This is a genomic window from Superficieibacter sp. BNK-5, from assembly GCF_047456055.1.
GTDB lineage: Bacteria > Pseudomonadota > Gammaproteobacteria > Enterobacterales > Enterobacteriaceae > Superficieibacter.
The window spans coordinates 3,447,321-3,678,006 of record NZ_CP179893.1 but is presented as its reverse complement, the minus strand read 5'-3'; the positions used below and the strand labels follow the sequence as shown (position 1 = coordinate 3,678,006).

The 230,686-nt window shown below is 54.1% G+C and carries 212 protein-coding genes, 1 pseudogene and 1 other annotated feature (2 of these 214 only partly in view); of the genes and pseudogenes, 96 read left to right on the top strand and 117 right to left on the bottom strand.

Annotated features, from left to right (window positions below):
• Both ACMGGS_RS17530 and ACMGGS_RS17525 read right to left on the bottom strand, forming a co-directional pair.
• A protein-coding gene (locus ACMGGS_RS17530; RefSeq protein WP_414163689.1) for a TerD family protein crosses the window boundary here: on the bottom strand, positions 1 to 411 show its 5' portion. The gene continues 759 nt to the left of window position 1, outside the view; only the first 411 of its 1,170 coding nucleotides appear in the window; the start codon lies at positions 409 to 411; its stop codon lies off the left edge, out of view.
• Positions 411 to 992, bottom strand: coding sequence for a TerD family protein (locus tag ACMGGS_RS17525; protein ID WP_194205971.1), 582 nt, complete (start codon positions 990 to 992; stop codon positions 411 to 413). Before ACMGGS_RS17525 ends, ACMGGS_RS17530 begins: the two co-directional genes overlap by 1 nt.
• Positions 993 to 1,303: 311 nt before the next feature.
• On the opposite strand from ACMGGS_RS17525, the gene ACMGGS_RS17520 reads away from it, so the two are divergent.
• The 12 genes from ACMGGS_RS17520 to ACMGGS_RS17465 all read left to right on the top strand — a co-directional run bounded on the left by ACMGGS_RS17520 (position 1,304) and on the right by ACMGGS_RS17465 (position 13,077).
• On the top strand, positions 1,304 to 2,359 hold the full coding sequence (locus ACMGGS_RS17520) for an ATP-grasp domain-containing protein (protein WP_414163688.1): 1,056 nt from the start codon (positions 1,304 to 1,306) through the stop codon (positions 2,357 to 2,359).
• Positions 2,360 to 2,407: 48 nt separating this feature from the next.
• Positions 2,408 to 3,547, top strand: coding sequence for a phosphoribosyltransferase domain-containing protein (locus ACMGGS_RS17515; protein ID WP_414166305.1), 1,140 nt, complete (start codon positions 2,408 to 2,410; stop codon positions 3,545 to 3,547).
• Positions 3,540 to 4,322 (top strand): hypothetical protein, encoded by a 783-nt coding sequence (locus ACMGGS_RS17510; RefSeq protein ID WP_414163687.1) that lies wholly within the window; start codon positions 3,540 to 3,542, stop codon positions 4,320 to 4,322. The genes ACMGGS_RS17515 and ACMGGS_RS17510 overlap by 8 nt, the downstream gene beginning before the upstream one ends.
• The gene (locus tag ACMGGS_RS17505; RefSeq protein ID WP_414163686.1) at positions 4,315 to 5,388 is read left to right on the top strand and encodes a cysteine protease StiP family protein; all 1,074 of its coding nucleotides are present in this window, start codon (positions 4,315 to 4,317) and stop codon (positions 5,386 to 5,388) included. Before ACMGGS_RS17510 ends, ACMGGS_RS17505 begins: the two co-directional genes overlap by 8 nt.
• Entirely contained in the window at positions 5,388 to 6,344 is a 957-nt protein-coding gene (locus ACMGGS_RS17500) for an HpcH/HpaI aldolase/citrate lyase family protein (protein ID WP_414163685.1), read from the top strand. Before ACMGGS_RS17505 ends, ACMGGS_RS17500 begins: the two co-directional genes overlap by 1 nt.
• Before the next feature lie 13 nt (positions 6,345 to 6,357).
• The gene (locus ACMGGS_RS17495; RefSeq protein WP_414163684.1) at positions 6,358 to 6,825 is read left to right on the top strand and encodes a tellurium resistance protein TerW; all 468 of its coding nucleotides are present in this window, start codon (positions 6,358 to 6,360) and stop codon (positions 6,823 to 6,825) included.
• A 157-nt stretch (positions 6,826 to 6,982) separates the two neighbouring features.
• A complete protein-coding gene (locus tag ACMGGS_RS17490) occupies positions 6,983 to 7,618 on the top strand; it encodes a vWA domain-containing protein (RefSeq protein WP_176917395.1) in 636 nt (211 codons plus the stop codon).
• A 21-nt stretch (positions 7,619 to 7,639) separates the two neighbouring features.
• Positions 7,640 to 8,281: a TerD family protein gene (locus ACMGGS_RS17485; protein ID WP_414163683.1), complete on the top strand. Its 642-nt coding sequence runs from the start codon at positions 7,640 to 7,642 to the stop codon at positions 8,279 to 8,281.
• 1 nt (position 8,282) lies between these two features.
• Positions 8,283 to 8,921, top strand: a complete 639-nt coding sequence (locus ACMGGS_RS17480) for a vWA domain-containing protein (RefSeq protein WP_414163682.1) — start codon at positions 8,283 to 8,285, stop codon at positions 8,919 to 8,921.
• 21 nt (positions 8,922 to 8,942) lie between these two features.
• Positions 8,943 to 9,980, top strand: a complete 1,038-nt coding sequence (locus ACMGGS_RS17475) for a TerY-C metal binding domain-containing protein (RefSeq protein ID WP_414163681.1) — start codon at positions 8,943 to 8,945, stop codon at positions 9,978 to 9,980.
• A gap of 11 nt (positions 9,981 to 9,991) precedes the next feature.
• A complete protein-coding gene (locus ACMGGS_RS17470; RefSeq protein WP_414163680.1) occupies positions 9,992 to 11,560 on the top strand; it encodes a PP2C family serine/threonine-protein phosphatase in 1,569 nt (522 codons plus the stop codon).
• Positions 11,561 to 11,577: 17 nt separating this feature from the next.
• The gene (locus tag ACMGGS_RS17465) at positions 11,578 to 13,077 is read left to right on the top strand and encodes a helix-hairpin-helix domain-containing protein (protein ID WP_414163679.1); all 1,500 of its coding nucleotides are present in this window, start codon (positions 11,578 to 11,580) and stop codon (positions 13,075 to 13,077) included.
• Positions 13,078 to 13,117: 40 nt separating this feature from the next.
• Here the strand turns inward: ACMGGS_RS17465 and ACMGGS_RS17460 are convergent, their stop codons facing one another.
• Positions 13,118 to 14,305 carry a zinc-dependent alcohol dehydrogenase gene (locus ACMGGS_RS17460; protein ID WP_414163678.1) on the bottom strand — a complete coding sequence of 396 codons (1,188 nt, stop codon included), beginning with the start codon at positions 14,303 to 14,305 and terminating at the stop codon, positions 13,118 to 13,120.
• Positions 14,306 to 14,484: 179 nt separating this feature from the next.
• Here ACMGGS_RS17460 and ACMGGS_RS17455 point away from each other — a divergent pair, with 179 nt between their 5' ends.
• The 3 genes from ACMGGS_RS17455 to ACMGGS_RS17445 all read left to right on the top strand — a co-directional run bounded on the left by ACMGGS_RS17455 (position 14,485) and on the right by ACMGGS_RS17445 (position 16,296).
• The gene (locus ACMGGS_RS17455) at positions 14,485 to 15,231 is read left to right on the top strand and encodes an OBAP family protein (RefSeq protein ID WP_414163677.1); all 747 of its coding nucleotides are present in this window, start codon (positions 14,485 to 14,487) and stop codon (positions 15,229 to 15,231) included.
• 89 nt (positions 15,232 to 15,320) lie between these two features.
• Complete coding sequence (locus ACMGGS_RS17450) at positions 15,321 to 15,515, top strand: hypothetical protein (protein WP_414163676.1); 195 nt, start codon at positions 15,321 to 15,323, stop codon at positions 15,513 to 15,515.
• 1 nt (position 15,516) lies between these two features.
• Positions 15,517 to 16,296, top strand: a complete 780-nt coding sequence (locus ACMGGS_RS17445) for a hypothetical protein (protein WP_414163675.1) — start codon at positions 15,517 to 15,519, stop codon at positions 16,294 to 16,296.
• Between the two features lie 33 nt (positions 16,297 to 16,329).
• Here ACMGGS_RS17445 and ACMGGS_RS17440 read toward each other — a convergent pair whose 3' ends face one another.
• A complete protein-coding gene (locus ACMGGS_RS17440; RefSeq protein WP_176917404.1) occupies positions 16,330 to 16,761 on the bottom strand; it encodes an OsmC family peroxiredoxin in 432 nt (143 codons plus the stop codon).
• Between the two features lie 222 nt (positions 16,762 to 16,983).
• Between ACMGGS_RS17440 and sra the strand changes: the two genes are divergently transcribed.
• The 3 genes from sra to ACMGGS_RS17425 all read left to right on the top strand — a co-directional run bounded on the left by sra (position 16,984) and on the right by ACMGGS_RS17425 (position 18,358).
• Positions 16,984 to 17,124, top strand: a complete 141-nt coding sequence (sra, locus tag ACMGGS_RS17435) for a stationary-phase-induced ribosome-associated protein (protein WP_176917405.1) — start codon at positions 16,984 to 16,986, stop codon at positions 17,122 to 17,124.
• A 485-nt stretch (positions 17,125 to 17,609) separates the two neighbouring features.
• A complete protein-coding gene (locus ACMGGS_RS17430; protein WP_414163674.1) occupies positions 17,610 to 17,951 on the top strand; it encodes a type II toxin-antitoxin system HigB family toxin in 342 nt (113 codons plus the stop codon).
• Positions 17,942 to 18,358, top strand: a complete 417-nt coding sequence (locus tag ACMGGS_RS17425) for a helix-turn-helix domain-containing protein (RefSeq protein WP_414163673.1) — start codon at positions 17,942 to 17,944, stop codon at positions 18,356 to 18,358. Before ACMGGS_RS17430 ends, ACMGGS_RS17425 begins: the two co-directional genes overlap by 10 nt.
• A gap of 31 nt (positions 18,359 to 18,389) precedes the next feature.
• Here the strand turns inward: ACMGGS_RS17425 and fdnI are convergent, their stop codons facing one another.
• Genes fdnI through fdnG form a run of 3 tightly spaced genes read right to left on the bottom strand, consistent with a single transcriptional unit; the run spans position 18,390 to position 22,970 of the window.
• Positions 18,390 to 19,037, bottom strand: coding sequence for a formate dehydrogenase-N subunit gamma (fdnI, locus tag ACMGGS_RS17420; protein ID WP_414163672.1), 648 nt, complete (start codon positions 19,035 to 19,037; stop codon positions 18,390 to 18,392).
• Positions 19,030 to 19,911, bottom strand: coding sequence for a formate dehydrogenase subunit beta (fdxH, locus tag ACMGGS_RS17415; protein ID WP_414163671.1), 882 nt, complete (start codon positions 19,909 to 19,911; stop codon positions 19,030 to 19,032). Before fdxH ends, fdnI begins: the two co-directional genes overlap by 8 nt.
• An 11-nt stretch (positions 19,912 to 19,922) precedes the next feature.
• Positions 19,923 to 22,970, bottom strand: coding sequence for a formate dehydrogenase-N subunit alpha (fdnG, locus tag ACMGGS_RS17410; RefSeq protein WP_414163670.1), 3,048 nt, complete (start codon positions 22,968 to 22,970; stop codon positions 19,923 to 19,925).
• 224 nt (positions 22,971 to 23,194) lie between these two features.
• On the opposite strand from fdnG, the gene yddG reads away from it, so the two are divergent.
• Positions 23,195 to 24,076: an aromatic amino acid DMT transporter YddG gene (gene yddG / locus ACMGGS_RS17405; RefSeq protein ID WP_414163669.1), complete on the top strand. Its 882-nt coding sequence runs from the start codon at positions 23,195 to 23,197 to the stop codon at positions 24,074 to 24,076.
• Here the strand turns inward: yddG and ACMGGS_RS17400 are convergent.
• Positions 24,073 to 25,566 (bottom strand): SmvA family efflux MFS transporter, encoded by a 1,494-nt coding sequence (locus ACMGGS_RS17400; RefSeq protein ID WP_414163668.1) that lies wholly within the window; start codon positions 25,564 to 25,566, stop codon positions 24,073 to 24,075. The two genes, yddG and ACMGGS_RS17400, sit on opposite strands and share 4 nt — an antisense overlap.
• Before the next feature lie 125 nt (positions 25,567 to 25,691).
• On the opposite strand from ACMGGS_RS17400, the gene ACMGGS_RS17395 reads away from it, so the two are divergent.
• Complete coding sequence (locus tag ACMGGS_RS17395) at positions 25,692 to 26,267, top strand: TetR family transcriptional regulator (RefSeq protein ID WP_414163667.1); 576 nt, start codon at positions 25,692 to 25,694, stop codon at positions 26,265 to 26,267.
• A gap of 75 nt (positions 26,268 to 26,342) precedes the next feature.
• On the top strand, positions 26,343 to 26,768 hold the full coding sequence (gene nudI / locus ACMGGS_RS17390) for a nucleoside triphosphatase NudI (RefSeq protein WP_414163666.1): 426 nt from the start codon (positions 26,343 to 26,345) through the stop codon (positions 26,766 to 26,768).
• 27 nt (positions 26,769 to 26,795) lie between these two features.
• Here the strand turns inward: nudI and nhoA are convergent, their stop codons facing one another.
• The 6 genes from nhoA to ACMGGS_RS17360 all read right to left on the bottom strand — a co-directional run bounded on the left by nhoA (position 26,796) and on the right by ACMGGS_RS17360 (position 32,703).
• Positions 26,796 to 27,641, bottom strand: a complete 846-nt coding sequence (gene nhoA / locus ACMGGS_RS17385; protein ID WP_414163665.1) for an N-hydroxyarylamine O-acetyltransferase — start codon at positions 27,639 to 27,641, stop codon at positions 26,796 to 26,798.
• Positions 27,642 to 27,683: 42 nt separating this feature from the next.
• Entirely contained in the window at positions 27,684 to 29,333 is a 1,650-nt protein-coding gene (locus ACMGGS_RS17380; RefSeq protein ID WP_414166304.1) for an ABC transporter permease, read from the bottom strand.
• Between the two features lie 75 nt (positions 29,334 to 29,408).
• Positions 29,409 to 30,377 carry an ABC transporter substrate-binding protein gene (locus ACMGGS_RS17375; protein WP_414163664.1) on the bottom strand — a complete coding sequence of 323 codons (969 nt, stop codon included), beginning with the start codon at positions 30,375 to 30,377 and terminating at the stop codon, positions 29,409 to 29,411.
• The gene (locus tag ACMGGS_RS17370; RefSeq protein ID WP_414163663.1) at positions 30,374 to 31,075 is read right to left on the bottom strand and encodes an ABC transporter ATP-binding protein; all 702 of its coding nucleotides are present in this window, start codon (positions 31,073 to 31,075) and stop codon (positions 30,374 to 30,376) included. Before ACMGGS_RS17370 ends, ACMGGS_RS17375 begins: the two co-directional genes overlap by 4 nt.
• Positions 31,076 to 31,410: 335 nt before the next feature.
• Positions 31,411 to 31,638 carry a tautomerase PptA gene (gene pptA, locus ACMGGS_RS17365; RefSeq protein WP_414163662.1) on the bottom strand — a complete coding sequence of 76 codons (228 nt, stop codon included), beginning with the start codon at positions 31,636 to 31,638 and terminating at the stop codon, positions 31,411 to 31,413.
• Positions 31,639 to 31,698: 60 nt separating this feature from the next.
• Positions 31,699 to 32,703, bottom strand: coding sequence for a LacI family DNA-binding transcriptional regulator (locus ACMGGS_RS17360; RefSeq protein ID WP_414163661.1), 1,005 nt, complete (start codon positions 32,701 to 32,703; stop codon positions 31,699 to 31,701).
• Positions 32,704 to 33,019: 316 nt separating this feature from the next.
• Between ACMGGS_RS17360 and ACMGGS_RS17355 the strand changes: the two genes are divergently transcribed.
• From ACMGGS_RS17355 to ansP, 3 genes are all read left to right on the top strand, one after another.
• Positions 33,020 to 34,216, top strand: a complete 1,197-nt coding sequence (locus ACMGGS_RS17355) for an L-talarate/galactarate dehydratase (RefSeq protein ID WP_414163660.1) — start codon at positions 33,020 to 33,022, stop codon at positions 34,214 to 34,216.
• A gap of 81 nt (positions 34,217 to 34,297) precedes the next feature.
• Entirely contained in the window at positions 34,298 to 35,608 is a 1,311-nt protein-coding gene (locus ACMGGS_RS17350; protein ID WP_414163659.1) for an MFS transporter, read from the top strand.
• Positions 35,609 to 35,897: 289 nt separating this feature from the next.
• Positions 35,898 to 37,361: an L-asparagine permease gene (gene ansP / locus ACMGGS_RS17345; RefSeq protein WP_414163658.1), complete on the top strand. Its 1,464-nt coding sequence runs from the start codon at positions 35,898 to 35,900 to the stop codon at positions 37,359 to 37,361.
• 469 nt (positions 37,362 to 37,830) lie between these two features.
• On the opposite strand, the gene ACMGGS_RS17340 is transcribed toward ansP, so the two are convergent.
• A complete protein-coding gene (locus ACMGGS_RS17340) occupies positions 37,831 to 38,892 on the bottom strand; it encodes a YncE family protein (protein ID WP_414163657.1) in 1,062 nt (353 codons plus the stop codon).
• Positions 38,893 to 39,153: 261 nt separating this feature from the next.
• Between ACMGGS_RS17340 and pqqU the strand changes: the two genes are divergently transcribed.
• Complete coding sequence (pqqU, locus tag ACMGGS_RS17335) at positions 39,154 to 41,265, top strand: TonB-dependent receptor PqqU (protein WP_414163656.1); 2,112 nt, start codon at positions 39,154 to 39,156, stop codon at positions 41,263 to 41,265.
• 41 nt (positions 41,266 to 41,306) lie between these two features.
• Here the strand turns inward: pqqU and ACMGGS_RS17330 are convergent, their stop codons facing one another.
• The 3 genes from ACMGGS_RS17330 to ACMGGS_RS17320 form a co-directional block, all read right to left on the bottom strand.
• Positions 41,307 to 43,217 carry a methyl-accepting chemotaxis protein gene (locus tag ACMGGS_RS17330; RefSeq protein WP_414163655.1) on the bottom strand — a complete coding sequence of 637 codons (1,911 nt, stop codon included), beginning with the start codon at positions 43,215 to 43,217 and terminating at the stop codon, positions 41,307 to 41,309.
• Positions 43,218 to 43,377: 160 nt separating this feature from the next.
• Positions 43,378 to 44,415, bottom strand: coding sequence for an NADP-dependent oxidoreductase (locus ACMGGS_RS17325; protein WP_414163654.1), 1,038 nt, complete (start codon positions 44,413 to 44,415; stop codon positions 43,378 to 43,380).
• Positions 44,416 to 44,480: 65 nt separating this feature from the next.
• The gene (locus ACMGGS_RS17320; protein ID WP_414163653.1) at positions 44,481 to 45,056 is read right to left on the bottom strand and encodes a helix-turn-helix domain-containing protein; all 576 of its coding nucleotides are present in this window, start codon (positions 45,054 to 45,056) and stop codon (positions 44,481 to 44,483) included.
• A 97-nt stretch (positions 45,057 to 45,153) separates the two neighbouring features.
• Here ACMGGS_RS17320 and ACMGGS_RS17315 point away from each other — a divergent pair, with 97 nt between their 5' ends.
• A complete protein-coding gene (locus ACMGGS_RS17315) occupies positions 45,154 to 45,672 on the top strand; it encodes an N-acetyltransferase family protein (RefSeq protein ID WP_414163652.1) in 519 nt (172 codons plus the stop codon).
• Positions 45,669 to 46,118, top strand: coding sequence for a DMT family transporter (locus tag ACMGGS_RS17310; RefSeq protein WP_414163651.1), 450 nt, complete (start codon positions 45,669 to 45,671; stop codon positions 46,116 to 46,118). The genes ACMGGS_RS17315 and ACMGGS_RS17310 overlap by 4 nt, the downstream gene beginning before the upstream one ends.
• Before the next feature lie 5 nt (positions 46,119 to 46,123).
• Here ACMGGS_RS17310 and ACMGGS_RS17305 read toward each other — a convergent pair whose 3' ends face one another.
• Complete coding sequence (locus tag ACMGGS_RS17305) at positions 46,124 to 46,357, bottom strand: DUF2526 family protein (protein WP_414163650.1); 234 nt, start codon at positions 46,355 to 46,357, stop codon at positions 46,124 to 46,126.
• A gap of 15 nt (positions 46,358 to 46,372) precedes the next feature.
• Positions 46,373 to 47,971, bottom strand: coding sequence for an ABC transporter substrate-binding protein (locus tag ACMGGS_RS17300; RefSeq protein ID WP_414163649.1), 1,599 nt, complete (start codon positions 47,969 to 47,971; stop codon positions 46,373 to 46,375).
• Between the two features lie 273 nt (positions 47,972 to 48,244).
• Between ACMGGS_RS17300 and ACMGGS_RS17295 the strand changes: the two genes are divergently transcribed.
• The 3 genes from ACMGGS_RS17295 to ACMGGS_RS17285 are packed head-to-tail and all read left to right on the top strand — an operon-like array spanning position 48,245 to position 54,640.
• A complete protein-coding gene (locus ACMGGS_RS17295) occupies positions 48,245 to 49,531 on the top strand; it encodes an SrfA family protein (RefSeq protein ID WP_414163648.1) in 1,287 nt (428 codons plus the stop codon).
• Positions 49,532 to 49,535: 4 nt separating this feature from the next.
• Positions 49,536 to 52,505, top strand: coding sequence for a virulence factor SrfB (locus ACMGGS_RS17290; RefSeq protein WP_414163647.1), 2,970 nt, complete (start codon positions 49,536 to 49,538; stop codon positions 52,503 to 52,505).
• The gene (locus ACMGGS_RS17285; protein WP_414163646.1) at positions 52,502 to 54,640 is read left to right on the top strand and encodes a virulence factor SrfC family protein; all 2,139 of its coding nucleotides are present in this window, start codon (positions 52,502 to 52,504) and stop codon (positions 54,638 to 54,640) included. The genes ACMGGS_RS17290 and ACMGGS_RS17285 overlap by 4 nt, the downstream gene beginning before the upstream one ends.
• A gap of 38 nt (positions 54,641 to 54,678) precedes the next feature.
• Here the strand turns inward: ACMGGS_RS17285 and ACMGGS_RS17280 are convergent, their stop codons facing one another.
• Positions 54,679 to 54,852 (bottom strand): GhoT/OrtT family toxin, encoded by a 174-nt coding sequence (locus ACMGGS_RS17280; RefSeq protein ID WP_414163645.1) that lies wholly within the window; start codon positions 54,850 to 54,852, stop codon positions 54,679 to 54,681.
• A 191-nt stretch (positions 54,853 to 55,043) separates the two neighbouring features.
• On the opposite strand from ACMGGS_RS17280, the gene yncL reads away from it, so the two are divergent.
• Positions 55,044 to 55,139 (top strand): stress response membrane protein YncL, encoded by a 96-nt coding sequence (yncL, locus tag ACMGGS_RS17275; RefSeq protein WP_072094343.1) that lies wholly within the window; start codon positions 55,044 to 55,046, stop codon positions 55,137 to 55,139.
• 59 nt (positions 55,140 to 55,198) lie between these two features.
• Here yncL and ACMGGS_RS17270 read toward each other — a convergent pair whose 3' ends face one another.
• The 4 genes from ACMGGS_RS17270 to ACMGGS_RS17255 all read right to left on the bottom strand — a co-directional run bounded on the left by ACMGGS_RS17270 (position 55,199) and on the right by ACMGGS_RS17255 (position 59,305).
• Positions 55,199 to 55,645, bottom strand: a complete 447-nt coding sequence (locus tag ACMGGS_RS17270) for a DUF421 domain-containing protein (protein ID WP_414163644.1) — start codon at positions 55,643 to 55,645, stop codon at positions 55,199 to 55,201.
• A 9-nt stretch (positions 55,646 to 55,654) separates the two neighbouring features.
• On the bottom strand, positions 55,655 to 56,173 hold the full coding sequence (locus ACMGGS_RS17265) for a hypothetical protein (RefSeq protein WP_414163643.1): 519 nt from the start codon (positions 56,171 to 56,173) through the stop codon (positions 55,655 to 55,657).
• A 114-nt stretch (positions 56,174 to 56,287) separates the two neighbouring features.
• Positions 56,288 to 57,712: an aminobutyraldehyde dehydrogenase gene (gene patD, locus ACMGGS_RS17260; protein WP_414163642.1), complete on the bottom strand. Its 1,425-nt coding sequence runs from the start codon at positions 57,710 to 57,712 to the stop codon at positions 56,288 to 56,290.
• 183 nt (positions 57,713 to 57,895) lie between these two features.
• Positions 57,896 to 59,305 (bottom strand): PLP-dependent aminotransferase family protein, encoded by a 1,410-nt coding sequence (locus ACMGGS_RS17255; protein ID WP_414163641.1) that lies wholly within the window; start codon positions 59,303 to 59,305, stop codon positions 57,896 to 57,898.
• 169 nt (positions 59,306 to 59,474) lie between these two features.
• Between ACMGGS_RS17255 and ACMGGS_RS17250 the strand changes: the two genes are divergently transcribed.
• From ACMGGS_RS17250 to ACMGGS_RS17240, 3 genes are read left to right on the top strand one after another with little or no spacing between them, the layout of a single operon-like run.
• Complete coding sequence (locus ACMGGS_RS17250) at positions 59,475 to 60,875, top strand: cytochrome ubiquinol oxidase subunit I (protein WP_414163640.1); 1,401 nt, start codon at positions 59,475 to 59,477, stop codon at positions 60,873 to 60,875.
• Positions 60,875 to 61,885 carry a cytochrome d ubiquinol oxidase subunit II gene (cydB, locus tag ACMGGS_RS17245; protein WP_414163639.1) on the top strand — a complete coding sequence of 337 codons (1,011 nt, stop codon included), beginning with the start codon at positions 60,875 to 60,877 and terminating at the stop codon, positions 61,883 to 61,885. Before ACMGGS_RS17250 ends, cydB begins: the two co-directional genes overlap by 1 nt.
• Positions 61,885 to 62,013, top strand: a complete 129-nt coding sequence (locus ACMGGS_RS17240; RefSeq protein WP_414163638.1) for a DUF2474 domain-containing protein — start codon at positions 61,885 to 61,887, stop codon at positions 62,011 to 62,013. Before cydB ends, ACMGGS_RS17240 begins: the two co-directional genes overlap by 1 nt.
• A gap of 282 nt (positions 62,014 to 62,295) precedes the next feature.
• Here the strand turns inward: ACMGGS_RS17240 and ACMGGS_RS17235 are convergent, their stop codons facing one another.
• Both ACMGGS_RS17235 and ACMGGS_RS17230 read right to left on the bottom strand, forming a co-directional pair.
• Positions 62,296 to 64,260 carry a peptidase U32 family protein gene (locus ACMGGS_RS17235; RefSeq protein WP_414163637.1) on the bottom strand — a complete coding sequence of 655 codons (1,965 nt, stop codon included), beginning with the start codon at positions 64,258 to 64,260 and terminating at the stop codon, positions 62,296 to 62,298.
• A gap of 71 nt (positions 64,261 to 64,331) precedes the next feature.
• Positions 64,332 to 64,868, bottom strand: a complete 537-nt coding sequence (locus ACMGGS_RS17230) for a helix-turn-helix domain-containing protein (RefSeq protein ID WP_414163636.1) — start codon at positions 64,866 to 64,868, stop codon at positions 64,332 to 64,334.
• A gap of 62 nt (positions 64,869 to 64,930) precedes the next feature.
• Between ACMGGS_RS17230 and ACMGGS_RS17225 the strand changes: the two genes are divergently transcribed.
• Entirely contained in the window at positions 64,931 to 66,124 is a 1,194-nt protein-coding gene (locus ACMGGS_RS17225) for a benzoate/H(+) symporter BenE family transporter (RefSeq protein WP_414166303.1), read from the top strand.
• On the opposite strand, the gene ACMGGS_RS17220 is transcribed toward ACMGGS_RS17225, so the two are convergent.
• On the bottom strand, positions 66,104 to 66,976 hold the full coding sequence (locus ACMGGS_RS17220; protein WP_414163635.1) for a helix-turn-helix domain-containing protein: 873 nt from the start codon (positions 66,974 to 66,976) through the stop codon (positions 66,104 to 66,106). The two genes, ACMGGS_RS17225 and ACMGGS_RS17220, sit on opposite strands and share 21 nt — an antisense overlap.
• A gap of 184 nt (positions 66,977 to 67,160) precedes the next feature.
• Between ACMGGS_RS17220 and ACMGGS_RS17215 the strand changes: the two genes are divergently transcribed.
• Complete coding sequence (locus tag ACMGGS_RS17215) at positions 67,161 to 68,066, top strand: DMT family transporter (protein WP_414163634.1); 906 nt, start codon at positions 67,161 to 67,163, stop codon at positions 68,064 to 68,066.
• A gap of 45 nt (positions 68,067 to 68,111) precedes the next feature.
• Here ACMGGS_RS17215 and ACMGGS_RS17210 read toward each other — a convergent pair whose 3' ends face one another.
• From ACMGGS_RS17210 to ACMGGS_RS17150, 13 genes are all read right to left on the bottom strand, one after another.
• A complete protein-coding gene (locus ACMGGS_RS17210) occupies positions 68,112 to 68,777 on the bottom strand; it encodes a DUF3313 domain-containing protein (RefSeq protein ID WP_414163633.1) in 666 nt (221 codons plus the stop codon).
• 168 nt (positions 68,778 to 68,945) lie between these two features.
• Positions 68,946 to 69,509 carry a 6-phospho-3-hexuloisomerase gene (hxlB, locus tag ACMGGS_RS17205; RefSeq protein WP_414163632.1) on the bottom strand — a complete coding sequence of 188 codons (564 nt, stop codon included), beginning with the start codon at positions 69,507 to 69,509 and terminating at the stop codon, positions 68,946 to 68,948.
• A gap of 18 nt (positions 69,510 to 69,527) precedes the next feature.
• Positions 69,528 to 70,151 carry a 3-hexulose-6-phosphate synthase gene (gene hxlA / locus ACMGGS_RS17200; RefSeq protein WP_414163631.1) on the bottom strand — a complete coding sequence of 208 codons (624 nt, stop codon included), beginning with the start codon at positions 70,149 to 70,151 and terminating at the stop codon, positions 69,528 to 69,530.
• A 17-nt stretch (positions 70,152 to 70,168) separates the two neighbouring features.
• Positions 70,169 to 71,176, bottom strand: coding sequence for a dihydroxyacetone kinase subunit DhaK (locus ACMGGS_RS17195; protein WP_414166302.1), 1,008 nt, complete (start codon positions 71,174 to 71,176; stop codon positions 70,169 to 70,171).
• Complete coding sequence (gene dhaL, locus ACMGGS_RS17190) at positions 71,160 to 71,822, bottom strand: dihydroxyacetone kinase subunit DhaL (RefSeq protein ID WP_414163630.1); 663 nt, start codon at positions 71,820 to 71,822, stop codon at positions 71,160 to 71,162. The genes ACMGGS_RS17195 and dhaL overlap by 17 nt, the downstream gene beginning before the upstream one ends.
• Before the next feature lie 27 nt (positions 71,823 to 71,849).
• A complete protein-coding gene (locus ACMGGS_RS17185; RefSeq protein ID WP_414163629.1) occupies positions 71,850 to 72,989 on the bottom strand; it encodes a hypothetical protein in 1,140 nt (379 codons plus the stop codon).
• A 12-nt stretch (positions 72,990 to 73,001) separates the two neighbouring features.
• Complete coding sequence (locus ACMGGS_RS17180; RefSeq protein ID WP_414163628.1) at positions 73,002 to 73,820, bottom strand: PTS system mannose/fructose/sorbose family transporter subunit IID; 819 nt, start codon at positions 73,818 to 73,820, stop codon at positions 73,002 to 73,004.
• 7 nt (positions 73,821 to 73,827) lie between these two features.
• Positions 73,828 to 74,565: a PTS mannose/fructose/sorbose/N-acetylgalactosamine transporter subunit IIC gene (locus tag ACMGGS_RS17175; protein ID WP_414163627.1), complete on the bottom strand. Its 738-nt coding sequence runs from the start codon at positions 74,563 to 74,565 to the stop codon at positions 73,828 to 73,830.
• A gap of 2 nt (positions 74,566 to 74,567) precedes the next feature.
• A complete protein-coding gene (locus ACMGGS_RS17170; protein ID WP_414163626.1) occupies positions 74,568 to 75,065 on the bottom strand; it encodes a PTS sugar transporter subunit IIB in 498 nt (165 codons plus the stop codon).
• Positions 75,058 to 75,480, bottom strand: coding sequence for a PTS sugar transporter subunit IIA (locus ACMGGS_RS17165; protein ID WP_414163625.1), 423 nt, complete (start codon positions 75,478 to 75,480; stop codon positions 75,058 to 75,060). Before ACMGGS_RS17165 ends, ACMGGS_RS17170 begins: the two co-directional genes overlap by 8 nt.
• A 24-nt stretch (positions 75,481 to 75,504) precedes the next feature.
• Entirely contained in the window at positions 75,505 to 76,311 is an 807-nt protein-coding gene (locus ACMGGS_RS17160; protein WP_414163624.1) for a sorbitol-6-phosphate dehydrogenase subunit, read from the bottom strand.
• A gap of 114 nt (positions 76,312 to 76,425) precedes the next feature.
• Entirely contained in the window at positions 76,426 to 79,032 is a 2,607-nt protein-coding gene (locus ACMGGS_RS17155; protein WP_414163623.1) for a sigma 54-interacting transcriptional regulator, read from the bottom strand.
• Between the two features lie 137 nt (positions 79,033 to 79,169).
• Positions 79,170 to 80,762, bottom strand: coding sequence for an ABC transporter substrate-binding protein (locus tag ACMGGS_RS17150; RefSeq protein ID WP_414163622.1), 1,593 nt, complete (start codon positions 80,760 to 80,762; stop codon positions 79,170 to 79,172).
• A gap of 118 nt (positions 80,763 to 80,880) precedes the next feature.
• On the opposite strand from ACMGGS_RS17150, the gene pepT reads away from it, so the two are divergent.
• On the top strand, positions 80,881 to 82,110 hold the full coding sequence (pepT, locus tag ACMGGS_RS17145; RefSeq protein WP_414163621.1) for a peptidase T: 1,230 nt from the start codon (positions 80,881 to 80,883) through the stop codon (positions 82,108 to 82,110).
• Here pepT and tehB read toward each other — a convergent pair.
• Positions 82,107 to 82,703: a tellurite resistance methyltransferase TehB gene (tehB, locus tag ACMGGS_RS17140; protein WP_414163620.1), complete on the bottom strand. Its 597-nt coding sequence runs from the start codon at positions 82,701 to 82,703 to the stop codon at positions 82,107 to 82,109. The two genes, pepT and tehB, sit on opposite strands and share 4 nt — an antisense overlap.
• Before the next feature lie 161 nt (positions 82,704 to 82,864).
• On the opposite strand from tehB, the gene ydcK reads away from it, so the two are divergent.
• On the top strand, positions 82,865 to 83,845 hold the full coding sequence (gene ydcK, locus ACMGGS_RS17135; protein WP_414163619.1) for a YdcK family protein: 981 nt from the start codon (positions 82,865 to 82,867) through the stop codon (positions 83,843 to 83,845).
• Between the two features lie 4 nt (positions 83,846 to 83,849).
• Here ydcK and rimL read toward each other — a convergent pair whose 3' ends face one another.
• The 3 genes from rimL to ACMGGS_RS17120 all read right to left on the bottom strand — a co-directional run bounded on the left by rimL (position 83,850) and on the right by ACMGGS_RS17120 (position 87,702).
• The gene (gene rimL, locus ACMGGS_RS17130; RefSeq protein WP_414166301.1) at positions 83,850 to 84,374 is read right to left on the bottom strand and encodes a 50S ribosomal protein L7/L12-serine acetyltransferase; all 525 of its coding nucleotides are present in this window, start codon (positions 84,372 to 84,374) and stop codon (positions 83,850 to 83,852) included.
• A gap of 103 nt (positions 84,375 to 84,477) precedes the next feature.
• A complete protein-coding gene (locus ACMGGS_RS17125) occupies positions 84,478 to 86,133 on the bottom strand; it encodes a glucan biosynthesis protein D (RefSeq protein WP_414163618.1) in 1,656 nt (551 codons plus the stop codon).
• A 225-nt stretch (positions 86,134 to 86,358) separates the two neighbouring features.
• Positions 86,359 to 87,702, bottom strand: a complete 1,344-nt coding sequence (locus ACMGGS_RS17120; RefSeq protein WP_414163617.1) for a VOC family protein — start codon at positions 87,700 to 87,702, stop codon at positions 86,359 to 86,361.
• Between the two features lie 323 nt (positions 87,703 to 88,025).
• Between ACMGGS_RS17120 and ACMGGS_RS17115 the strand changes: the two genes are divergently transcribed.
• Positions 88,026 to 88,949, top strand: a complete 924-nt coding sequence (locus ACMGGS_RS17115) for a LysR substrate-binding domain-containing protein (protein WP_414163616.1) — start codon at positions 88,026 to 88,028, stop codon at positions 88,947 to 88,949.
• Positions 88,950 to 89,279: 330 nt separating this feature from the next.
• Here ACMGGS_RS17115 and ACMGGS_RS17110 read toward each other — a convergent pair whose 3' ends face one another.
• The 3 genes from ACMGGS_RS17110 to ACMGGS_RS17100 form a co-directional block, all read right to left on the bottom strand.
• Positions 89,280 to 90,968, bottom strand: coding sequence for a methyl-accepting chemotaxis protein (locus ACMGGS_RS17110; RefSeq protein WP_414163615.1), 1,689 nt, complete (start codon positions 90,966 to 90,968; stop codon positions 89,280 to 89,282).
• 152 nt (positions 90,969 to 91,120) lie between these two features.
• On the bottom strand, positions 91,121 to 92,239 hold the full coding sequence (locus tag ACMGGS_RS17105) for an S-(hydroxymethyl)glutathione dehydrogenase/class III alcohol dehydrogenase (RefSeq protein WP_414163614.1): 1,119 nt from the start codon (positions 92,237 to 92,239) through the stop codon (positions 91,121 to 91,123).
• 32 nt (positions 92,240 to 92,271) lie between these two features.
• Positions 92,272 to 92,547 (bottom strand): metal/formaldehyde-sensitive transcriptional repressor, encoded by a 276-nt coding sequence (locus ACMGGS_RS17100; RefSeq protein ID WP_176920216.1) that lies wholly within the window; start codon positions 92,545 to 92,547, stop codon positions 92,272 to 92,274.
• 117 nt (positions 92,548 to 92,664) lie between these two features.
• On the opposite strand from ACMGGS_RS17100, the gene ACMGGS_RS17095 reads away from it, so the two are divergent.
• Entirely contained in the window at positions 92,665 to 93,342 is a 678-nt protein-coding gene (locus ACMGGS_RS17095) for an SOS response-associated peptidase (RefSeq protein ID WP_414163613.1), read from the top strand.
• Positions 93,343 to 93,684: 342 nt separating this feature from the next.
• Here the strand turns inward: ACMGGS_RS17095 and ACMGGS_RS17090 are convergent, their stop codons facing one another.
• Together ACMGGS_RS17090 and cybB are read right to left on the bottom strand one after the other, a co-directional pair.
• Positions 93,685 to 94,986 carry an MFS transporter gene (locus ACMGGS_RS17090; protein ID WP_414163612.1) on the bottom strand — a complete coding sequence of 434 codons (1,302 nt, stop codon included), beginning with the start codon at positions 94,984 to 94,986 and terminating at the stop codon, positions 93,685 to 93,687.
• A gap of 173 nt (positions 94,987 to 95,159) precedes the next feature.
• On the bottom strand, positions 95,160 to 95,693 hold the full coding sequence (gene cybB, locus ACMGGS_RS17085; protein ID WP_414166300.1) for a cytochrome b561: 534 nt from the start codon (positions 95,691 to 95,693) through the stop codon (positions 95,160 to 95,162).
• 189 nt (positions 95,694 to 95,882) lie between these two features.
• Here cybB and ACMGGS_RS17080 point away from each other — a divergent pair, with 189 nt between their 5' ends.
• On the top strand, positions 95,883 to 96,815 hold the full coding sequence (locus tag ACMGGS_RS17080) for an alpha/beta hydrolase (protein ID WP_414163611.1): 933 nt from the start codon (positions 95,883 to 95,885) through the stop codon (positions 96,813 to 96,815).
• A gap of 382 nt (positions 96,816 to 97,197) precedes the next feature.
• On the opposite strand, the gene aldA is transcribed toward ACMGGS_RS17080, so the two are convergent.
• Positions 97,198 to 98,637 (bottom strand): aldehyde dehydrogenase, encoded by a 1,440-nt coding sequence (gene aldA, locus ACMGGS_RS17075; RefSeq protein WP_414163610.1) that lies wholly within the window; start codon positions 98,635 to 98,637, stop codon positions 97,198 to 97,200.
• A 163-nt stretch (positions 98,638 to 98,800) separates the two neighbouring features.
• The gene (locus tag ACMGGS_RS17070; protein ID WP_414163609.1) at positions 98,801 to 99,589 is read right to left on the bottom strand and encodes a YdcF family protein; all 789 of its coding nucleotides are present in this window, start codon (positions 99,587 to 99,589) and stop codon (positions 98,801 to 98,803) included.
• 205 nt (positions 99,590 to 99,794) lie between these two features.
• Here ACMGGS_RS17070 and ACMGGS_RS17065 point away from each other — a divergent pair, with 205 nt between their 5' ends.
• Genes ACMGGS_RS17065 through ACMGGS_RS17055 form a run of 3 tightly spaced genes read left to right on the top strand, consistent with a single transcriptional unit; the run spans position 99,795 to position 103,925 of the window.
• Positions 99,795 to 101,447 (top strand): MFS transporter, encoded by a 1,653-nt coding sequence (locus ACMGGS_RS17065; protein WP_414163608.1) that lies wholly within the window; start codon positions 99,795 to 99,797, stop codon positions 101,445 to 101,447.
• A gap of 19 nt (positions 101,448 to 101,466) precedes the next feature.
• The gene (locus ACMGGS_RS17060) at positions 101,467 to 102,549 is read left to right on the top strand and encodes an HlyD family secretion protein (RefSeq protein ID WP_414163607.1); all 1,083 of its coding nucleotides are present in this window, start codon (positions 101,467 to 101,469) and stop codon (positions 102,547 to 102,549) included.
• A complete protein-coding gene (locus ACMGGS_RS17055; protein WP_414163606.1) occupies positions 102,546 to 103,925 on the top strand; it encodes an efflux transporter outer membrane subunit in 1,380 nt (459 codons plus the stop codon). The genes ACMGGS_RS17060 and ACMGGS_RS17055 overlap by 4 nt, the downstream gene beginning before the upstream one ends.
• 64 nt (positions 103,926 to 103,989) lie before the next feature.
• Here ACMGGS_RS17055 and hrpA read toward each other — a convergent pair whose 3' ends face one another.
• Complete coding sequence (gene hrpA, locus ACMGGS_RS17050) at positions 103,990 to 107,892, bottom strand: ATP-dependent RNA helicase HrpA (protein ID WP_414163605.1); 3,903 nt, start codon at positions 107,890 to 107,892, stop codon at positions 103,990 to 103,992.
• 201 nt (positions 107,893 to 108,093) lie between these two features.
• Between hrpA and azoR the strand changes: the two genes are divergently transcribed.
• Positions 108,094 to 108,699 (top strand): FMN-dependent NADH-azoreductase, encoded by a 606-nt coding sequence (gene azoR / locus ACMGGS_RS17045; RefSeq protein ID WP_414163604.1) that lies wholly within the window; start codon positions 108,094 to 108,096, stop codon positions 108,697 to 108,699.
• Positions 108,700 to 108,757: 58 nt separating this feature from the next.
• Here azoR and ACMGGS_RS17040 read toward each other — a convergent pair whose 3' ends face one another.
• The 10 genes from ACMGGS_RS17040 to ACMGGS_RS16995 form a co-directional block, all read right to left on the bottom strand.
• Complete coding sequence (locus tag ACMGGS_RS17040) at positions 108,758 to 109,273, bottom strand: hypothetical protein (RefSeq protein ID WP_414163603.1); 516 nt, start codon at positions 109,271 to 109,273, stop codon at positions 108,758 to 108,760.
• A 37-nt stretch (positions 109,274 to 109,310) separates the two neighbouring features.
• Positions 109,311 to 109,706: a hypothetical protein gene (locus tag ACMGGS_RS17035; RefSeq protein WP_414163602.1), complete on the bottom strand. Its 396-nt coding sequence runs from the start codon at positions 109,704 to 109,706 to the stop codon at positions 109,311 to 109,313.
• Positions 109,682 to 110,959, bottom strand: coding sequence for a phosphatase PAP2/dual specificity phosphatase family protein (locus ACMGGS_RS17030; RefSeq protein ID WP_414163601.1), 1,278 nt, complete (start codon positions 110,957 to 110,959; stop codon positions 109,682 to 109,684). The genes ACMGGS_RS17035 and ACMGGS_RS17030 overlap by 25 nt, the downstream gene beginning before the upstream one ends.
• Positions 110,956 to 112,713, bottom strand: a complete 1,758-nt coding sequence (locus tag ACMGGS_RS17025; protein WP_414163600.1) for a bifunctional alpha/beta hydrolase/class I SAM-dependent methyltransferase — start codon at positions 112,711 to 112,713, stop codon at positions 110,956 to 110,958. The genes ACMGGS_RS17030 and ACMGGS_RS17025 overlap by 4 nt, the downstream gene beginning before the upstream one ends.
• A complete protein-coding gene (locus ACMGGS_RS17020; protein ID WP_176918107.1) occupies positions 112,706 to 113,347 on the bottom strand; it encodes a 1-acyl-sn-glycerol-3-phosphate acyltransferase in 642 nt (213 codons plus the stop codon). Before ACMGGS_RS17020 ends, ACMGGS_RS17025 begins: the two co-directional genes overlap by 8 nt.
• A 4-nt stretch (positions 113,348 to 113,351) precedes the next feature.
• Complete coding sequence (locus ACMGGS_RS17015) at positions 113,352 to 114,269, bottom strand: phosphatidate cytidylyltransferase (protein WP_414163599.1); 918 nt, start codon at positions 114,267 to 114,269, stop codon at positions 113,352 to 113,354.
• Complete coding sequence (locus tag ACMGGS_RS17010; protein ID WP_414166299.1) at positions 114,269 to 114,868, bottom strand: CDP-alcohol phosphatidyltransferase family protein; 600 nt, start codon at positions 114,866 to 114,868, stop codon at positions 114,269 to 114,271. The genes ACMGGS_RS17015 and ACMGGS_RS17010 overlap by 1 nt, the downstream gene beginning before the upstream one ends.
• Before the next feature lie 112 nt (positions 114,869 to 114,980).
• The gene (locus ACMGGS_RS17005; RefSeq protein ID WP_176918304.1) at positions 114,981 to 115,304 is read right to left on the bottom strand and encodes a DUF1318 domain-containing protein; all 324 of its coding nucleotides are present in this window, start codon (positions 115,302 to 115,304) and stop codon (positions 114,981 to 114,983) included.
• A 7-nt stretch (positions 115,305 to 115,311) separates the two neighbouring features.
• Positions 115,312 to 115,503 carry a YnbE family lipoprotein gene (locus ACMGGS_RS17000; protein ID WP_414163598.1) on the bottom strand — a complete coding sequence of 64 codons (192 nt, stop codon included), beginning with the start codon at positions 115,501 to 115,503 and terminating at the stop codon, positions 115,312 to 115,314.
• Positions 115,504 to 115,512: 9 nt separating this feature from the next.
• Positions 115,513 to 118,125 (bottom strand): YdbH family protein, encoded by a 2,613-nt coding sequence (locus tag ACMGGS_RS16995; RefSeq protein WP_414163597.1) that lies wholly within the window; start codon positions 118,123 to 118,125, stop codon positions 115,513 to 115,515.
• 280 nt (positions 118,126 to 118,405) lie between these two features.
• Here ACMGGS_RS16995 and ACMGGS_RS16990 point away from each other — a divergent pair, with 280 nt between their 5' ends.
• The 3 genes from ACMGGS_RS16990 to hslJ all read left to right on the top strand — a co-directional run bounded on the left by ACMGGS_RS16990 (position 118,406) and on the right by hslJ (position 121,888).
• Positions 118,406 to 120,199 (top strand): EAL domain-containing protein, encoded by a 1,794-nt coding sequence (locus ACMGGS_RS16990; protein ID WP_414163596.1) that lies wholly within the window; start codon positions 118,406 to 118,408, stop codon positions 120,197 to 120,199.
• A 150-nt stretch (positions 120,200 to 120,349) separates the two neighbouring features.
• Positions 120,350 to 121,339 carry a 2-hydroxyacid dehydrogenase gene (locus ACMGGS_RS16985; RefSeq protein WP_414163595.1) on the top strand — a complete coding sequence of 330 codons (990 nt, stop codon included), beginning with the start codon at positions 120,350 to 120,352 and terminating at the stop codon, positions 121,337 to 121,339.
• 111 nt (positions 121,340 to 121,450) lie between these two features.
• The gene (hslJ, locus tag ACMGGS_RS16980; RefSeq protein WP_414163594.1) at positions 121,451 to 121,888 is read left to right on the top strand and encodes a heat shock protein HslJ; all 438 of its coding nucleotides are present in this window, start codon (positions 121,451 to 121,453) and stop codon (positions 121,886 to 121,888) included.
• Here the strand turns inward: hslJ and ACMGGS_RS16975 are convergent.
• Positions 121,885 to 122,157 carry a DUF333 domain-containing protein gene (locus ACMGGS_RS16975; RefSeq protein ID WP_176918114.1) on the bottom strand — a complete coding sequence of 91 codons (273 nt, stop codon included), beginning with the start codon at positions 122,155 to 122,157 and terminating at the stop codon, positions 121,885 to 121,887. The genes hslJ and ACMGGS_RS16975 overlap by 4 nt on opposite strands.
• A 295-nt stretch (positions 122,158 to 122,452) precedes the next feature.
• On the opposite strand from ACMGGS_RS16975, the gene nifJ reads away from it, so the two are divergent.
• The 5 genes from nifJ (at position 122,453) to ACMGGS_RS16950 (ending at position 128,775) form a co-directional block, all read left to right on the top strand.
• Complete coding sequence (nifJ, locus tag ACMGGS_RS16970) at positions 122,453 to 125,977, top strand: pyruvate:ferredoxin (flavodoxin) oxidoreductase (RefSeq protein WP_414163593.1); 3,525 nt, start codon at positions 122,453 to 122,455, stop codon at positions 125,975 to 125,977.
• A gap of 350 nt (positions 125,978 to 126,327) precedes the next feature.
• Positions 126,328 to 127,449, top strand: a complete 1,122-nt coding sequence (gene ompC, locus ACMGGS_RS16965) for a porin OmpC (protein ID WP_414163592.1) — start codon at positions 126,328 to 126,330, stop codon at positions 127,447 to 127,449.
• A gap of 139 nt (positions 127,450 to 127,588) precedes the next feature.
• Positions 127,589 to 127,810, top strand: coding sequence for a KTSC domain-containing protein (locus ACMGGS_RS16960; RefSeq protein WP_414163591.1), 222 nt, complete (start codon positions 127,589 to 127,591; stop codon positions 127,808 to 127,810).
• A gap of 83 nt (positions 127,811 to 127,893) precedes the next feature.
• Entirely contained in the window at positions 127,894 to 128,328 is a 435-nt protein-coding gene (uspF, locus tag ACMGGS_RS16955) for a universal stress protein UspF (RefSeq protein WP_414163590.1), read from the top strand.
• Positions 128,329 to 128,445: 117 nt separating this feature from the next.
• Positions 128,446 to 128,775: a DUF2623 family protein gene (locus tag ACMGGS_RS16950; RefSeq protein ID WP_414163589.1), complete on the top strand. Its 330-nt coding sequence runs from the start codon at positions 128,446 to 128,448 to the stop codon at positions 128,773 to 128,775.
• A gap of 167 nt (positions 128,776 to 128,942) precedes the next feature.
• Here ACMGGS_RS16950 and ACMGGS_RS16945 read toward each other — a convergent pair whose 3' ends face one another.
• Entirely contained in the window at positions 128,943 to 129,737 is a 795-nt protein-coding gene (locus ACMGGS_RS16945) for an AraC family transcriptional regulator (protein WP_414163588.1), read from the bottom strand.
• A gap of 77 nt (positions 129,738 to 129,814) precedes the next feature.
• Between ACMGGS_RS16945 and ACMGGS_RS16940 the strand changes: the two genes are divergently transcribed.
• The 3 genes from ACMGGS_RS16940 to ACMGGS_RS16930 are packed head-to-tail and all read left to right on the top strand — an operon-like array spanning position 129,815 to position 132,919.
• Positions 129,815 to 131,851 (top strand): FUSC family protein, encoded by a 2,037-nt coding sequence (locus ACMGGS_RS16940; RefSeq protein WP_414163587.1) that lies wholly within the window; start codon positions 129,815 to 129,817, stop codon positions 131,849 to 131,851.
• Positions 131,844 to 132,059, top strand: coding sequence for a DUF1656 domain-containing protein (locus ACMGGS_RS16935; protein WP_414163586.1), 216 nt, complete (start codon positions 131,844 to 131,846; stop codon positions 132,057 to 132,059). Before ACMGGS_RS16940 ends, ACMGGS_RS16935 begins: the two co-directional genes overlap by 8 nt.
• Entirely contained in the window at positions 132,056 to 132,919 is an 864-nt protein-coding gene (locus ACMGGS_RS16930) for an efflux RND transporter periplasmic adaptor subunit (protein ID WP_414163585.1), read from the top strand. Before ACMGGS_RS16935 ends, ACMGGS_RS16930 begins: the two co-directional genes overlap by 4 nt.
• Before the next feature lie 68 nt (positions 132,920 to 132,987).
• On the opposite strand, the pseudogene ACMGGS_RS16925 reads toward ACMGGS_RS16930, so the two are convergent.
• Both ACMGGS_RS16925 and ACMGGS_RS16920 read right to left on the bottom strand, forming a co-directional pair.
• Positions 132,988 to 133,083 (bottom strand): annotated as a pseudogene (locus ACMGGS_RS16925) (N-acetyltransferase); the annotation flags it as partial.
• Positions 133,084 to 133,127: 44 nt separating this feature from the next.
• On the bottom strand, positions 133,128 to 133,730 hold the full coding sequence (locus tag ACMGGS_RS16920) for a helix-turn-helix domain-containing protein (RefSeq protein ID WP_414163583.1): 603 nt from the start codon (positions 133,728 to 133,730) through the stop codon (positions 133,128 to 133,130).
• A gap of 43 nt (positions 133,731 to 133,773) precedes the next feature.
• Here ACMGGS_RS16920 and ACMGGS_RS16915 point away from each other — a divergent pair, with 43 nt between their 5' ends.
• Entirely contained in the window at positions 133,774 to 134,469 is a 696-nt protein-coding gene (locus tag ACMGGS_RS16915) for a B3/4 domain-containing protein (RefSeq protein WP_414163582.1), read from the top strand.
• A 21-nt stretch (positions 134,470 to 134,490) separates the two neighbouring features.
• Positions 134,491 to 135,384 carry a dihydrodipicolinate synthase family protein gene (locus ACMGGS_RS16910; protein ID WP_414163581.1) on the top strand — a complete coding sequence of 298 codons (894 nt, stop codon included), beginning with the start codon at positions 134,491 to 134,493 and terminating at the stop codon, positions 135,382 to 135,384.
• A 248-nt stretch (positions 135,385 to 135,632) separates the two neighbouring features.
• Here ACMGGS_RS16910 and ACMGGS_RS16905 read toward each other — a convergent pair whose 3' ends face one another.
• From ACMGGS_RS16905 to ACMGGS_RS16890, 4 genes are all read right to left on the bottom strand, one after another.
• Positions 135,633 to 139,454: a hypothetical protein gene (locus ACMGGS_RS16905; protein WP_414163580.1), complete on the bottom strand. Its 3,822-nt coding sequence runs from the start codon at positions 139,452 to 139,454 to the stop codon at positions 135,633 to 135,635.
• Positions 139,455 to 140,320: 866 nt separating this feature from the next.
• A complete protein-coding gene (locus ACMGGS_RS16900; RefSeq protein ID WP_414163579.1) occupies positions 140,321 to 140,581 on the bottom strand; it encodes a DUF2534 family protein in 261 nt (86 codons plus the stop codon).
• A gap of 54 nt (positions 140,582 to 140,635) precedes the next feature.
• Positions 140,636 to 142,702 (bottom strand): TonB-dependent copper receptor, encoded by a 2,067-nt coding sequence (locus ACMGGS_RS16895; protein WP_414163578.1) that lies wholly within the window; start codon positions 142,700 to 142,702, stop codon positions 140,636 to 140,638.
• An 81-nt stretch (positions 142,703 to 142,783) separates the two neighbouring features.
• Positions 142,784 to 143,203, bottom strand: coding sequence for a DUF2946 domain-containing protein (locus tag ACMGGS_RS16890; RefSeq protein ID WP_414163577.1), 420 nt, complete (start codon positions 143,201 to 143,203; stop codon positions 142,784 to 142,786).
• A 407-nt stretch (positions 143,204 to 143,610) separates the two neighbouring features.
• Here ACMGGS_RS16890 and ttcA point away from each other — a divergent pair, with 407 nt between their 5' ends.
• On the top strand, positions 143,611 to 144,546 hold the full coding sequence (gene ttcA / locus ACMGGS_RS16885; protein ID WP_414163576.1) for a tRNA 2-thiocytidine(32) synthetase TtcA: 936 nt from the start codon (positions 143,611 to 143,613) through the stop codon (positions 144,544 to 144,546).
• Positions 144,547 to 144,592: 46 nt separating this feature from the next.
• Here the strand turns inward: ttcA and dbpA are convergent, their stop codons facing one another.
• The 3 genes from dbpA to zntB form a co-directional block, all read right to left on the bottom strand.
• Positions 144,593 to 145,966 carry an ATP-dependent RNA helicase DbpA gene (dbpA, locus tag ACMGGS_RS16880; RefSeq protein ID WP_414163575.1) on the bottom strand — a complete coding sequence of 458 codons (1,374 nt, stop codon included), beginning with the start codon at positions 145,964 to 145,966 and terminating at the stop codon, positions 144,593 to 144,595.
• A 27-nt stretch (positions 145,967 to 145,993) separates the two neighbouring features.
• Entirely contained in the window at positions 145,994 to 146,176 is a 183-nt protein-coding gene (locus ACMGGS_RS16875) for a hypothetical protein (protein WP_176918122.1), read from the bottom strand.
• 276 nt (positions 146,177 to 146,452) lie between these two features.
• Positions 146,453 to 147,436 carry a zinc transporter ZntB gene (gene zntB / locus ACMGGS_RS16870; protein ID WP_414163574.1) on the bottom strand — a complete coding sequence of 328 codons (984 nt, stop codon included), beginning with the start codon at positions 147,434 to 147,436 and terminating at the stop codon, positions 146,453 to 146,455.
• Positions 147,437 to 147,802: 366 nt separating this feature from the next.
• On the opposite strand from zntB, the gene ACMGGS_RS16865 reads away from it, so the two are divergent.
• From ACMGGS_RS16865 to ACMGGS_RS16850, 4 genes are all read left to right on the top strand, one after another.
• A complete protein-coding gene (locus ACMGGS_RS16865) occupies positions 147,803 to 149,932 on the top strand; it encodes a putative bifunctional diguanylate cyclase/phosphodiesterase (RefSeq protein WP_414163573.1) in 2,130 nt (709 codons plus the stop codon).
• A 95-nt stretch (positions 149,933 to 150,027) separates the two neighbouring features.
• Positions 150,028 to 150,255 carry a YgdI/YgdR family lipoprotein gene (locus ACMGGS_RS16860; protein ID WP_176918125.1) on the top strand — a complete coding sequence of 76 codons (228 nt, stop codon included), beginning with the start codon at positions 150,028 to 150,030 and terminating at the stop codon, positions 150,253 to 150,255.
• A gap of 453 nt (positions 150,256 to 150,708) precedes the next feature.
• The gene (locus ACMGGS_RS16855; RefSeq protein ID WP_414163572.1) at positions 150,709 to 151,122 is read left to right on the top strand and encodes a YsnF/AvaK domain-containing protein; all 414 of its coding nucleotides are present in this window, start codon (positions 150,709 to 150,711) and stop codon (positions 151,120 to 151,122) included.
• 38 nt (positions 151,123 to 151,160) lie between these two features.
• Complete coding sequence (locus ACMGGS_RS16850) at positions 151,161 to 152,201, top strand: YsnF/AvaK domain-containing protein (RefSeq protein ID WP_414163571.1); 1,041 nt, start codon at positions 151,161 to 151,163, stop codon at positions 152,199 to 152,201.
• A gap of 51 nt (positions 152,202 to 152,252) precedes the next feature.
• On the opposite strand, the gene ACMGGS_RS16845 is transcribed toward ACMGGS_RS16850, so the two are convergent.
• Together ACMGGS_RS16845 and ACMGGS_RS16840 are read right to left on the bottom strand one after the other, a co-directional pair.
• Positions 152,253 to 152,636, bottom strand: coding sequence for a VOC family protein (locus tag ACMGGS_RS16845; RefSeq protein ID WP_414163570.1), 384 nt, complete (start codon positions 152,634 to 152,636; stop codon positions 152,253 to 152,255).
• A 285-nt stretch (positions 152,637 to 152,921) separates the two neighbouring features.
• Positions 152,922 to 154,538 (bottom strand): peptide ABC transporter substrate-binding protein, encoded by a 1,617-nt coding sequence (locus tag ACMGGS_RS16840; protein WP_414163569.1) that lies wholly within the window; start codon positions 154,536 to 154,538, stop codon positions 152,922 to 152,924.
• 138 nt (positions 154,539 to 154,676) lie between these two features.
• Between ACMGGS_RS16840 and mpaA the strand changes: the two genes are divergently transcribed.
• Positions 154,677 to 155,390: a murein tripeptide amidase MpaA gene (mpaA, locus tag ACMGGS_RS16835; RefSeq protein WP_414166298.1), complete on the top strand. Its 714-nt coding sequence runs from the start codon at positions 154,677 to 154,679 to the stop codon at positions 155,388 to 155,390.
• Here mpaA and ycjG read toward each other — a convergent pair.
• Complete coding sequence (gene ycjG, locus ACMGGS_RS16830) at positions 155,381 to 156,346, bottom strand: L-Ala-D/L-Glu epimerase (protein ID WP_414163568.1); 966 nt, start codon at positions 156,344 to 156,346, stop codon at positions 155,381 to 155,383. The two genes, mpaA and ycjG, sit on opposite strands and share 10 nt — an antisense overlap.
• Before the next feature lie 90 nt (positions 156,347 to 156,436).
• Between ycjG and tpx the strand changes: the two genes are divergently transcribed.
• The gene (gene tpx, locus ACMGGS_RS16825; protein ID WP_414163567.1) at positions 156,437 to 156,943 is read left to right on the top strand and encodes a thiol peroxidase; all 507 of its coding nucleotides are present in this window, start codon (positions 156,437 to 156,439) and stop codon (positions 156,941 to 156,943) included.
• Between the two features lie 50 nt (positions 156,944 to 156,993).
• Here the strand turns inward: tpx and tyrR are convergent, their stop codons facing one another.
• The 3 genes from tyrR to ACMGGS_RS16810 all read right to left on the bottom strand — a co-directional run bounded on the left by tyrR (position 156,994) and on the right by ACMGGS_RS16810 (position 161,124).
• Entirely contained in the window at positions 156,994 to 158,535 is a 1,542-nt protein-coding gene (tyrR, locus tag ACMGGS_RS16820; RefSeq protein WP_414163566.1) for a transcriptional regulator TyrR, read from the bottom strand.
• Between the two features lie 127 nt (positions 158,536 to 158,662).
• Positions 158,663 to 159,730, bottom strand: a complete 1,068-nt coding sequence (locus tag ACMGGS_RS16815) for a TIGR01620 family protein (RefSeq protein WP_414163565.1) — start codon at positions 159,728 to 159,730, stop codon at positions 158,663 to 158,665.
• On the bottom strand, positions 159,727 to 161,124 hold the full coding sequence (locus ACMGGS_RS16810; RefSeq protein ID WP_414163564.1) for a YcjX family protein: 1,398 nt from the start codon (positions 161,122 to 161,124) through the stop codon (positions 159,727 to 159,729). The genes ACMGGS_RS16815 and ACMGGS_RS16810 overlap by 4 nt, the downstream gene beginning before the upstream one ends.
• Before the next feature lie 157 nt (positions 161,125 to 161,281).
• Between ACMGGS_RS16810 and ACMGGS_RS16805 the strand changes: the two genes are divergently transcribed.
• Positions 161,282 to 162,292, top strand: a complete 1,011-nt coding sequence (locus tag ACMGGS_RS16805; protein ID WP_414163563.1) for a LacI family DNA-binding transcriptional regulator — start codon at positions 161,282 to 161,284, stop codon at positions 162,290 to 162,292.
• A 39-nt stretch (positions 162,293 to 162,331) separates the two neighbouring features.
• Here ACMGGS_RS16805 and ACMGGS_RS16800 read toward each other — a convergent pair whose 3' ends face one another.
• The 15 genes from ACMGGS_RS16800 to pspA all read right to left on the bottom strand — a co-directional run bounded on the left by ACMGGS_RS16800 (position 162,332) and on the right by pspA (position 176,731).
• Positions 162,332 to 163,234 (bottom strand): OmpG family monomeric porin, encoded by a 903-nt coding sequence (locus tag ACMGGS_RS16800; RefSeq protein WP_414163562.1) that lies wholly within the window; start codon positions 163,232 to 163,234, stop codon positions 162,332 to 162,334.
• Between the two features lie 60 nt (positions 163,235 to 163,294).
• Positions 163,295 to 164,380 (bottom strand): ABC transporter ATP-binding protein, encoded by a 1,086-nt coding sequence (locus tag ACMGGS_RS16795; RefSeq protein WP_414163561.1) that lies wholly within the window; start codon positions 164,378 to 164,380, stop codon positions 163,295 to 163,297.
• A gap of 10 nt (positions 164,381 to 164,390) precedes the next feature.
• The gene (gene pgmB / locus ACMGGS_RS16790) at positions 164,391 to 165,053 is read right to left on the bottom strand and encodes a beta-phosphoglucomutase (protein ID WP_414163560.1); all 663 of its coding nucleotides are present in this window, start codon (positions 165,051 to 165,053) and stop codon (positions 164,391 to 164,393) included.
• Positions 165,050 to 167,320, bottom strand: coding sequence for a glycoside hydrolase family 65 protein (locus ACMGGS_RS16785; protein WP_414163559.1), 2,271 nt, complete (start codon positions 167,318 to 167,320; stop codon positions 165,050 to 165,052). Before ACMGGS_RS16785 ends, pgmB begins: the two co-directional genes overlap by 4 nt.
• Positions 167,317 to 168,372 carry a Gfo/Idh/MocA family protein gene (locus tag ACMGGS_RS16780; RefSeq protein WP_414163558.1) on the bottom strand — a complete coding sequence of 352 codons (1,056 nt, stop codon included), beginning with the start codon at positions 168,370 to 168,372 and terminating at the stop codon, positions 167,317 to 167,319. Before ACMGGS_RS16780 ends, ACMGGS_RS16785 begins: the two co-directional genes overlap by 4 nt.
• Before the next feature lie 10 nt (positions 168,373 to 168,382).
• Positions 168,383 to 169,171: a sugar phosphate isomerase/epimerase family protein gene (locus ACMGGS_RS16775; protein ID WP_414163557.1), complete on the bottom strand. Its 789-nt coding sequence runs from the start codon at positions 169,169 to 169,171 to the stop codon at positions 168,383 to 168,385.
• Positions 169,172 to 169,189: 18 nt separating this feature from the next.
• Entirely contained in the window at positions 169,190 to 170,242 is a 1,053-nt protein-coding gene (locus ACMGGS_RS16770) for a zinc-dependent alcohol dehydrogenase (RefSeq protein ID WP_414163556.1), read from the bottom strand.
• A 27-nt stretch (positions 170,243 to 170,269) separates the two neighbouring features.
• Positions 170,270 to 171,112 carry a carbohydrate ABC transporter permease gene (locus ACMGGS_RS16765; RefSeq protein WP_414163555.1) on the bottom strand — a complete coding sequence of 281 codons (843 nt, stop codon included), beginning with the start codon at positions 171,110 to 171,112 and terminating at the stop codon, positions 170,270 to 170,272.
• Positions 171,099 to 171,980 (bottom strand): carbohydrate ABC transporter permease, encoded by an 882-nt coding sequence (locus ACMGGS_RS16760; protein ID WP_414163554.1) that lies wholly within the window; start codon positions 171,978 to 171,980, stop codon positions 171,099 to 171,101. The genes ACMGGS_RS16765 and ACMGGS_RS16760 overlap by 14 nt, the downstream gene beginning before the upstream one ends.
• Positions 171,981 to 172,000: 20 nt before the next feature.
• Complete coding sequence (locus tag ACMGGS_RS16755) at positions 172,001 to 173,293, bottom strand: ABC transporter substrate-binding protein (protein ID WP_414163553.1); 1,293 nt, start codon at positions 173,291 to 173,293, stop codon at positions 172,001 to 172,003.
• 11 nt (positions 173,294 to 173,304) lie between these two features.
• A complete protein-coding gene (locus ACMGGS_RS16750) occupies positions 173,305 to 174,990 on the bottom strand; it encodes a sugar phosphorylase (RefSeq protein ID WP_414163552.1) in 1,686 nt (561 codons plus the stop codon).
• Between the two features lie 183 nt (positions 174,991 to 175,173).
• The gene (gene pspD / locus ACMGGS_RS16745) at positions 175,174 to 175,410 is read right to left on the bottom strand and encodes a phage shock protein PspD (RefSeq protein ID WP_414163551.1); all 237 of its coding nucleotides are present in this window, start codon (positions 175,408 to 175,410) and stop codon (positions 175,174 to 175,176) included.
• Positions 175,411 to 175,426: 16 nt separating this feature from the next.
• Positions 175,427 to 175,786: an envelope stress response membrane protein PspC gene (gene pspC / locus ACMGGS_RS16740; protein WP_194208412.1), complete on the bottom strand. Its 360-nt coding sequence runs from the start codon at positions 175,784 to 175,786 to the stop codon at positions 175,427 to 175,429.
• Entirely contained in the window at positions 175,786 to 176,010 is a 225-nt protein-coding gene (gene pspB, locus ACMGGS_RS16735; RefSeq protein WP_176918152.1) for an envelope stress response membrane protein PspB, read from the bottom strand. Before pspB ends, pspC begins: the two co-directional genes overlap by 1 nt.
• A 52-nt stretch (positions 176,011 to 176,062) precedes the next feature.
• A complete protein-coding gene (gene pspA, locus ACMGGS_RS16730; RefSeq protein ID WP_414163550.1) occupies positions 176,063 to 176,731 on the bottom strand; it encodes a phage shock protein PspA in 669 nt (222 codons plus the stop codon).
• A 173-nt stretch (positions 176,732 to 176,904) separates the two neighbouring features.
• On the opposite strand from pspA, the gene pspF reads away from it, so the two are divergent.
• The 6 genes from pspF to sapF all read left to right on the top strand — a co-directional run bounded on the left by pspF (position 176,905) and on the right by sapF (position 183,280).
• Complete coding sequence (pspF, locus tag ACMGGS_RS16725; protein WP_414163549.1) at positions 176,905 to 177,882, top strand: phage shock protein operon transcriptional activator; 978 nt, start codon at positions 176,905 to 176,907, stop codon at positions 177,880 to 177,882.
• A 112-nt stretch (positions 177,883 to 177,994) separates the two neighbouring features.
• A complete protein-coding gene (gene sapA, locus ACMGGS_RS16720) occupies positions 177,995 to 179,641 on the top strand; it encodes an ABC transporter substrate-binding protein SapA (protein WP_414163548.1) in 1,647 nt (548 codons plus the stop codon).
• Entirely contained in the window at positions 179,638 to 180,603 is a 966-nt protein-coding gene (gene sapB / locus ACMGGS_RS16715) for a putrescine export ABC transporter permease SapB (protein WP_414163547.1), read from the top strand. Before sapA ends, sapB begins: the two co-directional genes overlap by 4 nt.
• Positions 180,590 to 181,480 carry a putrescine export ABC transporter permease SapC gene (sapC, locus tag ACMGGS_RS16710; protein WP_176918157.1) on the top strand — a complete coding sequence of 297 codons (891 nt, stop codon included), beginning with the start codon at positions 180,590 to 180,592 and terminating at the stop codon, positions 181,478 to 181,480. The genes sapB and sapC overlap by 14 nt, the downstream gene beginning before the upstream one ends.
• Positions 181,480 to 182,472 (top strand): putrescine export ABC transporter ATP-binding protein SapD, encoded by a 993-nt coding sequence (gene sapD, locus ACMGGS_RS16705; protein WP_414163546.1) that lies wholly within the window; start codon positions 181,480 to 181,482, stop codon positions 182,470 to 182,472. The genes sapC and sapD overlap by 1 nt, the downstream gene beginning before the upstream one ends.
• Position 182,473: 1 nt before the next feature.
• On the top strand, positions 182,474 to 183,280 hold the full coding sequence (sapF, locus tag ACMGGS_RS16700) for a peptide ABC transporter ATP-binding protein SapF (protein ID WP_176918159.1): 807 nt from the start codon (positions 182,474 to 182,476) through the stop codon (positions 183,278 to 183,280).
• Between the two features lie 213 nt (positions 183,281 to 183,493).
• On the opposite strand, the gene ACMGGS_RS16695 is transcribed toward sapF, so the two are convergent.
• The gene (locus ACMGGS_RS16695; RefSeq protein WP_414163545.1) at positions 183,494 to 185,602 is read right to left on the bottom strand and encodes an ADP-ribosylglycohydrolase family protein; all 2,109 of its coding nucleotides are present in this window, start codon (positions 185,600 to 185,602) and stop codon (positions 183,494 to 183,496) included.
• A 317-nt stretch (positions 185,603 to 185,919) separates the two neighbouring features.
• Between ACMGGS_RS16695 and fabI the strand changes: the two genes are divergently transcribed.
• From fabI to osmB, 7 genes are all read left to right on the top strand, one after another.
• Complete coding sequence (fabI, locus tag ACMGGS_RS16690; RefSeq protein WP_103676525.1) at positions 185,920 to 186,708, top strand: enoyl-ACP reductase FabI; 789 nt, start codon at positions 185,920 to 185,922, stop codon at positions 186,706 to 186,708.
• A gap of 184 nt (positions 186,709 to 186,892) precedes the next feature.
• Positions 186,893 to 188,029 (top strand): CMD domain-containing protein, encoded by a 1,137-nt coding sequence (locus ACMGGS_RS16685; protein ID WP_414163544.1) that lies wholly within the window; start codon positions 186,893 to 186,895, stop codon positions 188,027 to 188,029.
• Positions 188,030 to 188,128: 99 nt separating this feature from the next.
• On the top strand, positions 188,129 to 190,063 hold the full coding sequence (locus tag ACMGGS_RS16680; RefSeq protein WP_414163543.1) for an exoribonuclease II: 1,935 nt from the start codon (positions 188,129 to 188,131) through the stop codon (positions 190,061 to 190,063).
• Between the two features lie 198 nt (positions 190,064 to 190,261).
• The gene (pdeR, locus tag ACMGGS_RS16675; protein WP_414163542.1) at positions 190,262 to 192,256 is read left to right on the top strand and encodes a cyclic di-GMP phosphodiesterase; all 1,995 of its coding nucleotides are present in this window, start codon (positions 190,262 to 190,264) and stop codon (positions 192,254 to 192,256) included.
• Between the two features lie 75 nt (positions 192,257 to 192,331).
• Complete coding sequence (locus ACMGGS_RS16670; RefSeq protein ID WP_414163541.1) at positions 192,332 to 192,514, top strand: hypothetical protein; 183 nt, start codon at positions 192,332 to 192,334, stop codon at positions 192,512 to 192,514.
• Positions 192,515 to 192,564: 50 nt separating this feature from the next.
• Positions 192,565 to 193,314 carry a DNA-binding transcriptional regulator YciT gene (locus ACMGGS_RS16665; RefSeq protein ID WP_414163540.1) on the top strand — a complete coding sequence of 250 codons (750 nt, stop codon included), beginning with the start codon at positions 192,565 to 192,567 and terminating at the stop codon, positions 193,312 to 193,314.
• Between the two features lie 254 nt (positions 193,315 to 193,568).
• Positions 193,569 to 193,787, top strand: coding sequence for an osmotically-inducible lipoprotein OsmB (gene osmB / locus ACMGGS_RS16660; protein WP_194208513.1), 219 nt, complete (start codon positions 193,569 to 193,571; stop codon positions 193,785 to 193,787).
• Positions 193,788 to 193,874: 87 nt separating this feature from the next.
• On the opposite strand, the gene yciH is transcribed toward osmB, so the two are convergent.
• The 5 genes from yciH to pgpB form a co-directional block, all read right to left on the bottom strand.
• On the bottom strand, positions 193,875 to 194,204 hold the full coding sequence (gene yciH / locus ACMGGS_RS16655) for a stress response translation initiation inhibitor YciH (RefSeq protein WP_414163539.1): 330 nt from the start codon (positions 194,202 to 194,204) through the stop codon (positions 193,875 to 193,877).
• Positions 194,204 to 194,941, bottom strand: a complete 738-nt coding sequence (gene pyrF / locus ACMGGS_RS16650) for an orotidine-5'-phosphate decarboxylase (RefSeq protein ID WP_414163538.1) — start codon at positions 194,939 to 194,941, stop codon at positions 194,204 to 194,206. The genes yciH and pyrF overlap by 1 nt, the downstream gene beginning before the upstream one ends.
• Before the next feature lie 184 nt (positions 194,942 to 195,125).
• The gene (gene lapB / locus ACMGGS_RS16645) at positions 195,126 to 196,295 is read right to left on the bottom strand and encodes a lipopolysaccharide assembly protein LapB (protein ID WP_414163537.1); all 1,170 of its coding nucleotides are present in this window, start codon (positions 196,293 to 196,295) and stop codon (positions 195,126 to 195,128) included.
• 6 nt (positions 196,296 to 196,301) lie between these two features.
• Positions 196,302 to 196,607, bottom strand: coding sequence for a LapA family protein (locus tag ACMGGS_RS16640; protein ID WP_414163536.1), 306 nt, complete (start codon positions 196,605 to 196,607; stop codon positions 196,302 to 196,304).
• 151 nt (positions 196,608 to 196,758) lie between these two features.
• Positions 196,759 to 197,523 carry a phosphatidylglycerophosphatase B gene (gene pgpB / locus ACMGGS_RS16635; protein WP_414163535.1) on the bottom strand — a complete coding sequence of 255 codons (765 nt, stop codon included), beginning with the start codon at positions 197,521 to 197,523 and terminating at the stop codon, positions 196,759 to 196,761.
• A 181-nt stretch (positions 197,524 to 197,704) separates the two neighbouring features.
• On the opposite strand from pgpB, the gene ribA reads away from it, so the two are divergent.
• A complete protein-coding gene (gene ribA / locus ACMGGS_RS16630; RefSeq protein WP_194208427.1) occupies positions 197,705 to 198,295 on the top strand; it encodes a GTP cyclohydrolase II in 591 nt (196 codons plus the stop codon).
• Positions 198,296 to 198,620: 325 nt separating this feature from the next.
• On the opposite strand, the gene acnA is transcribed toward ribA, so the two are convergent.
• The 5 genes from acnA to topA all read right to left on the bottom strand — a co-directional run bounded on the left by acnA (position 198,621) and on the right by topA (position 205,841).
• A complete protein-coding gene (gene acnA / locus ACMGGS_RS16625; RefSeq protein ID WP_414163534.1) occupies positions 198,621 to 201,296 on the bottom strand; it encodes an aconitate hydratase AcnA in 2,676 nt (891 codons plus the stop codon).
• Positions 201,297 to 201,451: 155 nt separating this feature from the next.
• Positions 201,452 to 201,550: a small membrane protein YmiC gene (gene ymiC, locus ACMGGS_RS16620; protein WP_414163533.1), complete on the bottom strand. Its 99-nt coding sequence runs from the start codon at positions 201,548 to 201,550 to the stop codon at positions 201,452 to 201,454.
• Between the two features lie 109 nt (positions 201,551 to 201,659).
• Entirely contained in the window at positions 201,660 to 201,788 is a 129-nt protein-coding gene (locus tag ACMGGS_RS16615) for a YmiA family putative membrane protein (RefSeq protein WP_414163532.1), read from the bottom strand.
• A 294-nt stretch (positions 201,789 to 202,082) separates the two neighbouring features.
• Positions 202,083 to 203,057: an HTH-type transcriptional regulator CysB gene (cysB, locus tag ACMGGS_RS16610; RefSeq protein ID WP_414163531.1), complete on the bottom strand. Its 975-nt coding sequence runs from the start codon at positions 203,055 to 203,057 to the stop codon at positions 202,083 to 202,085.
• Positions 203,058 to 203,243: 186 nt separating this feature from the next.
• Positions 203,244 to 205,841, bottom strand: a complete 2,598-nt coding sequence (gene topA / locus ACMGGS_RS16605) for a type I DNA topoisomerase (protein ID WP_414163530.1) — start codon at positions 205,839 to 205,841, stop codon at positions 203,244 to 203,246.
• A 399-nt stretch (positions 205,842 to 206,240) separates the two neighbouring features.
• On the opposite strand from topA, the gene ACMGGS_RS16600 reads away from it, so the two are divergent.
• A complete protein-coding gene (locus tag ACMGGS_RS16600) occupies positions 206,241 to 206,492 on the top strand; it encodes a YciN family protein (protein ID WP_176918176.1) in 252 nt (83 codons plus the stop codon).
• 43 nt (positions 206,493 to 206,535) lie between these two features.
• On the opposite strand, the gene sohB is transcribed toward ACMGGS_RS16600, so the two are convergent.
• A complete protein-coding gene (gene sohB / locus ACMGGS_RS16595) occupies positions 206,536 to 207,582 on the bottom strand; it encodes a protease SohB (protein ID WP_414163529.1) in 1,047 nt (348 codons plus the stop codon).
• Positions 207,583 to 207,814: 232 nt separating this feature from the next.
• On the opposite strand from sohB, the gene ACMGGS_RS16590 reads away from it, so the two are divergent.
• Both ACMGGS_RS16590 and cobO read left to right on the top strand, forming a co-directional pair.
• Entirely contained in the window at positions 207,815 to 208,576 is a 762-nt protein-coding gene (locus ACMGGS_RS16590; protein WP_414163528.1) for a YciK family oxidoreductase, read from the top strand.
• Positions 208,573 to 209,163 (top strand): cob(I)yrinic acid a,c-diamide adenosyltransferase, encoded by a 591-nt coding sequence (gene cobO, locus ACMGGS_RS16585; protein WP_414163527.1) that lies wholly within the window; start codon positions 208,573 to 208,575, stop codon positions 209,161 to 209,163. Before ACMGGS_RS16590 ends, cobO begins: the two co-directional genes overlap by 4 nt.
• A 39-nt stretch (positions 209,164 to 209,202) precedes the next feature.
• Here the strand turns inward: cobO and rluB are convergent, their stop codons facing one another.
• The 3 genes from rluB to rnm form a co-directional block, all read right to left on the bottom strand.
• Complete coding sequence (rluB, locus tag ACMGGS_RS16580) at positions 209,203 to 210,078, bottom strand: 23S rRNA pseudouridine(2605) synthase RluB (RefSeq protein ID WP_176918180.1); 876 nt, start codon at positions 210,076 to 210,078, stop codon at positions 209,203 to 209,205.
• Positions 210,079 to 210,177: 99 nt separating this feature from the next.
• On the bottom strand, positions 210,178 to 210,798 hold the full coding sequence (locus ACMGGS_RS16575) for an L-threonylcarbamoyladenylate synthase (protein WP_414163526.1): 621 nt from the start codon (positions 210,796 to 210,798) through the stop codon (positions 210,178 to 210,180).
• 9 nt (positions 210,799 to 210,807) lie between these two features.
• Complete coding sequence (rnm, locus tag ACMGGS_RS16570) at positions 210,808 to 211,677, bottom strand: RNase RNM (protein ID WP_194208439.1); 870 nt, start codon at positions 211,675 to 211,677, stop codon at positions 210,808 to 210,810.
• A 159-nt stretch (positions 211,678 to 211,836) separates the two neighbouring features.
• Positions 211,837 to 211,932, top strand: a sequence feature (Trp leader region).
• A 23-nt stretch (positions 211,933 to 211,955) separates the two neighbouring features.
• Here rnm and ACMGGS_RS16565 point away from each other — a divergent pair.
• The 5 genes from ACMGGS_RS16565 to trpA are packed head-to-tail and all read left to right on the top strand — an operon-like array spanning position 211,956 to position 218,488.
• Positions 211,956 to 213,518, top strand: a complete 1,563-nt coding sequence (locus tag ACMGGS_RS16565; protein ID WP_194208440.1) for an anthranilate synthase component 1 — start codon at positions 211,956 to 211,958, stop codon at positions 213,516 to 213,518.
• The gene (trpD, locus tag ACMGGS_RS16560; protein WP_176918189.1) at positions 213,518 to 215,113 is read left to right on the top strand and encodes a bifunctional anthranilate synthase glutamate amidotransferase component TrpG/anthranilate phosphoribosyltransferase TrpD; all 1,596 of its coding nucleotides are present in this window, start codon (positions 213,518 to 213,520) and stop codon (positions 215,111 to 215,113) included. Before ACMGGS_RS16565 ends, trpD begins: the two co-directional genes overlap by 1 nt.
• A gap of 3 nt (positions 215,114 to 215,116) precedes the next feature.
• The gene (gene trpCF, locus ACMGGS_RS16555; RefSeq protein ID WP_414166297.1) at positions 215,117 to 216,475 is read left to right on the top strand and encodes a bifunctional indole-3-glycerol-phosphate synthase TrpC/phosphoribosylanthranilate isomerase TrpF; all 1,359 of its coding nucleotides are present in this window, start codon (positions 215,117 to 215,119) and stop codon (positions 216,473 to 216,475) included.
• Between the two features lie 10 nt (positions 216,476 to 216,485).
• The gene (trpB, locus tag ACMGGS_RS16550) at positions 216,486 to 217,679 is read left to right on the top strand and encodes a tryptophan synthase subunit beta (RefSeq protein WP_414166296.1); all 1,194 of its coding nucleotides are present in this window, start codon (positions 216,486 to 216,488) and stop codon (positions 217,677 to 217,679) included.
• Entirely contained in the window at positions 217,679 to 218,488 is an 810-nt protein-coding gene (trpA, locus tag ACMGGS_RS16545) for a tryptophan synthase subunit alpha (RefSeq protein WP_176918190.1), read from the top strand. Before trpB ends, trpA begins: the two co-directional genes overlap by 1 nt.
• Positions 218,489 to 218,490: 2 nt before the next feature.
• Here trpA and ACMGGS_RS16540 read toward each other — a convergent pair whose 3' ends face one another.
• Positions 218,491 to 218,976 carry a MarR family winged helix-turn-helix transcriptional regulator gene (locus ACMGGS_RS16540; RefSeq protein WP_414163525.1) on the bottom strand — a complete coding sequence of 162 codons (486 nt, stop codon included), beginning with the start codon at positions 218,974 to 218,976 and terminating at the stop codon, positions 218,491 to 218,493.
• Positions 218,977 to 219,051: 75 nt separating this feature from the next.
• Here ACMGGS_RS16540 and ACMGGS_RS16535 point away from each other — a divergent pair, with 75 nt between their 5' ends.
• Positions 219,052 to 219,993 (top strand): quinone oxidoreductase family protein, encoded by a 942-nt coding sequence (locus ACMGGS_RS16535; protein WP_414163524.1) that lies wholly within the window; start codon positions 219,052 to 219,054, stop codon positions 219,991 to 219,993.
• 149 nt (positions 219,994 to 220,142) lie between these two features.
• Here ACMGGS_RS16535 and ACMGGS_RS16530 read toward each other — a convergent pair whose 3' ends face one another.
• The 3 genes from ACMGGS_RS16530 to ACMGGS_RS16520 all read right to left on the bottom strand — a co-directional run bounded on the left by ACMGGS_RS16530 (position 220,143) and on the right by ACMGGS_RS16520 (position 221,967).
• Positions 220,143 to 220,775, bottom strand: a complete 633-nt coding sequence (locus tag ACMGGS_RS16530; RefSeq protein WP_414163523.1) for a hypothetical protein — start codon at positions 220,773 to 220,775, stop codon at positions 220,143 to 220,145.
• A 184-nt stretch (positions 220,776 to 220,959) separates the two neighbouring features.
• Positions 220,960 to 221,595, bottom strand: a complete 636-nt coding sequence (ompW, locus tag ACMGGS_RS16525) for an outer membrane protein OmpW (RefSeq protein ID WP_414163522.1) — start codon at positions 221,593 to 221,595, stop codon at positions 220,960 to 220,962.
• A gap of 93 nt (positions 221,596 to 221,688) precedes the next feature.
• Positions 221,689 to 221,967 carry a hypothetical protein gene (locus ACMGGS_RS16520; RefSeq protein WP_414163521.1) on the bottom strand — a complete coding sequence of 93 codons (279 nt, stop codon included), beginning with the start codon at positions 221,965 to 221,967 and terminating at the stop codon, positions 221,689 to 221,691.
• A gap of 62 nt (positions 221,968 to 222,029) precedes the next feature.
• Between ACMGGS_RS16520 and ACMGGS_RS16515 the strand changes: the two genes are divergently transcribed.
• From ACMGGS_RS16515 to yciA, 3 genes are all read left to right on the top strand, one after another.
• The gene (locus tag ACMGGS_RS16515; RefSeq protein ID WP_414163520.1) at positions 222,030 to 222,773 is read left to right on the top strand and encodes a YciC family protein; all 744 of its coding nucleotides are present in this window, start codon (positions 222,030 to 222,032) and stop codon (positions 222,771 to 222,773) included.
• A gap of 44 nt (positions 222,774 to 222,817) precedes the next feature.
• A complete protein-coding gene (locus tag ACMGGS_RS16510; RefSeq protein ID WP_414163519.1) occupies positions 222,818 to 223,357 on the top strand; it encodes a septation protein A in 540 nt (179 codons plus the stop codon).
• A 229-nt stretch (positions 223,358 to 223,586) separates the two neighbouring features.
• Positions 223,587 to 223,985 carry an acyl-CoA thioester hydrolase YciA gene (gene yciA, locus ACMGGS_RS16505; RefSeq protein ID WP_176918196.1) on the top strand — a complete coding sequence of 133 codons (399 nt, stop codon included), beginning with the start codon at positions 223,587 to 223,589 and terminating at the stop codon, positions 223,983 to 223,985.
• Positions 223,986 to 224,018: 33 nt separating this feature from the next.
• On the opposite strand, the gene ACMGGS_RS16500 is transcribed toward yciA, so the two are convergent.
• On the bottom strand, positions 224,019 to 224,555 hold the full coding sequence (locus ACMGGS_RS16500) for a YniB family protein (protein WP_194208450.1): 537 nt from the start codon (positions 224,553 to 224,555) through the stop codon (positions 224,019 to 224,021).
• 149 nt (positions 224,556 to 224,704) lie between these two features.
• On the opposite strand from ACMGGS_RS16500, the gene hxpB reads away from it, so the two are divergent.
• From hxpB to ACMGGS_RS16485, 3 genes are all read left to right on the top strand, one after another.
• Positions 224,705 to 225,373 (top strand): hexitol phosphatase HxpB, encoded by a 669-nt coding sequence (gene hxpB, locus ACMGGS_RS16495; protein ID WP_414163518.1) that lies wholly within the window; start codon positions 224,705 to 224,707, stop codon positions 225,371 to 225,373.
• Between the two features lie 151 nt (positions 225,374 to 225,524).
• Complete coding sequence (locus ACMGGS_RS16490) at positions 225,525 to 226,103, top strand: metal-dependent hydrolase (protein ID WP_414166295.1); 579 nt, start codon at positions 225,525 to 225,527, stop codon at positions 226,101 to 226,103.
• Between the two features lie 139 nt (positions 226,104 to 226,242).
• Positions 226,243 to 227,634 (top strand): L-cystine transporter, encoded by a 1,392-nt coding sequence (locus ACMGGS_RS16485; protein WP_194208452.1) that lies wholly within the window; start codon positions 226,243 to 226,245, stop codon positions 227,632 to 227,634.
• Between the two features lie 31 nt (positions 227,635 to 227,665).
• Here ACMGGS_RS16485 and cedA read toward each other — a convergent pair whose 3' ends face one another.
• On the bottom strand, positions 227,666 to 227,911 hold the full coding sequence (gene cedA, locus ACMGGS_RS16480; protein WP_176918200.1) for a cell division activator CedA: 246 nt from the start codon (positions 227,909 to 227,911) through the stop codon (positions 227,666 to 227,668).
• A gap of 197 nt (positions 227,912 to 228,108) precedes the next feature.
• On the opposite strand from cedA, the gene katE reads away from it, so the two are divergent.
• Positions 228,109 to 230,367 (top strand): catalase HPII, encoded by a 2,259-nt coding sequence (gene katE, locus ACMGGS_RS16475; RefSeq protein ID WP_414163517.1) that lies wholly within the window; start codon positions 228,109 to 228,111, stop codon positions 230,365 to 230,367.
• A 35-nt stretch (positions 230,368 to 230,402) separates the two neighbouring features.
• Here the strand turns inward: katE and chbG are convergent, their stop codons facing one another.
• Positions 230,403 to 230,686 carry the end of a chitin disaccharide deacetylase gene (gene chbG, locus ACMGGS_RS16470; RefSeq protein ID WP_414163516.1) on the bottom strand. It continues 475 nt past the right edge of the window, so 284 of the gene's 759 nt are visible here — the last part of the coding sequence; its start codon lies beyond the right edge, outside the window; its stop codon occupies positions 230,403 to 230,405.

Here is a 230,686-nt window from a genome sequence, read left to right as displayed (position 1 = left end):
CCCATTACGACGGTATAATTCGCCCAGAATTAACGCCGCTTCCGTACGGCCATTGAGATCCACATTGCCACTGGCGACCGGCGAACCTGCATGGTCGACCTGAATGGCAAGACTTCCCAGACCTGATACTTTCTGAACGCCTTCGCAGGTCGCCGTGAACGCCACTTTCTGCACGTCCGCTTTCAGGTTGTTGAGATTAACGATGAACGTGGTGTTATTACCTTCATTCGTCAAACTAATAGTACCGTCGTCATTACGCGGCTGACCGTAAAAAACCATGTCAGGATCGCCCTTCACTTTTCCATCGGCATAGAGCCGGAAAGCAGAAGTATCGACAGGCGAACCGGAAAGGATACGCACGCGTAACTCGCCGTTCGGAACGGAGGTGTTACCTCCTGGGCTTAGATTCATTAGCGTACCACCGTAGCCACAATTTCTGGCAGCATGTCGTCAATTGTCCGTCCACGGCAGGCATTGCCCAGCGCCGTGAAATCCCAGCTACCGCCACTACGGCGTAGCGAGGCAATAACAATACCGGTGTGGCTGCCCTGCTCGGAAAGCGCGTAACGCGCCAGCTCTTTGTTCGCCTGGTCCACGACGCGGCAGAACGCATTTTGCACTTCATTGAAGGTCTGGCCGCGGAAGCTGTTTACGGTAAACGCCAGATACTCCACCTGCGAAGGCAGCTTCGTCAGGTTAACATTAATGACTTCGTCATCGCCGTCGCCCTCACCCGTTAAATTATCACCGCTATGAACTACAGAACCGCAGCGGGAACTAAGCTGGCGGAACCAAATGGTATCTATTTTATTGCCGCTCGCGTCCAGAAGAATACAACTTGCATCCAGATCGATATCACCAGAGCCGCCCAGAAGACCGCCAAAGAATCCTTTTTTCTTAATGGGATCCCAGCCAAGTCCAAACTTAAGCTGACTAAGTGAAGAGGATTCTTTACTGAGCGACACCGTCTGATTCTTACTTAAAGAGACCATATATTTTCCTTAACAAGGGTTAACTGAAACGACACTTCTGGTTGAAAAAATCCATCAGCAAGAAAATCATATCATGATGTAGTTCACTCACAAGATAATTTTCTTAAAAACTTCACTTCAACTAAATAAGCCATTGATAATATTATTTTTATATTTTATAACCCCCTATATTTAGGGGGTGAGAGTTAAAAATTGCCTTAACTATTGAAGGTGTGAATGCATAATGATTTAAAATCATAATATGATTGACAATGCACCAGACCATAAATAGACTGCTGGGATCCTCCTCTATTTAAGTGTTGACCCGTAAAATGAAAAATAAAATATGGTTTATGGAAGGTCTTTCTTCTCAACGGGATCTCATTCAAAGTGTAAATGATTTTTCCCGCGCGTGTGGTAAACCAGTCACAATCTATGCTTCGCATCGTAATGAAAGAAATGAAATTTTATCGTTGGCCCATTTTTCTTTAACTGAACCAAAAGATGCCGATCGGCGTTTGGCATTTATTGAAGCTATAGTAAGAGAACACGGGATCAACGTTATTCATACTGGCCGCCACAGCCGATGGTTCGAAACTCACCGTCAGGCGATTGAATCGACTGGCGCAGCGCTGACGACGGGCGCATCTGGTGTTGATGACATAGACATTGCCGATGACAAAGTGACATTTGCTCAGCTTATGGAAAAGAACGGGCTGCCGGTCGTTCCCTCACTGCGTATCACCACACTGAGTGAACTGAAAACACAGCTTGCTCACGCACCTTTTACCTCATCACAACTCTGTGTCAAACCGGTGAAAGGGATTTATGGAATGGGATTCTGGCGCGTAGATGACGCGGTATCGCCCATGACAATGATCAACTATCCCGAACGTCGTCAGATTACGACCTGGCAATACCTTGCTGCCTGCGAGGCCGCCGAGGCTTTTGAACCGCTGGTGCTAATGCCTTACCTGCCGGGGCCGGAATACTCGGTCGATATGCTGGTAAACAAAGGCAAGGTTCTGGCCGCCGTGGGACGACGTAAAGAAGGCGCGCTCCAGTATCTCGAAAATACAGGTGAGGCTTACGAGCTGGCGCTGGCCTGTGCAGCCGTTATGAAAGCGGATGGGCTGGTCAACGTGCAAACGCGCAACGACGAGAGCGGCAAGCCCGTCCTGCTTGAGATCAACATGCGTCCTTCGGGCGGTATCGGTTATACCCGTCACAGCGGTGTTAACCTCGCGGGGCTGTATGCCGGTTTCAAACTGGGTTATCTCAGTGAACGCGACGTTCAGTCTGAGGCGCAGGCACGTTTTAGTCCAGCCACCGTGCGTGCCATGACAGAGGCGATTGCTTACCACGCTACGCTGACCAATGCACTGTGATGCAGACGCGATTTATTTACCCCATCATGTTCAGGACGTAACGCTATGATGAATACTCACGACGCCAACGTTTATCGTCGCACTCTGACCAGCGGAACCATCAGCGTCACCCGCCATAAAGGCGTAGCTGCGCTTGAATCATTATTTGATATTGCCGAGCGCCGTAATCCGAAGAGAGCCTTTTTATTCGTCAGCAAAGTGCTTGGCCGACATATTCCAGTCTCACCGACCATAATGCGCTCCGTCTTCCGCCAGCTCAGCGAGCTGTTTCCACAGGATCTTCCTGGTCCCGTCCTGTTCATCGGTATGGCCGAGACGGCGGTCGGGCTGGGTGCCGGTGTCTTTGATGAACTGAGAGAACGCGTTGGCGATCCGGTTTATCTGACCTCCACACGTCATCCTGTTGACGGCGAACTACTGTGCGAATTCAAAGAAGCACACAGCCATGCCACCGATCACCTGCTCTATCTGCCCGCGGATCCTGAGATGCGTCGCCGCGTTGAGCAGGCGCAGACGGTGGTGCTTATTGATGATGAAGCGACCACCGGAAATACCTTTATTAATCTGCTGGCCGCGTTGCGCAACGATGGCGGACTAACGTCGCTGCGTCAGGTGGTCACCGTAACGCTGACCGACTGGAGCCATGATGCGCTGGAAGCAGGCTGCCCGCTCCCCGTACACTCTCTTTCTCTGGTGAGCGGTCAATGGTCGTGGGAACCCGTTCCCGACGCACCGGTGCCGGTGATGCCGCAGGTCAATGTCACTGCAACGGGCACCTACGCGCCGTCCGGTAAACAAACCTGGGGGCGGCTGGGAATGATGAAACCCGCTGCCGATCTGGCCCCTGACGTTACCGTTAAGCCGGGAGAAAAAATCCTCGTGCTGGGGACCGGCGAATTTGTATGGGAACCTTTTTTGCTCGCAGAGCGACTGGAAGCCATGGGCGCAGAGGTGAAATACAGTTCCACCACCCGCTCGCCTATTGCCACCGGTTTTGCCATTCAGTCCGTCCTTTCCTTTACCGACAACTACGGTCTGGGGATCCCCAACTTCGTGTATAACGTTGCACATCAATCATTCGATCGTATTTTACTCTGCGCTGAGACACCGGCTGAGAGTATTGACACCCTGCTGCTCACCGGTCTGAAAAATGTCGCTGACTCCGTAGAGATTATAACTTATGAATAAACCCGTTTTTCTTTCCGACCTTGATGACACGCTGTTTCAGACCCGGCGCAAAATGATTAATGAGCTGGATCTGGAGCCGTTTCGTACCGGTGCGCTCGATCGCAGCCTGCAACCGCGCAGTTTTATGACCGAAGAACAAGCGATGCTGGTCGACTGGTTGCTTGAACACGCGGAGCTTATCCCGGTCACCGCCAGAGGCACGGAAGAAATTAGTCGGGTGCAGATCCCCTTTCATTCATGGGCTATCACCACCCACGGCGCGGTGATCCTGAATGCCGATCGTCAGCCTGATGAAGAATGGAAAGCGCATATGCTGGGCCGCTTAAAACCCTATGAGGAAAAGCTGACCTCTATGCAGCGCCAGATCACCGAGTTGATGGACGCCAGAGGCATTAATGCCTGGGCACGACTCAACTATGAATATGGCGATGTGCCGGTATATCTGGTCATGAAACATCGCGACAGCACTCGCCTTGATGAACTCAACGCTATTGGTGATGAAATCGAAGCCCTCTTCTCGACTAACGGCTTTTATATCCACCGCAACAGTAACAACATTGCCTGGCTTCCTGAACCGGTAGAGAAAGGGCTGGCGGTCAACTGGCTACTGCAAAAATTACGCGCAGAGCGCGGCGTTTTCCCGGTCATCGGCCTCGGTGATAGCCTGAGCGATCATCGTTTTATGAAACTTTGCACCTGGTTCGGCGTTCCGCAACAAAGTCAGTTTGCCGGGGCTATTGCGCAATCACTTTTTGGGGATCACGATCATGCGTGAAGACACGATTTTCTCAGGCTCTTATCTGCCTGAAGATGTTCACTTTCTTCTTCAGCCGGTAGAAATGGAAATGACGCCGGTAGAGTTGAAAGAAGAATATATTCAGTCCGGCAAAAAGCACTATTCAGAAATGCTCAGTCAGGAACCTGAACCGACGCCGTGGCACATTGACCTGTTTCGCCGTTCGCTCGATCAGGGGGCGGAGCGTCTCGCAACTGAAGTGCAGCAACTTGCCAACGCCCTGGTGGCACAGTTCGGTGATACCCCCATCGTACTGGCAAGTCTGGTACGCGCGGGCGTGCCGCTGGGTGTAATGTTACAGCAGGCGCTGCGCGAGATGGGCCGAACCTCTTTTCATTACGGCATCAGTATTATTCGCGATCGAGGCATCGACACTGCCGCGCTGGACTGGATCGAATCCCGCCACGGCACCGACGGTATCGTCTTTGTAGACGGCTGGACCGGAAAAGGCGCGATTACCGGCGAATTGATCAAGTCGCTAAAAGGACGTCCGGGCTATCCGGCTATGCCTCGTCTCGTCGTCCTGGCCGATCCCTGTGGCCGGGCCTGGCTGTCGGCCAGCGACGATGACTGGTTGATCCCCTTCGGTATTATGGGCGCGCCCGTGTCAGGACTGATTTCTCGCTCGATCTGGACGCAACAGGGTTTTCACGGTTGCGTCCAGTGCGATCATCTCGCCGCCTGGGAGTGCAGCCGCACGCTGGTCGACACCGTAGCGGAGCAGCGCCGACGCCTGCATGAGGTCCCGGCGCTGTCCCTGGCGAGTGTTGATAAAGCTCAACTGCGCGAAACCAGCGATCGGGTCGTCAACACGTTGGCCAGCCGTTACCAGGTAGACAGTATTAACCGTATTAAACCCGGCATCGCTGAAGCGACGCGAGCGGTGCTACGCCGGGTGCCCGATCACGTATTTGTTCGTGCCATAGACGATCCTGATGTGGCGTTACTTGTCGCGCTGGCGCAAGACAAAGGCATTGCGATCGCTGAGGTTGGCGATGCTATCGGGCAGTATCGCGCCGTCACCATCATTAAGAAGGTGCTTTGATGATGAAACGACTTTCTCCCTGGAATCTTGGGGCAACGCTGTATATGCCTGCCACCCGCACGGATATCGCCGAGGCGATCCTGAATGTCAAAGTCGAGGGGCTACGGTCGCTGGTGATCTGCCTTGAAGACGCTGTCAGCGAGGAAGATGTTCCTTCCGCGCTCAGTAATTTGCAGGTTCTGCTTGATATACTGGCCAAAGCTAAAGCCACTGACGGCAGTTCTCACTGGCCGCTGGTATTCATCCGCCCACGAGACGTTGAGATGGGCGCGAGACTGACTCAAACGATGAATCTGAGTCCGGTTGACGGGCTGGTGCTGCCTAAGTTTACCCTGGCATCGTTACCGGCATGGTGGGAATTCATTCAGCATACCCATTTATGCATGATGCCGACGCTTGAAACTGAAGAGGTTTTCGACGTAGAGCAAATGCGCCAACTGGCGGTGTCGCTGCTTGACCATCCCTGCCATCAACGGCTTATCGCACTGCGTATTGGCGGTAACGATCTCATGAACGTGGTCGCCCTGCGTCGTCCGCGGCATCTCACGCTGTACGATGGCCCGATGGGCTATGTCATCAAAATGCTGGTCTCCGTCTTTGCCACCCGCGGTTTTGCATTGACTGCGCCCGTTTGTGAGCACATCGACGATCACGACATTATGGACAAAGAACTGGCGCTCGATATGGCGCATGGCCTGGTAGGAAAAACGGCAATTCATCCCAATCAGATCAGCAAAATAGAGGCGGCGTTGAGAGTATCGGACAACGATTATGCAGACGCATTGCGGATCCTGAACTCCTCACAGGCGGTTTTTAAATCGCTGGGTGCCATGTGTGAGCCTGCAACGCATCGCCGCTGGGCGTCAGCGGTCCTGGAGCGTGCTCAGGTCTATGGCATTATTAGCGAACGCGAAAACGGCGGCATTGTCCGGGTTCCGCTGTCGCAGCAGAGCTGAGGTGACGTAGAAAATGCTATTAAGTTCGCGACAAGAACGCGTATTCAGGCTGGCGACGATCCTTGGTACCGGCAAACCGGTTTCTGCAAGTCATATTCTGGAGCTTCTGGAATGCTCTGAACCCACCCTTACCCGGGCGCTTAAAGAATTGCGGGAGTCATATTCGGCGGATATAAAATACAGCAAGGCCGTTCATGCTTACCAGATGACTCATTTTGGCTCGCTGGATAAAAAAGCGCTGCGACGAATGACCGAGTCGCTGAATGCGAACGCGGAGCTGAAAAAAGGGGAAGCCACCCGCTGGGTCGATCTGGACAAAGATAAGAAAACCGCCGTCTCGCTTTCTCTGCGTATGAGCATTTTGCGCAAAATTGACCGTTACGCGTTTGCTAATGACAAAACCCGCAGCGAAGCCGTTGAGTTGCTGACGGAGAAAGCCTTTGAACTGCTGCAAAATGAACGCGTCAATACCAGGAAATAGCGGTCAATTTCCTCTGCCCGTCGCGCATGCGACGGGCTACACTCTCAGTTTGTCTTGATAAAAACCAGAAAAATACTCGCTCATAACGCCTTAAAAGCATACTGTATTTTGGTCATTACCCCTCTGGTTAAAAATCTCAAATCATCAGGAGCTACATATGCGAAGACTTCCTGTTTATTTACTTCTCGACACTTCAGGTTCAATGAACGGTGAACCTATCGAAGCGGTCAAGAACGGGGTACAAACCCTGCTGACAACCCTCAAGCAAGACCCTTACGCGCTCGAAACCGCGTATGTTTCCGTCATTACGTTTGATTCCTCCGCGCGCCAGGCCGTACCGTTAACCGATCTGCTTAGCTTTAAACTCCCCGATCTGGTTGCCAGCGGAACCACCGCTTTGGGCGAAGCGCTTTCCCTGACCGCCGACGCTATTTCTCGTGAAGTTCAAAAAACTACGGCAGAGACCAAGGGAGACTGGCGTCCGCTGGTTTTTATCATGACCGACGGTTCGCCAACGGATGACTGGCGTAAAGGCGTCAGCGCATTTAAAGCCGCCAGAACAGGCGTGGTTGTTGCCTGTGCTGCCGGACATTCAGCAGAAACCAGTGTCCTGCAGGAAATCACCGAGATTGTGCTGCAACTGGATACCGCCGATTCCACCACCATTAAAGCTTTCTTTAAATGGGTTTCCGCCAGTATTTCCGTCGGCAGCCAGAAGGTTGAATCCAAAAAAGAGGTGATTGGACTGGATGATTTGCCGCCGCCACCGCCGGAAGTTAACGTCGTTTTGTAACCACATAAATAAGGAGATGTTATGTCAGTCAGTTTACGCAAGGGGCAAGGCGTTAGCCTGCGAAAAAATGAATACGATCTCTCTTCCGTCACCATCGGTCTGGGATGGGACATTAACGAAGAGAAGAAAGGATTTTTAGGTAGCGTGTTTGGCAAAAAGGAAGAAGAGTACGATCTCGACGTTATTGCTTTTTTGTGTGACGCCCAGGGAAAAGTGACTGATTTAGGCGATCAGGAGAACGGCAAGCCGACGCTGGTCAATGGTGACATCATCTTTTTTAATAGCCTGCGACATAAGACAGGCAACATCTGGCTGACCGGCGATAACCGTACCGGGGCTGGCGATGGCGACGATGAACAAATTATCGTTAAACTCAATGCCCTCGAACCACGCTATGAAAAAATCGTCTTCATTGTGCAAATCTACAACGGCGAACGCCTGAAACAGCATTTCGGCAAGGTGAAGAACGCGTTTATTCGTGCGGTTGATGCACGCAATATCGAAATGGCACGCTTTGATCTCTCAGGCGGAGCCGCATTCAATAATCAGTGTTCCATGCTTTTCGCCGAACTGGTAAGAGAGCCAAGCGGCTGGAAACTTAACGCCGTCGGTGAGCCGTCCGAATCCGATACCTTCGTTACGCATTTAAAGAGCTATATCTGATATGAGAAGACTCCCTGTTTATCTGCTCATTGATACCTCCGGATCGATGCGCGGCGAATCCATTCACGCGGTTAACGTTGGTGTACAGGCGATGCTCAGCGCACTGCGCCAGGATCCTTACGCGCTTGAAAGCGTGCATATCTCGATTATCACCTTTGATAATGAAGCGCGTGAACACACGAAGCTCTCCGCGCTGGAAAACTTTCAGTTCACCGATATCGTGGTGCCCAGCGCCGGAGGCACGTTTACCGGCGCGGCGCTGGAATGCCTTGTGGCCTGTGTCGATCGCGACGTGCGGCGTTCGGATGGCGATCAGAAAGGTGACTGGCGGCCGCTGGTATTCCTGATGACCGACGGCACACCTTCCGATGCCTGGGCTTACGGAGAAGCGATCAAAGAGGTCAAAAAGCGCGCGTTTGGCTCCATCATTGCCTGCGCTGTAGGTCCCAAAGCGCGTCATGAACACCTGAAGCAACTGACGGACACCGTTGTGGCGCTTGAAACGCTTGACTCAACCGCCTTCGCCGGTTTCTTCAAGTGGGTGTCGGCCAGCGTGGCTTCGGGCAGCACCAGTGCGGGAGTCAATTCCAGCACGGACACGCTCCCTCCTCCGCCGCCAGAAATCCAACTGGTGTTGTAATGGCCTGATGAGGTGATCTCCGTGAGAAGACTTCCGGTATTTTTTGTTCTGGACTGCTCAGAGTCCATGATTGGCGACAATCTAAAAAAGATGAATGACGGCCTGCAAATGATCGTCAGCGACCTGAGAAAAGATCCGCATGCCCTCGAAACGGCCTGGATTTCAGTGATTGCTTTTGCCGGTATCGCCAGAACCATTGTCCCGCTGCATGAGGTCCTGTCGTTTTACCCACCGCGCCTGCCGGTAGGCAGCGGCACGAATCTCGGTGCCGCGCTGCGTGAACTGATGACGCAAATTGACACCCAGGTTCGTAAAACCACCGTCGAACGCAAAGGCGACTGGAAACCGGTGGTGTATCTGTTAACCGACGGTCATCCTACCGACGATGCTGCCGCAGAAATTAAGCGCTGGAAAGAGCATTACGCCCGCAAAGTGAATCTGATTGGGATCGGGCTTGGCCCCTCTGCGGACCTTAATACGCTGCGCCAGCTCTCAGAGAATGTGTTTCATTTCAACGAAGCGCATGAGGGTGACTTTACCCGCTTCATAAAATGGATCACGGCCTCCGTCACCGCCCACAGCCGTAGCGTGGGCGAAGATGCGCCGCCGCCGGCGGTCCAGACCGACTATCTGGTTAAGCTGGCGAAGGATGACGTGGCGCGTGCCTGCGATGAAACCTGCGTCACCCTCGCCGGACGATGCAGTAAATCGCGCCGCCCTTACCTCATCAAATATGAACGTCCGCCGGTGAACGTTTCCGGGCTGAATTTCAATCTGAATATCAACGGCTTTAATCTCGCTGGCTGTTACCCGATTGATGAAGATTATTTCGAGTGGAGCGATCCCTCCGCCTCATCACTGCAGGTGAATACCAGTGAATTACACGGCGTACCGGGATGTCCACACTGCGGCAATGCCAGCGCATTTGCCCTGTGTCGCTGCGGCCGATTGCTGTGCGTCAACGGCCCCGACGACATTATCTGTCCGTGGTGCGAAACCGCGTTAACGTTCAGAAATGGCGATGACAATGACTTTGATGTCAGCAGAGGTAAAGGATGATGGATGATAATATGCCTCTGAAAAAAAAGATCCTCGCCCTGATTATTGCCGAAAAAGGCCTGACCTTGACGCCGGAGGAACAACGATCCCTGAGTCACGACGACGGGCTGGACGCTGAAATTAACGCGATCATTGAGAAAGTCAGCGTGGGTGCGGCAGAAGAAGCAGCGTCAGAGCCTGAATCTGACGCTGAAGAGGTGTGCGACACCGCTGGCGATAATCCACCGCCTGAACCGGCAGAAAACGCGCTGGCTGAAGAAAATACCGATTCTGCACCGTGGCAAAAAATGCCTTATGACGAACTCAATGAAACAGCGCCTCAGGAAGCCGAATCCGTGAGTAAACCGGTTGAATTATTAAAGCCCGGCCAGATTCCCTCGCATCCGGCCGCAGCGTGCCCCCCGCCACTCAAGGCTCCAAATGCGCGGATCGGTATTGCCAATGCCCGGGCTGGTGCGCCTTTTCACTGTACGGTAGATATTGCTCTTGATAATGACGAGCGTGCCGAGGTTGAAGATATTCTTTTCGACGCCCCCATCGGTCTAACGTTTGATCGAGCTGAAGGCACTCTGTCAGGCACGCCAACAACCAGCGGCGACATGGAGATTACGGTGAAATGGTCCTGCCCGTCACATCCTGACGGCGCATCCAGGATCACGTTTATCGTCAATCCCGACCCGCGCACGTTATGGAAAGATATCGATCCTCCTGAAGAAGACAGGTATTACAAAACTAATCTCGATCATAAGCTGATTAAACACGCAGGTGTGACCATCGCGGCCGCCAGCCGCCGGGGACGATCTCACGCCCATGTTGGCTCGTTCCGCGATGATGACTTTTACATTAACGCCAGCGAGCAGAGCGGCTGGAGCGTGATGCTGGTCGCCGATGGCGCAGGGAGCGCCAGTCACTCACGTCAGGGATCACGAATTGCCACCGAAACGGCAGGTAATTACCTGTTTGATCAGCTTAAAGGCGATAAAGGTCTGGCGCTCAAAACACAAATTACCCAGTGGAACACCGACGATCAGCGGCAGATTTGGGACTATTTTTACCGCCAGTTCAGTCTGGCCTCGGCGCTGGCGGTTAACAATATCAATCATGAAGCCAAAATCGCCGGGGAAAAAAGTAAATCCTACTCAACGACGTTGTTAGCGCTGGTCTCTTTTCGCGAAGGCGATGAGATTTTTGCGGCTGCTTTCTGGCTGGGCGACGGTGCCATTGCCGCCTACGGCCCGGCGGGCAAAGTTCGCGTGCTGGGTATGCCGGACAGCGGTGAATACGCGGGTCAGACACGCTTTCTGGACGCTGAAACTATCCAGGATGCGGAATTCAGCAAGCGCATTATTATCGGCCGCTGGAAAGAGATTTCCCATCTGGTGCTGATGACGGATGGCGTGTCCGATCCCTGCTTCGAAACGGATAACGGGCTGCAAAACCCACAGAAATGGGATGCGCTGATCGCAGAGCTGACGCCTCATCTGGACGATGCAGAAAACGCGGCGGAGAACCTGGTTGAATGGCTGAACTTCTTTTCGCCAGGCAATCACGACGACCGCACTATCGTGGTCTCATGGTGACGGGCGGGTGAGATAATATGGCAAATATCGTAACGTGTACCACCCGGGACGGTAAAACCGTTCAATATGTGGATGAAATCATCGGCTCCGGCTCAATGAAGGATGTCTATTTTTCGCCGGATAAAAGCTATGTGGTGGCGTTTTATAAAAAGCCGCAGAATGAGCAGGCGCGCGAGCGAATCGACATGATCACAGGCCGCTATCGGCCCAATATTTTTGAGCAGTCCGGCGGCGAATACTGGAAAGATCTTTTCTGCTGGCCGACCAGCGTAGTGGAGCATGACGGGAAAATCGGTATTGTGGTGCCGACCTACAAACGCCACTTTTTTTTCAAATATGGTTCCAAAAATAACGATTTTCTCGGTATCCGCGGGCGCGAAAAAGAAGGGAAATGGTTTGCCAGCGCCAATAACCAGAACAAATTCCTCGATCCACGCGAAAAAGGCAATACCCTGACCTATCTCAAGGTCTGCTTATTATTGAGCCGCGCGGTAAGGCGTATGCATGCAGCGGGGCTTTGTCATAGCGATCTGAGTTACAAAAATGTCCTGATTGACCCCGAACAAGGTCACGCCTGCATTATCGATGTCGATGGCCTTGTGGTGCCGGGAAAATTTCCCCCGGATGTGGTGGGCACGCCGGATTTTATTGCGCCGGAAGTGGTTAAAACCAGCCATCTGGAAAAAGACGATCCGCGCCGGGTTTTGCCGAGCATTCTGACGGACAGGCACGCGCTGTCAGTGCTGATTTATATGTACCTGTTTTACCGCCATCCGCTCCGGGGCGGTAAAATTCACGATCTGGACGACGAAATGCGTGACGAATCCCTGTCGATGGGTGAAAAAGCGCTATTTATCGAGCACCCCTTCGATCGCAGTAACGCGGTGAAACTTAACCAGGTCTCGCCGTCGTCGCTGCCGTGGGCCGATCCGCAGAAGATCCCTTACACCATCATGGGGCCTTACCTGACCCCGCTGTTTGATCGGGCCTTTATCGAAGGTCTGCACGATCCGCAGCGTCGCCCGACGGCGGACGAATGGGAATCGGCACTGGTAAAAACGGTTGATCTTATCCAGCCGTGCCAGAATCCTGCCTGTGAGCAGAAATGGTATGTTTTTTCAGGTAAAACCAAACCGGTTTGCCCGTATTGCGGCACCCCTTACAAAGGAAAACTGCCGATCCTCAATTTATACTCGTCACGTAAAGCGGGCAGCTTCCGGCCGGACGATCACCGTCTGATGGTCTGGAGCGGGCAGTCGCTGTTCGCCTGGCACGTAAATCGTTTAGTGGCCCCCAATGAGCGCACGACTGAAGCCCAGAAGAAACGCGTCGGGTATTTCGTTTTCCATAACGATCGCTGGTGGCTGGTGAACGAAGGCATCCCCGGCCTGATGTCGCTGCCTGACAAAACGGCCATTGCTATCGGCGAGAAACTGGCGCTGGACGACGGCACTCAATTCGTGCTTTCAACGGAAGAAGGTGGCAGGCTGGTGGTGGTACAACTGGTCTCAAATTAACCACGATGAGCCGGGTGAAAGCCCTCACCCGGCAATCCGCTTATTCAGTCACAGCTGACATTCCCGGAACAAGGATCACTTTGCGACAATCCTCCTCACGCTTTTCGAAAATCTCATAGCCTTTGGCCGCCTCTTCCAGCGGCATATGGTGAGTCACGATCTCTTCCGGACGCAGCAGTCCTTCTTCGATCAGTTTCAGCAATTCCGGCAGGTACGCATGCACATGTGTCTGGCCCATTTTGAAGGTTAAGCCTTTATCGAAGGCATCACCGAACATGAAACCGTGAATGAACCCGGCATAAACGCCCGGAACACTGACAATGCCGCCCCGACGCACCGCGGCGATACACTGCCGTAGCGCTTTACCACTGCTGCCCTCAATTTTGAGGTTGCTAAGTACGGTTTCCGTCAGGCTTCCTTTGGCTTCAAAACCCACGGCGTCAATGACGGCATCCACGCCGCGGTGATTATCGGTATTTTCAATAATCCACGCCGCCGGATCGTCATTTTTATCAAAGTTGATAGGAATAACGCCATAACACTGGTGGGCAAAATTGAGGCGGTAATCATGATGGTCGATCATAAATATTTTTTCTGCGCCTAAATAACGCGCGCAGGCAGCAGACAATAACCCCACCGGTCCGGCACCAAATATCGCCACGCTGGACCCTTTTTTGATTTCTGCATTTTTTACCGCCTGCCAGGCGGTTGGCAAAATATCGGTTAAAAAGAGAACTTTGTCATCGGACAATACGCGAGGAACTTTAAACGGACCGGTATTGGCTTTGGGTACGCGGACATATTCTGCCTGCCCACCGGGGACGCCACCGTATAATTTGCTGTAGCCAAATAGCGCAGCGGGTGGCGTAATGGTTTTGCGGTTCAGCGCTGCGCCCTTCCCGCTATTGGTTGTTTCGCAGGCGGAATATTGCTCAAGCTGACAGAAAAAACAGTTGCCGCAGGCAATGACAAAAGGGATCACGACCCGATCACCGCGGCTGGCTGCTGTGACATCTTTCCCCGTCTCAACGACCTCGCCCATAAACTCATGACCAAAAATATCACCATGATCGGTACCCGGAATTTTTCCGCGATAAAGGTGTAAATCGGAGCCGCAAATAGCCGTTGCGGTGACCCGCAAAATAATGTCATCACTGGCTTCAATTATGGGATCCGGATGCGTATCAACGCTGACTTTATGCGGCCCGTGATAAGTGAGTGCTTTCATATGGTTCTCCGGGGAATGATCCGCCATGGCGGGAAGTCTTAAATCTAGTTGCCAGCGGGCAAAGTTCAAGCTGAAGGGAGAGAGTCAGTCTTGTCTAAGAATTATCTGCTATAAATAACTATCATTACGCCTTTCTGCGCTACGGTTAATAAACTGATAAGTAAAAAGGCGATTAACAGATGAAACTTTCCCACTGGCTAATTTATACCTCGGCAATATTAACTGGCTGTGGCGCATCAAATTCCCCTTCCCCGGTCAAAGCAACGGGAGAAGAAACCTCTGCAAAAATGAAAGTGCTGGCCACAGGCGCAACAGTGATCCAGTCCCGTCCCCCCATTGAGGCAATCAGCACGTATCTGGATGGTTTCCACTTTTACAGTGGGGAGCAAAAAGGCCAGATGGAAGCGCATCACTATGTCACTGTACTTAATGACGATGTAATGCAGGCAGTGATTTATGATGGCAATACCCGCGATGCAAAATTAATGGGTGTCGAGTACATCATCAGTGAGCGACTCTTTAAAACCTTACCTGCTGAGGAAAAGCCTTACTGGCATAGTCATCGCTATGAGGTGATGTCAGGAAGTCTGGTTGCCCCCGGCTTACCTGAAGCCGCTGAAAATCCGCTAATGAGTAAAATTGTGAACACCTATGGAAAAACCTGGCACACCTGGCACACCGATCGTGACAAAACGCTGCCGCTGGGGGCGCCTGCGCTGATGATGGGCTTTACCGCCGATGGGCAACTCAACCCACAACTGCTGGCCGATCGCGATCGGCGTTTCGATATTGACTCAAACCAAATACGTGAATCACGGCAAACGCTTCAGGCCCATCCCGTCGCGGAAGGCGCAGATGCCTGGCAAAAGGGTACTGCCGTCCAGCTTAAGCGCATCGAAGTGAAAAATGGCGTGCAGCATCCTTGAGGCGCAGCACACTCGGATTTATCCGCTAACCCGTGAAATGCCCGCCTGTTTTGTCCGGAGTTTCTATACTGGGTGCAGGAGGTTTTACTATGCGATGGTTCCGTTCACTTTTTACCAGCCCCGAGAAATTTTTGCAGGTCATTAATCACCACGATATCGAAGAATCTATTGAAGATGGCGAACGCATCCTGGTGGATGACGACGGTAATGCTACCGTCAATGTCCATTGCCGCGCCGTACAGGAAGATTTTGATCGCCACATTAACGCACTAAAAAGGGCCTGAGATGGGAACGGCTATATTTATGGTTCTGATGGTGTGTGGATACTGGTATAGCAGCCGGGATCTCTCCACTCGTTTTAAATTTAAACGTACTTTCGGCTGGGATGTGTATTTTCTGGTCGCCCTTTATGGTTGTATTTTCGTTCTGCAAGGTATTATTGCTACCGGCATTCTGTGGCTGATTTTATTGATCGCATCCGTGACGATGAATGCCCTTCCCGTCTGGTTTGGGCCTGAAGAACATCGGCTTCAAATGGTGTTCATGAACTGGAGCTTTTTAGGCATTCAGGCTCCGGTAGTGATCATGCTGGCCTTCGCGATTTTCTTTTGTCTTTACCGCTCAAACTGGGCCATGAGTGCCCGACTCGACAGCAAGGGACGACTGTCGCTTTATAAGGAACTGGCCAGTGCAAACAGCCTCGAAGGATTGCTTTATCAATGCATGGAGAGCGGTCAGTTAGTCTGGCTGACCCTGAAATCGCAGCGAATTTACATTGGCATGGTTCATGCGGCGACTTTTGATGCTAGTAACGCCAGCAACATTGTGATTGTACCAATGCTGAGCGGCTATCGTAATAGCGAAAATTTTGAGTTTACCGTCGAGCATAATTACAGTGCGTGGTATGCCAGGCATGAGATTACGCTGACCTCAGAGCCGCAATCAGCACTGGATTTTCGCAAGGTGATCTTGCTTGAGCAGGTGGAAAGTTTCTCGCTCTTTGATCCGTCGCAAACGCTGGCACTGGGCATGCGTAAAGAAAGGGAGATGTTTAGAGAGGAATAAAGGATTCGCCCGCAGGACGCGGGCGAAAGACGATTACGCGTTTAGCTGGTAATCAAGTGTAATATCAGCATTCAGTAACTGTGAAACCGGGCAACCCGCCTTCGCTTTTTGGATAATAGCGTCAAATGCAGACTGTTCAATTTGCGGCACAGAGACCTTACTTTGCAGGGCAACTTTGGTGATCGCAAAACCGCCGTCTTTCTTATCGAGGGAAACATCTGCAACGGTATCAATGGAGGTTGCGGTATAACCCTGCTCGCCCAACATCAATGAAAGCGCCATTGAAAAGCAGGCGGCGTGTGCTGCGCCAATTAACTCTTCAGGGTTGGTTCCTTTCTCACCCTCAAAACGGGTATTGAAACCATAAGGGCTTTGGTTAAGGACGCCACTCTCTGTCGAGACGGTACCTTTACCACTTTTGATATCCCCTTCCCAGTGTGCCTGACCTTTCTTATGAATCGTCATAATTGACTCCTTTTTGCTGTCGAGTCATCAAGTATAGGACGCGCCTGAAAGTTTGCGGCAAAAAGAGAGTGTTCCTAAAAGCCGCCGGTCGATTGCAAAACGCCCGGGTTTGGTCAATGCTTAACAGTCAGCTCGCCCGCGAGCTGACCTTTAGGGTAACGTTTCGTCCGGCACCCGCCGGGCTTGTCCTTGAAACCAGTAAAACAGGATTAAGGAGTAAGAATGAAATCGAACCGTCAGGCACGTCACATCCTTGGACTCGATTACCGGGTCTCAAATCAGAAAAAAGTCGTCATTGAAGGTGATAGCGAAACCCCTGTTACGCACACCCACGCGACGGGCCGTAAACGTCGTAGTGAATAAAGCGTCTTTTTCGATGTGATCCCAGACACCACCTTCCCCGAAAGGTGGTGTCTGACTGCTGATAAACGTTATACCGTGGAATTATGCCTGGTGGCGCTTTGCTTACGCAGGCCTACAAATCAAGTACAAAACTTTGATATTAAAGCTTTTTTAGGCAGGGTAAGGCGAAGCCGCCACCCCGCAAAACGGCACAGACATAGTAAAACCCGATTTTTTACAAGCTGACACCATCTTCTCCGGAAGGTGGTGTTTTTGTTTAGGGGGTGACCCGCTCTACCTGGCAAGCTGGCTAAGTAATGGTACGGCGTTGCGTATGATGATTTATTAAAGATAAGCATTAAGTATGTTGTAACTAATGATTTATCCACCAGCAACATTAGCCTGAAAATACCAAATATTGCGAGGCGCTTTCAGGCTTTGCGCTATCTCTATTGCCTGAAGAAAAGCGTGTGATTAAGCTGCACTGAGCGTATAGTGTTGACAAAATGGCAACGGAAGGTCATATGCATGTAATTTCACAAAAGAAACTTGCCGTGGCGGCAGAGAAGTATCCACAGTTCAGAGATGAGTTGATCGCAATGGGAAAGATTATTGCCAAAGGGCATTTCCCTACTCCTGATTTACTGCGACAAATTTATCCCACTCTGGATAATATTAAATATATTGATAAGTACTATGTTATTGATATTGCAAGAAACAGGCTACGTATCATTGCAATCATCTTTTTTAAAACCCAAAAATTTTATGTCCGGCATATTTACACACATAAAGAGTATGATGAATTTGTAATGAAGTGCCGCACTAAAGGAAAAACCAAATGGCTGTAGAAGAGGCATTAAAAGCAGCAGAAGCATTAAAACGAGCAATCCCCCTCCTTGTCGGTAGTACACGATGTGAGGACTATGATGATGCTCTGAGGCTGATTGAATATTGGCTCCTGCACGATCCGGAAAACCCGTTGCTTGAGCTGGTAGCCGCAAAAATTGCGGCGTATGAAGCAACGTTACCTGAAGTCGCGGCCTTCAGAAAAGCGAGCGCTGAAACCCCTTCAGCACTCGCCACGCTACGAATCCTGATCGATCAACATAATCTAACGCTTTCAGATTTTAAAGATGAAATCGGTAGCAAATCTATGGTATCGCGTGTATTAAACGGTGAACGCCAGCTTACCCTCGCGCATATAAAAAAACTTGCCGCACGGTTTGGCGTGTCTCCAGCGCTATTCCTCGACTAAAACCCGGCCCCACGAGGGGGCCGGAGAGAGATCACATCCCTTCGCTACTCTCTTTTTTTGCTTCCAGCCGTTCCACATCCCGATACCAGCGCGGGTGATGCTTCTTCGCCCAGCGACGGCTAACCTTCCCTTCCACCATGCCGTTAATGGAACCTTTCACCCAGAACGCCATATACATATGAATAAGGATGGCATGGATCAAAATAATCGCCGACGTCGCGTGCAGCAGCAGGCTGTAGCGGATCACCTGAATCGGGAAGTATTGCGCAAAATAAGGACGCCAGATAATCACGCCCGTCACCAGTAACACAAAAATCATGCTCATGATGCTCCAGAACATCATTTTCTGTCCGGCGTTGTATTTTCCTACCCGGGCGACCTTATGCTCATTCCCCTTCAGGACCTCGACGATCCCCTTCACCCACGGGATATCCTGCTTATCCGGGATGTTATGGTGCACAAAGCGCACGAACATAAACATCAGCGCAATAAAAATCACTACCCCAAAGAACGGATGGAGGATGCGCCCCATCTGCGGCGTGCCGAAGGTTTCCGTCAGCCACTGAAGCGTCGGGAAGAAAAACGAAATCCCCGACAGCGCTACCAGAAAGAAACAGATCACCACCGTCCAGTGACAGGCCCGGTCGATAAAGGTGGTACGCACAATCATTTTACTCATGATGGTCCTCCTCATCATCGACCTCTTTATTCGGGCCAATGCCAATGTAGTGATAGATCAGTCCGGCAAAGGTGGCGACAAAGCCTATTGCGGAGAGCGGCTTCAGTACCCCTTTCCATAGCGTAACAGCGGTATCGATATGGGGATCTTTCGCTAAACCGTGATAGAGCTGCGGCCGGTCCGCATGATGCAGGACGTACATCACATGCGTACCGCCCACGCCCGCCGGGTTATACACGCCCGCATGCTGATAACCACGTGCCCGGAGTTTCCCGACCCGTTCCACCGCCACCTCCAGCATCTCCTGCTTAGTGCCAAAGTGAATCGCCCCGGTGGGACAGGTTTTCACGCAGGCAGGTTCCTGCCCGACGCTCACCCGATCCACACACAGCGTGCATTTATAGACCCGGTTATCGTCCTTATTCAGCCGCGGTACGTTGAACGGACAGCCGGCAATGCAGTAGCCGCAACCGATGCAATGCTCTGACTGAAAATCAACAATACCGTTGGCATACTGAATAATCGCTCCGGCGGAGGGACAGGCTTTCAGACAGCCAGGATCCGCGCAGTGCATACAGCCGTCTTTGCGGATCAGCCATTCCAGTCGGCCATTCTCCTCGGTCTCGCTAAAGCGTATCACCGTCCAGGACTTAGCGCTCAGGTCGGCGGGATTATCGTAAACCCCGACGCAGTGCCCCACCTCATCACGGATATCATTCCACTCTGAGCAGGCCACCTGGCAGGCTTTACAGCCCACGCAGGAGGAGACATCGATAAGCTTGGCCACTTCCAGTTTATAATCACGCACCTGGGGAGGTGGCGTAACCGGATTGGTGGCGGAGCGTTTGATAATGTCCTGTGTTTCCATTGTCATGGTTCGCTCCCTTACGCCTTCTCGATGTTAACTAAAAACGCTTTATATTCCGGCGTCTGCGAGTTGGCGTCGCCGACGTTAGGCGTTAAGGTATTGGCGATATAGCCTTTCTGCGCCACCCCTTCGAAGCCCCAGTGCAGCGGAATGCCGACGGTCTCAACCTGCTGACCGTTCACCTGCAAGGTCTGCAAACGCCGGGTCACTACCGCCACCGCACGAATAAAGCCGCGCTGGCTGCTCACCGTCACCCGATCGCCATTCAGTATTCCTTTTGCGGTGGCCAGCCCTTCGCTGATCTCAACGAACTGCTGCGGCTGTGCGATGGCATTCAGCCGGGCATGTTTGGTCCAGGTGTGGAAATGCTCGGTCAGGCGATACGTCGTCCCGACATACGGGAAGTTATCTTTCTTACCCAGCCGCTGCGCATCCTCGTCATACACACGCACGACCGGGCTGGAAATCACATTCGGGTGCAGCGGGTTGGTTCCCAGCGGCGTCTCCATCGGCTCGTAATGCTCCGGGAACGGCCCTTCCGCCAGCTTATCGAGGGCAAATAGCCGTCCCAGCCCTTCCGGCTGCATAATAAACGGCCCGGTGTTGCTCCCCGGCGGCGCGGTATTAAAATCAGGAATATCGTTACCGCTCCACGTCGTACCGTTCCAGGCAATCAGCGTCCGTTTCGGGTCCCAGGGTTTACCGTGAATATCCGCCGAGGCGCGGTTATAGAGTACGCGTCGGTTCAGCGGCCACGCCCACGCCCAGCCGAGAGTGTTCCCCAGCCCGGACGGATCGGCGTTATCGCGGTTCGCCATCTGGTTGCCCTGCTCCGTCCAGCTGCCGCTGTAGATCCAGCAGGAGGATGCGGTGGTGCCATCATCGCGCAGCAGCGCAAAGCTGTTCAGCAACTGGCCTTTTTTCGCCACCAGCGCACCGCTGGCATCATAGAGATCGGCCAGCGCGAGGCCATTGTTCTCCTTCGCGACCTCTTCAGACTGGGGACGATCCGGCTGCTCATAGTCCCACGCCATTTTCAGCAGCGGCTCCGCGCCCGGCCCGCCTTCAGTGCGGTACAAATCGCGCAGGCGGTGATAAATCCCCGCCAGGATCTCGCCGTCATTGAGCGCTTCCCCCGGCGCGTCCTGGCCTTTCCAGTGCCACTGCAACCAGCGACCGGAATTGGCAATCGATCCATCCTCTTCAGCAAAGCAGGTTGACGGCAGACGGAACACTTCGGTCTGAATAGACGCCGTGTCCACATCGTTCATCTCGCCGTGGTTTTGCCAGAACGTCGATGTCTCGGTAACCAGTGGATCGACGACGATCATGTATTTCAACTTGCTGAGCGACTGCACCACCTTGTTCTTATCCGGGAACGAGGCGACCGGGTTAAAGCCCTGGCAGATATAGCCCGTCACTTTCCCCTTGTGCATCATGTTGAAATACTTGATGACGTCATAGGACTGATCCCACTTCGGCAGCCAGTCAAAGCCCCAGTTGTTTTCCGCCTGCGCTGCCTCGCCGTAAAACGATTTCATCAGACTGACGAAGAACTTCGGATAGTTGCTCCAGTAGTTCACCTGGTCCGGCAGCGTCGCTTTCGGCGTGCTGGCCGTAAGATAGGTTTGCAGATCGGGTTGTTTCTCCGACGGCAGCGTCAGATAGCCCGGCAAACTGGTAGAGAGCAACCCTAAGTCGGTTAATCCCTGAATGTTGGAATGACCGCGCAGCGCATTGACCCCGCCGCCCGCCATACCCATATTCCCCAGCAGTAACTGGATCATCGCCATGGTACGGATGTTCTGTGCGCCCACGGTATGCTGGGTCCACCCCAGCGCGTACAGGAAGGTGGTGGTTCGGTCCGCCGCACTGGTTGAGGCCAGCGCTTCACACACCTTCAGGAAATCCGCTTTCGGCGTACCGCAGATATTCTCCACCACGTCCGGCGTATAGCGGGAAACATGCTGTTTCAGCAGGTTCCAGACGCAGCGCGGGTGAGTCAGCGTGTCATCGCGACGGGCGTAGCCATTTTCATCGAACTGATAGTTCCATGAGGACTTATCGTACTGACGCTTTTGCGCGTCGTAACCGCTGAACAAGCCGTCATCAAAATTAAAGTCATCCCGCACCAGCAAACTGGCGTTGGTGTAGTGCTTAACGTATTCAGCATTCATTTTTTGATGCTGGATCAGGTACAGCAGGACGCCGGACAGGAAGGTGATGTCCGTGCCGGAACGAATAGGCGCATAGATATCCGCCACCGACGCCGTGCGCGTAAAGCGCGGATCGACCACGATCAGCAGTGCGTCGTTATTATTTTTGGCTTCCATCGCCCAGCGGAACCCCACCGGATGCGCTTCGGCGGCATTACCACCCATCACCATCACTACATTGGCGTTTTTGATATCAACCCAGTGGTTTGTCATCGCACCGCGACCAAATGTTGGAGCAAGACTTGCTACCGTTGGTCCGTGTCAGACGCGTGCCTGGTTATCGACTGCCAGCATCCCCAGCGAGCGAACAAATTTTTGCGTCAGCATGCCGGTCTCATTACTCGCCGCCGAGGCGCACAGCATCCCGGTGGACAACCAGCGATTGACCGTAACACCCTGTTCGTTTTTCTCAATAAAATGGGCGTCGCGGTCGGCCTTCATCAGGCGGGCAATGCGATCAAACGCGTCGTTCCAGCTGATGCGCTGCCATTTGTCGGAACCCGGCACGCGATACTCTGGATAGCGCAGGCGATTATCGCTATGAACGTAGTCCAGCAGGCCCGCGCCTTTCGGACATAGCGCCCCGCGGCTGACCGGATGATCCGGGTCGCCTTCAATATGATAAATCGCCTCTTTCGCATTCTTTGCCCCATCACCGAGGCTGTACATCAAGAGTCCACAACCCACGGAGCAGTATGTGCAGGTATTACGGATCTCTTTGGCGCGCAGCAATTTATAATTTCGCGCCTGAGCCAGCGCCATTTGGGGGGCAAACCCCAACGCCGCCGCCGTTGTCCCGGCCATACCACCCGCGCAGATTTTAAAAAATTTTCTGCGACTGACGTTCATTGCCTTCCTCATTATTCTGAAATGACGTGCGGCACGGAAACTAACAGCAAAGCCCCTGAATTTTTTGCGTCAAATCAATTCAGCCCGTTAACGCCCTCTTAATAGTCGTGGCGAGCGAATTTCATTAATCCTTAGGAAGTAATGACGCTGGTGATTAATTCGGCATGATGGAACAAAAATGTTATAACTGCCGTTTGGCATTCTATTGGGCATACTGACTGACCATGACTAAACAACGCGCAACGCTTATTGGACTGATGGCTATTATCCTGTGGAGTACAATGGTCGGGCTTATTCGGGGAGTCAGTGAAGGTCTCGGTCCCGTGGGTGGCGCGGCGATGATTTACACCCTCAGCGGTCTTTTACTGCTGGTCACCGTCGGTTTTCCCGATATCCGCCGCTTCCCCCGGCGCTATCTTGTCGCAGGTAGCGTGCTGTTCGTGTGCTATGAAATTTGTCTTGCACTGTCGCTGGGGTATGCAACCACACGCCACCAGGCGATCGAAGCCGGAATGGTTAATTACCTGTGGCCAGGGCTGACTATTTTGTTCGCCATTCTGTTTAACGGCCAGCGTACAAATGGATGGATAATCCCCGGCCTGTTGTTGTGTATTATCGGCGTCGGCTGGGTATTGGGTGGAGATAATGGATTCAGTATTGATGATATTATCAGCAACGTTGTTTCCAGCCCCCTGAGCTATATTCTGGCATTTTGCGGCGCGATTATCTGGGCCGCTTACTGTACCGTAACCCGCAAATATGCCGAGGGAAATAACGGGATCACGCTGTTTATTTTACTGACCGCGGTGACTTTATGGTTAAAATATGTGCTTTCTGAACAGCCGCCGATGCTCTTTAGCTGGCCGGTAACGCTCAGGCTCGGCCTGGTAGCTCTGGCGCTGGGTTTTGGCTATGCCGCGTGGAACGTCGGCATCCTGCACGGTAATGTGACCATCCTGGCGACCGCATCGTATTTTACCCCGGTACTCTCCTCGGCACTGGCCGCCCTGTTGCTTAATGCGTCCCTGTCATGGGCTTTCTGGCAGGGAGCCTGCATGGTCTGCGCAGGCTCCCTGCTAAGCTGGTATGCCACCCGCCAGCGTTAAGCTGGCTTTTTTTCTGCGTTTGCCAGACCAAACCAGATCCCGGCGGCCAGCAAGAGCAGCATACCGCCGGCAGAGTACAACGCCACGCTATGTGAGGTGATGAATGCCTCTCTGGCCGCGGCGATCAGCGCCTGGGCCATACCGTGATCCAGCGTTGCGGCAAGTTGGATCGCTTCTGCAATGGAAGACGTTGCCTGTCCGGCCTGCTCCGCCGTTAATCCGCCAGGCAGGGTGACAGACCCGGCATAGCTGCGGCTGAGGATCACCCCGAAAAGCGCAATACCCAGCCCGGCCCCGAGTTCATAAGCCATCGTTTCAATCGCCCCTGCCGCCGCCGCTTTTTCTTTCGGTGCCGCAGCCATAATGGCTGCCGTTGAAGCCAGTAAGGCGCTGGCGGCGCTGAATCCCAGCAGCGCCATCAGACACCATGCCTGCCAGGGCTGAGCGCTAAAGCTGGTCATCGACAACCCGAGAAAGCTCAGCGCGCTAAGCGTCATGCCGCCCGTCGCCACATAACGTAATCCCAGGCGCGAGACCAGCATGCCGGCAATAGGTCCACTAAAACCACTCGCCACCATAACCGGCAGCATAAATAGTCCGGCGGCAAACGGCGTCATCCCGTGGACAAACTGCAACTCCTGCGCCATCAGCAGTTCAAATCCCACCAGCGTTATCATCGCCGTCATCGCCATCACCACCCCGCTTAAAATAATACGGTGCGTAAACAGGCTCAGGTCAATCATCGGCCGTACCGCCCGTAATTGCAGGTGAATAAAAACAGCCAGTAGCGCCGCGCCCGCCACTAAAATCGCCAGTACGGTACCGATGGCAAGCTGCCCTTTCATGCCGGTTTTAATGCCATAGACCAGCAGCAGGATCGCCGTAATCAGCACCAGCGCATGCGCCAGATCCAGCGGTTGCTCCCGACGCCCCGCCTGCCGCGGCAACAAATACGCGCCCAGCAGCAGCACGATCAGGATAATGGGCACGTTAATCAGGAAGATCGCACTCCAGTGAAACTGCGCCAGCACCATCCCGCCAATGAGCGGCCCGAATGCCGCGCCGCCTGAGCCGACGGCGGTCCAGATCCCCAGCGCGATATTGCGCTCACGTACCTGAGTAAAGGTGGTGCGGATCCCGGCAAGCGTCGCCGGGAGGATCATCGCCGCGCCCCCCGCCAGTAACACGCGGGTCATAATAAGCCACTCTGCGCTATGGGCAATGGCCGCCAGCATCGACGCCACGCCAAATAGTGCACTCCCCAGCATTAACAGCCGCTTATAGCCGATGCGGTCACCCAGCGCGCCCATCGGCAATACCAGGCCCGCCATCACCAGCGAGTAAATATCAATGATCCACAGCAGTTGATTACCGCTCGCGCCCAGCGTCACGCTCAGGGTGGGCGCGGCGACATGCAGTACCGTGGCATCAATCGCCACCGGAATATATACCAGCACGATAATCACTAACGTCAGCCACTGACGAGACATACAAACATCCTCAATTTTAAATCTGGACAAATGTCCAACTTCGCCGATCCTACGGAAAGTTGAACGCTTGTCCAGCTTTTTTGGTATTCTCTGCTACAGAAGATTTAGTGAGGAAAAAGAAGGTAATGAGCTATCTCAATCGCGAAGAACGCCGGGAGCATATTTTGCAGGCCGCGATGCGTGTGGCGCTGGATGACGGCTTTACCGCCATGACCGTCCGGCGTATTGCCAGCGAAGCAGGCGTGGCAACCGGCCAGGTACACCATCATTTCACCTCCGGCGCGGAATTGAAATCGCTGGCCTTTATTCGCGTCATTCGCGCGCTGCTTGATGTGGACATCCTGCATGAGCAGGCTACCTGGCATCAGCAGCTTCACATGATGCTGGGCAGTAATGATGAACGGTTTGAAAAATACATCCGTCTGTGGCGAGAAGCGCAGATCCTCGCGGCCAAAGATGACGACATCAAAGGTGCCTACATCCTGACGATGGAAATGTGGCACGATGAAACGGTAAAAATTATTCATCAGGGCTGCCAGGCGGGTGAATTTACCCTCTCCGACAGCGCGGAAAACATTGCCTGGCGGCTGATTTCGCTGGTCTGCGGTCTGGACGGCATCGCGGTGCTGGGAATGGCAAGCCTCGATCAAACGGCCTTTGAACGCCATCTGGCAAAAATGATTACTCTGGAGCTGGGATAGATAATCTTTCTGCTCTAAAGAGGCGTATCCTTAGCGAATAACCCGCTTATGGACTGTTAATATTACGGAGATAAGATGCGCCAGAGAATAATTACCTGCCCGGTTATTCAAAACGACGGGCACTATTTGCTGTGTAAAATGGCTGCCGACCGCGGCGTGTTTCCTGGTCAATGGGCCTTGCCCGGCGGAGGAATGGAGCCAGGAGAAACCATAGAGGACGCTCTCAGGCGAGAAATTCGGGAAGAGCTGGGCGATGCGCTGGAGATTGTGGAGGTCAAACCCTGGGCTTTCCGGGATGATACCCGCATTAAACAGTATGCGGATGGCACCCGCGAAGAGATCTACATGATTTATCTTATCTTTGACTGCCTCAGTGCCAACCGGACCATTACCTTCAACGAGGAATTTCAGGAGATCGCCTGGGTCTCTCCTGACATGATCAAAGAGATGGACCTCAACGACGCAACCAAAATCACTTTCACGCAAAAAGGGTTGCTATAGCCGTGTGACGTCACTCCCCAGCCGGGACTACTTCCCGGCCTGCGGATGAGTATCAAACCCGGCCATCACCGCCGACAGCGCATCAAGGCTAAAACCGTAGCGGTGATCGCTCACCCCCAGCCCAAAACGCGTTTGTACGGTTTCATACAGGGCCGCGACATCCGGTAGAGTGAACTGCTCGACGGCACGCTCGTGCTGCCAGTGGGTAAAATGGAAATTGGTCAGCGTCAGCTTGCCGCCGTCAGGCAAATGACGGCACATCAGCAGATGATGCAGAAAATGCGACTGCGGCCAGTGGGCGGACCAGAAGTTACCCATCATAAAATCTGCAAGATAGCACTCGGTAAGATCGAAACGATACATCGACTGCCAGCGCTCATGGTGCCAGAACTGTAAAATCCAGTCGCTCCGCTCCTGCTGTAACCGGTAACGACCGTGCGGCGTGCTTTGCTCAATGTCCGCCAGCAGGCGGATCGGGGCGGTCAGGGTCTGGCTACCAAATCCGGCATCGGCAATCCATAATTCGCCCTCCAGCTCCACCAGCAGTAGCCGGTGGGTGCGCGGCGGCATTTGTGGTGGCGTAGCCAGCACCACCCGTCCGAGCAGGCTGCGCACGCGAAAGCCAATCTCCGCCAGCGCCCGCTCAAACAGGCCGTTTTGTTCGAAACAGTAGCCACCCCGCCGGGCGGTGACCAGTTTATCTTCCAGAGATTGCTCATCGAGCAGGATCTCGCCTGGCAGAAGCACATCAAGGTTTTCAAAGGGAATGGTACAGTTATGCTGCAAATGTACTGCCCGCAGCGTTTCAATGTTAACGTCAGGGACTTCTTCCCACGCCAGTCGGGATAAATATGCGTGCAAAAACGGGGTCATGAAAGGCTCCGGCAAAATACGTTTAACCCTTTATACCCTGGATTATTTTTTACGGCGGCGAATTTGTGCGATCGCTGGCCGCTCCCCGCGCTGCATCAATACCATTGCACCAGCCATCAGCCCCAGCCCGGTGATCAGGGTGAGCGTCGCCATCGCCATTCCCTGACCGGGAGAACCCTGCTCGAACTGCCGCCAGATAAACACTGCCACCGTCTGCGTTCCCGCTGGCGCAAGCAGCAGTGATGTCACTAACTCGCGCGAGGCGATCGCAAACACCATTAGCATGGCGGCCAGCATCGCCGGGAACACCAGCGGCAGGACAATTAACCGCAGCGCCTGAAGTGAAGATGCACCATGGACCCGGGCCGCCGGTTCCAGATTGCCGCCCAACTGGCGCAGCGCGCTGCCAACATAGCGTACCGGCCACGGCAACAGCAGGCAGCAATAAGAAAGCAGCAAAATCGCCCAGGTATTGTAGGGGGAAACGGGCCAGAAAGTGCGGTTCCAGAGCAGGATCAGCCCCACGCCGACAACAATTCCCGGCAGCGCGGCGGGCATCAGTGAAAGCGCATCAATCAGGCTACGACCTTTGATCTTCTGCACTACCACCAGCCAGGCGGCCAGCAGCCCTACCAGCCCGGTGACGAGTGCCGCGCAAAACGCCAGTGACAGACTGGTGCCCAGGGCCGAAAGCGCATCGCCCTGCTGGCTGAATAATGCCGTATAGTGTGACAACGTCACGTTTTCCCAGGACACGCCCCCGGATAGTGTGGCCATCATTCCTGTCAGCGCCATCGACATACCTGGCAAACCTACCGCCAGTAGTGCCACCAGACTCATTGCCATAATAACCGGGATCATAAACCTGCCAGGATGCGCACCGCTGTTTTCCGTGGGTTTGCCAGTAATACTGGTCACGTCTTTATCGCCCACCAGCCGACGTTGTAGCCACCAGCCGCCCAGCGCCACGACAATTAACACCAGCGAAAGCAAGGACGCGCCGGGAAGATCGATGGGCCAGTCCGCCAGCTTTTTCTCAATACCCACGGTCAGCATCACTACCCCGGCCCGTGAACCGAGCGCGGCGGGCACCCCGTACTCTTCAATAGCCAGAGTAAAGGCGAGCAGCATTCCCGCCGCCAGCGCCGGAGAAACCATCGGCAGTGTGATATGCCAGAATGCCCGCCATGCGGTAGCGCCGTGCACCCGCCCCACCAGGGCCAGCCGCTGTCCGCTGGCAAGTAAACTGCGCGACACGGCAAAATAAACCACCGGAAAAATGTTCAGCGTCATCACCAGAATAATCCCGCTGCGGCTGAACAGCAGATCGTTAAGGTTAATGCCGGTACACTGCTGAAGATATCCCTGCGTTTGCAGCACCAGCATCCACGAAAGTGCGGCAATATACGGCGGCGTCAGAAACGGGATTAAAAATAAAATATCCCACAGTTTTGCCAGCGGTAGCCTGAACAACCCTCGCGCGACACCCAGCGGCAGGCCAATCAAAGCGCTTAATATCGCCACCCCGGCGGCAATCGTCAGCGTTCCGCCCAGCATGGCGGGCAATTGTGGGTCATGAAGCAGCGGGGAGATGCCAGCAAAGGCATCCTGCCACCTACCACTGCTGAAATGGGGAAAGATGGCCTGCAAAATAATAAACAATAGCGGTAAGGCGACCAGCAGCAAGAGCATCGCCAGCGTAAAGGCCGGAATGAGTTTTTGTTTCACGAGTCAGTCCTGCAGGCGGGGTCGCCCCCGCCGATAGCGTTATTGCGCGAAGAGTTTATTGAAGCGGGTAAGAACGCTGCTACGCTCACTGCTGCCGTCACTGGTGGTCGGCAGGATGTTCAGTTCATCCAGTAGCGGACGTTTTGCTTTTACATCGCTGCGGGCAGGCATCAACCAGGCATCTGCCACCAGCGTCTGACCTTCCGGTGACAATACATAGTCGATAAAGCCTTTGGCCTCATCCACCTGTTTGCTGGTTTTAAGGATCATCATCGGGCGTGGCGCAATCACCGTTCCGCTGGCCGGGAAAATCACTTTCAGCGATTCACCCTGACTGATATTGCCATAAGAGACATAATCCACTGCGCCGAAAACCGCCGCCTTTGCCCCCTGCATAACCGGGGTTACCGCCTGCGCATTCGGTCCGCTGACCACCATGCCGTTGTTTTTCAGCGCGTCAAACAGGCTCCAGGCTTTTTCACCCATGCCGTTTTGCAGACCAATCAGCAGATCCAGCGAGGCACCCGACAGCGCGGGATCCGGCGTCGTAACCTTATCTTTAAATGCCGGACCGGTTAGATCCTGCCACTCTTTCGGCTCCGGTGTACCGCTTTTGCTATTCCAGACGATGCCCAGCGCCGATACGCCCTGAGCGATAAAGTCAGCCGATTTGAGATTTGCCGGCACGTTAGCGGCATTGGCGCTCTGATAGGGCAGCAGCCAGCCGCGCTGATGCAGATCTTCAGCCGTATCCCATGAGGCAGAAATCAGAATATCGGCCTGTGGATTGGCCTGTTCCGCTTCCAGCCGGGCCATCACTTTACCGGTGGTGGCCTGGAAAATATTCACCTTTACGCCGGTTTTCTTTTCGTAACCGCTGGCAAGATTTTTCGCCAGGGAGCCGGGTCCGGCGGTATATACCGTCAGCGCATGGGCGCTGGATATCATGGCAGATGACAACATGATGGCTAACACAACTCCTTTTTTAATGGCAAATACGGATGTCATACGGGTTCCCCTGAGGATGATGTAACAGAACGAATGGCGGCAATACTGCCGCCAGAAAGATGCACAATGCGGTCGGCGAGCAGTTCTGCTTCACGACGGTCGTGGGTGACGTAAACCGCCGTGGTACCCAACTGGCGCAACAGCTGGCTCATTTCCAGGCACAGCGACTCGCGAAGTTCGCTGTCGAGGTTGGAAAGCGGTTCATCAAACAACAGCACGCGCGGTTCGGCGACGATGGCGCGTGCCAGCGCTACCCGCTGTTGCTGGCCGCCTGATAACCCGGCAGGTTTCCGTCCGGCAAACGCCGCCAGCCCTACGCGCTGCAGTGCCAGCTCAACCCGACGCTCGCGTTCTGCGCGTGGAACACCGCGCATGCGCAGGGGAAAGGCGACATTCTGCGCCACCGTCATATGCGGCCACAGGGCATAGTCCTGGAACACCATACCGATATCCCGCGCTTCCGGAGGTAACGACCATCCCCGTTTCGCCACCCGCCGTTCACCAAAGAAGATTTCGCCGTCGGCGGGCTGCGTCAGCCCGGCCAGCAAACGTAAAAGCGTGCTTTTGCCGCAGCCGGAAGGACCGAGAAGCGCCACGATGCTGCCGGGGTCAATGTGCAGGTCGATCTGATTGAGCACGGTTTGCGTGCCGAAGGCGAAGGAAACGCCTCGCAGAGAGATTGAGGTGAATGCGTGCATCAGCGCCCTCCCATTACGGGCAGCGTGATAACCCCTGCGGTCAACACCCGCCGGGCCGCACTCACCTGTGAGAAACACAGGGGAGCCATCATATTGTTATCCTCTTTGGGACTTGATCTGGCGATGACTATAGGGGGAGTGCGTGACGGTTAAATGACAGTTTGATGGCGATTTACTGTGGGAGCCGAAGGGTCGCGATGCCGGGTGGCGGCTTCGCCTTATCCGGCCTACAAAATCTATGATATCAGCCAGTTACACCAAAATCGCAGGCCCGGTAAGCGCAGCGCCACCGGGCAGCCGGGGGACGGCGCAGATGCAAACACCGGGCACTATGGTCACATACTGTAGCCCGGTTTTTTAATCAACTCGTCCATGTGCGGGGCAATTTCACTGTCCCAGACCTGCTGCCATTTTTCTTGTTCAACTTCATTAAGTGCCACCGAGATCGACTGCTCTTTACTTTGCAGATGACGAATAATCACTTCGGTAATATCGGCGGCCAGCGCCGATTTCTGCTCATCGTTTAAATCGCGGGGGAAACATTTGATATCAATGTGCGGCATGGTCTTCTCCTTTTGTAATGGAACTTAACGCTAGCATAAAAAACCCGCTGCGATTTATCATTACGCCGACTCGCGCTCAATCAGATGAAAGCCGATATCCACAATACTCTCGCCCTGCCCAACACCTTCAATACGGTCGGCCAGCAGCGTTGCGGCGCGACAGCCAATCGCCCGGCGATCCACACTGACCGTGGTGATCGCCGGGCGGTTACTGGCGGCAAAGTCTAAATCGCCAAAACCAATCACCGCCAAATCACCAGGCACACTCATACCCCGGCTTTCCGCTTCCATAATCGCCCCTTGTGCCAGGGTATCGGAACTACAAACGATAACGTCATAGTCATTTTGCGCCAGAAGCGCTGTAAGCCCACTGCGTCCCAGCGCGAGTGACGCAGGCAGCGGGACGTCCACCTGCCCCGGCTCACCGATGCCATAATGGCTCAGCACCTCGCACAGCCCGCGTTTACGCTGCGCGGCACGCTGGTCACCGGCCCATAATAATCCAGGCCGACGATAGCCTTTACGGTAAAGATACTCCCCGGTGGCAATACCAATCTTCTCATGAGAAAACCCCACCAGCATATCCAGTGGCGTTGGCGTGAGATCCCAGATCTCCACCACCGGAATGGCGGCGTTAAGAATGATCTTCTTCAGCTCCGGCGAATGATGAATACCGGTCAGTACTACGCCATCCGGACGACGGGATAATAATGTGGAAACCAGTTCGGACTCCGTTTGCTGCGTATATCCCGCCACGCACAGCAGCATGTGATAACCCCGCAACGCCAGTTCATCACTCAGCGTCTGAATGGTATCAACAAACATATTGTTGTTAATCTGGGGCACGACGACGGCAATCAACCGGCTGCGCCGGGAAGCCAGCCCCCCTGCCAGGGCGTTGGGAATATAGCCGGTGACTCGCACCGCCTGCAGTACCTTTTCAACCGTTTTCGGACGCACCAGATGCGGCGTGTTCAGCGCGCGACTGACCGTCATTGAGGATAAACCCGCCGTGCGGGCAACGTCATCGAGCGTCGGCGCGCGCGTCAGTTTTGAACTCTTCACCACAAAGCCCTTTTAAGGATCGTTGTTATAGTCACGGCATTATTCATGATGCACCGCCCCATTGCCAGACACCGACCGATTTTTAACCACAAATCAATCTGTTACCTGTTTCATATTGCCACTAAATGTTATCGCTATCATTACAGTCTGGGCACTTTCCCAAAGACTTCTGGAATGTGATCGTGATTACAATAATTGCGCCGTTCTCACCGTTATTTGTGATCTATTGTACATAAACTCACCATAACGCTGGCACCCCACTCCCGCCAGAGATAAAAATGTTAGCGCAAACATTTTAATTCATCAGGAGAAAAAAATGACCGCAAGTGCCAATTCCGATGCTGTCTCTTATGCCCGCGTTTCGGGTGTCAAAACTGCCGCTGAAACCGGCGACCGGATAGAATGGGTAAAACTGTCGCTGGCATTCCTGCCGCTGGCAACGCCGGTTAGCGATGCAAAAGTGCTGACCGGACGCCAGAAACCGCTGACTGAAGTAGCAATCATCATTGCCGAAATCCGCAGCCGCGATGGCTTTGAAGGCGTCGGCTTCAGTTATTCAAAACGGGCGGGCGGCCAGGGGATTTATGCGCACGCTAAAGAAATTGCCGATAACCTGCTGGGTGAAGATCCCAACGATATTGACAAAATCTACACTAAATTGCTGTGGGCTGGCGCATCCGTAGGCCGTAGCGGCATGGCAGTGCAGGCCATCTCCCCTATCGATATAGCGCTGTGGGATATGAAAGCCAAACGTGCCGGGCTGCCGCTGGCAAAACTGCTTGGCGCTCACCGCGACTCCGTTCAGTGCTACAACACCTCCGGCGGTTTCCTGCACACGCCCCTGGATCAGGTGCTGAAAAACGTGGTGATTTCCCAGGAAAATGGTATCGGCGGCATCAAAATTAAAGTGGGTCAGCCAAACACGGCAGAAGATATCCGTCGCCTGACGGCGGTACGCGAAGCGCTGGGAGATGATTTCCCGTTGATGGTTGATGCTAATCAGCAGTGGGACCGTGAAACGGCGATCCGCATGGGCCGTAAAATGGAACAATTCAATCTGATCTGGATCGAAGAGCCGCTGGACGCTTACGATGTTGAAGGTCACGCCCAGCTGGCAGCCGCGCTGGATACGCCAATTGCCACCGGGGAAATGCTGACCAGCTTCCGTGAGCATGAGCAATTGATCCTCGGCAACGCCAGCGATTACGTACAGCCGGATGCACCGCGCGTCGGTGGTATCTCGCCGTTCCTGAAAATTATGGATCTCGCCGCCAAACATGGTCGCAAGCTGGCTCCGCACTTCGCCATGGAAGTCCACCTGCATCTCTCCGCCGCCTACCCGCTGGAACCGTGGCTGGAGCATTTCGAGTGGCTGAACCCGCTGTTCAATGAGCAACTGGAATTACGCGACGGAAGGATGTGGATCTCTGAGCGTCACGGCCTTGGTTTCAGCATCAGCGAACAGGCCCGCCGCTGGACGCAGCTCACCTGTGAATTTGGTAAACGCCCTTAATTTTAACTACGCTACGGCGGGAATGACCTTCCCGCTCCTCTACCCTACAAAATAAAACACAACCCTGTTAAGGAGTTGGTAATGACTGCACTTATTCAACGCACCAAAGTGCGTTACGGCATATTGTTATTTTTATTTTTGGCCACCGTATTTAATTATGCTGACCGCGCCACGCTTTCCGTGGTTGCGCCTATTATGAGCAAGGAATTAGGTTTTGATGCGGAAGATTTAGGACTCGCATTTTCGGTATTTGGTATCTCCTATGTTATTATGCAAATTCCCGGCGGCTGGTTGCTGGATAAATATGGTTCAAGACTGGTCTATGGTACGGCACTAATAGCCTGGTCACTGATTACCATGTTTCAGGGAACGATTTTTTTGTTCGCCAGCCCGCTGATGGTGCTGGTGATCCTGCGCCTGATGATGGGAGCCATCGAAGCGCCAGCCTTTCCGGCTAACAGTCGTTTAAGCGTACAGTGGTTTCCCAATAGAGAGCGCGGTTTTGTCACTTCAGTTTATCAGGCAGCACAATATATCTCTTTGGGCATTATCACCCCGCTGATGACGATTATTCTGCACAACCTGAGCTGGCATTTTGTCTTTTATTATATTGGTGCCATCGGCGTCGTGCTGGGGATATTCTGGTTAATTAAAGTCAGAGATCCCATGCACCATCCGAAAATTAACCAGCAGGAAATGGACTATATTCGCGACGGCGGCGGAGAGCCTAGTCTTGGCACCAAAAAAGACCAGCCTAAACTAAGCCTCGCGCAAATTAAGAGCGTCTGCGTTAACCGGATGATGATTGGGGTATATATCGGTCAGTTCTGCGTAACGTCGATTACCTGGTTTTTTCTTACCTGGTTCCCGACCTATTTGTATGAAGCCAAAGGCATGTCGATTCTGAAAGTCGGTTTTGTCGCCAGTATTCCGGCAATAGCGGGATTTATCGGCGGTTTGCTCGGGGGCATCTTTTCCGACTGGCTGCTTAAACGCGGCTACAGTCTCACCACTGCACGGAAATTCCCGGTGATTTGCGGTATGTTGCTCTCCTGCGTCATCGTCGTCGCCAACTACACCTCCTCGGAAGTGGTGGTAATCGGCGCAATGAGCCTGGCATTTTTCGCCAAAGGTTTCGGCAATCTGGGCTGGTGCGTACTCAGCGACACATCGCCGAAAGAAGTGCTGGGGATCGCCGGTGGGGTGTTTAACATGTGCGGCAATATGGCAAGCATCGTCACTCCGCTGGTGATCGGGGTGATCATCGCTAATACCCACTCATTTGACTACGCCATTTTGTATGTGGGTTCGATGGGACTGATCGGCCTGATCTCTTATCTGTTTATTGTTGGCCCGCTGGATCGTATTACCTTAACGCCATCGGCCGCCTGATCCTGATATGGCGACCTTTCGCCACGCTGTTCCGGGACTGAACTCTCCGGAACAGCGCTTTTTTATCTCCCTGCCCGCTCCCCGATATACCAGCATCAGTTGATATTCTCTTATGTAATCATCCTCTTCAGGCGACTGACTATCTTTACGGCATCCTTCGGATGAGTGTAGGATGCTTCGCCCCCTCCGGTGTTATCTCTACACCAGAATAATGAGAAACGCCGGACGGCATGCCTAAAAGGGCATCGGCAATCCTTGCAGGATTTGGACAGGAAAAACAGGAAAATACATGAACACAACACATCACACGTCGGCGGAGCAGCGTGCTGCCAAACGCCGGTGGTTGAACTCGCATGAAGAGGGATATCACAAAGCGATGGGCAACCGTCAGGTACAGATGATTGCTATCGGCGGCGCTATCGGCACCGGTTTATTTTTAGGCGCAGGCGCCCGTTTGCAAATGGCCGGACCTTCGCTGGCGATCGTCTATCTTGTTTGCGGCATCTTCTCCTTCTTCATTCTACGTGCACTGGGCGAACTGGTGCTTCACCGTCCTTCCAGCGGCAGTTTCGTCTCTTATGCGCGGGAGTTTCTCGGGGAAAAAGCGGCTTATGTGGCAGGCTGGATGTACTTCGTCAACTGGGCGATGACCGGTATCGTCGATATCACCGCCGTGGCGCTGTATATGCATTACTGGGGTGCTTTTGGTGATGTGCCGCAGTGGGTTTTTGCCCTCGGTGCGCTGGCCATTGTCGGTACCATGAACATGATCGGCGTGAAATGGTTTGCCGAAATGGAATTCTGGTTTGCGCTGATCAAAGTGCTGGCCATTGTAGTGTTTCTGGTGGTCGGTACGGTATTCCTCGGCAGCGGCAAACCGCTGGATGGCGGAACAACAGGCTTTCACTTAATCACCGATAACGGCGGCTTCTTCCCACATGGCCTTCTACCCGCGCTGGTGCTGGTACAGGGCGTGGTCTTCGCCTTTGCCTCTATCGAACTGGTAGGAACGGCGGCGGGTGAATGTAAAGATCCGCAGACCATGGTGCCAAAAGCGATCAATAGCGTGATCTGGCGTATCGGCCTGTTCTATGTGGGTTCGGTGGTACTGCTGGTGCTGCTGCTGCCGTGGAATGCCTATCAGGCGGGGCAAAGCCCGTTTGTTACCTTCTTCTCTAAGCTTGGTGTACCGTATATCGGCAGCATTATGAATATCGTGGTGCTGACGGCGGCGCTTTCCAGCCTGAACTCTGGTCTGTATTGCACTGGTCGCATTTTACGTTCGATGTCGATGGGCGGTTCCGCGCCGAAGTTTATGTCGAAAATGAGCCGTCAACATGTGCCTTACGCTGGTATTCTGGCAACGCTGTTCATCTACGTGATCGGGGTCTTCCTGAACTATCTGGTGCCGTCACAGGTGTTTGAGATTGTGCTTAACGTCGCGTCGCTGGGCATTATTGCGTCGTGGGGATTCATCGTGGTCTGCCAGATGCGCCTGCGCAAGGCAATTAACGAAGGTAAAACGCCTGACGTTGGTTTTAAAATGCCCGGCGCACCGTTTACCTCGTGGCTCACCCTGCTGTTCCTGCTGAGCGTACTGGTGCTGATGGCGTTTGATTACCCGAATGGCACATATACCATCGGTTCCATTCCGCTGATTGCCGTGCTGCTGGTCGCAGGATGGTTTGGCGTGCGTAAACGCGTGCAGGCGATCCACAGCCTCGCTCCGGGCAATGAAACGCTGACAAAATAACGTGACTATCCGCGTTGCCAGCCCTGGCAACGCGTTTTGCCGGGTGGCGGCTTCGCCTTGCCCGGCCTACAAAACCCACAATATCAGCGCCTTACATCATAGTCGTAGGCCCGGTAAGCGCAGCGCCACCGGGCATCCGGGGTACGGCGCTGACGCACATACCGGATAATGCCGGGTGGCGGCTTCGCCTTGCCCGGCCTACAAAACCCACAATATCATTGCCTTACACCATAATCGTAGGCCCGGTAAGCGCAGCGCCACCGGGCATCCGGGGTACGACGCTGACGCACATACCAGATAATGCCGGGTGGCGGCTTCGCCTTGCCCGGCCTACAAAACCCACAATATCAGCGACTTACACCATAATTGTAGGCCCGGTAAGCGCAGCGCCACCGGGCATCCGGGATACGGCGCTGAGGCCATACCGTATAATGCCGGGTGGCGGCGCTGACGTTTATGGCGCTGACGTTTACAGCGCAATACGGATCACATCATCCGGCTGGGTCGCTTCTTTCTCACGGGTGGATTCCTGTTTCACGGTTACGTACAGCGTCTGGCCATCGGCGGACAGCGCCAGGCTGTTCGGGAAGGTCGGCGTGTCGAAGGCCTTCACCACTTTATAGCTCTTCGCATCCACGACGCTGACTTTACCCGCCTTACGGTGGGTCACATACGCTTCATCACGCGCCGGGTTGAACAACACCGCCAGCGATTCTGGTGCGTCGATTTTTTCAATCACCTTACCGTCACGACTATCCACCACCAGCACCTGCGGCTGTTTTGAATCGGTAATAAACGCGCGATGTCCCTTCATATCCAGACTGATATTGAGGAACATATGATCCTTGCCATCGTCCAGCAGCTTTTTACGCGACAGGATCTTATTGCTGGCGGTATCAATGGTAATCAGCTCGCCGTCCGCGTTGGTGACGTAAAGGCGTTTCGCCCCGGCATCCAGCGCCAGACCCGTGCCCATTGCGCCGGTATTGGTGATGGTGGTTTTCAGCTTCAGCGTTTTTCCATCCACCACCCAGACGACGCTCTCTTTACCCAGCCCGGTGATGTAAACGGTATTAGTGGTTTCATCAACGGTCAGCTCACGCGGCTGCAGCGGACGCACGGTTTCGGAGCGTTTACGCGCATCCAGTACCAGCCGGCCTTTTACCTCGCCGGTTTTGGCATCGACCGCCGTAACCGCGCCATTGGTGGTATTGCCAAACCATAGCGTGCCGGTTTGATTGTCGATCGCCGCGCCGAAGGGTTTGAGATCGCTATGAATGGCCTGCGTGATTTCAAGCGTGGTCGGATCGAGGCGGTAGATCACGCCGCCTTTATCCGTTTTGCGGCTTTGTGACGTGGCAACCCATAGCGCATTTTCCTGCGGGCTGATGGCCATTTCATACGCACCCTTACCGACTGCCTTGCGCAGCATCTCATCGGCAGCGTGAACAGTAAACGACCCCGCCAGCAGCAGAGAGGCAAACAGAATGGAATGGCGCAAACGCGGTGCGGACAGTTGACGTAAAGACATAACGACTCCCTTTGATAAGCAATGTTAATACTGCTTCACAGGCTTCCACGGGCAAACTCATCGTTCCGCCCTTATTTTAGATGCGAATAATAATCATTATTTAATAGAATGTGGAGCATTAAATTTTACCTTCCCGGCAAAAACGGATTTACTTCCTATACTTGCATTTAACGTAACGTGCCGTTTTGATTTTCAATTATTTACAAAAGCTTTAACATAACGGCGTTTGTTCACTTATGTTCGCCTGTAAGAGTCTTTTTAATGAAAATCCCGATCGCCCGTCAGACCGCATTTCCGGTGCTGTTATTACCCGTTATGGCCCTGCCCACCCTGTCCTTCGCCGCAGACGATCAGACCCTGATTGTCACCGCGGCTCCCCACGCCGTGTCCGAACTGGACACCCCTGCCGCCGTAAGCGTGGTCAATGGCGAGGAGATGCGTCACGCTGCGCCACGGGTGAACCTTTCCGAATCGCTGGGGGCGGTACCGGGCTTGCAGGTGCAGAACCGGCAGAACTACGCGCAGGATCTGCAATTGTCGATACGCGGTTTTGGTTCGCGCTCCACTTATGGCGTGCGCGGCCTGCGGCTGTATGTGGACGGTATTCCCGCTACCATGCCGGACGGTCAGGGACAAACGTCCAATATTGATATTAACAGCGTTGAGAGCGTGGACGTCCTTCGCGGCCCCTTCTCGGCGTTGTACGGCAACTCCTCCGGTGGCGTGATGAACGTCACTACCCAGACCGGCGAACAGCCTGCCACCATTGAAGCCAGCAGCTATTACGGAAGTTTCGGTAGCTGGCGCTACGGCCTGAAAGCGACCGGAGCGACCGGCGATGGCACCCAGGCAGGCGATGTGGATTACACCGTTTCCACCAGCCGTTTTGCCACCCACGGCTATCGCGATCACAGCGGGGCGCGTAAAAATCTCGCCAATGCCAAACTGGGCGTGCGTATTGATGAGGTGAGTAAGCTAACTCTGCTGCTGAACAGCGTCGATATTAAGGCTAACGATCCTGGCGGTCTGAGCAGCGCGGAATGGCATGATAATCCGCGCCAGTCGCCGCGCGGCGATCAGTACAATACCCGTAAGGACACGAAACAAACCCAGGCCGGATTACGCTATGAGCGCCAGCTTAGCGCCGATGACGATCTCAGCGTCATGATGTATGCGGGCGAGCGTGAAACCACACAGTATCAGTCCATTCCGCGCGCCCCGCAGCTCAATCCGAACCATGCCGGGGGCGTCATCAGCCTCAACCGCAACTATCAGGGCATCGATACCCGCTGGACCCATCGCGGCGAATGGCTGGTTCCTGTGACCTTCACCACCGGCCTTGATTACGAAAACATGAGTGAGAACCGCAAAGGTTATGAGAACTTTGTGATGGTCAACGGCGCACCGGAGTATGGACAGAAAGGCGCGTTGCGTCGTGATGAACGCAACCTGATGTGGAACCTCGATCCTTACCTGCAAAGCAGCTGGCAGCTGACCGAGAAATTGTCGCTGGACGCGGGCGTGCGTTATAGCTCCGTGTGGTTTGACTCCAACGATCACTACATTACCGCCGCCAACGGCGATGACAGCGGCGACGCCAGCTACCATAAATGGTTACCGGCAGGATCGCTAAAATATGCCGTCACTGACGCGTGGAATGTGTACCTCTCCGCCGGACGCGGTTTTGAAACGCCGACCATCAACGAGCTATCTTACCGTTCCGATAATCAAAGCGGGCTGAATTTCAACCTTAAGCCCTCCACCAATGACACCGTGGAAATCGGCAGTAAAACCCGCGTCGGCAATGGCCTTGTCACCGCTGCGCTATTCCAGACCGATACCGATGATGAGATCGTGGCGGATGCCAGCAGCGGCGGACGCACCAGTTACAAAAACGTGGGCAAAACTCGCCGTCAGGGGGCTGAACTCTCCCTCGATCAGCAGTTTGCTGAAAACTGGCGCGCTAAAGCATCATGGACCTGGCTTGATGCTACCTATCGCACCAATGCCTGTGGCACAGATAGCTGTAATGGCAACCGTATTCCGGGCATCGCGCGGAATATGGGCTTTGCCTCGCTGGGATATGAGCCGGAAACGGGCTGGTACGCCGGAAGTGATATTCGCTATATGAGCGATATTATGGCGGATGATGAGAATACGGCGAAAGCGCCGTCATGGACGGTAGTGGGCCTGAACACCGGCTATAAATTTAATTACGGTCACTGGATGATGGATATTTTTGGCCGGGTGGATAATTTATTCGATCGCGAGTATGTGGGATCGGTGATCGTGAATGAATCCAACGGTCGCTACTATGAACCAGCACCGGGCCGCAATTACGGTGTCGGGTTATCCGTTGCCTGGCAGTTCTGATCGGTTATTTCGCCCGGCGGCATAGGTCGCCGGGCGTTTGCTCAGAATGTTGTCCAGTGTCCTTCCGCTACTCCGCCAGCCGCTAATACCGGCTGACGTGCCGAGCGCTGAACGCGAACGCTGTCATCCAGACGGAATGCGGCAACCAGTTCTTCCAGCACCCTGGCCTGCTCTTCCAGCGATCCCGCCGCCAGCGACGAGGCACTCACCAGCGAGGCATTTTGCTGGGTGGTGCTATCCAGTTCCGATACCGCGCGGGCGATCTGCTCGATACCCCGGCTCTGCTCTTCTGAGGCCGAGGAAATCTCGCCCATGATATCGTTCACCCGGGTCACAGAATGCACCACCTGCTCCATCGTTTGCCCGGCTTTGACCACCAGATGACTGCCGGTATCAATGCGCGACACTGACTCAGCGATAAGATGTTCGATATCTTTTGCCGCCTGCGAACTGCGCTGTGAAAGGCTGCGCACTTCGCTGGCGACCACCGCAAATCCGCGCCCCTGCTCGCCGGCCCGGGCCGCTTCCACCGCCGCGTTAAGCGCCAGAATATTGGTCTGAAATGCGATGCTGTTAATGACGGCAGTAATATCGGCGATTTTGCGCGAACTGGTATTAATATCACCCATCGTTGCCACCATATCGCGCATCACGTTGCCACCCTGACTGGCAGTCTGCGAGGCTTCCGCCGCCAGTTTGCTGGCGTGGCGGGCGTTATCGGCGTTGTTTTTTACCGTGGCGGTAAGCTGCTCCATACTGGCGGCGGTCTGCACTACCGCGGCGGCCTGCTGCTCGGTACGCGATGAGAGATCGGTATTACCATCGGCGATTTCCGACGCGGCGCTGGTAACGCGGGTGACGCTGTGGCGTACTTCACCAATCATTGAACGCAGTTTGCTGTTCATCACGCCCATCGCGGAGGTGAGTTTACCGAACTCATCCTGACTGCGGGCCTGAATATTGGCGCTTAAATCGCCGCTGGCAATGCGCTCTGCCAGATGGAGATTCTCGCGAACCGGGCGGGTGATTTGTCGTGTTACCCACCAGGAGACCGCAATCCCCAGCAGAATAGCAATCAGCCCCACTAATGCGGTGATGGTCGCTGAGGTATTGGCAAGGCTGTCGTTATGCGCTTTCACCAGTGCGATAATTTCTTTAATTGAGGCACTGGAACGGTCGCCCGCCGTTTTAACGTTATCTTCTGTGGCTTTAAGATCCTGCACAGCCTCGTAATAGTACAAACTGTTGTCGCGGTAGCTGGTACTTTCCTCCCACAGCGACTGAAGCTGTGTTTGCGCCGCCTCAGGCAGTTGCGGCTTCAGGCTCTCAAGCGCGCTTTGCGTCGCCGCAGACTGTTTTTCCAGCGCGTCACGCGCCTCCTGACTGGCGCTAAAACGCAGGGCCAGCGCCCGGTCGCGCAGGTTGCCTAGCGCAAACAACACATCATAAAGTTGATAGCTAAGCGCAGTATCCTCAAGCGGCGTACGAATAAGCGCGGCATAACGAGGCTGAAGATCTTCCGTGCCCGCCTGATCCAGCGCGCCCCTCAGGGCCAGCAGATTGGCCGTCGATTTCTGCATTGCCGCAACGCTGGTTTTAAACGCGTCAAGATGGCCGCCCATTGTGTCGATGACGGCTTTTTCTGCAGGTGTCCACTCAAGCTGTTGTGCCGTGGCGGTGAGTTGCAGCGCATGATCGACGTAATCCGCCATTACCTGACCTGATTTTTCATCGCTACTGTAGAAGTATTTCAGGCGGTTAATTTTGGCCTGAAACACTTCAATATTAATATTGTAAATCAGATTGGTTTTTTCATAGACATCGCGTATTTCGCGAAAGCGCAGCACGCTTAGCGTGGTAGCGATAGCCACCAGCAAGAGCACCACGCCGAATCCCATGGCGAGTTTTTTACTGATCGTGATATTGCGTAATCGTTGGCGAAAACCGGACATCCCGTGCTCCCTGGATAACAAGTGACAAATCGATAGCGTGTTTTGTTATCGGCAGGGAAAGGGGTTTGTTCAGCCTCACAGGGGCAAAAACGCCATCATGGCCGTAGAACGGGAGCCGGATCACACTACGCCGTGCAACGTTGCACGGCGTAAGCGTCGATTAGCTTTCGGCAGAAACCTGAATCACCACTTTGCCGAAGTTTTTACCCTCCAGCATACCAATAAAGGTTTGCGGCGCATTTTCCAGCCCTTCGGTGATCTCTTCGCGGTAGTGAATTTTTTCCGCTTTCACCCATTCACCCATTTGCTGCTGGAATTCGTCAATACGGTGAGCATAATCCTGAGCGATGATAAAACCCTGCACCCGCATACGTTTTTTGAGGATCGTCCCCATCAGTAACGACAGCCGATCCGGCCCTTCCGGCAGATCGGTGGCGTTATAACCGCTCACCAGACCGCAGACCGGCACGCGAGCGGAGGTGTTGAACAGCGGCAGCACCGCATCAAAAACCTTGCCGCCGACGTTTTCATAATAAATATCAATACCGTCAGGACAGGCGGCGGCGAGTTGATCGGCGAAATCTTCCGCACGGTGATCGAGACACTCGTCAAAACCAAGTATCTCTTTGGCATGACGACACTTCTCGCTACCGCCTGCCACGCCAATGACCCGACAGCCCTTCAGCTTGCCGATCTGCCCTACCGTCGCGCCCACCGGCCCGGTCGCGGCAGCCACTACCAGCGTTTCACCCTCTTTCGGACGACCGATATCCAGCAGCCCCATATAAGCGGTGAAACCCGGCATTCCCAGCACGCCTAGTGCCCAGGAGCGTTGGGGAATACTGTCGTCGAGTTTAACTAACCCTTCCCCTGTAGAAATTTCATATTTCTGCCAGCCGCTGTAGCCGAGCACCCAGTCTCCTTCTGAAAAATCAGGATGGCTGGATTGTTCAACCCGGCTGACGGTGGCGCCCACCATCACCGCGCCAATCTCCACCGGCGGGGAATAGGAGGGCTGATCGCTCATACGCCCGCGCATATAGGGATCGAGAGAAAGGTAAACGGTGCGCAGCAGCAGTTGCCCTTCTCCGGGCGTGGGAACCTGATCTTCTTCAAGGCGAAAGTTTTCGGCGACCGGCGCGCCATGCGGGCGCGAGGCGAGAACCCAGCGGCGGTTACGTTGCGGTTGTTGACTCATGGTTCGCTCCTTCTGGTTAAATGCATCCCTTGATACTAGACCGTGAACGGGAGCGTCGCTTTACTTTACGCGGCAGAAGGGTTTAAGCGCACCACCAGATAAACGCAGGGCATTGTCGATTCATTGATAAACCGGCAGTCGTTAGGCGGCCCCAGTTCAAGGCAGTCTCCCGCGCGCATGTCGTGGCGGGTATCCCCTTCAACAAACACCAGTTCTCCCTGCTGTAGCCAGATTAACTGACGCGCCAGCGCATAAGATGAGGCGGGCATCGGGACGTCGCTCCCGGCAGGCAGTTCAATTTGCACCAGATCGATGGGGAGATCGCTGCGGGGAGAAACATGGCGGCGCAAATAGCCGGTTTGCGGATCGTGCCATACAGGCTGATTCTCCACCCGTAACAGTTTGCCTTCCTGCATCTCTGCCCTGGCGATGAGCGTTGACATACTAATGCCAAACGCGCCGGACAACCGCCCGAGTAACGTCGCCGTGGGGCTACTTTCTCCGCGCTCGATTTTGTGGATCATCGCCCGCGACACGCCCGCCCGCTCGGCCAAATCGCTGAGCGACCAGCTACGCGATTCGCGCTCGATACGAATGCGGGCGCTGATACGCTGATTAATCGTGTCTTCGGAGGTATTCATGGCGCTCCACGGTGCAATAGTAAAAAAGAATGACAACCCAGCGTACAGTATTGTAATAATATCGTACTACTATAGTGTACAACAATTGAGGTGCAAAATGTCTCTTCGTTACGCCTGTCAGGACGACTGCGCGGCCATTGCTGAAATTTACAACCACGCGGTGCTGCACACCGCCGCCATCTGGAATGACAAAACGGTAGAGGTGGATAACCGTATCGCCTGGTTTGAGGCACGCAAGCTGGCGGGCTACCCGGTGCTGGTGAGTGAAGAAGATGGCGTGATTACCGGCTATGCCTCGTTTGGCGACTGGCGCGCGTTTGATGGTTTCCGCCATACCGTCGAACATTCGGTGTATGTCCATCCCGATCATCAGGGCAAAGGGCTGGGCCGCGAGCTGTTGGCACAGCTAATCGTCGAGGCGCAGCGTATCGGCAAACATGTGATGGTGGCAGGTATTGAATCGCAAAATCAGGCATCGCTGCACCTGCACAGCAAACTCGGTTTCGTCACTACCGGGCAGATGCCGCAGGTCGGCACCAAATTTGGCCGCTGGCTGGATCTGACTTTTATGCAACTACAACTGGACCAGCGCAGCGATCCGGACGGCGTCGCATGAACCAGACGCTGACTCTCACCTTTCTGGTGGCGGCGGGCATCGGGCTGGTGGTGCAAAACACGCTGATGGTGCGGATCACCCAGTCCTCGTCCACGGTACTGATCGCCATGCTGCTTAACTCGCTGGTCGGCATCGTGCTGTTTGTCAGCATTCTGCTGATCAAACACGGCTTCGCCGGCTTCAGTGAACTGGCGGCGAACGTGCGCTGGTGGACGTTTATCCCCGGCCTGCTGGGATCGTTTTTTGTTTTTGCCAGCATCAGCGGCTATCAGTACGTCGGCGCGGCCACCACTATCGCCGTGCTGGTCGCCAGTCAGTTAATTGGCGGGCTGGTACTGGATGTCATCAGAAGTCACGGCGTGACGTGGCGGGAGCTGGCGGGTCCGGTTTGTGGTGCGGTACTGCTGGTGGTTGGCGTCTGGTTAGTAGCCAGACGCCAGTTCTGAACCCACTACAAAATCGTGCCGCCCTTAGTCAAATGCTCGCGGCGCGCTTCCCGGTCTTCCTTATGCTGATGCCCGTGATGGGCGATGGCATTACGTAAGCGCTGCTGCTGGGCATAGCGCTCTTCGCGCGCCAGCACCGCATCGTCGCTGAGTTCCACCAGCAGCTCATTCATGTGGGTGATTACGTCTTCCACAAGCGCGGCGTCAACACGGGCGCGAACCTCATCCAGGTGCGACATACACTCTCCTTCGTATTAGTTCAGTTTAGCTTTCGAGAAATCACTGCCCATCAGGCTAACACTATATCCGGTTACATTGCTGCGGGTGGCATAGAATGTTTTGCCGTTGGCCAGCGCGATCCACGGTGCCTGTTGATAATAAATCTCCTGCGCCTGAGCGTAGAGTTTTGCCCGCTCTTCCGGAACGCTGGTCAGACGCGCTTTTTGCACGAGATCGTTATAGCCTTTATCGCACCAGCGCGCGGCGTTGGAGCCGGTTTTGATGCTGTTGCAGCCCAGCAGCACGTCGGCGAAGTTATCCGGATCGCCGTTATCGGACATCCAGCCGAACAGCGCGGTATCGTGCTCGCCTTTACGCATCCCGGAGAGATATTCCCCCCACTCATAGGAGACGATTTTGGCTTTTACGCCAACTTTCGCCCAGTCACTCTGGATCATCTCGGCGATACGGCGCGAGTTCGGGTTATACGGACGCTGAACCGGCATTGACCACAGAGTCGCTTCAAAGCCCTTCTCCAGCCCGGCCTGTTTCAGCAGATCTTTGGCTTTCTGCACATCATAGCCGTAATCTTTAAGGTCTTTATTAAAGCCCATCATATTCGGCGGGATCGGCGATTTTGCTACCGTACCGGATCCCATAAACACGGCATTGATAATCGCTTCTTTGTCGGTGGCGTAGTTCAGCGCCTGACGCACCAGCACATTATCAAACGGTTTTTTCCCGGTATTAAACGCCAGATACCCCACGTTCAGGGCATCGACGGAGTGCAGCGTCAGATCTTTGTTCTTTTTGATCGCCTCAAACTGAACCGGCGACGGCGCAGGGATAATCTGGCACTCGTTGGTTTGCAGCTTCGCCAGGCGCGTTTCGACGTTAGGGGTAATCGAGAAGATCAGGTGTTTGGTTGGCACCTCACCGTCCCAGTAATTCGGGTTGGCAATATAACGGATCAGCGAATCGACTTTGTACTGTTGCAGGACATAAGGTCCGGTGCCGACAGGCCAGGTATCGACGTTTTCCGGCGTGCCTTTTTTCAGCATCGCGTCGGCGTATTCCGCAGACAGGATCGACGCGAAATCCATTCCCCAGTCGGCCAGGAAGGCGGCGTTAGGTTCGCTGAGGGTGAACTGTACGTGATAATCGTCGATTTTCTTCACGTCGGTAATCAGCTTATCCAGCCCGACATCGTTGAAATATTCGTAATTGCCCTGCGACACATTATGGTAAGGATGCTTAGGGTCTTTCTGACGCATCACGGAGAAAATGACATCATCCGCGTTAAAATCGCGCGTCGGCTTAAAGAATTTATTGCTGTTGAATTTGACGCCCTGACGCAGAGTGAAGGTATAGGTTTTACCGTCAGGTGAGATGGTCCATTCCGTTGCCAGTGACGGAATGGGGGTGTTTTTCTCGCGATCGAAATTAATCAGGCGGTTATACAACACCTGCGAGCTGGCAACAAACGTCGGGCCGGAGCTGGCAATCTGCGGGTTGAAGGATTCCGGAGACGCTTCGGAACAGTAGATCAGCGTATCGTTATTCGCCGCCCAGGCGGCACTTGCCGGTAATAAGGTGCTCAACGTCAGCGCGAGCAGGGTTTTTCCCATCGACATGGTTATAAGCCTTTCGGTTTTATTATATGGAGCTTAATAACAGCATAGCGATCTGCAACTGGCAAATAACAAATCACTATCAGGTTATGCTTAAGCAACGTTTTTTGCTGGAATAATAAGCATCGGACGCGATGAAATCGTGCAGAGGGTGAACCAGACGCCTTACCCGTCGTCAATGCCACGAGAATTACCCAGTTTTTGCCTCTCTTCCACCGTTTATCTGCGGATGCTTTGCGTAAAGTAGAGCGGTGAAAAAGTCAGTGAGATGAAAACGTGGCAAAAACTCTTTTACGCAGCGGTGACTTAGACGATTTTCAGGCGGTGGGTGGCGGTGGCCAGGCCGTTTTTGATTCGGCGCTGCAAATTCGCGAGACGCTGCGCCTGCGTAAACAGCTGGCAATGGTGGATTGTCTGGCGATCCCGCAAGTTAATGATGACGGCGACCGTGTGAACTGGTACTCACCCGTCGAAGGCCAGCCAGTTGCCTGGCAGGCTGCGGACGCGGAAACCCGCTCCCGCGCCCTGCGCTATCTTGAAACGACGCTGGATGCTGCGACCGCGCTCAGCCGCAAATGTCTGCAATCGGGTAAAACCGCCCAGCAGCTCTTCGGCTCCCTGCTGGAAAAAGCGCTCCAGTTTCCGGGTGAAAATCACCTTTTCCTGGTGGATGGCAAACCGGTGATCACGTTCTGGGGATTCGTCAATCTTAACGAAAACGCCCGCGACGATGTGCTTGATTGTCTGCGCCAGCCCGCGCCTATCGAACCCACCCTACTCTCGCTGCCTGTTGAAGAAGAAGATGAAGAAGACGCGCCAGTCATGGTGACGTTTACGCAGGCGGACGAACCTTTACTGCCGCCGCCCATGCCCGCAGAGCCGCGGCCTGCCATTGTGCTGCCTGCCGCGAAGCCAGAAATCACCCCGCCGCCCGCACGCGTCAAGCCGCGCCGCCGTGTCCCGCTGTGGATAGCGACCCTGGTGGCGGTGCTGATTGCCGTTGTCGCTGCGCCGTTGCTGATGTCCCGCCCTGCGCCGCAGAGTGCTGCGCCGGTCGCGCAATCCGGCACACCGTTGCCAAAAATCATCGCTGCCCTGCCGCTTCATCAGGCTGAGGTGGTTAAACCCGCGCAGCCGGAAGTGGTGGCCAGCAAGCCGGTCGTCATTGCGGCCATTCCGAAAGAAGCACTGGTCATGGACGCCAGCCAGGTCAGGGCCGGTATGACCCGTTTCTTGAACGGTAACTGGCAGGTACAGATCGCCATTCAGGACCCGGTGACCGGTAAAGCCCCCGGCTTACGCTTTCAAATCCAGAATAATAAAGGCACGGCGCGACTGACCCAGGGGAAAAATATTGTCTGCCGTGCGGAGATCTTTTCCGGTCTGCATCAAAGCGGCGAACTGATGATTAAAAGCCGCAACAACGCCCGCTGTAACGATGGTTCCCGCTACCCGATGCCGGAGATCACCTGTAAAGCGGGTATCAATGATGTGGCGGAATGCGTTGCCCGCTACGATGCCGCGCACGCCGTTCCTGTGACGTTTCGAAAAATAGGTGCCTGATCCCATGCTGGTAAATCTCTGCGATTACAAACAGAGCGTCACGTTAATAGCCAACAGTGGCGTGCAGTTTCTTGATTTTGGTCTGACGCCGCTGGATGCGCCTCATAGCGGTCGCTTTGTGCGTAAAACCGCCAATGGTCCGCTACTGCGTCTCGGTTACGATCTGGCGAGTGGACGCTATACGCTTGCCGGACGCGACGGCATGCAGCCCGAGGTGGTAAAACCCGAAAGCACCCTGCCGCTGACCCACTCTCTTGCCCTGCTGGATGGCGTCTGGCTGCCGCTACCTTTTTTGCGGTTTAATCCGCCGCGCACCTTTGTGGAAGGGCCGGATAACTGGGGGCGGATGCAGATCCGCAAACTCCGCGAACCGGACAGCGCAGGCAACACTCATCGCCTTACGCTGGCGCTGGATACGCAGATTAGCGATCGCTCGCCTGCGGCTCTCGCCCCGGTTGAAAACGATCTCCTTAATGGCACCCGTTTTGCGCTGGCGTGGCAGGATGACGAACTGGCCGATTTTCTTGACCAGACCTGGATCGACGGCTGGCTGCGTGAAGTCTTCACGCAATACGTTACGCAGCAGGAAAAACGTAGCGAGACCGAAATTGCTCAGGCGCTGAGAAGCTTTGAGTATCAGGGACACTGGCTCAATTTACTCGCGCTGCTGGGCGAGCAGCTCAGCGTGCCGGAAGTCAGGCTGGTCACCGCCACCCTCAGCACGCCCGCGATCCCGGTCGATTTGATCCTCGACGTGGGAAACACCCATACCTGCGGCGTAATTATTGAAGATCATGGCGATGCGAACGACGGTCTGCGCCAGACGGCAGAATTACAGGTCCGTTCCCTGAGCGAGCCGCAGTTTTTTAACGATTCGTTATTTACCAGCCGTCTCGAGTTTTCCGAGGCCCGTTTTGGCAAGCAACATTTTTCGGTGCAGAGCGGTCGTGAAGATGCATTTGTCTGGCCGTCGATTGTTCGCGTTGGCGACGAGGCGCGTAAACTGGCGATGCAGCGGCTCGGCACGGAAGGCAATAGCGGTATTTCCAGTCCACGCCGCTATCTGTGGGATGAAACCCCGGTGCTTCAGGACTGGCGTTTCAGCCAGATGAATGCGAAAACGCATCGTGAACCGCTGGCTACCGCCTTCCCGTTGATGAACCTGATGAACGACGACGGCCAGCCGCTGTTTACCCTGCCGCAGGACGAGCGTCTGCCGGTTTTTTCGCCGCTCTACAGCCGCAGCACGTTGATGACGCACATGCTCTGCGAGCTACTGGCGCAGGCGCTGGGGCAAATCAACAGCGTCGCCACGCGCTTGCGGCTGGGCTTTCCCGCATCGCCCCGCCAGTTGCGGACGATCATTCTTACGCTGCCGTCAGCAATGCCTAAGCAGGAGCGGGAAATTTTTCGTCGCCGGATGTTCGAAGCCATTGCGCTGGTGTGGAAAGCGATGGGCTGGCATCCGCAGGATGACGATTTTTATAGTCAGAAACAGCGTGATAAAAGTCTGATTCCGGTACCAGAGATCCAGATGGAATGGGATGAAGCCAGCTGCGGACAACTGGTGTGGCTGTATAACGAAGCGATGTCGCATTTTGGCGGGCAAACGGAAGCCTTTTTTGCCTCCCGCATCCGCCCCGACCGGGCAACGCAGGCAGATCGCACGCTGAGAGTGGCGTCGATTGATATTGGCGGTGGCACCACGGATATGGCAATCACCCATTATCAACTTGATGATGGCACGGGCAGCAACGTTAAGATCACCCCGCATTTGCTGTTCCGCGAGGGCTTTAAAGTCGCGGGTGACGATGTGCTGCTGGATATCATTCAGCGTTATATTCTCCCGGCGCTGCAAACCCAGCTGCAAAAGTCAGGAATTGCTGATGCCGCGGCGCTGATGGCGACGCTGTTTGGCGATTCCGGACGCATCGACACTCAGGCGGTACTGCGTCAGCAAACCACACTGCAACTGTTTATGCCCATCGGGCACGCGATCCTCTCCGCCTGGGAACAGAGCGATATCAACGATCCGCTGGCAGGGTTACACGCCACCTTTGGCGAACTGCTTGACCAGCCGCCGGGGCGCAATGTGATGAACTATCTCACTCAGGCCATTGAACATGCGTTGCCTGCGGGGGAAACGGCATTCGACATTCTGGCGGTCCCGCTGGCGGTCAATTTCGGCGAACTGCAGCGGGCGATGCTGGCGGGCGAATTTACCCTGGCCGCTCCACTGCATGCCGTCTGTGAAGCCATTTCACATTATGTTTGCGACGTGCTGTTAATTACCGGACGCCCCGGCTGTCTGCCCGGCGTACAGGCGCTGATCCGCCATCTTCAGCCGGTACCAGTAAACCGTATGGTCTGGCTGGATCAATACCGGGTCCACGAATGGTATCCGTTTAGCCAGCAGGGACGCATTGGTAATCCCAAATCCACGGCGGCGGTGGGCGCCATGCTGTGCAGCCTCGCGCTTGACCTGCGTCTGCCGCGTTTTAACTTTAAGGCCGCGGATATCGGCGCTTATTCCACGGTGCGCTATCTCGGCGTCCTGGATAATACCGTCAATACGCTGCGTGACGAAAACGTCTGGTATCACGATATCGATTTGGATAAAGGCGGCAGCAAGCTTGACGCTCGCCTGCACTTCCCGCTGCGCGGCAACGTGACGCTGGGCTTTCGCCAGTTGGCCAATACCCGCTGGCCCGCCACGCCGCTCTATACCCTGAGCATTAACTCTCCTGAACTGGCGAAAGCCATTGCGGGCGACGGGGTACTGAATGTACGCCTGCAATTAACCGGTGGCAGTAAAACCCAGGGGCCGGAAGCATTTATTCTCAGCGATGCCTGGTTGCAGGACGGCACGCCGGTGGCGGCCGATGCGCTAACCCTCAAGCTGAACACCCTGGCCGACCGGCGTCATAGTGGCAGCCATTACTGGATCGACAGCGGGAGCATCTATTTAAAATGAATCAATTACAGGCAGTGAGTGAGTGGATCGACTCCGCCCGCCAGCGATCGGCGGCGCTTGATACTGACGCCGATGCATTGCAGGCCGCCGTCGCCGGATTGATCGATCAGTCGCGAAGGTGGGCGCAGGCGCAAAGTACGGGGGCAAGCGTGGCGCTGTACGGACATTCGCAGGCGGCAAAAGCGCACCTGCTTACGGCGCTGTGCGGTAACGACAGCGGACGCCTGACGGTCCGACCCGGCGCGAAGGCGCTCGACTATTTTAGCCATATTAACCCCGGTCATCAGTTGACGCGGATGGCCCTGCGTTTCAGCCATCGCCACGCCACGCCGGATGAAGCCTTCCCGCTGCGGCTGGTGCTGATATCGGAATCCGAGCTGGTGCAGTTATTTATTGTCCATGCGCAGTCACAGGCAGATTTACGCGTGGTCGAGCGGTCGGTTATCGAGGCCCGGCTTCATGCCTGGCGAGCGTTGCGTCAGACGCAAACTGTGCCAGGACTGGATGCCAGCGACGTGGCGTCCATTGCCCGTTTCTGGCGCGGTGTGGTGCCAGCTTCCCGGCAGCAGATCGATGATAATCTCTGGTCTCAGTTTGCCGACCTGCTGCCTTCGCTGGACCTCAGTACCCGTGCAAGCGCCTGGTCGTTACTGTGGGGCGAACAGCAGGAGCTGACCCAACAGTGGCTGGCGCTGGCGCATGTTCTTCATCAGACTGGCAATGCCCGCGAGCTGGCTGCGCCGCTGAGTTTGCTGGTAGATCAGTTTGCGCTGCCGGCCGAGGGATTTTTAACCGCAGAAAGCGACGCAGAAGACGACGTGGTCGTTCATCCGTGGTCAGAAGACCCACAGCACAAAGCTATCAGCCTGCCGGGTTCCACCCTGGCGATGCTGACCTGCGAACTGATCCTGCCGCTGGAAAACGGCGCGCTGGCGCAGGTCGATATCATTGATATTCCTGCTCCCGCACCGCAGAATGCGCCCCCGCTGTGGCTGAGCAAGTGTCGCTGGCTGCTGGATCGCTATCGTCAGCATCTTCAGCCGGACGTGCTGGTGATCTGCAATGCCATCGACGAACGCGCCCGGACGCCGGCGATGGCGAAAACGTTGCGTCAGTGGGTGGATGAAACGCAATCAGGGGAAGAAGCCTCCCTGCCAGGGCTGGTATGGGCGATTACCCCCCAGGATGAGAGATTTACCCGCAAGCGTAACCTTGATGAGGGTATTCAGCAATTACTCGGTAAGCCCGGTCAGCGCTGGGGCACGCTGCAGGCACTGGATGCCAGCAGCGTTCAGCGTCTTGTGGAGTGGTTATCGCAGGCAACTTCGCCCGCGCTGCGTCATGCTCGCCTTGAGGCGCTTAGCGCACGTTATCAGCAGCAGCTTCAGGCGCTAATGCAGCCCTGGCGGGTGACGTCGGAGGATACCGCCAACGCCAGCATCGCCGACATGATTAAAACGTTACAACGTCACGCATCCGTACAGGGAGAAATGCTGGCAGGACTGCTGCCGGATGTGGCACTGTTTGAAGAGATCTGGCACGTGCAACTCCCCCGCGAAGAGAAGGTCAACGGCCTTTTTAATGAGGCTATCGATCTCTTCGCCCCGGATAACGTTGCGACCAGCCTGTACGATCGGGGAGAGAATATCGGCCATCGGGCGCATGCCATATGGGTGAAACACCTGCTCCAGTGGAGCCGCCGAAACGAGAATGCACAGAGACTGGCACTGACACCGGCTATCTTACAGCAGTTGACGGACTGCCTGATTACGACCAGCTACCGTCTGGATCTGCCAGCCCAGCTACACGCTGCGATGCAAAATGACCATGCCCGCGCGGCGCAATTACAGGCGGTGGTGGGCAATTTCATCGCCTGGCTCGGCTATGCCGATATGCCGCTGGCGCAGCGTCCGGCAAGCAGGATAGCCCAGGGCAGCGTGATTTTTGCTCCCACCGAGGCCATCGCCATGACCCGTCTTGATCGCCTGGCAGAGCAGCCCGTGCATGCCGCCACCCGCTACGTCTACGACTGGCTGGTGGCGCTGTATACCCGCGCCAGTGAAAATCAGCGCTACCAGAATCCGCTCGACGTCACGCCAGCGGACCGGGAGCGGCTACGGGCATTGTTACCTTAATCATTACCCGGCCATTTGTGCCGGGCGCACCGCGAAGGTCAGAAAATAGACAACAGCAGCGCCATGGGAAAACTAAAGGGCCAGGTCGCGCCAACCAGCAGCGCCGCCACCAGGCGGATGCTGGGTTTATCTTTCGTCAGGAACCAGGTGATCACGGCGCAGATCGCGGCCATGACCACATAAAAAATCAGCATTTTTTGATAAAACGTCATAACCAATGTCTCCTCCCTGGAGAAAAATGCCGCGAATATGCTCTTTTTTTTGACCTACATCAAGTTTTTCTGGCACAAATTCCTAAACCCAAACTAAAATCAAATCTGCGCAAACAAAAGTATTGGGTTTTCGACCCGATTTTTCTGTGCGCAAGCTACCATTTGGTCAAACTTTTGAGGGTTATAACACTATGGAAGTTTCGGACAAAACAGTGGTGATGATTAATGTTTTTGCAGCGCTCGGCCTTTTCAGCCTGCTTTCATTGCGTTTTGGATGGTTCCTCTGAAGATTTTGTCACTTCAGTGACGCAACGCCCGGCAACCGCCGGGCGTTCATCATTCTGCCCTATGACTCTTTAGTAATAATGGAAATATGACCATTGCGCTCAAGGATCGCGAATTTAATATCGGATATTTTATAGACTCCCTGATTATTTCGCGCTGAGGCCATAATATCGTCACAGGAAATATCAGCCAGTTGCATTTTCTTCTGCAATAATTCCCCATTCTCCACCAAAATGACCGGTGAGCCGTCAATCATCGATTCAGCACCCGAAATATACTTTTTGATCATGCTAAAAATCATATCCACTACCACTAACGTGATGATGGTTAAGGCCGCGCCGGTGATGGAAAAATCGTTACCCAGCAGCGCTTGCTGCGTGGCCTCACTGATGATAAGCAGTAAGATCAAATCAAATGAGGTCATCTGTAATAACGTGCGCCTGCCAGCAATTTTAAATACCACAAGCAATACCAAGTAAATCGCTACCGCTCTGACTATCATGTCCATATTCTGTTCCTACGGATAAATAAATTGTGAGAAAGTCACGGTTTCAGTGTTATTAAGGGTGATTTTATTATGCCGGTTGCCTGGATTAAGCGGCTCTAATCCAATCCAGACACTGTGCTCAGCCGGGCCACCTTTCCCCGGATATTCAAGGATCAGACTATTGTTCTGGCTCAACGTATGCAGCGGCTGGGGTTGCAGCGTGCGGATCTCATAACGTTCCATCAAATCGCCATCCAGAGCCAGAGTAAAACCCCGCCCCGGTTCGCCGCGGACGATCACTTTGATGGAGATGTCGCTGGTTTGCCTGCCGAAGCGTTCATACTCCACCGAAACGCGATTATCCGGGCTGGTGGCCGTGGTTTCACTGAAAATCCCGCTGGAGAAAAGGCCGCATACGCCCGCCACTATAATCAGCACCAGCAGCAGAAAACCCCACCGGCGGCAGCCCGCTTCAAAGCGCAGCCAGACGTCATTCTCATGCACTGGCTGGGGGGCATTACTGTGAATTATCGAGCTATCTTTGCGCATCCATTAAGCCTGTAAAAATGACCTGACGTAATGAAAGTATGGCTCAGAAGTCGAAAAGCGGTGAAGTTTCGTTGCGCTTACGGGAACCGTTCAGGCCCCGTAAGCGGATGAAAATTAGTGTTTAATCATAACGTGGCGGACCACGGTATAATCTTCAAGGCCATACAGCGACATGTCTTTACCGTAGCCAGATAGTTTCTGTCCGCCGTGGGGCATTTCGCTAACCAGCATGAAATGCGTATTCACCCAGGTACAGCCATATTGCAGGCGGGCGCTCATCCGGTGCGCCCGTCCAACGTCGCGAGTCCAGACGGAAGAGGCCAGGCCATACTGTGAATTATTCGCCCACGACAGGACCTGATCTTCATCGTCAAATGCCGTGACGCTGACCACCGGCCCAAAGACCTCATGCTGAACGATGTCATCTTCCTGTCGCGCCCCTGCCAGCAGCGTGGGCTGGAAATAGTACCCTTTTCCGCCAGCTTTGCTGCCACCGGTGACAACCTGGATATGATCGAGCGCTTTGGCCTTTTCAACCGCGGCACTGACCCGGTCGAGCTGGGCCTGGGAACTGAGCGGCCCCAGCTCGGTGGTTTCCTCCTCCGGTGCGCCCATTTTCAGGCTGGCAACCGCCGCGCCAAGTTTTTCCACCAGCTTGTCATAAATGGCTTCATGCGCATAAAGGCGACAGGCGGCGGTGCAATCCTGCCCGGCGTTATAAAAACCAAACGTGCGCACGCCTTCCACGACCGCATCCAGATCGGCATCGTCAAACACAATCACCGGGGCTTTGCCGCCCAGCTCCATATGCGTCCGTTTTACCGACGATGCGGTATGGCTGATGATATGCTGGCCGGTCGCAATAGAGCCGGTCAGCGACACCATCCGCACTTTTTTATGCCCGGTCAGCGGATCGCCTACCGTTTTACCGCGCCCGAAGAGGACGTTAATCACCCCCGCCGGGAAGATATCTTTTGCCAGTTCCGCCAGCGCCAGTGCGGTAAGCGGCGTGATTTCAGACGGTTTAATCACCACGCAATTGCCCGCTGCCAGTGCCGGAGCCAGCTTCCAGGCTGCCATCATCAGCGGATAATTCCACGGCGCAATAGAGGCCACGACGCCTACTGGATCGCGGCGGATCATCGAGGTGTGCCCTTCAAGGTATTCCCCGGCGGCCAGACCGTTCAGGCAGCGAGCCGCGCCGGCGAAGAAACGAAACACATCCACCACCGCCGGGATTTCATCGCTAATCACGGCATGCAGTGGCTTGCCACAGTTTTGTGACTCCAGACGAGCAAGGCTGTCAGCGTGCTGCTCAATGACCTCCGCCAGCCTTAACAGGCATTCCGCACGGGCTTTGGGTGTAGATTGCCCCCACTGGACAAAGGCCGCGTCTGCCGCATTCACCGCCGCATCCACCTGCGCGGCAGACGCTTCGGCGATCTTCAGGATCACCTCGCCCGTCGCCGGGTTATACACCGCCTGTTTTTCGCCTTCACCGGCCACCAGTTCGCCATTAATCAATAAATGATGTTGCATAGTGTTGTCCTGTTCAAAGTGATCGGGTCCTGTACATCAAAAATGCAGCAAGCGTGCCAGGTGTTAACGACACGTCGACATTGATAAAAGGATAGATGGCAACCGGAAGGTGTGACGCGCGCAGAGTGTTAACGCCGCCACATAACTGAACAGTGATGCACATCCGCAGTGCAACGGAGGACGTTACACCATCATCTGACGGATGAGTACGCCGAGAGTCTGCACTGCGTTGTCCTCTTTTTCACCCCATCCCCATGAGGTATTGAAGCGAAAAAAAGGCCGCCAGGCGCCGGAGGTTGAAAACATTTTACCCGGCGCGATGCTGATATGGTGCGCCAGCGCTCGCTCACGAAGCTCTCCGGCGTCCAGGTGCGCGGGCAGCTCCAGCCACAGAAAATAGCCGCTGTCGTTGTGATGAATTTTTACCTCCGGCGGCAGGTAACGCAGCATCGCCTGCCACGCCATCTGTTTGCGCTCGGCCAACTGGCGACGCAGCCGCCGCAGGTGGGCGTCGTAGCGTCGTGTCGATAAATAATCAACCAGCGCCAGCTGCATTGGCGAACTGCTGGACAGCGTGCTCATCAGTTGCAGTTGCTGAATACGCCGGGCGTGTTTTCCCGCCGCCACCCAGCCAATGCGAAACCCCGGCACCAGGCATTTGGAAAATGAAGAACAGTGCAGCGTCATGTCATCACGATCCCAGGCTTTTGCGGGAAGCGGTTTCTCGCGGCCATAATAGAGTTCGCTGTAGACATCATCTTCGATCAACACCACATTATGCGCCGCCAGCAGCGCCACCAGCCGGGCTTTTTTGGCCGCGCTCAGGGTAAAACCGAGCGGGTTCTGACTGTTGGTCATCAGCCAGCAGGCTTTGACCGGATAAGTCGCCAGCGCCTGTGCCAGCGCCTCCAGATCGATACCTTCTTTTACGTCGCTTGCCACCGCCAGCGCCTTCAGCCGCAGACGCTCCAGCGCCTGAAGCGCACCGTAAAAACAGGGGTTTTCAACGATCACCCAGTCGCCAGGTTCCGTCACCGCCTGCAGGCTGAGATTCAACGCCTCCAGCGCCCCGGCAGTGATCACAATCTCATCAGGCGACACCGGAATGCCTTGTAATGCGTAGCGACGCGCGATGGCATGGCGCAGCTCACTATTTCCCGGCGGCAGGTTTTCAATCACGCTCATCGCGCTGGCGGTTTTGCTGACCTGCGCCAGCGAACGATTCAACTGGCGCAGCGGAAACAAACGTGGGTCGGGAAAAGCCGAGGCGAAAGGAAGCACTGAGGCTTCGCGACTGGCCTGAAGCACCTCAAAAATACAGGTATTGATGTCTACCGACTCGTCGCTCATCACCCGCGCCGGGGGTGTGGGTTGTTTGCTGACGGTTTGCGGCGCCACATAGTAGCCCGACTGCGGCCGCGCGACGATGCGTCCCTGACTCTCCAGCATCTGATAGGCGTGGCTGACGGTCATAAAACTCATCCCGCTGCTCACTACCTGCTCGCGCAGTGATGGCAAACGATCACCGGGTTGCCAGACGCCTAAATTCATCTGTTCAAGAAGCTGTTGTGCCAGACGCTGATACTTTTTCATCGTGAAATGATAAGCCAGTGAGTAAATAGTTAAGAATAAATTATATCAGTTGCCAGAAAATAAAGCATTTGCAGCAACTGTTATAGTTAAAAAGAGCGGATCTGTGTCTGACAGTTGCCGCTTGTACTGTCTACCCTATGATCATCGTTATTCTGTTTCGGGGTAGTCCATGTTTGGTCTCGATGCGTTTCACCTCGCGAGGATCCAGTTTGCCTTTACGGTATCCTTTCATATTCTTTTTCCGGCCATTACCATCGGCCTCGCCAGCTATCTGGCGGTGCTCGAGGGGCTATGGCTTAAAACTAAAAACCCGGTCTGGCGCACGCTGTATCATTTCTGGCTAAAAATTTTCGCCGTCAATTTTGGTATGGGCGTGGTTTCCGGTCTGGTGATGGCCTATCAATTCGGCACTAACTGGAGCGGTTTTTCCCAGTTTGCGGGCAGCATTACCGGGCCACTGTTGACGTATGAGGTACTCACCGCCTTCTTCCTTGAAGCCGGTTTTCTCGGCGTGATGCTGTTTGGCTGGACCAAAGTAGGCCCGGGGCTACATTTCTTCGCTACCTGTATGGTGGCACTGGGGACGATTGTCTCAACGTTCTGGATCCTTGCCTCAAATAGCTGGATGCATACACCACAGGGGTTTGAAATCGTTAACGGCCAGGTTGTTCCTGTGGACTGGTTCGCCGTGATTTTTAACCCATCATTTCCGTATCGCCTGCTGCATATGACCATCGCGGCCTTTCTGAGCAGCGCCCTGTTTGTCGGCGCGTCCGCCGCCTGGCATCTGTTGAAGGGCAATAATACTCCCGCCGTCCGCACGATGTTTTCGATGGCGCTGTGGATGGCGCTGATCGTCGCGCCGATTCAGGCGCTGATTGGCGATATGCACGGCCTCAATACGCTTGAGCATCAGCCCGCTAAAATTGCCGCGATAGAGGGACACTGGGAGAACCGTCCCGGCGAGGCCACCCCGCTGCTGCTGTTCGGCCTGCCGGATATGGAACAGGAGCGCACCCGCTATGGCGTGGAGATCCCGGCGCTGGGGAGTCTGATCCTGACGCACAGTCTGGATAAGCAGGTTCCGGCGCTGAAAGATTATCCGAAGGAGGATCGCCCGAATTCGACAATCGTTTTCTGGTCGTTCCGCGTGATGGTGGCGATGGGCCTGCTGATGATGCTGCTTGGCGTGTTGTCGCTCTGGCTGCGTTATAAACGCCGGCTTTATGATTCCAGAACCTTCCACCGTTTTGCACTGTGGATGGGGCCTGCGGGTTTGATTGCCCTGCTCGCCGGGTGGATCACCACCGAGGTGGGGCGACAGCCGTGGGTGGTTTACGGTTTCCAGCGCACCATCGACGCCGTGTCCGCGCATGGAGAACTGCACATGAGCCTGACGCTGCTGGCATTCTTTGTGGTTTACTCATCGGTGTTTGGCGTCGGTTACGCCTATATCGGCAGTATGATCAAAAAAGGACCCCAGCCGTTCGACGAGCTTCCGACGCAGGGCACACCTGCCCGTCCGCTATCGGCGGCGGGTGAAGAGTTTGATACGAAGGAGAAAGTATAATGGGTATCGATCTCTCTATTATCTGGTTTGTGATTATCGTCTTTGCCACCCTGATGTATATCGTGATGGACGGCTTTGATCTGGGGATTGGCATTCTGTTTCCTGCCGTCCGCAGTGCGGAGGATCGCGATGTGATGGTCAACAGCGTGGCCCCGGTGTGGGACGGGAATGAAACCTGGCTGGTGCTCGGCGGCGCGGGGCTTTTTGGCGCATTTCCGCTGGCGTATGCGGTGATTATTGACGCGCTCACTCTGCCACTGACTCTGATGCTGATCGGCCTGATTTTTCGCGGCGTGGCGTTTGAGTTTCGTTTTAAAGCCACGCCATCGCATCGGCCTTTCTGGGATAAAGCCTTTATCGGCGGCTCCATTCTGGCCACGTTTAGTCAGGGCGTGGCGGTGGGCGCGGTGATCAATGGTTTCCAGGTGACCGGACGCAGCTATAGCGGCGGCGCGCTGGACTGGTTGACGCCGTTTAACCTGTTTTGCGGTGTGGGGCTGGTAGTGGCCTACGCCCTGCTCGGTGCAACCTGGCTGGTGATGAAAAGCAGTAATCCTCTTCAGGACCGAATGCGCTACGTCGGGAAAAAATTGCTGCTGGCGTTGCTGGTGGTGATTGCGGTGATCAGCGCATGGACGCCGCTGACGCATCCCGCCATTGCCGACCGCTGGTTCACGTTGCCCAATCTGTTCTTCCTGCTGCCGGTGCCGTTGCTGGTGCTGCTGTTCAGTTTCTGGCAATGGCGCTGCCTGAATAATCCACACAGCCACACCCGGCCTTTTTTGCTGACGCTGGGGCTGGTGTTCCTCGGCTTTAGCGGGCTGGGGATCAGCATCTGGCCGCATATTATTCCGCCGTCCATTACGCTCTGGCAGGCAGCAGCACCGCCGCAAAGTCAGGGCTTTATGCTGGTGGGTGCGCTGCTGATTATTCCGGTGATCCTGGTGTATACGTTCTGGAGTTATTACGTGTTCCGCGGCAAAGTACAGCACGGCGAGGGGTATCATTGATGCAACAACCGTTATTAAAACGCCTGTTCTGGCTGGTGGTGATCTGGGGCGGCAGCGTGCTGGCACTCGCCATAGTCGGTATGTTTTTCCGCCTGTTGATGACCGCAGCGGGGTTTAAGTCGCATTGAGATGGGGGAAGACGGTTAGCCCCGGACGGTGGTGATGCCGGGTGGCGGCTTCGCCTTACCCGGCCTACAAAATCCATAATATCAAGGAGTTACATAATAATCGTAGGCCCGGTAAGCGCAGCGCCACCGGGCAGGCGGTACATCTTTGGCACCATGAGCGCTGTGATGCCGGGTGGCGGCTTCGCCTTACCCGGTCTACAAAACCCATAATATCAAGGAGTTACATAATAATCGTAGGCCCGGTAAGCGCAGCGCCACCGGGCAACGCGGCGCGGGCCTGGACTATTTTCTCCCTGGCAGCGTTTTCACCAGTTCTTCGGGACTCACCGACGCCACCACACTGCCCGCCAGCGGCATCTTCAGTATGTGGTTTTTTATCTTACCGACCACATGCATCTCGCACGGCTTACAGTCAAAACGCAGGGTTAAAACCTCATCGCCATGCACCAGCTGCATCGGCGTGGCGCGCCCGCCTTTAACGCCGGTCACGCCTTTTGCCTGTTTCGGGCACAGATTAAAGGCAAACCGCAGACAATGTTTGGTGATCATCACCGGCACGTCGCCCTTCTCTTCATGCGCCTCATACGCCGCGTCGATCAACGTCACTCCATAGCGCTGGTAGAACGCCCGCGCTTTATGGTTATAGACGTTCGCCAGAAAGCTCAGATGCGTTTCAGGATAAACCGGCGCAGGCTGCGCCACCGCTTTACGCTGCCCGCGCTGGTAGCTCGCCAGCCGCGCCTCGTCCAGCAACTCTACCGTTTCGCGGCGCAGCTGGTTGAGCTGGCTGGCTGGCACAAATAACGCCCCCGGCAAGGTAATAGCGACGTTTTGCGCGTAGTAGCGCGTTTGCCCGAGCTTCGCCAGGCCGTCATGCAGGCTGGCGAGGGCTTTTTCCGCGTTGTTAGCCTCTCCGAACAGCCCTTCAAGCGTATGCGTCACGCTGACGCCATCCTCGCTGGTCAGGGTTAAAATAAGCTGTTCCTGCCAGCCCCCGAGTTCGATATCGACCGCAATCCGTCGCTCGCTGGAGGTCTTTAACAGCGCCTGTTGCCAGTGATGATCGAGGTTACGATTAAGCGGATGATGGGCACGCAGGGTCTGCATCTGCGCAGGCATCTCATTCGGCCAGACGCGATAGCGATTTTCCGTCAGCTTTTCCACGGTATTCGCCCGGAATCCGACGACCTCGCGCTTAATCATCACGTTAAGACCGTCGCCGTTGGCCAGCGGCACGGTCGCGTCAACATCCAGATGATCTCTGGCGACCTTTAAAACCTCTCCCACTGGCAGGCCGATAAATTTGGGCGAATCAAACGCGCCGATGTCGCCTTTACGCTGGTTGACGAAGTAATCGGTACTGCCGCGGTGAAAGGTTTTCTCGGTGGACGGAATAAAGAAATGTTCCGTGCGCCCCGCCGATGCGCGTGCCAGATCGCCGCGCGCCTCAATAATGGCATCCAGCATCTGCCGGTAATGAGCCGTAATATTCTTTACGTAGCTCATATCCTTATAGCGGCCTTCAATCTTGAAAGAGCGCACCCCCGCATCAATCAGCGCCGCCAGGTTGGCGGTCTGATCGTTATCTTTCATCGATAACAGATGCTTCTCATAGGCGACAACGCGTCCCTGATCGTCCTTAAGGGTGTACGGCAAACGGCAGGCCTGCGAGCAGTCGCCGCGGTTGGCGCTGCGCCCGGTCTGGGCATGAGAGATATAGCACTGGCCGGAATAGGCTACGCACAGCGCGCCGTGAACGAAGAACTCAATGGTGGCGTCGGTGGCCTGCTGAATCGCGCTGATTTGCGTCAGGTTAAGCTCACGGGCAAGCACGATCTGGCTGAAACCAACGTCGCCGAGAAATTTCGCCTTTTCCACGCTGCGAATATCGCACTGGATGCTGGCATGAAGTTCAATCGGCGGGATATCCAGCTCCAGAATGCCCATATCCTGCACAATCAGCGCATCCACGCCGGTCTGATAGAGATCGGTGATCAGCTTTTGCGCCGGCTCCAGCTCATTATCGTGAAGAATGGTGTTGAGAGTAACGAAGATTTTTGCGCCGTAGCGATGGGCAAACGGCACCAGTTCAGCGATATCGCGAAGCGAATTGCTGGCATTGTGTCGCGCGCCAAAACCGGGGCCGCCAATATAAACGGCGTCCGCGCCGTGCAGGATCGCCTCGCGGGCGATAGCGGTATCGCGGGCAGGACTTAACAGTTCAAGATGATGAGGTTGCAGGCGCATACAATCGTCGTTATCCGGAAAAAGAAAATGACGGCTATTGTAGTCAGAAGCCCACAGTTTCGAAACGGTTTTTACGGGGTTTGCGCGTAATGGATGAGCGAGTGAAACAGTACCGTTTCCTCTGTGCTGTTACGGTAGGCGTGCGTCTGGTCTCCCGCAAAGCGGATGCCGTGGTTAGCCGTAATGGTCTGCCACCTTTCGTCAATGCGCATCTCTAAAACGCCGCTAATCACCACTACATGCTCAATGACCCCTTTTTCATGCGGCGTGGATTCGCTGAACGCGCCGGGCGCAAGCGTGATTGACAGATGATCGAAGCGCAACGCCGCATCAAAGGGAAAGAGCGGCGTGATCACCATCGCCTGCTGCTGCGGATCGTAAACGGGGCGTGGGTCAGCCTGTTCAGGCACGATAAATACCGAAAACGGCACGTTCAGCCCGGTGGCGATTTTCCACAGGGTCGCCACCGTCGGACTGGATTCATGACGTTCGATTTGACCGAGCATCGCTTTCGAGACGCCCGTTTCTTCCGCGAGACGTGAAAGGCTCCATCCCCGCTGCTGGCGCAGGTTTTTTAAAGTTGTCGCCAGATAATCTGCAATATCCATTATCCCTCCTCTGAGGCCGCCAGTTTAGCACTTGTCCGCTATAGCGCACAGTGTTAGATTTTCTGGACGTTATAACGCACGGAGTAGCTATGCGCGGTTTCACATTTTATTTTCCCCCGCTGTTGGCGGGCTTTGTGGCAGTACTGGTGGGTTACGCCAGTTCGGCGGCAATTATCTGGCAGGCCGCCGCTGCTGCCGGCGCAAGCGATATGCAAATCGCTGGCTGGATGACCGCGCTGGGCATCGGCATGGGAATTAGCACGCTGGCGCTGACACTCTGGTATAAAACGCCGGTCCTTACCGCCTGGTCAACGCCCGGCGCAGCGCTTCTCGCCACAAGCCTTAAGGGCGTTTCACTGAACGAGGCGGTGGGCATTTTTATCTTTGCCAATACGCTGATCCTGTTTTGCGGCCTTACCGGCCTGTTCGCCCGCCTGATGAAGATTGTGCCGCCGGGGCTGGCGGCAGCAATGTTGGCAGGTATTTTGTTGCGCTTTGGCCTGCAGATGTTTACGCCGCTGCCGCAAAATATCGTGCTGTGCGGCAGCATGTTTCTTGCCTGGTGCAGCGTGCGTTTCATTGCGCCACGTTACGCCATTATCGCCACACTCGTCGTCGGCCTTATCGTGGCCGTCCTGAAAGGTGACGTTGTCACAACCAATTCTGCTGTTGCGCTTGTGATGCCGACATTTATTATGCCGCAATTTACCCTGTCCGCGCTGGTGAGCATTGGCCTGCCGCTGTTTCTGGTGACGATGGCCTCACAAAACGCACCGGGCGTCGCCACAATGCAGGCAGCAGGCTATCCCGTCGCCGTCTCTGCGTTAATGATATTTACCGGCGGGCTGGCGCTGCTGCTGTCGCCGTTCGGCGTCTATTCCATCTGCATCGCCGCCATCACCGCCGCGATATGCCAGAGCCCGGACGCCCATCCGGATAAAAATAAGCGCTGGCTGGCCGCTGCCGCTGCCGGGGTTTTCTATCTGCTGGCGGGCATCCTCGGTGGTTCGATCACCGCGCTGATTGCTGCGTTGCCGACAAGCTGGATTCAGATGCTGGCGGGGCTGGCGCTCTTCAACACGCTTAGCGGAAGTTTACATCAGGCGCTGATCCACGAGCGCGAGCGGGATGCGGCAATGCTCACCTTTCTGCTGACGGCCAGCGGCATTACGCTTTTCGGCGTTGGCTCCGCCTTCTGGGGGTTAATCGTGGGAGGCGCGTACAGGGCGCTAACATCACGCCTGCGCCGCGCGTAGCTCTGATGGCGTTGTGCCGAGCGCGCTTTTAAAACGGTTGCTGAAATGGCTGGCCGAGCTGAACCCACAGGCCAGCGCGATATCGGTGAGCGGCGTCTTTGTATGCCGCACCAGTTCAAGCGCGCGTGCCATTCGCCGCTGCATCACATATTGATAAGGTGCCATCTGCATCGACTGACGGAACATCCGCGCAAAATGGTATTCACTCAGGGAGGCGATGCCCGCCAGGTCGTTGAGCGTCAGCGGTTGCGACAGATTGGCGTCGATCCAGGCTAACACGTTGCGTAATACCGACGGTGCCAGCCCGCCTTTCACCGTGGGCAACTGCCACTGTACGTTGCTGTAGTGGCGAATTAAATGGGTCAGCAGCAGCGTCGAGGCGGTGCTGAGCGTCATCTGATTGGCCTGCTCGCGCCAGCTGTTGCCGAGCAAAAACTGCCGATAGACGGTTGTGATCTGCGCATCGCTGCCAAAGGTTTTTTCATCCAGCGTCAGGGAATGCGGACTCCGATCCCAGATCTTCTCGCCAATATCACGCAGGTGGGCATCGGTACAGTAAAGGTGCACAAACGACAGATCATCGCGGATATCCCAGCTTGACTCACTCTCTTTCGGCATCAGACAAAACCGATCCGGGCCGCCGCCATTTTTCCAGCCGCCCGCCGTTTTATGGTAGCTCTCATAGCCGTCAGCAACATACAGGCTCAGTGTATGATGGTCGCAATATTGCGTGATGTTATCGCGCTTATTCGACCATGCCGCCAGCCGGATACCGGAATTCAGCGCCACGGTATCGTGCAATACGGCTTTATGATTTCGCAGATTTTCAAATGCGCCGTAGGTTTCTGCCATCGCGTTACATCACCTGTGGGGGATCATTATTTCAGTCTATGGACAGGCTTTCTGAGATACCAGACCTGAGCACCGTCCCTCGTAAAAAAAGCGCAAGAATTTGCAAGTCTGCCGCAGCCCGCTGCAAGCTGACGCGCCGGGTACGGCGCATACTGCGTGCATTCAACATAACAGAGAACCATGTATGAACGCACTGCTTTACGGACTGGTAGTGGCGATCTGGGGCACGACCTGGATTGCTATTTTTCTTCAACAGGGGGATGTTCCCGCGCCAGTATCGATTTTCTGGCGCTTCGCCGTCGCCAGCCTGACGCTGCTCATTGTTTTAGGTCTGAGCCGCCGGCTGCGCAGGCTGGCCCTGCGGGATCAACTTTTCTGCGTGCTCCAGGGCTGCTGCGTTTTCGGCTTTAACTTCTGGTGTTTTTATACCGCCGCCGCGTGGATCAATACCGGCCTTGAATCGGTTATTTTCTCTATGGCGGTGCTGTTTAACGCCCTTAATAGCTTTTTGTTTTTTGGACAGAAGCCGTCGCGCCGCTTTTACATTGCCGCCGTGCTGGGGATGGGCGGGATCGTCACCCTGTTCTGGCAAGATCTGACGGCGACGGGGCTAAGCCGCACTCTGCTCTTCGGCGCAGGTCTTTCCCTGCTGGGGACCTGGGGCTTTTCACTGGGCAATATGATAAGCCTCCGTCATCAGCGTAAAGGGCTGGAGACAATGACCACAAACACCTGGGCAATGCTGTGGGGCACGCTGATCATGGGGGGTATCGCGTTATTACGCGGGGACAACTTTACCCCTGACTGGACGGTAAGCTATCTCGGCGCGATGCTTTATCTGGCCATATTCGGTTCGGTGATTGCCTTCGGCGCGTACTTTACCCTGGTGGGCCGCATCGGGGCCGGGAACGCGGCTTACAGCACGTTGCTTTTTCCGCTGGTGGCGCTGACCCTCTCTACGTTCTATGAAGGTTATATATGGCATCTGAATGCGGTACTCGGATTAGGGTTAATCCTTACCGGCAATCTGGTGATGTTCGCCAGACCCGTGCGCATCACAGGTTTCAAAAAGTTACAACGTCACGCATAAAGCCGCAAAAAAACCCGGCATCATGCATAGCCGGGTTTTTTCACTTTATTTTGTGACGTCAAACATCGTGGCGTCGGTCGCCAGATCGTCAACAACCTGTTTTAAGGTATCGGCGGTCATTGGCGTATTTTCATTGCTCAGGCTTTCACCCTCGCCCATACGTACCACTCTTACCACCGGCTTGTTGGTGGCAGCGTCAATCAGCTCGCCTTCGAAATAGAGGTGCGTATCCATAGTACGGTGTCCCGTAGCCATTTGCGTTCCCGCCACCAGCAGCGCCACCGGGATCACTTCATAGAATTGCAGCCCTTCTTTGCTGGCGTTTACACCAGCGATCGCGCCACGGAAAATCAGGGTATGTGGCCCCGGAGTCATCACCAGCGGTTTACGCTCGGCCGCCGCCGCTTTTAATTTCGTGTTGGTGTAGGTCAGCAGTCCATCCAGGACCTCTTTGCCCACCTGCGTCGTCGGTTTAGGAATCGGATAATAAGTGACCGGGCGGTAGTCAATGCTGTCGTAATTCGCCGCATTAAAATCCGGCGCAACCCAGCGTAAAATGGGTTTCCCGGTTGCCGATGTGGTTTCCTGCAAGCCAGAGTAGTCTTTCAAAAAGCCAGAATACTTCTCGGGCTGCGTCACTTTCGATGCACAGCCGGTCAACGCCAGCAGGCCGCAAAGGGCGGCGACTTTAAAAAGAGCTTGAGTACGCATGAATATGTCCCTGAATTGATTATTCAACATGTTAAGTTATAGCAAAAAGGCAAGCGGATGTTGTGACAAAAAAGGTGCTGGAGGCGGAAAATCTGGAGCTAAAGCAAAACGTCTCCTGCCCCAAAAATCAGGCCAGGAGACGCGTTTTACCCGGTTGATACGGACTCACTACTCAAGATTGGCGTGTCGACTGAACATCTGCGCATCGGTCTGCGCCGTTTTCTCCTTCAATGCGATCACCACACTGTCATAAATAAGCCAGCTCAACTGTTCAAACGAGGACCCGGTGGGCTGGATGGTCTCCGCCTTGGTGGAGGCATCGTCGCTTTTCGCCGTAATGCCCGGAATGCGGATGATGGTTCCGGCCAGCTGACCAATCGTATGCTGCGGATAAATGGTGAGCGTGGCGATCTCCGCGCCCTGCTTGTGCGCCTTTTGCGCCATCGTTACCAGGCTCGCGGTCTCGCCGGAACCGGAGCCGACGATCAGCAAATCCCCCTGCTGAATAGATGGCGTGGTCGGTTCACCCACGAACCAGACGCTAAAGCCCAGGTGCATCAGGCGGTTGGAAAAGGCCCGCGCCGCAAAGCCGGAACGTCCGGCCCCGGCAACGAAAACTCGTTTGGCCCGCATAATCGCCTCGCCCAGCGCGTTAACCGCCTCGCCGTCAATCTGCTGTGCGTCGGCCGTCAGTTCGGCCAGAATGGCCTGTAGATGTTGACACTGTGACATATAACCTCCTCAGGCGGCCTACATGGCGGCTTTGATTAAACGGGCTTCTTCAAGCGGATCCTGCGCCCGGGTGATGGCCGAGCCAACGATAATCACATCCGGCTTGAGGGCGACATACTGGTCGATGGTTTTGCTGTTAATCCCGCCGGCCACCGAAATATGCGCGTGTTGAGCATGCTGTTTCATGACCTTTAAATCTTCAATCGGCTGACGCCCGGCCGCCTGTTGATCGGCCCCGGTATGCACGGCGAAATGTTTTACGCCTGCCGCTTCCAGCTCGCGGATACGTGTGGGCAGATCGTCCACGCAAATCATATCAATCACCAGGTGACGCCCCGCCTCCTCCGACGCACGCAGGCAGGCTTTAACGGTCAGAATATCGGTGACGCCCAGCGCGGTGACATAATTCGCCCCCGCGTCAAAAGCCAGCTTGCTTTCGAAGTAGCCGCCGTCCATGATTTTTTCGTCTGACAGGATCTCCTTTTCCGGAAAACGCTGGCGGAAGGTGCGTACCGCGTTCATCCCTTCAGCGATCACAAACGGCGTGCCGATTTCGATAATATCCACGTATTGACGCAGCTTGTCCGCAAGGGCCAGCGCCTCGTCCAGCGGCAGTTCATCAAGGGCCAGTTGTAGTTTCATTTTCAGTTCCTTTTTCGTTACAAAGATGCCAGTCCCAGCGCTGAGGCCGGGAATGAAAGAAGGGATTTCAGGTTGTCATCAAGTTGCAGAAGCGTGAGGCACAGGCCGTTCATATCTAGGGAGGTGACGTAATCGCCTGTGTAGCTGCGCCAGACGGTATGTCCCTGTCGTTGTAGCGCCTCGATCACCGGGGCCGCCATCAGGTACTGCTCCATCAGCGGCGTAGCGCCCAGCCCGGAGATCATCACGGCAAATTCAGCGCCCGCTGCCTGTGGACCGAAATCCTCCAGCAGCGCCGCAACCATGGCGTCCGCGATTTTTTGCGCGCTCTCCAGCGGCGCGACGTATTGCCCCGCTTCGCCGTGATGACCAATGCCGAACTCATAGTGTCCGGCGTCGATGGTGAAATTCGGTTTTCCCACCGCCGGAATGGTGCATGGCGACAGCCCGACGCAGACGCTGCGGGTGTGCTGCGCGGTGTGTTCAGCGACGGCGATCACCTCATCCAGCGTTCCGCCGCGCGCCGCGACCGCGCCAGCGGTTTTCCACATCAGCACGCCGCCCGCGATACCGTGGCGTTTTTCCGCCGCGTTTTTAGGCGCGGAGGCGATATCGTCCCGCGCTTTGACGATGGCGACGCGTCGTCCTTCGTCTTCCGCCAGGCGGATCGCCATCTGCACGTTCATTGAGTCACCGGCATAGTTACCGAAAAGGCAGGCGACGCCGTTACCGCGATCCGCCCCGCGAATCGCTTCCAGAAACGCGGTGGGGCCAGGCGAGGAAAATACTTCGCCCACCGCGACGGCGTCGAGCAGCCCCTCACCCAGGTATCCGAGAAAAGCCGGTTCGTGACCGCTACCGCCGCCGCTGACCAGGCCGACACGGGCGGGTTCATCCGCGCCGCGTTTGCCGAAAATTACCCGCGGGTTAGCGATACTTGCCTGCACGCGATCGCCATGAACATGCAGGAATCCGCGCAACATGTCGTCCACAACGTTATCGGGATCGTTAATCAGCCGTTGCATCATTAGCCTCCTTATTGATCAGTAAAACCGCCTCATCGGCGAAAGCGGATAACAACAGCATGCAGGAGCCTGCGCCTGCATCGGGATGTCCCACGCTGCGCTCGCCGACCCGGCTGGCGCGTCCCACGCGGGGGTACATCTGACGAGTGTCATTAAAGCCCTTCTCCGCGGCCTGTTTCATTTTCAACAGGCTGGTGGCGCAGTGCTCTCCCGCTGCCAGCGCGTCGTTAAGGGTCTGCGTCGCCGGAACCAGCGCATCCAGCAGCGTTTTATCGCCGGGCATCGCGGTGGTGAGCGTTTGCAGATCGGCCAGCGCGCCGGAGAACATGGCGTGCAATACCGGTGCGTCAATGACCGCATGACCCGCAGATCCACGGCTGAGTCCACGGAACCAGATACCGTAAAGTGGTCCCATCGATCCGCCGATCTCCTCCATCAGCACCTGGCTGATAATCAAAAAGGCTTCGCTCATATTCATGGCGGGTTCAATTTTATTTTGCGCAAAGGTAAAGCCCTTGCTCATATTGATCCCGTGATCGCCGTCGCCCGCTGCGCCATCTATTTCGCTGAGCCAGACTTTATTACGCTGAATGGTTTCCACCATTTTCAAGGCAATAGCCAGCCCGTCTTTATTAGTAAAAGACATAAGCACCTCTTGTATTTTTAATTCAAATCAGGACATCATTCCGGCGTAATGAAATACTATACTGTCATGCAGGCGCGTATTTTCTTTAATACCGGTAAAGTGCGTAATAGCCTGACTGACATTATGCTCTGAAATATAACGTTGCAACTCCACGCTTTGCTCGTCTGCCGGATCGTAATAATGCAACGCTGCCGCAATCCCTTTCACTAAATAATCCGTTGGCAGTCCGGCTGCCTCGCACTGCTCACACGGCCCGGCCAGCCGATCGCCTGCCGCCAGCTTACGAACAGGCGAACGGCAGACGCGCTGTACCGTATCCACTACTCCAGGCGTACAGAAGCGATTAATTACAAACTGGATATACTCTTCCAGCCCGGCCAGGGGGAAAGCATATTTAACGTGCAGTAGCCTTGCCGTTTCGCGCATGCTTTCTTTAATTTCCGCCACCAGACTGTTATCGGCGAAAATCTGCTGCATGGTGTCGTAGCCTTTCAGATGCCCGACAAATCCCGCCCAGGCATGGCCACCGTTAATAATATAGAGTTTGCGCTCCAGATATTTTTGCAGGTTATCGGTATAAATCGCCCCGCGAAGGGGGTTACTTTCCGGGTCGATCAGCGCCCGGCGATCGATCACCAGTTCATAATCGACACCCACGTTAATCACGTCTTTACCGTCACGCTGCGCGGCGAGCACCATCCGGTCGACGGCGGTATCCGGAAAAGCGGCCAGTTCATCCACAGACGTCTCCCCCAGATTAAGCAGCTCGCGGCGCAGGATCTGGCCGTTAAACAGCGCGTTCTCACAAACGATAACGTTAATCTTCGCTTTTCCCGCCTGCCGTCTGGCCCGTAACCCGACAAGGAGCAGCGGCGCAATCTTACCGAGATTATCGGCCCACACGGCGGTAGTAATAAGATCGGCCGCGACACACTGGCGAATAATCTCCTCCCGCTGCGTCACGGGAGAAAGCGCCTGCTTAACGGGAATAAACTTTTGCTGGTACTCCTTTTCAATAATGTAAATATCATAGCCGCCCTGCTGATGCATTTGTTCATTCAGGTGGCTGTTGGTATCGACAAAAGTAATGTCATACCCCGATTCATTAAGCAGGTCGCCGATAAATCCCCGGCCAATGCTCCCTGCGCCAAAATGTAAAGCCTGCATACTTACGCTCCCTTAAAATATGCCAAGAAATGCCCCGATAATTGAAACGGCAATGATTAACACCATAATTATCGTGAAATTCTGATTACGCTTCAGTAGCCACCAGTAAATACCGAAGACGGCCAACAGCGGTAATATGCCGGGAACGATATTGTCGATGACCTGCTGAAGCACGAAGGGTTTGTTTTGCGCGCCGAAGCTCAGTTCCAGCGGCGTGCTGAGTTTGACGTAGGTTGACGACAGCGCGCCCATCATAAACAGACCCAGCGTACTCGCCCCGGTGATCAGCGTGCGGATATGGCCCGAATGCAGGATCTCGCGGATAGAGGCCTGACCCGCCCGGTAGCCGTAAGCCGCCAGTTTTCGACCGACGATAATCTGGATCAGCGGCAGGAGCAGCAGGAAAAACGCCCCCAGCACGCTGCCGTTGGTCGACAGCGTTACCGCCAGACCATAAATAATCGGTTTCAGCGTCGCCCAGTCAATCGAGTCACCGATCCCGGCCATCGGCCCCATTAATCCGGTTTTAATACCGGTAATGGTGTCATCATCAATATCCGCGCCGCGCGCTTTTTGCTCCTCCATCGCAATAACGATGCCATTAATCGGCGCGCCGTAGACCGCCTCGGTGTTGTAAAACACCAGATGCCGCTTGATGGCCTGTTTGAGATCTTCCGGGTCCGGATACAGCTTCTGCAAGATGGGCAGGATGGCGGTAGTAAACCCCAGCGCCTGCAACCGCTCATAGGAAATACCCATCTCCGCCACAATGTAGTAGTAGAGCCAGCTATTTTTGACGTCTTTTTCAGTAATCAGTTTGGTTTCCATCATCGGCTCCTTACGCTTCTTTGTTATTCTGGTAATACGAGATGAGCAGCACCGCGCTCAGGCCGAAGATGGCCGCGCCGAAAACCGGTATGCCGCTGAACTGGACGAGGAAATAGCCGATAAAAAACCACGGCAGCAGCGCTTTTTTGCCAATAACAAAAATGGTGAGCGCAAAGCCGAGCGCCGGAAGTAATCCGCCCGCCACGCTGAAGCCGTGGATCAGCCACTCCGGTACGCTGGCCAGGAAGGCGTTAATACTGTCCTTACCGTACATATTGGCGAGGAACGGCACCGGAAAACGGATAAAGAACCCCAGCACGGTCGGCCAGACCACCGCGCATAATTTAATTTGCCGGACGTTGCCCTCCTCCGCGTATTTGTCCGCCATATGCACAAACACGGCGTTGATCGTTTTTCTGAATTGATCGAGGAAAACGCCCATCACGCCGACCGGCACCGCGATTGCAATCGCCAGCGTCGGCGATAAGCCGGTATTCAGCGCCAGCGGAATGGCAATAAGCCCCGCCAGGCAGTCGTCCGCCGGTAAATTGGAGCCTGCGGCGACCAGCCCGATATAGAGGATTTGGATTGCCGCGCCAATAATTACCGCCTGGGTAACGTCGCCCATAATTAAGCCGATAATGACCGACGAGAATAAAGGCTGACGTACCGCGTGGGTTATCGCGTAGCCAATATCCGTTTTACAAATCCAGTACCAGATGCCCGTAAAAATTGCGACTTCTACCATGATTATCCCTCCAGCCGGGTAATGGCTTTATCCAGCGTTAACCTGACCTCTTCCGGGGTGACCTGAAAATAGACTTCAGCTCCCCTTGCCTGAATAAACTTCAGATCCTGTAAATCCTGATCGTCGATGGAAATACCGTTGACCACGCTGCGACGATTAACACCGCCGCCCAGCCCGCCGATTTGCACCGCCGGAAAATTCACGTCCTGCTCAACCAGGTGGCGCAGATTGCCAATTGATTTAAACAGCAGCAGGACATTGCTTTTGCCGTTGCTGTAGTCGCCCGCGCGCGCGGCGGAAAGAAATGCCTCTTCCGAGAGAACGTGCACCGCCACACCGGGCGGGGCCGCCATGACATAGATATCGGCGAGAAAACTGTCTTTCGACAGCTTATCGTCGACGATGACGATCTCGGTGGCCGCGATGATATTTCGCCATTTGGTAATGACCTGGCCATGAATAAGGCGAAAGTCGATTCGAACGAGTTTTATATTATTCATACTCTCTACCATGGGTTATTGAGGTGATGTTTTTAATGCTGTCGTTTCCAGCTGTTATAATTTTTGCGATGAGTTCCTCAAAGGCGACATCATGACGCTGCATTTCGGCTTCAATAAGCATTGGCAGGTTCATCCCACAAATGACCTGATAGCCTTTCTGTTTCGCAAATATCGCCGCAACGTTGGACGGCGTACCCGCGTAGATATCGGTAAAAATAATCACGTTCTGCGGCGCGCGTTCGACCAGCGCAGAGACATTTTCCAGCAACTGTTCCGGGGCCATACCGGGGTCGAGTGCAAAGCAGTAAATATTGTCAATTTTCCCTAAGATCATCTCACAGCTGTTTACCAGTTCCTTACCAAAATTGCCGTGTGAGATAACCACCAGCCAGGGCGGCATTATTTTCTGATCCATAAAATAATCCTGAAAAAAATAAGGTTAACCGCGAGACTTTCCTCCGGTAATATTGATCGTCGTGCCAGTGATATAGCTGGCTTTATCCGACGCCAGCCATATCACCAGATCGGCGATTTCCGTCAGCCGCCCCGGACGGCCTAAGGGAATTTTATGACTGTAATCTTCATCAATATCGGTAACCGCCACGCCGCGGGTATAAGCCAGCGCCTTGCGATGTGCCATATTCCCCATTGGTGTGGGTTCATTAATGCCCGGCGCAACCCCCACCACGCGTATGCCGAATGCCCCCAGCTCTTTGGCCCATGACAGGGTAAATCCGTGCACCGCCGCTTTGGTGGCCGCATAGCAGCTTTGTCCTTTGGAGCCTTCAATTCCCGCTTCGGAAAGAATATTGATAATGACCCCCGACTTTTGTTGGATCATCTGCCGGGCGCTTTCCTGCGCACAAATGAAAGTGCCTTTTTGATTTATGGCGATCATAAAATCAAAGTCGTCATCGCTAAGCTCATACTCCGGTGCCTGGCCGTAATAATCGACCAGCAGACGCGCCCGGTTGACGGCGGCATTATTGACCAGACCATCAATACGGCCATAGCGCTGCACCACCCCCTGCATAAGGTCGCGCACGGCCTGGCGATCGGTAATGTCACACTGCTGATAATCCACGCCCGCTATTTTCTGCTCTTGTGCCGGGATATGGAGATCGGCCACCACCACGCGGGCGTTATTCTGCGAAAGCCCCAGCGTTATTTTTTCGCCAATCCCGGAACTGCCGCCGGTGACGATAATGATTTTTTGATCGAGTGAAATCCACTGTGTTGACGCCATCTGTCTTTTTCCTCCGCTATACGACTGTCACAGAGGTAAATACAAATAGCGTGCCAGTTTTATTTTTGATTTATAATCAATCAATTACAGGTTGTGTGCAGGGCAACATTGTGTTTAAACACTGCCGTTGCTTTCCTTCAACACTAGCGATACTTCCGGCGCTATGGTGATCCACGGCTCCATTAGTTCATAAATCATCAGCGCTTCGGTGGTGGTCAGCACAATGCGATATTTATTGATCAGGGTGCGGAACGCTTCGGGAACCAGCGCCATAAACGCCTGCTGGTGCGGCGTAAGATCAAACTCATCGCGGTGCGAAAGCCCATCGTGCGTCAGCAGCCGTTCAATCATCGCCGCCAGATGCATAAACAGATTTATCCGCAGATAGCTTTCGAAATGAATGCCGTAGGTGAGTTCGAAAAATTTCACCACGTTCTCCACCTCGTCGATAATAATGCGTGGATTCAGGAAAGAGAGATGGCTGGCGACGCCTTCAAGAGTAAACAGAATGACGATTTCATCCACCATCCGCTGCATATCCTGAATTGGCATGATTTGCGAAAAGTAGTTTTTCCACAGCAGTTCAGGCTTTTCGCCGATCAGTTTGCGGGTGTTAATTTGCGGAATATACCCGGCGTCAATTTCAGTAGTGGTGATCAGCAGTCGGGTGCCATACAGCGCGCTGTCGGCTTTGGAGATTTTCCATTTCAGATCGTCATACTCCATTGTGACAATATCAATGGATTCATCCGTGATATAGCGGCGGGTAATTTCCTGTAGCTGCCGGGCGACGCCCTCACCGGAGATGCAGGAGATAATAATTTTATTGCCCTCGACGATACCGGAGTAATAGCGGGCCTCCACTTCCCACGCGCCTTTAATGCCGTCGACGATTTCTTTCATCGCCTGCTTGTGCTGTATTTTTCCGGCAATATCCAGCGCCATAGCGGTGCTGACGTTATTCATCACCAGCAGATCGCCCTGAATATGGAGTTTTATTTCACTGTAAATATCCTGTAGCGATCCCATATCGACCAGGATAATCATTCCGTTTTGCCCTTCGAGACGAATAATCCACTCCTTCAGGCGGTCGATAATCCCTCGGGTGTTAACCGATAAGGGCATATCAAATGCTTTGAGGTAAAAGCCGCCGAGCAGTTTATTGGCAGTTCCGGCAATGCTTGAGGCCGTGGCGCTGCCGTGAGAAACGATAATGCCCTGAATTAACGGTTCGGATTCAACCTGATGGCAGTATATGGCGGTGAGCAGCGGCTCCATTAAGGTGATTTGCGCTGGCGGAAAATGTTTCTCAAACAGCGTCACGCACTCCTGCGCCAGCAAACGGGCGCGCAACGGCGCATAGCCGGTGATCTCGTTCAGGTAGTTGACCGTTTCCGCTTCCACTGGCTCGTTCAACGACCATTGCAGGCAGTGAAAAACGGCTTTTTCCATTACCGGGCCGACGGAGATCCCCGTCAAGTCGCTAAATTCAACCAGTATATCCTTGGTTAACTGCCACAGCGTTCCCTGATAAAAGCGGTTAGCCGGGTGCTTACCGGATGGCTCTTCCAGCTTGCGGATAAACAGCGGCACGTTGGCGGTGCGGCAAAAGTTTTCCAGCAGATTGTCATCCAGCCCGGTGTAGAGCGCGGTCACTAACGGCGTGCCGGACTCCTCGTCATCGGCGCAGAAGGTCACCCTGTCTTTCTCATTGTGTCTGCCCGTCGGGCCATCAATACACATTCCGCTGCTTTTTCTCCGCGCCCAGGCGGAGGCGCAGAGCACTTTAATATGGTTCTTTAGCTCGCCGATATTTCCCTGCACTGGCGTGGCGATCAGCTGGCGGATCAGCGCATTGTCGACGTGGATATCCTGACGGAAGCGTTTGGCTTCATGGGAAAAAAAGTGGGAGATAAGCGTGAGTTGCTCCATAAAGGGCCGCGAGTCCCATGACGGCAGCATCACGGTAACCGGGATGCGGCGGCGGAACGTGGTCAGCAGAACATTGCTGGTGTTTTCGGTGGTGGCGAACACGAAACGCACCCGCGCTTTGCAGGGCTGGCGATTATCGCCGAGGCGGTAAAAATAGCCCTTATCCATAAACAGAAATAACTTTTCCTGATTCTCCGCCGACAGCCGGTGCACTTCATCAAGAAACAAAAAGCCGCCATCCGCTTCATCAAGGAGACCGGTTTTATTGCGCTCTGCGCCGGTAAACGCCCCTTTGACGTAGCCGAAAAGCGTCCCGGAAAGCAGTTCCGGGTTATTGGCATAGTCGGCGCAGTTCAGCTCAACCAGCTTCGCGCCGGGGGCCACCGCGCCCGTTTCACCGGCATATTGATGCAGGAGCTGCGCCAGATAGCTTTTTCCCACCCCGCTCTCACCAGTGACCAGCACCGGCAGACCGCCGTCCGGATAATTCACCGCCGCAACGCAGAGTTCAACCGCCGTTTTAAGGCTCCCCGTCGCGCCAATAAGCGAGCTGAAGGCCGCAGAGGGACTTTGTTCCTGGCGCGTAATACGTTGTTCGGTTAACCAGAAACGTACCGGACGCGTCGCCTCTTTGCGCAGATACCCTTCGTCGCAGAGTTGATTGAGATAAAGGCTGATAACGCTGCGGCTGGCGGAGGTAAAGTGTTCACAATCCTGAGTGGTAAAACTGCTCAGAGGCGTTCGCCAGGCGGCGTTAAGTTTATGATAAAGATCTTCTTTCGCTGACATAGTCTCCCCCGCGTATCCTTAACCCTGCGGGCACCATGTTGCTAAAGCCGCGCTTAAGCAAGCATCAGGAACCGTGAAACCAACCTGGCTCACATTTTCAGGCTACGCGCCAGGTCCGGGCGAACCTGGCGCAGGTATTACTTCATATCTACCTGATAAAAAATGTGTTTACCAAACGGGTCGATTTCATAGCCCGTCACCTCTTTGCGCACCGGCTCGAAAATCGTGGAGTGGGCAATCATCACCGCGGGCATCTGATCGTGCATCATCTGCTGCGCCTGCTTGTACATCGCGGTGCGTTTATCCTGGTCGGTGATGACTTTTGCATCGGCAATCAGCTTGTCAAACGGCTTGTAGCACCACTTCGCCGAGTTGGAGCCGCCGTCCGCTGAGGTGCAGGTAAAAAGCGGGCCGAAGAAGTTGTCCGGATCGCCGGTGGCGGTGGTCCAGCCCATTAACGCCGCCTGGTGCTCTCCGCCCTTCACGCGCTTCAGGTATTCGCCCCATTCGTAGGTCACGATTTTGGTCTGCACGCCCACTTTTGCCCAGTCGGCCTGAATCATCTCCGCCATGCGTTTGGCGTTAGGATTATACGGACGCTGAACCGGCATGGCCCACAAATCGATGGTGGTGCCGTTTGCTAAACCCGCCTCTTTCAGCAGCGCTTTCGCTTTTTCCGGATCGTAATCGTAATCTTTCAGTTCACTATCGGCGCTCCATACCCCCGGCGGCAGCAGATTTTTGGCGGCGGTGCCGGTGCCGTGGAATACCGCTTCAATGATCGCGGGCTTGTTGATAGCCAGCGCCAGCGCCTGTCGTACTTTGACGTTATCCAGCGGCGCTTTCTGGGTGTTAAAGGCGAGGAAACCGGTGTTCAGCCCCGCTTTACTCATCAGGTTCAGGTCTTTATTTTCTTTCATCCGCGGCAGATCGGCAGGATTGGGGAACGGCATCACCTGACACTCGTTTTTCTCCAGTTTAGCGAAGCGTACTGAGGCATCCGGCGTGATGCTAAACACCAGCCGATCCAGTTTTGCTTTGCCGCCCCAGTATTCCGGGAACGCGGTGAAAAGAATGCGCGAATCCTTCTGATATTGCGTCAGCTTAAACGGCCCGGTGCCGACCGGCTGCATATCCACCCGCTCAGGCGTTCCTGCTTTCAGCATGGCGTCGGCATATTCGGCGGAGAGGATGGAAGCAAAATACCAGCCCAAATCGGCGACAAACGGCGCTTCCGGGTGAGCGAGGTTAAAGCGAACCGTGTAGTCGTCCACTTTATCAATACTGGTAATGAGCGTGCCGAACTCCAGGCTTTCAAAGTTGGAATAGGTGCCGCCGGAAACCTTATGGTACGGATTGTTGGGATCTTTCTGGCGCATAAACGAGAAGATCACGTCATCGGCGTTAAAGTCCCGCGTCGGCTTGAAATATTTATTGCTCTGGAACTTCACACCTTTGCGCAGATGGAAGGTATAGGTTTTGCCATCCTCGCTGACGTCCCAGCGTTCCGCCAGGCTCGGTTCCAGCTCCGTGGTGCCGACTTTAAAATCTACCAGCCGGTTATAAACCGGAACGGCGCTGGCATCCACGCTGGTGCCGGAGGTATAGAGCTGCGGGTTAAAGTTTTCCGGCGATCCTTCCGAGCAATACACTAACGTTTTCGCCGCCACGGTTGAACTTACCGTCAGTGCGGCCAGCGCCAGAGCAAGGGTAGAGAATTTGCTTTTCATCACTTTTTCCTGTTTTCTTGAGCCAGAGGCGGATGACGTACATGTCGTTTGCTGACTCATAGATAACATTAAAAACGCCTTGCAAGCACCTGATAACATAAATAAAGAAGGAAACACCATGTCTTCGCCGCTAGCCAGTCAATTAACCCAACGCTTCTTCCGCTATCTCGCCATCAGCAGTCAAAGCGATCCTGCGGCAACCACCCTCCCCACTACACCGGGACAACATGAGATGGCGCGGGCGCTGGCGACCGAACTGGCGCAGTTTGGACTGGACGATATCGTCATTGATGAACATGCTACGGTGACGGCAGTGAAAAAAGGCAACGTGGCCGGTGCGCCGCGCGTTGGCTTCATTACCCATATCGATACCGTCGACGTCGGGCTGTCGCCGGATATTCATCCACAGATCCTGCGTTTTACTGGTGAAGATCTCTGTCTGAACGCTGAGAAAGATATCTGGCTGCGGGTGAATGAGCATCCGGAAATTCTGGCCTATCCGGGCGAGGAGATCATTTTTAGCAACGGCACCAGCGTGCTGGGCGCGGATAATAAAGCGGCGGTGACGGTGGTGATGACCCTGCTGGAAAACCTGACCGCCGAACACCGGCACGGCGATATCGTGGTGGCGTTCGTACCGGATGAAGAAGTGGGTTTACGCGGTGCGAAAGCGCTGGATCTGCAACGCTTTGCGGTGGATTTTGCCTGGACTATCGACTGCTGCGAACTGGGCGAGGTTGTGTATGAGAATTTTAACGCCGCGTCGGCCGAGATCCGTTTTACCGGCGTGACGGCGCATCCGATGTCGGCGAAGGGCGTGCTGATCAACCCGCTGCTGATGGCCTGCGATTTTATTAACGAATTCGATCGTCAGCAGACGCCGGAGCATACCGCCGATCGTGAAGGTTACGTCTGGTTTAACGGTATGGAAGCCGTGCAAAGTTATGCACTACTACAGGCGAGCATTCGCGATTTCGACCTCGCCAGCTTTGAGCGGCGCAAGCAGCAGATCGCCGAAGTGGCGCATAAACTGGCTGAGCGTTACCCGACGGCAAAGGTGGAATACACTATCAGCGATATTTACAGCAATATCAGCAACGCGATTGGCGAGGACCGCCGGGCGGTGGATCTGATCTTTGACGCAATGCAAACCCTCGGCATTCCCGCAAAACCGACGCCGATGCGCGGCGGCACCGACGGGGCTGCGCTTTCTGCAAAGGGCTTGCTGACCCCGAACTTTTTCACCGGCGCGCATAACTTCCACTCAAAGTTTGAGTTTTTGCCGCTGAAATCCTTCGAGGCCTCTTATAACGTCGCGCTGCAACTCTGTTTGCTGGCCGCCCGCTAAGCGCTTTTACGCGCCAGCATAGTGGCAAAACGCAGCTTAATGCGATTACCCTCGGCGTCGGTGCGGTGCAGCTCGCCGACGTCCTCGTTATATTTCACCAGCTCCCAGCCGGTGTAATAATCGCGAAGTTCGCCGCGCTTAAAGGCAAAAGGAAAACCAACGGTACAGGGATAATCGTCGGTATCCATCGCCGCCACGATCAGGTTATAGCCGCCGGGCACGGTGCAGCGTTGCATATTGGCGATCAGGCCCGGAATGGTCTCCGCTTCGAGAAACATCATCACCACGGTGGAAAGAATAAAATCATATTCGCCTTCGAAGCGCAGGGTATTCAGATCCTGAATGCCGGTACGCAGATTTTCCAGCCCCTCTGCTACCCGGATGGTCTCCAGGTTTTTAATGCTCATCGGATTACGATCCCAGGCAGTAACGTCATAGCCGTTTGCTGCCAGCCACAGGCTGTTGCGGCCATTACCGCAGCCCAGATCCAGCGTGTTGCCTGGCAACATATGGCTGGCGGCTTCCAGCACATCGGAATGGGTGCGGGTTAGGCCGTATTTTTCGCTAAAGTAATTCTCGTCACGTACTGTCATATTTTTTCCTGAAAGCGCGGAAGATGAAAGCCAGCTCAGGCAGTAAGCGCCTGAGAAACCATCATAAGATGCATTTTTTATACATTTTAAGAAAAAGCGTTCTTAATAGCCAGTGCATTAACCTCTGCTACCTTTATCAGAGGATAATCCGGGAGAGAAAAATGCAAAAATACCGTCTGAGCGAGGAAACGCGTATTTATAGCTGGCAGGAAGACGGGGAAACCCGCCGCGAGACGCTATACCAGATCATCGCGCTACGCGACTTTGCCGACGTCGCGGCGGGCAGCGAGGGCGGCTGGATCGACAGCGAGGCGGCACTCAGTCAGGCTGGCGATTGCTGGATATACGATGTTAACAGCGCGGTGTTCGCCGGCGCGAAGATCGAAGGCAACGCCCGTCTCACCCAGTGCTGTATCGTCAGTCAGGGAGCAATCATCAGCGATAACGCCTGGCTCGACGCGGCGGAAGTGAGTCAGCGAGCCGTTATACGTGACAACGTCACTATTCAGCATTCTACGGTGCGCGGTGAATGTCAGATCCGCGACGACGCGCGGATTTTGCACCACAGCGCGATTATTGCGGTACGCGGGCTAACGCAGGAAAGCGATCGGCTCCTGCAAATCTACCACCGCGCCACCGTCATCGCATCGCACGTTGTCCACCAGGCGCAGATTTATGGCGACGCCATCGTAAAACATGCCTTTATTGAGCACCGTGCCGAAGTGTTTGATTTCGCCCTGCTGGAAGGCAATGAAGAAAATAACGTCTGGGTGTGCGACTGCGCCAAAGTTTACGGCCACGCGCGGTTGATTGCCGGGACGGAAGAGGATGCGATCCCCACGCTGCGTTATAGCTCGCAGGTCGCCGAAAATGCGCTGGTAGAGGGCAACTGTGTGCTGAAACATCATGTGCTGGTCGGCGGCGAGGCCTGGCTACGAGGCGGCCCTATCCTCATCGACGATAATGTGGTGATCCAGGGGCGCGCCCGCGTGAGCGGCGACGTCATTATCGAGCATTTTATTGAGCTAACCGACGATGCGGTGATTGAGGCCGCTGAAGGCGATGTGCTGCAACTGCGCGATCATAAAGTCATCAACGGCGCGCAGCGGGTGACCCGCACGCCGCTGGCCGGTCTACTTTGAAGACTCACTCAAAAATACGCGCGTAGATATTCTGATCTTCATACGCGCCGTTGAGAAATTCCGCCTGCTTCAGACAGCCTTCCAGCGCAAAGCCGTTACGCAAGGCCAGTTGATTACTTCTGATATTCTCGACGCGACATTTAATGACGAAGCGGCGAAGCTCGCCACGGTTGACATAGTGCTGCATCAGCGCCTGAAGCGCCTGCGATACAATCCCCTTTCCCTGCGCCTCTTCGTCCAGCCAGTAGCCGATATAAGCGGTTTTATTTAGCGGTTCGATCAGATTAAACGAGAGCACGCCGGCCAGCGCCTGATGATAAAAAATCAGATACATTTTGGCGTAGCCGCGCTGGTGCAGCATCACGTTGCCCTGCACATTTTTCCGCGTATCCTCCTCGTCATTGACAAACTGCGGCCAGTTCAGGCTTTGCTGTAGCCAGTCCCTGTTTTTCTGCGTTAACTGATACAACGGCGTGACAAAAACGTCATCCACCGCGCGCAGGGTAATGGCGTCGTTAACCGGGATCATATCAATTTGCAGGTCAGTTGAAGCAGTCATCAAGTACCTCTTGATAGCATTTACGGCGATGCAAGAAGCCGGACAGCATGACGCCCGTCCGGCAGATCCAGCTTTAGCGCATGACGCGGTCGTCAACGTAGTTACGTTTATCCACCGCCGGAGGGAAATACTGATACAGCCAGGTTTCGCTGATCGCATCCCCCTGACAGCGCAGGAACATGCGCATTTCTACCGGATCGGTGGCGTCGGACGTTGGATACCAGTCAAACAGGATACGGTAGCCGTCGAAAGGCTCAACGTAGAGAATTTCAACCTGTTTTGCTTCCCCGCTGGAGAGCGTGATCACCGGTTCAATGCCTTTCGGTGCGGCGGCTTTCAGATCGCCGCCGACGAAATCAATGGCAAAGCGGCGCGACCATTTTTCCGGAAAATGTTCCCCCGGTGCCCATCCTTCCGGGAAGGAACCCATACCGGTGCGCGTCGCCATCACGCGGGCCAGCGGTGAGCGAACCGGCGGCTGGGCGCTCCAGTAGAGACGGTATTTGAAGTCCAGCGCATCACCGGCGCGGATCGCTTTCTCCGGTTGCCAGAAGCAGACAATGTTATCCAGCGTTTCGCCGGTGGTCGGGATCTCCATCAGGTTGACGGCCCCTTTCCCCCATTTGCTGCGCGGCTCGACCCACAGGCTCGGGCGCTTGTTGTACCAGCCCATCACATCCTGATAGTGGGTAAACTCACGATCGAGTTGTAACAGTCCAAAGCCCTTCGGATTGTTATCAACGAAAGCATTGAACTGCAATTTCTGCGGATTGTTGAGCGGACGGCAGATCCACTCGCCGTTGCCGCGCCACATCGCCAGGCGGTCGGAGTCGTGGATTTGCGGATGGATAGTGTCGCACATCCGACGCTCGTTATTGCCGCAGCTAAACATACTGGTCATCGGCGCGATACCGAGCTGCTTGATGTCTTTACGCGCATAGACATGGTTTTCCACATCCATAATGACCTGGCTCTCTTCGCAGTGGATCACGAACTTATACGCCCCGGTCACGCTGGCGCTGTCCAGCAGCGCATAAACGGTAAATGTGGTCGCTCCCGGTTTGACGGTTTCAAACCAGAATGACGTAAAATCAGGGAATTCTTCCGGCGTATCGGTAAAGGTGTCGACGGCCAGACCTCGGGCGGAAAGGCCGTACTGGTAAGTGCTGTCCACCGCGCGGAAATAACTCGCGCCCAGGAAAGAAACGATGTCGCGACGCGCCAGTTCAGGAGCTTTAAAGGCGCGGAATCCGGCAAAGCCTAAATCGGTCTGGCCGACTAGCTGGCGGGTATCAACGCCCGCATCGTTGTACTGGAACAGTTCCGGGCGAAAATGGATTTCCCGCGCTCGCTGCGTCGCGGAATCCAGCGAAAACATCCGCACCCGGCGGCGGAAGCCCATCCCGACGTGGAAAAACTGCACGTCCAGTTTGCGGCCTTCAACGTTATTCCACAGGGAGTGCGCCGCATCATATTGAATGCTGTTATAGGCCTGCGGGGTCAGCGTTGCCAGGGTATTGGGTAACGGACGCGGTGCACCGACCCAGGGCTGCTTCGCCAGATCGCTGGCCGTGGACTGGAGTACGGAAAAGTCAAAAGGCCGGGTCTGGCCGTCGGCGATGTCCGACTCTTCCGCGAAGGCTGCCCGCGAGAACAGCGTCGAAATCCCGGAAGTACCACACACGGCGGCGACCGCCATTGTATTTTTAAGAAATCTTCTGCGATTCATGCCTGGAAAAACATCCTTAGGTCAGCAAAAAGGTGCCGCGTTGCTGGTAACGGCAACGCGTCCGAAAGCGCCCACTTTAGACAAAATCCGTTAATAAACCAATTGTTAACGGCGGAAAAACTGCGCCAGGCGGAAAAAACAGGCTGCCAATGAGACCAGGCTGAATCATCGGTAAAGTTATGTATGAAAAATCCCCATCTCTGTTATCAAATGGGGACAGGTGTTTCATAGCAGTCCACAACGCTTTTTACTGCGATCTTCCGCCTGCTGATAAAGCGTAAACTCATCCAGAACCGGGCACCCCAGCGCCTGCTCAAAGGTCTGGCGAGAAGCGTTCCCATGACGACGAGCCTGAGTTTCGTTACCCAGGTTGGACTGAAAAATCCCGGCGGCGCTGACCGGCAAAAAATCCTCATAAATAATAGGCTGGGCCACGACCCAACCGCGCTCGATCAGCGGCTGCGGATCGTCACCGGGATGGATGGCGTTACGATGCGCCTCGCCTGACGGCGTGAGCCGATAACGGTAATACGCCAGCCCCTGACGGCGCAGGAAGATGTCGCTGTCCGGGAAACGCTTAAAAACGTCCTGTAAATGCAACTGATGGGTCAGATTGTCTTTGCCGGTGCCAGCCTCGCCAAGCAGCCGGTCGTATAGCTCGCGCCCTTTTGGCGTTAACGCCACGCCCCGCTGCTCAATCTCACCAAAACGTGCAGTATGGGTTCCCTGGTGGCTTCCGGCGAACAACACTGGCTCCTCCAGGGCTTTGAAACTGGTCTGGCGGAGTAAAATCGGCACCTCGCGGCGCGGCGGGCCTTCGATCAGCGTTTTAGGTTCGATGCCACACCCCGGCATCAGCGCCTGCGCCCGATCGATATCCAGCGTGCGCGGGGTAAGATGGTTGATATGGCAACCGGGAAAACACACCACATCGGCAATCAGGCGGTGCTCCTGATTAAGCGCATGATAGGTTTCTTCATCAACGGTGGCGTGCCGATGCCAGCGGAACGTTTCCAGCGCTTCACGCACAAACTCCTCGCCTTCCGCCGGGGTAAAAACACCCTGCTCGTCGAATCGGTCCAGCAGCGCCCGGCAGCGCGGCGTGAAAATATCGCGTAGTGCAAGCGTCGCCGCTGCCCGCTCTCGCAGTTTCGGGTCTTCAATCAGTTCAAGGCGCAGTAATGAGGTGAAAATACGAAACGGATTACGCGCCAGCGCAGCATCCTCCACCGGACGAAATGCCGTGGAGTGTACCGGAACGCCCGCCTGCGACAGGTCATAATAGCTGACGGGAAACATCCCCATAATGGCGAACATCCGCCGTAGCGTGTTGAGTTCCCTGGCCGTGCCGACGCGGATCGCGCCGTGACGCTCAACGTTTAATCGTGCCAGCTCATCCGCGTTCGCCAGTTGTTCATGTAGCGCCGCATTATTTTCCAGTACCGCCAGATTCACATCTGCCACCAGTTCCAGTAACGTGCCGTACTGCGGCACTTCCTGCTGGTACATTGCTGACATAGCCTGCGAAAATTGTTCCCGAATCTCATCAGCCGTGATGGTGTTCGCCATGATGTCTGCCTCCAGTGAATACTCTCTGGAGTGTAGAGAAGCGCTTCTAAAGCTGGGGGAAGAATTTGCGATTTGTGATCGCTGCCGATCTTCATTCTGCTGGCTGATTATTGACTTCTTACATGACCCAGGCTTATGAAAGATGGCCTGAGGTTTCACTTAAAATTAACCTCCCCCATTGGCATTCTTTGACAATAGACTGATTTTTAGACCAATTCACTGAGTAACCCCAATATAAAAATGTTAATGAAATTTTGCTAGCAAGTTATCAAAATTAGATAACTTTACTTGTCACTGTTGCGCTCTGTTTTTAACATCCGGTTATGGAAAAAAATGGTCTTTTTAATCAGCGCATTCGGTTGCGCCACCTGCATACGTTCGTTGCCGTCGCTCAACAAGGGACGCTGGGACGTGCGGCTGAAACGCTCAACCTCAGCCAGCCTGCACTGTCAAAAACGCTCAATGAACTTGAGCAATTGACCGGTGTGCGGCTTTTCGACCGTGGGCGACTCGGCGCGCATTTAACCCTGGTCGGCGAACAGTTTCTTACCCACGCCATGAAGGTGCTGGATGCCTTAAATACCGCCGGGCAATCGCTGAACCGTAAGGAAGGCGTGAATAACGATATTGTGCGTATTGGTGCGTTACCGACGGCGGCGCTGGGGATCCTCCCGGCGGTGATCGGTCAATTTCATAAGCAGCAAAAAGACATCACCCTGCAAGTTGCTACCATGAGCAATCCGATGCTGCTGGCGGCGCTGAAGTCGGGAGAAATCGATTTGGGCGTAGGACGGATGTCCGCCCCTGAACTGATGAGCGGTCTGAACTACGAACTGCTGTTTCTTGAATCGCTGAAGCTGGTGGTGCGTCCCGGTCATCCGCTGCTCCAGGAAAATATTACTTTTAGCCGGGTGCTGGAATGGCCGGTGGTGGTCACTCCCCGAGGGACCACGCCAAGACAGAATGCGGAAGAATTATTGCTCAGCCAGGGATGCAAAATGCCCGCTGGCTGCATTGAGACGCTCTCCGCCTCGCTTTCACGCCAGTTAACCGTAGATTATAACTACGTCTGGTTTGTGCCGTCCGGTGCGGTGAAAGATGATTTGCGGGTCGGGACCCTGGTGGCGCTGCCCGTGACCACGCAGGGAACCGGCGAGCCTATCGGCATTTTAACCCGGATTGACGGGAATTTGTCGCCCGGCGCACAAACGCTGCTGAGTGCAATTCGTAAAACGTTGCCGGAGTAATAACTCTTCTGATGCACCATACAACGCAGCAGTTTAGCGTCTGTACAGGACTGTAAATAACCTATTGATATTAATGCTTTTGTAGGCCGGGTAAGCGAAGCGCCATCCGGCAACATTACCACGCAGAGGCCGCTGTTGGCTGCCTGCCCGGCGGCGCTGTCGCTTGCGCGGGCCTACGGGTAAAACCCACGCCGCAGTGATCCCGTTCCGCCAATGAAGCGTAGGCCGGGTAAGCGAAGCGCCACCCGGCAAAACGGCGCGTCAATAGTAGTTTGTTGTCAGTCTGTAACGCCGAAGCCCCGGCGTTTTACGTGACCACAACCAGCCTGGTTAAAACGTCTCCCAGTTATCTCCGGACACGACCGCTGGTCTCTGCGTAGCCAATACCGGCGTTTGCACCGCTGGCGCGCGGCGCTCAGTAGTACCGGCTTGCAGACGGAAGGCCCCGACAGCTTCTGTCAGACGAGCGGCTTGTTCTTCCAGGGATGCGGCGGATGCGGAAGCTTCCTCCACCAGCGAGGCGTTTTGTTGCGTCACGTTGTCCATTTCGCTGATCGCCTGGCTAACCTGGGTTATTCCCCGGCTTTGCTCATCTGAGGCAGCGGCGATTTCGAGCATAATGTCCGTCACGCGTTTCACTGCCTCAACGATTTCTTTCATCGTGCCACCTGCGGCAACCACTTCACCGGAGCCGCGTTCGATCAGCGTAACAGATTCGCTAATCAACCCTTCAATCTCTTTCGCCGCCTGCGCGCTGCGGCTGGCCAGGGTCCGGACTTCACTGGCGACGACCGCAAACCCACGCCCCTGTTCACCGGCGCGCGCCGCTTCCACCGCCGCGTTCAGCGCGAGGATATTGGTCTGGAAAGCAATACTATTGATAACGGCGGTAATTTCAGAGATTTTCTTCGAACTGGCGGAGATATTGCCCATGGTGGTGACCACGCCGGAGACAATTTGCCCACCGCGGCTGGCTTTACCGGAAGCATCTTCCGCCAGTTTGCTGGCATGATGGGCGTTATCCGCATTCTGTTTCACTGTCGCGGTAAGTTGCTCCATGCTGGCAGCAGTCTGTTCAATCGCCGCAGCCTGCTCCTCAGTACGCGAAGAAAGGTCGGTGTTACCCGCTGAAATTTCGCTGGTACCACGGTAGATCTCATCTGCGCCCATGCGGACGGTGCCAACGGTGCGCACCAGCGAATGCTGCATTTTTTGTAGATCGCGGCTTAAGTGGCCAATTTCACTTCGGCCAGTCACTTCATCGGCCAGCGTCAGATCGCCTGCGGCGATATTCTCAATACGCTGCGCGGCACGCTGTAAGGGGGAAATCACCGTGCGGCGTAACACTATAAAAGTCAGTAGCGTTAATACCAGCGCGATAGCAAACGCTGCGGCCATAAAAACCATGCCCAGTTGGCTGCGATGATGTGCCTGTTCCCGCAAGCTGTTCGCCCGCTCAGTTCTTAACTGGATCGCTTTTAATAGCACGTCGTTATAGGCGTTATCCAGCGGACGCGCCTGTTCATTTTCGTGATTAATAATGGCTTCAAACATGCCGTTTTTTGCAAATTTGAGCATCGGCTGCATGCCTTTAATATAGGCGGCAAAGCTGGTATTCAGAGCGCCATCCAGCGCTTCATCGGCAGGCGTTTTGACCGTGCGATTCATATAAACGGCAAAACCGTCCTGCGATTGTTTAATACGTTTTTCTGCTTCGGCAATGTTCGCCTTCATCGCATCCATTTCGGCAATTCGGCTGGCGGCCCCGGCATGGATCAGATTGATACGCGCGGTACGCAGATGGTTCGCGCTATTGGAAAGTCCCATACGGACCTGGATCTCTTCGGTCACATCTTTTTGATCGTGGTCGGCCTGCATTAAAAAATAGCCAGCCAGCCCCGCGCTTAGCGCGAATAACAGCAGAATGCCGCCAAGAATGGTCGAAAACAGAGGAACCAGACGGATATGGTGTAAAAAACTCAGCTTGTGCGCAGGTTGCAGCGCTGTTTTATTGTCCATGGCTATCGACTCTCATTGAAAGAAGCGTACAAACACGCCCGTCTGATAGTCATCGGCATTTAAGCGCAATTACTTACCGCGAAAAGCGATACCTGGCTCACATTTCACAACATTGAGAGGAGTGCCAGCGGCGGGAACCGCTGGCAGATGAATCAGTTATCGCCGAAATGGATAACGGTACGGATGGATTTACCTTCATGCATCAGGTCGAAGGCGTCGTTGATCTGCGCCAGCGGCAGGCGGTGAGTAATGAACGGATCGAGTTTAATTTTACCCGCCATCGCATCTTCCACCATGCCGGGCAGCTGCGAGCGCCCTTTCACCCCGCCGAAGGCCGAACCGCGCCATACGCGGCCTGTCACCAGCTGGAACGGACGGGTACTGATCTCCTGACCGGCACCGGCAACGCCGATAATCACGCTTTCGCCCCAGCCTTTATGGCAGCATTCCAGCGCGGCGCGCATAACGTTGACGTTACCGATACATTCAAAGCTAAAATCAACGCCGCCGTCGGTGAGTTCAACGATGACGTCCTGAATCGGCCGGTCGTGATCTTTCGGGTTGATGCACTCGGTGGCACCCATCTCTTTTGCCAGTGTGAACTTCTCCGGGTTAGTGTCGATGGCAAGAATGCGTCCCGCCTTCGCCTGCACCGCGCCCTGGATCGCGGCAAGACCAATACCGCCGAGACCAAAAATGGCAACGGTATCGCCTTCTTTCACTTTCGCCGTGTTATGTACCGCACCGATACCGGTGGTCACGCCACAGCCCAGCAAACAGACTTTATCCAGCGGAGCCTGAGGATTCACTTTCGCCAGCGAAATCTCGGCACAGACGGTGTACTCGCTGAAAGTACTAGTCCCCATATAGTGATAAATCGGCTCGCCGTTATAAGAGAAGCGGGTAGTGCCGTCCGGCATCAGTCCTTTGCCCTGGGTGGCGCGAACCGCCTGACACAGATTGGTTTTTCCCGATTTACAGAACTTACATTCGCCGCATTCTGCGGTATACAGCGGGATCACATGATCGCCCGCTTTCAGGCTGGTCACGCCCTCGCCCACTTCAACCACAATACCGCCGCCTTCATGACCGAGCACCGCCGGGAAAACGCCTTCCGGATCGTCGCCGGAGAGGGTAAAGGCATCGGTATGGCATACGCCGGTATGGGTAATTTTGACCAGCACTTCGCCTTTTTTCGGCGGCGCGACATCAATATCGACGATTTTTAACGGCTGGCCCGGGCCAAAGGCCACTGCTGCACGTGATTTCATATTCTTTCTTCCCCTGTTGCGATGTTAATCATTTATTTTAGATACGAACGGAGTAAATGGCCGACTTCTGCCATTCGCACCGCGCGCTGATCGGGCGTTGTCTCGCCGCTGACCAGTTCGTCTTTAAGGTGAATTTCGACCATCTCGCCCATCAGCCCATTCGCGGCCCCACGAATGGCCGCGATCTGTTGCAGGATGGCAATGCAGGGTTCGCCTGACTCCAGCGCCCTTTCCAGCGCATCGACCTGACCACGAATGCGCCGGACGCGGGTTAATGCGCGTTTTTTATCTTCGGGTGACTGCGGCATGAAAACTCCGGGATTATACTGTAGGGTAGTATAGTAACAGCGAGATAACTGGCTTGCAAACCCCCGCCCCATTCCCATGCTCTATACTTTCAACAGGCTGTCGGAGGGAGAATGGCTATGTGTGGGCGTTTTGCGCAATCAAAAAACCGTGAAGACTATCTCGCGCTATTCGGTAAAAGAGAGGCGTTCAACATCCCTTACGATCCTGAACCGATTGGGCGCTACAACGTGGCACCGGGGACGAAGGTTTTGTTGTTAAGCGAGCGCGACGAACAGGTTTACCTCGATCCCGTGCTGTGGGGATATGCACCGGGTTGGTGGGATAAACCTCCCGTAATTAATGCCCGAGTTGAAACAGCCGCCGCCAGCAGAATGTTTAAACCGCTGTGGCAACATGGACGGGCGATAGTGTTCGCCGACGGCTGGTTTGAGTGGAAGCGCGAAGGTGATGTGAAGCAGCCGTATTTTATTCACCGCGCGGACTGTCAGCCCATTTTAATGGCGGCTATCGGCAGCCCGCCCTTTGAGCGCGGTGATGAAGCAGAAGGTTTTTTGATCGTGACGGCGGCAGCCAGCCACGGGCTAATTGATATTCACGATCGCAGGCCGTTAGTTCTGACGCCGCAAGCTGCGCGTGAATGGATGCGGCAGGATGTCGGCGGTAAAGAAGCCGAAGCAATAGCCGCTGAAGGCACAGTGCCTGCAGATGCCTTTATCTGGCATCCTGTCACGCGGGCTGTCGGTAACGTGCATAATCAACGCAGCGATTTAATTCAGCCCGTCGATGAGCGCTAACCGCTACATCCCAGGGGTTGGGCAGGAAGCCGGGGCGCCGGTTGAGTCAACGCACCCCCCTGCTGCCGAAGTGATTTTCGTACCTGGTGCGGGTGCGGCATGCTCTGCCGCCGTCTGATTATCAGACCGCGTGGCTTCTGTGTAAGTGGTGTGCGAGCAGCCTACCAGAGTGAACAACAGGCCAGCGATAAAAAATTTATTCATAATTCCTCTCTATAAATCAGTCGGGATAAACAGAGATCGGTTACGCTAAGTGTGGCTGATTAAGAGAGATTTTCCAGTTCCCGCTTCGAATCGATGACGCAGTTAGCCCGGCGGGAAAGGTACCGCCGGTCGGCAGTGTTATCTTTTAAGCGGTTGTCCGGCGGTCTCTTTCGCCCGCAGCACCGTCAGGAGAGTAATTAGCGCTGCCCCCATCACATACCAGGCGGGTGAGAATTTATCGCCGGTGGTCGCGATCAGCCATACGGAGAACCACGGCGTAATACCGCCAAAGAACGCCACCGCGAAGTTATAGGCAATTGACAGCCCACCGTAGCGCACGCTGGTAGGAAAAAGCTCAGCCATGGCTGCGCTACAGGCGCCGTCGAAGGCGGCAATAAAGGCTCCCAGCATTAACATGGCGAAAATGGCGGAGAGCACGTCGCCCTGCGCCATCACCATCATCGCCGGATAGCTGAACAGAATAAATCCGCTACAGCCTGCCAGCATCAGCGGCTTGCGGCCAAAGCGGTCGGAGAGATAGCCCATAAACGGTACCATGACCGCAATAGCAAACAGTCCGATGGTGGTAATGGCGTAGGCGTTAAGGCGGGAAAAATGCAGTTCAGTTGCCAGATAACTGGGCATAAACGTTTGCAGCGTCCAGTGCCCTACCGCCTTGAGAACCACAAAACCCACGCAAAACAGCAGTGCAGCCCACGCTTTCGTGACCGCAGCGCGAAGCGGCGCGGCCTCTGTTTTACCTGTCGCGGCAACCGCTTTATATTCGGGCGAATCTTCCAGATGCTGACGCAGATAAAGTCCAATCCAGCCCAGCGGTCCGGCAATTAAAAACGGAATGCGCCAGCCCCAGTCGTTCATGGTGTCGTCCCCGAGCGAGGCTGTCAGCAGGAATACCAGACCCGATCCGGCGACAAAGGCCATAAAACCAAAGTTATCGATCCAACAGGTGAAATACCCGCGTCGGGCGACGGGCGCATATTCCGCCAGATAAGTAGTAGCGCCGGAACTTTCGCCGCCAGCGGCAAAGCCCTGGACAAGACGAGTAATGACCAGCAGTATCGTCGCGGTAATCCCGATGGTGTGATAAGAGGGTAATAACCCCATCGCAAATGTTGCGCCAGAGGTCAGCAGGATCACTGTCGCCAGCACTTTCTGCCGTCCTACCCGGTCTCCCAGCGAACCAAACCATAACCCACCGAGGGGACGCATAATAAAACCCGCGCCGAAAACGGCGAATGAGGAGAGTAATGCCACGGCCGGGTCTGCCGACGGGAAAAATTGCAGTCCGATAATCGCCGCCAGCGTGCCATACAGGCCAAAATCAAACCATTCCACGAAGTGCCCCACGCCAGTCGCGAGTAGCACTTTGCGTAGTTTCCTTTCAACCGGTACCGGGCGATCTTTAGTTATTGTGGTCATTATCACCTCAAAGTGTTTCTATTATAGATATACTTCTACACCGACCGGCGATTATATGCACAGAAGAAAGGCATTAAAATGTGACCCTTCGCAAAGATGCCGCACAGAAACCCCGCGCCGATCACATTTTTCGGCCACAAAAAAGCCCCGCCATGGCGGGGCAAGTAAAAGCATTATCGGGAGCGTTTTTTTGGCATCATGCGCAGTAACGTATTGTCTTTCCAGTAATAATGATGTAACAGTGCGGCCAGTGCGTGCAGGCCAATCACCCAGTAGCCCAGTTTTGCCAACAAAATATGGTAATCCTTCACGACATCCACCACGTCAAAATTGGCTTCTGTGGCATACGGCATCACCACGCCAAACGCCATCCACGGGTGACCACGGTTATACATCATCACCAGGCCGAGGATCGGCAGCACAATAAAGAGCAGATAAATGACCAGATGCCCCAGGTGTGCCATGCCAGTCATCATCGGTCTGGGCTTAGGCACAATCGCTGGCGTCTTATATTTAAGACGCAGCAGCAGGCGGACCAGCATTAGCACCAGCACGGAAATGCCGCAGGAGACATGCACCATGTTAAACCACAGGCGAGCGCTTCGCGGGGCCAGACCGCGAAATTCCATTGCACAGTACGCCACCACAACTAACAGAAAAACCAGCCAGTGTATGGTGATTTGCACGCCGGAATATTTATTACCCATCATATTTTCCCGAAATACCTATAACAAAAGAACAACATAGCGGGATTCAATTAAAAATTCATTAACTTTTAGCGCAGCGTATTGCGCAAAGTTTGATTTTGAAACAACAGTTTACTTTGTTGGCTGGCTTAACATTTTTCAGGGCGCGCTGTGCTATAACCTCTTTTTGCCCTTCACAGGAGAAACGGTATGTTGTCCATTCCCCCCGAAGAACTGGTGCAGTTGATGGCGGAAGCCACCCGCAAAGCAGGCACCTTCCCCGTCTGGCCTCAGGGCGAGGCACCCGGCGCGGTGACCAGTCGCGTCCAGTTTGTGCTGGAAGAGAATCACACGGGCAATTCCGCATTTGATCGTTCCGTGACTGGCGTTCGCGCCCCACAAATCACGGTTTATGCTCCTGCCGAGCCGAACGGTATCGGCATTCTGGTCACGCCGGGCGGGTCGTACAAACGCGCGGTGCTGGATAAAGAAGGCAGCGCGCTGGCTCCATTTTTTAATGCCTGCGGCTATACGTTGTTTGTGATGACCTACCGTATGCCCGACGACGGTCACGCAGAAGGAGCCGATGCCCCACTGGCGGATGTGCAACGTGCGATGCGCACGCTGCGGGCGCGTGCGGCGCAATGGCAACTGGATGCGGATCGTCTCGGTGTACTGGGTTTTTCTGCCGGAGGCCACGTGGCAGCGAGCCTCGGCACGCGCTTTGCGGAACAGGTTTATCCGCCGCTGGATGAGATTGACGCCCTGTCGGCGCGTCCGGCATTCATGGCACTGGTTTATCCGGTGATCACCATGCGCGACGAGATTGACCACCCGGCGTCACGTCAGGCATTGATCGGCGCACAACCGGACGCTCGGCAGATCGCGCATTACTCCCTGGAACAACGGGTCGACAGCCAGACGCCGCCAACGTTTTTGCTCCACGCGGTTGACGATCCGACGGTGAAAGTGGAAAACAGCGTGGTGATGTTTACCGCGCTGCGCCAGCGTGGTGTGCCGGTGGAAATGCATTTGTTTGAGCAGGGTAAGCACGGTTTCGGTATTCGCGATGCGCAAGGGCTACCAGTATCGGTGTGGCCTGAATTGATGATGGACTGGATTGGAAGTAAATTTTTGACGTGAGCGCGGCCCGGTGGGTTAATGCCGGGTGGCGGCTTCGCCTTACCCGGCCTACGGGGTGGAATTTATTATAGTATTTACAAATAGTTAGCTTTCCAACAAGATCGCGTTTCATTCACCTGTAGGCCCGGTAAGCGCAGCGCCACCGGGCAGAGCGGCACATACCGTTTTATCATCAAACCAGAACATCGCCAGGCAGATAACATCGCGTTTCATCCACCCGTAGGCCCGGTAAGCGCAGCGCCACCGGGCAGAGCGGCACATACCGTTTTAACATCAACCAGAACATAGCCAGACAGATAACATCGCGTTTCATCCGCCCCGTAGGCCCGGTAAGCGCAGCGCCACCGGGCAGCGTGGCACGGGAGTTCCGTCAATCCCCCCGTCAGGACTGCAAATACACCACCTGCGTTTGCAGATACTCTTCCAGCCCGTGACGACCATCGGCCCCACCAATGCCCGATTTGCGCCAACCGGCGTGGAACCCCTGCATGGCTTCAAAGTTCTCGCGATTGATGTAAGTTTCGCCGAACTTCAGCCCCTTAATCGCTTTCATCGCCGTATTCAGGTTCTGGGTATACACCGCCGATGTCAGACCATAATCGCTGTCGTTGGCCATCGCCAGCGCCTCTTCAAGCGTATCAAAGGTGATAACCGGTAGCACCGGGCCAAAGGTCTCTTCATGGACAATCGCCATCTTTTGATGCACATCCAGCAATAGCGTCGGCGGATAGAAGTAGCCCTTGCCTTCCACTGCCTTACCGCCGAGAACCAGCTTCGCGCCCTCTTCCACCGCGCGGGCGACTTTCTGCTCCACGCGCTCCAGCGCGGCGGCATTAATTAACGGCCCCATGGCAATATCGCTACGCTGGCCCGGATCGCCATATTCTACCGCTTTCAGCGCCTCGCCAAGCCGGTTCACGAAGCGATCGTAAATGCCTTTCTGCACATACACCCGTTCGGCGCAGTTACACACCTGCCCGGTGTTAATCACCCGCGAATCAACAATTGCTTTTACTGCCAGGTCCAGATCCGCATCGTCCATCACGATAGCCGGAGCCTTGCCGCCAAGTTCCAGGCAAACTTTAGTAATGTTTTTCGCGGCGGCAGCCATGATTTTTTCCCCGGCCCCTACGCTTCCGGTCATGCTGACCATAGCTACTTTCGGGTTGCCCGCCAGTTCCTGCCCGACCGTTTCGCCGCGTCCCAGCACCAGGTTAAAGACGCCTTTCGGCAGGCCAATCTCATGGACAATTTCAGCAAAGGCAATGGCATTATTGGGCGTAAATTCGCTGGGTTTGATTACAATGGTATTGCCGGTAATGAGCGCCGGAGCCAGCTTGCGGGCGATCAGGAAAAACGGGAAGTTCCACGGCAGGATGCCGGTCGTGACGCCGAGCGCACGTTTGAAAACGAGAATATTTTCGCCGGGACGATCGCTTTGCAGGATCTCACCTTCGTAGCGGCGCGCCCACTCGGCCATATAGTCGATATAGTCAGCGGTAAAAGAGACTTCCACGTCGGCAAGTTGCTGGATTTTACCGCCTTCCGCAACGATCAGCGCGCTAATTTCACTGGCCCGCTCACGGATACCCGCCGCAATTTTTTTCAGCCAGCCCGCACGCTCAATAGCAGGCAACGCTTCCCAGCCCGGCTGCGCCCGGTGTGCCGCATCAATGGCCTCTCGCGCCTGCTGAGCGTTACCATCCGGAATACGCGATAGTAGCGCTTCGGTTGCCGGATTAATAACGTCGATCCAGTTATCGCCCTGCCAGCTTACGAACTGACCATCGATATACATTGCGTGCTGCACTGGTGCTGTCATGACTGCTCCTGTGATTATATTGTTTTCAACAAGTAAACGCATTGTTAAAACAATACAATCGCAGGTGGGAATTCCTACCGTAAAAGGCCGATTATGTGAGATGACGCATAAAAGTGAGCGAAATGAAATGGATGTGCCCGTTAGTATTAAAACGGGCGGCGCATTATATTAGCGAACGGGTTTTCAGTGCCCCGATCAGTAATTCATCGTCTTTAAGGGTATGCCAGGCGTGTTCAACTTCTGCCGGAATATTGACGTGACTGATGAATCCTTTCCCATTAGGGCCGTATCCCTGGGCATCGTCACGCAGGCGCGGAATTTCGCCGAGGATCAGCGACAGATAACGCTCGACTGGCCACAGACCTCTTTGGCTATCCACCAGCACCAGACCCTTCTCGCTATTATGCAACTGCGGCACGATGCCGGGATAACTCATCAGGCGCGGCGGCGTTTTGCGGTCGCGAAACTCGTGCGCAAATGTCGCCATGGTGCGACGCTGCATCGTGGGGTCCTGCACCACCACGGTGTTGGCGTGCGCCAGGCCAGTAACATCAAGCATCTGACGGGTAAAGTGCGCATTTTCACCACAGTTAGTGGATTTGCTCTCTATCAACACCCGTTCAGCAGGGATATCCCAGAACTGCCGGGCGATCTCCGCCAGAATTTCAGCCTCTGAGCGCCCGGTGGTTTGCACCTTGTTATAGCGTGGATGGCGGGCGATGGCGGCATACAGGAAGGTCGTCGAATGGCCGATACCGCCGCTGATCAATAGGGGACATGATTTTTCAGTGGCAATTTCGCAGGCCGCGTCAATACTGGGGATAACCGCGTTCCCCGCCAGCACCACCAGATCAACATCCCCGGCGACAGACTCGTTCTGCGCCAGCCACTGACCCAGCAGATTTGCCGCCTGAAGGGTGGCAGCGGGCAGTTGTGGAAAAATACCTGTCATTCTTATTACTCCTTGATTTGACTCCCTGGAGCGTAACATCTGTCACGCGCCTTCACAGCGGATCTATCTTAAAGCCGCAGTGTAATCCTTTCCGCGTTTCCGCACCGCTGATCTATATTTTCATTCACTTGAATTATGAATCATACCGGTTGTACACTCGAACGCCGGGTGCTGAAGATACTGTAATATAAGGTGGAAAATCATTATGCGCCTGCCAGGACGTGATCCCTACGCGCCGCGCGAATGGGCACCTCATGAAAAGCCGATGCTGCTCGGCTCGCCGTCGACGCCGTTGCACAGTACGCCAAAACGCATCGCATATGGCATTGTTGGCCTGCTGGTCTGCCTGACCGGGGCGCTGGGTAATGCGGTCGTCACTGCCAATCTGCAAAATTTGCAGGGCACCTTTGCCGCGTGGTCTACGGAGATTGCCTGGCTTCCTACCGTATACGTGATGACCAATGTGTCCATCAACCTGCTGCTGGTGAAATTTCGCCAGCAGTATGGTCTGCGCGCGTTTACGGAAGGATTTCTGGTGCTTTACGTGCTGGTGACCTTTTTTCACCTGTTCGTCAACGATCTCAGTTCGGCAATGATGGTGCGTGCTGCGCACGGAATGGTGGCGGCAGCGCTAAGCTCACTGGGGATTTATTATCAGATTCAGGCCTGGCCCGCGCGTCATCGCCTTAAAGCCCTGACGATTGGGATTACCGGCTCCTCACTGGCGATCCCGCTGGCGCGGCTTTTTTCCAGCGACCTGCTGCAACTGGACGAGTGGCGCGGGCTTTATTTTTTCGAGCTGGGACTGGCGCTGATTTCGCTGGCCTGTGTGATATTGCTTAAACTCCCGCCAGGCGATCGTAAAAAGGTGTTTGAGAAGAAAGATTTTCTGACCTTTATTTTGTTAGCCCCCGGTATGGCTTTGCTCTGCGCGGTGCTTTCCCTCGGACGACTGGAATGGTGGTTCGAAACGCCGTGGATCGGCTGGGCGCTGGCAGGCTCGCTGGTACTGATCGTTTCCGCCGTCGTGTTCGAACATAACCGGCAAAACCCGCTGCTGAATACGCGCTGGCTCTCGAGCGGCAGTATTTTACGCCTCGGGCTTATCATGCTGTTGATCCGCATTGTACTGGCGGAACAGAACACCGGCGTGATCGGCTGGCTTCAGTATGTCGGTCTGCAAAACGAACAGATGACCTCGCTGGCATGGTCGATTTTTGCCGGGATTGTATGTGGCATCATTGCCAGTTGCCTGACGATCAAGCCGCAACGGCTGGCGTGGCCAATCCTTACCTCGCTGGCGCTGATGATTATCGCCTCCTGGCTGGACAGCCATTCCACCAGCCTGACGCGCCCCAATCAGTTACTCTTCAGTCAGTTTTTACTGGGCTTTAGCAGCGCTTTTTTCCTTGCCCCTGCCATGCTGGCCGGCATCGGTGGCGTGGTCGCTGAACCACGTAATCTGGTCAGTTTTTCAGTGCTTTTCGGGATGAGCCAGAACATCGGCGGCCTGCTCGGTTCCGCTATTCTCGGGACGTTTCAGACCTGGCGCGAAAAATACCACTCCAGTCTGCTTGCCGACCAGTTAACCACCCTGAATCCGCTGGTTAACGAACGTCTTCAGCTATACAGCCAGACGTATAAGAGCCTGATTGGCGACAGCAATTTACTCAGCGTTCAGGCGGGTCAGCAGTTACAAAATGCCTCTACGCTGGAGGCAAATATTCTGGCTTATAACGATACTTACTTACTGACCGCAGCGATTGCTGCGGCAACGATGCTATGGATTTTCTGGCGATTACTGCGCCTGCGCATCACCGCACGGATCGGTCTTAAACGGGCAACGGGAACAAAATAATGTTATTTCAGGAGAGGTTATGAGCCAGCAGGAGGCCGCCAAAGAGCGGGCGAATACGCGCAGTAACGTGCGGGTAGTCTCTATTTTTGCCGCCGCCGCGATTGGTATCGTCGGGGTACTGGCGATCCTGTACGCCTGGCAATTGCCGCCGTTCACCCGCCATACGCAATTTACTGATAACGCCTACGTGCGCGGACAGACGACGTTTATTAGTCCACAGGTTAACGGTTATATTACTGCGGTGAAGGTGCAGGATTTTGTGCAGGTGAAGCGCGGCGACGTGCTGATGCAGATTGATGACCGCATCTATAAGCAGCGCGTTCATCAGGCGCAGGCGCAGCTGGATATGAAAATCGCCGCCCTCAATAACAACCTCCAGCAGCGTAAAAGCGCGGAAGCGGTTATCGCCCGGAATCAGGCGGCGCTGCAAAATGCCCGAGCGCAAAGCCAGAAAACGCAGGCGGATTTACGCCGGGTGAAGGATTTGACCGCCGATGGTTCTCTGTCGATTCGCGAACGCGATGCGGCGCTCGCCAGCGCGGCCCAGGGTAACGCCGATATAGCGCAGGCCCAGGCCACGCTTGAAATGTCGCGCCAGGATTTGCAAACCACCATCGTCAATCGCGCCTCGCTGGAAGCCGATGTCGAAAACGCCAAAGCCGCGCTCGAACTGGCGCAAATCGATCTGCAAAATACGCGGATAATCGCCCCTCAGGATGGTCAGCTCGGACAAATTGCCGTGCGCCTTGGGGCCTACGTTGCCGCGGGCACCCATCTGACCTCGCTGGTCCCCGCGCAACACTGGGTCATTGCCAATGTGAAAGAGACCCAACTGGCGGAGATCCGCATTGGTCAGCCGGTACGTTTTAGCGTTGACGCGCTTAATAACCGTAGCTTTAAGGGCCGGGTGCAAAGTATATCTCCGGCAACCGGCGTCGAATTCAGTGCCATTTCGCCGGATAACGCGACCGGTAACTTCGTCAAAATCGCCCAGCGTATTCCGGTACGCATTGAAGTGTTAGGCCAGCCTGAAGAGATCGCGCATCTGCGACCGGGCATGTCGGTGCAGGTCACTATTGATACTCGCGAGGAGCAGCAATGAGACGGCATCCTCTTGCTCTGCTGCTGGCATCATTACTGCTTGCCGCCTGCCAGTCGGTTGACGTCAAACCCGCCAAACCCTCGCTGCATATCCCGCCACAGTGGCGTCAGGACATCGGTCCGACAAGTCCGGTTGAAGGGGTCTGGTGGCGGAACTTTCACGACAGCGCCCTGAATCGCTATGTCGATCAGGCGCTGCACTATAACAGCGATGTGCTGATTGCCCGCGAACGGATTAACGAGTATCAGGCGCAAGTCTATGCCACTCAGGGCGATCTTTTCCCTACCCTGGACGCAGGACTGAGCGGCACGCGCGCCCGCTCACAGTCTGCCGCGACCGGGCTGCCGGTTTACAGTACGTTATACAAGGGCAACCTGACGGCCAGTTATGATGTTGATATCTGGGGAGCGAATCGCAGCGCCACCGAAGCCGCCGAGGCCGGGCTGGAAGCGCAAAAGGCCGCCGCCGCTGCCGCAGACCTGACCGTTGCGGCGTCGGTAGCGAGTGGCTACGTGACGCTCCTGTCGCTTGACGAACAATTGAAAGTGACACAGGCCACTCTGGAAGCGCGCGAAGCATCATTTCGCCTCGCCCAGCGTCAGTTTGAGACGGGCTACAGTTCACGTCTTGAACTGATGCAGGCCGATTCCGAACTGCGCGCCACCCGCGCGCAGGTGCCACAAATTCGCCATCAAATCACCGAGCAGGAGAATGCCCTCAGCCTGTTGCTGGGCCAAAATCCGCAAAGCGTCGGGCGCGGCGGCGCGTTTGAACAATTGACGCCGCTTACGCTTCCTTCCCGGCTACCGTCAACACTATTGAACAGGCGTCCGGATATTGTCCAGGCCGAGCGCCAGCTTGTCGCCGCCGATGCCACGCTGGCAGCGTCTCGCGCGCAACTGCTACCGTCCATTAATCTGACCGCCACCGGCTCGGTGCAGGATCGCACCCTGCCCGGCCTGCTTGATAATCCGCTCCAGCTCTGGAGTATCGGCGGCAGTATTCTCGCGCCACTGCTGAACCGTCAGGCGCTAAATGCGCAGGTAGATGTTTCCATGTCACAGCGCAACCAGGCGCTTTACAGCTACGAGAGTACAGTCCGTAACGCCTTTAAAGAGGTGAATGACAGTCTGGATGCCATCCGCCGTTTGCAGGAGCAGTTACAGGAGCTGGAAGGTCAGGAATCCGTGGCGCAGGAGACGTTACGCATTGCGCAAAACCGCTATCGCAACGGTTATTCGTCGTATCTGGATGAACTGGATGCCCAGCGCACGCTGTTTTCAACCCAGCTGAATGTGGTGCAGGTGAAAAACAGCGTATTACAGGCACAGATTGATTTGTACCGGGCGCTGGGTGGTGGATGGAACGGAGGGTGAAAGCATAAACCCGGCAGCTTTTACGCAAACCGGGTTTAAAGGCATAGCACATTAACAGGGAATGTTATCCGCTAATCTGCTCCATCGCCTGTAAAATACGCTTATCAGATATCGGGTACGGCGTGCCCAGTTGCTGAGCGAAGTAGCTCACCCGCAATTCTTCGATCATCCAGCGGATCTCTTTCACGTCTTCATCTTCACGACGCGCGGGCGGCAGTTTATTCAGCCACTGTTGCCAGGCCTGCTGGACCTGCTCCACTTTCAGCATTTGCGCACGGTCGCGATGCGGATCGACCGCCAGTTTTTCCAGCCGTTTCTCAATCGCCTGTAAGTAACGCAGCGTATCGCCGAGCCGTTTAAAGCCGTTGCCGGTAACAAAACCGCGATACACCAGCCCGTTCATCTGGGCTTTGATATCCGACAGCCCCAGCGCCATAGTCATGTCTACCCGGCCTTTAAGCCGTTTGTTGATGGTAAACACGGCGGTGAGGATTTGCTCGACCTGTTTGGCGATCTCCACGACGGTGTCGTTCAGTTCGGCGCGGACTTTTTCATGCAATACGGCAAAGCCCTCTTCGGTCCACACCGGACCACCCGCTTCATGAATCAGTTTATCGACACCGCAAGAGATGCAGTCGTCGATCAGATCCAGCACTTTGCCATACGGGTTAAAATAGAGTCCCAGTTTGGCTTTATTCGGCAGCTTTTCATGCAGATATTTGATCGGCGACGGGATATTGAGAAGCAGTAAACGCCGCAACCCGCGCCACATTGCCTGCTGCTGTTCCAGCGGGTTGTCGAACAGTTTGATCGCCACGCTATCGCGCTCATCCACCAGCGCAGGCCACGCTTTCACTTTATAGTTGCCGCGCTTCTGCTCGTAGCTTTCCGCAAGAGTACCAAAACTCCAGATATGCAGGCCGCTTTGCTCGATGCCATCGTCCGCTACTGCCGAAAGCGTCTCCTGGACTTTGCCTTTCAGACTCTCTTTCAGCGCCGTTAAATCGCGGCCTTCGAGCAGTTTTTTGTTTTTATCATCCACCACACGGTAAGTGATTTTAAGATGATCGGGTACCTGATCCCGGTGCCAGTCGTCACGGTCGATGGTGTTGCCGGTCATCCGCCGCAGTTCGCGTTCCAGCGCCTCCAGCAGCGGCAATTCCAGCGCCGTCACGCGGCCCAGAAACGCCTCGGCATAGTTGGGCGCAGGCACGAAATTGCGGCGAACGGGTTTCGGTAACGATTTAATCAGCGCAATCACCAGCTCACGGCGCAGGCCGGGGATCTGCCATTCGAAACCGGCCTCTTCCACCTGGTTCAGCAACGGCAGCGGAATATGAACGGTGACACCGTCCGCATCAGCTCCCGGCTCAAACTGGTAGCTCAGGCGCAGTTTGAGATTGCCCTGGTGCCAGAAGTTCGGATAATCGAGCTTGCTGATTGACTCCGCGCCCTCTTTGATCAGCATACTTTTTTCAAAGTTAAGCAGGTCCGGCGTCTCGCGGCTGACCTTTTTCCACCAGCTGTCGAAATGGCGGGCGGAAATAACATCCACGCCAATACGCTGGTCGTAAAATTCAAACAGCGTTTCGTCATCGACCAGAATGTCGCGGCGACGGGATTTATGCTCCAGCTCTTCCACTTCGGCACGCAGCTTCAGGTTCTCGCGGAAGAAGGCGTGACGCGTCTGCCAGTCGCCTTCCACCAGCGCATGTCGAATGAACAACTCACGGCACAGCACCGGGTCAATCTGGCTATAGTTCACTTTTCGCGCGGCAACAATGGGCAAGCCGTAGACGGTGACTTTTTCCGTCGCCATCACCGCGCCCTGCGCCCGCTCCCAGTGCGGCTCGCTGTACGAGCGTTTCAACAGATGCTGCGCCACCGGCTCTACCCACTCGGGATCGATCCGCGCGGCGATGCGTCCCCACAGGCGGCTGGTTTCCACCAGCTCGGCGACCATCGTCCATTTAGGCGGCTTTTTGAATAAGCCGGAACCGGGAAAAATCGAAAAACGCGCGTTGCGTGCGCCGGTATATTCCTGCTTGTCAGCGTCTTTCATGCCGATATGCGAGAGTAAACCGGTCAGCAGCGCAATATGAATTTCGCGGTACTCCGCAGGCTCGCTGTTCACCGGAATGCCCAGTTCTTTCACCACCTGGCGCAGCTGGGTATAAATATCCTGCCACTCGCGCACGCGCAGATAGTTAAGATAATCAGTGCGGCACAGACGACGGAAGGCATTGGAGGAGAGCGCTTTCTGCTGCTCGCCGAGGTAGTTCCACAGGTTCACAAACGCGAGGAAATCGGATTCTTTATCGTGGAAGCGGCGATGCTTCTCATCGGATGCCTGCTGTTTGTCCATCGGACGCTCACGCGGATCCTGAATGGACAGCGCGGAAGTGATGATCATCGCTTCGCGCACGCAGCCGTGTTTTTGCGCTTCCAGCACCATTCGTGCCAGACGCGGATCGACTGGCAGTTGCGATAGCTGACGACCCTGGGCCGTCAGCTTATAGGCCGTTTGCTGCTCGTCGGTGGTGATGGCCCCTAACTCTTCCAGCAGGCGCACGCCATCCTGAATGTTGCGTTTGTCCGGCGCTTCCACAAACGGGAACGCGGCGATATCACCTAATCCCAGCGCGGTCATTTGCAGAATAACGGACGCCAGGTTGGTACGCAGGATCTCCGGATCGGTAAATTCCGGACGTGACAGGAAATCGTCTTCCGAATAAAGACGGATGCAGATCCCCTCCGACACGCGGCCGCAACGCCCTTTACGCTGGTTGGCAGACGCCTGCGACACCGGCTCAATCGGCAGGCGCTGGACTTTGGTGCGGAAACTGTAACGACTGATACGCGCCGTACCGGGATCGATAACGTATTTAATACCCGGCACCGTCAGCGAGGTTTCCGCCACGTTGGTCGCCAGCACAATGCGCCGCCCACCGTGCGGCTGAAAGACGCGGTTCTGCTCGCTATTCGACAAACGGGCATACAGCGGCAGCACCTCGGTATGGCGCAGGTTGAGTTTATTCAGTGCATCAGCGGTATCCCGGATTTCGCGCTCACCGCTCATAAAGATCAGGATGTCACCCGCGCTTTCGCGTCCCAGCTCGTCCACCGCGTCGAAGATAGCCTGGAGCTGGTCGCGTTCGGTATCGTCCGCCTCTTCCACAATCGGGCGATAACGCACTTCCACTGGATAGGTGCGCCCGGAGACTTCAATGATCGGCGCATTATTAAAATGGCGAGAGAAACGTTCCGGATCGATGGTCGCCGAGGTGATGATGATCTTCAGATCCGGACGGCGCGGTAACAGCTCGCGCAGGTAGCCGAGCAGAAAATCAATGTTCAGGCTGCGTTCGTGCGCTTCATCAATAATGATGGTGTCGTACTGCATCAGCAGTCGGTCCTGCTGGATCTCCGCCAGCAAAATGCCGTCGGTCATCAGCTTAACCATCGTATTATCGCTGACGTGATCGCTAAAGCGGACTTTATAGCCGACGCAGCCCCCCGGCTCGGTTTGCAACTCTTCGGCAATACGGTTGGCAACGGTGCGCGCCGCCAGACGACGAGGCTGGGTGTGACCAATCAGGCCCTTAATACCGCGCCCCAGTTCCATGCAGATTTTCGGCAACTGGGTCGTTTTACCGGAGCCGGTCTCGCCAGCGACAATCACTACCTGATGATCGCGCACGGCCTCAAGGATGGCCTGTTTTTTCTGGCTGACGGGCAGATTTTCCGGGTAGGTTATCGGCGGACGTACCGCAACGCGACGCGCCACTTTCCCCGCCGCCTGCTCTATCTCGCCCGCCAGCGCCGCCAGAATGCCTTGCTGAGATTCAGGATTTTTAACTTTCTTCGCGCCGTGAAGCCGTTTCGCGAAGCGCTGTTTGTCGCGCAACATCAGCTCGTCAAGCTGCTGATGCAGGTGCGCAGGAGTCAATTTCTGTTGTTCTGTCATCGTATTATTGGGCAGTAAAATGCCCCAGGGAAAATTTACTTTTATGATGGCTATAGCGTAACACACTGGCGGTTTGGCTGCCTTATTCAAAAAAATCGAATATAGAATTCGATATATTGCGCTATCACTTGGCCGTAATTGTGAATAGAGTGTCAACAAGTGGCGGGCTATCCCCCTTCAAACACATAAAAGGAAACACCCATGAGCAAAGTATTAGTTCTTAAATCGAGCATCCTGGCAGGGTATTCACAGTCTGGTCAGCTGTCTGACTACTTTGTTGAGCAGTGGAGTGAGAAACATCCGGGTGATGAAGTGACCGTCCGCGATCTGGCGGCGAATCCCGTTCCGGTGCTGGATGGCGAACTGGTTGGCGCGCTGCGCCCGAGCGATGCACCGCTGACCCCACGTCAGCAGGAAGCGCTGGCGCTTTCCGACGAGCTGATTGCAGAGTTGCAGGCTCACGATGTGATTGTTATCAACGCGCCGATGTATAACTTCAATATTCCGACCCAGCTGAAAAACTACTTTGATCTGGTGGCACGCGCTGGCGTTACCTTCCGCTACACCGAAAAAGGGCCGGAAGGTCTGGTCACGGGCAAACGCGCAGTGATCCTTTCCAGCCGCGGCGGTATCCATAAAGATACCCCAACAGACCTGGTTGCGCCGTACCTGACGCTGTTCCTCGGCTTTATCGGTATCACCGATGTGAATTTCGTCTTCGCCGAAGGTATTGCTTACGGTCCGGACGTGGCCGCGCAGTCGCAGAATGACGCGAAAGCTGCGATTGACGGTCTGGTAGCAGCGTAAATTCTCAGCCCTTTCGCCTGAGGCGGGAGGGCTTATGAACCATAAGCAGCCCTCGTAGTTACTTATTCTCTTCTGCGGAATCAAACACCACGCTCGCCAGGCATTGCGGGCGTTTTTCTTTGAAGCCAAACGCCAGCCTCCAGTGGTTAAACGTGGTGCGGTATCCGGTTTCTTCTTCCAGCGAATGTCCGTGCGGCACCTGACTGAGCGTTAAGCCAGCATAATGCTGTTTAACATCCTCCAGAGTGACACACCCTTTCCCTTCCAGACTGAGCACCAGAAAGCTGCCACGCGGCGAAGCATCGGATGCGGGTACTCTAAAATCGATATTAGCAATACGCAGATTATCGTTAAGCTGAGGACCAGCGCCTGCATAAAACAACGTGTATTGATTCTGATTTTTTAACGTCAGTTGGGTAGCAAAATCCCGCTCAATACTTTCGCGCGTCATCGCCGATTCGCTGCGAAGAGTAGCCATGATGTCCCACAGGCTTTTCGTTGTATCGGCAGCAAAAGCGCCTGGTTGGGCTGCGCTTAAAAATAGTATGCCGATCAGAGAGGCGTATATTTTCATGGTTGTTTTCCTGACGAAGGTTTGAGCCTCAGCGTTGTTAGAGCGTGATGATCAGCGCAAGCAGCCACAGCGCCCACGCCAGCATTGTTGCTCTCATCGTCAGATGCAGTTGCCGCCTGGCTCCCTGCTCTCGCTCTGTCAGGGTTAAGGTGCTGAGGCGTTCACGCTGCCAGATAAAGGCCAGCGTTTCTCCCGCCTCAGCATGGCTGTCTCGATTAAGAATTCTGAAATAGCCTTCATCCAGCCACAGTCGCCAGCAGCCAAAAGCAATATAACCGGCGTTGATGACCACTATGATTTGCAGCCAACCAGCGGGTAACACTGTCATAGCCCACAGCAACGGTAGCATCCCCAATGGCAAAAAGAATTTCCAGCTTGCCAGAGAGTGCGTCAGCAGCGCCGCGCTTGTCAGGTCGTTACGGTTTTCTGCCATTGTTGCAGCACCTCCAGTTGACCGGGTTTAATCACAATCTGCTGGCGACAGGCACGGAGCATCGCCACTGCCTCTTCTGCTGTCTGCGCTTTGCCGGTACGTAAAAGCCAGGCCGCAACCACCAGCGCGCTGCGCGAAAGCCCCAGCGCACAGTGAACCAGCACCGTGCCATATTCTGCGCGCAGCTGTTCAAGTTGATTAACGGCCAGCGTCAGTTGTTCCTTTTCCGGCACCACCAGGTCGAGCATCGGCACGCTGTAATAAGCCTGGTGTGCGGTTGCCGCCGCGCGGGGGAATTCGCAGGTAAGATCGAGAACGGCGAGCTGTTCCGTTGGCTGACGGGGATAGCTGCCGAGAAAAATGCCTTCTGTTATGGGTGCGACCGTGGGGACGTTGCGGGTAAACCAGAGCGCAGAGAGATGCGTGCCCAGACGCCAGGGAAGTAACAGCCAGTATGCCGCGGGGGCGATGCGCCCTTCAGCATCTTTCTGCATGGCCGACGCGCCAAACGCCATATAGGCCAGCGTCACCATTAGCAACGAAATCGCGGGCCAGCTCAGCCAGGGTGTTGCCAGGCATAACAGCGCCCCGGCAAAATAACGCAGCGCCAGTTTTCTGCGCCCCGACTCAGGACGGCGTAAGCGCCACTTTCCCCGGTCCGGTATCAGCCAGCTAATCAGCATCCCGACCGCCAGTCCGGTGATCGCATCGATGACATGATGCTGCCAGGTGGTGACAACCGATACGGCGATCAGCAGAAACCAGCCGTCGCACAGTTTCTGCCAGCCGCCGGAAAGACGCTGATGAAAATGCCACCAGATGATCCAGCAGAGAATAATATGCAGCGACGGCGACTGATTAAACGGTAAATCGAACTGCTCAAGCTGGCTAAATAACCACCCGGCTGCGCCCTCCACGTGCGGGCGAGTGAAGGTAAAACGCAGCGGAAAGAGCAGAAACCCCAGGCAGGCCAGCAGCGAGGCGAGTAATAACCGGCATGCCAGCCGACGCTGTTCACTCAGGGTGCGACAGCATAATAATGACAGCCCGTAGAGAAGATCCAGACTCCAGTACGGGATAATACTCAGCGGAATAAAAGGAATATGGTGCTCCCAGGAGAAGACCATACTGCCTACATCGCTCCGGCTGGCGGTATAGAGATTCACCTGCCCGTAAGTCAAAAAGAAAAACGGCCCCAGCAGGACTATCCAGCCCAGAGCCTGAGGCAGAATGCGACGATCCACGGTTATCATTCGCGACGAACCGCCATGGACACGGTAAAAATGCCCCACTGGTCGATAAGCTGGGCACATTTATCGAATCCGGCTTCACGCACCAGCGCATCCATTTCGCCCTGCGAGCGCACGCGCATCACCCACGCTTTACCGTCTTTGTGGCTGGTGAGTGACCAGGCAATCGTTTTTAGTTGCGGGTGCCAGGGCTGGCCGGTATAGATCAGCACGCCGCCAGGCGGGATCGCCGCCGCTAATCCGGCAAGCGAGGCGCGTACCGGTGCGTTTTCCGGGAACAGTTCATACAGCCCTGAGACAATACCCAGCGTAGGGCTGGGATCAAGTGCCGCCAGTTCATCACGGTTGAAAGCATCGCCGCGTTCAAATCGCGCAACCCCTGCCATGCCCCGTTGGGCAATCATCTCCTGACCTTTAGTCACGTTCAGTTCGCTGTAGTCGCGCAGTAGAATGCCGTCTACGGCGGTATTTCCCTGGAGGGCATCCAGCACGTAGCGACCATGCCCGGCGGCAACATCCACAATCCGCACCGGTTTATTTTCCTCGACCAGACGATTCACCGCCTGCTTGATAAGCGTATCGAGATGAATTTTACGCTGGCGAATCCCCTGCCAGCCGACGCTGTTGAGGTAGTTTTTATCGATCATCCGGCCCAGCACGCTGCTGCCCTGCGGCTGGTTGCGATAAACATAATCCAGCGTGCTGCCGGAGTCGAAACCGGTATCAAACCCCAGCTTCACGCCGCTGGACTGGGTGCCAAGCGCTTTCATACCATAACGCAATGCCCGGAATGACAGATCGTCAATGGAATACGGTTCCGGCCCGCCGCTGAGAATGCGCCAGGCGTCTGCGCCGGGACTGTGGCTGTCTTCTTCACGGTAATCAAATTGTGCCAGCGGGCTGGCATAAAGACGGTCGATAAAAGCGCGCATTTTGTCAAACGCCAGATGGCGGTCCTGCTCGCCGAGGGTGTCGTGATAAAACCCCGGCAGGATATGCAGCTCTTTCTGCGGGCTGCGCAGGCGCTGGTAAAACTCCAGCTGTGGCTTGCGATGCACCACAAAATCTTCACCCGATACCAGCATCTGCGTCGGGACGACGATGGCAGCCGCGTCGCTGACGATACGCTCTGAGGTTTTGTACAGTTCCAGTAAAATATTGACCGCGATGGCGCGGGTAATCAGCGGGTCGTGGTTGAAGCTCTCGACGCGAGCCGGATCGTGGGTCAGATATTTGCCTTTTACGTAAGAGTTAACGTAGAAAAGACCGCGGAAACGCTGCATCAGTCCCAGACCGGGACGGGCAAACGGCACGTACAATTTCACCTTAAACGCCGGTGAGGCCAGAATTAAGCCGCGCAGCTGCGGCGCGTAATCATGCACCCACGTCGCGGCCAGTACGGCCCCGACGCTTTGCGCCACCACAACCACCTCGCCCAGCGTCAGCAGGCTGTCCGCCGCGGCAAAGCGGACGAATTCGTCAACATCCTGCACCGAGCGGGCCAGCGACGGACTGTAGCCGCGCGCGCCTTCCGTTCGTCCGTGACCGCGGGCATCCCAGGCGTAAAAGGCAGTGTCTGGCATCATCAGTTCATCAACGATATGCTGCAAGCGACCGGAATGCTCATGTCCGCGATGAAAAAGGACAATGACCTTACGCACGGGCGTATCGCTTTGCGCAGGCCAGTGGCGATAAAACAGCGTCTGGCGATCGCTGGTCAGAAAGGTATTTTCTTCAGGCGTGCGGAGGTTAGTCATGTGTTTCATGTCCCTGTTGGTGTGGTTGCAAATGCAGTAATGCCTGCAACAGCGAATCCATAAAAGTGGGTTTATCCGGGTGGGTAGCGACGGGGTCCCCCACACAGACATCAATAAATAGCGGCAGCGGAATGCGATTCCCCTTCGCCAGTACCTTTTCCGTGCCCGAAAGCCATACCGGGATCACCGTGGTTTCGGGCACGCGCTGGAGCAGATGCCAGATGCCGGATTTCAGCGGCGAGAGTTTTCCCGGCTCGCCCCGCGATCCTTCCGGGAACAGGATCAGAATTTTATTCTGTCGCAGCGCCTGCTCACAGCCTGCCAGCGGATCGGTATCTTCACCGGTACGTACCACCGGGATGATATTAAGAATATTTAAGGTGAACCACGCCAGCCACCGGTTACGCAAAAAATAGTCGGCTGCGGCAACAGGATGCACCTGCTGCTGAGTGCGCAACGAAAACAGCGACAGCAGCGCAAAAACGTCCATATGACTATTGTGATTTGCCACCACAATCGCCGGGCCAGCGGTGGGAATAAGATGCCGATGCTTAACCCGCAGGCCAAGCCACAGCCAGATCACCGGCCAGACAATCGTCATGGTAAATAACAGGCGAAGCGCTTTTTTACCCATAGGCTTAATAGTAAAAATAGTGGATGAAATGGAAAAATACCGGCGCGGTAAAAATCAGAGAATCCAGCCGATCCAGAATGCCGCCGTGCCCTGGCAGCAGCGTGCCGCTGTCTTTGACGCCAATATCACGTTTCACTGCCGACATCACAATGTCGCCGCAAAAACCGGTGACGCCAATGATAAGCCCCGCCACCAGTGCCATAGGCCAGTTCATTGGCGTCATCAGCGGGCCGAGGATCAGGGCAATAAGCGCGGTGCTGGCAACGCCGCCAATTAGCCCGGCGAGGGTTTTATTGGGGCTTACGCGGGGCGTGACTTTAATACGACCCAAGGATTTCCCCCACAGGTACTGGGCAATGTCGTTAAACTCGGTTAAGCCGACCAGAAACAGCACCAGTAAGGCACCGGTTTGTGCGCCATCGTTGGGCAATACCAACAGATACCCCACATGGCCGAACGCAAATACGGTGGTCATTAACGCCCAGTGGTGCTGGGAGGCCGTGCGCAAAAAGCCCTCGGTGTTGCCGGTCAGAACCATCCGCGCGGGCAGGAACAGAAAAGCGTAAACCGGGATAAAAATGATAAACATTCCGTACCAGTTGCAGCCAATCAGCCAGTAGTTCAGCGGGATAGCCAGAAACATCCACAGCAGCGGCATCCGATCGGAGCGCCGGGAGGGAATGAGGGTTAAAAATTCTTTTAAGGCCAGAAAGCTGACCAGCGCGAAGAGCGTCAGGGCCAGCCAGCGAGGGCTTATCATCGCCAGTGAGAAAAAGAGAATAATCACCCACCAGGTGCGAATACGCAGGGTGAGTTCGCGCCAGTCTTTTTCCGGCCGACGCCAGACCAGCAGCAGGTTAATGAGCGAGGCAAAAATAAGCAGTGAGAAAATTACCGCCAGCGCGATAAACAGTAGCGGCATCAGTTTTGCTCCCGTAAGACTGAACGGCAGCGGTTGATGGCCGTCCAGAGAAGTAACAGCGCCGCCACACCCCACACCACGTTATTCCAGGCGTTAACCTGTGGCCACAGTGCGATAACGATGCCCCACGCACCGAACACGAATGCTCTGTCGCTTTTGCCAAACGGCCCGGCATAGCTGCGCACCGCGTTAATGGTTTGCGCGAGGATGCCGCAAAATTCGCTCATCACCGTAAAAAACAGCATCGTCAGGATCAACGGCATATTGCTTTGCGGCAGGAAAATAAACGGCAGATAGAGCGCGATATCCGACAGCACATCGCCCGTTTCATTGAGAATAGCCCCCAGCCGCGTTTGCTGGTGATATTCCCGCGCCATCATTCCGTCGAGCGCATTAAGCGCCATACGGATAAACAGCACAACAGGTAATACGATAAACCAGAACGGCTCACGCACGATTGCCAGAAACAGGCCCGTTATAACAGACAGCGCCAGCGCGAATAGCGTGATTTGGTTCGCGCTGATCCCAGTTTTATGTAAGCGACGTAGCAGTGGCCGGAGTAACGCCTGAAAGCGAGGTTTTATATCGTAAAGCGTTATCATGACCGTCTCCCTGAACATGACTAACTACAAAATAAGAGCAAACTATGAGGTTGATGACAAACCGTCCGTGGAACACGGGGCGACCACCCACTTTGTCAGCGGTCTGAAACTATTTTTGTAACCACTTACCGTTGATGCCCTGAACATACTCGCCAGGCGACGCGCGCTCAACCAGTTTTTGCCCGGCCATTTTTGCCACCTCATCGACTGGCAAATTGTTGGCATCGGCCAGGCGCTGATAACTTTCGCTACGGGCCTGATTGATCTGCTTCACCAGCGCCTGCGTTTGGGCATCCTGACGCAGCGGCGCAATATAACCGCTTAAGGTCTCACCGACTCGCCCTTCTGTGCGGGCCTCATTGAGACTCAGCGCAAAAACGCGGGTGCTTATCAGGCTCAGCGCCAGAAGCGCCAGTATTAACGATTTTTTCATTATTGCCTCAAAACAGATCGCTGCGTGACTTCAGAAGCGTTTCAACGTCTTTATCTACCTTAATATGAATTTCATGTTCAATTTTGACATTCATGTTGATAGTAATCGGCGCTTCGGGTGCCGCCACTTCGATGCGGGGCGTGCAACCGGTTAACAGCGCGAAGGCCAGCAGCGGTAATAAAGCGATCGCAGTTTTCATTATTATTCCTCACATTCCTTTCTTGTCTGACAGCGTCGCATTCTTTTCAAGCCATGACTGTAAATTATCGCCGAAGCGCAGACTACGCCAGAGGGTAAAAATATTCTCCTGGTGGCTATAGTTTAGAGTGATAGCATTACTTTTTCCTTCAACGCGACTCAAGCCGGTAATCGCCGCCTGAAGCGTCAGTAATCCCAGATTATCGACGTTAATTTTGGTCCAGGAACGGGATATTTCGATGTAACGCAGCCAGTTTATTGCCGCGCCAGCCGCCATATTATCGTTGACAATCGCATCCGCCGTATCTTTATCAATACGCAACGTCAGCGGGCCGGGGTTGCTTAACCAGCCGTCTTTCACGATCCATTTTTCATTATTCAGCCACAACGGTAGCGCGCCGCTCACCGGACCGGACAGGGTAAATTGTTTTGGATTAATGGCGCTAATCAGCTCGCTGGAAGAGATATTCTGCACCCGCAGTAGCGCCGGATCGTGCTGCGGCATCCGCAATTGCAGCAGGGTAATTTTACCCCCCAGCACATCGACGCTGACGTCGCTGAGCAGCAGCGGATCGGTTTCACTCCAGGGCCAGCTTCCCTGCAAACTGGCGGTGAAATTTGTCGCCGTGACCTGGTTTTCGATCTCTGCGATATGCAATGATACTGGTCCATGGGTGCCAAGTTGCCAGTTACCGTTGCCATAGCGGAACGGTAAAATAAAATCGACGCCGTTGATTTTATTATCCGGCAACCATGCGCTCCCGCCTTTGACTACGCCGTGTCCGCCTGCGGTGAATCCTTGATCGGGCGCAGCAGAAAACGCAATTTGCGCATAAAACGCGCCTTCGCGCAGATCCAGTTTCCAGTCCGGCGGCAGCAGCGGCTGAAAAACAGTCAACGACTGCTGCGGCCACCACGCCTGCCCGCGCAGCCGTTCGCCGTCCCAGCGCCCGTTAACCCGTACCGGACCAATGGCCTGTGCGTGCAGATCGCCTTTGAACTGAAATAGCGTCGGGTCGCTACCTTCCACGCTGAAGTTGAGAACTGACTGCGGCAGAACGCCGCCGCCACTGAAGGTAGTTTGTCCGGCCTCCAGAGTCAGCGCACCGCTGAACTGCGGGTGCTGTGGGTCACGCATCCAGACGATGGGTTTATTGAGGGTGAGACGCGGTTGACGCATCTGCATGGTGCCGTAGCGTAACTGATTAAACCCGGTGGAAAGCGTATTCAGGGTGATGCGCTGGTCCCGCCACTCGCCCGTTCCGGCAACGTCCCAGCGCGCCTGCATTGGCGTAAAGCCGCCCTCACCCCAATAGCGCCACTGCCACAGACCGTTATCCGGCAGAAAGTCCTGCGCTTTACCATCCAGATGCAGCAGGAAATCACCCAGTTGTTGCTCATGCGCGCGCAGGATCGCCTGAAGTCGTCCGTCGACGCCACGTTGGGAAAGCGTAACGCCCGCCAGCGGCCAGCGGATTTCATCCAGATTAAGCGAGTCAATCACCCGGCCACGCGAGCGCAACAACGCCCCCGGCGTAAAGGCCAGTTGCGGATCATCAAGCCGCCCGCTGAGGTGCGCGGGCAGAACGGCATAGAAAATCAGATCTTCATGCTTTGCCTCGCCGGTAAGCTGAATCGGCATATCGCTGGCATCGGGATTCAGTTTACCCGGTCCAAAATTCAGTACCGCGTTACCTTTACCGGCTTTACCGGTGGTAATGACGTTCATCCGCCCGCTGATAAGCGCGTTGGCCAGTCCCTGTTTCCAGCCGTCAACATTAACGCCCAGCCTCCCGCTGAGCGGCAGACCCTGATACGGCCAGCTCCAGCGGCCGTCGCTGATAGTGAAACGCTGGGGCGTTAACTGCCAGGGGAGATCGAGAAGCGGATCGCCCGTTTCGCGGTCAAGCGCGATAAGCTGTCCTTGTCCTTCACGCCATTCGATTTCAACGTCAACCGGGGAGGCGATCGTGGGGACCTGCAAGGTAGTATGTGTGTGCCCTTCCACCGGCAGTCCATCTGGCACCAGCGGCATCACAAAATGTCCACTGAGGGTGATCGGTGGCCGGTCGTTGAGAAGCCGCAGCGCAAATTCATCAACAACCAGCGCCTGTCCCTGCAATTGTGCTGAGAGGGTAATATCCTTCCCCTGATAGCGTACCGACTGTTTTTGCGGCGTGATATCGAGCGTGAGTTTCCCCTGCCATTGTTGCCAGGGTGACAGCGTCAGACGATCGATCGTCACCCAGCTATAAGGCAGCATCGACTGCCATTGCGCCAGGGTGCGGGGGGCTGTTGCAGACGGTTCTGCCTGCGGGAGCTTGCTCAGACAAGCGGAGTTAATCTCCAGCTCACCGATATTAAGACGCCAGCGGCCAGGGTGAGTTAACTCACCCTGTCTGAGGTGCGCGAGTTCGCAATCTGCGACGATATAGCGCAGATCGGGAATACGCAGCGCATGCCAGGACAACTTCGGCGGCCCTTCCAGTGCAATGCGCGTCCCGGCCGGTAGCCAGATGCCTGCCAGCTTCGGTACCCACCAGCCAAGCGTCATTACCAGCGCGAGGGGCAGGAGTATAATGAGTAAGAGGAGCGCAAGTGCTGCTTTATACCTACCCTTCATGGGCAATTAATATCCTGATTATTCGCGTTTTATCGTCCAGTATCGGCGCATTGTGACACGTAAAGCCAATGAGATGAACCCGTGAGCATGGCGGTTGCCATTCTGCTAAATGTTAAGTATATGCGGCTTTTGGCGTCTGGCTTAATTTGTGTTTAGCCCAGAGTTACAGAAATAAAGTCCATTACATCGGCGAAAATGTGGTTTTTATGTCATTATTTTGTTAATAAAGCCTAATGGGTGACGGCAAAGAGAGGGTATATCCTTCACGCAGGAGCAATGCATGTTCTCTGGGTTAAATGAAAAAGAAACCAAAAAGCTTGCCGCATTAGAACTGCTTCGCAAGGAAAATGCGCCACGAGATAAAACGCTTGGCGGTTTTGCCCAACTGGCAAGGCAGCTCATCGGCGTTTCCGGCTGTTTCGTCACTATCTTTGACGATAAATATCAGTACATCAAATATGCGCACAATCTCGCTTCGGTTCCGGAAACGCTGCCCGCCGATGAGACGATGTGCAAATATTCTGTGGGCACCTGCCAGCCGGTTATTTGTCCTGACGCCCGTCTCGACCCACGCTTTACCCGGCATCCTCTGGTGGTAGAAGGTGCGATAGTTTTCTATGCCGCTGCCCCGCTGAAAACGAAAGACAATTTTGTACTGGGGACGCTGTGCGTTTGTGATACCAGCCCCGCCATACCGACGCCGGAACAGATCGACCAGTTCTTACAGTTAGCCGCGCTGGCAAGTGCTTATCTGGAATCGTGGTATTCAGTGGGTCGTATGGATGCCCTCACCGCACTGCCTAACCGACAAAGCCTGCTTGAGGAAGTGAATAGCCTGTCGCGTATAGAAAGCGCCGGGAATTACACGCTTATTATCTTTGACTGCATCGATATTAACCGGGCCTATGAGCTGTCCCGCTATCTGGGTATTGCCGCCGTCGAAAATATGCTGCGCAATTTTGCTCCCCTGCTGCGTATTCGACTCGACCTTGATGCCTCTGTTATTCTTTATGCATTTGCGACGGCGCGTTATGCCCTGCTAATGAAAGAAGATCTGGCCGATGAATTAATCCAGAAAGCAGTAGGGTTTCCTGCAACGCAAGCCAAAATTACCGGCGATATTGAAATATCGCTGAGCATGCACGTCGGTTATTTCACTTTCGATCCTGCGGTAATGAACGCCCAGGAAGTGCTGCGCAAAACGGTCAGCGCCCTGCATGAAGCCATTCGTCAGGATGCACCGGTCAGAGCGTTTGATCCCGAGATGGATGAAAAAAGAAACCAGGAGTTCAGGTTACTTTACGATCTGGGCGAGGCGCTAAAAAGCGAAGATCAGCTTTATCTGGCGTATCAGCCTAAAATATCACTGCTCAATGGTGAGATTAAAGGGGTCGAAGCGCTGCTGCGCTGGCAGCACCCCACGCTTGGCAATATTTCTCCAGCGATTATCGTTGCCCTGGCTGAGCGCACCAGTCTGATGGCAGAAATTACCCAGTGGGTGATCCGGCGAACGCTTTCACAGATCACCGAGTGGCGGGCAAGCGGTGTGAACATTCCGGTGTCGATCAACATCACGGTCAGTGATTTCTCCAGCGCTGGTTTTTCGCTCCGGTTAACCCGGCAAATTATTGCCGCCGGACTCACGCCTGCAGATATTCGTATCGAGTGTCTGGAAACCGAAAAAATGCTGGAAAGCCCTGCGGCGCTGAATGAACTGGATATTTTGAAGTCTGTCGGCTTCATTATTCTGCTTGATGATTTTGGTGCCGGTAACAGTAATATTAACTACCTGCGGCGTATTCCGGTCGACATTATCAAGCTCGATCGCTCTCTGATAAGCCAGGTCACTTCCGACTCAGGCAGCCGAATTATTGCCCGTAACGTGGTGGTAATGCTTAAAGAATTGAACTACACGGTGCTGGCAGAAGGAGTGGAAGATCGTGAGACCGCACAGCTACTGAAATCGTTTGGCTGTGATGAAGCGCAGGGCTATTACTTTGCGATGCCAATGCCACCCGAGCACATTCCGGGGTGGATTGCGACGAACCCGACGCCGGGTAAGTTACGTCCTTGAACTACAGATGTTATGACGCGAATCCGGTCATTTATCTGCGGAACCGACTAAAATTGAGAGATAAAACAGTCGATTCAATTATTTTTTATAAATTGTCAGATTATTTTAAAAATGTTAATCTGATCGCAGAAAATCATTGGAGAAAGTCTTATGAAACTCGCCGTCTACAGTACCAAACAGTACGATAAAAAGTACCTGCAACAGGTTAATGACGCTTATGGCTTCGAACTGGAATTTTTTGATTTCCTGCTGACGGAAAAGACCGCCAAAACGGCAAATGGCTGTGAAGGCGTGTGTATTTTCGTTAACGATGATGCCAGCCGTCCGGTGCTGGAAGAACTCAAAAAGCACGGGGTGAAATTTATTGCGCTGCGTTGCGCGGGTTTCAATAACGTCGATCTCGATGCGGCGAAAGAACTGGGTCTTCGTGTAGTTCGCGTTCCCGCCTATTCACCAGAGGCCGTAGCGGAACATGCTATCGGTATGATGATGACGCTTAATCGCCGCATTCACCGTGCCTATCAACGTACCCGTGACGCTAACTTTTCCCTTGAAGGACTGACCGGCTTTACGATGCACGGTAAAACTGCCGGGGTGATTGGTACAGGTAAAATTGGTCTGGCGACGCTGCGGATCCTGAAAGGGTTCGGCATGCGTCTACTGGCGGTCGATCCCTATCCGAATGCTGCCGTGCTGGATCTCGGGGCCGAATATGTTGATCTCGACACCCTGCTCTCTCAGTCGGATGTGATTTCGCTCCACTGCCCGATGACGCCTGAAAACTATCATCTGCTCAATCAAAGCGCCTTCGACAGAATGAAAAACGGCGTAATGATCATCAACACCAGCCGTGGCGGATTGATTGACTCTCAGGCCGCCATTGAGGCGCTCAAAACACAGAAAATTGGTGCGCTGGGCATGGATGTTTATGAAAACGAGCGCGATCTGTTCTTTGAGGATAAATCCAACGACGTGATCCAGGATGACGTGTTCCGTCGCCTGTCCGCCTGCCATAACGTGCTGTTTACCGGGCATCAGGCATTCCTCACCGCCGAGGCGCTGATCAGTATTTCTGAAACCACGCTGGAAAATCTCCGCCAGCTGGAGAATAGCGAAACTTGTCCTAACGCCCTCGTTTAACCGCTGTGCTCCCCTGCGGGGGAGTACTTTCAGAATAACCCCGAAGACCCCGCGCGTAATCTCTCTACAATAGCAGTAATACACGTTACAGAAAGATGCAGGTATAGAACCATGAAGAAAAGTATTGCGCTGCTGTGCGCGTTAATGCTGACAGGTTGCGTGACCGATAAAGACACCTCGGTGACAGCAGAAAAATTACAACAACAACGTTTTGTGCTGGAGACAGCAAACGGTGAGCCGGTTAAAGCCAGTGAGAAACCGCTGGAACTGGCTTTTGGCGATAAAGTTACCGCCCTGGAACGCGTTCAGGTTTCAGGTTCCATGTGTAACCATTTTACTGGCGCAGGCAAAATGTCCGCCGGTGAGCTGACGGTAAAAGAGCTGGCGATGACGCGCATGATGTGCAATGACCCGCAACTCAATACGCTGGATCACACTTTGAGCGCAATGCTCAGCGCCGGAGCGCAGGTCGATCTGACCGGAGACCAGTTAACGCTGGCGACAGCCGATCACACTCTCACCTTTAAACGCGTTAACGCAGCGAGTTAATAGCTGCCGCAGGTGCCGCTGGCAAGCGACTGCTCGGTGCAGCGTTTGCCATTGGGCAAAGCGCACATTCCTGAACTGGAGCCATCAAGCTGGCGAGCAACGGAAAGTGAACCGCCAATCATAGCGCAATTTGCCTGGCCTGAACTGGACATCGCCGCTTTCATACCAGGTGCAACGTGCGCCGCCGTCGCCTGCTGAACAGGCTCATTACTACTGCTGCACGCCGTTAACACCATCGCGGCAAATCCGATTAAAAAAGCTGCTCGCATCTTTTCTCCCCTGTCGTTAGGCCAAAACAAAGCGCCGCCTGCGGTTATCGCAGACGTAGCCAAAGCATCATAGGCACCTGAAAGCGGTTCGTCGAGAGATGAAACGCGCATTTGCGGCCGAGGAAACATTTTCTGGCAATTTTTTCTGCTGAAAGCCATTTAATCATTGATGAACGCGATGCAAGGGACACAAAAGCGAAAATGGTGCCCTTTAGCCTTTGCTAAACTAAGGAAATAATTTCGGGAGTCATCGGCGTGTTATGCGTTCCCTTTTTTGAGCAATGTATGAGGTCATATGATCACAATTGACGGTAATGGTGCAGCCGCCTCGGTGGCGTTCCGGACCAGTGAAGTTATCGCCATTTATCCGATTACCCCCAGTTCGACAATGGCTGAGCAGGCCGATGCATGGGCGGGAAATGGGTTAAAAAACGTATGGGGCGATGTGCCGCGCGTGGTGGAGATGCAGTCTGAAGCGGGAGCGATTGCTGCCGTTCACGGCGCGCTGCAAACCGGGGCGCTGTCTACCTCATTTACCTCATCGCAGGGGCTGCTGTTGATGATCCCGACGCTGTATAAGCTCGCGGGTCAGCTTACGCCGTTTGTTCTGCATGTGGCCGCACGCACGGTGGCGACGCACGCGCTGTCGATTTTCGGCGATCACTCTGATGTGATGGCGGTACGTCAGACCGGCTGTGCGATGCTCTGCGCGGCAAACGTGCAGGAAGCGCAGGACTTTGCGCTCATCTCCCACATCGCCACGCTTAAATCCCGCGTGCCGTTTATTCATTTCTTCGATGGTTTTCGCACCTCGCATGAAATCAATAAAATCGTGCCGCTGGCCGATGACACTATTCGCAATCTTTTACCGCAGGCGGAAATAGATGCCCACCGGGCGCGGGCGCTGAATCCGGAGCATCCGGTGATCCGTGGGACGTCCGCCAACCCGGATACTTATTTCCAGTCACGCGAGGCAACTAACCCCTGGTATAACGCGGTGTACGATCGCGTTGAAGAGGCGATGAATGATTTCGCCAGCGCCACCGGGCGACAGTATCAGCCGTTCGAATACTATGGTCATCCGCAGGCGGAACGCGTGGTCGTGCTGATGGGCTCGGCTATCGGCACCTGTGAGGAAGTGGTCGATGCGTTGCTGACACGCGGCGAAAAAGTCGGCGTGCTGAAAGTCCGCCTCTACCGGCCCTTCTCCGCTACGCATCTGCTGCGCGCCCTGCCAGAAAGCGCGCGCAGTATCGCCGTTCTGGATCGCACGAAAGAACCGGGCGCACATGCTGAACCGCTGTATCTGGATGTCATGACCGCGCTGGCCGAAGCGTTTAACCGCGGCGAGCGGGAGACCTTACCGCGGATGATCGGCGGGCGTTACGGTCTTTCATCAAAAGAATTTGGCCCGGACTGCGTACTGGCGGTATTTAACGAACTTAGCGCGGCAAAACCGAAGCCGCGCTTCACCGTTGGCATTTACGATGACGTGACCAACCTGTCTTTAGCGCTGCCGGAGAATACGCTCCCCGCAGAAGCCAAACTCGAAGCCCTGTTTTACGGGCTGGGCAGTGACGGCAGCGTTTCCGCCACTAAAAACAACATCAAGATCATCGGTAATGCGACGCCGTGGTATGCGCAGGGCTATTTCGTCTATGATTCGAAAAAGGCCGGTGGCCTGACCGTTTCCCACCTGCGCGTCAGTGAACATCCTATCCGTTCGGCCTATCTGATTTCGCATGCCGATTTCGTTGGCTGCCATCAGTTGCAGTTTATTGACAAATATCAGATGGCGGAGCGCTTAAAACCCGGCGGGATTTTCCTGCTGAATACGCCTTATGCGGCGGATGAGGTGTGGTCGAGGCTGCCGCAGGAAGTGCAGGCAGTGTTAAAACAGAAGAACGCCCGCTTCTGGGTAGTGAACGCCGCGAAGATTGCCCGTGAATGCGGCCTTGGCGCGCGCATCAACACCGTGATGCAAATGGCCTTCTTCCATCTGACCAATATTCTGCCTGGCGATACCGCGTTGACCGCACTTCAGGGCGCGATTGCCAAAAGCTACAGCAGTAAAGGTCAGGAACTGGTGGAGCGTAACTGGCAGGCGCTGGCAATGTCCCGCGAATCGCTCGCCGAGGTCACGGTGCAGGAGGTTGACATTACTAGTGCCAGCCGTCCGCCGATTGTGTCGGATGCCGCACCGGATTTCGTCAAAACGGTCACCGCCGCGATGCTGGCGGGTCTGGGAGATGCGCTCCCTGTCTCCGCCCTGCCGCCAGACGGCACCTGGCCCGTAGGCACGACTCAGTGGGAAAAGCGCAATATTGCCGAAGCAATTCCCATCTGGAAACCCGAAATCTGTACTCAGTGTAACCACTGTGTCGCCGCTTGCCCGCATTCGGCCATACGCGCGAAGGTGGTTTCACCGGAGGCGATGGAACACGCGCCCGACGCCCTGCAATCGCTGGATGTAAAATCCCGCGATATGCGTGGGCAGAAATATGTCCTTCAGGTCGCGCCGGAAGATTGCACCGGCTGTAATCTGTGCGTGGAAGTGTGTCCGGCAAAAGATCGCCAGGACCCGGAAATCAAGGCCATCAATATGATGTCGCGCCTTGAACATGTGGAAGAGGAAAAAGTGAATTATGACTATTTCCTCGCACTGCCGGAAATGGACCGCAGCAAACTCGAACGTATCGACATTCGTACCTCGCAGTTGATTACCCCGCTGTTCGAATATTCCGGAGCCTGTTCCGGCTGCGGTGAAACGCCCTATATCAAGCTGCTGACCCAGCTTTATGGCGATCGAATGATGATTGCTAATGCTACCGGCTGCTCATCCATTTACGGCGGTAATCTGCCTTCAACGCCGTATACCACCGATGCCAACGGTCGCGGCCCGGCATGGGCGAACTCGCTGTTTGAAGATAACGCCGAGTTCGGTCTGGGTTTCCGGCTATCGGTCGATCAGCATCGCCAGCGCGTGATGCGCCTGCTGGATACCTTTGCCGATCGACTGCCGGCTGAACTTAACGCCGCGTTACATGCAGACGCCACGCCGGAGGTTCGCCGTGAGCAGGTTGCTGCGTTGCGTCAACATCTGAGCGGCGTCGACGGCGCACAGCAACTGCTAACTGACGCCGACGCGCTGGTGGAAAAATCCATCTGGCTGATCGGCGGCGACGGCTGGGCCTACGATATTGGCTTTGGCGGGCTTGATCATGTGATGAGCCTGACGGAAAACGTCAATATCCTGGTGCTGGATACCCAGTGTTATTCCAACACCGGCGGTCAGGCGTCGAAAGCGACTCCACTCGGCGCGGTCACCAAATTTGGCGAGCACGGTAAGCGTAAAGCTCGTAAAGATCTCGGCGTCAGCATGATGATGTACGGGCATGTTTATGTGGCGCAGATTTCGCTTGGCGCGCAGCTTAACCAGACGGTGAAGGCTATTCAGGAGGCCGAATCGTATCCAGGTCCTTCGCTGATCATCGCCTACAGCCCCTGTGAAGAACACGGCTACGATCTGGCGCTCAGCCACGATCAGATGCGCCAGCTCACCACTACCGGTTTCTGGCCGCTGTTTCGCTTCGACCCGCGTCGCGCGGATGAAGGCAAGATCCCGCTGGCGCTGGACTCACGTCCGCCATCAGACGCGCTGGCCGAAACGCTCCTTAACGAGCAGCGCTTCCGCCGCCTTAACGCTCAGCAGCCGGAGGTGGCAGAACAGCTCTGGAAAGACGCTGCCGCAGATTTGCAGAAGCGCTATGATTTCCTGGCGCAACTGGCAGGAAAAGCAGAAAAAGCCGCCAGTGAATAATTTTAGCGTTCACTGGTTAATGGCATAAAAAAAAGCCCGAATTCATATTCGGGCTTGTCATAAGTACCGTTTACCTGACGGGCAGGTGAACGGGTCAATAAAACAGTGACAATAAAGGCATATAACACCGTTATAATACGGGAGTGTTATGGCGGTGTATAATTTTTATTTTGTATGATTTGCAATTAATCATTCACCAAAATTATCACTGTAACTCTCGATATATGTACTTAAGATTTTACTTATCAGGTAACAAATGATATTTACCATATAAGAATAGTCTCCTTTAGCATGTCTTTACTTCCTGCAAAGGAAGTAAGTGCAAAAAAAACAACTAAAGGATTATTTTAATGAAAAGAAAAGTATTGGCCCTGATGATCCCTGCATTATTAATTGCAGGCGCAGCAAATGCCGCAGAAGTTTATAATAAAGACGGCAATAAAGTAGACGTTTACGGCAAGGTAGACGGCCTGCATTATTTTTCCGATAACCATAATGCCGATGGCGATCAGACCTATGTTCGCTTTGGCTTTAAAGGTGAAACGCAGATTAACGATCAACTGACCGGTTACGGCCAGTGGGAATATAACGTTCAGGCTAACACTACTGAAAGCGACGGTTCTAACTCCTGGACTCGTCTGGGCTTTGCCGGTCTGAAATTCGGCCAGTACGGCTCTTTCGATTACGGTCGTAATTACGGCGTACTGTACGATGTTGAAGGCTGGACCGACATGCTGCCAGAGTTCGGCGGCGATTCTTACACCCAGGCTGACAACTTTATGACCGGTCGTGCGAATGGCGTTGCCACTTACCGCAACACCGATTTCTTCGGTCTGGTTGATGGTCTGAATTTTGCCCTGCAATACCAGGGGAATAACGAATCTCGCAGCAGCGATCAGGAAGGCACCAACAACCGTACTTCTGACGACGATCTGCGCTATGAAAACGGCGACGGCTTCGGTATTTCCACCACCTATGATCTAGGCATGGGCGCAAGCTTTGGCGCGGCATACACCACCTCCGATCGTACCAACGATCAGGTTAATGCTGGCGGCAAAGTCGCAGGTGGTGATGAGGCTGATGCATGGACGGCTGGCTTAAAATATGATGCCAACAACATCTATCTGGCAAGCATGTACTCCGAAACCCGTAACATGACCCCGTATGGCAATGCGGGTGTCGCTAACGAAACGCAAAACTTTGAAGTCACGGCTCAGTACCAGTTCGACTTCGGTCTGCGTCCGGCGGTCTCTTTCCTGATGTCGAAAGGCCGCGATCTTAATGGCAACGCAGACACCAGCAAAGACCTGGTGAAATACGCGGACGTTGGCGCAACCTATTACTTCAACAAAAACTTCTCTACCTACGTTGATTACAAAATCAACCTGCTGGACGACAATGACAATTTCTATGCTAACAACGACATCAATACCGATGACGTAGTGGCACTGGGCATGGTTTACCAGTTCTAATCTTTATCGCCCGCTGTTTTCGGCGGGCGACATCTGTCTGTCAGCAATATTCCTTTCACCATAAGTAATCAGTTGCATAATCGCCTCCGGGTGATGGATGATATTGTTCATCAATGATCCGTTGTAGAGGATGCACATCATGGAACATCATCCCGTAAAATCATCCCGAATCACCTCTATTGCCTGGGACGAAAAGTCATCCACCCTGGAAATCGCGTTCCGTAACGCCGACGTTATTCAATATCAGGGCGTACCTGCACGTATTTTTCGTGATTTTCTTGTCGTGGTATCAAAAGGTCGTTTTTACGATGGTGTGATTAAGGGCAAATATCCGGAAAAAAAACGCAACGGACGTCACTAAAAACATAACTTTACCGTTGCAAAGCCTGTTAACCGCGGATTGATTGACTAAACTTTAATCAGGTACTTAACGAGGAGATTGTTATGAACAGAACAATTCTTGTCCCCATTGATGTATCTGACAGCGATTTAACCCAGCGTATCGTCTCCCACGTCGAATCTCAGGCGCGTATTGATGATGCGCAAGTGCATTTTTTAACCGTTGTTCCTTCCTTTCCTTACTATGCTTCACTGGGGCTGGCGCAATCAGGACAGCTTCCTTCAATGGATGATTTACAGCGTGAAGCCATCAGTAAGCTCGAAGAGATTGTCGCCCGGTTTCAAATCCCCGATGACCGCAAACAGACACACATTGCGGAAGGTTCGCCAAAAGACAAAATTCTTGAGCTAGCAAAAACGCTGCATGCTGATTTGATCATCCTCGCCTCGCATCGCCCGGACATTTCCACTTACCTTCTTGGCTCAAACGCGGCTGCGGTGGTACGCCACGCGGCGTGCTCTGTACTGGTAGTACGTTAAGGTTCCGGCCCGCACTCTCACTGCGGGCCACTTACGCCCAGATTTACTTATTTTTAGGTAGAGACATTTCGCCTTGTCGTTATATAATGTTTTATATAACGAGTAGTGAGGTGCACGATGACCAATTATTTTGGAACAGGGATCGTGGAGGGCCTTAAAGGGCAGCATCCGCGCAAGGTGGCTGATTTCACCGCTTTTAATGATGATTACAAACGCGGCTACGTGCTGGGATATTGCCACCAGCTTCGTGAACAATGTGGTGAAAAAGAGCTGGCCGCATGGCAGGCTGGCTTGCTGACCCGCCAGTATCATCTTGATAAAAATACGATGATGGAATTTTTCACCGAGTTTGGCTCTGACGAGTACCTCCATTATTTCCGTCAGGGATACCAGGAATGTCTCAACGCCGCCCACTCACTTGTCCGTAACGTTCACCTTCGCGGGTAAGTTTCTGGCGATATTTACTTCTTGCGTGGCTCCCTTCCGCGCCTGATTTTCTCTTCCGTCTGACTCAGGTATAAAACGCGCTGGCATTCGCCGCCGTAATCCGCACCATACACGTCATAGTAACCGAGCTACCATCCGGTTGGTGCTGTATCCAGCCTGTGCGTCACTCAGGGATCTGCCTTTCTTCGATCGGCAAAATAGTGCGCGGGCGTGCTCCCCATCGTTTTTCTGAACATGGTGATAAACGCGTTTACCGACTCATATCCCAGATTAGCCGCGACGTTTTGCACCGATATTCCGCTTGCCAGCTCCCGAAGGGCAATAATCAAATGCAGCTGCTGACGCCATCGCCCGAAGGTCAGCCCGGTTTCCCGCTGCATCAGGCGTGCTAATGAACGCTCGCTGATCGCCAGCCGTTTCGCCCAGACTTTAAACGTGCTGCGGTCTTCCGGATGGCTGACCAGTGCATCTGCCATGGCGCGGATCTTAGGGTGTGCCGAAACCGGCAGACTCAATTTCTGCTGAGGCATAATGGCCAGTTCATCGAGCGTCACCCTGGTCAGCCTGCCGACATGGCTCTCCGCTGCATAATCGAGGCCCTCGCCCGTTAAGCGGTCAACTAACGCTTTGAGCAGCGGCGAAATCGCCAGCGTACAGCATTTCTCAGGCAGCGCGGCGGCGCCGGGTTCAATAAACAAATAGTTGAGATGCGCATTCCAGGTCGCTTTGGCGCTATGGGGGATGCCGCCGGGGATCCACACCGCGCAGTCTGGCGGCACTATCCAGATATCGTTTTCCGCGCGGCAAATCACTGCCCCATACAGCGCAACGATCAGTTGCCCCTTGCGGTGCGTATGGACCGGGACTTCTGCCGCGTAATCAACGAAATCAATATTTCGCGCGACGGCAGGACACGGCACACTATCGGGATCAAACAGGGTATGAGCAAGTCTGGCTGGCATCTCATTGGCAACATTTAGGTATTTTTTGGCAGAATAAAGTATTTAAGGACATGTGCAAAGCGGGAATAATTCCCGGCATGAATAAGTTCACTTCCCATCACAGCCGTATTGTGCACGCGATAAGCCGTTGGTCAGGCCGCACAGGCTCTCCCGCGCTGCTGAGCGACGCCCATGCCCTGCTCTATTCCGGCAGGAGTTTTGCCGCCGCGATGCTCGCATATTATATTGCCCTGGCGATTGGCCTTGAACGGCCCTCGTGGGCCATCATCACCGTCTACATCGTTTCGCAAACCTCGTCAGGCGCATCCTTGAGCAGAAGCCTTTATCGCCTGGCGGGTACCGTGGCTGGTGCGGGAGCCACGGTGTTGATTGTACCCACGTTTGTGAATACGCCGATTTTATGCAGTGTGATTCTGACAGGCTGGATCACTTTCTGCCTCTGGTTATCCCTGCTCAAACGCACGCCCCGCGCCTATGCCTTTGTTCTGGCCGGTTATACCGCAAGCCTGATAGGGTTTCCCGCCGTCTCCGATCCCGGCACGGTGTTTAACATCGCCATCATTCGGGTACAGGAGATCGCGATCGGTATCGTCTGCGCCGCGCTAATTCACCGCTACATTTTACCTGTCCGGATATCAGTGCTGTTCAACAGCAAATTAGCCCAGACGCTGCACGCCGTGCGTCAGCGGATTGCCGACACCCTGGCAGGAAAGTCCGATGCACAGTCAGATCCTCTGCATCTGGCGCTGGCGCTACAGTTTCTGCAGGGTATCAGTCACCATATCCCGTATGATTTTGCCCTTTCGGTTCCGGTCCGCCAGGCCAGGAAAGCGCTCCACGACAGGCTGGCGCGGTTAGTCATTGTCAACGAAGAATTACGCGATCGTTTGCAGACAATCGCGGAGATGCCCGCCGGAATGCAGGCGCTGCAGGATGACGTTCAGGCCTGGCTGACCTGCGACGATACCGGGAAACGCAAAACCATAGCAGATACGTTACAACAACGCAGTGAGCAGTTAGCGCAGCGACTCTCTGCGCAGGCGCTGACGTTTGAAGATGCGCTGCGGGTGAATTTCTTACGCTACATTGCTGAGTTGATTACTCTCCTGCAACAGTGTGAACGTCTCACGGATGTCATCCATCAAGCAAAATCCACGCCAATGCAGGCGGAAGATCATGCGGCGAAAGGGTATGTTTTCCATCGCGATCTCCTTAGTGCAGCCCGGACCGCGCTGGGCGCTTTTATCATCATTCTGAGCGGTTGCCTGGTGTGGATTTACTCTGCCTGGCCCGATGGCGGTACGGCGGTGTCGATTCTTGGGGTTTGCTGTACGTTGTTTGGCAGTTTTGACACGCCGGCACCGCACATTGTGAAATACATTATCGGCTCTGTTTGGGGCGTATTGATAAGCCTTATCTACAGCTTCGCCCTGCTTCCTCCGCTCAGCGATTTCCCCGTGCTGGTGGCGGTACTTGCCCCGGTTTATCTGCTTGCCGGATCGTTGCAGGCACGGCCCCCCACCACCTTTATGGCGATGGGGATCACCCTGACGCTGCCCGTTCTGTGCGAGCTGGGCGCGCACTACAGCGGCGACTTTGCCGATGCGGCAAACACCGCTATCGCTCTGTTTTTTGCGACCGGCTTTGCGGTTATCGGCATGAGCCTGCTGCAAACCGTACAGGCTGACGCGGCGATAAACCGTCTGCTGAAACTTTGCCAGCGAGATATTCGCCGCAGCGAGAACGGCATGTTCAAAGGCGATGAAACGCACTGGACCAATCTGATGATCGACCGCGCCGCCCTGCTGCTGCCACGCTTGCCGCGCAGCGGGCGGTCATCCGCGCGGGCGCTTGAACATCTGCTGCACTTTTTGCGCATTGGCCTCTGTGTGATGCGCCTGCGCCGCTGCGAAACGCCCCCCGGCAACGGTATCGACGAGGTGCTTTATGGTCTTACCCGCACAACGGAGACCGAAGCCTTACGAGAGCGCATTGCCACCATGGTGGATCTCTGCCTGCCCGCCACGGATGAACAATCATGCCAGTTTGTCGACAGGTTAGTTGATCTGCATTGCGCGTTACGGGCGCAGAACAAGGAGACTACTCATGATTAATGACATCAATATCGGGGGAGTTTTTATCCCCGGCCTGCTACTGACCGCGCTCATTGCTCTGGTCTGTACGCTGTTACTCGTGCCGCTTTTCTCAGTCAGCAGGCTTTATCGCCGTTTGCCCTTACGCCCGTTGATTGATGTCTCAACTTATATCGTGACCTATTTCCTGCTCTTGCAGGGCCTGACCACACTGGGGTTATTCGCATGAAATCTTTGCTCTCTTTATCTGGTCGTTACGCGCTGACGTTAATCGCAGTGGCGGTAGCTGCTTTCGTGGCGTTTATTTTCTGGAAACAGTATGCGCAGACGCCCTGGACGCGCGATGGACGGGTTCGGGCAGATGTCGTGCAGATTGCGCCGGATGTTTCCGGCCCGGTGAGCAGCGTGGCGGTCCGGGATAATCAGTGGGTTAACCGTGGCGATGTACTTTATGCTATAGACCCGCGCTGGCTGAAGCTGGCCGTGCTCAGCGCCCAGGCCGACGTTGAGGCAAAGCGACATGAGATGGTGATGCGCCAGGATGCGGCCAGGCGGCGTGCGCTCATAAAAGGGGTCATTTCCAGTGAGGACATTCAGCAAACAGGCAGCGCAGCACGTGTCGCGGCGGCCAATTATCAGGGGGCATTGGCTGCACTGGAACTGGCGCAGCTTAATTTATCTCATGCTACCGTGCGCGCACCGGTTACCGGTTACGTCACGCATCTTCGGCTTCGCCCGGGCGACTACGCCACTATGGGTGAAACAAAGGTCGCCATTGTCGATGCGCACAGTTTCTGGGTGGTGGGCTATTTTGAAGAGACCAAACTGCGTCATATTCGTATCGGGAAGGCCGCACAAATTTCCCTGACAGGGTTCGATCCGCTTATTACGGGGCATGTGGAGAGTATTGGCCGGGGAATCGATGATAGCAATGACGAGACGGGCGGACTTGGGTTGCCAAATGTCAATCCCACCTTCAGTTGGGTGCGACTTGCGCAGCGCGTACCTGTACGTATCCAGTTAGATAAGATACCGGAAGGAATTGAACTGGTTGCAGGATTATCCGCCAGCGTTTCCATTATGCCTTAAACGTTTTTGAGCGTCCTGGCGGCGGGCATACTGGAAGACTGGTTTGTGCCAGCAGCCCAGGACGATTACGAAAGGTAATTGTGAATGGCCTCCACCTGAAAAAAGGCAGGATGAGTTGTGACAGTAAACTTGTCTTTGCTAAAACTCAGATGCTGATTATCCACTTAACATATCCTTCAGCCCTTAATTGTGATGAGACAAGCCATACTCAGGATGCTTTTTCATGTACTGTCATGATGAAAACCAATGGACCCTTCTCCCGGTTTTCATAGGAATGAGGAACATCCGTTCTGGCCGTTGCCGAACACCCGGTCTTCACCAGGTACAAATGGTCCTGTACGCCAAGTGTGAGCGTGCCCGTCTGAACGTAAAACAATTCAAGCGTCCCTTGCGTATGGCCGGGTGAAGCAAACTTTTCCCCAGGCTGCATTTCCCACATCCAGAGTTCTGTCATATCAGGGCCTCCAGAGCCTGCGAGCAACCTTGCTCTCCCGCCTGTTTCGCCTTGCCATAATTCCGGGATCTCATTTTCCGCAATGAGATGAACAGTCGGTTTTGAACTAACATCCACAAAGTCAGCTACTGAAACCCCCATCGCCGCAGCCAGGCGACATAACAGGGCAATGCTGGGATTCGCACGACATCCCTCAATCTCAACCAGCGCTCCTTTGCTGACGCCTGCCCGACGGGAGAGTTCATCAAGGGATATTCTCTTTTGTTTACGATACAGCTTAACCCGCCGGGATAAGGCTTCATTCACAGTGCTGACGATAGCATTCGCATCGGTCATTAAATTGACTTTTTTGGTCATTGGTCATTATCGTGGGATAAATTGGTCATTACAGGATTATCACGTGTTAACAGTCTCTCCGTCAATTGTCCCTGAAATTTATCGTATTGCTCCCGGTTTTCGGGCACTCAGTATCTACGTAAAAGCTGCGCCAGTACTTAACCCCGATGTCGGAGAAACGGCGCTGCGAGAAGCATGTGAAGCAGCCCTGGCTGGGAAGCCTGAATGGGCGGAAGCTCATCTGGCCGCATGGGCCGACGTTTTTCAAAAGTTTGGAGCTAAACCTAAACGTACCCCTTGCTCAGCAGATGCATTACGTAAGCGCGTATTACGTGACGGAACGCTGCCAACGCTTGATCCTATCGTTAATCTTTATAATGCTGTAAGTCTTCGCTACGCCGTTCCGGTTGGTGGAGAGAATATCTCTGCCTATCAGGGATCGCCACGTCTGACTGTGGCAAAAGGAACAGAGCCTTTTGATACCGTCAAAGAGGGAGAGATTGCCGTTGAATATCCTTCACAAGGCAAGGTTATCTGGTGTGATGATAATGGCGTGACCTGCCGTCGCTGGAACTGGCGACAGGGGATCAGAACTCGCTTAGGTGTGGAAGCTCAGCAAATGTGGTTCATTCTGGAAAGTCTGCCTCAGATGCCACTGGAGGCGCTTCACGAAGCCGGGAAGATCCTGACCGGGGGCCTTGAAAAAATGATGCCCGGCCTGTGGTTTGACGTTGTTCTCATCGACGATCAACAGCAGTAATATCATTCAGGAGCAACTCTTATGTTTGCCGGCTTGTCTGCGTTTCCGTTAACCCCGGTCACCGCCAGTGGCGTGGACGAAAAGGGTTTTAGCCATATTCTTTCCCGCCTTACAGAAGCCAGAGTTGATTCTATGAGCATCCTGGGCTCAACCGGTAGCTATGCCTATCTGACCCGGGAGCAGCGCAAGCGCGTAGCAACTCTGGCAAAACAGCTTGCCGGAGACATCCCTGTTATGGTGTGTGTAGGGTCGGTCAGTACCGATGCGATCCTGCATCTGGCAGATGATGCACAGACTGCTGGCGCAAATGCCCTGTTACTCCCGGCAGTTAGCTACCAGTCACTCCGTGACGCAGAAGTCTTCTCACTATTCGAGACCGTTACCCGGCACGTGTCCGTACCGGTGTGCATCTATGATAATCCGGGCACTACGCATTTTACCTTTACGGATGAACTGCATGGGTGTCTCTCATCACTTGAGGGGGTTCGCTCGATCAAAATCCCTGGTGTTCCGGATAGTCCGGCTGCTGCGACCAGGCGGGTGGAGTCTTTGCGTCAACACCTGCGCCCTGGCGTAACCATCGGTATTAGTGGCGATGCTTATGCCGGGCTGGGATTAAATGCTGGCTGTGAAGTCTGGTATTCGGTGTGTGGCGGTCTATTCCCTGAGATGGCGAAACAAATTACTGAGGCAGCGGCGGCGAAAGATCATGAACGCGTTACAGCCCTGACGACCCGCCTTGAGCCATTGTGGTCGTTGTTCCGTAAACATGGCGGAAGTATTCGCGTTATTGCCGCCGCTGCTGGGGTGCTCGGACTTACCGATACAGATTGCCTGCCCCGTCCTCTGCAACCGTTGTCAGCAGGCGATATTGCAGATATTGCCCATGTGATAAGCGTGCTGGAGCTGAAGTAATATACCCGCCGGACTGCCAGTTTACCGGCCCTTATGAAACGTGGCAGGAGAAAAATCCTTATTGCATGTGGAAGCAATATTTTTAGGTTCGCTTTTGGCTCAAAGCGGATGTCATGTTCCTCATGCCTGGCCGCTTTGTGCCAGAAGCGGACGGTGGACGCCGCGCTATGCGGCAATTTTGGAGCAAAGCGGAAAAATTGCCCGACAGCAGCGCTTTAGTATACGAACCCCGATCAAAAGCAAAATGGTCACTCAAATCTTTGCTCCCGCCGGTTGTACTCTTCGGCCTCACTCGCTCTACTCTCTCTAATAGACCTATTTAGAAGAGAAAGCTTGGTCTTAGCCATCTCTCGCACCTCAGGAGAGACATGATTTAATAGGACTTCGAATGCCTCCAAACGAACTTCAAGAATATCGGCAAGTGATCCTGACCACCCACCAGGAAAAGACCTTGAGTAAATAGTTTCAACTATCGCGGCTTTGTTCTCTGCGGCATCCAAAAGTGATGTAATGTGATGACTGAGAATTACTTTCTTTGGATTGTCTAGTGGCTGTGATTCCTTGTCTAAGGATGTGTATGCCGAAACGGCACCTGCCACTTTATAAATCCTATCTTGATATCCATTACACCATTTCAGCAAGCGCTCTATCGGCGCTAAGTTTAATGGCGAGCTACTACGATTGATCCTATCCTGGAAAAGCAAATAAATAAGTTGTTCACTATTCTCACTATCTATTAACACTCTATCTAATACAAATTCTGGATAAGTTTTCACTAGATAGGATATGATAGTCTCTAATTCAAAGCTATATAAGCGATACGTCTCTACGCCATTGCAAAGCAAGTTAATAATATCGCGAACTTCATTCTCCGCTGCTGGCTCTGATAAACACTCTGCAACAACACGGTCCATTCCATGGAGTTGTCGCCTACTAATCTCATCCCTGTGCATTGATAACAGTTTCAAAATGGCCTGCCTTCCAACAGATCGTAGGTTATCGCTAGGACTGTTGCTACCCTTTTCAGTAAAGAATCGCATGCTCAAAATTTCAATAGTTGAAAATATCCCATCGGCCAAATCATTAAGTGCGGCAAGTAATTCTGATAAATTATCATCAGAAATGGATTCATGAACTCGACCGTAACTTATCTGTTGAAACCTCCATGCTTCCAGTTCACCTGTCTTCGCCAGATCAATAAGCTTTTTTGCTCCCCAAGGGGCTATCGGCGTTGCAGACAAAATATCAACAAAATACTGTTTAAGCTCCGGCACATCTAATACAGACTCTTGGAGCTTCCGAGACAAGCCAGGATCACCGGCATGAACGCCAACAATAAAACCGCAAAAGAGGATAGGTTGTACTACTTCTAACTCTTGCTTTTGCATTAGACGGACAAGCATCTCAAAGGTTAAACCTTGGTTTGATGATCCTTTGGCCAATCCTTTGCCGAATGACCAAAGCGCATCAATACGTTTTTCCCATAACCTTGGTGCCAATCTTTCAAGGTAGTCAGGTTCGGATGACGCAAGCTCACCTAGTTCTTCTATCTTCTGATGAATTTTTTCAGAATTTTCTGTGTAATCCCCATCTAATACTTCTACGTGATCCCAAGTGTTAGTCAGGGCATATGCCTCGATTTCGAAATAGGGATCAGCCGGTGCGGTTAAATGCTCGAGTGCTTCTATCCTTTTTAATAATTCGGGTACGTGTTTCTTCCCGTTGTAATGGATTGTCCGCTTAATGGCCATCCATATATCTGGCCATTTACCGCCAGCACCATATTTCAGCACTATGTTTTCGAGAATTTCAAAGCAGCCTGCATAGCTCCATAATGCTACAAAGTGGTTAGCTAGTATCGCCTTTGCCCAATTGCATAGTGGAGCATTACCCGAATCTAAAAACGGCACTAACAGCTCAATATAGCCTACGTACCAGTTTAATATATCTTCATTCGTTGTCGGTTCCCACCCAAAGTCTCTGCTACGAGCGCCAAAATCAAATCCTCCAAATGAACTCCAGTGAGAAACCTGAAATGCAGACCGAAGAATATCCTGCGCAATTTCAAGCTGTCTCAAGCTGCCGGAATTTAACATCCTATTCACAAAACAATGTCTTCGCGCTGGTGTAGCCTGGGTTCCAGAAAGGTATAATGAAAAAAGGCTCGCCAATTGACGAGCGATACTATTATTGTTCTCCCCAGATTGTTCAGTTTCCGCAAAGCGAAGAATTAGCCCAGCAGAACGGTCGAAGTACTGATCATCATATGCTATTTTTCCAAGCAATCTAACGAGCGTAGAAAAATTCTGATTATCTCGTGAGCAGAAATCTCGAGCTTCCGAAGCATTCTCTATAGCGGTTAACACTACTTCTGGAAACACAGGTGCGATGTGAGTTAGTGCCGTAAGCTGCTCAGCATCGCACCGTGCAATGTTATGAAATGGCCCATCAATGTTCATCCACGTATGGGCGAGATATCTAGCAGGTTCAAAGTCATGCAGATATCCTAGTCGATGGGCACATGACTTGAATAAACGAAAATTATCAGCCTTTAATAACTCAGCATTAATTTTATCAGGATCGATATTCTGAAGGGCCCGTCGTGCGAGACGGTTAGCTATTGCATGCGGAAGCACTGCTCGCCAGTTTCCCCGCTTTTGCGATAGCTGCCTTCGCAATAGCTCTGCATGATTGCGATTCAACCTGTCACGTTCAAATCCGCCAATTCTAGAAAGAGCGCTCAATTCATCATTGTACTCTTTCGGGGAAATATTGAACGAATAAACCAAGGATAGGATCTCTGCGCTTTCAAGCAAGCTTTCGGTTGTACCTTTTCTTTGATTGAAGAGCCTCTGGAACAAGTCCTCATCAGAAAAATTTGTCAAGGTTTCATCTTGACTCACTCGACTCGCCAATGCAATCGCAACACGTGCATTCCCTCCGGAAAACTCTGCAACTTTATCGGAATTAACACGCCCTAGGGACTGAAACCTCTTTTGGATAAGTTTAGATACGGTCTGTTCACTTGATGGTTCGATGTGTATTACTTCTGTTTCTTCTGGGCGGTCATCCGAAATATCATACTCGATAGTGAGAAGACTCAACTTTGCTTGATTTGACGAAACCTGTTTTTGCAATTTTCTATGAACATCTGGTGGGCAGTTATCCAATACCAAATAGCTTGAAAAATCATTAGCTACCAAGTATGAGACAAGCTCTGATGCTGTTGGAGTTAATTCATCACCAAGATCCGCATATATTACATTTGTTTTCGGTAGCGAGTTATCGCATACATCACTTTCAAAAAGAGCCTGAGCAAAGCGTGTTTTTCCAACTCCTGATAGACCAGTTATTCTTACAGCCGAGCCAGATCTTTTTAATCTTTCACGCACAAGCCTGATTCCATCCGAAATCGTTGAAGGCTCTTTGTGATTTGAGTTCATATCGATGACACAAGGGTGTTCGTCAAGCAAAAACTCATCATCTTTATCGACTGGAGTGGAAGCCCATCTCCCAAACGGTCGCCATCCGGATAATGGCTTGCCTAGTCTAGAGCGGACCCACAAGGCAACCTCGGGAAATTGTCTCAACCATGCGCTAAGCCGATCCCTACCATAAAAGTCAAGGAGAAGCTCTTCGCTATCTGGTAAACCTTCGAGCGCAGATTTCATTCCTAGAAGGCGTTCTGATAGCATTTTGTCAGAACAATCATCTTTGCCACTAACAATTATATAAGCCCCTTTTTTTTCTAAGAGATCCGCTATAACAGTTTTTAGCTTCCCTTTATCAAGCATTTCATTTTTGCAAGCCGCCTTACTCATACTGTTTTTCTTCACTTGAAAGCCAGTATTTTCACGACTTATAAAGCCCGGCTTTAGTAAAGGGATAGCATCGACAACTCGAACATCGAGACCACCGTCAGCAGCTTCCTGAGCTCCCCCCCATAGAACACAAGATGTCTGTAGTTCTTGACGAATCAATTCCGCTTCACACAACCTAGCGACCAACTCTCTTAGATCAGCATCATTGAGATTTGAAATATCAAAAGGTTCAAGTTCAAAAAATATCATTATGTTTCAAATGTCCTTATATTGCCAATTGATATCGGTGAACTGCTCCCCTTTGATTCACACAAAATGCTGTTAGCAATGTCCACTCTTCGCTTGCAGCGGAACTTGTGACCTTGATTTCTGCCTGTTCCATGCCAGTGGCAGACGTTGCTAAAAGCGTAGTGTGATAAGTTGAAGGGCGCAGGTCACGCCAAAACGCGACTTAAGAATAATCTACGCCAATACTGACTGTGTTCTCAACTGAAGAATAACAAGTTTGTCAATATAAGCTCTCTTTTAGGGAATGCGAGCGATTTACCTGTTATCTGACACCGGAAAAATACCGACTGATGCAGTATTTGCCGGGATCTCATAAGGTGAATGGTTTGTTTTGCAGGGATGCTTACACTGCCACGGCAGGGTTAATCAACGGATAGCACGTCACTGGATCTATAAATATCCCTGTCATTCTTGCTTAACACAGCCCAACGTGATTTAAATAAGCAGTACCAGCTATGCCTTGATTGTGAGGCTAACTGTGTACTTCCGCTATTCGCTCATTGCAGACCTTCAGCTCAGTCAGATGGTCCGCTTCGTGCCATGCACGGACATTCAATCCTTCAATGTAATAACTTAGGATTTAATATCCTTGAGATTGATGTAGCACGACGGGACAAACTAAAATGAAATTTGACTTAAATAGCGTGCTGTTAATCCGATCAACTATTTTTAGCCACTATTACAATACGCACAGAACTTGCGTCGTTTCATGAAAAAGGGGGCTGGCAATGTGTTGCCATTTGACAGTGCCAGCGCAAACAGCACTGACACATACAGGTGAAAGCCTTTGAAAGTGTCGGTTAAGACGTTATGAAATTAGAGTCCTGCTAACCCTTTTCATCCCTGGGTCCCAGGAAATAAAAGCCAAACGGGAGAGAGCCTATAACGGTGAACAGAAGACTATAGACGGCAACCCATGCTCCCTGAATAATGAACAAGGATATGTCCCAGGTTTCCATTGGCAGATTATACTGGTCTTCAACGCCCTGGAACGCGGCCTTTGAAACCACGCTTACTGCAACGATAAACACACAAGCTACGGCAATCAGAAACTTCTTCCCTTCCGGGGTTTTGAGAATTTTCAACATAATGATTTCCTCATATCTCCTGAATAAACAATCCGGTTTTTAGATCTGGACCGGTCAGAATGTCACATTAATTTTGCCCCAGAATGTTCTTCCTGGTTCGTTAACGGAGGTATTGGCGGAGTAGCCAAAGCTACTATTACCCGCCAGGTTGAGATGCTCGCTGTAATCCTTGTCCAGAAGATTATCGACACCGGCGCTCACTTTAAAGTACTTGTTCACGCGGTAAGTGGCATTGGCGGAAACCACGGCAAAACCGGCGCTGCTGTCAAAATCTTTGCCCACCACATTACCTTCATTAATCGCCACCCGATGCTGGCTACTGACCAGACGTAACAGCCCGGTACTGCTCCAGTTGCCACTCTCCCAGGACAATCCCAGGCGGGCTTCGAGAGGAGGCATTTGCGGAAGGGGTTTACCATCTTCCGTATTCCTGCCCCAGGAATAGGCCAGGCTGGCGTCGTTTTTCCAGCTGTCGGTCAGCTTATAGCTGACACCGGCCTCGCCTCCCATGATAGTGGCGTTGATGTTATCGACCTGGCTGATATACGCATCGTTGGGATCGTAGCGGAAAAGGATAAAATCATTTACGCGACCGACATAAGCAGAAACCCAGGCGTCAGTACGTTTGCCGGAATACTGTGCGCCAATATCAAGCTGGGTCGTTTTTTCGGTTTTCACTTTATCAAACGCGTCTGAGGTGCCGTCAGGCCCGTAGGTGGGGGAAAAAAGTTCCCAGTAGTCCGGGAAGCGTTCTGTATATCCAACCCCGGCATAAAGCATTAGCGGCATTTCTGCGAGGGTATGCTCGAAACGTACAAACCCGGCAGGAAGGGTGTCCGTTCGCTCTGATGAGCCTTTACCGGAAAAATTATCCACGAGGACACGGTCAAGGCGAGCGCCCCCCACTACCTTGCTTGAATCAGTGGTATTCCAGGTGAGTTCACTGAAGAGACCATAATCATGGAAACGGGCATCTTTGACCCAACTGTTGTCCATTTTATTGCGATGAGTATTCAGTTGGGTATCGGCACCGCTTTTCAGCTCCACATCCGCCCACTCCCACGTGCCCATCATACGACCGCCAACAGTACGTCTGTCAACTTCCATCGCCATTGGCATATTCATGTCCATTGACATGCCAGCATCCATTACGTCACCCATGCCGCCGTCTGTCATTCCTTCCGACATACCTTCTGACATACCACCGTCGGGTGAACGCAGTGAATAGTTATCCATAATGTGGTCGGCGTAGTTGTAATAGACATTCGCTTCGAATTTCTGGAATATCTCTCCGATATTCGATTTTTCGAACCTGGCACCCAGGCTTTCTCGCCTGAACTGGGAACCGTCCATACTGCGCCCCGCATACCGCGATTCTCCGTCACCTTTCCCTGCCGTCAGTTCAATCAGGGTATCTTCATCAGGCGTCCAGCCGAGCGCCATATCTCCGTTCCATTTATCCCATTTTGAGGGAACGCGATGACCATTGCCATCCTTATAGTCATCGGAACGAGATTTGTTACCCATCAGGCGTAAATATCCATCTTCGCTACCCAGACTGATATCCGCATTCTCATCCCAGCGATTGTTCGAGGCAGCAAGCAGGCTGGCATTTCCCTGTACGCCGGGTTTATCAAACCGCGGCTGCTCGCGATCGAAACGAATTGTGCCTGCAGAGTTACCCGGCCCCCACAGGACCGTTTGCGGCCCTTTGGTCAACGTCAGAAGGTCAAAACTTTCCGGGGAGATATAAGAGCTGGGGGCATCCATTCGGGCCGGACAGGCACCCAGCATTTCGCCATTATTGGTCAGGATACGCAGACGCGATCCGAACATTCCGCGGAAAACCGGATCGCCATTCGTGCCACCGGCCCGTATCTGTGAAAAGCCAGGGATGGTTTTCAGGTAATCGGAACCATCACTTGCCGGGACAGGCTGACGAGGTCTTTTTGGGGACGTGACAACTTCCAGCGGCGTTGAGGCGGGAGCCGTAACAACCATGACGGAATCATCCTCCATCGTTGCGTGATCGTGGTTCTCCTGGGCAGCAATGGCATTCGTCTGGAATGCCATCATTATCAGAACTGCAAGAGGGGTACGTATAAAACGTTGAGTTTTCATGACTTGCCTTACTATTTTTCTGGCGTAAGCGAGCTTGCCTGTCCTGAGATAAGCAGCCGATTAATCTATTTTTGTGGGTAGTTAATTCGCAGAAAGAAAAACAGCAGGCGGTGCGCGGGCGCGCTGTGGTGCCCAGGCACGAAAAATCGGAGAGAGGATTGCCAGCAGAGGGAGAGGTATACGAACGCAGAGTAACATCAGCCAGAGCATTACCGTCAGCACGAACTGGACGAATGGCAGATGAATCAGTAGCTGACAGTATCCGCAGGCAATTTCTTCCATTGGGGACATTGCTTGCCCCGCCATCATGCGATGAACCATGGTAAGGTTTTGCTCGCAGAGCTCCGGCATAGCTACGTCGTGGTGCATTCCTGACATAGCCATACCATGATGCTCAGGCATGGCCGTCGTAATCGCTGAATTCACACAGTCGGAATGGTGAGCTAAAGATTTAGATATGACAGGCGCAACGAACAACATGGCTACTGAGAGCAATGCCATACATGCTGCAATGAAGAAGAAACGATTGCGCCTGTACAAAATGTTACCCGGTCATGACTATGTGTGCGCTAGTGTATCTTATTTGGTTTGCAAATGTTAAAAAAAAGCCGATTTATCAATATAAATACCAATAATTACGAGACATGCCTCAATATAACAATCGGGCAAATTTTGTACTTAATAGAGGTGATTTCGAAATGACTCGCCTATAAAATGCAGTCATTATGTCCGCTCTTCGCTCAAACCAGACCCTGCCCCCTACGCAGCTCTGTTCCGTAGCAGTATTGGGTGCCGGTAGAACGCTGCGGTAAAACGTGCTGGCATTCGCCGCCGTAATCCGTACCATACACGCCATAGATAACCGTGCTACCAGCCGGTTGCGCCTTCAATACTTGAGTAGCGAGTCAATGAGTCAGAATCAAGACGTAAGTAAGAAAGATCAGTACAACCTCAACAAGCTCCAGAAACGTCTGCGCCGCAACGTGGGCGAAGCCATTGCTGATTTCAATATGATTGAAGAAGGCGACCGGATTATGGTTTGCCTGTCAGGTGGCAAAGATAGCTATACCATGCTTGAGATCTTACGCAATCTTCAGCAAAGCGCGCCGATCAACTTTTCGCTGGTGGCGGTTAACCTCGACCAGAAGCAGCCGGGCTTTCCGGAACATATTCTGCCGGCGTACCTGGAGCAACTGGGCGTCGAGTATAAAATTGTTGAGGAAAATACTTACGGGATTGTGAAAGAGAAAATCCCTGAAGGCAAAACCACCTGCTCACTGTGCTCGCGTCTGCGTCGCGGCATTTTATACCGCACGGCGACCGAGCTGGGGGCGACTAAAATTGCGCTGGGTCATCACCGCGATGATATTTTACAGACGCTGTTTCTCAACATGTTCTACGGCGGCAAGATGAAAGGCATGCCGCCGAAGCTGATGAGCGATGATGGCAAGCACATTGTTATTCGCCCGCTGGCCTACTGCCGCGAGAAAGATATCATCCGTTTCTCTGAGGCTAAAGACTTTCCCATTATTCCATGTAACCTGTGCGGTTCACAGCCTAACCTGCAGCGGCAGATCATTGGCGATATGCTGCGTGACTGGGATAAGCGCTATCCGGGGCGGATTGAAACCATGTTCAGCGCCATGCAGAACGTCGTACCTTCCCATCTGAGCGATACCAGCCTGTTTGATTTCAAAGGTATTCAACACGGTTCTGAGGTGGTTGACGGCGGCGATCTGGCGTTTGATCGCGAAGATATTCCACTGCACCCGGCGGGGTGGCAGCCGGAAGAAGAAGACGCATTGCGTGATGAGTTGCGTTTGAACGTGGTAGAAGTGAAGTGATTAAGGCGTGCTCAGGCATGAAAATGCCTGAGCCGCAGAAAACGGTTTATTTCAACAAACGAACGCGAACCGATTTCCCTTTGATTTTTCCATTCTGTAACTGCTTCCAGGCCTGACGCGAAACGTTCTGGCGCACGGCGACATAGACGTGTGCCGGATGTACATCAATCTTGCCAATGTCTGCACCCGTCAGCCCCATATCGCCAGTCAGTGCGCCCAGCACATCCCCTGCCCGCATTTTGGCTTTTTTGCCGCCGTCAATGCACAGGGTCACCATGTCGGCTTCTAACGGAACGATACTGATGCCCGTCGGCGCGCCCAGCCAGTTAAGGTTGAGTTGCAACATTTCAGCGAGGATATTGGCGCGCTGTGCTTCTTCCGGCGCGCAGAGACTGATGGCCAGCCCGCTGTTTCCGGCACGCGCGGTACGGCCTATACGGTGTACATGGACTTCCGGATCCCATGCCAGCTCGTAGTTAATGACCAGCTCCAGCGATTTAATATCCAGTCCACGCGCCGCCACGTCGGTTGCCACCAGGACGCGAGCGCTGCCATTGGCAAAGCGAACCAGTGTCTGATCGCGGTCGCGCTGTTCAAGGTCACCATGCAGCGCCAGCGTGCTCTGTCCTGATTCGTTAAGCGTGTCACAGACCGCCTGGCAATCTTTTTTGGTATTACAGAACACCACGCAGGAGGCGGGGCGGTGCTGACTGAGCAATTTTTGCAGCAGCGGAATTTTACCGCCGCGTGAAACTTCATAGAACTGTTGCTCTACGGCAGGAAGCGCGTCCACGCTGTCAATCTCAATCGTCAGCGGCTCGCGCTGTACCCGGCCGCTGATCGCGTCAATGGCCGCAGGCCAGGTGGCGGAAAACAGCAGCGTCTGACGAGACGCCGGGGCAAAGCGAATGACATCATCAATTGCCTCGCTAAATCCCATATCCAGCATCCTGTCCGCTTCATCCATTACCAGTGTCTGAAGCGCGTCCAGCGAAACGGTATTTTTTTGCAGGTGATCCAGCAAACGACCCGGCGTGGCAACGATGATATGCGGCGCATGTTGCAGGGAATCACGCTGCGCACCGAACGGTTGACCGCCGCACAGCGTCAGAATTTTGATATTAGGCAGAAAACGCGCCAGACGTCGCAGTTCACTGGCGACCTGATCCGCCAGTTCACGGGTCGGACACAGCACTAGCGACTGCGTTTCGAAACGTCCGGCGTCGATGTGCTGTAGCAGGCCCAGGCCAAATGCCGCCGTTTTCCCGCTGCCGGTTTTTGCCTGCACCCGGACATCCTTACCCGCCAGAATCGCGGGCAGCGCCGCCGCCTGGACGGGCGTCATCGAAAGATATCCCAGCTCGTTAAGGTTCCCGAGCTGGGCGGCAGGCAAAACGTTCAGCGTTGAAAAAGCAGTCACAATCTCATCTCATTATCAAAGGAGCAATCAGCAGGCGCGTATCCTCGCAGATCTGCGGCTGTGATGCGACAATTTAATCGGCACTTCATCCGGTGGCGGGTCCGGCATAGGTTGTGGACGTGGAATGGGATCGGGAACGGGCACCGGATCGACGGGGACCGGATCGGATTGCGCAGATGGGATAAGAAAAAGTAGCGAGAGACTCGACATTTTTAACTCCTCAGTTACGGAACACCTCTTTAAAGGTAGATGCTGTAGTGCAGGAGGCAAAAAAAAAGCCGACTAATCTAAGCCGGCGTCGTACGAATCAATTGTGCTATGCAGTAATTCAAAAAAGGAAGTAAGACAATATGGAGCGCAACGCCCATCGCTTGACGTTGCATTCACCTGCGGGAGTTATATTGCACCGAATGGGTAGAAGCTTTTTTGACTTCGCGCAATAAAACAGCCGTTTTTATGTTCAATTTATGTTAAAAAAGTTAATTTTTACAGCCATTTACTGCGATGCAACCACCATGTAACGCCACCGATTAAGATAACTAACATGATACAGAAGGCCGCAAAACCATAATGCCAGTTGCCGCCAGGAATGCCTCCGAGGTTGACGCCAAACAAGCCGGTTAAGAAGGTGCTGGGCAAAAAAACCATGGCCATCAGCGACATGGTATAGGTTCGCCGCGACAGGGATTCCTGGGTGATTTGGGTAATTTCATCGGTCATCACCGCGGTGCGTGAAATGCAGGCGTCAATTTCATCCAGCCCACGCCCCAGACGGTCCGCAATATCTTTCATCCGCTGCCGTTGATCGTCATTCATCCACGGCAGACGCTCACTGGAAAGGCGGGCAAAAACATCGCGCTGGGGAGCCATATAGCGGCGCATCACAATAAGCTGTTTGCGCAGCAGCGCCAGAAAACCCCGCGGGGGGATCTCCTGATCGAGCAAATTGTCTTCAAGATCGATAATCCGATCATGCAGTTCTTCAATAAACTCACTGGCATGATCGGTCAGAGCGTCACAAACATCAACCAGCCACCCGCCACAATCGGTGGGACCAGTGCCTTCCTGGAGGTCGCTCACCACATCATCCAGCGCCAGCACCTTACGCTGACGGGTTGAGACAATCAGCCGCTCATCCATATAGACCCGCATCGCCACCAGCTGATCGGGGCGCTCGTCGGTACTGCCGTTAATACAGCGCAACGTGATTAGCGTTCCCTCTCCCAGACGGCTGACACGTGGGCGCAGGCTTTCCCCTGCCAGCGCATCACGCACGTTATTGGGTAGTAATGGCGTGGTAGAGAGCCATTGTGCGCTATCAGGATGGGTATAGTTCAAATGGAGCCAGCACGGATGCTGCCCGTCAATACGATCGCCATTTTGCAGGGGCTTTACCCCACCTTTACCATCCAGCTGCCAGGCGAATACCGCATCAGGCACATTAACATCCGATCCCTTTAAGACGTCCACAGCGCCTCCGTTATTCATCATTCTTGTGGTTAGTCTAGCCATGTACCGGAGTTAAGCAACTGTAAGCGAAAGGATAATTGGTTTTACATAAGTCACCTCCCACCGAAAGCTGAATAAATTGGCATTTATGTACAAGTGATACGGTCCTGAAAAAATAATTTTAAAATGCACGGTATATAATGAATTAATTAACCTGCTAACGAATAGTCAAAACTTTCTGAACCTCCTGCTGCTTAAACTGCGGTCCAGGATGGGCTAAAACAGCTTTCTGTAAAGGAAAATATATTCTCTCCTGGCAAGAGAATGAGTAACGCAAAACGCAATTTTACTGCTAAATTAGACTTATCTTATTTTTTTCTGGACGGCATGATGTTTCTCGTTTCATGGGACCCGATGTTAATCGGCGTCTCTTTTCTTGTTGCTTTCATTGCCTCCTTCGTGGCCCTTGACTGCGCCGCGAAAATTACGCTTTCACAACATAAAACGGATCTCTTCTGGCGATTTGCCGCCGGTGCAACGCTGGGTCTTGGGATCTGGTCAATGCATTTTATCGGCATGTTATCCATGAGGATGGCCATGCCGATGCGCTACGATTTCCCCTTGACGTTTATTTCACTGCTGGTAGCGATTGGCAGTGCCATCGCGGCAATAACGATTGCGGTGTCAGGTAGCGCACTCGCCCCAAAACGATGGATTCTGGCGACAGGGATCCTCAGCGGTGGCGTGGTTACCATGCATTATACCGGGATGTCAGCGCTGAGATTTCACGGAACCCTTTTATGGAACAAGCCTCTTATTGCCCTGTCAGTACTTGTGGCTTTAGTCGCCTGCGGCACTGCCCTGTGGCTGACATTCAGCCTGCGGCAACGGCATAAAAACCGGCTTTCTCATCGTATTCTCGCCGCAACGGTTATGGGCCTGGCAGTCGCCGCGGTTCATTATATCGGCATGGGAGCGGCAACCTTTGGCGGCCATGGTGCCGCTCTTGCTGGCGGAATGAGTGAGCACGGTCTTTCCCTGTGGGTGACGGCCACCACGCTCCTGCTGTTAGGCTGCATGCTGATATTTTCAATGATTGATTCCCAGGTTCGCACGACGCGCCTGACGGAAGATCTTGAGCAGTTGAATCTGCAGCTGGAGCGGCAATCACGCTACGATGCGCTCACTGGGCTGGCAAACCGTATTCAGATGGACGTTCGCCTGGAGGAATGTCTGCGCAACGCACAGCACGTTCGCGCCACGTTCGCCGTGATGGTGATGGACCTCGATGGTTTTAAATTCATTAACGATACGCTAGGTCATGCCGCGGGCGACAGGCTATTAATGTCGGTCGCCAACCGTCTGAGCGCTCGCTTAAGGCCGAAAATGCTGCTGGCACGACTGGGAGACGATGAGTTTATGCTGCTGGTGCCTGACACCAGCGAAGGTGAAGCGACCGATCTTATCGCAGGGATCCTTGATGCGGTCCGCCGCCCGGTCTATGAAGCCGGGCAGTTGCTCAACCTCTCACTCAGCGCAGGCGTGGCGATGTTCCCGCGCGACGGTGAAAATTCGCATCAACTTAAAATGAATGCCACGACGGCAATGAACAGTATTAAGCGTCAGGGCCACAATAACTGGGCAATGTATGATCCGCACACCATGCCGCAAGGCCATACGACTATAACGCTTGAGCAGGATATCACGCAGGCGCTGGCGCTACAGCAATTCGAATTATGGTATCAGCCAATATACAGTAACGGGACCGAAGCACTTTATGGCTTCGAAGCGCTCTTACGCTGGCGTCATCCGGTGAATGGCATTGTATTGCCGGATGCATTTCTTCCTGCGCTGGAAAAAAATGGTCAGATCCTGCCCGCAGGACAATGGGTGATTGAAGAAGCCTGCCGCCAGCTTAACGCATGGAGTGAGGAAGGCCATGGTGAGCTGACGTTATCCATCACGCTTTCTGCCATCCAGTTTGCGCAGGAGGACATTCATACGCTGATCTGCGCAATGTTAGAAAAGTATTCTGTCTCTCCTGCCCGGCTGACCCTCAAAATTGTTGAGTCCATTGCGCTTAATAATCCCGAGTACAGCCTGAGGATGCTGACGGCGTTTATGCGGTCAGGATTAACGCTGGCGATTGATAATTTTGGTACAGGTTATACCAACGTGATGCTGTTAAAAGATTTACCGGTACAACAATTAAAAATTAATCGCAGTCTAATCAAAGATATCCGCTATAACGGTAAAAACATGGCCATTGTGTCCAATATTATTGAGGTTGCACATTCCATGCATATGAGCGTGGTTGCCCAGGGTATTGAGACGGTGGAGCAGAAGCATCTGTTATCCAGCCTTGGCTGTGACTATTTACAGGGATTTTTGCTGGCACATCCAGTGCCGGCCTGTGAGATCGCAGAATTGCTTCAACACCGCGTATCAACTGCTGTAATGCCACACCAGCCTGCTTTTATTGATCCGCTACTACCCGAGATAAAAAATCAAATTTAAGCGTAAATCCTGCTAATTTTTGTAGTTACCCTGCAAACTATATCCTCGCTGCTATACTTTAGTTCTGACAAAACAACAGAGTAGCGAGGATAAACATGAAAAAAGCGTTAATTATACCCCTTAGCGTTCTGCTGGCCGCCACTGCCCTTTCCGGCTGCACACGCACGAGCTACGCCATTCATACCAATGATGGTCGGACCATTATCAGCGATGGTAAACCGCAGGAATCTGAAACCGGCCTGCTGGGCTATAAAGACGCTAACGGCGTGAAACAGCAGATTAATAAATCTGAAGTTAAGAACGTCGCTGAAGTCCCGCATTGAGTTTAACAGCCCCGCAAGGGGCTTTTCTTACCGACTGCCAGCGTTCCTCTCCCGCTATCACGCCAGGCCAAGACAAGCCTTCATTAGAAACAAACCAATAAACAGCAAAAATTATAAAGTTATTAATAGCCTATCTTTTTCAGGATTTATCCCTTAAATTAGCCTTTCTTGTAATGATAATGCACATTGCATTCTCTCAGGAACATCTGGATTTCATGTTCCTGAGAGTTTTTTTACCCTCGCCCTTCGCTGACATCATTGTTTGATTTTGCCCTCCCTTCCGCTGCAACTCGCACAGGCTTACGCGTCTAAAAATTGTCTGTTAACATTTTTACATAATTAGATCGCGGCGAAAAATACCGTTTGGTCTATGCTTAAATACATTGACAGCAACGTTAGACGATTATTTATCTGAACAAAGAACATTCTTAAAATCACAGGCTTAAACGTTATATGCAAAATAAAGATGCTATAAATAATACTACGTCAACGCCAGATAAAACGATGCCGCTAGCGGAAGAAAAAATTACCGTATCGAAAGAAAAAATCGTCGATCGTCGGATCCAGATTTCTCGTAAGACGGTTTCTGATGAGCAGATCATCGAAGCTGACCTTACCCGCGAAGAAGCAATAATACATCGCGTTACTAAAAATGAGGTTATACAACCTGATAACGTCCCCACCGCCCGACAGGAGGGTGATATTTATATCATCCCGGTGATTCGGGAAGAGGTGGAAATAATACGCCGTCAGGTTCTGGTAGAGGAGATTCACGTTAAAAAAATACTTACCAGCGAACATTTTCAGGAAAGCGTCGTATTAAGACGTCAGGAATTAGATATTTCCACGGATGAGGAATTAGATTAATAACATACCCCGTAACCTAAGCACGAGGAGAATCTCAGATGGCTCATGAAAAAATCGTTACCGCCTTCGAGCAACCCCAGCAGGCAGCAGCAGCGAAAGAAAAGCTCATCGCTGAAGGTATCCCGGAAAGTCATATTGATATTATATCGGGCGAAAGATTACGCGTTGAAGATAAAGAAATTCGCCATCCGAGTTTCTGGCAGAGACTGTTCGGGGACGATGTCGATGATGACTACGCCACCGAATATAACAAAGCCATTCAGCTTGGCGGGGTGCTACTGACCGCCCGCGTGGATAAAGACGAAGCGGACCGTGTTGAGGCCCTGCTCGACAGTTATTCCAGCGACTACTCTTCGCTACGCGGCTCCTATGATCCGACAACTGAGCGCGATTATCTTGGTGAAGTAGACAGCACCACCGCAGCGGATATCGGGGGCGTCCGCCCTGTCGATAACCCCGTTTCCGGCGTAGGGACAGGCGGTGTGAGTGGCGTAGCCCCAACAGGTAATATTCCGCCAAACGTCGGTGGAGTGCGTGCCGTCGATACCGATACCGTCAGCGCATCAGAACGAACCCGTGACTGGAGTGCCTCTGATGAAATCACTGATACCGACGATCTCTCTGACACCCGCGATCTGACGCGTGACCGCACACTTACAGATGATGCTAATCGCGAAACACTGAAACTGGCGGAAGAAGAAGTTGATATCAGTAAGCGCCGGGTCAGCGACGGTAAAATCCGTCTGCGCCGTTATACGACCGAAGAAGATGTGTCTGAGGATATTTCTTTGACCGAGCATCATGCCAATGTCTTCCGTTCAGCGGTAGATGAGCCGGCTTATCTGCACGATGTCGACTGGTCAGATAAAACGATCGAAGTAGAAGAGTCTCACGAAGTGCCGGTCGTTAATAAAACAGCGCATATTCGTGAAGAAGTTGGTATTGATACCGAACGGACTGAGCGTACCGAAACAGTGCGTGACACGGTCCGTCGTCAGGAAGTTGAAGTTGATAAATCCGCTTCCGATAAAGACCGTCTGTTAGACAAAGATCGTTTCGATGACGATAAGAAATTCTAACCCGGCCTTTTAAGGTATGACTTCAGCCCCCGCCTGCCGGGGGCTGAACGTTTATTCAACTATCTCAATTAAATTGCCATCCGGATCGCTAATCACTGCCTCGTAATAACCATCCCCTGTGGTACGCGGCTTCGAAACCAGAATGCCCTGCGCTTCTGCCCGACTCGCCATAGCATCTACCGCCTGCTGACTGCCAAGTGAAATCGCCAGGTGAACCCATCCGGTCCCGTTATTATCTGCCGTGACCTGAGTGAGTCCGGGTTTGGTCATTAACTCAATAGCAATCGCGTTGTTGATCGTCACGAAATAAGATTCAAAGCCGTGATTAGTTTTACTGCAATATTTCTCGTTTATATCGCCGCCGAAAAACTCGACCCAGAAGCACGCCTGCCGCTCCAGATCCTGCGTCCATAATGCAATATGGGCAATTTTCATCTTAACCCCCTTCACGTAATTTCATATTTTTGTGCCATACCCTACTGAATCGTAAAACCACGAGCATCAGCGCGGTAATAAAACAACCCACACGCTCGATTGTGATGGATTGCGAGCAATTTACAAGCATATAAGTGATTTCATGCTCGATTATGCATTTTTGGTGTGACAGCAACAAGCGGTTATTGGCAGACACCAGGATCTGCACGCCGTATCACGCAACGGAATTACTGAGAACGTTACGCTGGTGCGACAAGGCACCAGCGTTGAGGAGGCGGGATGGTTTTAGTGTTTGATGATATACATCGTCCGGCTATAGGCGACGTCTTCCGGGTTATTGATGGGGTAACCTTTTAGCCACGGTTTAATCAATCGTCCATTGGTGTACTGGTAAATGGGCGCAATCGGGGCCTGCTCCGCGATGATATGCTCAGCGGCATTGTAATCGGCATTTCTCGCTGCCGCCGTGGTTTCAAGCGTCGCCTGATTAATGATTTTATCGTAAGCCGGGTTTTTGAAGCGGGCGATATTTCCGCTATGTGTTGATGTCAACAGCGATAAAAAGGTGGAAGGTTCGTTATAATCTCCTACCCACGATGCGCGGATCACATCAAAATTGCCGGTATTCCGCGAGTCGATATAGGTTTTCCATTCCTGATTTTGCAGCTTAACGTCTACGCCGAGGTTTTTCTTCCACATCGATGCCACGGCAATCGCAATTTTCTGGTGGTTCTCAGAGGTGTTATAGAGCAGCGTCAGCTTTAGCGGACGATCCGGGCCGTAGCCTGCCGCCTGAAGCAACGTTTTCGCCTGCGCATTACGTTCCGCCTGGCTCATCTCTTCAAACTGCGTTTTTTGCGGCGTGAAGCCTGCCGTGACGTCTGGGGTAAAATGCCATGCCGGTTTTTCGCCGGTGCCAAGCACTTTTTCCGCTATCAGACTACGGTCAATTGTCATGCTCAGGGCCAGACGAACCCGCGCATCGGCAGTCGGTCCTTTCTCGGTATTAAAGGCGTAATAATAGGTCCCCAGCTGCGGCGGCGTATAAACCTGACCTGGAATATCCTTAAGCAGCTTTTGATACAGGTTTTTCGGGAAGGATTCTGTAATATCAATGCCGCCAGCCAGATAGCGTTTAGTGGCCGCTGATTCCTGGTTAATTGGCATAAAAGTGACTTTCTTGAGAACGGTATTGGCGTTATCCCAATAGTGACTGTTTGGCTCTACCACCAGTTTCTCATTAACTACCCGATCTTTTAACACATACGCGCCGTTACCGATGAGTTTACCGGGGCGGGTCCACTCTTTACCGCTTTCGGCATTGGCTTTTTGCACTGGATAAAACGCAAAACTGGCGGTAAGACTCGTAAACCAGGGAAGCGGTTTATCCAGTTGAACGCGGAACGTATGGGCATCGACAGCGCTCACGCCCAGTTTATCCGGCGTCATTTTGCCGTCGATAATTGCCTGCGCATTGTTAATCCCAGCCAGCGCGGCGAACCAGGCAAAGGGAGACAGCGTTTTAGGATCGACCAGCCGCTGCCAGCTATAGACGAAATCCTGCGCCGTTACCGGCGTACCATCCGACCACTGCGCATTATCACGCAAGGTAAATGTCCAGACCCGATTATCGCTGGACTGCCATTTACTCGCGACGCCGGGAACAATCTCCCCTTTGGCATTTTGGTTAACCAGGCCTTCAAACAAATCGCGGATAACCTGTATTTCCGGCAGGCCAACGGCTTTTGCCGGGTCCAGCGTAGCAGGCTCATCTTTAATATGGCGCACCAGTTCCTGTTTCTCAGCCAGCACCGTACCAGGCGGGATCTCCGCAGCAAATGAAAAAGATGAAAGCGAACTAAAACACAGCGCACAGCAGGTCAACGAAACAGGATACTTCATGAGCTTCCCCGGCAATTGAAAACAGAATGAATTAATTATTTGTTTTGCTTAAAAGAAATGCAAACGACTTATGTCAGGAAATTGACGTTGCCGCAAATTACTATACTGTGAGATCAAATGGATTGTTCGAGGTGAATGATGACAATAACTCGCCCCCGTACCGAGCGCGGCGCGTTTCCGCCCGGTACATTGCACTATGGACGCTCATTACTTGGCGCACCGCTACTGTGGTTTCCTGCGCCGCTGGCCGAGCGCGACAGCGGATTAATTATTGCCGGAACGCACGGCGATGAAAACGCATCTATCGTCACCCTCTCCTGCGCGCTGCGCACTCTGGCCCCTGAACTGCGGCGTCATCACGTGGTGTTGACCGTCAATCCTGATGGCTGCCAGCTCGGGTTACGGGCAAACGCTAACGGGGTCGATCTCAACCGCAATTTTCCGGCGGCCAACTGGAAGGCGGGCGAAACGGTCTATCGCTGGAACAGCGCAGCCCCGCAGCGTGATGTGGTCCTGCTGACCGGCGACGCGCCGGGTTCGGAACCGGAAACCCAGGCGCTTTGTCAGTTGATCCAGCAGATCCACCCAGCCTGGGTAGTGTCCTTCCACGATCCGCTGGCCTGCATTGAGGACCCGGATCATTCACCACTGGGAGAATGGCTGGCGGAGGCGTTTGCCCTGCCGCTGGTGGGCAGCGTGGGGTATGACACACCAGGCTCGTTTGGTAGCTGGTGTGCGGATCTCAATCTGCCGTGCATTACCGCCGAATTCCCGCCGATCTCCAGTGATGAAGCCAGCGAGAAATATTTGTCAGCCATGACGGGCTTGCTGCGCTGGCAACCTCAGAGGTGAAGTTCACCGGTAGTAAAGTGCAAGGAAGGCTCCACGTCGGCGGCAAGCCAGGTGGGGCCATCCAGATCGGCAAAGCGTACCTGATTAACCAGCGGCAGCGCGGCAGTAATGGCGCGCGAGGTGCAAAGCATACAGCCCAGCATTAGCTCAAACCCCTGCTCGCGGGCCTCCTGCGCCAGCGCCAGCGCCTCGGTCAGGCCACCGGTTTTATCCAGTTTGATATTGACCATCTCATAGCGGCCGGATAGCCCGCTCAGACTGGCGCGGGTATGACAACTCTCATCGGCGCAAATCGGCAGCGGGTGGATGAAATTCGCCAGCGACTCATCTTCTTCGGCGGGCAGCGGTTGTTCCAGCATCGCGACGCCCAGATCGGCCAGCAGTTGACAACGTGCTGCCAGGCCTTCGCTGCTCCAGGATTCGTTGGCATCAACAATCAGCGTCGCCTCCGGTACAGCGGCACGGATGGCCACTATCCGTTCGCTGATCAGATGATCGTCCATTTTAATTTTCAGTAAACGCGCGCCCTTTTGCCACAGCGTTGAGGCGCTGGCGGCCATCTGCTCCGGCGCACCAATGACCACCGTTTGCGCCGTCAAAACGTGTTGCGGTAGCGCGACGTTGAGATAACCCCCCAGCGTTTGCCCCGCTTTGCGCGCGGCCAAATCCCATAGCGCACAGTCAACCGCATTACGGGCTGCGCCAGCAGGCAGCATGTGCTGGATTTGCTGCGCCGTGGCGCCAGCTTCGAGTTGTTCATGGACCGTCATGATCTGCGCCATTACCGAGGCAATACTTTCACCATAGCGAGGATACGGTGTGCATTCGCCGACGCCTTTCACGCCCTCATCTTCAATTTCAACCACCACGACTTTCGCTTCACTGCGACTACCTCTGGCGATAACAAACGGCGTATGTAGCGGCCAGGCTTCCTCATAAACTTTCAGGCTTCTCATTACTGATCCTCGCTAAAAGCGTTTGCTGTGTTAACTGCTGATGTCATACACTAGCGTTGGCGTTAATTATATGTAAACAGGAAGAAAATTATGTCACAACTCGTGCATTTCCAGGGCAACCCGGTCGCCGTTTCCGGCGTTATTCCTGAGCCTGGCACTCCGGCTCAGCCTTTTACACTGGTCGCTAAAGATCTCTCCGATGTCACGCTCGCCCAGTACGCGGGTAAACGCAAAGTGTTGAACATTTTTCCAAGCATTGATACCGGCGTTTGTGCCGCTTCTGTGCGTAAGTTTAACCAACTTGCGACCGAAGTGAATAACACTGTGGTCCTGTGTATTTCTGCAGATCTGCCTTTCGCCCATTCGCGTTTCTGTGGTGCGGAAGGTCTGAGCAATGTGGTCACCCTCTCCACCCTGCGTAACCCTGAGTTTTTGCAGGATTATGGTGTAGGCATTGAGGAAGGCGCACTGAAAGGGCTTGCTGCCCGTGCCGTGGTCGTCATTGATGAAAGCGATAAGGTCGTCTTCAGCCAGCTGGTGAATGAAATCACCACTGAACCTGACTACGCTGCGGCGCTGGAAACGCTGAAAGCCTAAGCGTTGCGTTTCATGAAAAAAGGCCCATTACGACTATGGGCCTTTAATTTTTACTCTTCACCTTTTTTCTGGCTCAGCCCGTATTCACGCAGTTTGTTGGCAATCGCGGTATGCGACACGCCAAGGCGCTTCGCCAGCTTACGGGTGCTGGGATAGCTTTGGTAAAGCTGGATGAGAATGGAACGTTCAAAGCGGCTGGTGATATCGTCGAGAGTACCTTCCATCGCTTCTTCGCCCGGCAACTCAACCTGGACATTGCTCGTCGGTAACAAAATATCCTGCGAGCGCAGTTCATAACCTTCAAGCTGAGTCAACGCACGATAAATAGCATTCTTCAACTGGCGCACGTTGCCGGGCCAGGCGTAGCGGGTTAAGACCCCGCTGACATCGGCGGCGAGTTTTGGCCGTGCAAGACCTTGTTCATCGGCAAAGCGGGCGACAAATAGCTCGGTCAGCGGCATGATATCCTGCGTTCTTTCACGCAGCGGCGGCAGGTTCAGGGTCAGGACATTCAGACGGTAGTACAAATCCTCGCGGAACAGCCCCTTTTGCACCAGCTCCTGAAGATTTTTTTGCGTGGCGCAAATCACCCGCACATCGACGTGAATTTCATGATCTTCCCCAACCCGGCGGAAGGTGCCGTCATTGAGGAAGCGCAGCAGTTTTACCTGCATACGCGGCGACATCTCGCCAATCTCATCCAGCAGGACCGATCCACCGTTAGCCTGTTCGAAAAACCCTTTCTTGCCTTCCGGCGCATGGCCGAATAATTCGCTCTCCACCGCATCTTCAGGGATCGAGGCACAGTTGAGCGCCAGATAAGGCTTCGTGGCGCGCGGGCTGGCCTGGTGGCAGGCGTGAGCAATGAGATCTTTTCCGGTGCCGGTGTCACCAACTATTAACAGTGGCGCGGTCAGCATCGCCAGTTTGCGCGCCTGTTCAACCACCTGACGCATTTTCGGACTGACGGCGACAATCTGGCTAAAGGCGCTGACATCCTGGGCACTGACGTTCTGCAACTGACGGCCCATTCGCACAGTTGAGCGTAGCATCACCACCGCGCCAGTCAGCAGCGGCTGGGCATCTTCCCCTTCAAGAAAGACCGGGGTGATCTCCAGCAGGAAGTTTTGCCCGTTCACTACCACATGTTCGGTATGGGAGTCGGTGGGTTTATTTTCCAACCAGCGCAGGAAGTTAAAATCGCCAATCAGTTGACCAATATTATGGTTGCGCAACCGCTCCTGACTTTGTCCCAGCAACTGACAACAGGCCGGATTAGCCAGCTCGATTTTGCTTTTGGTGTCCAGCGACAACATCGGATCGGGCATCGCTTCCAGCAACGCGCTCAGCGCCAGATGTTCCCGCTCTGAGGGCATCCACGGCACGGTACGAACATCGGTCACTCCGGCAATGCGACGGATCTCCGCCATCAGTCGGCTGAAAGAGTCAAACTCCAGCTCGGAGAAATTAAGGTAAATACGCCCAACGGGATCAATCTCAATGCCGCGCAAATCAATACCGCGCAACACCAGCAGATCGAGCAATTCGCGAGCCAGACCGAGTCGATCTTCACAAAAGACTTCAAGACGCATGGGATTTTTCCCTGAACAGTCAACGATGATAAGAATAATAAGCTACCCGCAGGCAATCGGGAAGATAGCTGTCAACAAATATTGACAGCTTAGTGGAAAAGTTACGCCTGTGAGCGCAATTATGTGTTTATTGTGAGCGGTCGCCCGGCGTTTTATTGCGCTGGAGCGTTTCTTTAAACTGACCGACAAGTTGACGACGAAAATCGCCCAGACGCGGCTTATCACCGTCTATCCACGGCAAGGGACGGCACAGTTCCATCGCCTTAATGCCCAGCCGGGCGGTTAACAAACCTGCACCGATACCCTGCGCGGCCCGGGTTGACAGCCGGGCGGCAAGATCCTGAGACATCCAGTCCATTCCCACCTCCCGCACCAGTTCACTGGCCCCGGCAAAGGCCATGTTCAGTAGCACCAGGCGGAACAGACGCAGGCGACTGTAATACCCCAGTTCGATGCCGTAGAGGGTAGCAATACGGTTGATAAGGCGCAGGTTACGCCAGGCGATAAACGCCATATCCACCAGTGCCAGCGGGCTGACGGCAATCATCAAGGTAGATTCTGCCGCCGAGCGGCTGATTTCACGCCGCGCCTGCGCATCCAGCACCGGCTGCACCAGATGAGCATATAAACTGACGATTTCCCGGTCACTCTGCGTTTCGTGGATCGCGGCGTACCAGCGTTGTAGCGCAGGATGCGACTGGTCAATACCCGCCTGACGCGCCAGCGCTTCACAAAACGCGCGGCCTTTGCCGGTCCCGTGACTGGTGAGCAATTCACGCGCCTCGTCACGCTCGTGCGCCCGCTGCCGTAGCCGCCACAAGCGTCGCCATTCGGTCGCGACGGAGCCGACGCCCGCGCCGACGATCAGCGCGCCGGCGGCACAGCCACCGAGCGCCACCCAGTCCTGGGTGTGCCAGGCATTCATCGCCCACTGTACGCCCTGTCCGACAACGCTGACGCCAAACAGCGTCAGGCCCGTCATCACCATTTTGCGCCACAGACTGCGTTTTGGCCGCAGCGCCGCCGCCACGGCAGCTTCCGCTGGCCCCTCTTCCGTAAGCGGATCGTCCGTCACTGCCGGAGCAAACGTTTGTGAGTCGACATCATTGAAATGCCGGGACGCCCTGAACGACTCTTCCCGTTCGGCATCCAGCGGGCCAGCGAAATCGATACGCGGCTTGAGTGGTTCAGTCATCGCAATTTATCCCCAATTAAGAACTCCAGCGCCGCGTCAATACGGATATGCGGTAACGGCTTATCGACATCCACTACCGGCGGCCGAAACGCTTCAAATTGAAATCCCTGCTTTTGCCAGAACGCCTGCCCCGGTAGCCGGGCGGGAACTTCACCCGGATAGACCGTCAGCGGTGTCCCATCATCAAGACGATGACCCCGCAGCGCAGGCACTTTTTCGCCCTCAACGTCGATTACTCCGCTTTGCGTCGCCTGCACCGATGCGAGACCCAGACAGTCCATCGCGATGCCTTCAAAGGCCGCATTCTGCCACGCATCCTGGATCAACTGTTGCAGCAGCGAGACCATATTGGCGTGCTGATCGAGGGTCACGTGATCGGCTTTAGTCGCGGCGAACAACAGTTTATCAATGACCGGCGAAAAAAGGCGGCGGAACAGCGTGCGCTGGCCGTAATGAAAACTCTGCATCAGTTGCGTCAGTGCCAGACGCATATCGTTAAAGGCCTGCGGGCCGCTATTGAGCGGTTGCAAACAATCCACCAGCACGATCTGCCGGTCAAAGCGCAGGAAGTACTCTTTGTAAAAGCCCTTAACCACCTTCTCGCAGTAATAATTGAACCGCTCACGCAGCATCCCGGCATTCGTGTGTCGCCCCGCCTGCGCCAGCGTTGATTCGCCGATTTCATCAACGTTCGGCCACGGGAAAAACTGTAGCGCGGGCGCGCCGGCCATATCGCCGGGCAGCACGAAGCGGCCGGGCTGGATAAAATGCAGTCCCTCTTTTTTACACTGGTGCAAATACGCGGTCCAGGCGGCGGCGATCTCCGCCAGTCGGTTTTCATCGGCGGGGGCCAGCGGATCAAGATCCTGACAAAGTTCGCGCCATTTTGTAGACCATTGCGCGCGCTGCCCCTGTAACAGACCGGTCATCTGCCGGGACCAGCTCAGATAGTCCTGCGCCAGCATCGGCAGGTCGAGCAGCCATTCCCCGGGATAATCGACGATTTCCAGATACAGAGTTGAGGTTTCCCTGAAGTGACGCAGTAGCGAATCCGTTGAGCGAAAGCGCAGCGCCAGAGTGATCTCGCTGACGCCTCGGGTTGCCGTCGGCCAGGTGGGCGGCGAGGCGTAGAGTTGCGCCAGCCCCTCATCATAGGTAAAACGCGGAACGCCGAAATCGCGCTGCGGTACGCGTTTGACACCTAACAACCGCTCCTCACGCGCCGCGCTCAGCAGCGGCAGCCGCGCCCCTGCATGCAGGTTCAGAAGCTGATTGACCATTGACGTAATGAACGCGGTTTTTCCGCTGCGGCTCAGGCCAGTGACCGCCAGCCGCAGGTGCCTGTCCACACCACGATTCATTAGCGCATTGAATTCGTTTTTAAGTCGCTTCATCCCCTTCCCTTTATCTCTGTCGCTGCCGCCGGGCGGTTTATCCTGAGTATACAAAATGGGGTCAGGTTGTTGATAATCCAACCGCTGTTGTTGTAATCAGACACATCTCCAGTAAGATAGTCACAATTTAGACGCTATGACGGAGCAGTCTGGAAGTATGTCACCCACTATTTATGATATTGCCCGCGTATCCGGCGTGTCGAAATCGACGGTTTCCCGCGTATTGAATAAGCAGACCAATATCTCCCCTGAAGCGCGGGAAAAAGTCCTGCAAGCCATTGAACAATTAAACTATCAGCCGAATAAACTGGCGCGGGCGCTGACCTCCTCAGGTTTTGACGCGATCATGGTTATTTCTACCCGTTCGGCGAAAACCACGGCAGGCAACCCTTTCTTTTCAGAAGTGCTGCACGCTATCACGGCAAAGGCAGAAGACGAAGGATTTGACGTTATTTTACAGACTTCGCACAGTTCTGAAGACGATTTACAGAAATGCGAAAGTAAAATTAAGCAGAAGATGATCAAAGGCATTATTATGCTCAGTTCACCTGCCGATGAAACTTTTTTTGCCCGTCTGGACAGTTACCATGTTCCGGTGGTAGTTATCGGCAAAGTTGAGGGGCAATATCAACACGTTTGTTCCGTCGATACCGATAATTTTCGCGATAGCGTCACGCTGACGGATGCGTTGATCCAGCGCGGCCATAAAAATATCGCCTGCCTGCACGCACCTCTTGATTATCACGTATCAATTGACCGTCTTAATGGCTATAAAACCAGTCTGAAAAAGCATCATTTCCCGTTGCGGTCGCAATGGATTATTGATGGAGGATATACTCATGAAAGCGCACTGGAGGCTGCCAGAAAATTATTAAGCCAGCCTCAGTTGCCTGATGCTGTATTTGCTACCGACAGTTTTAAAATAATGAGTTTATATCGCGTGGCCGCGGAGAGGAATATTAGTATTCCACAGCAGCTTGCGGTGGTGGGTTACAGTAATGAGATGCTTTCTTTTATGCTGACACCGTCGCCAGGTGGAATCGATGTGCCAACCCGAGAACTGGGCGAACAGAGCTGTGATTTGCTGTTTAAGCGGATTGCCGGTAAAGCCAGCCCGCAGGCGATTACGGTGGAAACGCAAATATCCCTTACCGCCTCGCTGGCCTGAGTAACGCCCGGCAAAACGCATCGCCGGGCATGTGTGTTATTAGAACGCGTAGTTCACGCCTACACCGACATAGTGGAAGCGATCGCGCTCACCTTCATCGTGGTCTTCCCATTCATAGGCATATTCAAGGGTCATGGATAGGCCATTCTGGAAGTCGTAGGCATAGAGCATACCAAGACGGTCGAAATTATGTCCTTCACGTTCCGGATCGTCACGCCAGTCCCAGTTTGACCAGCGATCCAGCCCGATACGGGTATACGGCGTCAGCGATGTATTGCCTAAGGAGATTGGCAGATAGGCGCGGATCTCCTGGGTGGAGAACTCACCGTTGTTGCGGCTCTTATCCATGTTGAAGCCGCGTTCAAGGTAGTAGTTCACCGTCAGCCCCACGGTTTCATTGAAGCTATAGTTAAGGCCGGTTTCGGTTTCAACGCGGCTGTCGGAATAGCCGGTGGTGCTCAGATCGTTAACGAACTGATACATCGCAAGCCAGCCGCTGAAGCGCAGATCGTCGGTGAGTTTGACATCCCAGTCAGGCGCAACTTTCCAGCGTTGCATGTTGGCCGTATCCGCGCCTTCATTCACGTAATGGTAGCCGTAATTACGGAATCCGCCAGTTAAGCCAACGTTGAGATCGTCGCTCTCCACAAATTGATAGTGAACTTCCAGTTCAGGACGATCAAACCAGGTGCCGCGCTTACCAGCACTATAATCTACCGGACCTTCCTGATAATAGGCCACGGCAATACGCCACGGGCCGTTGGCAGCATTAAAATAAATAGATGGTTCAAACAATCCATCCATATCGTCGCTCTGGCCTTCAACGTTTTCACTTTCGTACATGGCACCAATATTAAAATGCCAGTCATTATTTTCAGCCGCCTGCGCGCAGGTCATACCCGCGCACATCGCCAGCGCGACGCCCTTCAGTAGAGTACTCATAATCCAGATTCCTTGTACAATCGAAATAAAGCCGGGAGCACTATTCCCGGCGCTGCTAAATTACTGAATCGCTATTTCGCTTTCAGTATCAAAAAAATGGCATTTAGACATATCAAAATGAATATTAATTTTTTCTCCGGCATGATAATCATTCATCGCTCCGGCACGGACCACTAACTCATGCCCCCCAACGGTGGAATACAACATAAATTCAGCGCCGGTTAATTCGGCGACGCTGATTTTTGCCGCAATACAATTGGTGTGCAGCGTTTCGTCCGGATGAATATCTTCCGGACGAATACCCATTACCACCGCTTTGTGTTCATATCCCTGTTTTTGTAAAACGGCCAGTTTGTCTTCTGGAATCGTTAATTTCAGCGTTTCCGTCACAAACATATTGCCGTCAATTGCACCACGGATAAAGTTCATCGCCGGTGAGCCAATGAATCCGGCGACGAACATATTGGCTGGCTGGTTATAAACCGTTTTCGGCGCCCCAACCTGCTGAACGATACCGTCTTTCAGGATCACAATCCTCGTTGCCATGGTCATGGCTTCGGTTTGATCGTGGGTGACGTAAATCATGGTGGTATTCAGTTTTTGATGCAGCTTGCTAATCTCGGCCCGCATCTGAACGCGTAGTTTAGCATCCAGGTTCGACAGCGGTTCATCCATCAAAAACACGCCCGCCTCGCGGACAATGGCACGGCCCAGCGCCACGCGCTGACGCTGCCCGCCGGAGAGTGCGCCGGGTTTACGCTTCAGATAGTCACGCAGGCCCAGCACAGTGGCGGCCCAGTTCACGCGCTCGTCGATGACTTTCGCATCGATTTTCTGCATTTTCAGACCGAATGCCATGTTGTCATACACGGTCATATGCGGATACAGAGCGTAGTTTTGAAAGACCATTGCGATGTTACGCGCTTTAGCCGGGACATCGTTCATCCGCACGCCATCGATCATCAGATCGCCCGCGCTAATCTCTTCCAGACCGGCAATCATGCGCAGGGTGGTTGATTTACCGCAGCCTGACGGGCCGACGAATACAATAAATTCTTTATCTTCAATCTCCAGATTAAAATCTTTAACCACATGCACCTGGTTGTCATAGATCTTCTGGATATGCCGTAACGAAAGTTGTGCCATCGTAATTTCCTTATTTTGCGCGTTGCCAGAATGCCGATAAGCACGGCCACGTCAGTTGATCGGTTGAGAGAAGTCGAAGCCCGGCATGCTGCAAATCCGCACCAATACCGATGGAGCGCATTCCGCAGGCATTGATAGCATCGATACCCGCCTGGGCATCCTCGATGCCGATGCACTGCTGTGCACAGACGTCTAACCCATGACAGGCCGCGAGGAAAATCTCCGGATCGGGTTTTGAGCGGGCGATCTTTCCGGCATCGGCACAGAACGTAAACAGATCAGCAATGCCCAGCATGTTCAGGATGGTGGGGGCATTCAGCGATACCGAAGCCAGCCCGGTTGGGATCCCGCGCTGCTTAAGTTCCAGCAGCAGGTCATGAATGCCCGGCAGAATGGATTGCGCCGTAAGCTGGTTAAGCGACTCGACATAAATGCTGTTTTTACGGGTCGCCAGTTCGTCACGCTGTGCCTGAGAAAAATCCGCTTCGCGCCCGCCGAAGTGCAGAATACGACGCAGCGATTCTCCACGGCTGATACCCTTCAGGGTATTGTTAAACGCCTCATCAATCTCGATACCAATCTCACTGGCAACCTGCCGCCAGGCATGAAAATGCAGATGTGCGGTGTCGGTAATGACGCCATCCAAATCAAAAATTACGGCCTCAGGATTCATAGCCCCTCCGTGGTCGCGGTCCCAGCCGCAGATAAAATAAAGTCGCTTAACGCAAAGGTGGCCTCACCTTCTACCGTTACGTACCGGTCGTAAAGCCAGAAGCTGACGGAAGCCGGCGCATCAATCGTGATGTGCTGCTGCGTTAGCGTGCAGCGCATCGCTACGCCCTGCCAGTGCAGCGGGAAGGTCATTTTTTGCCAGTGGTCCGGCAGGCGCGGCGCGAGCTTTAACGCTCCCTGATGCAGACTCAGCCCGGCAAAGCCCTGTATTGCCCCCAGCCAGATTGCGCCGGTTGCCGCAGCATGAATTCCGTCGTCGCTGCTATGCGGTTCGTCACCCAGGTCGATGTCAATACCGTCGCGCCAGAACTGATATGCCTGATGCACATCGCCGCAGCGCGCTGCCACAATCCCGTGAATCGCTTTGCTTAATGAGGAGTCATGAATGGTGCGGGGTTCGTAGAACGCCAGGTTTGCCAGACACTCGCGGTGGGTAAAGCGGTCAGGCAGCATATAATTCAGCATGACCACATCGGCCTGCTTGAGGATCTGCATCTCATTGACTTCGGCGCGGGAGTAATCCAGCAAAATCGTCTGCTTACCGGCTTTCAACTTGTACTGCGTAAGGTCGATAGCCGGTTTCGCCAGAAACGTATCATCCTGAGCCAGCACGCCATTTTCATCACATTCAGGTAACCACAGATGCTGTAAAAACTGGGCGGCGCTGGCATAGAACGCCTCGTCTCCCCGCGCGAAATGGCGGGCAAAATGGACCGCTTGCGCGACGTTATCATGCGCCATGTAGTTGGTGTAGGCGTTGTTATTGACGTGCTCGGTGTATTCGTCCGGGCCAATGACGTCATGGATTTCCAGGCGACCGTTGCACTCTGTGGCCCGGCTGATCCAGAACGCTGCCGTCTCAATCAGCAAATCCACCCCTTCGTGCGCCATAAAACTGTCGTCACCGGTAGCCTGCCAGTAAGCGATGACCGCCCAGGCGATGTCTGCCACCAGATGATGTTCTGCCAGTGCAGAGGCCACTTTTTGACGCACGCCGGTGCGAATATTGATCGCGGCAAATTCCGGCGTTTCTTCCTCACCACGGCGGGCGCTTTCCCACGGGAACAGCGCTCCCTGCCAGCCGTTACGCCGTGCTTTTTCACGCGCGCCGGGCAAATTATGCCAGCGGTAGCGCAGCAACTGGCGGGCAATGGCAGGTGCGGTAAACAGATGAAACGGCAGAAGGAATACTTCGGTATCCCAGAAAACATGCCCTTTGTAGCCCTCACCGGTCAGCGCTTTCGCCGCAATGCTGCTGCGCTCGTCATGTTCCGGCGTCATGATATGCAGATGATAGAGCGCGTAATCGAGCGCCTGCTGATCGCGGGGATCGCTGCCCTCGATTTCGACGCGGCTACGCTGCCAGAAACTACGCCAGACGCCTTTCGAGGCCGTACAGAGGTTGTCGTACCCCAGCGAAGCGCATTCGCTAAGCCCCTCAAGGTTTTGTCGACACACGGTCTCTGTGTCACGCTTGCTATCGTCAGACCAGGTTATCCAGTTTAATTTCTCAAGCGTAACGCTTTCACCTGCCGCCACCCTGAGCGAGCTGTTTTGCAGCAGACGGCGGTTTTTCGCCGTAACGTTGCTTTGCGCCTCGCCGCTGACATGGCAGAACGATGAGATAACCACCTCCGCCGCGCCGTCCTGGGTGGTATACACGCCCTGCAGGGTGTGCTGGCCGAAGACCCGAACCTGGGTTTCATCAAGATGCTGGCGTCCGGTGTTGGTTTGCGTTGCGTCAATACCGGTGCAGAGCGAGATGCTGGCTGCGGTATCCAGCGGTGTAATGGTTAACCGCAGCGCGAACAGTTGCGGCTGCGCGGCAGACGCAAAACGCCGGCTTTCGATAGCAAAATGCGCACCGCACGGTGCCTGCCACACTACGGAACGATGAAGCTCACCGGTGGCAAAATTCAACTCGCGGTGCCACTCTTCAATGTGCCCGCTGAGCAGCGAGAAAGGCGTGCCGTTCAGTTCAATCTGCACGCCGACCACGTCCGGCAGATTAACCAGCTCGTTGGTTTCACCCTTCCCCGCCCGGTGATAAAGCCCCGCAAGATACATCCCGCGCGTCTGTACCGTGTAATCCTCTTCATGCGTTGCCCGAACTCCCATGTAGCCATTGCCTGACGTCATTAGAGACGCGTATTTATTCAGACAATGCGGGCTAAAAGCCGGTTCGTTGAGCGTTGTGGCGTCCATCATAACTCTACACTTTTCCCTGTTTCGGCGGCCTGGTACAACGCGGCCACCAGTTGCTGAATGATGCGTCCCTGTTCAGCATCTGCGATGGTGACCGGCTCGCCCTGCACATGGCGGACGAAGGCGTCCATACTGCGGAAGTGACGGCGATCGTCGGCCTGCTCACGCCTGAACAGCGTCCGTAACTCGCCGTTGCAATCGTCGTAAATATGCATCGGGAACAGCGTCGCGCCGGCCTGATCGCCGCAAAAAGAGACGTTCATGATCGACTGTTCCGGAATATTGAGCGCAAAAGAGGTCTCAAGGCGTAAGATGCCGCCATTGTGAAATTCAATGGTGCCGAACAGCGCATCTTCCACGGTATACGTCGACGGATCCCATTCACCAAACTGACCGTTGTTTTTACGGGTGCCAATTTTTTGATAGCTGTGGGCCGTCACGCTTTTCACCGCCGGGAAACCCAGCACGTACATCGCCGCATCCAGCATATGAACGCCAAGATCGATCAGCGGTCCGCCACCCTGAAGTTCTTTATTGGTGAATACGCCCCAGCCTGGCACGCCGCAGCGGCGCAACGCTTTGGCATTAGTGACGTAAATTTCGCCCAGCGTACCGTCCATCACCTGCTGGCGCAGAAGCTGCGCATCCTCAGCAAAACGGTGATGAAAATCATAGGCCAGCACTTTGCCCGCCCGGCGCGCCGCCTGGCACATCTCTTCCGCCTGTTCTGGCGTCATGGCCGGCGGTTTTTCACACATCACATGACAGCCTGCCGCCAGCGCCAACATCACGTGTTCATGATGAAAACGATTGGGCGAGCAGATACTGACGATATCCGGGCGAACTTCACGCAGCATAGCCTCGGGATCGTCCCAGGCCTGGGCATTACCGTATTTCTCTGCCAGCGCCTGCGCCTGGGAAAGGCGGCTGTCTGCGACAGCCACCAGTTCCAGATCGTCACGGGTGCAGTAGTACGAGGCGTGAACTTTATCCGCTACCTGTCCGGCACCAATAATGGCGACGCGCAGCGGAGAAGTTTTCGTTGTACTCTTCACGTGTGACCTCTTAGCAGTTGCGCAGCCAGGCGAGAGACTGACGATACGCTTCGGCCGGATCTTCCGCCCGCACGCGTCCTTCATAGACCACGTAGCCCTGATACTTGTCGCTGCGCAGCTGATCGAAAAGCTGTTTGAAATTCAGCGTACCGGTACCCGGCTGGTAGCGATGGTTATCGGCGATATGCACATGACCCAGCAAATCGCGGTTATCGTGCAGCGCTTTTGCCATATCATCTTCTTCGATGTTCATATGGTAGAAATCGCCGATGATCTGTGTGTGTTTCAGATCGTTTTCCACGATATAGCGGCGGGCGTCGGCCAGGGTATTGATCATATGATCCTGGTAGCGGTTCAGCGGCTCCAGATAAACGGTAGTGCCGGTACGGGCCGCTACCTTATCCAGTACGCGCAGCGAATCGCTGACCATTTTGCGGTCGCCTTCGAGGCTACGCGGTGACACCATTGGCGGCAGACGGAAGGTAAACATCCCCCAGGCGGCTGGCACGATAATGCCTTTACCGCCGACGTCGCTCAGCGCTTCCAGAATGCGTTCGATCTGCTGTAAGCCGTTCAGACGACGCTCTTCAATGAAGTCGCCGATCCAGCCGTCGTAGCCGCCGCAGGCGGTGGTGACCGGCAGACCGGTTTCTTTGATCGCCGCTTTGACTTCTTCAATATTGTTGACCAGCAGCTTGCCGTCGATTTCAAAGCCGTCAAAACCCATTGCTTTGATGTAGCGGAATTTCTCCAGGATATTTTCCGGGAAGAACGCCTGATTCTGTGTTCCGATTTTCATTTGTTGTTGTCCTTAACCTTAAAACGTCACGCCCATTTTGATGCTCAGATCCGGATGCTGATCGACATACTTCATGTAGCTCTCAGCGCTGCTCGCGAAGGTCACGACCGGTTCAATCAGATCTTCGCAGTCAAGATAGCCGTTCATCAGCAGTTCCCAGCAGGTCTCTTCGATACGCTTACGGTTCCAGCGCGGGTAATCCGGGTTCGGTTCGCTGCAGGCGCGGGCGAAGACGATTTTCGCGTTGTTGAAGTGCGCTTCACGGCCAAGGTTAAAGCCTGCGCTAAACGGTTTGGCGAAGGCCACGTAAGAAATGGTGCCGCCGTAGGCCAGGCCGCGCAGCGCGGATTGCAGCGCATCCGGATAGCCGCTGGTTTCGATGATGACGTCAGCGCCCTGCTTGCCGGTGATTTTTTTGATTTCCATACCGACATCAGTACCGATAGGGCTCATGCAGTAGTCCGCGCCGTGACGACGGGCGATCTCGCAGCGATGTTCAATCGGATCGACGCCAATGACCACCGACGCGCCCGCTTTTTTCGCCAGCTGGACGGCAATTTGACCAATCGCGCCCAGACCGATAATGACCACAAAATCACCTACGCGGACGTTACCTTCACGCACGCCGCTCATCGCAAACTGCGCCGGGTCGTAGCACACCGCATTTTTCCAGGACGCGCCTTCCGGCATTTTGCGCAGTTTGTAATTGTTGACCGCGTTCACGATCACCGTCTCAGACAGCGGGCCATAGGCGCAGACACAATCACCAATGGCGTAATCTGTGACACCGTCACCTTTTTCGACAATCTTGCCGACAACCATGTTACCCAGCTGGAATTTACCGAACTCGATACCGCGTGCCGCCCCTTCCGGACGCGGCATAAACATCTGCCATTCCGCATTAAAGTCTTCATCAATAAACGGGCTGGCCGCGCGGAAGTCCACCACTTCGGTACCGTGTTTCGGCGCGCCGAACATCACGCGGATTTTCACTTCATTGGCCGCAACAGCGCGGTCTTCATACTCAACAAGGGCCGCTACGCGCGGTTCAGTCGCTACTAACTTCTTCATTACAATATCCTTATTAAACAGGCCGCCTTAGCCTTTAACGCCACCAGCGGTCAAACCACTCTTAATAAAACGTTCGGAAAGCGCGTACATAATGACTACCGGCAGTGCGGTGACCAGCGAGGCCGCCATCATGCGTCCCCAGATATAGTCCGGCGTGCTGAACAGCGTGTTCAGGCCGACCGGCAACGTAAAGTTGCTGGAACTGGAGAGGAAAATGGACGCGAAGAGATAGTCGTTCCACGCCACCATGAAGCAGTACACAAACACCGATACCAGACCAGAAATCGCCAGCGGTACGGTAATGCGGAAGATAATCTGCAAGCGGTTCAGGCCGTCCATCATCGCCGCTTCTTCGATCTCATCCGGGATGGTGTCGAAGTAGCTTTTCAGCATAAATACCGCCGTTGGCAGCGTCTGCGTCACCATGGTGATGATCAGTGCCATTTCGGTGTCATAAATCCCGAGCGCGGTGATGATTTTAAACAGCGGCACCACCAGCAGGATCCCGGAGAACATGTACACCGTATAAAAGCTGGCGTTGATGGTCATCCGCCCTTTGAAACGCAGACGGGATAACGCATAGGCCCCCAGCGTGCCAAGGAAAACGGCAATGACGGAGGACGCGACCGACACCACCATGCTGTTACGGAAATAATCCACAAACGGGAAAATCAACGGGTTAAAAATGTCGACATAGTGCTCCAGCGTCCAGTGCTGCGGTAACAGCGTCGGACTCAGGGAGATCGCCTCTTTTGCACCTTTAAACGAGGTCATCAGCATCACAAAAAACGGAAACAACGTGATAATGAGAAAGACTGTCAGCCCGATATAAAAGCCAATACGACTTAGCGTGCGTTTATTTGTTGCCATTGAGATTCACCCGCTTCCTGGTAAGCAATATGACCGCAAAGATGATGACGAACAGCACGACTGAGATCGCCGCTGCCTTGCCAAGATCGTTAAAGGCAAATGCCGTTTTGTAGAGATAAACACCGAGGATGTCGACTTTAGTTGTCAGCAGATACACATCGGCAAACATGTAGAACATCCAGATGGTACGCAACGTCACCACCGTCGCCAGTACTGGCATGATGGCCGGGAGGGTGACGATCATAAACCGCTGCCAGGCGCTCGCGCCGTCCATCTCCGCCGCTTCATACAGCGACTTGTCGATGGTCTGTAAAATCGCCAGAAAAGAGATAAAGGCGTACGGGAAATAACGCCAGATGGCGAACAGCACCACCAGCACAAAGCTACTGCCGGGGTTGTCAAACCACAGCGGTGCCTGATCGTAGAGATGCAGCAGATCGACGCCGAGGTAGTTCACAATGCCGTAGCCGTTGTTGAACATATATTTCCAGGCGAAAACCAGCGAAATTGACGGCGTCACATAAGATAAAATGACCAGCGAGCGCGCGGTTTTACGCAGGCGAAATTCGCGGTTAAAGAAAATTGCTACCCCCAGACCCAGCGCCGTACTGCCGACGACTACCAGCGCGGTGTACCAGACGGTCATCCACAGCGAATGCCAGAATCCCGGATCGCCGAGAATGCGGATGTAGTTATCCAGCCCAACAAAAGTGGAACTAATACGCGGGTTCAACGGCAAACGTAGAAAACTGATTTCTATATTGGATATCATCGGCCAGGCTACCAGGCCGCCCAGCAATAATAAGCTGGGGGCCAGCAGCAGCATGGCAAAAGGCATATCCGAACGGCCCGAAAACAACCTTTTCATACTACTTTCCATTTTCGTCATTAACGTTGTTTAACCAGGTCATCCAGCTTCGCCTGACTTTCCGTCAGGGTTTGCTGCAAATCTTTCTGCCCTACCGTCACGTTATGCACCAGAGAGCTGACGACACCAGACCCGGTAACATCGCCCATGCGGGTAAAGTTTTTGTCGCCCACCGCGCCAAAGACCTGCATATGCGGATACTGCGCGATCAGTTCATTTGGCAGTGAGCCGAAGGCTTTAATGACCTCGTTATCTTTCCATTGCGGCGTATTGACGATGGTTTTAGTGGCCGGGAATGCCGCGCCGGGAGACATCATGACCCAGTCGGCGGCGTTGTCCGCTTTCTCCATAAAGGCGACAAATTTCTCGGCGGCGGCGGTCTCGTCTTCGGTCTGACCGTTACTGATGGTCAGCGAGGTGATCGTGCCGTAAACAGCCGCCGATTTTTCGGTCGGCACCATGAAACCGAGGTTTGCAGGTTCGCCCTCTTTGAATATCGCCGGGATGATATAGGTGGAGTACATTGCCATCGGCGCGGAGCCGTTCATAAAGGCGTCTTTGATCTCCATGACGTCGTTTGAACCCGGCATGGTGGTTGCAGCCAGGTCACGATAAAACGCCAGTGACTGCGCCATTTCCGGGGTGTTAAGGGTGATGTTGCCGCTGGCGTCAAACACGTTGGCCTGATTAGACAGGGCAAACTGTGAGAATGCCTGTTCGGTCATCACGCCTTCGGCGGTAGGAAGCGCGATACCATATTTCTTCTGCGCCGGATCGCTAAGTTTTTGCGCGGCGCTCAGCAGTTCCTGCCAGTTATGCGGTTCAGCAATGCCCGCCTTTGCCAGCACGTCTTTGCGATACCAGACGCCCTGTAGCCAGGCGCTAATCGGCACGCCGGTCCACGCCGTACCATCTTCCGTGCGGACAATACGCAGAACGCCGTCATAGAACTGATCTTCGCCGACCGCCGCAATCGCCTCACCGATGGCCTTACGATCGATAAGCTGTTCTTTATCCATGACCTTGGCGTAATCATGACTGGTCTCTATGACTTCCGGCAGCGAGCCGGAACGCGCCAGGGTGATAATTTTAGTGTTATACGCGTCTTCTTCTACCGGAACCTGTTTAACGGTGATATCCGGATTCTCTTTCTCAAAGCGTTCAATCAGTTTGGTAATAACGGCCTGGCGCTCTTGCTCAACAGAAGAATGCATAAATTCAATGGCCACTTTATGCTTATTATTATCATCACAACCTGAAATGAGCGTACAGGAAACCAGCGCTGCTAACAGCGCTATTTTTGATTTATTCATAAGACGTTCCTTTATTGTTTTTTGATCCAGGTAACCTGCCACGGGCGCAACGTTACCGACGTATCCATAACGACATGTTTATTAATTAAATCAAAGCCACCCTGTACATTTGCATCGACATGCTGTTCTTTATCACTAATATTGAACAGAGCAGTGATTTCTTCGCCATTATTAGCAGTACGGGTAATAAGCAGTACGCTGGGATTGAGCGTCTGAATAGTAAACTGGCTATCCGGGTGAAATGCTTTATTCTGACGACGAAGCACAATCAGTTGTGAAAGGATATGGTAGGCCCTGCTACGCAGCGAGTCAGACGTAAACAATTGCTGTTCTATTTCAGTTGCATCATATTTCTGGCGATTAATCGCGCGATTATAGCCCAGTTTTTCTACGCCCGCATAATCGTTACGCGAACCCATGATACTTTGAATATATACTGCCGGTACACCCGGGAACGTCAGTAAAATAGCGTGCGCCAGCATAAAGCGGGCCAGACGCTCATCGTCGTTGTCATCCTGACGACTCAGCGCGTCCATATAGGTCACATTGATTTCGTAAGGGCTACGGCTGCCATCCGGGTTATTTTTCCAGTTGACCAGAGCACCTTGCTGCTGAAGTTTATCGACCAGTTGCAGAATGTCGTCTTCCGGCAAAATCCCGCGTAGCGGATTCAGCCCAACCCCATCGTGCGAGGCCAGGAAGTTGAACCAGGTCGTTTTATCGGAAGGCAGCGTCAGGCTTTGCGCCCAGCGACACAGCGCGGTAGCATCCTGACGGTGTACCGAGTGCAATACCAGCGGCGGCAAAGAGAACTGATAAACCATATGCGCTTCATCACTGCCATTGCCGAGATAAGAAATATTATCTTTATGCGGCACGTTGGTTTCAGTAATGATGACCGTTCCCGGCGCGACCGCATCGGCGATAGCGCGGAATAGTTTGATGAGCAGGTGCGTTTTTTCAAGATGAATGCAACTGGTGCCCGGCGTTTTCCACATAAAGCCGACCGCATCAAGACGGATATAGTCCGCGCCCTGCAACAAATAATGCAGCAGCACATCCACCATCGTCAGCAGCACTTCCGGGCAGGCATAGTTGAGATCGATCTGGTCTTCGCTGAAGGTGGTCCACAGGTGACGTACCGAGCCATCGCTCAGGGTAAAAGGCGTCAGCAGTGGCAGTGCGCGAGGACGCGTTACCGCGGATAAATCCGTCTCAGGATCCATCTCAATAAAGAAATTCTCGAAGCCAGGTTTTTGCTGTAAATAGTTATTAAACCATTCACTTTTTGCCGACATATGATTGCAGACAAAATCAAACATTAATTTTGTTTGTGTTTTTAATTCAGCGATATCATTCCAGTCCCCACTTTCCGGGGCAACTCGATGATAATCCATCACTGAAAAACCATCGTCTGATGACCACGGGCAAAAGGGTAATAGATGAACGTGCGAGAAAACGGACTTAAACCATTTCTGGTAAAATTGATTAAATACTGCCAACGGTTTTTGTTCAGCTTGATGAAACTGATCGGCATAGGTGATTAACACCACATCACTTTCATCCCATCCCTGCTTACGCTGTTGAGAAATTAATGATTTACTGCGGTCAATGGCGGTAAATAACGCCTCACGATGTGCCGCTGAAAATGCCTCGGCGTAAACATCGGTCAGCAACTGATTAATTTTTTCCTTCATTTCACTTTTCCATGGTATCGGTCCCACGAAAAAGAGACTACTACTGTGAAAATTAGCTGTCAATGCGCAGCATGAGTCATACGAGATGAAAGAAAGATTTTTAGCGGGGTAATTTTGTAATTTGTGAGCTGCCGCAAATTCAGAGAGGAATATGTGAAAGGCTTGTTACGGTGACCGGGAGGGTCACCGTGGGGTTTGACGCTTCGCGTAACGGCGAGAGACTTTTTTTGCGGCGTGATTGAGCAATGGCTCAAGCGCCAGTGCCAGCAGCATTTTTAACGGACGGCGGGCGACGGATTTAATCGCCCACCCTGCCACGCCTGCCGGACCGTAGCGCAGCGCGGTGAGCAGCACCAGCTTGCCGGCGATCTTTAGGCCGGGTTTAACGCGGGTGCCCGCTTTCTGCCACTTATTGTTCATGTCAGGCTCCTGTTTATTAAAGCTGACGGAATCGACTGCGCAGCGAGAAGGTATCAGAGGTCACATAGCGTTCCATTTCGCGCAAACGCTTTTCACCATCCGCCAGTTCACGGTCCACCACTGCCAGTAATTCGCTACTGGATGGGGTGCGCTCACCGTTAATCTCCCCTTCTGGCATCGGATCCAGCATGAAGGCCATGATGATATAGGCCACCACGACAAAGAAGAACAGGCCAAAAACCATCGCTAATACGGTGATTAGGCGGACCAGCTTTACCGGCACATCAAAGTAGTGCGCGATCCCGGCGCAGACGCCCTTCACCATGCCCTGCTGGGGAAGTCGCCACAGCTTTTTATTCAGATCGATGACGGCCATTAGCGATTCCTCCATTCAGGATGCTCTGCATCAAGAATAGCTTCCAGCGCCTGAATACGCTCCCGCATCCGTTGGGCTTCATCGTTAAGCTGGAGCAGTTGCTGTTGCTCATTCGCTGATAACGCACCGTTGCGCGAACGGTTGTTGTAATGCAGCCACAGCCAGACCGGCAGAATAAATAAAATGAACAGGGTTAACGGTATAGCAAGAAAAAGCGTGCTCATGTGTACTCCTTACAGATATTGAGCGGCGGTGCGTTCGGGCACCGCCAAATAATTATTGATTATCCTGCTTCATTCTGGCTTTCAGTGCCGCCAGTTGCTCGCTAATTTCATCGTCGGCCTGCAGATCGGCAAACTGCTGATCCAGCGTTCTCTGTTTGCCAAAGCCATGACTTTCCGCTTCGGCTTCCATATGGTCAATACGGCGTTCGAAAGATTCAAAACGGGCCATCGCTTCATCAATTTTACCGCTGTCCAGTTGACGGCGCACCTCACGTGATGAACTTGCTGCCTGGTGACGCAGCGTTAATGCCTGCTGGCGCGCACGGGTCTCGCTCAGTTTATTTTCCAGCTCGCCAATCTCTTTTTTCATGCGGGCCAGGGTTTCATCGACCAGCGTGCTCTCATCTTCCAGGGTGGCAATCAGATCGGTCAGCTTTTGCTTCTCAATCAGCGCAGCGCGAGCCAGATCGTCTTTATCTTTACGCAGCGCCAGTTCCGCTTTTTCCTGCCATTCTGCCTGCTGGGCCGTTGCTTGTTCAATGCGGCGGGTGAGCTGCTTTTTCTCAGCCAAAGAGCGGGCAGAGGTGGAGCGGACTTCAACCAGCGTGTCTTCCATTTCCTGAATCATCAGGCGCACCAGTTTCTGCGGATCTTCCGCCTTTTCCAGCAGCGAGTTGATGTTGGCGTTCACGATGTCGGCGAAACGAGAAAAAATACCCATAATTGGATCCTCACAATAATGTTCATTATATCGGGCGGCGCCCTGCTGAATAGCTATCTGCAATCGGCGTGCCATGTTTTTATGTTATTGTTTTATCAGCGCTTGATTGATTTATCACCGATACAGAGATACAGTTAACTGGTGAATCACACTAACTTATGGTGAATTTCATCATGGCTGAATATAAAGACAACCTGCTGGGCGAAGCGAACAGCTTTATTGAGGTGCTGGAACAGGTCTCGCGGCTGGCAACGCTGACGAAACCGGTGCTGATTATCGGCGAACGTGGTACGGGGAAAGAACTGATCGCCAGTCGTCTGCACTTTCTCTCGTCTCGCTGGCAGGGACCTTTCGTCTCGCTCAATTGCGCGGCGCTTAATGAAAATCTGCTCGACTCCGAGCTTTTTGGCCATGAAGCTGGCGCGTTTACCGGGGCGCAGAAACGCCATCCGGGGCGTTTTGAACGCGCCGATGGTGGCACCCTTTTCCTTGATGAGCTGGCGACCGCACCAATGCTGGTGCAGGAGAAGCTGCTGCGCGTCATTGAGTATGGCGAGCTGGAGCGCGTGGGCGGCAGTCAACCACTCCAGGTGAATGTCCGGCTGGTCTGCGCGACGAATGCGGATCTGCCCGCCATGGTTAGCGAAGGCACGTTCCGCGCCGACCTGCTGGACCGGCTGGCTTTTGATGTGGTGCAGCTTCCGCCACTACGCGAGCGGCAAAGCGATATCATGCTGATGGCCGATCATTTCGCGATCCAGATGTGTCGCGAAATCGGCCTACCGCTGTTTCCGGGCTTTACCGAACGCGCCAGCCAGACGCTACAGGACTATCGCTGGCCGGGGAATATTCGTGAGCTGAAAAACGTGGTGGAGCGCTCAGTATACCGTCACGGCACCAGCGACGAACCGTTAGATGAGATTATTATCGATCCCTTTGCCCGTGCCCTGCCGCCGCCATCTTCTTCGCAAAGCCAGGCAGATGCCCTTCCCGACCTGCCGCTGGATTTACGTCAGTATCAACAGCAACAAGAACGGGCGTTACTGGAAAAAAGCCTGCAACAGGGACGGTTCAATCAAAAACGCGCGGCCGAACTGCTGGGGCTGACCTATCACCAGCTACGGGCATTGCTCAAAAAACATCAAATTTAGCCCCATAAAAGGCAAAACTGGCGAGATTTACAGCGTTTGTCCGCAGACATTTTTACGCAGCCGACATAAGTGCGATACACTTTGCAGATCGAATCTGAAAACCCTGAAAATTATGCGCCTGGTTTTGTCATCTTTGGTCGCTGCAGTCGGCCTGTTTTACGGCCTGGCTCATGCCGCCCCTGTGCCACCGGCTTCGCCTGTTTCCGATATCCGTGATAGCGGTTTTGTCTATTGCGTCAATGGACAGGTGAGCACCTTTAACCCGCAAAAAGCGGGCAGCGGCCTGATTGTCGATACGCTGGCCGATCAGCTGTACGATCGCCTGCTGGAGGTCGATCCCTATACCTATCGTCTGGTGCCTGAACTGGCTGAACGCTGGGAAGTGCTGGATAACGGCGCAACCTACCGCTTTTATCTGCGCAGCGGCGTCGCTTTTCAGAGTACCGCGTGGTTTAAACCGACCCGCCCGTTAAACGCCGACGATGTGGTATTTACCTTCCAGCGTATCTTTAACCGCCATCATCCGTGGCACAACGTTAACGGCAGCAGCTTCCCCTATTTCGACAGCCTTCAGTTTGCCGATACGGTGGAAAGCGTGCGCAAGCTGGATAATCGCACCGTCGAGTTTCGTCTGACCCGGCCAGACGCCTCGTTTCTCTGGCATCTGGCAACCCATTACGCCTCGATCATGTCGGCGGAATATGCCGCCGCGTTAACCAAAACCGATCGTCAGGAACAGTTGGATCGCCAGCCGGTTGGTACGGGGCCTTATCAGCTCAGCGAATATCGCTCCGGGCAATATATCCGCTTGCAGCGCCATCCCCATTTCTGGCGCGGTCAACCGCTCATGCCGCAGGTGGTGGTCGATCTTGGTTCCGGCGGCACGGGCCGTCTCTCGCGGCTGTTAACCGGCGAATGTGATGTGCTGGCCTGGCCCGCCGCCAGCCAGCTGTCTATTTTGCGCGACGATCCGCGCCTGCGGCTGACGCTGCGACCGGGGATGAACATCGCCTACCTGGCTTTTAATACCAATAAAGCCCCGCTGAATAATCCGGCGGTCCGGCATGCGCTGGCGCTGGCCATTAATAACGAACGATTGATGCAGTCGATTTATTACGGTACGGCGGAAACCGCGGCGTCCATTCTGCCGCGCGCCTCGTGGGCTTATGACAACGAAGCGAAAATCACGGAATACAATCCTGGCAAAGCCCGTGCGCAGCTTAAAGCGCTGGGCATTGAAAACCTGTCGCTTCAGCTTTGGGTGCCCACCTCATCTCAGGCCTGGAACCCCAGCCCGTTGAAAATGGCAGAACTCATCCAGGCAGACATGGCGCATATCGGCGTAAAGGTCAATATTATGCCGGTTGAGGGGCGTTTCCAGGAGGCGCGGTTGATGGACATGAACCACGATCTGACGCTGGCAGGCTGGGCGACCGACAGTAACGATCCGGACAGTTTTTTCCGTCCGCTGCTGAGCTGTGCCGCCATCAGTTCTCAAACCAACTATGCCCACTGGTGCAATCGTCAGTTCGACAACGTGCTGCTTAAAGCACTGTCTTCGCAGCAGCTTGCGTCACGCATTGATGCCTATGATGAAGCGCAGCGTATCCTCGCCAGTGAACTCCCGGTGCTGCCGCTGGCTTCATCACTGCGCTTGCAGGCCTATCGCTATGATATGAAAGGGTTAGTGCTCAGCCCATTTGGCAACGCCTCTTTTGCGGGCGTCTCGCGCGAGAAAGAAGAGGAGCAGAAACCATGATTATTTTTACATTGCGCCGACTGCTACTGTTACTGGTTACGCTGTTTTTGTTGACGTTTATCGGCTTCAGTCTGAGCTACTTTACCCCGCACGCGCCGCTGCAGGGCGCGTCGTTGTGGAACGCCTGGGTTTTCTGGTTTAACGGTGTTTTGCACTGGGATTTCGGCGTCTCCAGTATTAATGGTCAGTTAATCTCTGAGCAGTTGAAAGAGGTGTTTCCGGCCACTATGGAGCTGTGTATTCTCGCCTTCACGTTTGCGCTGCTGATCGGCATTCCGGTGGGAATGCTGGCCGGGATCACCCGCAACAAATGGCAGGACAATGTTGTTAGCGCGCTGGCGCTAATTGGCTTTTCTATTCCGGTGTTCTGGCTGGCGCTGCTACTGACGCTGTTTTTCTCGCTGACCCTTGGCTGGCTGCCGGTCTCAGGGCGCTTTGATCTGCTCTATGAAGTGAAAAATGTCACCGGTTTCGCCATTATTGATGCGTGGCTTTCCGATTCTCCGTGGCGACATGAAATGGTGATTAGCGCCCTGCGCCATATGGTGTTGCCGGTGCTGACGCTGGCGGTCGCGCCAACCACGGAAGTCATTCGATTGATGCGCATCAGCACCATTGAGGTTTTTGATCAGAACTACATTAAAGCGGCGGCCACGCGTGGCGTATCGCGGCGAACTATCCTCTGGCGTCATGTGCTGCATAACGCGCTGCCGCCGGTGATCCCGCGCCTCGGGCTGCAATTCTCTACCATGCTGACGCTGGCGATGATCACCGAAGTGGTATTTAGCTGGCCGGGACTGGGCCGCTGGCTGGTTAACGCTATTCGGCAGCAGGATTATGCGGCGATCTCAGCGGGTGTGATGGTGATTGGCGCACTGGTCATCATTGTTAACATGATTTCTGATATTTTGGGTGCTATGGCTAACCCTCTGAAACATAAGGAATGGTATGCCTTACGATAGCGTCTACAGCGAAAAACGCTCGCCGGGCACGCTGCGCAACGCGTGGCGCAAATTTTACGGCGACACCACCGCCATGATCGGCCTTTACGGCTGCGGTGCGCTGCTGTTGCTGTGTTTATTCGGCGGCTGGTTCGCGCCCTACGGGATTAATCAGCAGTTTTTGGGTTATCAACTGCTGCCGCCGTCCTGGTCGCGCTATGGTGAAGTGTCTTTCTTTCTTGGCACCGATGACTTAGGGCGTGATGTACTGAGCCGTCTGCTCAGCGGCGCAACGCCTACCGTTGGTGGCGCGTTCCTCGTGACGCTGGCGGCGACGCTGTGCGGGCTGGTGCTCGGTGTTGTGGCGGGTTCCACCCACGGCCTGCGCTCTGCTACGTTAAATCATATTCTTGATACGTTGCTGTCTATCCCTTCGCTGCTACTGGCCATTATCGTGGTGGCGTTTGCTGGCCCGCATCTCTCTCATGCGATGTTCGCCGTCTGGCTGGCCCTGTTGCCGCGAATGGTGCGCTCGGTCTACAGCATGGTGCACGATGAGCTGGAAAAAGAGTACGTGGTGGCCGCCCGCCTGGACGGGGCGACGACGCTGAATATTTTGTGGTTTGCGGTGTTACCTAACATCACCGCCGGGATGGTCACGGAGATCACCCGCGCCCTGTCTATGGCAATCCTCGATATTGCCGCGCTCGGCTTTCTTGACCTCGGCGCGCAGCTTCCCTCCCCGGAATGGGGCGCAATGCTGGGCGATGCGTTAGAGTTGATTTACGTTGCGCCGTGGACGGTCATGCTACCGGGGGCGGCGATTATGGTCAGCGTGCTGCTAATCAACCTGCTGGGCGACGGCCTGCGCCGGGCGATCAACGCGGGGGTGGAATAATGCCGTTACTGGATATCCGCAATCTGACCATTGAGTTCAAAACCAGCGAAGGCTGGGTTAAGGCGGTCGATCGCGTCAGCATGACCCTTGCCGAGGGGGAAATCCGCGGGCTGGTAGGCGAATCCGGCTCCGGCAAAAGTCTGATTGCCAAAGCCATTTGCGGCGTCGCCAAAGATAACTGGCGGATCACCGCCGACCGTATGCGTTTTGATGATATCGACCTGCTACGCCTTTCCGTGCGCGAAAGGCGCAAGCTGGTGGGCCATAATGTGTCGATGATTTTTCAGGAGCCGCAATCCTGTCTTGATCCCTCTGAGCGCATCGGCACTCAGCTCATGCAGAATATCCCCCGCTGGACTTTTAAAGGCCGCTGGTGGCAACGTTTTGGCTGGCGCAAGCAACGCGCCATTGAGTTGCTTCATCGGGTAGGGATTAAAGATCATAAAGATGTTCTGCGCAGTTTTCCGTATCAGCTTACCGATGGTGAATGTCAGAAGGTAATGATTGCCATCGCGCTGGCGAATCAGCCGCGCCTGCTGATTGCCGATGAACCCACCAATGCGATGGAACCGACTACCCAGGCGCAAATTTTCCGCCTGTTGAGCCGGTTGAATCAAAATAACAACACTACCATTCTGTTAATCAGCCACGACCTGCAAATGCTGAGTAAATGGGCTGACAGAATTAACGTGATGTACTGCGGGCAGACGGTAGAAACCGCCCCCAGTGAAGAGTTGATCGCTACGCCGCATCATCCCTACACCCAGGCGCTGATCCGCGCGATCCCGGATTTTGGCAGCGCGATGCCGCATAAAAGCCGCCTGAACACCATGCCCGGTGCGATCCCGCTGCTGGAGCATTTGCCCATTGGCTGTCGTCTGGGGCCACGTTGCCCTTATGCGCAGCGTAAGTGTATTGAAACGCCTCGTCTGACAGGGGCTAAAAACCATCTGTACGCCTGTCATTTCCCGCTGAATATGGAGAAAGAGTGAGATGGTTGAAACCCTGCTGGAAGTTCGTAACCTGAGTAAAACGTTCCGCTACCGCACCGGGTGGTTTCACCGTCAGACGGTAGACGCGGTTAAGCCGCTCAGTTTCACCCTGCGTGAAAAGCAGACGCTGGCAATTATTGGCGAAAACGGTTCTGGTAAATCGACACTGGCGAAAATGCTGGCCGGCATGATTGAACCGACCACCGGTGAACTGTTGATTGATGATTATCCGCTGCACTATGGCGATTACTCTTTTCGCAGTCAGCGTATCCGGATGATTTTTCAGGACCCGTCTACCTCGCTTAATCCGCGCCAGCGTATCTCGCAGATTCTTGATTTTCCGCTGCGCCTGAACACCGATTTGCAACCGGAAGAACGGCGCAAGCGCATCATCGAAACCATGCGCATGGTGGGTTTGCTTCCCGATCACGTTAGCTACTACCCGCATATGCTGGCACCGGGGCAAAAACAGCGTCTGGGACTTGCGCGGGCGCTGATCCTGCGCCCACAGGTGATCATCGCCGATGAAGCGCTGGCCTCGCTGGATATGTCAATGCGCTCGCAGTTGATTAACCTGATGCTGGAATTGCAGGAGAAACAGGGGATTGCTTATATCTACGTTACCCAGCATTTAGGGATGATGAAGCATATCAGCGATCAGGTGCTGGTGATGCACCAGGGGGAAGTGGTGGAGCGCGGCAGCACCGCCGATGTTCTCGCCGCTCCGCTGCATGATTTAACCAAACGGCTTATCGCCGGGCATTTTGGCGAAGCATTAACCGCCGACGCGTGGCGCAAAGATAAGTGATGATTACGCGTGGCCAGAGGGGGCGTTAAGAACGGCGTTGGCTAAGGTGCGCGTAATGCCGGGAGGCGGCTTCGCCTTGCCCGGCCTACGATAACCTCGGCGCTGGATCCACAGCACATCGTAGGCCCGGTAAGCGCAGCGCCACCGGGCAGGTTAACGTGGGGCGATAAGCTCAACGCGTTAAACCCTGGATCCACATTTTACGGCTTTTGTTCACGCAACCGGAGCGATTTGTATTGCGGCGGTAGACAGCGCGCCGGCACAGATCAGCAGCCCCACGGCACCGTCGGCAAGGCGTTGCGCCGAGCCATCCTCGGCACGCAGGGTTATACCGTCCACCGTGGCGGTAATGGTATGTCCCTCAATGACCACGTCGAAGGTAATATCCCGCTCATAGACGTCTTTCAGCCCCTGCTCCGCCAGCACCGTCACGCTGTCGTCGCGGACGCGTATAAGCTGGATTTTCTCCTCCCGCGTTATGCGTAGCGCATAATAGCGTCGCATTCCCTGAATGCGGAACGCCAGTCCGCCATAGTCGCCAAGATGCAGCGTGATCTGGCTTTGCACCTGGTAATCACTCCACTGCCGGGTACCGTGACTGACGATCCCTTCACCGCGCTCTTTTGAAATGCGGAAACGGGACGGATAATGTCGGGAGATCAAATCCACGCCGTTCACCCACGACCGCCACCAGAAATCACTCTCACCTTCGGGTTTGGTCAGCGTCAGCGTTGGTGCACCGTCCCAGCGCAGGAAGTCGACCAGCACCCGACCGCTTACGCTCCCGTCAACGGCGGCAAGCGAAACGCCCACTTCGCCGATCGGCTGGCCATGATTATCAGGAATAATCATACTCAGCGTAACGTCACTGCCGGGCTGTAACCTCTGCGCTTCTCCGTAGCAGGTTTGTAGCTGGCTGTTTTCGTCATAAATCCGATAGCACAGGCGCACGGCGACAGGCCCGGTATTTTCCTCCGGCATGAGTACGCGGGCCTGCAAACGCTGCCCCGAATAAATAAGCGGCGTAGCCATCAACTCGTAAGAGTGCATTTCAACGATTTCCGGCGGAGCGAAGGTTTGCGTGGTCACGCAGCTTTGCCGATCCGTAACCAGATTCGCATAGCGCAGACTTAAATAATGTTTCCCGGCGTATTGCTCATTACCGATCCCGACAGAGGATCTGCTCTCTTCCGCCAGCCAGCGGAAACCCTGCACGCTGCCGGGAAGTGAGAAATGGTACTGCGCGCCCTCTTTCGGCGCTGCAGGCGGTTCCTGTCCGGCGATTTTATGCCCGAGAGCAACAAGATAATCCGTCACCCGCACGGCGTTATTGATGGAGAATCCGCCATCGGCGGAGGAGATAAGCATCCGGTCCGCCAGCGGCCCGCGCCAGTCCGGCCCGGTGTCGATGCCCTCTAATCCCAGCATTATGCCCGACAGGCAGCCGACGTTACCCGCGTTGCAATCCGTGTCCCAGCCGGAGGTGTTGATAATCATCTGCGCCTGCTGAAAATCATGCGGTGCGTAGAGTATCGCCATAATCATAATGGCGTGATTAGGGATCACATGGCAGTTGCTGGGGTATTTTTGATAGCCGTACTGCTCTTCAATACGCTGGCGGGTACGGTGCCAGTCGTTATCTTCTTTGCGCCAGCGGCAGACATCGGCAATCACCCGGGCAATGTCGCAATCCGCAGGAATAACCGACAGCCCGGTAGCGATAAGCTGCTCAATATCCTGACAAATAAACGCCTGCGCTTCCATCGCGGCCCACAGCATCGCGGCATACACGGACTCGCCATCGTGGCTGACGCTGGCAGCCTTCTGTGCCAGCGAGGCGGCCAGAAACGGTTGTCCCGGCGCGACCAGCGCCCAGCCGTCGATGAAAATTTGCGCACCGATTTGCTCGGCGATGGTTTTACCGTTGGTGGCGATCGCGCCGCTCAGCGGCGCGGGAATACCATTTTTGAGGTTCAGCCAGGCGGTATGCTCCGTGGAATTACCATGCCCGCCCCACCAGAGAATAGTGCGTTTATCAATAATGTAATTCAGCCAGCACTGGCCCAATTGCTCTGCGGTGAGGTCTGGCGGTAAGGCGTAGTCTTCCAGCGCGCGAATAAAGGTAAAAGTACCGGCCACGTCATCGTCAGTCACCACCAGCGGACGGTTAAACTGGTCATGGACATAATAATTAATCGGCCCCAGCTCCTGCATAATTCGCTGGTAGGTCCAGCCTTCGAAGGGACGTCCCAGATAAACGCCGATTAACTTCCCCAATACGCCGGCATAGACGCGCTGATAATAATCTGATGGTAATGGCATATCCCTGTCTCGTTGTGTTGTCCATTTCAGGCGTGCAATAGTACTGAGCGGACAGGGACTAAAAGTAGAGACAGATCACATTACGCTATCAATCAAATGTCCGGATCTGTTAGCTTGAGCGCCATTCTTTTTTCTCGGGATAACCCGACGGGGACAAAAAATAAGTGACACTGTCACTGCTCTATCCACTGCCTCGCCTATAGCCTCCTCTGATGGAGTAGCTTATAATGGCCGTTTGTGGTTTCGTACCGCTTATTTAAGCACCAAACCGCCTGACCTCAGGCAAAGTAAGCACCAATCAAATAAGGACTTAAGCTATGGGTTTTCTTACCGGTAAGCGCATTCTGATCACTGGCGTCGCCAGTAAACTTTCCATTGCCTACGGTATTGCACAGGCTATGCATCGCGAAGGGGCTGAACTGGCGTTCACCTACCAGAACGATAAACTGAAAGGCCGCGTGGAAGGTTTTGCCGCTGAGCTTGGCTCCAGCATTGTGCTGCCGTGTGACGTAGCTGAAGATGAGAGCATCAACGCGCTGTTCAGCGAGCTGGCAAAAAGCTGGCCGAAATTCGACGGTTTTGTTCACTCCATCGGTTTTGCGCCGGGCGACCAGCTGGACGGCGACTATGTGAATGCCGTGACCCGTGAAGGCTTCAAAATTGCCCACGACATCAGCGCCTACAGCTTTGTGGCGCTGGCGAAAGCCTGCCGCGAAATGCTGAACCCGGATTCCGCCCTGCTGACGCTTTCCTACCTCGGTGCCGAGCGTGCAATCCCTAACTATAACGTAATGGGTCTGGCAAAAGCGTCTCTGGAAGCCAACGTGCGCTATATGGCGAACGCGATGGGTCCGGAAGGTGTACGTGTTAACGCCATCTCTGCCGGTCCAATCCGTACCCTGGCAGCGTCCGGTATCAAAGATTTCCGTAAGATGCTGGCACACTGTGAAGCGGTTACGCCGATTCGCCGTACTGTGACCATTGAGGACGTAGGTAACTCCGCCGCGTTCCTGTGCTCTAACCTCTCTGCCGGTATCTCCGGTGAAGTGGTTCACGTTGACGGTGGCTTCAGCATCGCCGCCATGAACGAACTGGAACTCAAATAAGTTCTTTGCCCTCTTCGCCCCGCGCGGAGAGGGCTTTCTCCTGCTATATTCCGATCCGCTATTAAATATCACCCTTCAGTCTTTTATCCCCTCACGCGCTTAAGCCAGGATATCCAGGTTAAAACGATCCGCTGCATAGCGTCTGCATTCGCGCGGGTCGCCACCTTCAGATCAAGGAAAGCCCATGGAGCAACGCCGCGTTTCCGGTAAAAGCCACTGGTATCATGAGACTCAGTCCAGTACCTGTCCGGCAGACGTTCTGCCGCTAGTCCCTGAAGCCGCTCACGTTGAGGACCGCTTCCTGCTTGAACTTACGCTGCCCGCGTCGCTTCTTGCCGCCTGTGAAACCTGGATCGCCCCGGCCAGAGAGCTGACAACGTTACTTTTCCCGGATACCGTGGCGGTCACGCGTTTGCAAACGTTCAGCGCTTACGATCGTCTGAGCACCGCCTTAACCGTCGCGCAGGTATATGGCGTACAGCGGTTGTGCAATCACTATGCCGCGCGACTGGCCCCTTTGCCCGGACCTGACTCTTCCCGTGAAAGTAATCACCGCCTGGCGCAGATCACCCAGTATGCTCGTCAACTTGCCAGCTCGCCGTCAGTGATCACCCCGCAGGCCAGAGCGCAGCTCGAAGATGTCGGACTGACCACTCATGATATCGTGCTGATCAATCAAATCAGCGGATTTATCGGTTTTCAGGCGCGCGTGCTCTCTACCTTCCAGGCGCTGCTCGGCCACCCGGTGCGCTGGATCCCCGGCATGCCGGTGCAGGAAGATGCGCTGGCGACGCGTTTTACTAATCCGGATGCGCAGTGGTTCCCCGCCATTGGCGGTATTGAAGCCCACCACGCCAGCGCAGAACAGGCTGCGACGCTGAGCAAATGGCAGGCCCTGCCGCCGCTGGAGGGTCTGGTTCCCCTGCTGGTATATGATTGTCGCACGCTCGATGCGACGGCGAGGCTTATCAAGGCCCTGCCAGAGGGTCCTTTTACCGGGCTGGCCGCGCTGATTACAGCCCGCATCAATGGCAGCGTAAGTTGTTTTAACACCTGGCGCGTCACCGTCGACGGCGCGGCAGAATACGCTTTCGACGGGGAGAAAGCGTCAGGATCCTGGAGTCAAAACCGCCCTATTGAACAGGCTATCATTCAGGCGGTTCAGCTACTAACCCGCGCGCCAGATCGCTTTAGCGCCGCCCAATTCACGCCGCTTATCGAACATGGCCTCTCCGTCGAGCAGGCGGTTAACCTGCTTGCATGGAGCGGTTTGTGCGGCTGGCTGAATCGGCTAAGGATCGCGCTGGGCGAAACCGCTTAACCCGACATTGTCCAGGGAAAAGGGGCAAACAGCGCTTGCTGGAAAGGTAAGATTCGCGTAAAACTGTCAGCCGCTCTTAGGCCACGAAAATACATCACTATGCTTCAGGATAACCCGCTGCTCGCGCAGCTTAAACAGCAACTACATTCCCAGACCCCGCGTGCTGAAGGGGTCGTTAAAGCCACGGAAAAGGGCTTTGGCTTCCTCGAAGTCGATGCGCAAAAAAGCTACTTTATTCCACCGCCGCAGATGAAAAAAGTGATGCACGGCGACCGTATTATTGCCGTTATTCATAGCGAGAAAGATCGTGAAAGCGCGGAGCCGGAAGAGCTTGTGGAACCTTTTCTTACCCGCTTCGTCGGCAAGGTTCAGAAGAAAGATGACCGTCTTTCTATCGTACCCGATCATCCTTTGCTGAAAGACGCGGTTCCGTGTCGCGCCGAACGCGGCGTGGCGCACGATTTTCAGAATGGCGACTGGGCTGTGGCCGAGATGCGCCGCCATCCGCTTAAGGGCGACCGCAGTTTCTATGCCGAACTGACGCAATTTATTACTTTTGGCGACGATCATTTCGTTCCGTGGTGGGTCACCCTGGCACGGCATAATCTGGAAAAAGACGCGCCGGAAGGGAATGCGACTGAAATAATGGACGAGGCCCTTGAGCGCCAGGATTTAACCGCGCTGGACTTCGTGACTATTGACAGTGCCAGCACCGAAGATATGGACGATGCGCTGTACGCTGAAGCGCTGGCTGACGGCAAGCTGCAATTAACCGTCGCGATTGCCGATCCGACGGCATGGATCGCTGAAGGCAGTAAACTGGATGAAGCCGCTAAAGTGCGCGCTTTTACCAACTATCTGCCGGGCTTTAATATCCCGATGCTGCCGCGTGAACTGTCGGACAATCTTTGCTCCCTGCGTCCACAGGAAGTTCGTCCGGTGCTGGCCTGCCGGATGATCGTTGATGCAGAAGGCGCGATTGAAGACGAGATCGAATTCTTCGCTGCAACTATTGAATCCAAAGCAAAGCTGGCCTATGACAACGTCTCCGACTGGCTGGAGAATAACGGTAGCTGGCAGCCGCCGAGTGAACGTATTGCCGGGCAGATTACGCTGTTAAACCAGATTTGCCTGAAACGCGGCGAATGGCGTCATAACCATGCGCTCGTGTTTAAAGATCGTCCGGATTATCGCTTTGTGCTGGGCGAGAAAGGTGAAGTGCTGGATATCGTGGCCGAGCCTCGCCGTATTGCCAACCGCATTGTTGAAGAGTCGATGATTGCCGCTAACATCTGCGCCGCTCGCGTGCTGCGTGATAAGCTCGGCTTTGGCATCTACAACGTCCATACCGGTTTCGATCCGGCTAATAGCGAGCAGCTTGCTGCCCTGCTAAAAACGCACGGGATGCATGTGGATACCGAAGAAGTCCTGACCCTGGAAGGTTTCTGCAAGCTACGTCGCGAGCTGGATGCCCAGCCGACCAGCTTCCTCGACAGTCGTATTCGTCGCTTCCAGTCCTACGCGGAAATCAGCGTCGAACCGGGTCCCCACTTTGGTCTCGGTCTTGATGCCTACGCCACCTGGACCTCACCGATCCGTAAGTATGGCGATATGATCAACCATCGTTTGCTGAAAGCCGTGATCAAAGGGGCGTCTGTTGAACGGCCGCAAGCGGATGTTACCGTGCAGATGGCGGAACGTCGTCGCCTGAACCGGATGGCTGAACGCGATGTCGGCGACTGGCTGTATGCCCGCTTCCTGAAAGATAATGCCGGAACGGACACCCGCTTTGCCGCAGAGATTATTGATATCAGCCGTGGCGGGATGCGCGTGCGTCTGGTGGATAACGGCGCGGTTGCCTTTATCCCGGCACCCTTCCTGCATGCCGTGCGCGACGAACTGGTTTGCAGCCAGGAAAACGGCACTGTGCAAATCAAAGGTGAAGTGGTCTTCAAAGTCACCGAGGTGATTGACGTGACCATCGCTGAAGTTCGTCTGGAAACCCGCAGCGTTATCGCGCGTCCAGCCGCCTGATTACTGTTAACGTCATGAAACGGCTTTCCGTGAAAACGGGAAGCCGTTTTTATATTCACCGCACTAATGCGATATCCCTACCATTTCTTTAAAATTTTCCGCCAAAAACAATAAAAGCGTTCACACTGAAAGAGTCGACACACACCGTGCCGGGCATAAATACGCTTATTTAAAACATATTTATTGTGCGGAGAGGATATGAAAAACGAGCCTGAGCATAATCTTCTGTCCCGTTTAACAGGGAGTCCCAGCCCGCACTGGCGGTTTAAAGCGCACAGTAATACTCTACATCTGACGGCCCATGAAAGCGCATCTCTCACTCAGGTTATTACCCTTTCCGCAGAGCAGGCCGCACGGATACGTGAGCTGAGTGTTATTACCTCCAGCCTTAAGATCACGCTCACTATTTATAATTGTGAGATCCCCATTCATCTGGTTGGGCGAAAAGTCAGCGCTGACGAATGGGCAGGCACGTCCTCAGCGTGGAATGACACCTCCTCCGTCGCGCGCGATCTGGCACAGAGTCTTTCCTTTGCTGAACAGGTGGTTTCTGAAGCGAACTCGGTTATTGTTATTCTTGACCGCCACGGAAATATTCAGCGTTTCAATCGCCTTAGCGAAGAATATGCCGGTAAGAAAGAACATGAAGTCATAGGACAAAGCATTTTTAATCTTTTTATGACGCCGGGCGAGGCGAATGCGTCCAGGGAGTATATTAATGACTTTTTTAATAACGGCAGTTCCTATGAGGTAGAGCGCTGGATCAACACCCGCAAAGGGCAACGTCTTTTTCTGTTCCGTAATAAGTTTGTCCACAGCGGTAGCGGTAAAAATGAAATTTTCCTTATCTGTTCTGGCACCGATATTACTGAAGAGCGGCGTGCTCAGGAACATTTGCGGGTACTGGCGAATACCGACAGCGTGACCGGATTACCGAATCGCAACGCCATTCAGGCGCTGATTGGCGACGCCATCGAACTGCGTGGTGATACGCAGGTGGGTATTGTTTATCTGGATCTCGATAACTTCAAAAAAATAAACGATGCCTATGGACATATGTTTGGCGACCGCCTGCTCCAGGCCGTATCGCTGGCTATTTTAAGCTGCCTGGAAGAAGGTCAGTTGCTGGCGCGACTGGGTGGCGATGAATTTATCGTGCTGGCGACCAATACGTCACAGGGCGCACTGGAAGCCATGTCATCGCGTATTCTGCAACAGCTTCAGCAGCCCTTCCGTATCGGCCTGATAGAAGTTTATACCCGTTGTTCACTTGGCATTGCAATTGCGCCGCAGCACGGAGAGGATCGCGAGAGTGTTATTCGCAATGCGGATACCGCCATGTATACCGCGAAAGAGAATGGCCGGGGCAAATTCTGCGTGTTCGCCCCGGAAATGAATCAGCGGGTGTTCGAATATTTGTGGCTGGATACTAACCTGCGCAAGGCGCTGGAGAACTTACAGCTGCATATTCATTATCAGCCCAAAATTGACTGGGATGGTGAGGTGCATAGTCTGGAAGCGCTGGTCCGCTGGCAGTCGCCTGAGCGTGGATTGATCCCGCCGCAGGAGTTTATTGCCTATGCCGAAGAGTCTGGTCTTATTGTGCCCCTCGGACGCTGGGTGATGCTGGAAGTGGTGCGCCAGGTCGCGGCCTGGCGTGATAAGGGCATTCATCTGCGCGTGGCGGTCAACGTTTCGGCTCGCCAGCTGGCGGATCAGTCGATTTTTAGCGATCTGATTCAGGCACTAAAAGAATTTCATTTTGACGATTGCCCGATTGATGTCGAACTGACCGAAAGCTGCCTGATTGAAAACGCCGAGCAGGCGCATTCAGTCATTCAGCAATTCAGCCAGTTAGGCGCGCAAATCCATCTTGATGATTTTGGGACAGGGTATTCGTCTCTTTCAAAGCTGGCGCATTTTCCCATCAATGCCATCAAGCTGGATCAAAGTTTTGTTCGCGATGTTCACCAACAGGCGGTATCGCAATCGCTGGTCAGGGCCATTATTGCCTTCGCCCAGGCGCTCCAGCTTCGGGTTATTGCTGAAGGCGTGGAAACAAAAAAGGAGGATATCTTCCTCACCCGAAATGGCGTAAACGAAAGACAGGGATTCTTATTTGCCAAACCAATGCCAGCAGAGGCGTTTGAAAAATGGTATCGGGAGTATCAAACAAGAGTTATTCATTCATAGAAGATTTTTTTACTTTTCTTTTATCATCAATTTTTGCATCATTGAATTTATTCGCTTTTTGATAAAGGTTTCGACATGGCCGATCTTAATCCGCACAATGTGGCACAACGTATTGATACCGTGCTTGATATCCTGGTTGCTGGCGATTACCACTCTGCTATCCATAACTTAGAAATACTTAAAGCTGAGCTTCTGGAACAGTCAAATCGCGAACGGCCTGATGAACAAGGCGCACCAAAATCACCCTGGGAAATTTAGCATCAGGCTAATCATGCTGGTTACATAACAAGGGACGTGACGTTACGACTATGAATTCCCGACAACACAATATTATTCAAATGGTGACCGATAAGGGGCGAATGAGCGTTTCTGAACTCGCAAAAACCCTTAACGTCTCGGAAGTGACTATTCGTCATGATCTGACATTACTCGAAAAGCAGAGTTATTTGCGCCGACAACATGGTGCCGCCGTACCGCTTGATAATGATAATGTCGAAACACGGATGCTCAGTAATTTCTCCCAGAAACACGACATTGCCGAGTTTGCGTCGACGCTGGTTGCGCCCGGTGAGACGGTATTTATTGAAAACGGAAGCTGCAATGCCTTACTGGCGCGTATTCTGGCTGAAACTAAAGCGACCACTATTGTTACGGTCAGCAGTTATATTGCACATTTGCTGAAAGACAGCCCCGGCGAAGTCATTCTCCTCGGCGGTATTTATCAAAAGACCAGTGAAAGTATGATTGGCCCTCTTACGCGTTTCTATGCGCAGAATGTCCATTTTCACAAAGCGTTTATCGGTATTGACGGCTGGCATCCTGATACGGGCTTTACCGGCCGCGATATGATGCGGGCAGATGTGGTAAACGCGGTGCTGGAAAAAGGCGGTGAAACGATCGTGCTTTCTGATAGTTCAAAGTTTGGTGCCGTCCATCCCTATCCGTTAGGCCCGTCCACACACCTTCACCGACTGGTGACTGACGCCGGCCTGAGCGAAGAAATGCGCCTTCAGCTAGTTCAGTCTGGTCTGCACGTCGATATCGTTAATCCTGCCTGACTGCATGCAGCCTGCCTCATGGCGGCTGCATGCCCTTCTCTGAGATTTATCCTGGTTACTAATTAAGAGTTTTTACCTGTCTGATCAAAGGGAAACACCTAAAATTAGCTTAACGAAACGACAGGCCAGAACGATCACCTGCGTGATTTTTTTCCACCTGCACAACAATACTCATGGACGGCCCCAATATTATTGCCAGCAGCTATAATAAAAGGGAAATTCTTCCATGAATCAATTATTCAGGAGAAGGTATGATGAACTTAACGAGTAAAAAAATGGCCGCTGTGGTTCTGGCTGTGACTGTAGCAATATCTCTGAGCGCATGTTCGAACTGGTCTAAACGCGACCGTAATACGGCACTGGGGGCCGGTGCAGGTGCTATCGGTGGTGCGGTGCTCTCTGACGGCAGCGCGCTGGGCACGCTGGGCGGCGCGGCAGTCGGTGGTGTTATCGGTCACCAGGTCAGCAAATAATATCTCCGATTTATTCTGCGTTATTTTATCGCAAATAACGCATCCTCTATACGAACCACGGCTTTTCGCCGTGGTTCGAGCATTGGATTAGCCGCCTGCCAGTTTAACTTTCATTCCTTTAGCTTCGAGAAGCGATTTAATCAGATCTCGCTTATCACCCTGAATTTCAATTACGCCGTCTTTCAGCGCGCCGCCACAGCCGCATTTTTTCTTTAACTCGGCGGCCAGTTTATTAAGCGTTGCGTCATCTGCGTCAATACCCGTAATTAAGCACACGCCTTTGCCTTTGCGTCCGCTGGTCTGGCGCTGAATGCGCACGATACCATCCCCTTTGGGCCTTTCCGGTACTACAGCAGGCTCATTAATACGGCCAGTTTCTGTAGAATAGACCAGCCGGGAGTTAGACGAATCGTTCATTATGCCTCCTTACGCAACGATGCATTGATGGTGCGTAATGTGAGTAAAGGATCGGCTGACTGCGTAACCGGGCGACCAATTACCATATAATCCACGCCCGCGGCCTGCGCCTGCTCCGGCGTCATAATTCGGCGCTGATCGCCGGCGTCACTACCCAGCGGGCGGATCCCCGGCGTAACCAATTTAAACGCGCTGCCTAATTCCTGCTTAAAGCGCACCGCTTCCTGCGCGGAACAGACCACGCCATCCAGGCCACATTGCTGCGTCAGATGGGCAAGTTTCGCAGCATAATCAGTCGGTGACAACGTCACGCCTAAATCTGCAAGGTCGCTGCTCTCCATACTGGTCAATACCGTCACAGCAATAAGCAATGGCGCATCATTACCGAACGGTAGCAGCGCTTCACGCGCCGCATTCATCATCCGCGCCCCGCCGGTCGCGTGTACGTTGACCATCCAGACCCCAAGATCGGCTGCCGCCGCGACGGCCCGGGCGGTGGTATTAGGAATATCGTGGAATTTGAGGTCCAGAAAGACCTCGAAGCCGCGCTGCTGAAGGTCGCGGACCAGTTGAGGGCCAAAGCGGGTAAACATCTCCTTCCCCACTTTAAGGCGGCAATCCTGAGGATCAATACGGTCAACAAATGCCAGCGCATTGTCACGGTTATCATAGTCCAGTGCTACTACGACGGGAGAACGTGTGGAGGAGCGTGAAGAGGATGAATCTGTAGACGTCATGACCGAACCTTCCTGATGATGGCGCGTGAGAGGCGCAAAAAAGGTAAACGGCGAGCATTCTACCTGCGACGGCGCAAAATGAACAGGCCGCATTTTTTGCTGCCAGGCGACGCGGGCACGCGGGTGGAAATCAGGGGGATAAGGGAGTAATAGTATGTTGTAACTAAAGAGGTGTTTTTTTTAATTATTGCCCGTCAAGCCCGCGAATAGGTTTAACCGTCGACCAGGCCCGGCAGGACGGACAGTGCCAGTAAAGCGTATAGGCCGTAAAACCGCATTTCTGACAGCGGAAACGCGGCTTACTGCGTATCTGCTCGCCCACCATGTCGCGCAGCACCATCAGGCTCTCTTTAGCCCGGCCCTCTTCCGCTTCATTAAGGTGGTAGTCCATCAGCTTATGAAAAACACGCATCGTCGGGTGTTGCTGCAGATGGCGCGTGACATAAACCTGCGCACTCTCCTGCCCCTCGCGCTCCTCAACGATATCGGCCAGCATCAGTTCTGCCGTCGCGCCGACGTTCTCTTCTACGCAGCGATGTAAAAATGCAGCCCATTCATCATGATTACCAAGCTGCTGATAGCAGGTTTGCAGCATCTCGAGCGTTTCGCTAACCAGTTCTTTATCCTGATTAATGACCCGCAGCAGACTTTCAACCGCCTTTGCATATTCGCCTTTAGCCATGAATACGCGTCCCATCATGATGGAAATGCGGGCGCTATTACGATCGGCCGACGCGCCTTTTTTCAGCAGCGTCATCGCTTTGTCCATGTCGTCATTGCCCATCTGCTGCAGCGCAAGCTCACAGTAAAAATGGGCAATTTCGCCACGATGTTTTTCTTTACCCAGCTTTACCAGACGCTCGGCAACATCGATGGCTTTTTGCCAGTCGCTCGTCGCCTGGGCGATTTGCAGCAGTTGTTGCAGTGCGCTGATGCGAAAATCGGTTTCATCGACCAGTTGACTGAACATGTCCTCGGCGCGATCGTACATCCCCGCCGCCATGTAATCGCGGCCAAGTTGCTGTACCGCCAGCAGACGCTGATCGTAAGTCAGCGAGGCGCTTTCCATTAAGGTCTGGTGAATACGGATGGCGCGATCCACCTCGCCGCGGGAGCGGAACAGGTTCCCAAGGGTGAGATGAGCCTCGACGGTGCCGGTATCCTCTTTTAACATATCGAGGAACAGATCCACCGCCTTATCCTGTTGGTTGCTTAACAGGAAGTTAACCCCGGTCACGTAGTCACGTGACAGGCGATTCGCGTCGTCCTGTTTGGACTGTTGTGCACTTCTGCGCCCCATGTACCACCCATAGGCAGCCGCAACGGGTAAAAGCAGAAACAACAACTCCAGCATAAATGGTTATTCCTTCGCTACCGGTACGCCCGGCTCTGTCGGCACTGGCGTGCTCAGGGTTTGATTTTCCCGACGCTTGAGTCGTCGTTCAGCATACAGCAGCGAGACGCGAAGGCGCAGCCAGAAAAGGCCGCAGATTAACCAGCCGATGGCAAAGCCCGCAGCAAAGAGCGCTGCCAGCAACGTGGAGATTCTGAACTCTCCCTGCGCCAGCAAATAGTTGAAAGTCACCACCTGATCGTTTTGAGCACCTAACGTGACCGAGATGACGAAAATCGCTAATACCAATAAGAAAATGAGTAAATATTTCACATTACTTCCCGTTATGTGGTGTGAGCGTTTAAATAGTATGCAGCCTGGCGCTTCCAGCCTTATAAAGTACCATTTTCATGCTATAGACGAAATGGGAAAGCGTCACACCAGTGCTGGATTTAGGGGCAAATGAACAGATTTTCAACCCTTCTTAGCTTTTCTGCTCTCGTTCTTTGATTTCCCGTGCTTCTTCACCCGGTGGCGTCAGCGGGCCACAGATACGTTGCGCCAGCCAAACAGCGACGGTCACCAGCAACCAGGATATCAGGGTAGCAACGACTAAATCACGCGGCCAGTGCATCCCCAACAGCATACGACTCCCCATGACCGCCGTTGCCCAGAGCAACAATACGGCGATGGTGATCCTGCGACGACGCGGCCATAACAGCCCTACGCCAAGCAATGCCCAGCTTGCGGCAAAAAGAGTGTGTCCTGAAGGAAAAGCAAAACCCGTCTCTTTTTGCCAGTGTTTACGCAAAAAAGAAGGGATATTGTCCTGTTCCGTCAGCAATTCTTTCACCATCTCGCCGCGCGCTTTACGTTTTAAAGTGTAGAACTCATCCACCGGAATATGATGGGTTTTTTCCAGCCACAGCACAAAGGGTCGTGGCTCCTGCACCTGCTGCTTTACCCACGATTTCGCTCCCTGACCGATCAGGATTGCGCCGCCGAGAATAGCAAACAGCATAATGGCCGGACGTAACCGAAAACGCAGGCACCAGAAAAACCATCCGCAAAGTACCACATGCGTAATGATCCCCCAGGGCTGAGTGACCGTCTCCGTTACCCAGTAGAGGGTTTTTAACCACCATGAGTTCAGCCCCGGTTCCCACCGCCATCCTGAGAGCCATACCGCCACAGGCATGATGAGTAATAAGGCTGCGCCTGCTGATGTGCGTCTGGCGATGGAAAACATAGTCACTCCTTTTAAAATGGCTGCACAAATCATAACTGAAATTCAGCGATGCGGCGCGAATCGCGCGTTTGTTCGCTTAATGTGCGTTCAAAATCGGGTAATTAGGTGAAGTAGAAAACATTGTGGCAAAATAGCGACATACAGAAGACACGAAAGGTGTCCGCATAATCTGGAGAATCACATGCAGCTTAAACGAGTGGCAGAAGCCAAACTGCCAACCCCCTGGGGCGATTTCCTGATGGTGGGATTTGAAGAACTGGCAACCGGGCAGGATCATGTCGCCCTGGTCTATGGCGATATTTCCGGGCAGACGCCGGTGCTGGCGCGAGTCCATTCAGAATGCCTGACGGGTGATGCCCTCTTCAGTTTGCGCTGCGACTGTGGCTTTCAACTGGAAGCCGCGTTAACGCATATTGCTGAAGAAGGCCGTGGCGTGCTGCTCTACCATCGGCAGGAAGGACGTAATATTGGGCTGCTGAATAAAATTCGCGCTTATGCGTTGCAGGATCAGGGCTATGACACCGTGGAAGCCAATCATCAGTTAGGTTTTGCTGCCGACGAGCGCGACTTTACGCTCTGCGCCGATATGTTCAAGCTGCTGGGCGTGGATGAAGTTCGCCTGCTGACCAACAATCCGCTAAAAGTCGAAATTTTAACCGAGGCGGGAATTAACATTGTCGAGCGCGTTCCGCTGATTGTCGGCCGTAATCCGAATAACGAACATTACCTCGATACTAAAGCGGCGAAGATGGGGCATTTGTTGGGTAAGTAGGTTGTGGCGCGATGGTTGAGCGTGTTGCAGGAGCTTGGGTGCGTATAGAGAGTCAATAACGGCTCCGGAGAGTGATTGTGCCGGGTGGCGATGCTGGCGCATCTTACCCGGCCTACACTCCCCACAATATCAGCGGGTTACATAATTATCGTAGGCCCGGTAAGCGCAGCGCCACGGGGCATCAGGGCACGGTGCTGACGCCCATACCGGATAATGCCGGGTGGTGGCTTCGCCTTACCCGGCCTACACTCCCAAGAATATCAGCGGGTTACACAATTATCGTAGGCCCGGTAAGCGTAGCGCCACCGGGCAGTTTCACAGCCGGTCAATTAAGCATATTACGGATTACGTAGTGCAGGATCCCATCGTTCTGGTAATAGGTCAGTTCCGTCGCTGTATCAATACGGCAACGGCAATGAATTACCTCAGACGAGCCATCCACCCGGGTCAGGTTTACGGCGATATCCGCGCCGGGTTTGATGTTCTGCAAACCAGCCACATCAATACGCTCTTCCCCGGTCAGCCCCAGCGATTTGCGCGTCGTGCCCTGCGGAAATTCCAACGGTAAAATACCCATCCCAATCAGGTTAGAACGGTGAATACGCTCGAAAGACTCCGCGATAACCACGCGAATACCAAGCAGTCGCGGCCCTTTTGCCGCCCAGTCACGGCTGGAACCGGAACCGTACTCTTTCCCGGCAATCACCGCCAGCGGGGTACCTTCCTGCTGATAACGCATCGCGGCATCGTAGATTGAAATCACTTCCGTCCCTGGCAGATGACGCGTCATTCCCCCTTCAACGCCCGGCACCATTTCATTGCGAATACGGATATTGGCGAACGTGCCGCGCATCATCACTTCATGATTACCACGACGCGAACCGTAAGAGTTGAACTCGCGGCGCTCTACACCATGATTTAGCAGGTAGCGTCCTGCCGGGCTGTCCGGTTTAATATTGCCCGCCGGAGAGATATGGTCGGTAGTGACCGAGTCACCCAGCATCGCCAGGATCCGCGCACCGTGAATATCCTCAACCGGTTTTGGCTCGGCAAGCATATCCTCAAAGAAAGGTGAAAGGCGAATATAGGTTGAATCACTCTGCCAGCCGTAGGTATCCGAGCTTTCGACCTGGATCGATTTCCACTCCGGCGTGCCCTCGAAAACTTCCGCGTACTCTTTGCGGAACATCTCCGTTGAGACTTCTTCTACGGCGCGGGCAATTTCACGCCCGGTCGGCCAGATATCCTTGAGGTAAACCGGATCGCCTTTGCGATCGTGGCCCAGCGGGTCGGTAGTCAGATTGATGTTCATGTTTCCGGCCAGTGCGTAGGCCACCACCAGCGGCGGCGAGGCCAGCCAGTTGGTTTTAATCAACGGATGAATACGCCCTTCAAAGTTACGGTTGCCGGAAAGGACAGCGCCGACCGTCAGATCGCCTTTCTTGATCGCCACTTCAATTGGTTCAGGCAGCGGACCGGAGTTGCCAATGCAAGTGGTACAGCCATAGCCCACGAGGTTAAAGCCTAACGCATCCAGGTAAGGTGTCAGCCGCGCATGGGCTAAATAGTCAGAGACCACTTTCGAACCGGGAGCCAGAGACGCTTTCACCCACGGCTGACGTTTCAGTCCGAGCTTGACGGCTTTTTTCGCCAGTAAGCCTGCGGCCATCAGCACGCTCGGGTTAGAGGTATTGGTGCAGGAAGTAATCGCGGCAATAGCCACCGCGCCATCAGGCAACTGATACTGATGCCCGTTCAGCGTATAGTCGACGGACTGGCGATCTTTATGCGACGTATTAACTTCCAGTTCGGCGCTGGCGGCAAACGCATTAGGGACATCGCCCAGCGCCACGCGATCCTGAGGACGTTTCGGCCCGGCCAGGCTGGCTTCCACCTCCCCCATATCCAGTTCGAGGGTGCTGGTAAATACAGGTTCGTCACCGGTATTTCGCCACATCCCCTGCGCTTTGGCATAGGCTTCAACCAGTTCAACCTGTTCATCGCTACGCCCGCTCAGGCGCATATATTCCAGGGTCACGCCGTCAATCGGGAAGAAACCGCAGGTCGCACCATATTCCGGAGCCATGTTAGCGATAGTAGCGCGGTCGGCGAGCGGCAGGGAATCCAGCCCGTCACCGTAAAACTCAACAAATTTACCGACCACGCCATGCTTACGCAGCATCTGGGTGACGGTTAACACCAGATCGGTGGCAGTGATGCCTTCGTTCAGCTTGCCGGTCAGTTTAAAACCCACTACATCGGGGATCAGCATTGAGACAGGTTGACCCAGCATCGCGGCCTCTGCCTCAATCCCCCCGACGCCCCAACCCAGCACGCCAAGGCCGTTGATCATTGTGGTATGGGAATCAGTGCCGACCAGCGAGTCGGGATACGCGACCCACTCTTTATCCTGTAGCTCACTCCAGACGGCTTTTCCGAGGTACTCAAGATTGACCTGGTGGCAAATACCGGTGCCCGGCGGAACAACGCTAAAGCGGCTAAAGGCCTGCTGACCCCAGCGCAGAAAGATGTAGCGTTCATGGTTACGTTCCATTTCCAGGCGCACGTTCTCGCCAAAGGCATCATCATCACCAAAATGATCGACGGTCACCGAGTGGTCGATCACCAGATCGACAGGAGAAAGCGGGTTTACTTTAGCGGTATCGCCACCGAGGCGTTTAACGGCTTCGCGCATCGCGGCCAGATCCACCACCGCAGGAACACCGGTGAAATCCTGCATTAACACCCTGGCAGGACGCCAGGCAATTTCGCGGTCGGCGTGACCAGTTTGGAGCCATCCGGCCAGCGCGTGAATATCGTCGGCGGTAACAGAATCATCATCCTGCCAGCGCAGAAGGTTTTCCAGCAATACTTTCAGAGACTTGGGGAGACGGGTAATATCTCCCACTTCTTTTGCAGCCAGCGGCAAACTGTAAAAATGCCAGGTTTTATCTTGTAACGTTAATGTATCCTTACTGGCTTCGCGTAGGGTTAACGACATAGCTCCTCCTTAATGACAGGGATTGCGATTCCCTGATTTTTTCCAGGGTTGCATTAAAGATAACACAAACATGTCGTAACGTTTTGATAACAACTCGAATTGATAAACGGCGGGGAATGAAAAAGAAAACCCGGCAGAAGCCGGGTCTTAGAAGGTTAGTGAGTCAACATCCAGGCCAGTTGCGCCCAAAAGAGCACAGAGAACGACAGGACGCCCAGCCATGACCAATATTTTGTATCGCTATTGTGATTCATCTTTTACACCATAAGAGTGATTTGTTGCCCCTGTCCTCGCGGACAGGGCTTATATTGCTGTGGTGTATTTTTTATAATGTTATGAAAAGACGCGCATTCAGGGACGTCATTAGCCCCAGAATTTCCAGATTAACAGCACCAGCGCCACCCAAAACAGAGCCGAACCTACGAAGACGGCGCGCCACGCTTTGCGCTTAAGCTCCGGCTCTCTTTTCGGCTGATCGCTTCCAGATGACATGACTAACCTCGTAAAATCGGTACTACTTATCATTTTCAGCACCAGCAATCGGCGTAAACAATCTTATTTGAGATAAATCCTAATCAAAATTCGTCAAAAAATCCAGCGAAATTACCCGCCGGATCAATGGAATTATTCAATCTTTTGACCTGAAATAAATAATCGAAATGCCAAACTGGCGGGATGACAAAATTGTTTCTACTTTGTTAAGTTTTGCCGGGTAAAAGCGGAGGATATGAGACTTAATAGTAAGAATGGTCTCCCACACTGAGAGAGACCATCGTCAGGAAGGAATCACTTTTCTGGCAATTTGATGTCTTTAAACATCTCTTCAATGTCTTCATTGGAACGCAATGCCACGGCAGTATCGACCACGTCGCGCGTCAGATGTGGGGCAAAGCGCTGAATAAAATCATACATGTAGCTGCGCAGGAACGTGCTGCGACGAAAGCCAATCTTGGTCGTGCTGTGGCTAAAGACACCGTGCGCATCCAGACGTACCAGATCGGGGTCGGACACTGGATCCACCGCCATGCTGGCAATCACCCCCACTCCCAGCCCCAGCCTGACGTACGTTTTGATGACGTCCGCATCGGTGGCGGTAAACACAATACGCGGGGTTAATCCGGCGCGGTTAAAGGCCGTATCCAGTTCCGAACGGCCGGTAAACCCGAAGGTATACGTTACCAGCGGATACTGGGCCAGTTCTTCGATAGTAACTGAAGATTTGGCGGCCAGCGGATGCTCCGGCGTCACGACAATCGAGCGGTTCCAGTGGTAGCACGGCAACATGACCAGATCGTCATAAAGATGTAGCGCCTCGGTCGCAATCGCAAAATCGGCATTTCCTTTCGATACCGCCTCGGCAATTTGCGTCGGTGATCCCTGATGCATATGCAACGACACGCGCGGGTAACGTTCGATAAAACCTTTGATTACTCCGGGCAATGCATAGCGTGCCTGAGTATGCGTGGTGGCAACATACAGCGAGCCTTTATCCGGCCAGGTGTGCTCTCCGGCAACGGACTTGATGGCGTCAACCTTCGACAGCACTTCGCGAGCAATGCGGATGATCTCCTGACCAGCGGGGGTCACCTGCGTCAGATGCTTACCGCTGCGGGCAAAAATCTGGATCCCCAGCTCATCTTCCAGCATTCGGACTTGCTTACTGATGCCAGGTTGCGAGGTATAAAGCCCTTCCGCCGTGGAAGAGACGTTGAGATTGTGGTTGACCACCTCAACAATATAGCGAAGCTGTTGTAGTTTCATGACGCGCCATCCCGGTAAACGCAGGGTCAATCGCTTAAGACGATTTAAGACTAAAAAAGGAGCTAACTATAACCACTATATCATTTATAGCCACACTGTATAGATATGATTAAAAAATAATAATGAGAAATATTAAAGGGCCGACAAGCGGCCCTTTTGAGAGAGTTTACAGCGAGATACTGAGGGTTACTTCTTCCCTTCCACCCACTTACCGTCGATGAAAAAGGCCGACCAGCCGGTCGCTTTGCCCTCTTTCTCAGCCGCAACATACTGCTGTTTAGTCTTACGGCTGAAACGGACAACCGTTTTGTTGCCTTCAGGATCCTGCTGCGGCGCATCGGCCAGGTAGCGCAGTTTCTCCGGCATACGATCGCGGAAGCGGTACAACTCCTCCACCAGCGGCGCGCGCGTTTCGCGTGATTTCGGGAAAGTGTTGGCCGCGAGGAAGACGCCAGCCGCCCCGTCACGCAGAACAAAGTAGGCGTCCGATTTCTCGCACGGCAGTTCCGGCAGCGGTACCGGATCTTCCTTCGGCGGAGCCACTTCGCCGTTACGCAGGATCTTACGCGTGTTCTTACACTCTTCGTTGGTGCAGGCCATGTATTTGCCAAAACGCCCCATTTTCAGGTGCATTTCAGATCCGCATTTTTCACACTCAACAATCGGGCCGTCGTACCCCTTGATGCGGAACTCGCCCTCTTCGATCTCATAACCGTCGCAGGTCGGGTTGTTACCACAGACATGCAGTTTGCGCTTCGGATCGATCAGGTAGCTGTCCATCGCGGTGCCGCATTTCTGGCAGCGATGTTTAGCGCGTAACGCATTGGTTTCGGCGTCGTCACCTTCCAGCACGTTAAGGACTTCGTTTTCCGGCACCAGGTTAATGGTGGTTTTGCAGCGCTCTTTCGGCGACAGCGCATAGCCGGAACAGCCGAGGAAAACGCCGGTGCTGGCGGTACGAATACCCATTTTACGACCGCAGGTCGGACAGTCGATGCTGGTCAGCACCATCTGATTGGGCTGCATTCCCCCTTCAGTCGGATCTTTTTCGGCTGTCTGAAGCTGTTCGCTGAACTCGGCAAAAAAGATATCCAGCACCTTCTGCCATTCGGCTTCGTGGCGGGCGACCTGATCGAGCCGGTCTTCCATTTGCGCGGTGAAATCGAAATTCATCAGCTCGCGGAAATTATCTTTCAGGCGGTCGGTAACAATCTCACCCATTTTCTCGGCATAAAAACGGCGGCTTTCAACCCGCACATAGCCACGATCCTGGATGGTGGAAATAATAGAGGCGTAGGTCGACGGACGACCGATACCGCGTTTTTCCAGCTCTTTAACCAGCGAGGCTTCACTAAAGCGTGCCGGCGGCTTGGTAAAGTGCTGTGCCGGGATAATGTCGATCAGCGACAGCTCATCGCCCTGATTAACCGCAGGCAGAATACGATCCTCATCACCTTTACGCAGCGCTGGCATGACTTTGGTCCAGCCATCAAAACGCAGGATACGACCGCGCGCTTTCAGGCGGAAATCACCGGCTTTTACAGTTAGCGTGGTGGAATCATATTGTGCAGGCGTCATTTGACAGGCCACGAACTGACGCCAGATCAGCTGATACAGCTTCTGCGCGTCGGTTTCCATGTCTTTCAGGGCGTCAGCTTCAACCGCCACATCGGAAGGACGAATCGCTTCGTGCGCTTCCTGAGAGTTGTCTTTACTGGCGTACTGGTTCGGATCCGCAGGCAAGTATTTTTTGCCAAACGTATCGCCAATGTAGCCACGTACCATCTCCACCGCATCCTTACTCAGGTTGGTAGAATCGGTACGCATATAGGTGATATAGCCCGCTTCATACAGACGTTGCGCCAGCATCATGGTTTTCTTCACCCCGTAGCCCAGACGGGTACTGGCTGCCTGTTGTAGCGTGGAGGTGATAAACGGCGCGCCGGGCTTGCTGCTGGTCGGTTTATCTTCCCGTTCCAGCACGCTGTAGCGGGCTTTTTCCAGCACGCTAACCGCCGCCATGGTGGTCTCGCGGTTTACCGGACGGAACGGTTTGTCATTCTGATGTGTCACCTGAAGCGGCAGAGAATCGCCGCCTGGGGTAGCAACATTGGCATCCACTTCCCAGAACTCTTCCGGGACAAACGCTTTGATCTCACGCTCACGCTCAACCACCAGACGCACGGCGACGGACTGAACGCGTCCGGCCGACAGGCCACGGGCGATTTTCTTCCACAGCAGCGGAGAGACCATATAGCCCACCACGCGGTCCATAAAACGACGCGCCTGTTGAGCGTTAACACGATCGATATTCAGCTCACCGGGCTTATCAAACGCCTGGCGGATCGCGTTTTTGGTAATTTCGTTAAACACCACACGACTGTAGCGTTTGTCATCTCCACCGATCACTTCCCGCAGGTGCCAGGCAATGGCTTCCCCTTCGCGGTCAAGGTCGGTTGCGAGATAGATGTGGTCGGCTTTTTCAGCCAGTTGTTTCAGTTCTGCGACAACCTTTTCTTTCCCCGGAAGCACTTCGTACTGCGCCTCCCAGTGATTCCACGGGTCGATCCCCATGCGGTTGACGAGCGCGCCGCGTTCATCCTTTTTGGGCTTTTTGGCCGTTTTGGTGGAGGCAGAGTCAGCGCTCTTTTTGGCGGCTGAGCCACTGGTCGGCAAATCGCGGATATGACCGACGCTGGATTTCACCACGTAGTCATTACCCAGATACTTATTGATCGTTTTGGCTTTTGCCGGGGACTCAACGATAACGAGAGCTTTACCCATATTCACCTTTACCTAATTTGATTCTTCCAGGAATACATCGCACGTTGATTCACGTACTGAAGACAATGAGCCGTTGATATTGCGACTCGTCCAGCAGAGATCAACCCCTCAGCCCAACAGCCTGAAACGAACGTTGTCACAGGTGGCTGAGTTACATCGCTTTTCTAAGCTACGGTGATATAGCACGACGAACTTTCGGTCGAATGTCAAGCAAATCTGTTGCCAGATTATCGAAAGGGTCTCACTGTACCTGATAAAATACGTTACGCAACTTTATTAGCATGCAAAAACAAATCCCGCCAGCCGATAGCACTGAGGATCCCCCTGTTTTTCTGGGGGAATATTTGCCCGCGAGCCGCGCAGGACGTAGACTATCGCCAGTTTGCTAAGGAGTAAAAAATGAAAAGTGAAACTCAACCTATCGATCGTCAGACGCTGCTGGCGAAAGCAAATCAGCTTATCCGTGAGCATGAAGATACGATGGCGGGCATCGAAGCCACGGGAGTGACCCAGCGTAACGGCGTGCTGGTGTTCAGCGGCGAGTATTATCTTGATGAGCAGGGCCTGCCGACCGGCAAAAGCACCGCGGTATTTAACATGTTTAAATACCTGGCGCATGAGCTGTCAGAGAAATATCACCTGGTCGATTAGTGCGGTCTGAGTGCCGGGCAGTGAATGCCGCCCGGCCTGACGATCAGTTCAGAGGCTGCTGTCCACGCTGCCACCAGCGCAGCAGCAGACGATCGGCGCTCTCTGCCGCGCTGCCGGTAAAGCGGTCCATCAGTTTTTTACGTTGCAGGAAGCGGACGTTCAATACTTCTCGCCCTTCCATCAGCCCCAGCAGCAGTTCATCGCTGGTACTTACGGCGTCGACCAGACCATTACCCTGCGCCTGCGTGCCGTACCAGTGTTCGCCGGTTGCCACCTGTTCGATGTCCAGCGTCGGGCGCATCCGCTTCACGAAATCTTTAAACAGCACATGCGTTTCGTTCAGATCTTCGCGGAATTTCTGTCGCCCCTCCTCGGTATTCTCACCGAGCAGGGTCAGGGTGCGCTTGTACTGGCCTGCGGTGTGTAGTTCGATATCTATGTCTTTGCTCTTGAGGAAGCGGTTGAAGTTAGGCACCTGGGCCACCACGCCGATAGAACCAATAATCGCAAAGGGCGCGCTGACAATTTTATCTGCTACGCAGGCCATCATGTAGCCGCCGCTGGCCGCCACTTTATCCACTGCCACCGTCAGCGGGATCTGCCGGTCGCGAATACGCTGTAACTGAGAAGCCGCAAGCCCGTAGCCGTGCACCACGCCGCCCGGACTTTCGAGACGTAAAACCACCTGGTCTTCCGGCTTAACGACGGACAGCACGGCGGTGACTTCTTCACGCAGCGAGTTCACTTCGTGGGCGTCCATACTGCCTTTAAAATCCAGCACCCATACGCGCGGTTTGCCGGAAGCGGTATTCTGGCCCTGCTTCGCCTTCATTTTGGCGGCTTTCGCTTCCTGCTTAAGCTTTTTCTTTTGCGCTTTATGCCACTGTTTTTGCTGATGCTCATCAAGCAATGACGCTGACATATTTTCCTGCATCTCTTTGTACTGCTCGCTGAGATTCGTTACGCGCAATTCCCCACGCTGACGTTTGCGCTGCGTCAGATTGACAATCAGTACCGCAATAACGGCTATCGCCACGACCACCGTGACAATCTTTGCCAAAAACAGGCCATATTGAGAGAGTAATTCCACGCTTCCACCTTGGTTAAAATCATTTAACGTCTGGCCCCAGTGTACAACACCCTTTCCGCCTCGTCTCGGGTCGTCATTTCTCGTTGCGAAGCGGCTTCAGAAAAATCCCCCCGCGAATGAAATGGTTGCAAAGTATGAATGAGGCGGCATGCTCTCCCTCTGGCCGATTGAATTCACGCGCTTTTTAAGGCATAAACCCCTTTTATGACCCGCCGTAAGCAGGAGAACCGTCGTGCACTATCAACCGCAACGCGACTTATTACAAAACCATATCATCCTCGTTACCGGGGCCAGCGACGGCATCGGTCGTGAAGCGGCGCTGACCTACTCCCGCTATGGGGCCAGAGTGATCCTCCTCGGGCGAAATGAGCAAAAACTGCGTGCTGTTGCCGATTGCATTACGGAGGAAGGCGGCATACCCGCCGCGTGGTTTACCCTGGATCTGCTGACCTGTACGCCGCAGGCGTGTCAGCAACTGGCGGAAAAAATCGCAGTGCACTACCCCCGTCTTGATGGCGTACTGCACAATGCCGGTCTGCTGGGCGACGTAGCCCCGATGAGCGAACAAAAACCGGAGGTCTGGCAGCAGGTGATGCAGGTTAACGTCAACGGCACGTTTATGCTGACCCAGGCGTTGCTTCCTTTATTACTTAAATCCGAAGCCGGTTCGCTGGTATTTACCTCCTCTAGCGTTGGCCGTCAGGGTCGTGCGCACTGGGGCGCGTATGCCGCCTCAAAATTTGCCACTGAAGGCATGATGCAGGTGCTGGCGGAGGAGTATCAAAACGCGCCGCTGCGGGTAAATTGCATCAACCCTGGCGGAACGCGTACCGGTATGCGTGCCAGCGCATTTCCGAGTGAAGATCCGCTCAAACTGAAAACGCCTGCCGATATCATGCCGTTGTATCTGTGGTTGATGGGCGATGACAGCCGCCGTAAGACCGGTATGACGTTTGATGCCCAGCCGGGGCGAAAACCGGGGATTTCACAATGAGTGAAGAACGCTATCAGCAACGCCAGCAACGGGTGAAAGATCAGGTTGATGCCCGCGTGGCCGCGGCGCAGGATGAGCGCGGCATTATTATCGTCTTCACCGGTAACGGTAAGGGTAAAACGACCGCCGCCTTCGGTACGGCTACCCGCGCCATCGGCCACGGCAAAAAAGTGGGCGTGGTGCAGTTTATTAAAGGCACCTGGCCCAATGGCGAGCGCAATTTACTGGAGCCGCACGGCGTGGAGTTTCAGGTGATGGCGACCGGTTTTACCTGGGATACGCAGGATCGCGCTGCCGATACTGCCGCCTGTCTTGAGGTCTGGCAACACGCCCGGCGCATGCTCGCCGATGACACGCTGGATATGGTGCTGCTGGATGAGCTGACCTACATGGTGGCCTATGATTATCTGCCGCTGGAGGAAGTGCTTAACGCGCTACGCGCTCGCCCGTTACATCAAACGGCGATCGTCACCGGTCGCGGGTGTCATCGGGGTATTCTGGAAATCGCGGATACCGTCAGCGAACTGCGTCCGGTGAAGCATGCTTTTGATGCGGGGATCAAAGCGCAGATGGGGATAGACTACTAACAAAACTGGCCCGCAGCGTGATGCCACGGGCCACAGGATTTAACCGTTGCTACGCGTGCCGCCAGAGCGACGACCGCCGCCCACCTGGCTGTGGCGTTTCACCGCCCGGCGGATCTGGTTGGCTTTCATCCGGCGACGATCTTTCTCCACCGCCACTTTGGATTCGGTTTCTGGCTTCAGGCCCACCAGCTCACGCAGATAGTTGGTCTGCGGCAAATCCAGCTCGGTATAGCCACCGCGCGGCAGACCTTTCGGCAGCGGAATATCACCGTAGCGCACGCGGATCAGGCGGCTAACCTGCACGCCGACCGCTTCCCACAGGCGACGCACTTCACGGTTACGGCCTTCGGTCAGCGTGACGTTATACCACTGGTTGATGCCTTCGCCGCCGCTAAATTTGATGGTTTTAAACGCTGCCGGACCGTCTTCCAGCTGCACACCGCGACCAAGATCGCGCACTTTCGCGTCATCGACCTGGCCGAATACGCGCACAGCATATTCGCGTTCCACTTCACGGCTTGGGTGCATCAGGCGGTTCGCCAGTTCACCGTCAGTGGTGAATAACATCAAACCACAAGTGTTAACGTCCAGACGACCTACGGCAATCCAGCGCGCGCCGCGCAGTTTCGGCAGGCGATCAAATACGGTCGGACGGCCTTCCGGATCGTTACGGGTGCAAAGCTCCCCTTCCGGCTTATAATACGCCAGCACGCGACAAATTTGTTCGGCAGATTCTTTTACCGAAATAAGATGGCCATCAAGGCGAATTTTTAACGCGGGAGTCACCTCAACGCGATCGCCGAGGGTAGCAATTTTACCGTCCACGCTAACGCGTCCGGCTTCAATGATGGATTCGATTTCACGACGGGAGCCGTGGCCAGCACGCGCCAGCACTTTTTGTAGCTTTTCGCTCATAGAGCTTTCCTTTAGGTGTCGCCTTCCCAGGCGTCGACTGGATTATGATGGCGCAATAAAGCGCCATTTTAAGGCCGCGTAGTATAGCGACTCGCGCTACTATAAGAAAGGTTTAACGTCGCCCACGCCTTCGCGCAGCACCACCGGCGAATCATCGGTCAAATCAATCACCGTCGTCGGTTGCTGGCCGAGATAGCCACCGTGAATAATCAGATCCACCACCTTCTCCAGACGATCTTTAATTTCTTCCGGATCGGACTCGGTGAAATCACTGCCCGGCAGCATTAGCGACGTGGAGAGCATCGGTTCACCCAGCGTCTCAAGCAGCGCCAGCGCGATAGGGTTAGAGGGAACGCGCAGGCCGATAGTTTTACGCTTTTCCTGCAACAGACGACGCGGCACCTCTTTGGTACCTTTGAGGATAAACGTGTAGTTGCCTGGGGTGTTGTTTTTGATCAGGCGAAACGCCACGTTATCGACGAACGAATAGGTCGACAGCTCAGACAAATCGCGGCACATCAGGGTAAAGTTGTGGCCGTTAGGCAGTTGACGAATGCGACAAATACGCTCCATCGCGCCTTTATCTTCGATTTTACAGCCCAGCGCATAGCCGGAATCGGTCGGATAGACAATGATGCCGCCTTTACGAACAATCTCTACCGCCTGATTGATCAGGCGTGGCTGCGGGTTATCCGGATGGATATAAAAAAACTGACTCATACTTCCCTCTCAATCGGTGTTCTGCGGCTGTTCCCACTGATGCCACACGCCTTCCACACCGGCAGGTAGCCAGAGCTTACGTCCAAGCTCGATCCACGAGCAGGGCTGGTGAAAATCCGAGCCTTGCGAGGCCAGCAGACCAAACTGCTGCGCATAAGCCGCAAGCTGCGTGCGCTCATTGGGTCCCTGCTGGCACTGGGCGACTTCCATCGCATCCCCGCCACGTTCGGCAAAGTACGCCAGCAGTCTTTTCAGCCACTTAGCGGAAAGATCGTAGCGCCCCGGATGGGCTACTACCGCTTTACCGCCAGAATGATGAATCACATCAATAGCTTGATCTATTGTACACCACTGAGGAGGAACATATCCGGTTTTCCCGCGCGCAAGGTACTTTTTAAAGACGTCGGCCATATTACCGGCTTTTCCCGCCTCCACCAGAAAACGGGCAAAGTGGCCGCGGGTGACCGCGCCGCCCGCCGCCAGTGCTAACGCCCCTTCCCACGCGCCGGGAATATGCGCTTTTTCCAGCCGCTCGGCGATCAGTTTCGCGCGCTGCTGGCGGCGTTCTTTTTGCTCCGCCAGAAAGGCGATCATTCGCGGATGGTGGATATCAATATTCAGGCCGACAATATGAATTTCGTGATTTTCCCAGACGGTAGAAATCTCTACGCCGGTAATCAGCCGCAGCGCCAGCCCGGCGCGGGCAATTTCCGCCTGCGCGGCAGGGATAGCGTCAATGCTGTCGTGATCGGTAATGGCTAGCGTACCGATGCGCATGTCAACGGCGCGGTGAACGAGGGCTTCAGGCGACAGCATGCCGTCTGAGGCGGTGGTATGGCTGTGCAGATCATAAATAATCGCGTAATTGGTCTCGCTCAAAAAACGGCTCCGTCAGAGATAAAAAGTGTTTCGCGGTTCATCATAACGGCTGGCGATGATTTTCTGAAATGAGCGCTTGACATTATTTTCATGAACTAGTTAACTAGTACGAAAGTTCACGAAGAAAAGGTATCTGAGATGAAAGACATTTTTACTCTGCACGGTTGGTGGCGTACTCCCTGTTAACGGGCTGTACTATCACGTCTGCACTTTGCAAACAGATACCAGGCCCGCCAGTTAAGCGGGCTTTTTTTTGACCAGAATAAATGAGAATAACAATGCAAACGCAAAAACACACTCTCGAACTTCTGACCAGCGACGCGGTTTACCGCGAAGATCCTACTGCGCTTTTTCACCAGCTTTGTGATGCGCGTCCGGCCACGCTGCTGCTGGAATCTGCGGATATCGACAGTAAGGACGATCTGAAAAGCCTGCTGCTGGTAGACAGCGCGCTGCGAATTTCCGCGTTAGGTGACACTGTCACTATCACCGCGCTGAGCGATAACGGCGCGGCATTGCTGGCGCTGCTAGATACGGCGCTGCCAGCCGGCATTGAAAATACCCCGCTGGCGAACGGCCGCACCCTGCGCTTCCCGGCGGTGAGCACCTTATTAGATGAAGACGCCCGGCTGTGTTCGCTGTCAGTCTTTGACGCGTTCCGCCTGTTGCAGGAGCTGGTGAGTGTGCCAGCAGACGAACGTGAAGCGATGTTCTTCGGCGGCCTGTTTGCCTATGACCTGGTGGCGGGTTTTGAAGATTTACCGCAGCTTAAGAGCGATACCGCCTGCCCGGATTACTGCTTCTACCTCGCCGAGACGCTGCTGGTTATCGATCATCAGAGTAAAAAGACGCGCATTCAGTGCAGCCTGTTTACGCCGCTGAGCGAAGAGAAAGCGCGTCTGACCCGGCGCATCGACGAACTGCGTCAGTTGCTGAATACCCCGCCGCAGCCACTCCCGGTAGAGAAAATGGAGCAGATGCGCAGCACCTGTAACCAGAGCGATGAAGAGTATGGCGCGGTGGTGCGTCAGATGCAGAAAGCGATCCGCGCAGGTGAAATCTTCCAGGTGGTGCCTTCCCGCCAGTTCTCGCTGCCCTGCCCGTCGCCGCTGGCCGCCTATGACGTGCTGAAGAAAAGCAATCCCAGCCCGTATATGTTCTTTATGCAGGATAACGACTTCACGCTGTTCGGCGCGTCGCCGGAAAGCTCGCTGAAGTACGACGCCGATTCCCGGCAGATTGAAATTTATCCGATTGCCGGGACGCGTCCTCGCGGCCGTCGCGCGGATGGCAGCCTCGACCGCGATCTTGACAGCCGTATCGAACTGGAAATGCGTACCGACCATAAAGAGCTGTCAGAGCATTTGATGCTGGTGGATCTGGCGCGCAACGATCTGGCTCGTATCTGCACGCCGGGCAGTCGTTACGTCGCTGACTTAACCAAAGTTGACCGCTACTCGTTTGTGATGCATCTGGTGTCCCGCGTAGTTGGCGAACTGCGTCACGATCTTGACGCCCTGCACGCTTATCGCGCCTGTATGAATATGGGCACCCTGAGCGGCGCGCCAAAAGTGCGGGCGATGCAGTTAATTGCTGGCGCGGAGGGTAAACGTCGCGGCAGCTACGGGGGCGCGGTCGGCTACTTCACCGCCCACGGCTCGCTGGATACCTGCATCGTCATTCGCTCCGCCTTCGTTGAGAACGGCATTGCTACCGTTCAGGCCGGAGCTGGCGTGGTACTGGATTCCGTCCCGCAGTCTGAAGCCGATGAAACCCGTAACAAAGCTCGCGCGGTGCTTCGCGCCATCGCCACCGCTCACCACGCACAGGAGATTTTCTGATGGCTGATATTCTGCTGCTCGATAACATTGATTCGTTTACGTATAACCTGGCAGATCAGCTACGCTCCAGCGGGCACAATGTGGTGATTTACCGTAATCACGTCCCGGCGCAAACGTTGATCGATCGTCTGGCCACCATGGATAACCCGGTACTGATGCTCTCCCCCGGTCCCGGTGCGCCGAGCGAAGCGGGCTGCATGCCTGAACTGCTGATCCGCATGCGCGGCAAACTGCCGATTATTGGTATCTGCCTTGGACATCAGGCGATTGTTGAAGCCTATGGCGGTTATGTCGGTCAGGCGGGTGAAATTCTGCACGGCAAAGCGTCCAGCATTGAACATGATGGTCAGGCAATGTTTGCCGGGCTGTCTAACCCGCTGCCGGTCGCACGCTATCACTCGCTGGTTGGCAGCAATATTCCGGCGGGGCTAACCATCAATGCTCACTTTGACGGCATGGTGATGGCCGTCCGTCACGATGCTGACCGGGTCTGCGGCTTCCAGTTCCATCCGGAGTCGATCCTCACCACCCAGGGCGCTCGTCTGCTGGAACAAACCCTGGCATGGGCGATGCAAAAACTGGAGCAGACCCACACGCTGCAACCGGTGTTGGAAAAACTTTACCAGGCGCAGACCCTGAGCCAGCAGGAAAGCCACCAGCTTTTCTCTGCTGTGGTGCGCGGCGAGCTGAAGCCAGAGCAACTGGCTGCCGCGCTGGTGAGCATGAAAATTCGCGGCGAGCATCCGAATGAAATCGCCGGGGCGGCCACCGCGCTGCTGGAAAACGCCGCGCCATTCCCGCGTCCCGATTATCCGTTTGCTGATATTGTGGGCACCGGAGGCGATGGCAGCAACAGCATTAATATCTCCACCGCCAGCGCCTTTGTTGCCGCGGCCTGCGGCCTGAAAGTGGCGAAGCACGGTAACCGCAGCGTTTCCAGCAAATCCGGCTCGTCGGATTTGCTGGCCGCCTTCGGCATTAATCTGGATATGAATGCGGATAAGTCGCGTGAAGCGCTGGATGATTTAGGCGTCTGCTTCCTGTTCGCACCGAAATACCACACCGGCTTCCGCCATGCGATGCCGGTCCGTCAGCAATTAAAGACCCGCACCTTATTTAACGTGCTGGGGCCGCTGATCAATCCGGCGCATCCGCCGCTGGCGCTGATTGGCGTTTACAGCCCGGAACTGGTGCTGCCAATTGCCGAAACGCTACGCGTGCTGGGCTACCAGCGTGCCGCCGTGGTACACAGTGGCGGGATGGATGAAGTGTCCCTTCACGCCCCGACGGTAGTCGCGGAACTGCACAACGGGGAAATCAAAAATTATCAGCTTACCGCCGCTGACTTTGGCCTGACGCCGTATCATCAGGAAGAACTGGCGGGCGGGACGCCGGAAGAAAACCGTGACATTTTAACACGCTTACTACAAGGTAAAGGTGACACCGCGCATCAGGCCGCCGTGGCGGCGAACGTCGCGATGCTGATGCGCCTGCACGGTGAAGAAGATTTACAGGCTAACGTACAAAAAGTATTGGGCGTATTGCGCAGCGGCGCGGCCTACGATCGCGTGACCGCACTGGCAGCAAGAGGGTAAATGATGCAAACCGTTTTAGCGAAAATCGTCGCCGACAAGACGATATGGGTAGAAAACCGTAAACAGCAACAGCCGCTGGAAAGCTTTCAGAACGACGTGGTTGCCAGCCAGCGCGATTTTTACGCGGCCTTACAGGGCACACGCACCGCGTTTATTCTGGAGTGTAAAAAAGCCTCGCCGTCAAAAGGCGTGATCCGCGACGATTTCGATCCCGCGCGTATCGCTGGCGTATACAAACATCACGCCTCCGCCATTTCGGTATTAACCGACGAGAAATATTTTCAGGGCAGCTTTGATTTTCTGCCCATTGTCAGCGGCATCGCGCCGCAACCGATTTTATGTAAGGATTTTATTGTCGATCCTTACCAGATTTATCTGGCGCGTTTTTACCAGGCCGATGCCTGCCTGCTGATGCTCTCGGTGCTGGATGACGAACAGTATCGCCAGCTTGCCGCCGTGGCCCATAGCCTGAAGATGGGCGTGCTGACGGAAGTCAGTAATGAGGAAGAACTGGAGCGGGCGATTGCGCTGGAAGCAAAAGTGGTCGGCATCAATAACCGTGACCTGCGCGATTTGTCTATCGATCTTAACCGCACCCGCGAACTGGCTCCGCGTCTCGGTCATGGCGTAACGGTGATTAGCGAATCGGGCATTACTACCCACGCTCAGATCCGCGTGCTGAGCCGTTTTGCCAATGGTTTTCTGATTGGTTCGGCGTTGATGTCGCATGACGATCTTAATGCTGCGGTACTGCGGGTGCTGCTGGGCGAAAACAAAGTGTGTGGCCTCACGCGCGCCGACGATGCGCAGGCCGCTCACCAGGCGGGGGCCATTTACGGCGGGCTGATTTTTGTTCCCTCTTCGCCCCGTGCGATCGATGAAAGCCAGGCGCGTGAAGTGATAGCCAGCGCCCCGCTGCGTTACGTCGGCGTGTTCCGCAATGCGGAAATCGCCGACGTTGTTGCCACAGCGCAAAACCTGAGCCTTGCCGCCGTGCAACTGCACGGCGATGAAAATCAGGATTACATTACCACCCTGCGTGCTCAGTTACCGGCAGGCGTGGAAATCTGGAAAGCGCTGAGCGTCAGTCATAGCCTGCCCGCGCGCAACCTGAACCATGTTGATAAATACCTGCTGGACAATGGTCAGGGCGGGAGCGGTCAGTCCTTTGACTGGACGCTGCTGGCGGGCCAGGATCTGAGCAATGTTCTGCTGGCGGGCGGGCTTGGTCCCGACAACTGCGTCACCGCCGCCGGTACCGGCTGTGCCGGGCTTGATTTCAATTCCGGCGTAGAGTCTGCACCGGGTCGTAAAGATGCCAGCAAACTGGCCTCGGTTTTTCAGACGCTACGCGCCTATTAAGGAAGAGATGATGACAACATTATTAAACCCGTACTTCGGTGAATTTGGTGGAATGTACGTTCCGCAGATCCTGATGCCTGCCCTGCGCCAGCTGGAAGAAGCCTTTGTCAGCGCGCAAAAAGATCCTGAGTTTCAGGCTCAGTTTACTGATCTGCTGAAAAACTATGCCGGTCGCCCTACTGCGCTGACCAAATGCCAGAATCTCACCGCTGGCACCAGGACCACCCTGTACCTCAAGCGTGAAGATCTGCTCCACGGCGGCGCGCATAAAACCAACCAGGTGCTGGGTCAGGCGCTACTGGCAAAACGGATGGGCAAAACCGAAATCATCGCCGAGACCGGCGCGGGCCAGCATGGCGTAGCCTCGGCACTCGCCAGCGCACTGCTGGGGTTAAAATGCCGTATCTATATGGGTGCCAAAGACGTTGAACGTCAGTCGCCGAACGTCTTCCGTATGCGGCTGATGGGCGCGGAAGTGATCCCGGTGTATAGCGGTTCCGCAACCCTGAAAGATGCCTGTAACGAGGCGCTGCGCGACTGGTCCGGCAGCTATGACAACGCGCACTACATGCTTGGCACGGCCGCAGGTCCGCACCCGTTCCCGACCATCGTGCGTGAATTCCAGCGGATGATCGGTGAAGAGACCAAAGCGCAGATCCGCGAAAAAGAGGGCCGTTTACCGGATGCGGTCATCGCCTGCGTGGGCGGCGGCTCCAACGCTATCGGCATGTTTGCCGACTTTATTGAAGAAACCAGCGTCGGCCTGATTGGCGTTGAACCTGCGGGTCACGGTATTGAGAGCGGTGAGCACGGCGCGCCGCTGAAACATGGCCGCGTGGGTATTTACTTCGGCATGAAATCGCCGATGATGCAGACTGAGGATGGGCAGATCGAAGAGTCGTACTCGATCTCTGCCGGTCTGGATTTCCCGTCCGTCGGCCCGCAGCATGCTTACCTGAACAGTACCGGCCGCGCCGATTACGTCTCGATCACCGATGACGAAGCGCTGGAGGCCTTCAAGGCACTGTGCCGTGAAGAAGGGATCATCCCGGCGCTGGAATCGTCTCATGCCCTGGCCCACGCGCTAAAAATGATGCGCGAAAATCCTGAAAAAGAGCAGCTGCTGGTGGTTAATCTTTCCGGCCGCGGCGATAAAGACATTTTTACCGTACACGATATTCTGAAAGCGCGAGGGGAAATCTGATGGAACGCTATGAGCAGTTATTTGCCAGACTGAAAGACCGTCAGGAAGGGGCATTTGTCCCGTTCGTTACCCTCGGCGATCCGTCGCCGGAACAGTCGCTAAAAATTATTGATACGCTGATCGAAGCGGGCGCCGACGCGCTTGAGCTGGGGATCCCTTTCTCCGATCCGCTGGCCGATGGCCCGACCATTCAGAACGCCACCCTGCGCGCTTTCGCCTCTGGCGTAACGCCAGGCCAGTGCTTTGAAATGCTGGCAACCATCCGCCAGAAGTATCCGGATATCCCTATTGGCCTGCTGATGTACGCGAATCTGGTATTTAGTGGCGGTATTGATGAGTTTTACGCGACCTGCGAACGCGTTGGCGTGGACTCGGTGCTGGTCGCCGATGTGCCGGTTGAAGAGTCTGCGCCCTTCCGCCAGGCCGCGATGCGCCATAATATTGCGCCCATTTTTATCTGCCCGCCGAATGCAGATGATGAACTCCTGCGCCTGATCGCCTCCCATGGCCGTGGCTATACCTATCTGCTCTCCCGCGCAGGCGTAACCGGGGCGGAAAATCAGGCCGCCCTGCCGCTGCACCATCTGGTCGAGAAACTGACCGAATATCACGCCGCGCCGCCGCTTCAGGGCTTTGGCATCTCCGCGCCGGAGCAGGTCACTGCTGCAATCGGCGCTGGCGCTGCGGGGGCGATTTCCGGCTCGGCCATCGTCAAAATCATCGAAAACAATCTGAATGCGCCTGAACAAATGCTGAGCGAGCTGAAAGCGTTTGTGCAAAAAATGAAGGCCGCTACGCCGCACGCCTGATCTTAAGACCGTCCGGCTTGCGGGCTGGACGGTTGTTCGTCCATTACGCCATCCGCATATTTACGCACCAGCCGAAACAGCGCTTCCACCTCCTGCGGCGGCCAGTCGCTAAAAATCTGATTCATCAGCCGCTGACGCGCGTGTTGAATATTCCCGAGCAAGCTTTCTCCCTGCGGAGTAACCGTGACCTCGCTAATACGCCGGTCATGCGCACCTGCCTGTTTATGCGCCAGCTCAAGCGTTTCCAGACGTTTCACCTGCCGACTGACGGTGGTGTAATCCCTGCCCAGCCGGGCAGCCAGCTCGACTACCCCGATCGGTCCATAACGACCGATGGTCACCAGCAGCGGAAAAAGCGTTTGATCGAGGCGCACGTTCGCCTCGTTCAGCAGGTTTTCGTCGCGCAGCGGATGGTTCATTACGCTGATGATATCCAGCAGCGCACCGTGAAAATCAGTAATGTCGTAACTTTTATGTGCATATTGCATATAAAATCCAGCAGAGTATAGTGCCGTTATTAGATATGTGCATTTTACACCTATTAACTTAACGGAGGAATAGCAATGAAAGCAGCCGTAGTTTTCGACCCCACAACGGGGCCGGTATATGCTGATTTTCCGCGCCCTGACGCGGACGCCAGCCATCGACTAATTCAGGTTCAGGCGGCAGCGATTAGCCATGTGGTTAAAAGCCGTGCGGCGGGCACCCATTATAGTTTCAATAGTACGCAACCCTTTGTCGCCGGGATTGACGGTGTGGGCCTCACGCAACACGGGGAACGGGTCTGGTTCGTCATGCCGGTTGCGCCCTGGGGCAGCATGGCGGAGTGGACCCTGGTGTCGGCTGAAAATTGCCTGCCGCTGCCGGAGGCGCTTTCTACTGTCGATGCGGCGGCAATGGGCAATCCCGGTATGTCGGCATGGGCGGCACTGGTGAACCGCGCCGGGTTTCAGGCGGGAGAAACGGTGCTGATTAACGGTGCTACCGGCAGCGCGGGACAACTGGCGGTGCAAATCGCCCGTCACCTTGGTGCGAAAAAAATTATTGCCACCGGACGTAATCCTGCGGCGCTGGAGCGTTGCGGTGCGGATGTCAGTCTACCGCTCGGCGCCGAAAATCTGGCGGCACAACTCGCAGAACAGGCCACCGGGCAGATTGACGTGGTGATTGATTATTTGTGGGGAGACAGTGCACTGCAGATCCTCAGCGCGCTGGCAAAATATACGCCATCAACCCGTCCGGTTCGCTACATGCAGGTCGGCTCATTGTCAGGAGCGGACATCAGCCTGCCGGGGGCCATATTACGTTCATCGCCGATACAATTGATGGGCAGTGGCATCGGCAGCCTGTCGATGGCTGAGCTGGTCGCGGCAACCGCGCAGATGTTTCAGGCCGCCATCCCCGGAGGATTCACCATCGCCACCACGCCCTGTCCGTTAAGCAATGTGGCTGAGGCCTGGGCGGTTGACGACAGTAAAAAACGCACGGTGTTTACGCTGTCTTAACGTCCGCACAAAAGAAGGGGTTGATTCTGAAGATGATAAAGATTATCTTTCTCACTACCGAATAGTTGAGCGAAATACTCAGGTATTCGGTACGACATTGCTCACATTGCTTCCAGTATGACTTGCCCGCCTTTATGGCGGGCTTTTTTTTAGCGGCTGGCGTGGGCGACGGAAAGCGCGGTCTCCCGTTTTTCGCTCTTCATCAGATCCCAGGTGATAAGGAACAGCCCCACCATAAAGGGGATTTCATACAGTTCTTCAATCAAATCCTGATACTGTCTGACGTGCAAAAAGAGCGGTGCGATGAGCCGATGATGCTCTACGGAGTCAGAAATCAGGAAGGTAATGACCACGATAAGCACTATCCACAACGGTAGCTCCGCAGTGCGGAATTTCAATGCAATCTCTTTGCGTAAGGTAGAGGACAGAATAACCGGCAGTGCCAGCGCTGCGATCAGGATCACCGAAATCGTCCTGAACAGCAGTTTAGGCTCATGGGGAAAATAGTCCCGTCCCCAGCTAGTGCTTCGGCCCAGCAAAACCAGCCACCAGACTACCGCCCACAGCCAGAACTGCCGGGAGCCGTTTTCAAGCGATAGCGGCCTGATATAGACAGCGGTAAAAACCGCGCCAAACAACAGCCACAGCGCCTGGCCATTTTCTATCCATTCCACGACTTTACCGTGAAGCAGCGGCAAATGCGCGTCTGCTGCAAACGGGAACAGGACTGCCAGCAGAAGCAGGAAAAATGCCGCTGCGGAAAATTGTGTTTTTAGTGTCATATGCCGCCACTACCTAAGGACAAATTAAGGAAAGTCTCAGGCAGGGATAATAACCCTTTTAGGCGAATGCGCATTATCTAAGTGTGCCTGCGATGCCGTTCATCGCATAAATAGCTTTTATAGTTAAATCTGAAGGGAGATAAAACAAGGAACTGGCCGCCTGCGGCCAGTTTGTAACAAAGAATTAAAAGCGATAGCCCGCAGAGAACATAAACACCCACGGATCGAGGCGGGTATTAACATTCTGCTGTACCCCACCCGCTTTAAACTTCACTTCGGTATCAATATCCATGTACCAGACCGACATATTAATCAGCCAGTCGCGGTTGATAAGATAATCCAGCCCGACCTGTCCCGCTGCGCCCCAGGAATCTTTCAGGCTGAGATCGGACAGACCAGCGTCCTTACCGGTATCGTTAAAGCTTTCATCGAAGAACGTCGTGTAGTTGACGCCCGCACCAATGTAGGGCCGCACTTTACTGCTGGAATCGCCAAAGTACCACTGGGCCATTAAGGAAGGTGGCAATTGATGGACGGTCGCAATATCGCCGGTTGGTCCAGTACCTACTTTATGGCGAAAAGGCGTCGCGGCCAGCAGTTCTACCCCAACATTATCCGTCGCCATATACGTAAACGTCAGGCCCATTTGGGTATTGTTGTCCACATTAAACCCGCCGAGGCTGCCCAGTACGTTATCCGAACCTTCAGTTGGTCGAACCGTTGCCGACCCGGCGCGAATGAAGAACTCACCCGCCTCGTGCGCCCATGCTCCGCCAGAGAGACTGCTTAAGATGACTGCCGCCAGCGCAATTTTTTTCATATCCACTCCTTCGTTATGGTTTTATCAGGCGCGGCAAATATACCTACAAAGAAGTAAAAGTGATCCAACTTAGATCACATTTAACCTTGAGATTTAACCTTTATTGATCTGGATTAATTTTTGCGTACAAGATGCAAACCTTCTTTTCATAACCACATCAATTTTCGCAAAATTTGCATATAAACCCCGGGCGCTCATGCTGTTGTCATTGACAAAAATGATAAATAACGCACGCGCGTAAAACGTGACTGCATGGATAACGTGGGCGAAGATGACCTGAGACATGCGCCAGTGCTGGCGTTTTGCTCGCGATGGGAGATAACTATGGTCAACGCCTTTTTTACAAAGACTGACCTTTACGGATGCTGCCACTGATGAGTTATCCAGGGTACAATCGTCCGCTTAATAACGCCTGCAAAACTCAAGGAGAGTGCATGTCTATCACGGCGAAGTCCGTTTACCGTGACACGGGTAATTTTTTGCGTAATCAGTTCATTACCATTTTGCTGATTGCTTTATTGTGTGCATTTATCACGGTGGTGCTTGGCCATGCTTTTTCACCGAGTGAGGAGCAGCTTTCTATCCTGAGCGAGGGTGACAATCTGGCTGGTAGCGGCGGATTGTTTGAACTGGTGCAGAGCATGACGCCAGAACAGCAGCAAGTTTTACTTCGCGCCTCAGCCGTGTCAACCTTTTCCGGGCTGGTGGGCAATGCCCTGTTAGCGGGTGGCGTGCTGCTAATGATTCAGATGATTTCTGCCGGGCAACGCGTCAGCGCCCTGCGAGCTATCGGAGCCAGCGCGCCGGCTCTGCCTAAACTGTTTTTGCTGATTCTTCTGACCACCTTTCTGGTACAGATAGGCGTGATGCTGATCGTGGTGCCAGGTGTCATTCTGGCTATTGTGCTGGCCTTTGCCCCGGTTATTCTGGTCCAGGATAAAATGGGTATTTTTGCCTCAATGCGCAGCAGCATGCGTCTGGCGTGGGCAAACATGCGTATTGTCGCGCCCGCCGTCATTTGCTGGCTGCTGGCAAAAGTGCTGCTCCTGATGCTGGCATCGCATTTTGCCGCGCTGACGCCGTTGCTGGGGGCCGTGGTGGCGAACACGCTGAGCAATCTGATTTCCGCGATGCTGCTCATTTATCTGTTTCGTCTGTACATGCTTATTCGCCCTTAACCCTGTCGCTCGCCAGGCGAGCGTCATTACTACGGAATCGTTGTATGAAGCAGTTTCTGGATTTTTTACCGCTGGTCGTCTTCTTTGCCTTTTACAAGCTGTACGACATTTACATGGCGACCACCGCACTGATTATCGCCACGGCGGTAGTGCTGATTTATAGCTGGCTGCGCTATCGCCGGGTCGAGAAAATGGCGCTGATTACCTTTGTACTGGTCGCCGTGTTTGGCGGATTAACGCTTTTCTTCCATAACGATGAATTTATTAAGTGGAAGGTGACCGTTATTTATGCACTGTTTGCCGGAGCGCTGTTGTTCAGTCAATGGGTCATGAAGAAGCCGCTGATCCAACGCATGCTGGGTAAAGAGCTGACGTTACCCGCCGCCGTCTGGTCGAAGCTTAACATCGCCTGGGCGCTGTTCTTTATTGTTTGCGGGCTGGCAAATATCTATATCGCCTTCTGGCTGCCGCAAAATATCTGGGTCAATTTTAAAGTGTTCGGCCTGACTGCGTTGACGCTGGTATTTACCCTGCTGAGCGGTGTGTATATCTACCGGCATATGCCGCAGGATGATAAGCCCTGATTTTTTAACCCGGCTTACGCCGGGTCAGACTGCTGACAAATGTTATCCCGTGGAATTTTGCCCGGTGGCGCTGCGCTTACCGGGCCTACATTTATGATGTAACTTGCTGATATTGTAGGTTTTCGTAGGCCGGGTAAGGCGAAGCCGCCACCCGGCAAAACGGCGTGCACAATAGCCAAACAGGTTTGTCATCAACCTCGGTTTTCTTTATTAAATGACTGGAACAACCATGACAACCACCAACGATGCGCCGCAGGGCGAACTGGTTTTACGTACGCTGGCGATGCCGGCCGACACCAATGCCAATGGCGATATCTTCGGCGGCTGGCTAATGTCGCAGATGGATATGGGCGGCGCGATTCAGGCAAAAGAGATTGCTCAGGGCCGCGTCGTGACCGTGCGGGTGGATGGTATGACCTTCCTGCGTCCGGTGGCGGTGGGCGATGTGGTGTGCTGCTACGCCCGCTGCGTTAAGCGCGGCACGACGTCGGTGAATATTAACGTCGAAGTGTGGGTTAAAAAAGTGTCGTCCGAGCCGATTGGCCAGCGATATAAAGCAACCGAGGCGCTGTTTATTTATGTGGCGGTAGACAGTGACGGCAAACCGCGGCCATTGCCTGCGGCGTAAAGTTTCGCCCGGCGCAATGCCGGGCAAAATCGGTCAAATAAAGCCCAGTAGCGAAAAGAAAAAATAGCCAATGATCAGGACAATGACCGGCATGATGTACAGCGGCACAATTTGCAGGAAAATCGTATGCCGGGGCACCACGATGCGTGATTCGATCTGCTCGCGGGTCATCCCGTCCGGCCCTTTCGCTTTTTCGAGGATCATTTGATCTTCCACCCCTTCACGCAGAAAACGCGCCTGACGGCTCATCCGCGCGCCGGAAGATTGCAGCGCCAGCCCAACAAAGATGAAGGCAAATATAATCCAGAACATCAGGTTGAGGCCGTGACTAAACTCCGGCTGCGGTGAGTTGTACCAGAAAAAATTGAGAAACGGCGTGTTAAAACGCATCATTTCAATCATCACGTGCGCAAAATCCAGCATGACAGCGTTGATTCCCGCTTGTTTTTCGCTGTGCGCGTACATGAATTTCAGAACCGAGATGAGGGTAGAAACGACGGCTGGAATAAATATCACCCAACCCGCAATCCGTTTTATAATTGCGATGCGTCCAGCCTGTTGATACGTCATGGATTCCCCTTATAGAGACGCTTTGTTATCGCTGCTAATTCTACCCGCTGCTGCCACTTTTCGCCCGATTTTTAAAAGCAATATGCTATAACAACGCATAGTTTTCACGTGGTAAACATTTTAAGAGTGGACTCCTGAGGAGGGATGCAATGACGGTTCAGCGACAAATTCTCGCCGCAATTTTTGATATGGATGGTTTATTAATTGACTCCGAACCCTTATGGGATCTGGCTGAACTGGAGGTGATGGAGGGCCTCGGGGTGGATGTTTCCCGACGTGATGAGCTGCCCGACCTGCTCGGCCTGCGTATCGATATGGTGGTGGATTTATGGTACGCGCAGCAGCCGTGGAATGGCCCCGGTCGCGACGAGGTCACCGCTCGTATTATCCGCCGCACGATGAATCTGGTGGAAGAGGCGCGTCCGCTATTGCCTGGGGTGCGTGAAGCCGTGGCGCTGTGCAAAGCCGAAGGGCTGAAAATCGGGCTGGCGTCCGCCTCTCCGCTGTCTATGCTGGAAAATGTGCTCACCATATTTGGCCTGCGTGATGATTTTGAAGCGCTGGCCTCAGCGGAAAAATTACCTTACAGCAAACCGCATCCGCAGGTGTATCTCGACTGTGCGGCAAAACTCGGGGTTGATCCATTAACGTGCGTTACGCTTGAAGATTCCGTCAACGGCATGATCGCCACTAAAGCCGCGCGGATGCGCTCAATTGTCGTCCCGGCACTGGAGGTTCAGCAGGATCCGCGCTATGTTTTGGCGAACGTTAAACTGCACTCTCTGCACGATCTGACCGCTCAGCATTTGCGCGGTTGATCCCCCTGGGCGTTCAGACCGAACGCCCTTTCAGGTTTATCTCACCGGCACACGCAAATTGTGACATTGAGTTACAACGTCACCTCTTTCACATACTGTATAAAAACCCTATACTGGATGAATCGACAGTTTAGCGAGTCCAGTGATTATCATGACGGCGGAAGGCCACCTTCTTTTTTCCATTGCCTGCGCGGTTTTTGCCAAAAATGCCGAGCTTACGCCTGTGCTCGCGCAAGGGGACTGGTGGCATATCATTCCTTCGGCGATTTTGACCTGTCTGCTGCCGGATATCGATCATCCACAATCCTTTCTCGGACAGCGCTTGCGCTGGATCTCAAAACCCATCGCGCGGGCCTTCGGGCATCGCGGTTTTACCCATAGTCTGCTGGTCGTATTTTGCGGTCTGACGATCTGCTATCTGAAAATACCGGAAAGCTGGGTGATCCCGGCAGACGCCGTGCAGGGACTGGTGCTGGGTTATTTAAGCCATATTCTTGCCGATATGCTCACACCCGCAGGGGTTCCGTTGCTGTGGCCGTGCCGCTGGCGCTTCCGCCTGCCGATCCTTGCGCCATGTAAAGGGAATCAGCTTGAACGCGTGCTGTGCATGGCGCTCTTTGTCTGGGCCGTCTGGATGCCGCAAAACCTTCCTGATAACAGCGCGGTACGCTGGTCATCCGGGATGATCAATTCGCTGCAAACCAGCTTTTATCGGTTGATACACCATTAATCGCGTAAATTATCGTCTGTACCAGACGTTTTGATATAAGCCATTCCATTTGGATATAAGACCCCCATCACACTTCTGCTACTCTTGCGCCATCTGAGTTGGCGTTGCTAAGCCGACCGTAATAAACAGGAGAACGGGGATGAATTTTCCATTAATCGCGAACATTATCGTGTTCGTCGCCTTGCTATTTGTGCTGGGACAAACCCGCCACAAACAGTGGAGTCTGGCAAAAAAAGTGCTGGTGGGTCTGGTGCTGGGCGTCATTTTTGGTCTGGCATTACAGTTTATTTATGGCGATGACAGTCCGGTACTCAAAAGTTCGATCCAGTGGTTTAACGTCGTAGGCAACGGTTACGTCCAGTTGCTGCAAATGATTGTTATGCCGCTGGTATTCGCCTCGATTCTGAGCGCGGTGGCCCGTCTGCATAATGCCGCACAGCTTGGCAAAATCAGCGTACTGACCATTGGTACGCTGCTGTTTACCACCCTGATTGCGGCGTTAGTCGGCGTTCTGGTCACTAATCTGTTTGGCCTCTCTGCCGAAGGGCTGGTACAGGGCGCGGCCGAGACGGCGCGTCTTAACGCCATCGAAAGTAACTATGCGGGTAAAGTCGCCGACTTAACCGTACCGCAGCTTATTCTCTCTTTCGTACCGAAAAACCCGTTTGCCGACCTGACCGGGGCCAGCCCAACCTCAATTATCAGTGTGGTGATTTTTGCCGCCTTCCTCGGCGTGGCCGCGCTGAAATTGCTGAAAGACGATGTGGAAAAAGGCCAGCGCGTTCTGACCGCCATCGATACGCTGCAAAGCTGGGTGATGAAACTGGTGCGCCTGGTGATGCAGGTAACGCCTTACGGCGTGCTGGCGCTGATGACCAAAGTGGTGGCCGGTTCCAACCTTCAGGACATTATTAAGCTGGGCAGTTTCGTTATCGCCTCTTATCTGGGTCTGGCGATCATGTTCGTCGTACACGGTCTTCTGCTTAGCGTTAACGGCGTCAGCCCGCTGCGCTACTTCCGCAAAGTGTGGCCGGTACTGACCTTCGCCTTTACCAGCCGTTCCAGCGCCGCCAGCATTCCGCTGAATGTTGAAGCGCAAACGCGTCGTCTCGGCGTGCCGGAATCCATCGCCAGCTTCTCGGCGTCGTTTGGTGCCACGATCGGCCAGAACGGCTGTGCCGGGTTGTATCCGGCGATGCTGGCGGTGATGGTTGCGCCGACAGTGGGCATTAATCCGCTGGACCCGATGTGGATTGCAACGCTGGTAGGCATTGTGACGGTAAGCTCTGCCGGTGTCGCAGGCGTAGGCGGCGGGGCCACCTTTGCCGCGCTGATTGTTCTGCCTGCAATGGGGCTGCCGGTTACTCTGGTCGCGCTGTTGATTTCGGTTGAGCCGCTCATTGATATGGGGCGTACTGCACTGAACGTCAGCGGCTCAATGACCGCCGGGACGCTGACAAGCCAGTGGCTGAAGCAGACGGATAAAACCGTACTGAACAGCGAAGATGAAGTAGAGCTGGCGCATCGCTAAGCCCTGAGCCGGGCACCCTGCCCGGCTACTATTACTCGCCCCCGACAATTTCCCCTTCCTGACGCATCTGCGTTGCCCAGCGCTGGGCCGCTTCCGGTACGCTGAAGGACTGCGAGCGCTGAAATTTCTCGCCCACCAGTACAAAGGCAACGTACTTGCCGCGCATAAGCCAGACGTCCTGAAAACCCTCCATCTTCACCGCATGTTCAGGCGGCGCTGGCTCGATACGAGGCACGTAGCTGATGACAGGACGATTTTGTTGTCGAAGCGTTTTCATAAGCAATACATTCATTAAAGATCACAGCAAAAAAACCATGATAGCCGAAATGCCCACCCGACGTCGCGTCAGGCGTGCGCGATCTTCCCTTCTTTCTACCCCCATCGCCCTGTCCATCGCTGAGATTGTTCTATAGTTAGAGAGGTTTTTCTTTAAGCAACAACTCGTTTCAGAGATGAAAACAAGAGGCTTACGCAATGTCGAAAGATGATAAAAACAGCAAAAATCACACTTCTCCCGTCCATGATGAACGAGAAGCGCAGCCGGGTCTGGATTCTCTGGCTCCGAAAGATGGCTCTCATCAACCGGATCCCAAACCTACCGCTCCCGGCGAACAACCCACTGCATCCGGCAGCCTGAAAGCGCCTGATATCGAAAGCGATAAGTTGACGGCGCTGGAGAGTTTCCGTAAAGGCAGCGAAAACCAGGCATTAACCACTAACCAGGGCGTCAAAATTGCCGACGACCAGAACTCCCTACGGGCCGGAAACCGGGGACCTACGCTGCTGGAAGATTTTATCCTGCGCGAAAAGATCACCCATTTTGACCACGAGCGGATCCCTGAGCGCATCGTGCATGCCCGCGGTTCCGCAGCGCACGGCTACTTCCAGCCCTATAAAGATTTAAGCGACATCACAAAAGCAGACTTTCTCAGCGATCCGCAGAAGAAAACGCCGGTATTCGTGCGCTTCTCGACCGTTCAGGGGGGTGCAGGATCGGCGGATACCGTGCGTGACATTCGCGGTTTTGCCACCAAGTTCTATACCGAAGAAGGTATTTTTGATTTGGTAGGTAACAACACGCCAGTGTTTTTTATTCAGGATGCCCATAAATTTCCGGACTTCGTCCATGCGGTGAAGCCTGAACCCCACTGGGCGATCCCGCAGGGCGCAACCGCGCACGATACCTTCTGGGATTATATTTCTCTGCAACCTGAAACCCTGCATAACGTGATCTGGGCGATGTCCGACCGTGGCCTACCGCGCAGTTTGCGGACCATGGAAGGCTTCGGCATTCATACCTTCCGTCTGATCAACGCTGAAGGAAAAGCGACGTTTGTCCGTTTCCACTGGAAACCGGTGGCCGGTAAAGCGTCGATGGTGTGGGACGAGTCGCAAAAGCTGATTGGTCGCGATCCGGATTTCCACCGTCGCGAACTGTGGGAATCTATTGAAGCGGGCGATTATCCGGAGTTTGAACTGGGATTCCAGCTGATCCCGGAAGAAGATGAGTTTAAATTCGATTTCGACTTACTTGATCCGACCAAACTCATACCGGAAGAGTTAGTGCCAGTACAACTGGTCGGTAAAATGGTCCTCAACCGTAATCCGGATAACTTCTTTGCCGAAAACGAGCAGGCGGCCTTCCATCCAGGGCATATTGTCCCCGGTCTGGATTTCACGAACGATCCACTGTTGCAGGGCCGTCTGTTCTCCTATACGGATACCCAAATCAGCCGTCTTGGCGGACCAAACTTCCACGAGATCCCGATCAATCGCCCGACCTGCCCGTATCATAATTTCCAGCGCGACGGTATGCACCGCATGGATATTGATACTAATCCGGCGAACTACGAACCCAACTCCATCAATGACAACTGGCCGCGTGAAACGCCTCCGGCGGCGAAACGCGGTGGTTTTGAGAGCTATCAGGAACGTGTTGATGGTAATAAAGTCCGCGAGCGTAGCCCGTCATTCGGTGAGTATTACTCCCACCCGCGCTTGTTCTGGAACAGCCAGACGCCGGTTGAGCAACAGCATATTATTGACGCCTTCAGCTTTGAGCTTGGCAAGGTGAGTCGTCCTTATATTCGCGAACGCGTGGTGGATCAACTGGTGCGCATCGACCTCAAACTGGCGCAGGCGGTGGCCGAAAATCTGGGCCTGACGCTGACAGATGAGCAACTGGCGGTGACGCCACCGGCGGATGTGAACGGACTGAAAAAAGACCCGTCGCTGAGCCTGTACGCCATTCCTGGCGGCAGCGTTAAAGGACGCGTAGTAGGCGTACTGCTGAATGATAAGGTGAAGTCAGCCGATTTGCTGGCGCTGCTTAAAGGGCTGAAAGCGGAAGGCGTTCACGCCAAACTCCTTTATTCCCGAATGGGCGACATTAAGGCTGATGATGGCAGCGCACTGAACGTAATGGCAACCTTCGCAGGCGCGCCGTCACTAACTGTTGATGCGGTGATTGTGCCTGGTGGCGATCTGAGCAGTCTGAAAGCCAGCGGCGAAGCGAATTACTATCTGCTGGAAGCCTATAAGCACCTGAAGCCTATCGTGCTGGCGGGTGATGCGCGTGAGTTTAAAACGGTGCTGAACGTTGATGCTCAGGGTGAAGAGGGAATTGTTGAAGCTGACAGTATTTCTGCAGCGACGGTGAAAGAACTCATTACCCTGCTGGCCGCGCATCGCGTGTGGTCACGTAGCAGCAAAATCGCCAGTATCCCGGCGTAACGAAAAACCGCAGCGCTGGCGCTGCGGTTTTATTTTCACAGATCGCTAAAGTTTCCCAGCCGGAAGCCCCGCGCGGTCACCGCCGCTTTTAACGACGGCGCTGTCAATACCTCAAGCTCCTCCAGACGCGGATAACAATATTTGCTCTCCTGCAACGGCTTATCGACAAAACCGGGATGGCACATGATTTCTATCGACCGGTCATTACGCGCCACGGCGTTGTCCAGAATATCAAGGAAAAACGCCTCCGTAACGTTCTCCGCATAGAAATTGCTGGCAAAGCTATCGCTGCTGCGCTCATCAGTGAGCATAATTGCGT

Coding starts and splice junctions, on each gene's coding strand:
- ACMGGS_RS16990 (WP_414163596.1), top strand. CDS start 118,406: ATGTTCTCTGGGTTAAATGAAAAAGAAACCAAAAAGCTTGCCGCATTA.
- ACMGGS_RS16855 (WP_414163572.1), top strand. CDS start 150,709: ATGCAAAATAAAGATGCTATAAATAATACTACGTCAACGCCAGATAAA.
- ACMGGS_RS16895 (WP_414163578.1), bottom strand. CDS start 142,702: ATGAAAACTCAACGTTTTATACGTACCCCTCTTGCAGTTCTGATAATG.
- pqqU (WP_414163656.1), top strand. CDS start 39,154: ATGAAAATCCCGATCGCCCGTCAGACCGCATTTCCGGTGCTGTTATTA.
- ACMGGS_RS16670 (WP_414163541.1), top strand. CDS start 192,332: ATGGCCGATCTTAATCCGCACAATGTGGCACAACGTATTGATACCGTG.
- patD (WP_414163642.1), bottom strand. CDS start 57,712: ATGCAACATCATTTATTGATTAATGGCGAACTGGTGGCCGGTGAAGGC.
- ACMGGS_RS17220 (WP_414163635.1), bottom strand. CDS start 66,976: ATGGCAGAAACCTACGGCGCATTTGAAAATCTGCGAAATCATAAAGCC.
- pgmB (WP_414163560.1), bottom strand. CDS start 165,053: ATGAATCCTGAGGCCGTAATTTTTGATTTGGATGGCGTCATTACCGAC.
- ACMGGS_RS17320 (WP_414163653.1), bottom strand. CDS start 45,056: ATGAATACCTCCGAAGACACGATTAATCAGCGTATCAGCGCCCGCATT.
- pspA (WP_414163550.1), bottom strand. CDS start 176,731: ATGGGTATTTTTTCTCGTTTCGCCGACATCGTGAACGCCAACATCAAC.
- ACMGGS_RS17310 (WP_414163651.1), top strand. CDS start 45,669: ATGAACCAGACGCTGACTCTCACCTTTCTGGTGGCGGCGGGCATCGGG.
- ymiC (WP_414163533.1), bottom strand. CDS start 201,550: ATGAATCACAATAGCGATACAAAATATTGGTCATGGCTGGGCGTCCTG.
- ACMGGS_RS17120 (WP_414163617.1), bottom strand. CDS start 87,702: ATGGCGAACACCATCACGGCTGATGAGATTCGGGAACAATTTTCGCAG.
- yncL (WP_072094343.1), top strand. CDS start 55,044: ATGGAAGTTTCGGACAAAACAGTGGTGATGATTAATGTTTTTGCAGCG.
- ACMGGS_RS17440 (WP_176917404.1), bottom strand. CDS start 16,761: ATGACGATTCATAAGAAAGGTCAGGCACACTGGGAAGGGGATATCAAA.
- ACMGGS_RS17470 (WP_414163680.1), top strand. CDS start 9,992: ATGCCTCTGAAAAAAAAGATCCTCGCCCTGATTATTGCCGAAAAAGGC.
- ACMGGS_RS17465 (WP_414163679.1), top strand. CDS start 11,578: ATGGCAAATATCGTAACGTGTACCACCCGGGACGGTAAAACCGTTCAA.
- aldA (WP_414163610.1), bottom strand. CDS start 98,637: ATGACAGCACCAGTGCAGCACGCAATGTATATCGATGGTCAGTTCGTA.
- ACMGGS_RS16695 (WP_414163545.1), bottom strand. CDS start 185,602: ATGCCATTACCATCAGATTATTATCAGCGCGTCTATGCCGGCGTATTG.
- katE (WP_414163517.1), top strand. CDS start 228,109: ATGTCGAAAGATGATAAAAACAGCAAAAATCACACTTCTCCCGTCCAT.
- ACMGGS_RS17035 (WP_414163602.1), bottom strand. CDS start 109,706: ATGGCAGAAAACCGTAACGACCTGACAAGCGCGGCGCTGCTGACGCAC.
- ACMGGS_RS16500 (WP_194208450.1), bottom strand. CDS start 224,555: ATGACGTATCAACAGGCTGGACGCATCGCAATTATAAAACGGATTGCG.
- topA (WP_414163530.1), bottom strand. CDS start 205,841: ATGGGTAAAGCTCTCGTTATCGTTGAGTCCCCGGCAAAAGCCAAAACG.
- ACMGGS_RS16805 (WP_414163563.1), top strand. CDS start 161,282: ATGTCACCCACTATTTATGATATTGCCCGCGTATCCGGCGTGTCGAAA.
- ACMGGS_RS17015 (WP_414163599.1), bottom strand. CDS start 114,269: ATGCCGCTACTGTTTATCGCGCTGGCGGTAATTTTCTCACTGCTTATT.
- sra (WP_176917405.1), top strand. CDS start 16,984: ATGAAATCGAACCGTCAGGCACGTCACATCCTTGGACTCGATTACCGG.
- pspF (WP_414163549.1), top strand. CDS start 176,905: ATGGCTGAATATAAAGACAACCTGCTGGGCGAAGCGAACAGCTTTATT.
- hxpB (WP_414163518.1), top strand. CDS start 224,705: ATGACGGTTCAGCGACAAATTCTCGCCGCAATTTTTGATATGGATGGT.
- ACMGGS_RS16600 (WP_176918176.1), top strand. CDS start 206,241: ATGAAAAGTGAAACTCAACCTATCGATCGTCAGACGCTGCTGGCGAAA.
- ansP (WP_414163658.1), top strand. CDS start 35,898: ATGAACACAACACATCACACGTCGGCGGAGCAGCGTGCTGCCAAACGC.
- rluB (WP_176918180.1), bottom strand. CDS start 210,078: ATGAGCGAAAAGCTACAAAAAGTGCTGGCGCGTGCTGGCCACGGCTCC.
- ACMGGS_RS16845 (WP_414163570.1), bottom strand. CDS start 152,636: ATGAAAATTGCCCATATTGCATTATGGACGCAGGATCTGGAGCGGCAG.
- ACMGGS_RS17315 (WP_414163652.1), top strand. CDS start 45,154: ATGTCTCTTCGTTACGCCTGTCAGGACGACTGCGCGGCCATTGCTGAA.
- ACMGGS_RS17270 (WP_414163644.1), bottom strand. CDS start 55,645: ATGGACATGATAGTCAGAGCGGTAGCGATTTACTTGGTATTGCTTGTG.
- trpCF (WP_414166297.1), top strand. CDS start 215,117: ATGCAAACCGTTTTAGCGAAAATCGTCGCCGACAAGACGATATGGGTA.
- ACMGGS_RS17450 (WP_414163676.1), top strand. CDS start 15,321: ATGCGATGGTTCCGTTCACTTTTTACCAGCCCCGAGAAATTTTTGCAG.
- nifJ (WP_414163593.1), top strand. CDS start 122,453: ATGATCACAATTGACGGTAATGGTGCAGCCGCCTCGGTGGCGTTCCGG.
- ACMGGS_RS16775 (WP_414163557.1), bottom strand. CDS start 169,171: ATGAAAATCGGAACACAGAATCAGGCGTTCTTCCCGGAAAATATCCTG.
- ACMGGS_RS16945 (WP_414163588.1), bottom strand. CDS start 129,737: ATGCCAGCCAGACTTGCTCATACCCTGTTTGATCCCGATAGTGTGCCG.
- ACMGGS_RS17380 (WP_414166304.1), bottom strand. CDS start 29,333: ATGCTCTTGCTGCTGGTCGCCTTACCGCTATTGTTTATTATTTTGCAG.
- ACMGGS_RS17230 (WP_414163636.1), bottom strand. CDS start 64,868: ATGGATATTGCAGATTATCTGGCGACAACTTTAAAAAACCTGCGCCAG.
- ACMGGS_RS16890 (WP_414163577.1), bottom strand. CDS start 143,203: ATGGCATTGCTCTCAGTAGCCATGTTGTTCGTTGCGCCTGTCATATCT.
- ACMGGS_RS16815 (WP_414163565.1), bottom strand. CDS start 159,730: ATGACTGAACCACTCAAGCCGCGTATCGATTTCGCTGGCCCGCTGGAT.
- ACMGGS_RS17505 (WP_414163686.1), top strand. CDS start 4,315: ATGCGTGAAGACACGATTTTCTCAGGCTCTTATCTGCCTGAAGATGTT.
- acnA (WP_414163534.1), bottom strand. CDS start 201,296: ATGTCGTTAACCCTACGCGAAGCCAGTAAGGATACATTAACGTTACAA.
- ACMGGS_RS16930 (WP_414163585.1), top strand. CDS start 132,056: ATGAAATCTTTGCTCTCTTTATCTGGTCGTTACGCGCTGACGTTAATC.
- ACMGGS_RS17125 (WP_414163618.1), bottom strand. CDS start 86,133: ATGAATCGCAGAAGATTTCTTAAAAATACAATGGCGGTCGCCGCCGTG.
- ACMGGS_RS17370 (WP_414163663.1), bottom strand. CDS start 31,075: ATGCACGCATTCACCTCAATCTCTCTGCGAGGCGTTTCCTTCGCCTTC.
- ACMGGS_RS17215 (WP_414163634.1), top strand. CDS start 67,161: ATGAACGCACTGCTTTACGGACTGGTAGTGGCGATCTGGGGCACGACC.
- ACMGGS_RS17515 (WP_414166305.1), top strand. CDS start 2,408: ATGAATACTCACGACGCCAACGTTTATCGTCGCACTCTGACCAGCGGA.
- ACMGGS_RS17425 (WP_414163673.1), top strand. CDS start 17,942: ATGGCTGTAGAAGAGGCATTAAAAGCAGCAGAAGCATTAAAACGAGCA.
- ACMGGS_RS17455 (WP_414163677.1), top strand. CDS start 14,485: ATGAAACTTTCCCACTGGCTAATTTATACCTCGGCAATATTAACTGGC.
- cybB (WP_414166300.1), bottom strand. CDS start 95,693: ATGGGTAATAAATATTCCGGCGTGCAAATCACCATACACTGGCTGGTT.
- ACMGGS_RS16755 (WP_414163553.1), bottom strand. CDS start 173,293: ATGAATAAATCAAAAATAGCGCTGTTAGCAGCGCTGGTTTCCTGTACG.
- ACMGGS_RS17430 (WP_414163674.1), top strand. CDS start 17,610: ATGGCAACGGAAGGTCATATGCATGTAATTTCACAAAAGAAACTTGCC.
- hxlA (WP_414163631.1), bottom strand. CDS start 70,151: ATGAAACTACAACTGGCCCTTGATGAACTGCCGCTGGACGAGGCGCTG.
- ACMGGS_RS17185 (WP_414163629.1), bottom strand. CDS start 72,989: ATGCAGGCTTTACATTTTGGCGCAGGGAGCATTGGCCGGGGATTTATC.
- trpB (WP_414166296.1), top strand. CDS start 216,486: ATGACAACATTATTAAACCCGTACTTCGGTGAATTTGGTGGAATGTAC.
- ACMGGS_RS17175 (WP_414163627.1), bottom strand. CDS start 74,565: ATGGTAGAAGTCGCAATTTTTACGGGCATCTGGTACTGGATTTGTAAA.
- ACMGGS_RS17165 (WP_414163625.1), bottom strand. CDS start 75,480: ATGGATCAGAAAATAATGCCGCCCTGGCTGGTGGTTATCTCACACGGC.
- ACMGGS_RS17350 (WP_414163659.1), top strand. CDS start 34,298: ATGACTGCACTTATTCAACGCACCAAAGTGCGTTACGGCATATTGTTA.
- ACMGGS_RS17025 (WP_414163600.1), bottom strand. CDS start 112,713: ATGACTAACCTCCGCACGCCTGAAGAAAATACCTTTCTGACCAGCGAT.
- ACMGGS_RS16940 (WP_414163587.1), top strand. CDS start 129,815: ATGAATAAGTTCACTTCCCATCACAGCCGTATTGTGCACGCGATAAGC.
- ACMGGS_RS17290 (WP_414163647.1), top strand. CDS start 49,536: ATGCTGGTAAATCTCTGCGATTACAAACAGAGCGTCACGTTAATAGCC.
- sapD (WP_414163546.1), top strand. CDS start 181,480: ATGCCGTTACTGGATATCCGCAATCTGACCATTGAGTTCAAAACCAGC.
- ACMGGS_RS16950 (WP_414163589.1), top strand. CDS start 128,446: ATGACCAATTATTTTGGAACAGGGATCGTGGAGGGCCTTAAAGGGCAG.
- ACMGGS_RS17280 (WP_414163645.1), bottom strand. CDS start 54,852: ATGACGTTTTATCAAAAAATGCTGATTTTTTATGTGGTCATGGCCGCG.
- azoR (WP_414163604.1), top strand. CDS start 108,094: ATGAGCAAAGTATTAGTTCTTAAATCGAGCATCCTGGCAGGGTATTCA.
- ACMGGS_RS16785 (WP_414163559.1), bottom strand. CDS start 167,320: ATGATGGACGCCACAACGCTCAACGAACCGGCTTTTAGCCCGCATTGT.
- cydB (WP_414163639.1), top strand. CDS start 60,875: ATGGGTATCGATCTCTCTATTATCTGGTTTGTGATTATCGTCTTTGCC.
- ACMGGS_RS17375 (WP_414163664.1), bottom strand. CDS start 30,377: ATGACATCCGTATTTGCCATTAAAAAAGGAGTTGTGTTAGCCATCATG.
- ACMGGS_RS16575 (WP_414163526.1), bottom strand. CDS start 210,798: ATGAGTCAGTTTTTTTATATCCATCCGGATAACCCGCAGCCACGCCTG.
- ACMGGS_RS16975 (WP_176918114.1), bottom strand. CDS start 122,157: ATGCGAGCAGCTTTTTTAATCGGATTTGCCGCGATGGTGTTAACGGCG.
- ACMGGS_RS17150 (WP_414163622.1), bottom strand. CDS start 80,762: ATGAAAAGCAAATTCTCTACCCTTGCTCTGGCGCTGGCCGCACTGACG.
- fabI (WP_103676525.1), top strand. CDS start 185,920: ATGGGTTTTCTTACCGGTAAGCGCATTCTGATCACTGGCGTCGCCAGT.
- ACMGGS_RS16535 (WP_414163524.1), top strand. CDS start 219,052: ATGAAAGCAGCCGTAGTTTTCGACCCCACAACGGGGCCGGTATATGCT.
- ACMGGS_RS16935 (WP_414163586.1), top strand. CDS start 131,844: ATGATTAATGACATCAATATCGGGGGAGTTTTTATCCCCGGCCTGCTA.
- ACMGGS_RS17110 (WP_414163615.1), bottom strand. CDS start 90,968: ATGGACAATAAAACAGCGCTGCAACCTGCGCACAAGCTGAGTTTTTTA.
- dhaL (WP_414163630.1), bottom strand. CDS start 71,822: ATGTCTTTTACTAATAAAGACGGGCTGGCTATTGCCTTGAAAATGGTG.
- yddG (WP_414163669.1), top strand. CDS start 23,195: ATGACTAAACAACGCGCAACGCTTATTGGACTGATGGCTATTATCCTG.
- ACMGGS_RS16615 (WP_414163532.1), bottom strand. CDS start 201,788: ATGTCATCTGGAAGCGATCAGCCGAAAAGAGAGCCGGAGCTTAAGCGC.
- ACMGGS_RS16850 (WP_414163571.1), top strand. CDS start 151,161: ATGGCTCATGAAAAAATCGTTACCGCCTTCGAGCAACCCCAGCAGGCA.
- cedA (WP_176918200.1), bottom strand. CDS start 227,911: ATGAAAACGCTTCGACAACAAAATCGTCCTGTCATCAGCTACGTGCCT.
- ACMGGS_RS17400 (WP_414163668.1), bottom strand. CDS start 25,566: ATGTCTCGTCAGTGGCTGACGTTAGTGATTATCGTGCTGGTATATATT.
- ACMGGS_RS17500 (WP_414163685.1), top strand. CDS start 5,388: ATGATGAAACGACTTTCTCCCTGGAATCTTGGGGCAACGCTGTATATG.
- mpaA (WP_414166298.1), top strand. CDS start 154,677: ATGACAATAACTCGCCCCCGTACCGAGCGCGGCGCGTTTCCGCCCGGT.
- ompC (WP_414163592.1), top strand. CDS start 126,328: ATGAAAAGAAAAGTATTGGCCCTGATGATCCCTGCATTATTAATTGCA.
- ACMGGS_RS17170 (WP_414163626.1), bottom strand. CDS start 75,065: ATGAATAATATAAAACTCGTTCGAATCGACTTTCGCCTTATTCATGGC.
- fdnI (WP_414163672.1), bottom strand. CDS start 19,037: ATGAGTAAAATGATTGTGCGTACCACCTTTATCGACCGGGCCTGTCAC.
- ACMGGS_RS17195 (WP_414166302.1), bottom strand. CDS start 71,176: ATGCAACGGCTGATTAACGATCCCGATAACGTTGTGGACGACATGTTG.
- pgpB (WP_414163535.1), bottom strand. CDS start 197,523: ATGTTTTCCATCGCCAGACGCACATCAGCAGGCGCAGCCTTATTACTC.
- ACMGGS_RS16800 (WP_414163562.1), bottom strand. CDS start 163,234: ATGAGTACTCTACTGAAGGGCGTCGCGCTGGCGATGTGCGCGGGTATG.
- ACMGGS_RS16750 (WP_414163552.1), bottom strand. CDS start 174,990: ATGAAGGAAAAAATTAATCAGTTGCTGACCGATGTTTACGCCGAGGCA.
- ACMGGS_RS17070 (WP_414163609.1), bottom strand. CDS start 99,589: ATGACAGGTATTTTTCCACAACTGCCCGCTGCCACCCTTCAGGCGGCA.
- ACMGGS_RS17055 (WP_414163606.1), top strand. CDS start 102,546: ATGAGACGGCATCCTCTTGCTCTGCTGCTGGCATCATTACTGCTTGCC.
- nhoA (WP_414163665.1), bottom strand. CDS start 27,641: ATGACCCCGTTTTTGCACGCATATTTATCCCGACTGGCGTGGGAAGAA.
- cobO (WP_414163527.1), top strand. CDS start 208,573: ATGAGTGAAGAACGCTATCAGCAACGCCAGCAACGGGTGAAAGATCAG.
- cysB (WP_414163531.1), bottom strand. CDS start 203,057: ATGAAACTACAACAGCTTCGCTATATTGTTGAGGTGGTCAACCACAAT.
- ACMGGS_RS17030 (WP_414163601.1), bottom strand. CDS start 110,959: ATGATAACCGTGGATCGTCGCATTCTGCCTCAGGCTCTGGGCTGGATA.
- ACMGGS_RS16515 (WP_414163520.1), top strand. CDS start 222,030: ATGTCTATCACGGCGAAGTCCGTTTACCGTGACACGGGTAATTTTTTG.
- ACMGGS_RS16765 (WP_414163555.1), bottom strand. CDS start 171,112: ATGGCAACAAATAAACGCACGCTAAGTCGTATTGGCTTTTATATCGGG.
- ACMGGS_RS17060 (WP_414163607.1), top strand. CDS start 101,467: ATGAGCCAGCAGGAGGCCGCCAAAGAGCGGGCGAATACGCGCAGTAAC.
- ACMGGS_RS17305 (WP_414163650.1), bottom strand. CDS start 46,357: ATGTCGCACCTGGATGAGGTTCGCGCCCGTGTTGACGCCGCGCTTGTG.
- hrpA (WP_414163605.1), bottom strand. CDS start 107,892: ATGACAGAACAACAGAAATTGACTCCTGCGCACCTGCATCAGCAGCTT.
- ACMGGS_RS16960 (WP_414163591.1), top strand. CDS start 127,589: ATGGAACATCATCCCGTAAAATCATCCCGAATCACCTCTATTGCCTGG.
- ACMGGS_RS17105 (WP_414163614.1), bottom strand. CDS start 92,239: ATGAAATCACGTGCAGCAGTGGCCTTTGGCCCGGGCCAGCCGTTAAAA.
- ACMGGS_RS17235 (WP_414163637.1), bottom strand. CDS start 64,260: ATGCGCCTGCAACCTCATCATCTTGAACTGTTAAGTCCTGCCCGCGAT.
- sapA (WP_414163548.1), top strand. CDS start 177,995: ATGCGCCTGGTTTTGTCATCTTTGGTCGCTGCAGTCGGCCTGTTTTAC.
- ACMGGS_RS17180 (WP_414163628.1), bottom strand. CDS start 73,820: ATGATGGAAACCAAACTGATTACTGAAAAAGACGTCAAAAATAGCTGG.
- hslJ (WP_414163594.1), top strand. CDS start 121,451: ATGAAGAAAAGTATTGCGCTGCTGTGCGCGTTAATGCTGACAGGTTGC.
- ACMGGS_RS16490 (WP_414166295.1), top strand. CDS start 225,525: ATGACGGCGGAAGGCCACCTTCTTTTTTCCATTGCCTGCGCGGTTTTT.
- ACMGGS_RS17325 (WP_414163654.1), bottom strand. CDS start 44,415: ATGAGTCAACAACCGCAACGTAACCGCCGCTGGGTTCTCGCCTCGCGC.
- ACMGGS_RS17160 (WP_414163624.1), bottom strand. CDS start 76,311: ATGGCGTCAACACAGTGGATTTCACTCGATCAAAAAATCATTATCGTC.
- ACMGGS_RS16680 (WP_414163543.1), top strand. CDS start 188,129: ATGCTTCAGGATAACCCGCTGCTCGCGCAGCTTAAACAGCAACTACAT.
- pepT (WP_414163621.1), top strand. CDS start 80,881: ATGTCTTCGCCGCTAGCCAGTCAATTAACCCAACGCTTCTTCCGCTAT.
- ACMGGS_RS17300 (WP_414163649.1), bottom strand. CDS start 47,971: ATGTCGATGGGAAAAACCCTGCTCGCGCTGACGTTGAGCACCTTATTA.
- ACMGGS_RS17095 (WP_414163613.1), top strand. CDS start 92,665: ATGTGTGGGCGTTTTGCGCAATCAAAAAACCGTGAAGACTATCTCGCG.
- ACMGGS_RS16565 (WP_194208440.1), top strand. CDS start 211,956: ATGCAAACGCAAAAACACACTCTCGAACTTCTGACCAGCGACGCGGTT.
- ACMGGS_RS17480 (WP_414163682.1), top strand. CDS start 8,283: ATGAGAAGACTCCCTGTTTATCTGCTCATTGATACCTCCGGATCGATG.
- trpD (WP_176918189.1), top strand. CDS start 213,518: ATGGCTGATATTCTGCTGCTCGATAACATTGATTCGTTTACGTATAAC.
- sapB (WP_414163547.1), top strand. CDS start 179,638: ATGATTATTTTTACATTGCGCCGACTGCTACTGTTACTGGTTACGCTG.
- ribA (WP_194208427.1), top strand. CDS start 197,705: ATGCAGCTTAAACGAGTGGCAGAAGCCAAACTGCCAACCCCCTGGGGC.
- ACMGGS_RS17395 (WP_414163667.1), top strand. CDS start 25,692: ATGAGCTATCTCAATCGCGAAGAACGCCGGGAGCATATTTTGCAGGCC.
- rimL (WP_414166301.1), bottom strand. CDS start 84,374: ATGATCCCGGTTAACGACGCCATTACCCTGCGCGCGGTGGATGACGTT.
- ACMGGS_RS17340 (WP_414163657.1), bottom strand. CDS start 38,892: ATGTCTTTACGTCAACTGTCCGCACCGCGTTTGCGCCATTCCATTCTG.
- ACMGGS_RS17115 (WP_414163616.1), top strand. CDS start 88,026: ATGGAAAAAAATGGTCTTTTTAATCAGCGCATTCGGTTGCGCCACCTG.
- tyrR (WP_414163566.1), bottom strand. CDS start 158,535: ATGCGTCTTGAAGTCTTTTGTGAAGATCGACTCGGTCTGGCTCGCGAA.
- ACMGGS_RS16995 (WP_414163597.1), bottom strand. CDS start 118,125: ATGAAGGGTAGGTATAAAGCAGCACTTGCGCTCCTCTTACTCATTATA.
- ACMGGS_RS17000 (WP_414163598.1), bottom strand. CDS start 115,503: ATGAAAACTGCGATCGCTTTATTACCGCTGCTGGCCTTCGCGCTGTTA.
- ACMGGS_RS17100 (WP_176920216.1), bottom strand. CDS start 92,547: ATGCCGCAGTCACCCGAAGATAAAAAACGCGCATTAACCCGCGTCCGG.
- ACMGGS_RS17250 (WP_414163640.1), top strand. CDS start 59,475: ATGTTTGGTCTCGATGCGTTTCACCTCGCGAGGATCCAGTTTGCCTTT.
- lapB (WP_414163537.1), bottom strand. CDS start 196,295: ATGCTGGAGTTGTTGTTTCTGCTTTTACCCGTTGCGGCTGCCTATGGG.
- ACMGGS_RS16920 (WP_414163583.1), bottom strand. CDS start 133,730: ATGACCAAAAAAGTCAATTTAATGACCGATGCGAATGCTATCGTCAGC.
- ACMGGS_RS17240 (WP_414163638.1), top strand. CDS start 61,885: ATGCAACAACCGTTATTAAAACGCCTGTTCTGGCTGGTGGTGATCTGG.
- pptA (WP_414163662.1), bottom strand. CDS start 31,638: ATGCCGCACATTGATATCAAATGTTTCCCCCGCGATTTAAACGATGAG.
- ACMGGS_RS16910 (WP_414163581.1), top strand. CDS start 134,491: ATGTTTGCCGGCTTGTCTGCGTTTCCGTTAACCCCGGTCACCGCCAGT.
- pspB (WP_176918152.1), bottom strand. CDS start 176,010: ATGAGCACGCTTTTTCTTGCTATACCGTTAACCCTGTTCATTTTATTT.
- ACMGGS_RS17460 (WP_414163678.1), bottom strand. CDS start 14,305: ATGAAAGCACTCACTTATCACGGGCCGCATAAAGTCAGCGTTGATACG.
- pspC (WP_194208412.1), bottom strand. CDS start 175,786: ATGGCCGTCATCGATCTGAATAAAAAGCTGTGGCGACTTCCCCAGCAG.
- ACMGGS_RS16540 (WP_414163525.1), bottom strand. CDS start 218,976: ATGCAATATGCACATAAAAGTTACGACATTACTGATTTTCACGGTGCG.
- ACMGGS_RS17005 (WP_176918304.1), bottom strand. CDS start 115,304: ATGAAAAAATCGTTAATACTGGCGCTTCTGGCGCTGAGCCTGATAAGC.
- ACMGGS_RS17255 (WP_414163641.1), bottom strand. CDS start 59,305: ATGAAAAAGTATCAGCGTCTGGCACAACAGCTTCTTGAACAGATGAAT.
- uspF (WP_414163590.1), top strand. CDS start 127,894: ATGAACAGAACAATTCTTGTCCCCATTGATGTATCTGACAGCGATTTA.
- ACMGGS_RS17445 (WP_414163675.1), top strand. CDS start 15,517: ATGGGAACGGCTATATTTATGGTTCTGATGGTGTGTGGATACTGGTAT.
- ydcK (WP_414163619.1), top strand. CDS start 82,865: ATGCAAAAATACCGTCTGAGCGAGGAAACGCGTATTTATAGCTGGCAG.
- sapC (WP_176918157.1), top strand. CDS start 180,590: ATGCCTTACGATAGCGTCTACAGCGAAAAACGCTCGCCGGGCACGCTG.
- osmB (WP_194208513.1), top strand. CDS start 193,569: ATGAACTTAACGAGTAAAAAAATGGCCGCTGTGGTTCTGGCTGTGACT.
- ACMGGS_RS16760 (WP_414163554.1), bottom strand. CDS start 171,980: ATGAAAAGGTTGTTTTCGGGCCGTTCGGATATGCCTTTTGCCATGCTG.
- ACMGGS_RS17490 (WP_176917395.1), top strand. CDS start 6,983: ATGCGAAGACTTCCTGTTTATTTACTTCTCGACACTTCAGGTTCAATG.
- ACMGGS_RS16985 (WP_414163595.1), top strand. CDS start 120,350: ATGAAACTCGCCGTCTACAGTACCAAACAGTACGATAAAAAGTACCTG.
- ACMGGS_RS17065 (WP_414163608.1), top strand. CDS start 99,795: ATGCGCCTGCCAGGACGTGATCCCTACGCGCCGCGCGAATGGGCACCT.
- hxlB (WP_414163632.1), bottom strand. CDS start 69,509: ATGTCACAGTGTCAACATCTACAGGCCATTCTGGCCGAACTGACGGCC.
- ACMGGS_RS17090 (WP_414163612.1), bottom strand. CDS start 94,986: ATGACCACAATAACTAAAGATCGCCCGGTACCGGTTGAAAGGAAACTA.
- ompW (WP_414163522.1), bottom strand. CDS start 221,595: ATGAAAAAAATTGCGCTGGCGGCAGTCATCTTAAGCAGTCTCTCTGGC.
- pyrF (WP_414163538.1), bottom strand. CDS start 194,941: ATGACGTCTACAGATTCATCCTCTTCACGCTCCTCCACACGTTCTCCC.
- nudI (WP_414163666.1), top strand. CDS start 26,343: ATGCGCCAGAGAATAATTACCTGCCCGGTTATTCAAAACGACGGGCAC.
- ACMGGS_RS16860 (WP_176918125.1), top strand. CDS start 150,028: ATGAAAAAAGCGTTAATTATACCCCTTAGCGTTCTGCTGGCCGCCACT.
- ACMGGS_RS16510 (WP_414163519.1), top strand. CDS start 222,818: ATGAAGCAGTTTCTGGATTTTTTACCGCTGGTCGTCTTCTTTGCCTTT.
- ACMGGS_RS16795 (WP_414163561.1), bottom strand. CDS start 164,380: ATGGCACAACTTTCGTTACGGCATATCCAGAAGATCTATGACAACCAG.
- trpA (WP_176918190.1), top strand. CDS start 217,679: ATGGAACGCTATGAGCAGTTATTTGCCAGACTGAAAGACCGTCAGGAA.
- ACMGGS_RS16840 (WP_414163569.1), bottom strand. CDS start 154,538: ATGAAGTATCCTGTTTCGTTGACCTGCTGTGCGCTGTGTTTTAGTTCG.
- pspD (WP_414163551.1), bottom strand. CDS start 175,410: ATGAACAATAAGTGGCAGAAAGCGGGCACCCGCGTTAAACCCGGCCTA.
- ACMGGS_RS17040 (WP_414163603.1), bottom strand. CDS start 109,273: ATGAAAATATACGCCTCTCTGATCGGCATACTATTTTTAAGCGCAGCC.
- ttcA (WP_414163576.1), top strand. CDS start 143,611: ATGAGTCAGAATCAAGACGTAAGTAAGAAAGATCAGTACAACCTCAAC.
- ACMGGS_RS16485 (WP_194208452.1), top strand. CDS start 226,243: ATGAATTTTCCATTAATCGCGAACATTATCGTGTTCGTCGCCTTGCTA.
- ACMGGS_RS17265 (WP_414163643.1), bottom strand. CDS start 56,173: ATGCGCAAAGATAGCTCGATAATTCACAGTAATGCCCCCCAGCCAGTG.
- ACMGGS_RS17330 (WP_414163655.1), bottom strand. CDS start 43,217: ATGTCCGGTTTTCGCCAACGATTACGCAATATCACGATCAGTAAAAAA.
- ACMGGS_RS17520 (WP_414163688.1), top strand. CDS start 1,304: ATGAAAAATAAAATATGGTTTATGGAAGGTCTTTCTTCTCAACGGGAT.
- ACMGGS_RS17210 (WP_414163633.1), bottom strand. CDS start 68,777: ATGCGTACTCAAGCTCTTTTTAAAGTCGCCGCCCTTTGCGGCCTGCTG.
- ACMGGS_RS17485 (WP_414163683.1), top strand. CDS start 7,640: ATGTCAGTCAGTTTACGCAAGGGGCAAGGCGTTAGCCTGCGAAAAAAT.
- yciA (WP_176918196.1), top strand. CDS start 223,587: ATGACAACCACCAACGATGCGCCGCAGGGCGAACTGGTTTTACGTACG.
- ycjG (WP_414163568.1), bottom strand. CDS start 156,346: ATGAGAAGCCTGAAAGTTTATGAGGAAGCCTGGCCGCTACATACGCCG.
- ACMGGS_RS17525 (WP_194205971.1), bottom strand. CDS start 992: ATGGTCTCTTTAAGTAAGAATCAGACGGTGTCGCTCAGTAAAGAATCC.
- ACMGGS_RS17510 (WP_414163687.1), top strand. CDS start 3,540: ATGAATAAACCCGTTTTTCTTTCCGACCTTGATGACACGCTGTTTCAG.
- fdxH (WP_414163671.1), bottom strand. CDS start 19,911: ATGACAATGGAAACACAGGACATTATCAAACGCTCCGCCACCAATCCG.
- ACMGGS_RS16875 (WP_176918122.1), bottom strand. CDS start 146,176: ATGTCGAGTCTCTCGCTACTTTTTCTTATCCCATCTGCGCAATCCGAT.
- ACMGGS_RS17155 (WP_414163623.1), bottom strand. CDS start 79,032: ATGTCAGCGAAAGAAGATCTTTATCATAAACTTAACGCCGCCTGGCGA.
- ACMGGS_RS17285 (WP_414163646.1), top strand. CDS start 52,502: ATGAATCAATTACAGGCAGTGAGTGAGTGGATCGACTCCGCCCGCCAG.
- ACMGGS_RS16865 (WP_414163573.1), top strand. CDS start 147,803: ATGATGTTTCTCGTTTCATGGGACCCGATGTTAATCGGCGTCTCTTTT.
- ACMGGS_RS17495 (WP_414163684.1), top strand. CDS start 6,358: ATGCTATTAAGTTCGCGACAAGAACGCGTATTCAGGCTGGCGACGATC.
- ACMGGS_RS16810 (WP_414163564.1), bottom strand. CDS start 161,124: ATGAAGCGACTTAAAAACGAATTCAATGCGCTAATGAATCGTGGTGTG.
- ACMGGS_RS16905 (WP_414163580.1), bottom strand. CDS start 139,454: ATGATATTTTTTGAACTTGAACCTTTTGATATTTCAAATCTCAATGAT.
- tehB (WP_414163620.1), bottom strand. CDS start 82,703: ATGACAGTACGTGACGAGAATTACTTTAGCGAAAAATACGGCCTAACC.
- ACMGGS_RS16770 (WP_414163556.1), bottom strand. CDS start 170,242: ATGAAGAAGTTAGTAGCGACTGAACCGCGCGTAGCGGCCCTTGTTGAG.
- ACMGGS_RS17080 (WP_414163611.1), top strand. CDS start 95,883: ATGTTGTCCATTCCCCCCGAAGAACTGGTGCAGTTGATGGCGGAAGCC.
- sapF (WP_176918159.1), top strand. CDS start 182,474: ATGGTTGAAACCCTGCTGGAAGTTCGTAACCTGAGTAAAACGTTCCGC.
- pdeR (WP_414163542.1), top strand. CDS start 190,262: ATGAAAAACGAGCCTGAGCATAATCTTCTGTCCCGTTTAACAGGGAGT.
- ACMGGS_RS17020 (WP_176918107.1), bottom strand. CDS start 113,347: ATGGGTAAAAAAGCGCTTCGCCTGTTATTTACCATGACGATTGTCTGG.
- ACMGGS_RS16530 (WP_414163523.1), bottom strand. CDS start 220,775: ATGACACTAAAAACACAATTTTCCGCAGCGGCATTTTTCCTGCTTCTG.
- ACMGGS_RS16900 (WP_414163579.1), bottom strand. CDS start 140,581: ATGTTGAAAATTCTCAAAACCCCGGAAGGGAAGAAGTTTCTGATTGCC.
- ACMGGS_RS16665 (WP_414163540.1), top strand. CDS start 192,565: ATGAATTCCCGACAACACAATATTATTCAAATGGTGACCGATAAGGGG.
- ACMGGS_RS17355 (WP_414163660.1), top strand. CDS start 33,020: ATGACCGCAAGTGCCAATTCCGATGCTGTCTCTTATGCCCGCGTTTCG.
- yciH (WP_414163539.1), bottom strand. CDS start 194,204: ATGAACGATTCGTCTAACTCCCGGCTGGTCTATTCTACAGAAACTGGC.
- tpx (WP_414163567.1), top strand. CDS start 156,437: ATGTCACAACTCGTGCATTTCCAGGGCAACCCGGTCGCCGTTTCCGGC.
- ACMGGS_RS16685 (WP_414163544.1), top strand. CDS start 186,893: ATGGAGCAACGCCGCGTTTCCGGTAAAAGCCACTGGTATCATGAGACT.